Consider the following 179,661-nt stretch of genomic DNA (forward strand, 5'->3'; position numbering starts at 1 on the left):
GGTGGTCCCACCTGACCCCATGCCGAACTCAGAAGTGAAACGCCGTAGCGCCGATGGTAGTGTGGGGTCTCCCCATGCGAGAGTAGGGAACTGCCAGGCATCAAATTTAGCAGAAGGCCATCCGTCAGGATGGCCTTTTTGCGCTGGTGCAGAAAACGGCCGGCTGCGACGCTGGCGCGTCTGCTCCAGCTTACGCAGGCACGATAGCACGATAGGGGGCAGCTTATTCCCCCACATATGCCAGATTCAGCAATGGATACGGTTTCCCCAAATCGTCCACCTCAGAGCGTCCCGTAACCTTAAAACCCATCTTCTTATAGAACTCAACAGCCTGCTTATTTTGCTCATTAACATTGGTTGTCAGTTCCGGTGCCATCGAGAGCGCATGTTCCACCAGCATCCGGCCCACGCCACAACCGCGCGCATCAGGATCGACAAAAAGCGCATCCATATGCTGCCCACTTAACAACATAAACCCAACCAGCCGATCCCGCTCATTAACCGCGACCCACAACGGCGCTTCCGGCAAGAAGGAACGAACTAGCTCCTCCAGCTCGGCCCGATACTCTGCTGATAAAAAATCGTGAGTGGCATCGACAGAACGACACCAAATCGCAACGAGTTCCTCCCCTTCCTCATGCCGTGAGCGGCGAATACTAATAACCATTTTCTCTCCTTTTCGTCATTCTTATATTCTAACGTAGCCTTTTCCTTGAAACTTTCTCACCTTCAACATGCAGACTCGACATTGGCAAATTTTCTGGTTATCTTCAGCTATCTGGATGTCTAAACGTATAAGCGTATGTAGTGAGGTAATCAGGTTATGCCGATTCGTGTGCCGGACGAGCTACCCGCCGTCAATTTCTTGCGTGAAGAAAACGTCTTTGTGATGACAACTTCTCGTGCGTCTGGTCAGGAAATTCGTCCGCTAAAGGTACTTATCCTTAACCTGATGCCGAAGAAGATCGAAACTGAAAATCAGTTTCTGCGCCTGCTTTCAAACTCACCTTTGCAGGTCGATATTCAGCTGTTGCGCATTGATTCCCGTGAATCGCGCAACACGCCCGCAGAGCATCTGAATAACTTCTACTGTAACTTTGAAGATATTCAGGAACAAAACTTTGACGGTCTGATAGTTACCGGCGCGCCGCTGGGCCTGGTGGAGTTTAATGATGTCGCTTACTGGCCGCAGATCAAACAGGTGCTGGAGTGGTCGAAAGATCACGTCACCTCGACGCTGTTTGTCTGCTGGGCGGTACAGGCCGCGCTAAATATCCTCTACGGCATTCCTAAGCAAACTCGCACCGACAAACTCTCTGGCGTTTACGAGCATCATATTCTCCATCCTCATGCGCTTCTGACGCGTGGCTTTGATGATTCATTCCTGGCACCGCATTCGCGCTATGCTGACTTTCCGGCAGCGTTGATTCGTGATTACACCGATCTGGAAATTCTGGCAGAGACGGAAGAAGGGGATGCATATCTGTTTGCCAGCAAAGATAAGCGCATTGCCTTTGTGACGGGCCATCCCGAATATGATGCGCAAACGCTGGCGCAGGAATATTTCCGCGATGTGGAAGCCGGACTAGACCCGGAAGTACCGTATAACTATTTCCCGCACAATGATCCGCAAAACAAACCGCGAGCGAGCTGGCGTAGTCACGGTAATTTGCTGTTTACCAACTGGCTCAACTATTACGTCTACCAGATCACGCCATACGATCTACGGCACATGAATCCAACGCTGGATTAATCTTCTGTGATAGTCGATCGTTAAGCGATTCAGCACCTTACCTCAGGCACCTTCGGGTGCCTTTTTTATTTCCGAAACGCACCTCAGTAGGTGAATAAAATTTATTCATATTGTTATCAATAAGTTATCAAGTATTTTTAATTAAAATGGAAATTGTTTTTGATTTTGCATTTTAAATGAGTAGTCTTAGTTGTGCTGAACGAAAAGCGCACAACGATCCTTCGTTCACAGTGGGGAAGTTTTCGGATCCATGACGAGGAGCTGCACGATGACTGAACAGGCAACAACAACCGATGAACTGGCTTTCATAAGGCCGTATGGCGAGCAGGAGAAGCAAATTCTTACTGCCGAAGCGGTAGAATTTCTGACTGAGCTGGTGACGCATTTTACGCCACAACGCAATAAACTTCTGGCAGCGCGCATTCAGCAGCAGCAGGATATCGATAACGGAACGTTGCCTGATTTTATTTCGGAAACAGCTTCCATTCGTGATGCTGACTGGAAAATTCGTGGTATTCCCGCGGACTTACAAGATCGTCGAGTCGAGATAACTGGCCCGGTTGAGCGCAAGATGGTGATCAACGCGCTCAACGCCAATGTGAAAGTCTTTATGGCCGATTTCGAAGATTCACTGGCCCCGGACTGGAACAAAGTGATCGACGGGCAAATTAACCTGCGCGATGCGGTTAACGGCACCATCAGCTATACCAATGAAGCAGGCAAAATTTATCAGCTCAAGCCCAATCCAGCGGTGTTGATTTGTCGGGTACGTGGTCTGCACTTGCCGGAAAAACATGTCACCTGGCGTGGTGAGGCAATCCCCGGTAGCCTGTTTGATTTTGCGCTCTATTTCTTCCACAACTATCAGGCACTGTTGGCAAAGGGCAGCGGTCCCTATTTCTATCTGCCGAAAACCCAGTCCTGGCAGGAAGCGGCCTGGTGGAGCGAAGTCTTCAGCTATGCAGAAGATCGCTTTAATCTGCCGCGCGGCACCATCAAGGCGACGTTGCTGATTGAAACGCTGCCCGCCGTGTTCCAGATGGACGAAATCCTTCACGCGCTGCGTGACCATATTGTTGGTCTGAACTGCGGTCGTTGGGATTACATCTTCAGTTATATCAAAACGTTGAAAAACTATCCCGATCGCGTCCTGCCAGATAGACAGGCAGTGAAGATGGATAAACCCTTCCTGAATGCTTACTCACGCCTGTTGATTAAAACCTGCCATAAACGCGGTGCTTTTGCGATGGGCGGTATGGCGGCATTTATTCCGAGCAAAGATGAAGAGCGCAATAACCAGGTGCTCAACAAAGTAAAAGCGGATAAATCGCTGGAAGCTAATAACGGTCACGATGGCACATGGATTGCCCACCCAGGCCTTGCGGATACGGCAATGGCGGTATTCAACGACATTCTCGGCTCCCGTAAAAATCAGCTTGAAGTGATGCGCGAACAAGACGCGCCGATTACTGCCGATCAGCTGCTGGCACCTTGTGATGGTGAACGCACCGAAGAAGGTATGCGCGCCAACATTCGCGTGGCTGTGCAGTACATCGAAGCGTGGATCTCTGGCAACGGCTGTGTGCCGATTTATGGCCTGATGGAAGATGCGGCGACGGCTGAAATTTCCCGTACCTCAATCTGGCAGTGGATCCATCATCAAAAAACGTTGAGCAATGGCAAACCGGTGACCAAAGCCTTGTTCCGCCAGATGCTGGGCGAAGAGATGAAAGTCATTGCCAGCGAACTGGGCGAAGAACGTTTCTCCCAGGGGCGTTTTGACGATGCCGCACGTTTGATGGAACAGATCACCACTTCCGATGAGTTAATTGATTTCCTGACCCTGCCAGGCTACCGCCTGTTAGCGTAAACCACCACATAACTATGGAGCATCTGCACATGAAAACCCGTACACAACAAATTGAAGAATTACAGAAAGAGTGGACTCAACCGCGTTGGGAAGGCATTACTCGCCCGTACAGCGCGGAAGATGTGGTGAAATTACGCGGTTCAGTCAATCCTGAATGCACGCTGGCGCAACTGGGTGCGGCGAAAATGTGGCGTCTGCTGCACGGCGAGTCGAAAAAAGGCTACATCAACAGCCTCGGTGCACTGACTGGCGGTCAGGCGCTGCAACAGGCGAAAGCGGGTATTGAAGCAGTCTATCTGTCGGGATGGCAGGTAGCGGCGGACGCTAACCTGGCGGCCAGCATGTATCCGGATCAGTCGCTCTATCCGGCAAACTCGGTGCCAGCTGTGGTGGAGCGGATCAACAACACCTTCCGCCGTGCGGATCAGATCCAATGGTCCGCAGGCATTGAGCCGGGCGATCCGCGCTATGTCGATTACTTCCTGCCGATCGTTGCCGATGCGGAAGCCGGTTTTGGCGGTGTCCTGAATGCCTTTGAACTGATGAAAGCGATGATTGAAGCCGGTGCAGCGGCAGTTCACTTCGAAGATCAGCTGGCATCAGTGAAGAAATGCGGTCACATGGGCGGCAAAGTTTTAGTGCCAACTCAGGAAGCTATTCAGAAACTGGTCGCGGCGCGTCTGGCAGCTGACGTGACGGGCGTTCCAACCCTGCTGGTTGCTCGTACCGATGCCGATGCGGCGGATCTGATTACCTCCGATTGCGACCCATATGACAGCGAATTTATTACCGGCGAGCGTACCAGCGAAGGCTTCTTCCGTACTCATGCAGGTATTGAACAAGCAATCAGCCGTGGCCTGGCGTATGCGCCATATGCTGACCTGGTATGGTGTGAAACCTCCACGCCGGATCTGGAACTGGCACGTCGCTTTGCACAAGCCATCCACGCGAAATATCCGGGCAAACTGCTGGCTTATAACTGCTCGCCGTCGTTCAACTGGCAGAAAAACCTCGACGACAAAACTATTGCCAGCTTCCAGCAGCAGCTGTCGGATATGGGCTACAAGTTCCAGTTCATCACCCTGGCAGGTATCCACAGCATGTGGTTCAACATGTTTGACCTGGCAAACGCCTATGCCCAGGGCGAGGGTATGAAGCACTATGTTGAGAAAGTGCAGCAGCCGGAATTTGCCGCCGCGAAAGATGGCTATACCTTCGTATCTCACCAGCAGGAAGTGGGTACAGGTTACTTCGATAAAGTGACGACCATTATTCAGGGCGGCACGTCGTCGGTTACCGCACTGACTGGCTCCACTGAAGAATCGCAGTTCTAAGCAACCTACAAACGTTGCTGACTGTAGGCCGGATAAGGCATTTACGCCGCATCCGGCAATCGGTGCACGATGCCTGATGCGACGCTTGCGCGTCTTATCATGCCTACAACCGTTGCCGAACGTAGGCTGGATAAGGCGTTTACGCCGCATCCGGCAATTCTCTGCTCCTGATGAGGGCGCTAAATGCCGCGTGGCCTGGAATTACTGATTGCTCAAACCATTTTGCAAGGCTTCGACGCTCAGTATGGTCGATTCCTCGAAGTGACTTCCGGGGCGCAGCAGCGTTTCGAACAGGCCGACTGGCATGCTGTCCAGCAGGCGATGAAAAACCGTATCCATCTTTACGATCATCACGTGGGTCTGGTGGTGGAGCAACTGCGCTGCATTACCAACGGCCAAAGCACGGACGCGGCATTTTTACTGCGCGTCAAAGAGCATTACACGCGGCTGTTGCCGGATTACCCGCGCTTCGAGATTGCGGAGAGCTTTTTTAACTCCGTGTACTGTCGGTTATTTGACCACCGCTCGCTTACTCCCGAGCGGCTTTTTATCTTTAGCTCCCAGCCAGAGCGCCGTTTTCGTACCATTCCGCGCCCGCTGGCGAAAGACTTTCACCCCGATCACGGCTGGGAATCTCTGCTGATGCGTGTTATCAGCGACCTGCCGTTGCGTCTGCGCTGGCAGAATAAAAGCCGTGACATTCATTACATCGTTCGCCATCTGACGGAAACGCTGGGGACAGACAACCTCGCGGAAAGTCATTTACAGGTGGCGAACGAACTGTTTTACCGCAATAAAGCCGCCTGGCTGGTGGGCAAACTGATCACGCCTTCCGGCACATTGCCATTTTTGCTGCCGATCCACCAGACGGACGACGGCGAGTTATTTATTGATACTTGCCTGACGACGACCGCCGAAGCGAGCATTGTTTTTGGCTTTGCGCGTTCTTATTTTATGGTTTATGCACCGCTGCCCGCAGCGCTGGTCGAGTGGCTACGGGAAATTCTGCCAGGTAAAACCACCGCTGAATTGTATATGGCTATCGGCTGCCAGAAGCACGCTAAAACCGAAAGCTACCGCGAATATCTCGTTTATCTACAGGGCTGTAATGAGCAGTTCATTGAAGCGCCGGGTATTCGTGGCATGGTGATGCTGGTGTTTACGCTGCCGGGCTTTGATCGGGTATTCAAAGTCATCAAAGACAAGTTCGCGCCGCAGAAAGAGATGTCTGCCGCTCACGTTCGCGCCTGCTATCAACTGGTGAAAGAGCACGATCGCGTGGGCCGAATGGCGGACACCCAGGAGTTTGAAAACTTTGTGCTGGAGAAGCGGCATATTTCCCCGGCATTAATGGAATTACTGCTCCAGGAAGCAGCGGAAAAAATCACCGATCTCGGCGAACAGATTGTGATTCGCCATCTCTACATCGAACGGCGGATGGTGCCGCTTAATATCTGGCTTGAGCAAGTTGAGGGGCAGCAATTGCGTGATGTTATTGAAGAGTACGGCAATGCCATTCGCCAGCTTGCCGCTGCCAACATCTTCCCTGGGGATATGTTATTTAAAAACTTTGGCGTCACCCGTCACGGGCGCGTGGTGTTTTATGATTACGACGAAATTTGCTACATGACGGAAGTGAATTTCCGCGACATCCCGCCGCCGCGCTACCCGGAGGACGAACTTGCCAGCGAACCGTGGTACAGCGTCTCGCCGGGCGATGTTTTCCCGGAAGAGTTTCGCCATTGGCTATGCGCCGACTCGCGTATTGGGCCACTGTTTGAAGAGATGCACGCCGACCTGTTCCGCGCCGACTACTGGCGCGCGCTACAAAACCGCATTCGTGAAGGACATGTGGAAGATGTTTATGCGTATCGGCGCAGGCAGAGGTTTAGCGTTCGATTCGTATAAATCAGAGGCGAAAAAGTCAGCGCATTCCACCGTACGCCAGCGTCACTTCCTTCGCCGCTTTAATCACCATCGCGCCAAACTCGGTCACGCGGTCATCGGTAATACGTGAAATCGGTCCGGAAATAGAAATTGCGGCAAACGGTTCACGGTGCTCATCGAAAATACACGCTGCAAGGCAACGTAGCCCCAGCGCATGTTCCTCATCGTCAAATGAATAACCCCGTTTGCGCGTTTGGGCGAGATCTTCTTTTAAATGCACAGGAGACACCAGCGTTGCGTGGGTATAGGCATGTAACCCTTTGCGGTGCAGCAGCTTCGTCACCTGTTCTTCGCTCAGTTGGGCTAAAAAGGCTTTACCCGCACCGGAAGCGTGCATAGGTAATTTACCGCCGATAGGCGCGGACATTCGCATCAGGTGGGTACACTGTACCTGGTCGATAATAATCGCTTCATGATCGCTTTGATCAAGCACCGCCATATTGACCGTTTCGCCAGACTCTTCCATTAGATTGCGCAGGATAGGGTGAACAATTGCTAACAAATTACGGCTCTGGAGAAAGCTGCTGCCGACCATAAAGGCATGTGCGCCGATTGCCCAGTGTCCCAGTTCGCCAACCTGACGCACGAAACCCTGCTGTTGCATCGTGGTTAGCAGGCGGTGGGTCGTGGAATTGGGTAACCCAGCTTGTTGCGCCAGCTCCGTGAGTGCCACACTGCCATTGGATTCGGCAATCCACTCCAGTAATTTCAGGCCACGCGTTAAAGACTGAACCTGCCCAGTCGCTGGTGCGGTGGCAACGGCGGGTTTTCTGCCGCGTTTCGCGGGAATGGGTGCGACCATGACAGTCTCCTTTTTCTGTATCGTGGAAATCATTTTCATTTTTATTGTTAGCTAATGCAATAGTTGCTGAACTGATCCGATGAGTTAATGTTGAACAAATCTCATGTTGGGTAGTGGTTGCTTTTACCACAGATGCGTTTATGCCAGTATGGTTTGTTGAATTTTTATTAAATCTGGGTTGAGCGTGTCGGGAGCAAGTGTGAGCAGCAAAGTGGAACAACTGCGTGCGCAGTTAAATGAACGTATTCTGGTGCTGGACGGCGGTATGGGCACCATGATCCAGAGCTATCGACTGAACGAAGCCGATTTTCGTGGTGAACGCTTTGCCGACTGGCCATGCGACCTCAAAGGCAACAACGACCTGCTGGTACTCAGTAAACCGGAAGTGATCGCCGCTATCCACAACGCCTACTTTGAAGCGGGCGCGGATATCATCGAAACCAACACCTTCAACTCCACAACCATTGCGATGGCGGATTACCAGATGGAATCCCTGTCGGCGGAAATCAACTTTGCGGCGGCGAAACTGGCGCGCGCCTGTGCTGATGAGTGGACCGCGCGCACGCCGGAGAAACCGCGCTACGTTGCCGGTGTTCTCGGCCCGACCAACCGCACGGCGTCTATTTCTCCGGACGTCAACGATCCGGCATTCCGCAACATCACTTTTGACCAGCTGGTGGCGGCCTATCGCGAATCCACCAAAGCGCTGGTGGAAGGTGGTGCGGATCTGATCCTGATCGAAACCGTTTTCGACACCCTTAACGCCAAAGCGGCGGTTTTTGCGGTGAAAACGGAGTTTGAAGCGCTGGGCGTTGAGCTGCCGATTATGATCTCCGGCACCATCACCGACGCCTCCGGGCGCACGCTCTCCGGGCAGACCACCGAAGCGTTTTATAACTCTCTGCGCCACGCCGAAGCGCTGACTTTCGGCCTTAACTGTGCGCTGGGGCCAGACGAACTGCGCCAGTACGTGCAGGAGCTGTCACGGATTGCGGAATGCTACGTCACCGCGCACCCAAACGCCGGGCTACCCAACGCCTTTGGTGAGTACGATCTCGACGCCGACACGATGGCAAAACAGATACGTGAATGGGCGCAAGCGGGCTTTCTCAATATCGTCGGCGGCTGCTGTGGCACCACGCCACAACATATTGCAGCGATGAGTCGTGCAGTAGAAGGATTAGCGCCGCGCAAACTGCCGGAAATCCCCGTAGCCTGCCGTTTGTCCGGCCTGGAGCCGCTGAACATTGGCGAAGATAGCCTGTTTGTGAACGTGGGTGAACGCACCAACGTCACCGGTTCCGCTAAGTTCAAGCGCCTGATCAAAGAAGAGAAATACAGCGAGGCGCTGGATGTGGCGCGTCAGCAGGTGGAAAACGGTGCGCAGATTATCGATATCAACATGGATGAAGGGATGCTCGACGCCGAAGCGGCGATGGTGCGTTTTCTCAATCTGATTGCCGGTGAACCGGATATCGCTCGCGTGCCGATTATGATCGACTCCTCAAAATGGGATGTCATTGAAAAAGGTCTGAAGTGTATCCAGGGCAAAGGCATTGTTAACTCTATTTCGATGAAAGAAGGCGTCGACGCTTTTATCCATCACGCGAAATTGTTGCGTCGTTACGGTGCGGCAGTCGTGGTAATGGCTTTTGACGAACAGGGCCAGGCCGATACCCGCGCACGGAAAATCGAGATTTGCCGTCGGGCGTACAAAATCCTCACCGAAGAGGTTGGCTTCCCGGCTGAAGATATCATCTTCGACCCGAACATCTTCGCGGTCGCAACTGGCATTGAAGAGCACAACAATTACGCGCAGGACTTTATCGGCGCGTGTGAAGACATCAAACGTGAACTGCCGCACGCACTGATTTCCGGCGGCGTTTCTAACGTTTCTTTCTCATTCCGTGGCAACGATCCGGTGCGCGAAGCCATTCACGCGGTGTTCCTCTACTACGCTATTCGCAATGGCATGGATATGGGGATCGTCAACGCCGGGCAATTGGCGATTTACGACGACCTGCCTACCGAGCTACGCGACGCGGTGGAGGATGTGATCCTCAACCGTCGCGACGATGGCACCGAGCGTTTACTCGAGCTTGCCGAGAAATATCGCGGCAGCAAAACCGACGACACCGCTAACACCCAGCAGGCAGAGTGGCGTTCGTGGGAAGTGAATAAACGTCTGGAATACTCGCTGGTCAAAGGCATTACCGAGTTTATCGAGCAGGATACCGAAGAAGCCCGCCAGCAGGCTACGCGTCCGATTGAAGTGATTGAAGGCCCGTTGATGGACGGCATGAACGTGGTCGGCGACCTGTTTGGCGAGGGCAAAATGTTCCTGCCGCAGGTGGTGAAATCGGCGCGCGTCATGAAACAGGCGGTGGCGTATCTCGAGCCGTTCATTGAAGCCAGCAAAGAGCAGGGTAAAACCAACGGCAAGATGGTGATCGCCACAGTGAAGGGCGATGTCCACGACATCGGTAAAAATATCGTTGGCGTGGTGCTGCAATGTAACAACTACGAAATTGTCGATCTCGGCGTGATGGTGCCTGCGGAAAAAATTCTCCGTACCGCTAAAGAAGTGAATGCTGATTTGATTGGCCTTTCGGGGCTGATCACGCCGTCGCTGGACGAGATGGTTAACGTGGCGAAAGAGATGGAGCGTCAGGGCTTCACCATTCCGCTATTGATTGGCGGCGCGACCACCTCAAAAGCGCACACGGCGGTGAAAATTGAGCAGAACTACAGCGGCCCGACGGTGTATGTGCAGAACGCTTCACGCACCGTTGGTGTGGTGGCGGCGTTGCTTTCCGACACTCAGCGCGATGATTTCGTTGCTCGTACCCGCAAGGAGTACGAAACCGTGCGTATTCAGCACGGACGAAAGAAACCACGCACACCACCGGTCACGCTGGAAGCGGCGCGTGATAACGACTTCGCTTTTGACTGGCAGGCTTACACGCCGCCGGTGGCGCACCGTCTCGGTGTGCAGGAAGTCGAAGCCAGCATCGAAACGCTGCGTAATTACATCGACTGGACGCCGTTCTTTATGACCTGGTCGCTGGCCGGGAAGTATCCGCGCATTCTGGAAGATGAAGTGGTAGGTGTTGAGGCGCAGCGGCTGTTTAAAGACGCCAACGACATGCTGGATAAATTAAGCGCCGAAAAAATGCTGAACCCGCGTGGCGTGGTGGGCCTGTTCCCGGCAAACCGTGTGGGCGATGACATTGAAATCTACCGTGACGAAACGCGTACCCATGTGATCAACGTCAGCCACCATCTGCGCCAACAGACCGAAAAAACCGGCTTCGCTAACTACTGTCTCGCTGACTTCGTTGCGCCGAAGCTTTCTGGTAAAGCAGATTACATCGGCGCATTTGCCGTGACTGGCGGGCTGGAAGAGGACGCACTGGCTGATGCCTTTGAAGCGCAGCACGATGATTACAACAAAATCATGGTGAAAGCCCTTGCAGACCGTCTGGCGGAAGCCTTTGCGGAGTATCTCCATGAGCGTGTGCGTAAAGTCTACTGGGGCTATGCGCCGAACGAGAACCTCAGCAACGAAGAGCTGATCCGCGAAAACTACCAGGGCATCCGTCCGGCACCGGGCTATCCGGCCTGCCCGGAACATACGGAAAAAGCCACCATCTGGGAGCTGCTGGAAGTGGAAAAACATACCGGCATGAAACTCACAGAATCTTTCGCCATGTGGCCCGGTGCATCGGTTTCGGGTTGGTATTTCAGCCACCCGGACAGCAAGTACTACGCGGTGGCGCAAATTCAGCGCGACCAGGTCGAAGACTATGCCCGCCGTAAAGGAATGAGCGTCTCAGATGTTGAGCGCTGGCTGGCACCGAATCTGGGGTATGATGCCGAGTAAGTGATAACACCGGGGTATTTGCCCCGGTTTTTAATGTCATAAATAATGGATTATTGAACATGATAAAAATCGATGAAATAGATTTTTTTGCTTTCGAAGGATGTTCAGAGTCCGAAGTTACTGAACTATTAGGAAAAAAACCAACAGGTTATAATGATTGGATAATTAATATAAAAACAGGTGTGGAGTGGGTCTTTTATGATGGTCGTTTTTGGTTAGATTTTCGTAAATCCAAAGAGGGTATAAGGTGTATCTCATGCAGTATTCTGTATCACGATAAAAGTAAAGGGCGTATCGATGTCTTGTTTAGTGAAGGTATGGCTGACAGGATTTTTAAAAATACGGGTGGAGTGTTAATCCAAAAACGCCCGCAATTATAATAATTCCTGGTAATATTTGTTTTCGTAAAAAGGATTTACTTTATGCAACGTCAATATAAAAAATACATTCTTCTTTTTTGGGGTGTCATGGATGTTATCGCGATAGCCACATATTTGTTCTACTCGCTTGGTAATGGTCGTATCCCTTTTTATTCCGATATCGTTCATTCACTTTCTTTACTTAAGGATATCGGTGTTGAAGGCGGTTTTTACGCTTATGCAGTCGCCACTGTTACGCTACAAATAGTATTATTGTTCTCTTTATTCTTTTCTGCGCAATGTTTTTTAAGACAAGAATTATTTAGTTTCTCTTTTTTGGCGATTCAGGAGTTTATGCGTTTTGCTACCGTAAGCTGTTCAATCTCCGTAATACCGTTGTTACTTAATTATTTTCATTCACAGGATCTGGTCTTAAATATTTCGTTGTTTATCTTCTCAGAGGTCACAAAAGTGACAACGATTATCTGGTGTAAACGACAGGGGAAAGTGTGACAGAAATAGCAACAGATACAGGTGGATTTTTATATAAATGCCTTTTTAAATGCTTTCTTGTATAAATCTCTTATACTGAAAGTACATACAAGAGAAATGCCTGGATAAAAATAACGTGATTAGAAAAATCTTAACAGGAAAATGCATAACAAAAAGGAGAACCTGATTCCGTGCTAACTTTGCTTCACCTGCTTTCTGCCGTCGCCCTGCTGGTCTGGGGGACTCATATTGTTCGAACCGGCGTAATGCGCGTCTTCGGCGCGCGTCTGCGTACTGTTCTTAGCCGAAGCGTCGAAAAGAAGCCGCTCGCCTTTTGCGCGGGGATAGGCGTTACCGCACTGGTGCAGAGCAGTAATGCCACCACCATGCTGGTGACCTCGTTTGTCGCTCAGGATCTGGTAGCCCTCGCACCGGCTCTGGTGATTGTGCTGGGTGCAGATGTCGGGACGGCGCTAATGGCGCGTATTCTCACCTTCGACTTATCCTGGCTGTCACCGTTACTTATTTTTATCGGCGTGATTTTTTTCCTCGGACGCAAACAGTCACGCGCCGGGCAACTGGGCCGCGTCGGTATTGGTCTTGGGCTGATTTTGCTGGCGCTGGAGTTGATTGTGCAGGCCGTAACGCCGATCACCCAGGCAAACGGCGTTCAGGTGATCTTTGCCTCGCTGACCGGCGATATTCTGCTGGATGCGCTGATTGGCGCGATGTTCGCCATTATCAGCTACTCCAGCCTTGCTGCTGTACTGCTGACCGCGACTCTGACCGCCGCAGGCATTATCTCCTTCCCCGTGGCGCTCTGTCTGGTGATTGGTGCTAACCTCGGTTCCGGTCTGCTGGCGATGCTCAACAACAGTGCCGCCAATGCCGCAGCCCGCCGTGTCGCGCTGGGTAGCCTGCTGTTTAAGCTGGTGGGTAGCCTGATTATCCTGCCGTTTGTCCATTTGCTGGCAGAGACAATGGGGAAGTTGCCACTGCCAAAAGCGGAACTGGTGATCTATTTCCACGTCTTCTACAACCTTGTACGCTGCCTGGTCATGCTGCCATTTGTTGACCCGATGGCACGGTTTTGCAAAACGATTATTCGCGATGAACCGGAACTGGATACCCAGCTACGACCCAAACATCTGGATGTCAGCGCGCTGGATACGCCCACGCTTGCTCTGGCGAACGCCGCGCGCGAAACCCTGCGCATTGGCGACGCCATGGAACAGATGATGGAAGGGCTGAATAAAGTGATGCACGGCGAGCCACGGCAGGAGAAAGAGCTGCGTAAGCTGGCAGATGATATCAACGTTCTCTATACCGCCATTAAGCTGTATCTGGCGCGGATGCCAAAAGAAGAGCAGGCGGAGGAAGAGTCGCGCCGCTGGGCGGAGATCATCGAAATGTCGCTCAACCTTGAACAGGCCTCCGATATCGTCGAGCGCATGGGGAGCGAAATTGCCGATAAATCGCTGGCAGCACGGCGGGCATTTTCGCTTGATGGCTTGAAGGAACTGGATGCGCTCTATGAGCAATTGCTCAGTAATTTAAAACTGGCAATGTCGGTTTTCTTCTCTGGCGATGTTACCAGCGCCCGTCGTTTGCGCCGCAGCAAGCATCGCTTTCGCATTCTTAATCGCCGTTATTCCCATGCTCACGTCGATCGCCTGCATCAGCAAAACGTGCAAAGCATTGAAACCAGTTCGCTACATTTAGGCTTACTGGGAGATATGCAGCGTCTGAACTCGCTGTTTTGTTCGGTGGCTTACAGTGTGCTGGAACAGCCGGATGAAGACGAAGGACGGGACGAGTATTAATACCGTGACCCTGTAGGCCTGATAAGACGCGTAAAGCGTCGCATCAGGCACGATGAACAAGATGCCGGATTATGCATCCGGCAATTCACTTAAAAACGGTGACCCGCTTCCAGCGGCACCGCTTCTTCACCAGCCTTAAACACATAAGTGGTGTTCGGGCCACCCAGCGTAGCGTGACCTTTACTCACCGTGATCCAGTTACCTTCCGGTAGACCAATAATTGTGAGTTCTGGCGCGACGACCAGCAGTTCGCGAATACGCTGCTCACGCGTTTCACCTTTATGGCCTTCCGGCAGCGCGTTGGTGAAGTGCGGGTTGATTTGCAACGGGAACAGATTCAGCGCATCGAAACCTTGCGGATCGACAATCGGCATATCGTTGGTGGTACGAATGGTTGGGCAAGCAAGGTTAGCGCCTGCGCTCCAGCCAATATACAGCGCGCCACGTTTCACCACGTCAGTAATTGGTGCCAGCAGCCCGCGCTCGCGGCACTGTTTCAGCAACTGGAAAGTATTCCCGCCGCCGACAATCACGATCTCAGCATTTTCAATCGCGGCAACGGGATCGACAACGCTATGAATACCGGTGACAGAAACACCCAGCGGAGCGAGAACCGCAGCCGTTTTCGCTGTGTAATCATCCCAGGTCTGCGTTACGCCAGCGAAAGGAATAAATACCGCTGAACGGCGACCCTGCAACTGTTCAGCAATCAGCGGCAGCGCGTGTTCCAGCCAGGCTTTACCCGGCAGCGTCGAGTTACTCAATAAAAGCAGTTCCATTACTTCTCCGGTTAGTAAGAAATCACGGGAGCCATGCTACCACTGTGATTTTAACCGCTTACTGACATGGCTCACGATGTTGCGCATTGCTTCTGGCGTGGCAAACAAGGCGCTGATGTTTCTTATCCTTCTCGTGCAAATTGTGCCGCCTCAGCAATCAGTTGCGCATCAGGCCGTACGCCGGTATACATTGCGAACTGCTCGACGGCCTGTAAAGCAATCACCTCCGCACCGCTAATCGTCTGCTTATCAAGCCGTTGCGCCAGGCGAATGAGCGGCGTTTCCGGCGGCAAGGCCACGACATCAAAAACGACGCTTGCCGTTGAGACCATCGCTTCGCTGAAGGCCAGCTCATGGCTCTCTTTACCGCCGCTCATGCCAACGGGCGTCACGTTGACCAGAATGTCGCAGGCGATGCCTTCCGGCTGCGGTTGCCACTGAAACCCATACTGCTTCGCCAGCGCCGGGCCGCTCTCGCGGTTGCGGGCGGCAATGATAACATCCGTAAACCCCGCGTCGCGAAAGGCGGCAATCACCGCTTTGCCCATGCCGCCACTGCCGCGAATCATCACTCGCGTGGTGGTATTGAGCTGGTGGTGGGTAATCAGGCTTTTCACCGCGATATAGTCGGTGTTAAACCCGGTCAGCCTGCCGTCGTCATTCACGATGGTATTCACGGAATCAATGACCTTCGCCGACGGATCGATCGCGTCGAGAAAAGGCATGCAGCTTTCTTTAAACGGCATCGACACAGCGCAACCGCGAATACCCAACGCGCGAACCCCTTTCACCGCCGCTGCAATATCCTGGGTGGTGAACGCTTTATAGATGAAATTCAGCCCCAGCTTTTCATAAAGATAATTGTGAAAACGCGTGCCGAAGTTACCGGGGCAGCCGGCCAGCGACATGCAGAGTTGAGTATCGCGATTAATCATGGGAAATCGCCTCTGCATGGGCGAGCAGGTACTGCTCCGCCTCGCCGGACCAGACTCCCTGATGACGCGCCAGAATCGCCGCCAGTTCTTCATCCTGAATCTGCGTGAGTGATGTCAGCGGCAGATATTTCCCGGTATACACCAGTTTTTTCCCGCCGCCGACGGCAGGCAATTCAAGCGTGGTTTCGCCCGCGGCATTCAGCCCAAGAATATGTGTTACCACTTTTGCGGCCTGCACTTTTTTCTCTTCAATCAATTTGACCGCTGCGCGCATGTCGTCGGTATTGCCGCCTGACGTGCCTACGTAGTGGGTAAATGCATAATGCACATCGTAGAAATTAATTGGCGCGCTGAAGTGCTTATCCTGCGGTCCGGCGAAGAAATTCAGGCAACCATCTGTCGCCAGCAAGGAAGAGGCGAGAGTCACCAGTCCTTCATTAGGCACAAAGACGAAAATATCATCGAAGCCGTGACCGCCACTCAGCGCCATTAACGTATCAAATGCTGCATCGGTGGCATTGAGATAATGAATCAGTGTTTGCGGTTCTGATGGATAGTGCTTGCGCGCATAACTCAATTTGTCGTTGTCGGTATCGGTAATGACGAGCAGCGAAGGGTTAACGGGTCCATGTAGCGCATAATCAATCGCCAACAGTCCCATTGGTCCGGTGCCGCCGAGGATCAGCGTGCGCCCTTGCGGGCGAATCCCCATCGTGTGGTTATAACTACCTTCCTGAAGATGATAGTTGGCGTTGAACGCGCCAATCACGCAGGAAAGCGGTTCAACCAGCGAGCCTTCAAAATAGGTTTCGCCGTCGTATGCCAGCAGGCAATCTTGTTCCATGACCTCGTTGGGAATAACCACATGCGTCGCTTCGCCGCCTACCCACGGGAAGGAGTAGCCGGGGCAGTCCGGGCGGTCGGGGAGTTGCAGGTTGGCCTGAATCACATAACGCTGACCCGGCTGGAATTTGTGCTGCCACTTTTTACCCACGGCCAGAATATCGCCGCAAAATTCGTGGCCGATGATGATGGGATTGGTCGCCACATCGTCGGGTACTTTTTTATGGTTTTCCCCCAGATTGGCCTCTTTCCAGGAAGAGAGGCACAGGCTGTCAGTGACCACCGTTGCGAGGATTTCATCCTCCTGCATTTCAGGAAGGTCAAAGGTTTCCAGGCGTAAATCACGTTTACCATAAAGACGCAGAGCTGTTGTTTTCATAAACCACCTCATGTTGAACGATGGCCCCGACGGTTGCGCCGGGGCGAAGAATCAGGACAGGAAGCCCAGCGCATTACCGATAATCCCTAAACCAAACAGGGCGAAAATCAGCCATACCGGGTTAATTTTTTTGTTGAGCAGACGTACCATCAGCAGCGTCAAACCGAGCGCCAGCAATCCAGGGCAAAGCTGGTCGAGAATGTTCTGTACGGTCATAGTGACGGTGGCACCATCGGCGGCAGGCGTTTGTGAAACCACTAACGGCACGTTGATCGATGTCCATTTGGTCACCAGTACGCCCATTACAAACAGCCCGAGAATCGACGCGCCTTCGGTCAGTTTTTGCAGCAAATTACCGCCCATATCGCTGACGATATTCACCCCTTTACGAAAGCCCAGTTGCAGCCCATACCATTTCATTGCCAGACGTACTGCATTGAAAATAAAGAAGAACAGCAGGGGGCCGAGAATGTTGCCCGAAAGTGCCAGAGATGCGCCGAGCGCGGCGGTAATCGGGCGCAGCGTTCCCCAGACCAGTGGATCGCCAACTCCTGCCAATGGTCCCATCAGACCTACTTTGATGCCGTTAATGGTACCGTCATCAATTTCCGCGCCGTTGGCTCGCGCCTCTTCCATGGCGGCAGTGACGCCGATGACCGGGCCACATACGGCTGGCGTGGTATTGAAGAACACCAGGTGTCGCCTGAGCGCCGCAACCTGATCCTCTTTTAATGGGTAAAGTCGTTTGATGGCGGGGATCATGTCGTAGCAAAAACCCAGCCCGTGAATACGTTCAAAGTTAAAGGATGCCTGTTGCAGGTTGGAGCGCAGAAACATGCTCACCAGATCGCTGCGTGTAATTTTTCTCTGTTCCATGATGGCTCCGTTAATCATCAAGTTGGTCAAGGGCGGTGATAGTGGTGGTCTGGGGATGTGGTTCAGCTTTACGCCACTGTGGATTTAACTGGATGTAGAGCAGGGCCATGATCACGCCGACGCCACCGAACGCCAGCAGACTGAGATCGAGGTAGCCACCTGCGAGGAAACCGAGGAAAAAGAAAGGCATCAAATATTTCACGCCCATCATGCGAAGCACCATGGCGTAACCGACCACCACGATAAAACCGCCAGCAATCTGCAGTCCACGGGTCACAAATTCGGGAATGGCGCTCAGCATATTGCTCACCATATCGGCGCTGACGAACAGCGAGACAATCAGTGCCGGAATAGCAACGCGCAGTGCCTGCACGCCAAGCGCGGAGACATGCAGAATATCGAGAGTGCGAAACCGTGCTTCTTCCGCTGCTTTATCCGCCGCGTGCTGGAACACTACGGTGATGGTACGGGCAAACACCGTTAGCACCTGGCCTGCCGCAGCCACAGGCAACGCGATGGCGATTCCGGTGGCGATGCTTTGCTGACCAACGATAACCAGAATGGCGGAGATTATGCTGGCGAGTGCAGAATCCGGAGATTGCGCCGCGCCGACGTTCATCCAGCCGAGAGCTATCAATTCCAGCGTACCACCGAGCATAATTCCGGTTTTTAAATCACCGAGAATTAAACCAATCACCGTACAGGCAATTAACGGACGATGAGTCTGAAATTCATCCAGCACGCTGCCCATTCCGGCAATACAGGAAAAAAGAAATATAGCAATAATTTGTAGGGTACTTATTTCCATGATTTGTCACCTTTTAAGTGTCGTCATCCCTGCCTGTTAAAGCATATGTACACAGGCGCTATTATTTAATTTGCGATTAACTGTTCGTTTATTTTGTCGATAATATTGATTGAGGGATCTGACGCTACGACGCGTAAATCCAGTATGACGCCAAGATTATTTAACTCATGAAATGCGTTAATATCATCGTCATCTAATGAAACTGCTTTGGTTAACTGTTTTTTACCAGGACGCCAGGCCATACCGCCAATATTCAGGGTACCTATTTTTACCCCCTGGCGAACCATCGCTAAGGCATCCTGTGGGCGAGTGAAAAGATAAAAAACGGTTTCGTCCTGATATTGCGGGTTGTGATAAACCGCGACGGCTTTTTCAATATTGACCACGTTAACCTTCATTCCCGGTGGCGCAGCCTGACGCAATAATGTCCGGCGAACTTCATCGTTATAAACTTCGTCATTGCAGATAATAATGCGCTGGGCGTTAGCCACTTTCGACCAGACGGTAGTGACCTGACCGTGGATCAGGCGGTCATCAATGCGGGCGAGCGTAATGTTCATCAGAAATCCTCCTCTGCCGTTGCCACCTGTCTCCAGACGACGCAGGATTGCTTTGCGATTTGCGTCAGGTGTTCACACAGTTCATCAACATTCATGCTGTCCTGGTTATCAACCAGTTCGAGCGCCAGCGGCAGTGAAAGGCCGCTGATTACCCGCAGACGAGGATTGCGCATCGCAAGCACCGCTGCCGCATTCCACGGGCTGCCGCACTGTAAATCCACGGCGATTAGCCACTCGTCATGATTGTGAATGCTCACTAACTTCTCCAGCTTTGCCACAATGTCTCCGGCGTTCTCGCCGGGCACAAATTCAACTGCCTCGACCCTGGCATCGCCGTACACCATCTGAACCGATTCCAGCATGGCGCAGGCTAATTTGCCGTGGGCGCAAAAAATGGCATTGACCATAAAGCCTCCTTAGCCGCGCGTTTTGCCGCCCGCAATGTTAGTGGTTACTCCGGTGATATAGCTGGCGCGTTCAGACAGCAGATAACAAACAAAATCAGCCACTTCTGCTAATCTTCCGGCGCGCCCAATAGGAATGGCGTTTTTGGTATAGCCTTCACGCAGCTGCTCGACGGTGATATTGCGCGTCCAAGCCAGCGCTTCTTCATATTCCGGCGTGCGCAGTCCTGTTTTTTCCAGAATCCCCGGCGCGATACCGACCACACGGATACCGTGCTTACCCAGCTCTTTCGACCAGGAGCGCGTGAAGCTATTGAGCGCGGCTTTGGTCGCGGCGTAACAGCTTTGGCCTTCTGAGCCTTCCAGCCCACTTTCTGAGGAAACATTCACAATCACGCCATCATGTTGTTTGACCATCTGTCGCGCCACCGCCTGCGACATCAGAAAAACGCCTTTCTGGTTGATATTGACCATTTTTTCGAATGCCGCTTCGTTGAGTTCATACTGCCCGGCAGGCGCTTTCTCATCGACCAGCAGACGCGGAAAATTGACCCCGGCGTTATTGACCAGACCGTCGATGCGACCAAAACGCTGGATAATTTCTGCTACCGTATGATTTACCTCTTTGGCGCTGGAAATATCGGTCGGCCAAAACTGATAGCCTTTATGACCTTCATATTGTCCATCGCCACCGTGAATATCGACCATCTGTACATTCGCGCCTTGTGCTAATAATTCATCCACAATCGCCAGACCAATGCCGGATGCGCCACCGGTGACAATAATGATTTTATTCTGCAAATTTAACCACGTTTGCATAACAGACTCCTGATTTTAGATAATAGGGACCCGCCGTAATTTTTATTACGGTAAACATCGGGAAGATTTTTATTTCAGTAATAGTTCAGCTGTGCTGCTATTCGTTACCAGACAATTAATATATTTTCCACGCAGTGCACCAACAATTCCGCTGTATTTTTCTTCACTCATGGCAATGCCAATGGAATATCGTGCCTGCTTTAATTTATTCATTTCGATAGAGAGTGTTTTTTCGCTCATATTCGTTTCAACCATTGCGCCGTGAATATCAAAAAAGCGCGAGCAAATATCGCCAGCAACCTGGCGGGCATTCAGGTCGTCACTCTCTTCACCACCATAAAACGCATGCCAGTTAGCGCCGTCGCGAATGGCCGGTGAGCCAATTCCCACCAGGGCGACATCCAGATTATCCCAGTAGGCAGAGATGGTTTTAAAGTGCTGAGACTGCATGATCCCATTACGAATTAAGGGGTTATCCAGTAGAGCCGGAAAATCCGCGAGATGCGATTCCCCTTTCAACTTCGCTGCCGCGCTGTAGGTTAATGTGTTTACATGATAGCGGCTTTCGAGTTTACCGGACGGGCCGCCAATAATTGGTATGCAGATTAACTGCCGCGATTGCCCCGCCTGCGGCAAGTTTTCAACCAGTGCGCTCACCGCGCGACCCCAGGAAAAACCGACAATATCGCCAGGCTCCAGCAAGCGATCCAGCAGTTGCGCGCCGTGTAACCCCATCATCGCCAGTTGAGTCTCTTCATCCTCATCATTTCCCGACACCACCACAACGTCTTTCAGGCCAAACTTTTGCTTCAGTTGCTGCTCCAGCCAGAGATTTTCGTTGTAGTCATAGTTGATGGCGATGGTGACAATTCCCTGATCGCGGCCTCGTTTAAGCAAGCGGCTGATGGTGGTGCGGTAAATACCCAGTTCGCACGCGATTTGCGCCTGCGTCATATCCTGTTCGTAATAGAGTTGGGCAATCTTCACAATCAAACGGATATCGTCACTGTTTTCCATTGCCGCCTCCTGGTTCTGCACATTTGTGCAAATACGCTTTCTCACCGCTTGATCTGATATAACCCCATCATGATGGCCTTTCAAAGCGATTTTTCACTCTTTGCATGGGGAGAAATAGCGCTTTCTCTTGCACATTTGTTTCTCTGCGTAGTAGTCATCAGCACAGGTGTGCAGCGATTCGTAATATGTTGATTATCCTTATTTTGCCAGGCAAATTTGCATCGTACTTCCGGAGACACTTTTGTGATAAAAGGCGTGGCAGATCACATTTAATTTCGACGTTGCCGCATAACCCTGTTTTTCCCCGCTAAGAGGTACGGTATATTCCGCGTTTTACAGGAGAATTTATGCTGCCCGACTCATCAGTCCGTTTAAATAAATACATCAGCGAAAGCGGAATTTGCTCACGCCGCGAAGCGGATCGCTATATCGAGCAAGGCAATGTGTTCCTTAATGGCAAGCGAGCCACCATTGGCGATCAGGTGAAACCCGGCGACGTTGTGAAAGTAAATGGTCAGTTGATTGAGCCTCGGGAAGCCGAAGATTTGGTACTTATCGCCCTGAACAAGCCCGTCGGTATTGTCAGCACCACCGAAGATGGCGAGCGCGATAACATTGTCGATTTCGTTAACCACAGCAAACGCGTGTTCCCGATTGGCCGCCTGGATAAAGACTCCCAGGGGCTGATTTTCCTCACCAATCACGGCGATCTGGTGAATAAGATCCTCCGTGCGGGTAACGATCATGAGAAAGAGTATCTGGTGACGGTTGATAAACCGATTACCGATGAATTTATTCGTGGTATGGGGGCGGGAGTGCCGATCCTCGGGACGGTGACGAAAAAGTGCAAAGTCAAAAAAGAAGCGCCGTTTGTCTTCCGCATTACCCTGGTGCAGGGGCTGAACCGTCAGATCCGTCGCATGTGCGAGCACTTTGGTTACGAAGTGAAAAAGCTGGAACGTACGCGCATTATGAACGTCAGCTTAAGCGGCATTCCGCTGGGGGAGTGGCGCGATTTAACCGACGATGAGTTAATCGACCTCTTTAGGCTCATCGAAAATTCCTCTTCCGAGGCAAAACCTAAAGCGAAGGCCAAACCGAAAACGGTAGGCATCAAACGTCCAGTCGTTAAGATGGAAAAAACGGCGGAAAAAGGCGGTCGCCCGGCGTCCAACGGTAAGCGTTTTACCTCGCCGGGGCGCAAAAAGAAGGGGCGTTAATCAGCGCCTGCCGCGCGTCGACGTATTTGCTGACCAGCTAAATGACGCCTCAGGATCCGGTTTATAAGCCTGCTTTTTCTTCAATTGGCGGGCTTTTTTCGCTTCAGCCTCACGCTCGACCATTAATTTATCGATGTACTCTTTCTTAATGCTGTTGGTTTCGGAGTTGGTCAGTACGCGACCATGCGCAATCCGCGCCCGATCCAGCAATGTTTTAAGTTCACGCTGCTCGCGTTCAGTCATCTCTTTTTGGGTAATACGGGGGAGTGCCATGATGGTGCCCTCAGTGAGCCAGAGAGTTCAGTGTACGGGAATTCGTTTGCGAGCAGAACTGATAATATTCCTTTGTTCCCTTCTTAAATATCTATCTTTCTTGATAATTGACGATAAATACAGATAAAAATTTAGCAAAAAGTTTTCCCCCTACAAACAACAGTAATTTATTAACTCTTTATTTTTCATTTTGTTAATGGTTTTTCTCAATTCTGGCACGCTTCTCGCAATAACACTTTTGCGTTGATACTGAATTTCAAAGGGGATTAAACCCCGTCGGCACACCAGGAACGGCCAGGCTGTTTTCCGGGCGTGTTCCGTCAGCCTTTGACGCCAATTATGGGTTCGATTCCCGAATTCATTCCTGAAATGAATACTGGTTGTAACTTATTAAATAAAAAATGAGGGATTGCACAGTCAGCGATCCCCGATAACGTCGCCGATAAAGACGCCGGGTAACAGGCAAAAGGGAATTCCCCTGTCGCTTCGTATCTGCTTCCGCGACGGCTGTTAAGCAAGGAATAGATAATGATTAAGAAAATAAGCGTAAGAAAAGATCAGCTGGCATTACTCTCCAGAAATGGCGATTACTACAAAGTGCTGCATGCAGGCGAGCATCTTTTACCCTGGTTAAATACGCCAGAAGTCTTGCTGATTACGTTCGATGGCAGCGAAGTTCCCGACGTGCTGGCGGATTATTTGCGCCGCTTTCAGCCTGATTGGGTGGAAAGATATTGCGTGGTGGCCGACTTGTCGGAGACTGAAGCCGGGGCGTTGTATATGGACGGTATTTTGCTGGAGATCCTGCCGCCATCAACGCGTCGTTTGTACTGGCGTGTAGAGGATGATTTGACGCTGGTGCGGATGAATACGCAGCAAGTCCAGGTTCAAACGGAGGTGATGAATGCGGTATTGCAGCCACGGCGCAAAGGGGCAGTTAAAGGCCGCGATGCGATACTGACGGTGCAGGTTCCGGCCTGGCACGTAGGTGTACTGAAAATCGATGGTGAAACGCAGGCGCTGTTACCGCCGGGGCTGACTGCGTACTGGAAAATTAACCATCTGGTTGAAGCTGAAGTGGTTGACACCCGCTTGCAGGTACTGGAAGTCAGCGGGCAAGAAATCTTAACGAAAGATAAGGTCAATCTGCGGATTAACCTCGCCGCCAACTGGCGCTACAGCGACGTGTTATTGGCATTTAGTCAGTTAACGAAGCCGATTGATCATTTGTATCGGGAATTGCAATTTGCACTGCGTGAAGCGGTAGGTACGCGTACGCTGGATGAGTTGCTGGAAGATAAACAGGTCATTGATGACGTTGTCAGCGAACAGGTTAAATCGCGTATGTTGCCATTTGGTATGGAGATTGCCTCATTAGGGGTGAAAGATATCGTCCTGCCTGGTGATATGAAAAATATCCTCGCGCAGCTGGTTGAGGCAGAGAAATCTGCGCAGGCGAATGTGATTCGTCGGCGTGAAGAAACGGCAGCGACACGTTCGTTACTCAATACCGCTAAAGTCATGGAAAACAACCCGGTGGCGTTACGCTTAAAAGAACTGGAAACGCTGGAGAGAGTGGCTGAGCGGATCGATAACATCTCTGTATTTGGCGGTCTGGATCAGGTTCTGCATGGGTTGGTTAATATCAAAGGGTGAGTAACATGCCATTAAATGGAGTCAGTGCTGCGATGCGCGAACGGGTATCGCAGCAGTTAAAAGAAATAGAACGTCTCTATGGCGTGAAAGTGCTGTACGCCTGCGAATCAGGCAGCCGCGGCTGGGGATTTGCCTCGCCCGATAGCGACTACGATGTACGGTTTTTGTATGTCCATCCGCTGGAATGGTATCTGCGTGTAGAGTCACCGCGCGATGTTATCGAGCTGCCCATCGACGACGAATTAGATGTTTCCGGTTGGGAGTGGCGTAAGGCGCTGGGATTATTGAAAGGCGCGAATCCGACGCTGATAGAATGGCTGGATTCTCCGGTGGTCTATCAACAAGATGAAGAAACGATAACGGCGCTTAAGGCAATGGTCCCAATGTGGTTTTCTTCGTTGCGTGCACGCTGGCATTACTATTCGATGGCGCAGAAAAACTTCCGCGGCTATTTGCAGGGCGATGAAGTTCGACTGAAAAAATACTTTTACGTGCTGCGTCCGCTGCTGGCCGTACGCTGGGTTGAAGCGGGAAAAGGCGTGCCGCCAATGCGCTTTTCCGAGTTACTGGCGGGAAGCGAGCTTGATGCGCCGTTACGCGTAGAAATAGACGAACTGCTGGAGCGTAAACAGCGAGCGGGGGAGGCGGAATATGGTCCGCGTCGTCCTTTGTTACATGCGTTTATTCGCGCGGAGCTGGCGCGCGGGGAAACTCCACCAGTGTTACCGGATAGCAGAGAAGGGGACGTTAAGGAACTGGATAGTTTACTGTACCAGACGGTAATGCGCCGGGCGTGATGCCCGGCGTTATTTTACGGCTGATATTGCCAGCTACTGACTAAAGCGTACAAGTGGTTTGGAGAATAGCGCCAGCTTTCCTTCAGTTGCAGAAATTCAGCACAAAATTCACTGCAAAACAGGCGATCGCGCTGTTCTTTATTACCGATAATAATTCCTAATGCTCCGCGCCAGTCATATTTTTTGCCATCATGTTTACGGAAAAAAGTTTCCACATCCTGAAGGCTGGCCTGGAGCGGCAGCATATCCCACTTATCCGCTGGCAATGGCATTATTTTTCCGCGTACACCGCGATCGCGCAGTGATGCGGAGTAACAAAGGTATCTCTTTTCACCATGCTTAACGGCTAATTCACAGTGGGAATAACTACCGCGTGTGATTTTACGGGTAAGCCAGTCAGCCAGTCGGGCAATACCACGGTGCTCTGTTCGGCCCTTATAACAAGCGAGCCAGACAGTGGTTTTACTCATGGTTGCCAGCCTGTTGAATAATCGTAGTCGAGCACCGCCTGAATATCGTCCAGTGCTTCCACCGCCGCGATATGACGCTGGGCGTTTGCGAACAAGCGCATATCGTGATCCATGGTGACCGATTCAAACTGGGCAGCGATTTCGTTGGTTAACTCAATCAGACCATTATTTTTAGTTTTCCACATTAACCCTGGCGGAATTTTTTTCTCCGCTCCCATTTTTGTGAGTGAAAGCTGTTGGATACGGCTATTTGTATCACTGTGGAAGTGATGGTTGTTGATGATGATGTAATCGGTTGTGATGGCATCGCGTTGATTTTTGATTGCAGAGTATTTCGCCTCTTTAGCATCGGTTATAGATGGTTGCCATTTTTCACCATCCCAACGTTCAAAAGAACCTGTCGGGGAAATGACTGTTACATTTTCAGGTAATTGGCCCAATTCTTGAATAATAAGCTGGCTACCATCAACTTTGTTATAAACAGTTTGGCCTCGATGATCTTCAATAAGTCTCCATGTTTCATTCTCCCACACTGGAGTAAAACCAGGAGCCTTTTCGGGAGGTGAAATTAATGTGCAATAATTTGGCAAGCCTGTATTAGGTGCAATGTATGCATCAGACTCACCGATATATTCTTGGGAGTCTTGTGAAAAATTATATACAGTTAGTATTTGAGCTTCATCAGAAAAGGTAAAAGTATTCATGCTAGCCTCACAATATAGTTGAATGCGATATTTTTGACGGTGTTTTCGGTGCTGCCGGTATTATTAATGGTTAGGGAGTGGTTATGGGAACCAAGTGCAATTGAATGCGAATGGGTGCCGAGCGCAACAGTGTGCGAATGGGAACCAATTGTAACACTATGAACGTGTGATGGAACATTAATTGCCAAAGATGATCCGGTACCAGGGCCATATGATGTCCAGTCGCCTTGGCCCTCTGGTGAAGATGTCCCTGTTCTTACTGTTGCAGTTGCCGAGCCTGAGCCAGATGAACTTGTTGTTTTATTTCCATGGTTAAATGATGATGCAGTTTTAGTCCCCAAGTCTGTGAGGGGTGTGGTTTTCGTCCCTAAATCAGTACTCGAAATACTGCCCGTATGGTTATGTGATTTAACTCCATCCAGTTCAGTAGATAATATAGCGCGCCCACTGGATGGTTTTCCTTTAATTATCCATCCGCGCATATCAGGAATAACACCAGATGGATATGCAATTGCCAGTTTGGGATAGGAGGTTTTATTAAATGTCTGACCTGTCATCAGAGCGTAGCCTGAAGGTACAGAATCAGATGGCCAGGGAATAGGCATCCCAACAGGACAGCTTTCCGCAGCAATAGCCTTATCCATCGCTGCCTTAACCGCGTTCGGCGTCGCAGCTTCCGTCGTACTGGTGCTGTTGGTCGCATTATTAAGTTTCACGACCCCTTTTTGTGTCAGCGTACCGTCGGGGATACCTGTTATTTGCCCCCAGGCATGGGTATGGCTGGACGGCGCCGCAGCAATAGCCTTGTCCATCGCTGCTTTAACCGCACTTGGCGTTGCAGCTTCCGTTGTACTGGTGCTATTTGTTGTGTTGTTAAGTTTAACGACTCCTTTCTGCGTCAGTGTACCGTCAGGGATACCAGTAATCTGATTCCAGGCATGAGTATGACTGGTTGCGGCTTTGCTATTTGCCAGGTCATATGCCGTTTTTACCGCTTTTGGCGTGGCTGCTTTAGTCTCATCATCGCTATTAGTTGCATTACTGAGCTGCGTAAAACCTTTTTGTGTCAGCGTCGCATCAGGATGATTTCGTGATTGCTGATGTGTTTTCAACGCGTCATCGACATATTCCCTGGTTGCCACAACGACTGAAGGGTCGATCAAAAGCGTCACCGCGTCTGCATTGGTGACTTCCATGACCGCGCGTATAACGATTTGCTTACTGGCCCCCGCAGGTAATCGTGGCTTATAGGTTTCCGGGAATTTACCAATAGCGACCAGCGTGCCGTCGGTATCCAGTAACCCAACTTCGCGTACATACCAGCCTCCGACTTGTTCGGGAATAATCGCTTCTGCGATAACCCAGGCCGGATTATCTGGCGCAATTTTTAATGTATTGAGCTGACCACGCCAGACCTCATGGACTACTTTGGTCTGACTTTCTGTCGGTTCGATATATTTACCATTACCGTCGCCAACTACCATAGTTTGCAGACGGATCTGTTTTTGCTCGGCCAGTGCTGAGGCAATTTTGGCTTTGCCTGCAGCAGTTAATATTGTAAAAAATTCACTTGCCATTATTACTCCGGATATACAGACATAATTTCGGTGCTCCAGTATCCTGTGCCGACCTTCATCGGTTGGGATTGTGTAAGGCGATCGGGTTGATAAGGTAGTAGTTGGATATATTCCTCCACACAATAACCCGTCGCTAAAAATATTCCTGATGACTGGCTGAGGCTTTCTGCAACAGGAGGCAATACTGTAATGACTTCCCCTCCTTGCATGGCGCTGCCAATAACTGGTATTGGGCTTCGATTAATAAGCCAAATAACAATGCTTTCCAGCTTTGAACGAACATTTTTATATTCATGAATTAATGTGATAAGTGCATTGAATTCATCTTCATTTAATCCTTTTTCCTCTAGTGTAATATTTACCTTAAAAAAATAAGCCCTTCCCCCATATTCAAACCATTCTGAAATAGTTCCGGGTAAGGAAAGTATTTCCAGCACTCGCCGTACCGCCCAAATTGTTCCTTTATATTTATGCAGTTCAATGGCTTGTTTAATTAACTCGCGTTTCTCCCGCTCATCGGTGGTAAATAACCAACCTTCCAGCCCCTGAACGTGAAATTGTTCTGCAAGGGCTGGTAATGCCGAAGCATCAACCAGGTCGACCAGATAAACCATCAACGCCGTCAGATCGAGTTGGGCAAAACGCTCGGCGGCGATGTTTGCCAGAATCGAAAAACGCTCATCGCTGGCAAGCGGCGGCGGTGGCAGCAATTTATCCATCGCTGACTCCGGCAATCGTGACGTCTATTGCAGTGCATTCCGCCCATTCATGCGCCTGCAAAATACGTTTTGTAGGCATATTCAGCGCAACGTCATAGACGCCATCGACCTGTAACACTTTGATTATCTGGTTTGGCACAATGTCCTGCCCCAGATGTTTCTGCCGCTGTTGCGTCCAGAGGCTAATCGCTTTACGCGCCGCAGCCAGCGTTGTCTCCTGATCGGCGGTGGTAAACAGCATTAGCTGCGCACGGATCTCATACGGCACTCGAAGAGCGCATTTCGCACTCACTTTGTCGGTCAGCGGTCGTTTTTTCTCCTTGCTGACTTCTTGTTCAATCTGCGCCAGCAACTCCGTGCCGGGTAGACCATTCAGGGTTAGCGGGTAGATCTCCACGCAGCCTTCTGGCAATCCCTCGTCCGGCCCCAGTACTGCAACGTCAATAATCGACTGGCTAACAGAAAGCGTATGAAAGCGGTAGGCACCATAGCTGCCCGCATTACTAAAGCTTTCTGGTGCCAGTTGGATACGCTGGCGCAATGCGTCATCGCTCTCTTCACCGCAGCCGCCCGTTGACGCAGTCAGGTTGGTTACGTTGATGTCATAATGACCAATCCTGTCGACCAGTGCGCTAATTTGTGCAGGCTGCCAGCCGTTACCCTGTTCACCTGCTGCGAGGCTGGTGGCAGGAACGGCGATATGCAAACTCCTGGCCGGAAGCAGAACATCTTCATCGGTGGCGAACATCACGCTATCAGAGGCACTGGCCCGCGTCCCCTGGGGAATCAGGATATTGCCGGGATACGCACTAACGACCGAAAACTGCAACGTCGTTTTTGCAGGCTGCGCAGGCAAACGGTGAACTCCCACCAACTCCCCTAAATAATCCAGCATTGGCGCGCGGGAATACGCGACCAGGTTTTGTTTCGCCGCTTCCTGAATGGCGATGCGTACAAGGTTTTCACGATAGGCAAACAGGTCGATGAGCAACCGCTCAGCCTGTGCCGGATAGAGTTTTTTACCACTGGCATCTTCGTATTGCGCAATCATCTCACTGGTAATTTGCGCAGGATCGCGGTCAATAAAATTGGGTTCGGCTATCGCCATAACACCTCCGTTGAGTTGATAACGCCGTCAGCGGCGCGCCATTGCACACGTAACGTCAGATGTTCGCCGTCGATTACTGGTGTCACCTTCAGCAACCGACAGCGCGGTTCCCACTGGCGGATGGCTTCCACCGACTCCCGTACCACATGCGGGATAGCCCGCTCGATGGGGTAATCGATGTAGTGCCACAAGTTGCTGCCAAACAGCGGTCTGTGGGGATCACTGCCGCGCGGTGTACGCAGAATGATGTGTATTGCCTGGTGAATATCATCCAGCCCGCAGACGTATTCTTCAGGCCGCTGCAAGGCCGGTTGCCAGTGCAGCGTTGAGGGGCGTGTTTTTGTGTTCATGAGGGTATTTTCGCCCTGAACGGGCTGTGGAGATATTAAAGCGATTTAGAAAACTGATTGATTAAAAAGAGAAAACCCGCCATCAGGCGGGTTAAAAGTCAGTGTGAATGGTGGTTGGAGTTGCCACCGCTGTCCTGCAATGCGCCGCTGGCCTGAACGTTGCCGATCACGTTGACATTGCCGGTTATCGTGGCTGCGTTACCGATGCCTCCACTTCCTGCCATCCCGCCAAGCCAGGTGAGTTTTTTCATTACCGTGACGTTGCCAGTAAAGGTGCTCATGGGCGCATCTACCGTCACTGCTGCTGCTTTAACCTCGACCTTAGTGGCGTCGATGCTGACATCGGTCGCTTTAACATCGACGGTATCGGAAGTCACGGTGACGTGTTGGGCTTTAATCTCAACGTTGGGCGATGTCAGGCGGGTGCTGTCGATAACCTCAATCACGATTTTCTCGATACCGCCGTTAATCGTCAGCTGGTGCGTGCTGCGGTCATATTCAAACGCTGCGCCATCAGAAAACTGGACGTAACGTTTGTCGCGCGAGGCTACAGGCGCGGTGTCAACCGTAGAATAAACGGCACCCAGCACCACGCCATCTTCACCGTTATCGTCCAGCAGAACTTCCACTTGCTCGCCCATATCCGGTAGCCAGTAGTCTTTATTGTCCTGGGAATTGCGTTGAAGTACCGCAAGCCAGTTGCTCTTCAGATTGTCACACTCTGGTAGAGTGACCCGTACCCGAACACTGGTTTCGTCAATATCGCTGATAATCCCCGTTTGACGGGTTACTCCTTTCATATTTCCTCCTTACTGGCTGGTCGCTGGCCCGCGTGACACGTCGATTTCAGTGGTATAGCCGCTGCGCACAAAACTGTGAGTAGATTTATCAATCAGCCACTGACCGGAAATCACGCCAAAATCGGTCAGTTCAATTTTATTGCCCGCCGTCAGTTCCGGGCAGCCCATCATTGTGAGCGTTCCGGTTTGCTGATATTCGTTGTGGCTGTCGAGTGCAGCGTTAGCCTTTGCCTGTGCTGCGCCAACGTCCGTCGCCCGACTGTTCAGTTTTAGCGTGTCGGCACTAGTGCCGACTCCACGGACAGATGGTTTTTGCTGGCTGTTGTGAGTGTAGATAACCAGTTCTTTTTTCTTACTATTTTGATGCTGTACGGTGGCGTTCTTGTAGATCCGGTTAATGGTGTCTTTGAAGGTAAAATGAGAAACCTCTTTGCGATCGATCTTTTTCACAGGCGTCAGGCAGCGCAGCGTGGGTAAATGTGAAAAAATCAGCTCTTTTGTCGTCACTTTTACGGCATAACCATATTCACTGGCCAGACGTTTGAGAAATCCGACATCGGTTTCACCATACTGCGTTACCCGGTCGATGGTGAGCGACTCGATTTTGCCCACCAGTTTCAGACCGTGCGTTTGGGCAATACGGCTGGCGATCGCCGAAAGCGTCGTTTCTTCAAAGCCCTGGCTGTTACGGGTGCGCAGCGCCTGATTGACGGAAGTGGCGATGCCATCAATATTTACCGTGGAAGGTGGCGCTGAAATATCAATTTTATCAATAATATACTGGCCACAATCGAGCAGCTTTTCCCCCTGATAACCTATATGCAGCGCCAGCGTATCGCCTTTGCCGGGATACCACTCTTTTATCCAGCGTCCATCTGTGTCATCCAGTGTAATTGCGATGGTATCCGACTCGTTTTTGATGCTGTCGTGGTAACTGATGCTGGTGACATAGGGTGTGATGTCATAAGTGATATCTTTATGCCCATACCAGAGGGTAAAAATGGGCGTGAGTGTGGCAAAGACGCCACCAGTTACGCTCATCTCAGCCATGGTGGGATCTCCGATAAGGTTTTATTAACGGAAATGACCGGAATAATGAGCTGAATACCGGAAGGCAGTACCGGGTAAATGGCTACATGTGGATTGGCGGCGATTATGCGTTCATAAGCCAGCGCATCACCGTAGTAATGCCATGCCAGGTTATCCCAGCGTTCGCCATCGGTGGTGATATGTTCAAGGTATCGCATTACCAGCTCCTGGTAATGGTTACGGCAGCAAGCTGGCTCACTGCGGGAGTGGTTTGTTGTACCGTTGTACGTGCCTGCTCAACCAACGACGTGGCTTTATCGAACGTCGCTTCGGCGATGTCGCTGGTAATGTCGTCGAAAAGCGCCTGAGCATGGTCAACCAGCGTACTGGCGTCATTGGCGCAGTCCCGGATACCTGGCATGTTACCCAGTAAAGCTTTAATCTGCGCCGACAACGCTTTTGGTAGGCCTGCCAGCGTTTGCAGATCCATTGGCTGTTTAAACAGGGTTTCGATGGCGTCGATTGTCTTTTTCAATGACGTAATTATCTTTTCACACTTTTCTTTTAACGCTTTGGCCTCTTTAATCATTGCTTTCACTTTTGCCACCGTTTTTTTAATATCTTCAATGGATTGTGTCAGTTCATCCAGCATCTCTTTGGCCTTACGCATACCTTCTTCAATGGCGTTTAATATCTGATCAAACCAGGACTCCACCTTGTCGGGAAAATCGCTCGCCTTTTCCTCGATGTTGGGCTCCTGGGTGGTAATCGCCGGAGGTAAAAGTGGATTTTTAGGATCGCCGGTGTACTCCTGGAGCGACATCGTTCCGTTTTGGGCAATCACATTGCCCCAGGGATCGGTGTGCTGGTGGGTGGCGGTTAGCTCCGTAATCACAAACCAGCCGCGATAATCGCCATTGCCAAATACCAGTGCCATCGCCTTGTGAGCAAGCATGGCTTCACGCAGTCGGTTCAGCTCTGTTGTGGGCTGGCAAAACTGGCTGTGCAGGGAAAATTCCAGCGCCAGCATATCCAGCTTATCGCCAATAAACTGCACGCCGGGTTTGCCTTCTATACGGGCATGTGTGGCGTAATCCACGCCCATTGTGCTTTTAAAGCCGTCCCAGAATGTGACAACCTTAAATTCAATCTCTCCTAAAACGGCATACATTAGGCATACCCCCGGCGCTGCTGCTGCGCCATTACATCGTTAATCATTCTTTCCAGTTCGCGTTTACTCATCGTCAACACGTTCTGAATCTCTTTAGTGGTGTTTTGTCCGTTACCCTGCACGGTAATTTGTGGCGAAAAATTCACCTGAACTTTTCCTGAGGAACGGGAAGGTAGCGTCGCCGCTTTGGTTACGGATTTACCAGGTAAAGAGGCAGATACGGGTTTGGCGGCTGTATTTTTTGCCGCTGGCGCCGATGACGGCGTAGCCGTTTTGCCGGATGGCGCGAGTTGTTTGCCCACCGGCGGCGTTAAAATCGCACCGGCAACGCCTGGAACAACGGTCGCGGGGGAGACGGATGCGGTATTAGTCGTGCTTGTAATAGCTGTAGCCGATCCTTCTGTACTAATACCCATCGTGGTTTTTAGCCAGTCTGGGATGGCGTTTTTTACCTGATCAATAATGCCTTTCAGAGCGGGGAAGGCATTCATTATGCCGTCAACCAGACTGCCCAGAAGATTGCTGCCGAACTCGCTAAAACTTGCAGGCATCTCGACACCAAACCAATTCATCACACTGGAAAAGGCGCTATAGAACAACTCCAGCGGTGACCAGTCGAGAATCAACCGACAAATTCCTGCAATGCCGCCGTCAAAGGCCGTGGTGATACGTTGCCAGATGGTCGAAAAGAACCTGGAGATAGGCTCCCAGTTGCGATAAATCAGATAAGCAGCGCCCGCAATCGCAGTGATGACCAGACCAATGGGATTCATCAGTAGCACCCGGCCTAGTGAGAGAACGGTCCGACCAACCAGTTTCAATGTTCCAATCAGGCCACGACCAAGCAGTTGCGTTAGCCATTTTGCGCCGCCACCCAATGACTTAACCGCTGATAGCATCTTACTTGCCCCGCCTGTGAGCGCCAGACTTGCCTTGACTTTCAGGAAGATATCGACCAGACGAATAAACGGCGAGGTGATGAGGTTCGCGCCCAGCTTTAAAACATTCAGCGCACCGTTAAACAGCCAAATCGCCCCGACGATTTTCGCGATGTTTTGCACCAGTGTCGGGTGCTCACGTAGCCAGGCGCTGAACTGACGAATAACCGGCGTAAGGCTTTGTGCCAGCTCGCCAATCAGCGGCATTAATTGCAAGCCAATGCTGAGCCATAAATCATTTAACGCCAGCTGTAACGCTTTAGTCTGTTCAATGGGCGAGGCCATTTGCGCAGAAAAGTCGGCATCAATCAGATTCTTGCTGGTGGCTTGCATGGCAGAGGCTTTTAACTGGCGATATTCCTCCATATTCGCCAGCATAGGGGCCAGGAATTCCACTGTTTGCGCATCGCCGAACATTTCCCCCAGATTAAACTGCGTCACCATCGATTGCAGCGCATTGCTGCGGGCAGATAAATCTTCGATCTGCATGGTGCGTTTGAAGGTGTCGAGGATCGCCGGATTCATCTTCTCAAGCTGCATTTGCACGATATGAGTCATGGCTTCGCTAACACCCATACCGTTTTGCTGATGCTCAAGCAGAGAGCCTTGCAGATCAACGCCCTGGCTGACGAACCAGTAATCGGTTTTTTTCGAAAAGGTGGTTTGCAGAAAGTGGTCGAAATTCTCCGCCGCCGCACTGGCGCTGGCCCCGTTTTTCATGGCGATCTGCATGGTGGCGGTCAGTTCAGCCATACCTTCCAGACCCTGAGCGCCGGTTTTACCTGCAAATTTCTCTATCCACTGCGTTTGTTCAGCAATGGCAGGCCCACCGCTTTTGCTAATGCCGTACATCATGTTTTGCGCGGCGTGGAAATTTTCCGGGGCAATATTCAGTCGATCATGGGTTGCGAGCGCGGCATTCGCCCATGTTTCAGCACTTTCGCGCGTGGCGGTGGCAGCTTTGGCGATCTCCGGCATATAACGGTTGAGATCCTGTATCGACGACAAATTGCCTTCGATCAGCGTTTGGGCTGCGTTCTGTAAGGTGGTCTGCTGCTGGTTAAAATCCATGCTCCAGTCGCGCAGATTAAGGCTGAGCGTCTCGCGGGTTGTAGCATTCATCCCACCTTTGGTCGCCATATTGACCATGTTGTCCTGAAACTCATACGGCAACTTCCAGTCGGGGGCTTCAACATTGAATACTTTGCTAAATTGCCCGGCAAATGTTTGGGTTTTCTCCATCAGATTAGCGCGGCTGCGGCTATTTTCCTCCAGGCGGAGAGCGGAATCGGCAAGCTGCTGCGTTAGTTTGATAACTGTCGCCTGCTGAGTAGAGAGAGTTAACAATGTTCTGGCGTTGAGTGAGCCGTAACGGGCTATTGCCTGCGTCAACGTCTCATTACGCGCCTGAAGCTGGGTAATAATATCGTTGGCCAAAATTGTTTCTCTTTAAATATTGATAATGGCCCGCTGGTTATTTTTCTAAAAAAAGGGGCAGGGAAGAAATAAACCTGACGGGCTTGGGAAACTCGCAGACATCAGGTCTGCGAGTCATATTCGATTTTTATTTGGGCGCTGGCTTCATCCAGCCAGTTGCTAAAGTCATCGACGGTAAGGGCGTCTATCTCACTGGGTGGAAAGCGAAACCATCTCGCCAGTAACGCCATCGCTTGCCATAACAGTGGCGGATTCTGTAGCCACGCTAAGCATGGATTGAAATCGTTTCTGCAATGCCTGGTAATCCAGCAAATCCATTTCAGCTAAATCTTCTGGCACCAGTCCGGTCATTGCCGCCATTAGCGGTTCATCCCACTCTTCAGGTTTTTCGCTGATCCGGCGCGCGTTGCGCATATCTTTTACTTTCAGGCGACGTAATTGCAGAGTGTTAATTACGTCTCCCGCCGCTGAAGTAAACGGGAACTGTAAGATATAATGTTCTTTCATTTTGTGTCCTTATTTATTTTGCAAAGTTCGGGGCCGTAGCCCCGAATAACTTAGCCACCGATGTTATTGCGATAGGTACTTAATTGATCCACACCATTAACCCGGAAAATATTGGCCATATAATCAAGTTCAAGCAGCGTTTCACCATCAACTACTTGTTTAATATAAGTGCAACCAAAGGCGCTGCTGAATTCCGGGTTTTCATTCTGTTTAAATGTGCCCAGTGGATTCTTTTTAAACATCACGGTTAAATGTGTCACTAGCGCTAATTGATTCGCTTTCCCCTGGGAGTTATAGCAATCAATACTGGAGCGGCACTGTAATGCAACCGCCTGCCACGGGTTTGCCGTTTTACGCATTACGTCCTGATAGAAGGAGTTCCATTTAATTTCGCCCTCCAGTTTATCGAAACCCGCCGGGAGTTCGATTTTACCCACCATGCCCAGTGCTTTATGCTCCTGCATAATTAAACTGACATCCGGCAATTTAATTTCGGTTGCACGACCTAAAAGGTTATTACCATCGAGATAAATATTGGCGTTGGTAATACGGTTAATTTGAATTTTTCCAGCCATTAGCTATTGCTCTCCAGAGAGACTAAATATTCAGAAGTAATTTCAGTTTCAAACGTCAGACGTTCCAGCGGCGGCGGCGGGGTGAATTTATAGCTCAGCAATAAATGCCCAGCGCTGAGTTCAGTCGGTGAATTTCGCGCCGGATCGTACCAGCATTCAAAGCCAAGCAGTGCGCCGTCGGCAATCAGCTTACGGCCCCAGGTATTTACCGATTCGGTCAGGGCATCAATCAGCGCCTGATTAATCGGCATATCAATATACTGCTGACTGAAATAACGGATTGACTCATTAATTACATCGCCTGTCCGGCGGACGTTTTCAAAGTTACGCATATGGGTCACGGTAGGCCACGCTGCAGTGCGGTTGCCCCACAAGCGCAGACCAGAGCCGTAACTATTGAAAATAGTGGTAATGCCGTTTTCGTTTAGCTGATTCACTTCGCTTTGTGGATCATCAATCATTGCGGAAAGCGAACGTTCAATACCGGTAATACCCTGAATTTCTTGGTTTGAGTTGCTCCACCAGAAACCTTTTTCGAGGTCTACTTTGGCACGTAGCCCGGCAGCGCGCGAAGAGAGCGGTTCGAGAACTTCCTGGTTAGTGATGCCATCGTAAACTTTGACGTGTGGGTAACATAAACGCGCACGATCAGAGCTGGTGTTGAAGTTGATAGCCCCTTGCGAACCGCGTCCTGCCAATACCTGCTGGAATGTCGTCCCAATCGGGGCATCAATGTAGGTAATCGCACCAAGTTTTTCCGCTTGTGCAATCAGCTCTGTAGTTACTGATTTTTGCGTACAGAACACGGGAGCAAGCAGGATTTTGGCGTAGAAACCATACAGGTTATAGGTGTCCTGTAGCAGTTTCATCCCCGTGCGGTCGCCTGCGGTATTTACGGTACCGATAATATCGGCTGCGGTGACCTTTGTAGGGTCGCACCAGGAATAATAGGCACAAACTTTCGCACCAGGAGGAATGTCGGCTCCTTTACGGGTAATTATGCCTGTTTGTTCATCTACGCTAAATGCTGCGGTGTTAAAGGTTGATGAATTTGATGAAGAGGGCTTTAGTACCACGTTACGCACATTGCGGTGAGCGAGCTTCGCCTGGTTGTTAGCATCAAAAGTGATACTCTCATTGCTGATGTTGGAGCCATGTTTTGCCGGATCCAGCACGTTAATCACCACCACCGTACCGGCACCGTGGTCATAAATTGCCTTCAGTGCCTGTGGGATCGTAAAGTTAGCCTGAGTCGAGCCAAACTGCGCAGCATCGCTTTCAGAAAGGCATAATGTTGGTTTATTTACCGGACCGCAGGGGGCTGTACCGATTAAAGCGATGACGGCGGATTTTACCGCTTTAACCGGACGCGGGCCGGTTTCAATTTCAATAGTTTCTACACCGTGCAGATAATTAGCTGCCATGTACAATTTCCTCTACGTTATTTTGTTCTTCCTGAGTGATGACAGGAGTCAGATGATTGCGGGCAATCATGGTCATGACCCACTCGTTGTCTTCTGGCAGATCAATTTCACTGTTCGGCCACAATAAGATTTCTTGTCCATCGGCAAGGGTGACGCCGCTTGCTGGGCCGTTGTAGATGTATTTCATTCAGTTTCCTCGTAGTTAACTTCCGTAAGCAGGGGAAGATCCGTGCTTTCCTGTTCAGCGATAAATAGCGAGCTGGTCGCCATTTCCAGGATGTAGCGGCAGAAACCGCCGCTCTCACCCGTATTAATTTCTTTTTCAAGCCAAAGAAGACGATCGCAATCAGGAAGCTGAAGGCCACCCAATGCGCTGCGTATGTGATCAAGTGCGTTTAATGCATCACAATTTTTGCCAACAATAACGGTGGCGGTTAAGCGGAGTATTTGCTGTTGCACGATGGCATTACTGCTTTCGGGCGTAGCAAAGACAGAACCGCTATAATTAATAATCACTGCAACTCGTTGTGTCTGTGGAATATATTTCTGGGCATCCTTAGATGAAATAAATATATCCATTTCGGAGTTGTGTTCACGTAATCTGGTCACAACAGAATTCATTACAGATAAAATTTCCATATAGGCTGTACCTTAATTACCGCTCACTTCGTTATCGTTGAAATGTATTCTGAAGCAGCGAAGGTGAAGAATCTTTTAATGTGATTTAGAGAAAAAATTGAATGGTTAAAAAAATCCCCACCCTTACATAAGGGTGGGGATTTTTCAATAACTGCCACGTTGTAACAGCTCGATTTTGCTATATAAGGCATCCAGCTTCGCTTCTAATACTGCTTGCCCACGAAGATAATCTTCTCTGCGGACATAATGCAGCGGAAGCTCGGCACGAAATTCGAGAAATTCTCTTTCCAGTTTCGACCAACTTGTTTCTGATTCCCGGCGCGCGTTTTCCAGAGATTCAAAACGCTCATTAAGTCGTTTTTCAATTTGTGCTAACAGCAGTTTTCCGGCAGCAAACATTAATCCAACGAAGGAAAGCATAAGGGAGATCACTTCCCAAAAATCGATACTGAGTTTCATCGGCCCCTCTGATTAATGAAGACAGCTTGCCTGTCCCCAGAGTAAATAGCGGGCGGCATGTTGATAGAGGATCATCTTTGGATAGCGACGATTTTCTCGCCAGTTCGTGGCGCTGCGCCCGGCGTTGACTTGCTCAACATGACCAAACCAGCTAGTGGCATCTAACCCTTTGGATGCAGCCAGTTTTTTATCCCGGTTAACCCACCCCTGACCGCCGTTATAGGCGCTTAGGGTAAACGCCATACGCTGACAATCATTTTTCGCAGAGATGTTTTTCCACAAATGCTGGTCATATTGCACCAGCGCGCGAATCGCCCAGGTTGGGTTATACGGTTTGTTTTCACGCAATTGTGGATACAACTGGCTTATCCATGTCGCTGTAGCAGGCATAAATTGCGCCATACCTTGTGCGCCAACGGGGGAACGTACCATTGGCTGCCAGGCGGACTCCTGGTGTAATTGCCCGGCAAAGTCGGCCACTGGGGCATTCAGCCCCCAGACTTCTCGAGCTGTACGAATTAGTTCGTTTCGCCATGCCAGAGAGGCTCTCGGCGGTTCAGAGGCGTTGAGTGGGAAAAGAACGAAAATAATCATAGACGCGATATATTTCAGCCACATCACTATAGCCCTAACGCGACGGAAAGGCAGACGGCAGCAACGATGATAGCCCGGCGAATCATTGCCGCCGCGCAGCAACGCGGTTCCTTCCAGGGGCAAAAAGAGTCAGGCCGTGCCCAGGGGAACAAACTGCGATCGAGCCAGTATCCCAGCACCGCGGAAAGCGAAACCAGGCTTAGTTTATAAATGACGACCGGGATTTGTGCTGAAGAGGTCCAGCCGATCACGACAAACAGCGCGACGGAAGCGACCAGCCAACCGGAAAGCCGGGGAAGAGTGACTTTTTTCATACGGTATCTCCTGATAAGTGAGCGTTTAGTGTCGCCAGAACCCGCCAGTGAAGAATGAAAAAAGCTTTAATAAATAAGTTTAAAAAATAGATTCTCTATAAATGAACATGCCCGCTAATAAATCCACTCAGCAATTAAAGAGCAAAAGGTGACCTCGCGAATAAGCGCGTCATTATGCAGGGAAAAGATGATGGTGAATCGTAGGAATAGTCAGTAGTTATTTGATTTTTAAAGTTTGTTTAAGAAAGTCAGCGACTGTGAGGGAAACGATCTTTTTACACTACAAGTAAAAATAATACTGTATGTGTATACAGTATCGTGTAAAATGATACACCTGTTGACAAGAAACATAACGCAAACAATATATCTATTTCATGAATTTATGGCGTTCATTAATATTAAAAATTTATATTTTTGTTAATTGTTTATTTGTTTGTTGAATGTATTGAGTAGCAGTAATGACAACTGCTTAGCGTATATCCGTGGTTTTACACGCATCGGGTCTTATTCAGGATGCAAGATATATGGAGATGAAAAATGATACGAAAATCAAAAGAGATGGCCCGGACACCGGAGATCATTAACGACCTGGCTTTTCATGCATCGCAAGTTCTGATTGAAAGCATCAATCTCGACAGTTCATCGGCAGAAAATGTGGGCTTTGCCATTGCCGACCGAATGATGCGTAACTGGGGCGGACAAAGCATTTATTTCCCTAAGGGGATCTCCGGACGAGCATCGGAGCGTGACTACCAAATCTATAGCGAGTGCGATGGGCGCAACTACGCCGAATTAGCGAAGAAATATAATCTGACGCTGCAATGGATTTATAAGATTGTGAAACGCGTACATGCGGAAAAGCAACAGCGCCGCAGTAATTCGTAATTGAACCGGCATGGTGAATAGCGTCGTGGGTCGCTATTCACCTCTACTGATCGTTTACTCAAACAAATTAAAATGCAGCTTCTGCACCACCTGCTCGGCATCTTCGCCGGGCACCAGGAAGCACAGGTTATGGCTGGATGCGCCGTAACAAATCATGCGAATGTTGAACGGTTCCAGTACGCCGAATACCTCTTTGCCTACGCCGCAGGCTTTTGACAGGTCATTGCCAATCAACGCGACCAGCGCCAGACCTTCCTCCACTTCTACCCGGCATAGTGCAGACAGCTCCATCAGCAGAGATTGCGTCAGCAAGGTATCGCCAGTGGAGGTTGAACCGGTGGTATCAAGGGTTAATGCCACGCTCACTTCTGACGTGGTGATTAAGTCTACCGAAATATTATGCCGCGCGAGGATGCCGAAAACTTCCGCGAGGAAACCGCGAGAATGCAGCATATTCAGGCTGTGCAAAGTGAGCAGAGTCTGATTGCGACGAAGCGCCAGCGCGCGAAACAGCGGCGGATTTTCAGTTTTATTGCACACCAGCGTACCACCTGCGCGTGGGTCTTTGCTGGAGCCGACAAAGACCGGGATATCGCTGCGTACTGCGGGTAGCAACGTTGCCGGATGCAGTACTTTTGCACCAAAAGTTGCCATCTCTGCCGCTTCGGCAAACGCGATTTCATCAATGCGTTTTGCTGCGGAAACCACGCGTGGATCGGTGGTGTAGATGCCCGGGACGTCGGTCCAGATATCAACACGAGATGCGTGTAAAGCCTCCGCCAGCAAGGCTGCCGTATAATCGCTGCCTCCACGGCCAAGCGTCGTTGTCCGACCTTTATTTTCGCTACCGATAAATCCCTGGGTGATCACTAAGCCTTCATTGAGGCGTGGGAGCAGCTGCAGCGCGGCCAGTTCCGCCAGCGCGGCTACATCTGGCTCTGCACGACCAAATCGGTCGTTGGTACGCATCACTTTACGTACATCAAACCACTGTGCCTGAACATCGCGTTCGCGCAGGATTTCGACAAACAGCAGGGTCGACATCAGCTCGCCGTGGCTGACCAGTTCATCTGTCAGCGCCGGAGACGTTGCCAGCGCCGCCGCTTCTGCCAGAACAGTAATGTTCTCCAGCAGACGTTCAATCTCTTCACGGATAACGTTCGGGTAACGCAGACGTTCCAGAATGGCAAACTGGATATTGCGGATTGCGTCGAGTTTTTCGAATCGCTCGCCAGGTTCCAGTCCTTCAGCTAAAGCGACCAGCAGATTAGTGATACCAGCAGAAGCCGAGAGGACAACTAAACGCACGTTGGCATCAGAAAGCACAATATCAGCGCTGCGGTTCATGGCGTCAAAATCAGCTACGCTGGTACCGCCAAATTTGGAGACAACAATTTCAGACATAACTACCTCGTGTCAGGGGATCCATTTTCAGCCTTGGCACAAGGGAAGAGCGGAAGACGGGTGGGCGCAGAGCGATACTTCGCTACTATTTTCACCCAGAAGTGCTCCACCACTTGCGAAACGCCCGACTGCGAACGCTTCTGGTGACAACCCAGGGGATTCAGCCCCTGTAGCCGATGATGAACGTGGCCAGCCGTTCAATCACCTCGGCGATGCACCCCCTCAGGTGTTATCACAGGACTGGCTCCTCCAACACCGTTACTTGGGCAACGCGCCTCTTCTGGCCTGCGCTAGCGCAGGTAGTACATTTATAAATAAAGGGTGAGCGGGGCGGTTGTCAACGATGGGGTCATGCGGATTTTTCATCCACTCCTGGCGGTCAGTAGTTCAGCTAATAAATGCTTCACTGCGCTAAGGGTTTACACTCAACATTACGCTAACGGCACTAAAACCATCACATTTTTCTGTGACTGGCGCTACAATCTTCCAAAGTCACAATTCTCAAAATCAGAAGAGTATTGCTAATGAAAAACATCAATCCAACGCAGACCGCTGCCTGGCAGGCACTACAGAAACACTTCGATGAAATGAAAGACGTTACGATCGCCGATCTTTTTGCTAAAGACGGCGATCGTTTTTCTAAGTTCTCCGCAACCTTCGACGATCAGATGCTGGTGGATTACTCCAAAAACCGCATCACTGAAGAGACGCTGGCGAAATTACAGGATCTGGCGAAAGAGTGCGATCTGGCGGGCGCGATTAAGTCGATGTTCTCTGGCGAGAAGATCAACCGCACTGAAAACCGCGCCGTGCTGCACGTAGCGCTGCGTAACCGTAGCAATACCCCGATTCTGGTTGATGGCAAAGACGTAATGCCGGAAGTCAACGCGGTGCTGGAGAAGATGAAAACCTTCTCGGAAGCGATTATTTCCGGTGAGTGGAAAGGCTATACCGGCAAAGCAATCACTGACGTAGTGAACATCGGGATCGGCGGTTCTGACCTCGGCCCGTACATGGTGACTGAAGCACTGCGTCCATACAAAAACCACCTGAACATGCACTTTGTTTCTAACGTCGATGGGACTCACATCGCGGAAGTGCTGAAAAAAGTAAACCCGGAAACCACGCTGTTCCTGGTAGCATCTAAAACCTTCACCACTCAGGAAACCATGACCAACGCCCATAGCGCGCGTGACTGGTTCCTGAAAGCGGCAGGTGATGAGAAACACGTTGCGAAACACTTTGCGGCGCTTTCCACCAACGCCAAAGCCGTTGGCGAGTTTGGTATTGATACTGCCAACATGTTCGAATTCTGGGACTGGGTCGGCGGTCGTTACTCTTTGTGGTCAGCGATTGGCCTGTCGATTGTTCTCTCCATCGGCTTTGATAACTTCGTTGAACTGCTTTCTGGCGCACACGCGATGGACAAGCATTTCTCCACCACGCCTGCCGAGAAAAACCTGCCTGTACTGCTGGCGCTGATTGGCATCTGGTACAACAATTTCTTTGGCGCGGAAACTGAAGCGATTCTGCCTTATGACCAGTATATGCACCGTTTCGCGGCGTACTTCCAGCAGGGCAATATGGAGTCCAACGGTAAGTATGTTGACCGTAACGGTAAGGTTGTGGATTACCAGACTGGCCCGATTATCTGGGGTGAACCAGGTACGAACGGTCAGCACGCGTTCTATCAGCTGATCCACCAGGGAACCAAAATGGTACCGTGCGATTTCATCGCTCCGGCTATCACCCATAACCCGCTCTCTGATCATCACCAGAAACTGCTGTCTAACTTCTTTGCTCAGACCGAAGCGCTGGCGTTTGGTAAATCCCGCGAAGTGGTTGAGCAGGAATATCGCGATCAGGGTAAAGATCCGGCAACGCTTGACTACGTGGTGCCGTTCAAAGTGTTCGAAGGTAACCGCCCGACCAACTCCATCCTGCTGCGTGAAATCACTCCGTTCAGCCTGGGTGCGTTGATTGCGCTGTATGAGCACAAAATCTTTACTCAGGGCGTGATCCTGAACATCTTCACCTTCGACCAGTGGGGCGTGGAACTGGGTAAACAGCTGGCGAACCGTATTCTGCCAGAGCTGAAAGATGACAAAGAAATCAGCAGCCACGATAGCTCGACCAATGGTCTGATTAACCGCTATAAAGCGTGGCGCGGTTAATTAAATAACCTTAATAAAAATGCCGACGTTATGTCGGCATTTTTTATCAGATAAATCCTCTTGTCTGTGATTTAACGGAAATCATACCGTGAGGTTAATCCTAAAATAGATTTTTAATCACGGTTTATTTCGGAAAATACGTAGGTTAATTATTTCTGATTTTATTTTAACTTTTTGATTTTTAATCTTATTTATATATAAGATGAAGCTTATATTTGATATTCATTCCAATTATCCTAAAACCCCATCACTAATTACCCGCGCCGTAATTCGCATGCTTTAGTTGTGTATACTCGATCCCGCCCGAAATGTTTTTGGGTAAATCTCCATTCATTCAATGAAGGGAAATTGTTATGAAAAAAGTTCTGTATGGCATTTTTGCCATATCTGCGCTTGCGGCGACTTCTGCGTGGGCTGCACCTGTACAGGTGGGCGAAGCGGCAGGGTCGGCAGCAACGTCGGTTTCGGCGGGGAGTTCCTCCGCGACCAGCGTCAGCACCGTAAGCTCGGCGGTGGGTGTCGCGCTCGCGGCAACCGGTGGCGGTGATGGTTCTAATACCGGGACCACCACAACCACGACCACCAGTACCCAGTAATAAAGTATGTATCCCCAAAATAATTCGAGTCATCGCATCTGTGGCTTGAAGTATGAAGGGATTTACCATAACCACACTCCGGTGTGGTTATTCTGCCCCTCTGGAGAAGAGTCGTGAAGCGACCTGCACTCATTCTTATCTGCCTGCTTTTACAGGCCTGTTCAGCCACGACTAAAGAGCTGGGCAATTCACTGTGGGACAGTCTGTTCGGTACGCCAGGCGTACAGCTGACGGACGATGATATTCAAAATATGCCCTACGCCAGCCAGTACATGCAGCTTAATGGCGGGCCGCAGTTATTTGTGGTGCTGGCCTTCGCTGAAGACGGACAACAAAAATGGGTCACTCAGGATCAGGCCACCCTTGTCACACAACATGGTCGTCTGGTGAAGACTTTGCTTGGCGGCGACAACCTGATTGAAGTGAATAACCTTGCCACCGACCCGCTGATTAAACCCGCACAAATCATTGATGGTGCAACCTGGACGCGCACGATGGGCTGGACCGAGTACCAGCAGGTACGCTACGCCACCGCGCGCTCAGTCTTCAAATGGAATGGCACCGATACCGTCAAAGTCGGCAGCGATGAAACCCCGGTTCGCGTGCTGGACGAAGAAGTCTTCACTGACCAGGCGCGCTGGCATAACCGCTATTGGATCGACAGCGAAGGGCAAATTCGCCAGTCGGAACAGTATATTGGCGCGGATTATTTCCCGGTGAAAACCACTCTCATCAAGGCGGCAAAACAATGATTAAACAAACTATTGTCGCGTTGCTTTTGAGTGCGGGGGCGTCATCAGTCTTCGCGGCGGGAACCGTCAAGGTGTTCAGCAATGGCAGCAGTGAGGCCAAAACGCTGACGGGCGCAGAGCATTTAATCGATCTGGTAGGCCAACCGCGGCTGGCAAACAGCTGGTGGCCTGGTGCGGTGATCAGCGAAGAGCTGGCAACGGCGGCAGCATTGCGTCAGCAGCAGGCGTTGCTGACACGGCTGGCAGAACTAACCGCAGACTCCAGCACCGACGATGCCGCCGCCATTAACGCCTTACGCCAGCAAATTCAGGCGTTGAAGGTGACGGGCAGACAAAAAATCAATCTTGATCCTGATATCGTCCGCGTTGCCGAACGCGGTAACCCGCCGTTGCAGGGCAACTACACGCTGTGGGTCGGACCGCCGCCGTCCACGGTCACGTTGTTCGGGCTTATCAGTCGTCCTGGCAAGCAGTCATTCACTCCAGGTCGCGACGTGGCGAGCTATCTCTCTGACCAGAGCCTGCTCAGCGGTGCGGATCGCAGCTACGCGTGGGTGGTTTACCCGGACGGACGCACGCAAAAAGCGCCGGTGGCTTACTGGAACAAGCGTCACGTAGAGCCGATGCCCGGCAGCATTATTTATGTTGGCCTCGCGGACTCCGTCTGGAGTGAGATACCTGATGCCCTTAACTCCGACATTCTTCAGACTCTGACGCAGCGGATACCCCAATAATGAAAAAAAGACATCTGCTTAGCTTACTGGCGCTGGGCATTAGCACAGCTTGCTACGGCGAAACATATCCTGCGCCCATTGGTCCGTCGCAATCGGATTTCGGTGGCGTAGGATTATTACAAACGCCCACCGCGCGCATGGCGCGGGAAGGGGAGCTGAGCCTGAACTATCGCGATAACGATCAGTACCGTTATTACTCAGCTTCAGTGCAACTCTTCCCGTGGCTGGAAACAACGCTGCGCTACACCGACGTGCGCACCCGGCAGTACAGCAGCGTCGAAGCGTTCTCTGGCGATCAAACGTATAAAGATAAAGCCTTCGATCTCAAACTGCGTTTGTGGGAAGAGAGTTACTGGCTGCCGCAAGTGGCGGTTGGTGCGCGGGATATCGGCGGTACGGGGCTGTTTGATGCGGAATATCTTGTTGCCAGCAAAGCCTGGGGGCCGTTCGATTTTACGCTCGGCCTGGGCTGGGGATATCTGGGCACCAGCGGTAATGTGAAAAATCCGCTCTGTTCAGCCAGTGATAAATATTGCTATCGCGATAACAGCTACAAACAGGCGGGAGCTATCGACGGTAGCCAGATGTTCCACGGTCCTGCCTCACTGTTTGGCGGCGTGGAATACCAGACACCCTGGCAGCCGCTGCGCCTGAAACTGGAGTATGAAGGCAATAATTATCAGCAGGATTTTGCCGGGAAGCTGGAGCAAAAAAGTAAGTTTAACGTCGGGGCGATTTATCGCGTTACCGATTGGGCCGACGTTAACCTTAGCTATGAACGTGGCAACACCTTTATGTTTGGCGTCACGCTGCGCACCAACTTTAACGATCTGCGTCCTTCGTATAACGATAACGCCCGCCCGCAATATCAACCGCAGCCACAGGATGCCATTTTGCAGCATTCGGTGGTGGCGAATCAGTTAACGTTGCTGAAATACAACGCCGGACTGGCCGATCCGCAGATCCAGGCGAAAGGCGATACGCTGTATGTCACGGGCGAGCAGGTGAAATATCGTGATTCGCGCGAAGGGATCATCCGTGCTAATCGGATCGTGATGAACGATCTGCCGGATGGGATCAAAACGATCCGCATTACGGAAAATCGCCTTAACATGCCGCAGGTGACGACGGAAACCGATGTCGCCAGCCTGAAAAATCATCTCGCCGGAGAGCCGTTGGGCCACGAAACGAAGCTGGCGCAAAAACGCGTCGAGCCAGTGGTTCCGAAGTCCACCGAGCAGGGCTGGTATATCGACAAATCGCGCTTTGATTTTCATATCGATCCGGTGCTGAACCAGTCGGTCGGTGGCCCGGAAAACTTTTACATGTATCAGCTGGGCGTGATGGGAACGGCGGATTTGTGGCTGACGGACCATCTGCTCACCACCGGCAGCCTGTTTGCTAACCTTGCCAACAACTACGACAAGTTTAACTACACCAATCCACCGCAGGACTCGCACTTACCGCGCGTGCGTACCCATGTGCGCGAGTATGTGCAGAATGATGTCTATGTGAATAACCTGCAAGCCAACTACTTCCAGCATCTGGGCAACGGCTTCTACGGCCAGGTCTACGGAGGTTATCTCGAAACCATGTTTGGCGGTGCGGGGGCAGAAGTGTTGTATCGCCCGCTGGACAGCAACTGGGCGTTTGGTGTGGATGCCAACTACGTTAAACAGCGCGACTGGCGTAGTGCAAAAGATATGATGAAATTCACCGACTACAGTGTGAAAACCGGACATCTGACCGCCTACTGGACGCCATCTTTCGCTCAGGATGTGTTAGTGAAAGCGAGCGTCGGGCAGTATCTGGCTGGGGATAAAGGCGGCACGCTGGAGATCGCCAAACGCTTTGATAGCGGCGTGGTAGTGGGGGGCTATGCCACCATCACGAATGTTTCGAAAGAGGAGTACGGCGAAGGGGACTTCACCAAAGGCGTATATGTCTCTGTACCGCTGGATCTCTTCTCGTCTGGCCCAACACGCAGTCGTGCGGCAATTGGCTGGACGCCGCTGACGCGTGACGGTGGTCAGCAACTTGGGCGTAAGTTCCAGTTGTATGACATGACCAGCGACCGTAGCGTCAATTTCCGCTAAGTCATGGGAAAGGTGCCAGTTTTCGCACTCACTGGCACCTTTATTCTTAATGGCCTGTCGAGCCATCAGGAACGCAGTTCACCCCCGGTTTGCGATCTGGTGTGTAAAGGCGAAAACATTCTGTCTTCCTGTCCGTCGATATTGGTTGCAGGTCTGGTTGCCTGAGCGACTGGGCCATCATTGGGCTGGAGACATTGCTTTGCGGTAGGTCGGTTTTATCAGCAGTACCGAGCGGACCAGCATAAGCAGGAAGAACAGAGACTGATAACATCAAAGCAGCAAAATAAGGCTTCATTTTTACCACCTTTATCAGGTTACGTTTCATTTGTTCCAGAGGAACATTGTCGATTTTTCTCGCATTGCTGGTGGCTGGGAATCACCTGAATGGGTGATTTTTTTGGGCTGTGTGTTTTGCCAGATGCGACGTTGATGGGGGATGCCCACTTAATCTAGCTGAACAAAACATACACAAAAAATATAGATCTCCGTCACATTTTTGCGTTATACAGGAAGCTCGCCACTGTGAAGGAGGTACTGCTATGACGTCACTCTCTCGTCCGCGCGTGGAGTTTATCTCCACCATTTTGCAGACCGTACTCAATCTTGGCCTGCTGTGCCTCGGCCTTATTTTGGTTGTCTTCCTCGGCAAAGAAACGGTGCATCTGGCTGATGTGCTGTTCGCGCCAGAACAAACCAGCAAATATGAGCTGGTAGAAGGGCTGGTGGTTTACTTTCTCTATTTCGAATTTATCGCGCTGATTGTGAAGTACTTTCAGTCCGGTTTTCACTTCCCGCTACGTTACTTTGTCTATATTGGGATCACCGCCATTGTGCGCTTGATCATCGTCGATCATAAATCGCCACTGGATGTGTTGATCTACTCGGCAGCGATCCTGTTACTGGTGATCACCCTGTGGCTGTGTAATTCGAAACGGCTGAAGCGGGAGTAAAAAAAGGCGCTCCGTGGAGCGCCGAATAACAGTCACAAGTTGGGATAACGTAAGTTGAGGGTGCAGCGGCATAACATTGGCAGAACAACATCTTTAACCTTTCACACCACCTGCCGTCAGGCCGTTGACCAGCCAGCGTTGAGCCAGCAAGAAGACGATGGTGATCGGTAATGCAGACATCACGGCAGCGGCGGCAAAGTCACCCCACAGGTAGTTTTGCGGGTTGAGGTATTGCTGCATCCCCACAGCCAGGGTGTAGCTGTTTACGTCACGCAGTAATAGCGACGCGACCGGAACTTCAGTAATGGCAGCGATAAACGACAGGATGAACACCACCGCCAGAATCGGTACTGACAGCGGCAACAGGACAAGGCGGAAGGCCTGCCACGGTGTCGCACCATCCAGCGCCGCCGCTTCTTCCAGCGAACTGTCGATGGTTTCGAAATAACCTTTGATGGTCCAGACATGCAGCGCAATCCCGCCCAGATACGCGAAAATTACGCCGCCGTGAGTATTCAGGCCAATGAATGGAATGTACTCACCCAGACGATCAAACAACGCATACAACGCGACCAGTGAAAGTACTGCCGGGAACATCTGGAAAATCAGCATTCCTTTCAGCAGCGTCGCTTTGCCTGGAAAGCGCATACGGGCGAAAGCGTAGGCGCAGGTGGTGGAGAGCGCCACAATGCCAATCGCGGAAATCCCGGCGACCTTTACCGAGTTCCACAGCCACAGCAGTACCGGGAATGGCGGTGGCGTAATGCGACCATCAGCCTGTTCCACACTAAAACCTAACGCCAGTTTCCAGTGATCCCAGGAGATTTGCTCCGGGATCAGGCTGCCAGTCGCGAAGTTCCCCTGACGCAGCGAGATGGCGACGACCATCAGCAGCGGGAACATAATCGCCGCGATAAAAAGTAGCAGTAGCAGGTGAGTAATAAACAAACGTGCTTTTTGCGATTTCGGTTGGACCATTGCCATTTTTGTTATCTCCCTTAATCAAACTTCATTCGCGTGGCTTTCAGGTTCACTATCGCCAGCGCACCCACCAGCAGGAAGATCAGCGTGGCAATTGCTGCTGCCAGACCGAAGTCCTGACCCCCGCCGCCTTCAAAAGCGATGCGGTAGGTGTAGTTAACAAGCAGGTCGGTATAACCGGCTGGCGTGGTCGTGCCAAGACGATCCGGGCCGCCGTTGGTTAACAGTTGAATCAGCACGAAGTTGTTAAAGTTAAAGGCGAAGCTGGCGATCATCAGCGGCGTCAGCGGTTTAATCAGCAGCGGCAGCGTAATCTTAAAGAAGTTCTGGAACGGACCTGCGCCATCCATTGCTGAGGCTTCATACAAATCGTCCGGAATCGCTTTCAGCAAGCCCATGCAGAGGATCATCATGTACGGATAACCCAGCCAGGTATTGACGATAATCAGCATCGTTCGGGCGGTGGTCGGATCGCTGAACCAGGCGGGCTTCACGCCAAACAGCGCGCTCAACATCATGTTGATCTCACCGAAGCTCTGGTTAAACAACCCTTTGAAAATCAAGATTGAAATGAACGATGGCACCGCGTAGGGCAGAATAAGCAGGACGCGATAGACCGCTTTGCCGCGCAACGCTTCCCACTGCACCAGACACGCCAGAACCATGCCGACCGCCACCGTTAAAAAGACAGTGATCAGCGAGAACACCACGGTCCAGACGAAAATGGCGAGGAACGGTTTCTGAATGCCTTCGTCGGTAAAGACGCGGGTAAAGTTTTTCCAGCCGGTGGTCACGGTGTAACCGGGGCTTAGCTTTTCATCACCCCAGTTGCCGTCAGCAGTGATGGACTGGTAAAAACCAATCTGGTCGTTTGGACGATATTTTACGCCACTCTGATTATTGGTCAGCGTGCCGTCACCGTCGAGTGTGTAGAGCGGCTGCGTGCCAGAAAACTGGCGCAGGGAGCTCATCATCACTTTGTTGCCATCCGGCAGAATGGCGGTAATGTCACTCAGTGCCTGACGATTCTGGGTAATCACGCGCAGATTCGCGCGTTCGCCTTCGGGCTGGGCGGTCGTTTCTTTCAGTTGCAGTTTTTGCTCGCCGCCAAATTTAAACGCGTCGGAGAGGTAATTTTTGCCGGTTTCGCCGTCGCTGAGCGCCAGTTGCCACTCATCGCCCGCCGGGTAAAGACCAAAATTATAGGTTTTGCCTGCTTGCCAGGAGCGATCTAACAACACTTCCTGCGCACGTTCAAAAGTCAGCTGGTTAGTGCTGCTGTAGTTGGTAAAGGCAATGGCGATGGTGCAGACCAAAGGGAAGAGGACGAATAATCCCATTCCAGCCATTCCCGGGTAAACATAGCGCCAGGCGTAGGCTTTACGATTGGCGAAAATATACAGCCCCGCTGAACTCAATATCAGCGTGGTAATGGCGAACAGGTATTCCCCTTGTGCGTACATTAAAACAACAAGGTAACCCACCAGCAGGCCGAGCAGACCTAACACTGACCATTTCAGCGCGTCGCTTTGCCACCAATGTTTCTTTTTAATGACATCCATGGGGTTCTTCCTCATTCCAGGACGGATAAGGCTTTCACGCCTTATCCGACAACAACTGCCTGATGCGACGCTGACGCGCCTTACCAGGCCTACATACGTTTCGGTTTTGTAGGCCGGACAAGGCGTTCACGCCGCATCCGGCATTTCACAGCATTACTTGGTGATACGAGTCTGCGCGTCTTTCAGGGCTTCATCGACAGTCTGACGACCGCTGGCGGCGTTGATCACCGCAGTACGCACGGCATACCAGAAAGCGGACATCTGCGGGATGTTCGGCATGATTTCACCTTTCTGGGCGTTTTCCATGGTGGCGGCAATACGTGGATCTTTCGCCAACTCTTCCTCGTAAGACTTCAGCGCTACGGCACCCAGCGGTTTGTCTTTATTGACCGCTTCCAGACCTTCGTCAGTCAGCAGATAGTTTTCGAGGAACTCTTTCGCCAGCTCTTTGTTCGGACTGGCGGCGTTAATACCGGCGCTCAGCACGCCAACGAACGGTTTAGATGGTTGGCCCTTGAAGGTCGGCAGTACCGTTACACCATAATTCACTTTGCTGGTGTCGATGTTGGACCATGCCCACGGGCCGTTGATGGTCATCGCTGTTTCGCCTTTATTAAAGGCAGCTTCTGCGATGGAGTAATCGGTGTCTGCATTCATGTGTTTGTTTTTAATCAGGTCAACCAGGAAGGTCAGACCCGCTTTCGCGCCAGCGTTATCCACGCCTACGTCTTTAATGTCGTACTTGCCGTTTTCATACTTGAACGCATAACCCCCGTCAGCCGCAATCAGCGGCCAGGTGAAGTATGGTTCTTGCAGGTTGAACATCAGCGCGCTCTTACCTTTCGCTTTCAGTTCTTTATCCAGCGCCGGGATCTCTTCCCAAGTTTTTGGCGGGTTCGGCAGCAGATCTTTGTTATAAATCAGCGATAACGCTTCGACAGCAATCGGGTAAGCAATCAGCTTGCCGTTGTAACGAACGGCATCCCAGGTAAACGGATACAGCTTGTCCTGGAACGCTTTGTCCGGGGTGATTTCAGCCAACAGGCCAGATTGAGCGTAGCCACCAAAGCGGTCGTGCGCCCAGAAGATAATGTCAGGGCCATCGCCAGTTGCCGCAACCTGAGGGAATTTCTCTTCCAGTTTATCCGGATGCTCAACGGTGACTTTAATTCCGGTATCTTTCTCGAATTTCTTACCGACTTCAGCGAGACCGTTATAGCCTTTATCGCCGTTAATCCAGATTACCAGTTTACCTTCTTCGATTTTGGCGAGAGCCGAGGCGGAAAACATCATCGTCGTTAATGCGGATAATGCGAGGATGCGTGCACCTGTTTTTATTTTCATAATCTATGGTCCTTGTTGGTGAAGTGCTCGTGAAAACACCTAAACGGACTCTAGTTTCTTTATACGGCAACCTCTTTCCATCCTCCTTGCCCCTACGCCCCACCGTTGCTTTGTGTGATCTCTGTTACAGAATTGCCGGTAATGTGGAGATGCGCACATAAAATCGCCACGATTTTTGCAAGCAACATCACGAAATTCCTTACATGACCTCGGTTTAGTTCACAGAAGCCGCGTTCTCATCCTCCCGCCTCCTCCCCCATAAAAAAGCCAGGGGGTGGAGGATTTAAGCCATCTCCTGATGACGCATAGTCAGCCCATCATGAATGTTGCTGTCGATGACAGGTTGTTACAAAGGGAGAAGGGCATGGCGAGCGTACAGCTGCAAAATGTAACGAAAGCCTGGGGCGAGGTCGTGGTATCGAAAGATATCAATCTCGATATCCATGAAGGTGAATTCGTGGTGTTTGTCGGACCGTCTGGCTGCGGTAAATCGACTTTACTGCGCATGATTGCCGGGCTTGAGACGATCACCAGCGGCGACCTGTTCATCGGTGAGAAACGGATGAATGACACTCCGCCAGCAGAACGCGGCGTTGGTATGGTGTTTCAGTCTTACGCGCTCTATCCCCACCTGTCAGTAGCAGAAAACATGTCATTTGGCCTGAAACTGGCAGGCGCAAAAAAAGAGGTGATTAACCAACGCGTCAACCAGGTAGCGGAAGTGCTGCAACTGGCGCATTTGCTGGATCGCAAACCGAAAGCGCTCTCCGGTGGTCAGCGTCAGCGTGTGGCGATTGGCCGTACGCTGGTGGCCGAGCCAAGCGTATTTTTGCTCGATGAACCGCTCTCCAACCTCGATGCTGCACTGCGTGTGCAAATGCGTATCGAAATCTCCCGTCTGCATAAACGCCTGGGCCGCACAATGATTTACGTCACCCACGATCAGGTCGAAGCGATGACGCTGGCCGACAAAATCGTGGTGCTGGACGCTGGTCGCGTGGCGCAGGTTGGGAAACCGCTGGAGCTGTACCACTATCCGGCAGACCGTTTTGTCGCCGGATTTATCGGTTCGCCAAAGATGAACTTCCTGCCGGTAAAAGTGACCGCCACTGCAATCGATCAAGTGCAGGTGGAGCTGCCGATGCCAAATCGTCAGCAAGTCTGGCTGCCGGTTGAAAGCCGTGATGTCCAGGTTGGAGCCAATATGTCGCTGGGTATTCGCCCGGAACATCTACTGCCGAGTGATATCGCTGACGTCATCCTTGAGGGTGAAGTTCAGGTCGTCGAGCAACTCGGCAACGAAACCCAAATCCATATCCAGATCCCTTCCATTCGTCAAAACCTGGTGTACCGCCAGAACGACGTGGTGTTGGTAGAAGAAGGTGCCACATTCGCTATCGGCCTGCCGCCAGAGCGTTGCCATCTGTTCCGTGAGGATGGCACTGCATGTCGTCGACTGCATAAGGAGCCGGGCGTTTAAGCACCCCACAAAACACACAAAGCCTGTCACAGGTGATGTGAAAAAAGAAAAGCAATGACTCAGGAGATAGAATGATGATTACTCTGCGCAAACTTCCTCTGGCGGTTGCCGTCGCAGCGGGCGTAATGTCTGCTCAGGCAATGGCTGTTGATTTCCACGGCTATGCACGTTCCGGTATTGGCTGGACAGGTAGCGGCGGTGAACAACAGTGTTTCCAGACTACCGGTGCTCAAAGTAAATACCGTCTTGGCAACGAATGTGAAACTTATGCTGAATTAAAATTGGGTCAGGAAGTGTGGAAAGAGGGCGATAAGAGCTTCTATTTCGACACTAACGTGGCCTATTCCGTCGCACAACAGAATGACTGGGAAGCTACCGATCCGGCCTTCCGTGAAGCAAACGTGCAGGGTAAAAACCTGATCGAATGGCTGCCAGGCTCCACCATCTGGGCAGGTAAGCGCTTCTACCAACGTCATGACGTTCATATGATCGACTTCTACTACTGGGATATTTCTGGTCCTGGTGCCGGTCTGGAAAACATCGATGTTGGCTTCGGTAAACTCTCTCTGGCAGCAACCCGCTCCTCTGAAGCTGGTGGTTCTTCCTCTTTCGCCAGCAACAATATTTATGACTATACCAACGAAACCGCGAACGACGTTTTCGACGTGCGTTTAGCGCAGATGGAAATCAACCCGGGCGGCACATTAGAACTGGGTGTCGACTACGGTCGTGCCAACCTGCGTGATAACTATCGTCTGGTTGATGGCGCATCGAAAGACGGTTGGTTATTCACTGCTGAACATACTCAGAGTGTCCTGAAGGGCTTTAACAAGTTTGTTGTTCAGTACGCTACTGACTCGATGACCTCACAGGGTAAAGGTCTGTCGCAGGGTTCTGGCGTCGCGTTTGATAACGAAAAATTTGCCTACAATATCAACAACAACGGTCACATGCTGCGTATCCTCGACCATGGTGCGATCTCCATGGGCGACAACTGGGACATGATGTACGTGGGTATGTACCAGGATATCAACTGGGATAACGACAACGGCACCAAGTGGTGGACCGTCGGTATTCGCCCGATGTACAAGTGGACGCCAATCATGAGCACCGTGATGGAAATCGGCTACGACAACGTCGAATCCCAGCGCACCGGCGACAAGAACAATCAGTACAAAATTACCCTTGCACAACAATGGCAGGCTGGCGACAGCATCTGGTCACGCCCGGCTATTCGTGTCTTCGCAACCTACGCCAAGTGGGATGAGAAATGGGGTTATGACTACACCGGTAACGCCAATACCAACACTAACTTCGGCAAAGCCGTTCCTGCTGATTTTAACGGCGGCAGCTTCGGCCGTGGTGACAGCGACGAGTGGACCTTCGGTGCCCAGATGGAAATCTGGTGGTAATAGCAAAACCTGGGCCGGATAAGGTGCTTGCGCCGCATCCGGCAACCAACGCCTGATGCGACGCTTGCGCGTCTTATCAGGCCTACAACGGCTGTCAAATGTAGGCCGGATAAGGCGTTTGCGCCGCATCCGGCATAAAAACAGGTTGTCATTATCTGAAAGGGGCGAAAGCCCCTCTGATTATCGGGTTTAGCGCGCTATTGCCTGGCTACCGCTGAGCTCCAGATTTTGAGGTGAAAACAATGAAAATGAATAAAAGTCTCATCGCCCTCTGTTTATCAGCAGGGTTGCTGGCAAGCGCGCCTGGAATCAGCCTTGCCGATGTTAACTACGTACCGCAAAACACCAGCGACGCGCCAGCCATTCCATCTGCCGCGCTGCAACAACTCACCTGGACACCGGTCGATCAATCTAAAACCCAGACCACCCAACTGGCGACTGGCGGCCAACAACTGAACGTTCCCGGCATCAGTGGTCCGGTTGCTGCGTACAGCGTCCCGGCAAACATTGGCGAACTGACCCTAACGCTGACCAGCGAAGTGAACAAACAAACTAGCGTATTTGCGCCGAACGTGCTGATTCTTGATCAGAAAATGACCCCATCAGCCTTCTTCCCCAGCAGTTATTTCACCTACCAGGAACCAGGCGTGATGAGTGCAGATCGGCTGGAAGGCGTTATGCGCCTGACACCAGCGTTGGGGCAGCAAAAACTTTATGTTCTGGTCTTTACCACGGAAAAAGATCTCCTGCAGACGACCCAACTGCTCGACCCGGCTAAAGCCTATGCCAAAGGCGTCGGTAACTCGATCCCGGATATTCCTGACCCGGTTGCTCGTCATACCACCGATGGCTTACTGAAACTGAAAGTCAAAACGAACTCCAGTTCCAGCGTGTTGGTCGGGCCTCTATTTGGTTCTTCCGCTCCAGCTCCGGTTACGGTAGGCAACACGGCGGCACCAGCTGTGGCTGCACCCGCTCCGGCACCGGTGAAGAAAAGCGAGCCGATGCTCAACGACACGGAAAGTTATTTTAATACCGCGATCAAAAACGCTGTCGCGAAAGGTGATGTTGATAAGGCGTTAAAACTGCTTGATGAAGCTGAACGCCTGGGGTCAACATCTGCCCGTTCCACCTTTATCAGCAGTGTAAAAGGCAAGGGGTAATTACGCCCCACAGTGCTGATTTTGCAACAACTGGTGCGTCTCCTGGCGCACCTTTTTTTATGCTTCATTCCTGGGATATGAGCGATTTTTTGTAGTACTTCGCTTCTTCTTCACTAAGAATATCCATTATCTCAATGCCTTATCAGAGATTCTTTTCCTTTCGCCGGTAGTGTCTGGACGCTCAGGCTACTTTTCCAGTAATTTCATTTCTGTAATACAGAGGTTTTATGATAGGTCATATCACAAATTCTGGCGGCAATGACTCTTTGATGAAACATGATGTGGTGCAAGGAAATAATAAATTAGATCTTGATTTACTACGTAATTTTAATGGGGTGCCAGGTTTAAATAGAGATAACTTTATTTATATCAGTGATATATTTTTAAATATAAAACAACGGAACGAAAAAAATCATGCAATAAATATGTTTCGTGAAGTCTCAATCAGTAATGATATTATAAGCGTAAAATTTTATAGAAATGAAGAAATAGAATGTGCTTGTGATTTTCTGATGGATAAAGATGCGCAGGGGTATACTGACCTGTCTGATTTGGATTTAACAAGTTGTCATTTTAAAGGTGACGTTATTTCGAAGGTGTCTTTCATATCATCAAATCTACAACATGTAACATTCGAATGTAAAGAAATAGGGGATTGCAATTTTACTACTGCAACAGTTGATAATGTCATATTTAAATGTCGACGTTTACACAATGTGATTTTTATCAAAGCGACTGGCGAATATGTCGATTTTAGCCAAAGTATTCTTGATACAGTTGACTTCTCGCGGAGCCAGCTTACTCATAGTAATTTTCGTGAATGTCAGATTAGAAATTCAAAGTTCAATAATTGTTATCTTTATGCTTCGCACTTCACCAGAGCAGAATTTCTTTCTACCAAAGAAATATCATTTATTAAATCGAATCTGACAGCTGTTATGTTTGATCATGTGCGAATGTCGACAGGGAATTTTAAAGATTGCATTACAGAACGATTGGAATTAACTATTGATTATTCAGATATATTTGGGAATGAAGAACTTGATGGTTATATCAATAACATTATAAAAATGATTGATACATTGCCAGATAATGCAATGATATTGAAATCCGTTCTGGCAGTAAAATTGGTGATGCAATTAAAAATTCTTAATATTGTTAATAAAAACTTTATTGAGAATATGAAGAAAATATTTAGCCATTGTCCTTATATAAAAGATCCAATTATACGTAGTTATATCCATTCTGATGAAGATAACAAGTTCGATATTTTTATGCGTCAACATCGATTCAGTAAAGTGAATTTCGATACCCAACAGATGATCGATTTTATTAACAGATTTAATATGAATAAAGGGCTGATTGATCAAAATAACAATTTTTTTATCCAACTTATCGATCAGGCTCTACGATCAACGGATGATACGATCAAAGCAAATGCCTGGCATCTTTATAAAGAGTGGATTCGTAGTGATGATGTTTCACCTATCTTTATAGAAACTGAAGATAATTTAAGAACCTTTAACACGAATGAACTAACACGAAACGATAATATCTTTATCCTGTTCTCCTCTGTCGATGATGGGCCAGTTATGGTGGTAAGCTCCCAGCGTTTACATGATATGTTGAATCCTACAAAAGATACCAATTGGAATTCCACGTATATCTACAAATCCAGACATGAGATGTTGCCTGTTAATCTTACTCCGGAAAAACTTTTCGGCTCCAAATCTCAGGATAAACATGCGCTTTTCCCCATTTTTACTGCGAGTTGGCGAGCTAATCGTATAAAGAATAAAGGTATTTAAGTAAAGGAAAACATCACCGTTCCTGGCATCCTGGGCGGTGATGCCCCTATGGTTGCCCTCGTCAGCACGGGCATCGGCAAAGCGTAAGGTTCAACAGCGTTTTACCACTTCATGCGATTGTTGCGTTTTTGTTGCGCATTAGATCACTTAATTTGCTTTACATCTCCCGTAAACACTTTTCTGCGATACAATGCCTTTACGTTATGTAACGGAGAGTTCGGCATGTCACACCCCGCGTTAACGCAACTGCGTGCGCTGCGCTATTTTACAGAGATCCCTGCTCTGGATCCGCAACTGCTCGACTGGCTGTTGCTGGAAGATTCCATGACAAAACGTTTTGAACAGCAGGGAAAAACGGTAAGCGTGACGATGATCCGCGAAGGGTTTGTCGAGCAGAATGAAATCCCCGAAGAACTGCCGCTGCTGCCGAAAGAGTCTCGTTACTGGTTACGTGAAATTTTGTTATGTGCCGATGGTGAACCGTGGCTTGCCGGTCGTACCGTCGTTCCTGTGTCAACGTTAAGCGGGCCGGAGCTGGCGTTACAAAAATTGGGTAAAACGCCGTTAGGACGCTATCTGTTCACATCATCGACATTAACCCGGGACTTTATTGAGATAGGCCGTGATGCCGGACTGTGGGGGCGACGTTCCCGCCTGCGATTAAGCGGTAAACCGCTGTTGCTAACAGAACTGTTTTTACCGGCGTCACCGTTGTACTAAGAGGAAAAAAATATGGAGTGGAGTCTGACGCAGAATAAGCTGCTGGCGTTTCATCGCTTAATGCGTACGGATAAGCCAATTGGCGCGTTACTGCTGCTCTGGCCAACATTATGGGCGTTGTGGGTGGCGACACCGGGCGTTCCCCAGCTCTGGATCCTGGCGGTGTTTGTCGCGGGTGTCTGGCTGATGCGCGCTGCCGGATGTGTGGTGAATGATTATGCTGACCGCAAGTTTGATGGTCATGTTAAGCGCACGGCGAACCGACCACTTCCCAGCGGTGCGGTAACAGAGAAAGAGGCGCGCGCGCTGTTTGTAGTGCTGGTACTGATTTCGTTTTTACTGGTGCTGACGCTGAATACGATGACCATTCTATTGTCGATTGCCGCGCTGGCGCTGGCGTGGGTGTACCCGTTTATGAAGCGGTATACCCATCTACCGCAAGTGGTGCTGGGCGCGGCGTTTGGCTGGTCGATTCCAATGGCTTTTGCTGCTGTGAGTGAGTCGGTGCCATTGAGTTGCTGGTTAATGTTCCTCGCCAATATTCTCTGGGCGGTGGCATACGACACGCAGTATGCGATGGTTGACCGCGATGATGATGTGAAGATTGGCATTAAATCCACAGCAATCCTGTTCGGCCAATACGATAAATTGATTATTGGTATTTTGCAGATTGGCGTACTGGCACTGATGGCGATCATCGGTGAGTTAAATGGCTTAGGCTGGGGATATTACTGGTCAATTCTGGTGGCTGGCGCGCTGTTTGTTTATCAACAAAAACTGATTGCCAACCGCGAGCGTGAAGCCTGCTTTAAAGCATTTATGAATAATAACTATGTTGGTCTGGTACTGTTTTTAGGGCTGGCAATGAGTTACTGGCATTTCTGATGATGTAAAAAAGCCGGATGATCATCCGGCTTTCTTCTTGGCTGCCTGATGCGCTGCGCTTCTCAGGCCTACACAACAGATCGCAATTTATTGAATTTGCAGATCATGGTAGGCCGAATAAGGCGTTTACGCCGCATCCGGCAATTCTCACTGATTACCCTTCGCCCTGCGTCGCACTCTCAATCGTCAAACGCACGTCTGATGTAATCAACTCCGCCAGCAACTGATAAACCTTCATCGTTTCTGCCGGTTCGGCATCGCCGCTATCGCTGATATACCCTTCATCACGCAGCGTCAGCACCAGCGAACTGAACACCGCTTTGTCGAAGAACTCCGGCGCGTTGATACCGTGCAGCACGGAGAGACGTTGCGCGACGGTGCGGCTCTCTTTTTCCAGCGTACCGCGGTTGATCGACGGGTTGGCGCTCAACAGCCAGAAGGTAATGGCATAACGTTGCAGCGTTTCGCGCGCGCCTGCGGCCAGCAGCTGTAGCGTGCGAGAATGCGCCGGGTTGATATGCAACTCATCATCTTGCAGGGTAATCAGCCCCTGACGTTGCATCTCATTTGCCAGTGCATCAATAACGTCCGGCAACTCGTCGCGATCCCAGCGCAGGAACAGCTCCGCTTTCAGCATTGGGTAAAGCACATTGACGTGCTCCATCAATACGTCGCGGGAGATGTGGCGATGCTGGGTGACAATTGCCGCCATCAGCGAAGGCAGCACCAACATATGCGCAATGTTGTTGCGATAGTAGGTCATCAACACCGCTTGCTCGCGCGGCAGAATGATGATGTCGCCGATAGTGTCTTTCTCGACTTCAAACTTGTTCATTTGCAGCGCGTGATCGATAAGCTCGCTGGCGCTGGCTGAAGGAACGGTAGAGTCCGTGGAGTAAGGTACGTTGCGCATCAGATCCAGGTAGCAGTTGAGTTGCTCGGTTAACTGCTCGCGGGTGAGTGAGCGCTGACGTGACGCCAGAAGCGCAGTACAGCACAGGTTCATGGCGTTTGCCGCGCCTGCGTTGTTAATGCGTACCATCAGATCGGCAGCAATATTATTGACCGTCGGCGTTAACCAGGCCGGACGCACCGCTTCGATGGGATCGATAGATTCACGCCAGTCTGGTACGTGCTGGTTAAGGTAGGTCATCAACGGCATTGGTTCACCGAAGTTGACGTAACCCTGACCGAGATTACGCAGCTTGCTTAAACCGCGCAGCATCTGCGGCAGGCTCTCTTTCTCTTTCGTTGCACCGCGCAGTTCTTTGGCGTAAGTACCCACTTCCATGACGTGCTCATAACCGATATAGATCGGAATCAGCGTAATCGGACGCGTGCCGCCACGCAGCATCGCCTGAATGGTCATCGACAGCGTACCGGTTTTCGGATCCAGCAAACGCCCCGTACGGGAACGACCGCCTTCCACGAAATACTCGACGGAATAACCACGGCTGAACAGTTCGCCGAGATACTCACGGAAAACGGTGGAATAGAGCTTATTGCCTTTAAACGTACGGCGAATAAAGAACGCACCCAGACGGCGGAAAATCGGCCCGGCCGGCCAGAAGTTCAGGTTGATCCCGGCGGCGATATGCGGCGGCACCAGCCCCTGGTGATACAGCACGTAAGAAAGCAGCAGGTAGTCCATGTGGCTGCGGTGGCAAGGCACATACACCAGCTCATGACCGTCGTGGGCCAGCTGACGAACGCGCTCGGCGTTATGGACGTTGATGCCCTGGTAAAGGCGGTTCCAGGTGAAGCCCAGAATACGGTCAGTCAGGCGGATCATCTCGTAAGAGAAATTCGCCGCAATCTCTTCCATCAGCGCAATCGCGTTCTGCTGCGCTTTTTCATGGGAGATTTTTTTGCTGCGCGCTTCATCTTCTACCGCTTTGGCAATGGCGCGGGAGGCGAGCAGCTTATTAAACAGATCCTGACGAGCAGGCAGACGTGGGCCTACGGCAGCCAGACGTTGACGGGCAAAGTGCATACGCGCCACGCGCGCCAGTTTCTGCGCGATAGTTTTATCCGTGCCGTGTTCATCCGCCATACGGCGCAGCGAAACTGACGGCGAGAAACGCACAAAACTGTCGCGACCGAGCCACAGTACAGCGAAAAATTTCTGTACGCCGTTAAGCATACGCAGCGGCGGGTTCACTTCGCCTTTTTCACGCCCCGGCGCGCGACCAAACATCACCGATACTGGCACCATCTGCACATCCAGATTTGGGTTGCTACGGTGCAAATCGAGATAGTCGTGGAACAGCTTAATAGACTCTTCTTTCGGCGTGTAATAGGTGAACACACGCGGCCCGCCGTGAATGAACACATAGCGCGGCAGTAGCGTGCCGTCGATTTCCAGCGGCTCTAACGGGTCAGGCAGGTCATGTGCCAGACACTGGGCGCGCAACGTCAGCAAGTCAGCTTTCGAGTTGTACGGTAAAACGTACATAATTGGACGAGAGGTATCCAGCCCCAGTTCCGGGGCAGGATCTGCCGGAATAGACTTGCTTTTTACCAGGATGCTTAATGGTAAATTCAGTAATTTGTAGTAAATTCGTGGCCAGCCGGACATAAACGATGTAAAGCCTCTGGTTAATAATGCAAATGCGCGGCAAGGATAGCAGAAAGTCATGGGAAATTCTGTGGTATCCGCTCATGTTTCGCGCGGCGTTACGCAAACCCGAATCATCGGATTTAACGGTACACTGATATTGACGCTCATAATGTAAAAAGGTTCTTTCAATGGCCAATAATACCACTGGATTCACCCGAATTATCAAAGCTGCTGGCTATTCCTGGAAAGGTTTACGCGCTGCATGGATCAACGAAGCGGCATTCCGTCAGGAAGGCGTAGCGGTATTGTTGGCGGTGGTCATCGCCTGCTGGCTGGATGTGGACGCAATTACCCGCGTGCTGCTTATCAGCTCCGTGATGCTGGTGATGATTGTGGAAATCCTCAATAGCGCCATCGAAGCAGTGGTTGACCGAATTGGCTCTGAATACCATGAGCTTTCCGGACGCGCTAAAGATATGGGATCCGCCGCGGTTCTGATTGCGATTATCGTCGCCGTGATTACCTGGTGCATCCTGTTATGGTCGCATTTTGGATAACCCTTCCAGATTTCGATAAATCTCTGGTTTATTGTGCAGTTTATGGTTCCAAAATCGCCTTTTGCTGTATATACTCACAGCATAACTGTATATACACCCAGGGGGCGGAATGAAAGCGTTAACGGCCAGGCAACAAGAGGTGTTTGATCTCATCCGTGATCACATCAGCCAGACAGGTATGCCGCCGACGCGTGCGGAAATCGCGCAGCGTTTGGGGTTCCGTTCCCCAAACGCGGCTGAAGAACATCTGAAGGCGCTGGCACGCAAAGGCGTTATTGAAATTGTTTCCGGCGCATCACGCGGGATTCGTCTGTTGCAGGAAGAGGAAGAAGGGTTGCCGCTGGTAGGTCGTGTGGCTGCCGGTGAACCGCTTCTGGCGCAACAGCATATTGAAGGTCATTATCAGGTCGATCCTTCCTTATTCAAGCCGAATGCTGATTTCCTGCTGCGCGTCAGCGGGATGTCGATGAAAGATATCGGCATTATGGATGGCGACTTGCTGGCAGTGCATAAAACTCAGGATGTACGTAACGGTCAGGTCGTTGTCGCACGTATTGATGACGAAGTTACCGTTAAGCGCCTGAAAAAACAGGGCAATAAAGTCGAACTGTTGCCAGAAAATAGCGAGTTTAAACCAATTGTCGTTGACCTTCGTCAGCAGAGCTTCACCATTGAAGGGCTGGCGGTTGGAGTTATTCGCAACGGCGACTGGCTGTAACATATCTCTGAGACCGCGATGCCGCCTGGCGTCGCGGTTTGTTTTTCATCTCTCTTCATCAGGCTTGTCTGCATGGCATTCCTCACTTCATCTGATAAAGCACTCTGGCATCTCGCCTTACCCATGATTTTCTCCAATATCACCGTTCCGTTGCTGGGACTGGTCGATACGGCGGTTATTGGTCATCTTGATAGTCCGGTTTATTTGGGCGGCGTGGCGGTTGGTGCAACGGCGACCAGCTTTCTCTTTATGCTGTTGCTGTTTTTACGCATGAGCACCACCGGGCTTACTGCGCAGGCTTATGGTGCCAAAAATCCTCAGGCATTAGCCCGTGCGCTGGTGCAACCGTTGCTGTTGGCGTTGGGGGCTGGGGCGTTAATTGCGCTGCTGCGTACGCCGATTATCGATCTGGCGCTGCATATTGTTGGCGGCAGCGAAGCGGTGCTAGAACAGGCGCGGCGCTTTCTTGAAATCCGCTGGTTAAGTGCACCGGCGTCGCTGGCGAATCTGGTATTACTTGGTTGGTTACTCGGTGTGCAATATGCCCGTGCGCCAGTAATTTTGTTAGTGGTCGGCAATATCCTCAACATTGTGCTGGATGTCTGGCTGGTGATGGGGCTGCATATGAACGTGCAGGGCGCGGCGCTGGCGACGGTTATTGCGGAATATGCAACATTGCTGATTGGTCTGCTAATGGTGCGTAAAATCCTCAAACTACGCGGAATCTCCGGCGAAATGCTGAAAACTGCCTGGCGAGGAAACTTCCGTCACTTGCTGGCGCTTAACCGCGATATCATGCTGCGCTCGCTGTTGCTGCAACTCTGTTTCGGCGCGATCACTGTACTTGGCGCGCGACTGGGAAGTGACATTATCGCTGTTAACGCGGTTCTGATGACGCTACTCACCTTTACCGCCTATGCGCTGGATGGTTTTGCCTACGCGGTTGAAGCACATTCCGGTCAGGCATACGGTGCGCGCGATGGTAGTCAATTGCTGGATGTCTGGCGGGCAGCGTGCCGCCAGTCGGGGATCGTAGCGTTACTGTTTTCGGTGGTTTATTTGCTGGCAGGGGAACACATCATTGCATTGCTGACGTCGTTAACCCAGATTCAGCAGCTGGCCGACCGCTATCTTATCTGGCAGGTGATTTTGCCGTTGGTCGGCGTCTGGTGTTATCTGCTCGACGGCATGTTTATAGGTGCAACGCGCGCCGCCGAAATGCGTAACAGTATGGCGGTGGCCGCCGCAGGTTTTGCGCTGACGCTCCTTACGCTGCCGTGGCTGGGTAATCATGGTTTGTGGCTGGCATTAACCGTCTTTCTGGCGTTGCGCGGGCTTTCTCTGGCGGCTATCTGGCGGCGTCACTGGCGCAACGGTACCTGGTTTGCCGCAACGTGACGGTTAAAAATTCTGAATAAATAATCCTAAGCCAAATTGCTGACTACACTTAATCTCACGTTCAGAAGAAAAGTGAACGTACTCTCATTCACAACCTAACGATGAGGTCTTGATTATGAATAAAGATGAAGCCGGCGGTAACTGGAAACAGTTTAAAGGTAAAGTGAAAGAGCAATGGGGCAAACTGACCGATGATGATATGACGATCATTGAAGGTAAACGTGATCAACTGGTCGGTAAAATCCAGGAACGCTACGGTTATCAGAAAGATCAGGCAGAAAAAGAGGTTGATAGTTGGGAAAAACGCCATGATTACCGCTGGTAATTAATCCCTCCTGCCCGACGTGTACAAGGATGTACGCCCTCTTAACGTGATTTCTTTTTCACCTGTACAGAGTGATCATGCTGGCACTGTTCAGGATGACGACACGCTTCCACTTCCACGCATGCCGCACAGAGTCCATGTGCTTCAATCACATTATGCCGCAGGGCAAACCCCATTTTTGCCGCCAGCGTATGCATAATGTCTTCCACGCCTTCTGCACATTCTTCTTTCACTGCGCCGCAGCGATCGCAAATAAACATGGCTGACGTATGCGTGGGCTGGTCGAACAGATGACAGAGCACATAACTGTTGGTGGATTCCACCTTATGCACAAAACCTTGCTCAAGCAGAAAATCCAGCGCGCGATAAACCGTTGGCGGCTTGGCTTGCGGTTCAGATTCGCGCAGCAAATCAAGCAGATCGTAAGCGCTGATAGCGCCATCCTGCAGACTCATCAGGCGCAACACTTCCAGGCGCTGTGGAGTCAGGCGCACATTACGCTGCGCGCAGATTTTTTCAGCCTGCGCTAATAACTCCTGCGTTGTGGTCTTTTCCATCGGGCACCTCAAAGTGGGGGTTAAGAATGTCCTTACTTTACCATGTTCCAGGAAAAACACCGAGAACCCTTATTGTTGCCGTAATGTTGATTTTCTGTTTTGTACGTAAGGTGTTGTGTTGCCTGGCCGTACCATTATCAACACGATAATAATTAATACTTCATTTTTAAATAAATTGCTTTAAGTTAACTCGCTATTTATTTAACTGGGGTTGATCGCATACCTGTACTTCAGAAATTATGAGCGATTTTTGATAGTGAGCAGATGGCAAAAGAATTATAAGGAGGACACGGTACGACAAAAAAGGTGCGTATATCATGTCAGGTATAATTTCAAGTGCAACAGAATTCTTCAATAATACACTCCATTCAAATCAATACGAAATTAAAGATGCGAGCAAAGAAAAAATAAAGGATATATATAATAAATCGGTTGATTATGCAACGATGAGTAATCGCGCTGCGATTATTGCAAAAATAGATTTGTTTATTCAGAGAATCACCCATAATTTATGGACTGCAAGTGATAATAATGTTTCCTTAATTAAGCGAATAGATGCTCTCAAAAATTGGGTTGAGGAGTGTATTGATCAGTGCACTAATGAGCAATTAGGTGATCGTGACTATATTTCTGCATTTGTGGATCGGGCGATTTTTCATTACGCGATGAATTTTGTTTGTAATCCAATGGAAAATAGCGATGTAACTCTAATAGACAAGTGTACTTTCGACGTAATAAATCATAATGGCCTTCCCTCCACGATTCAGCTATTTTATGATAAATCCTATTGTAAAGCACCTGTAGCGTCATTACATCTAAAAACAGTAAGCGAAGGCTTTTTAAATTTGGAAAATGCATATAATGTAAAGAAAGATACTCGCTTAAAACCCCTGGCCTCCCTTTTACTTTCATTTTCATATGATAGTGCATCAGCAGATATCATAGGAGCAGCAGAGAGAGTTAATGATGATTGTGAAAACTACATAAAAAGTCAGATAAAAATATTATCTCGTCAAGTGATGAAAAAAAACCTGGCGGAGATGAAAGACTTGATAGATAAAAAAGAATTGGATTTTAATGTAATTCTGCAGGAGATGAAAAATCAGGCCGGAGAAGAAAAAGAAGACATCAAAAACATTACAAAAATGCAGGCTGCAGGTGAGACTTTAATTAAATTTATTCAATCATTTGACCCGGACTCAACGGGACCAATTATAATTGGTAAAGATATGGATGACAAAAATATAAATGACAACGATCTAATTAACGAAGATATTATTAAGTTCATTTATGTCCTATTAGGTACTGAGTTAGAAAAATAAAATGTGAATTTTCCCTATAGCATGGAAGTTTTTACATAAAAGAACCCAATATTGATTGGGTTCTTTTTTCTCTATCAGTGCTATTAGCAGGGAGAGATATCACCGTAGTTTAATGTGTGATTTTTATTTATCGTCGAACCTGGATTGTTTATCATTGGCCTTAACAAAGCTAACGGCTAATAAGATTATTTCCATCACTTCGTGAGAGCTTCATGCCTTGAGAGGATCTCAATTTTCTTTTGCAATGAGACAGGCGCTTCCTGTTGTTATGGTATAGTACCCCGCTATTGAGCCTCCTGAACAGTGATGCTGAATAACATAACCCCATGATATATCGATAAAATAATCTCTACATTTGAAAATGCACGGTAATTCTGAAATGCAAAAAATCAACCAAACCAGCGCAATGCCTGAAAAAACTGACGTTCACTGGAGTGGTCGGTTTAGCGTTGCACCAATGCTCGACTGGACGGACAGACATTGCCGCTATTTCTTGCGTCTGCTTTCCCGCAATACGTTGCTGTATACCGAAATGGTGACCACAGGGGCGATTATTCACGGTAAAGGTGATTATCTGGCGTACAGTGAAGAAGAACATCCGGTAGCATTGCAACTGGGCGGTAGCGATCCGGCGGCGCTGGCGCAGTGTGCAAAGCTGGCAGAAGCGCGCGGATATGATGAGATCAACCTGAATGTCGGCTGCCCGTCTGACCGGGTGCAGAACGGCATGTTTGGGGCGTGTCTGATGGGTAATGCGCAGCTGGTTGCCGACTGCGTGAAAGCGATGCGCGATGTGGTGTCGATTCCGGTGACGGTGAAAACGCGTATTGGCATCGACGACCAGGACAGCTATGAATTTCTCTGCGATTTCATCAACACCGTTTCCGGCAAAGGCGAGTGTGAGATGTTCATCATCCACGCACGTAAAGCCTGGCTTTCGGGGTTAAGCCCGAAAGAAAACCGTGAAATCCCGCCGCTCGATTATCCGCGTGTGTATCAACTGAAGCGTGACTTTCCGCATCTGACAATGTCGATTAACGGTGGTATCAAGTCGCTGGAAGAGGCTAAAGCGCATTTGCAACATATGGATGGCGTGATGGTCGGGCGCGAAGCGTATCAGAATCCGGGTATTCTGGCGGCGGTAGACCGAGAGATCTTTGGTTCCTCGGATACCGATGCCGATCCGGTGGCGGTAGTGCGCGCCATGTATCCGTACATTGAGCGTGAACTCAGCCAGGGGACGTATCTTGGCCATATTACCCGGCATATGTTGGGCTTGTTCCAGGGTGTTCCTGGCGCGCGGCAGTGGCGGCGTTATTTAAGTGAAAATGCCCATAAAGCGGGTGCAGACATTAATGTGCTGGAACACGCGCTCAAACTGGTGGCGGATAAGCGTTAACTTTTCACCAAAAAGTAGTCAAATTCACCACGCCCTGCGCACCGTCGCGGGGCGTTTTGCTGTTAAATCAATAGATTATTTTTGGCATGATTCTTGTAATGCCTGCAAGAGATTTCATATTTGGGAGAGCATCATGCTGGAACTACTTTTTGTGATTGGCTTTTTTGTCATGCTGATGGTCACCGGCGTTTCGTTGCTGGGCATTATCGCCGCGCTGGTTGTGGCGACGGCCATTATGTTCCTCGGCGGTATGCTGGCATTGATGATTAAGTTGCTGCCGTGGTTACTACTGGCGGTTGCGGTGGTGTGGGTTATTAAGGCGATTAAAGCACCAAAAGTGCCGAAATATCAGCGTTATGACCGCTGGCGTTACTAAGGGATTGTGCGGATGATCACAACCTAAGGTTTTATCCTTAGAACAAAATAGGAATTGATAATCAAATCTGTCACTATTGCGCCTCTAACAGATTCATCGTGCTGTACCCTACATACAGCCGAACTATAAAAAGAAAGGGCTTCCCAGGTGGAAGCCCTATTTCTTTTATGGAATCAACAGGCTGGAACCTTGCGTCGCCCGGCTTTCCAGAATCTCATGCGCACGCTGCGCATCCTTCAGCGGATATTTCTGCTGCTCGGCGACATCGACCTTAATCACACCGCTGGCAATCAAAGAGAACAGTTCATTACTGGCCTCGGTTAATTCCTCCCGCGTGGTGATATAGCCTTGCAGGGAAGGGCGTGTCACATACAACGAGCCTTTCTGATTGAGAATGCCTAAGTTCACACCGGTAACCGCACCTGATGAGTTGCCAAAACTCACCATTAAGCCGCGGCGTTGCAGGCAATCCAGCGACCGTTCCCAGGTGTCTCTGCCCACGGAATCGTACACCACGCGCACTTTCTTACCAGCGGTGATCTCTTTCAATCGCTCGACCAGATTCTCTTCGCGATAGTTAATAACCTGCCATGCGCCCGCTTTTAGCGCACTCTGCGCTTTTTGCGCCGTTCCCACGGTGCCGATAAGTTTCGCCCCAAGGGCTTTTGCCCACTGGCAGGCAATTAAGCCAACGCCGCCAGCCGCTGCGTGGAACAGGAACTGCTCATCGGGTTTAATTTCATAGGTTTTGCGCAGCAGATAATAAACCGTTAAGCCTTTCAGGAAGGATGCCGCCGCTTGCTCAAAAGAAATTGCCGCAGGCAGAATCGCCGCTTTATCCGCATTAACGTTATGCACAGAGCTGTAAGCGCCTAACGCCGACTGCGCATAGACTACACGATCGCCTGCCTTAATATGCTTTACACCACTGCCGACTTTACTCACGATGCCTGCCGCTTCGGTACCTAATCCGCTGGGTAGCGATGGCGGCGGGTAAAGGCCGCTGCGGATATACGTGTCGATAAAATTGATGCCAATGGCTTTATTTTCGACCTGGATTTCATTCTCCGCCGGATCGGCAGGAGTGAACTCTACGGCTTGAAGTACTTCCGGGCCACCGTGCTTGTGAAATTCAATTCGTGTTGCCATGTGTCCTCCAGAACGTATCGTCAGGGTCTGCTTCATATGGTAAAGTTTCGACCCATTCTTTATCTCGGTAACTCCATTCACTATGGCAGGAAATAAACCCTTCAACAAACAGCAGGCTGAACCCCGCGAACGCGATCCACAAGTTGCCGGGCTGAAAGTGCCTCCGCACTCGATCGAAGCGGAGCAGTCGGTGTTGGGCGGTTTAATGCTGGATAACGAACGCTGGGATGATGTAGCCGAGCGTGTGGTGGCAGACGACTTTTACACCCGCCCACACCGTCATATCTTTACTGAAATGGCGCGTTTGCAGGAAAGCGGTAGTCCTATCGATCTGATTACCCTTGCGGAATCGCTGGAACGCCAGGGGCAACTCGATAGCGTCGGTGGTTTTGCGTATCTGGCAGAGCTGTCAAAAAATACGCCAAGTGCGGCGAACATCAGTGCCTATGCGGACATCGTGCGTGAACGTGCCGTTGTTCGCGAGATGATTTCGGTTGCGAATGAGATTGCCGAAGCCGGTTTTGATCCGCAGGGGCGAACCAGCGAAGATCTGCTGGACCTGGCTGAATCCCGCGTCTTTAAAATTGCCGAAAGTCGTGCAAACAAAGACGAAGGGCCGAAGAACATCGCCGATGTGCTCGACGCCACGGTGGCGCGTATTGAGCAGTTGTTTCAGCAGCCACACGATGGCGTTACCGGGGTAAACACCGGTTATGACGATCTCAACAAAAAAACCGCTGGCTTGCAGCCGTCGGATTTGATCATCGTTGCCGCGCGTCCGTCGATGGGTAAAACCACATTTGCGATGAACCTCGTCGAAAACGCGGCGATGTTGCAGGATAAACCAGTACTTATCTTCTCGCTGGAGATGCCATCAGAACAGATTATGATGCGTTCTTTGGCGTCGCTGTCGCGCGTTGACCAGACGAAAATCCGTACCGGGCAGCTCGATGATGAAGACTGGGCACGTATTTCCGGCACCATGGGTATTTTGCTCGAAAAACGTAATATCTATATCGATGATTCCTCCGGCCTGACGCCAACGGAAGTGCGTTCCCGCGCGCGCCGTATTGCCCGTGAACACGGCGGCATCGGGCTTATCATGATCGACTACCTGCAACTGATGCGCGTACCGGCGCTTTCCGATAACCGTACGCTGGAAATTGCAGAAATCTCCCGCTCGCTGAAAGCACTGGCGAAAGAACTGAACGTGCCGGTGGTGGCGCTGTCCCAGTTGAACCGTTCTCTGGAACAACGTGCCGACAAACGCCCGGTCAACTCCGACCTGCGTGAATCTGGCTCTATCGAGCAGGATGCGGACTTGATCATGTTTATCTATCGTGATGAGGTGTATCACGAAAACAGTGATTTAAAAGGCATCGCGGAAATTATTATCGGTAAACAACGTAACGGCCCAATCGGGACGGTACGCCTGACCTTTAACGGTCAATGGTCGCGCTTCGACAACTATGCGGGGCCGCAGTACGACGACGAATAATAATTATTTTATGAATTAGGTAATTAAAGCAAACACTTATCAAGGAACACAAATGCAAGCGGCAACTGTTGTGATTAACCGCCGCGCTCTGCGACACAACCTGCAACGTCTTCGTGAACTGGCACCTGCCAGTAAAATGGTTGCGGTGGTGAAAGCGAACGCTTATGGTCACGGTCTTCTTGAGACCGCGCGAACGCTCCCCGATGCTGACGCCTTTGGCGTAGCCCGTCTCGAAGAAGCTCTGCGACTGCGTGCGGGGGGAATCACCAAACCTGTACTGTTACTCGAAGGCTTTTTTGATGCCAGAGATCTGCCGACGATTTCTGCGCAACATTTTCATACCGCCGTGCATAACGAAGAACAGCTGGCTGCGCTGGAAGAGGCTAGCCTGGACGAGCCGGTTACCGTCTGGATGAAACTCGATACCGGTATGCACCGTCTGGGCGTAAGGCCGGAACAGGCTGAGGCGTTTTATCATCGCCTGACCCAGTGTAAAAACGTTCGTCAGCCGGTGAATATCGTCAGCCATTTTGCGCGCGCGGATGAACCAAAATGCGGCGCAACCGAGAAACAACTCGCTATCTTTAATACCTTTTGCGAAGGCAAACCAGGTCAACGTTCCATTGCCGCATCGGGTGGCATTCTGCTGTGGCCACAGTCGCATTTTGACTGGGTGCGTCCGGGCATCATTCTTTACGGCGTCTCGCCGCTGGAAGATCGTTCCACCGGTGCCGATTTTGGCTGTCAGCCAGTGATGTCACTAACCTCCAGCCTGATTGCCGTGCGTGAGCACAAAGCCGGAGAGCCTGTCGGTTATGGTGGAACCTGGGTAAGCGAACGTGATACCCGCCTGGGCGTAGTCGCGATGGGTTATGGCGATGGTTATCCGCGCGCCGCGCCGTCCGGTACGCCAGTGCTGGTGAACGGTCGCGAAGTGCCGATTGTCGGGCGAGTCGCGATGGATATGATCTGCGTCGACTTAGGTCCACAGGCGCAGGATAAAGCCGGGGACCCGGTCATTTTATGGGGCGAAGGTTTGCCCGTAGAACGTATCGCTGAAATGACGAAAGTAAGCGCTTACGAACTTATCACGCGCCTGACTTCAAGGGTCGCGATGAAATACGTGGATTAATCGTTCTGTAATATTTGATTGTCTGTGCCGGATGCGGCGTGAATGCCTTATCCGGCCAATAAAATCCTACCAATTCAATAAGTTGATTTTCTTTCATGCTCTTATGAAGGTCGTGCCTCTGGCGGATGTACGTTTGTCATGAGTCTCACTCTGTTGCTAATTGCCGTTCGCCCCTGAACATCCACTCGATCTTCGCCTTCTTCCGGTTTATTGTGTTTTAACCACCTGCCCGTAAACCTGGAGAACCATCGCGTGTTTCAAAAAGTTGACGCCTACGCTGGCGACCCGATTCTTACGCTTATGGAGCGTTTTAAAGAAGACCCTCGCAGCGACAAAGTGAATTTAAGTATCGGTCTGTACTACAACGAAGACGGAATTATTCCACAACTGAAAGCCGTGGCGGATGCGGAAGCGCGCCTGAATGCGCAGCCTCATGGCGCTTCGCTTTATTTACCGATGGAAGGGCTTAACAGCTATCGCCATGCTATTGCGCCGCTGCTGTTTGGTGCGGACCATCCGGTACTGCAACAACAGCGCGTAGCAACCATTCAAACCCTTGGCGGCTCAGGGGCATTGAAAGTGGGCGCAGATTTCCTGAAACGCTACTTCCCGGAATCAGGCGTCTGGGTCAGCGATCCTACCTGGGAAAACCACGTAGCAATATTCACCGGGGCTGGATTCGAAGTAAGTACTTACCCCTGGTATGACGAAGCGACTAACGGCGTGCGCTTTAATGACCTGTTGGCGACGCTGAAAACATTACCTGCCCGCAGTATTGTGTTGCTGCATCCATGTTGCCACAACCCAACGGGTGCCGATCTCACTAATAACCAGTGGGATGCGGTGATTGAAATTCTCAAAGCCCGCGAGCTTATCCCATTTCTTGATATTGCCTATCAAGGATTTGGTGCCGGTATGGAAGAGGATGCCTACGCCATTCGCGCCATTGCCAGCGCTGGATTACCCGCTCTGGTGAGCAATTCGTTCTCGAAAATTTTCTCCCTTTACGGCGAGCGCGTCGGCGGACTTTCTGTTCTGTGTGAAGATGCCGAAGCTGCAGACCGCGTACTGGGGCAATTGAAAGCAACAGTTCGCCGCAACTACTCCAGCCCGCCGAATTTTGGTGCGCAGGTGGTGGCAGCGGTGCTGAATGACGAGGCATTGAAAGCCAGCTGGCTGGCGGAAGTAGAAGAGATGCGTACTCGCATTTTGGCAATGCGTCAGGAACTGGTGAAGGTATTAAGCACAGAGATGCCAGAACGCAATTTCGATTATCTGCTTAATCAGCGCGGCATGTTCAGTTATACCGGTTTAAGTGCCGCTCAGGTTGACCGACTACGTGAGGAGTTTGGTGTTTACCTGATTACCAGCGGGCGCATGTGTGTCGCCGGGTTAAATACGGCAAATGTACAACGTGTGGCAAAGGCGTTTGCTGCGGTGATGTAATGCAGGAAAGCAGGCTGGAGCTACCCAGCCTGCAGTGAAATTAAACTGTCGTCGCTTTCACTCTTGCTTTATAGATGATTTTTTTGATGCCATCGTTTTACGTGAGGGATAATAAAAGGTTGTCAGTTCTTTTATTGTTAAGTTTATCCCAATTATCTGGAATTCCTTTCCCTGTTTTTTCGTGTGGAGTAATAATTTTTGCACATCTAACCATTATTAAATTTAATAATAAGTATCGGGTTTGTTACGATAGAATATTTCTATATCCTCAAGAATATGCTTTGCCTTATTGCCTGTGACTTTCTGAGATTCAATTATAGTATCGTTAAATTCTAATGTTAAAGAGAACTCTTTTTTTCCGCTTTGTGTAAGTTTAACCTTATATTGATTACCAATATCAAATAAAAAGGTCCTGTAATGAGAATAATCACCTTTAACCTCCTCGGCAAAACAGCAAAGTGTGCAAATATACATACAATCTTTCTTGCCTCTGATTTTGTTAACTAAATCAATAAATGCATGAAAAACTGTACTTGCAATAGAACTTGATACTTCTTCTCCAGGTCTACAAAAATCTTTTGCAATTTTTAACTGTGTTTCTATATATAAAAAGAAATCTTTGGCATAAGAAAAATCTTTGGAATAAGAGATATCTTTATTATTTAGTGCATCTAGCTCAACAGGTAAAGATGTCATTTTGTTGCTATTCACATATGATATATTCATATCATCATCTCCTTCGAGAGTAATAAAATTAGTCACCATTGTAGGGTAGGGTTCTGGTCAACCAGAAATCATCTTTATAAACTTCGATTGTTTTTGTAATGCTGTATCATTAAGTTCATTAAATCGTACAGCAGATAAATGTTCTATCAAATTTCGCTCATTTGCAGAGGATTCATCATAATAAACGTAAAATTAATGTATCCTTCATTGAGGAATAAACATTTTTTTACAAAAAAACGACAGGAACGTATTTACTGGGTTAAATATAATCATCCTGCTTTTCATCACAAAAACCGCAGATAATCCTTCCTTTCCCCTGCTGCTGGCGTTATGGTCAGATGGTTTTTGCAACAAATCTCACAATAAAAAGTTTCAACATACTGACTATTTAGGGAAAAATATGCGCAAGATCACACAGGCAATCAGTGCCGTTTGCTTATTGTTCGCTCTAAACAGTTCCGCTGTTGCCCTGGCCTCATCTCCTTCGCCGCTTAACCCTGGTACTAACGTTGCCAGGCTTGCTGAACAGGCACCAATTCATTGGGTTTCGGTCGCACAAATTGAAAATAGCCTCGCAGGGCGTCCGCCAATGGCGGTGGGGTTTGATATCGATGACACGGTACTTTTTTCCAGTCCGGGCTTCTGGCGCGGCAAAAAAACCTTCTCGCCAGAAAGCGAAGATTATCTGAAAAATCCTGTGTTCTGGGAAAAAATGAACAATGGCTGGGATGAATTCAGCATTCCAAAAGAGGTCGCTCGCCAGCTGATTGATATGCATGTACGCCGCGGTGACGCGATCTTCTTTGTGACTGGTCGTAGCCCGACGAAAACAGAAACGGTTTCAAAAACGCTGGCGGATAATTTTCATATTCCTGCCACCAACATGAATCCGGTGATCTTTGCGGGTGATAAACCAGGGCAAAATACAAAATCGCAATGGCTGCAGGATAAAAATATCCGAATTTTTTATGGCGATTCCGATAACGATATTACCGCCGCACGCGATGTCGGCGCTCGTGGTATCCGCATTCTGCGCGCCTCCAACTCTACCTACAAACCCTTGCCACAAGCGGGTGCGTTTGGTGAAGAGGTGATCGTCAATTCAGAATACTGACAGAGCGGGAGAGCGTGACACTCTCCCGAATGCTGTTTTTTTAATCACACCTTTATCCTTTCTCTGTCTTGCTGCAAACTGATTAAGAGAGTTTTATCAAGGAGCAGCACATGTGGTATCAAAAGACGCTCACGCTTAGCGCCAAATCTCGTGGGTTTCATCTGGTAACGGATGAAATTCTGAATCAGCTGGCTGATATGCCGCGCGTTAACATCGGTTTACTGCATCTGTTGCTGCAACATACCTCCGCCTCTCTGACACTTAATGAGAACTGCGATCCCACCGTACGCCACGACATGGAGCGTTTTTTCCTCCGCACCGTTCCCGACAACGGAAATTATGAGCATGACTATGAGGGAGCAGACGATATGCCTTCTCATATCAAATCCTCAATGCTGGGAACATCGCTTGTATTGCCGGTGCATAAAGGGCGTATTCAGACCGGCACCTGGCAAGGCATCTGGCTGGGGGAACATCGCATCCACGGCGGATCGCGTCGCATTATCGCGACACTACAAGGGGAGTAAAAAATGACCATTTCGGAGTTGCTACAATATTGCATGGCAAAACCAGGCGCAGAACAGAGCGTGCATAACGACTGGAAAGCGACGCAGATCAAAGTGGAAGATGTACTGTTTGCGATGGTGAAAGAAGTAGAAAATCGCCCGGCGGTTTCGCTGAAAACCAGCCCGGAGCTGGCGGAGCTGCTACGTCAGCAGCACAGCGATGTGCGTCCAAGCCGCCATCTGAATAAAGCGCACTGGAGCACCGTGTATCTCGACGGTTCGCTGCCAGATTCGCAAATCTATTATCTGGTGGATGCGTCTTATCAGCAGGCGGTGAATTTGCTGCCGGAAGAAAAACGTAAATTGCTGGTGCAACTCTGAAAGGAAAAGGCCGCTCAGAAAGCGGCCTTAACGATTACAGCATCGGCTTGAGGAAGCGTGCCGTATGCGAAGCTTCGCACTCCGCGACGGTTTCTGGCGTACCGGAGACGAGGATCTCGCCGCCGCCACTGCCGCCTTCCGGTCCCAGGTCGACAATCCAGTCAGCGGTTTTGATCACGTCGAGATTGTGTTCAATCACCACAATGGTATTGCCCTGATCGCGCAGTTTATGCAGTACGTCGAGCAGTTGCTGAATATCGGCGAAGTGCAGACCGGTGGTCGGCTCGTCGAGAATATACAGTGTCTGCCCGGTGCCGCGTTTTGACAGCTCACGCGCCAGCTTCACGCGCTGGGCTTCACCGCCTGAAAGGGTGGTTGCGGACTGCCCCAGGCGAATGTACGTCAGGCCAACGTCCATCAACGTTTGCAGCTTACGCGCCAGTGCAGGTACGGCATCAAAGAACTCACGCGCCTCTTCGATGGTCATATCCAGCACTTCGTGGATGGTTTTGCCTTTGTACTTAATTTCCAGCGTTTCACGGTTATAGCGTTTACCTTTACACTGGTCGCACGGTACGTAAATGTCCGGCAGGAAGTGCATCTCCACTTTGATCACGCCGTCGCCCTGACAGGCTTCGCAGCGTCCGCCACGGACGTTAAAGCTGAAACGTCCCGGCGTATAGCCGCGCGCACGGGATTCCGGTACGCCCGCAAACAGTTCGCGCACAGGCGTAAACACGCCGGTATAGGTCGCTGGGTTAGAACGCGGAGTACGACCAATTGGGCTTTGGTCGATATCGATCACTTTATCGAAATGCTCCAGCCCCTGAATATCGCGATACGGTGCCGGTTCGGCGATGGTCGCACCATTCAACTGGCGTTGGGCAATCGGGAACAGTGTGTCGTTAATCAGTGTCGATTTACCGGAACCTGAAACCCCTGTGATGCAGGTAAACAGACCGACTGGCAGCGTTAGCGTCACGTCTTTCAGGTTATTACCGCGTGCACCCGTCAGCTTCAGCACTTTTTCCGGATTCGCCGGAACGCGTTTCTTCGGCACTTCAATCTTGCGTTTACCGCTCATGTACTGTCCGGTCAACGACTCCGGCACCGCCATAATCGCTTCCAGTGGACCTTCCGCGACCACTTCACCGCCGTGAACACCCGCACCAGGACCGATATCGATCACATGGTCAGCCGCGCGAATCGCGTCTTCGTCGTGCTCCACCACAATCACGGTATTACCGAGATCGCGCAGATGGATAAGCGTACCCAACAGGCGCTCGTTATCGCGCTGGTGCAGGCCGATAGACGGCTCATCCAGCACGTACATAACGCCAACCAGGCCCGCACCAATCTGGCTCGCCAGACGAATACGCTGGGCTTCACCGCCAGAAAGCGTTTCTGCCGAGCGGGAAAGCGTCAGGTAATTCAGGCCGACGTTAACGAGGAATTTCAAACGATCGCCGATCTCTTTAAGAATTTTTTCCGCAATCTTCGCCCGCTGACCTGCGAGTTTGAGATTGTTGAAGAATTCCATCGCATGACCAATGCTCATGTCGGAAATGGCGGGCAGCGGCGTATTCTCGACATACACGTGGCGCGCTTCCCGACGCAGACGCGTCCCTTCGCAGCTGGCGCACGGGCGATTGCTGATGAACTTGGCTAATTCTTCGCGTACCGCGCTGGACTCCGTCTCTTTATAACGGCGCTCCATATTGTGCAGCACGCCTTCAAACGGATGACGACGAATGGAGGTATCGCCACGATCGTTCATGTATTTGAATTCAATGTTTTCTTTGCCAGAACCGTACAACACCACTTTATGCACGTTCGCGCTCAGGCTGCCCCACGGCGCTTCGACGTCGAACTTATAGTGATCTGCCAGCGATTTCAGCATCTGGAAATAATAGAAGTTGCGGCGATCCCAGCCACGGATCGCACCGCCAGCCAGCGACAGTTCCGGATTCTGGATCACGCGGTCAGGATCGAAATATTGCTGTACGCCAAGGCCGTCGCAGGTCGGGCAGGCCCCCGCCGGGTTGTTAAACGAAAACAGTCGCGGCTCCAGCTCGCGCATACTGTAACCGCAAATTGGGCAGGCGAAGTTGGCGGAGAACAGCAGCTCTTCCGCTTTCGGGTCGTCCATATCCGCCACTACCGCGGTACCACCGGAAAGCTCTAGCGCGGTTTCAAACGACTCGGCCAGACGTTGGGTAAGATCGTCACGCACCTTGAAGCGATCAACCACCACTTCAATAGTGTGTTTCTTTTGCAGTTCCAGTTTCGGCGGATCGGAAAGATCGCAGACTTCGCCATCAATACGAGCACGGATGTAACCTTGGCTTGCCAGGTTCTCCAGCGTTTTGGTGTGTTCGCCTTTGCGCTCTTTAATGATTGGCGCAAGCAGCATCAGACGCTTGCCTTCCGGCTGTGACAGCACGTTATCCACCATCTGGCTGACGGTTTGCGCCGCCAGCGGGACGTCGTGGTCCGGACAGCGCGGCTCGCCGACGCGGGCGAACAACAAACGCAAATAGTCGTGGATTTCGGTGATTGTCCCCACCGTAGAACGCGGGTTATGAGACGTTGATTTCTGCTCAATTGAGATGGCAGGAGAAAGCCCCTCAATATGATCGACGTCCGGCTTTTCCATCAGTGACAGAAACTGCCGCGCGTAGGCGGAAAGGGATTCAACGTAACGGCGCTGCCCTTCGGCATATAAGGTGTCGAAAGCGAGCGAGGATTTGCCAGAACCCGAAAGCCCGGTCACGACAATGAGCTTGTCGCGGGGGATAACGAGGTTGATGTTTTTGAGATTATGGGTGCGGGCGCCCCGAACTTCGATCTTATCCATTCACCTTTCCCGGATTAAACGCTTTTTTGCCCGGTGGCATGGTGCTACCGGCGATCACAAACGGTTAATTATGACACAAATTGACCTGAATGAATATACAGTATTGGAATGCATTACCCGGAGTGTTGTGTAACAATGTCTGGCCAGGTTTGTTTCCCGGAACCGAGGTCACAACATAGTAAAAGCGCTATTGGTAATGGTACAATCGCGCGTTTACACTTATTCAGAACGATTTTTTTTCAGGAGACACGAACATGGCCAGCAGAGGCGTAAACAAGGTTATTCTCGTTGGTAATCTGGGTCAGGACCCGGAAGTACGCTACATGCCAAATGGTGGCGCAGTTGCCAACATTACGCTGGCTACTTCCGAATCCTGGCGTGACAAAGCGACCGGCGAGATGAAAGAGCAGACTGAATGGCACCGCGTTGTGCTGTTCGGCAAACTGGCAGAAGTAGCCAGCGAATATCTGCGTAAAGGTTCTCAGGTTTATATCGAAGGTCAGCTGCGTACCCGCAAATGGACCGATCAATCCGGTCAGGATCGCTACACCACAGAAGTCGTGGTGAACGTTGGCGGCACCATGCAGATGTTGGGTGGTCGTCAGGGTGGTGGCGCTCCTGCAGGTGGCAATATCGGTGGTGGTCAGCCGCAGGGCGGTTGGGGTCAGCCTCAGCAGCCGCAGGGTGGCAATCAGTTCAGCGGCGGCGCGCAGTCTCGCCCGCAGCAGTCCGCTCCGGCAGCGCCGTCTAACGAGCCGCCGATGGACTTTGATGACGATATTCCGTTCTGATTTGTCTTTAAAACAATAGGGTATATTGTTTTAAGGTGGATGATTAAAGCATCTGCCAGCCATAAAAAAGAAGCCTCCGTTTTGGAGGCTTCTACATATCAAGTCAAAATCATTGGCCATTGTGGCGGTGTCTGATTCATCTCTTCTATCATCACCGACTCGATGTTGTGCCAGATGGCGGTGATATCCGCCATTGTGATGCCAAGCAACCCCATTGCGAACCAGCAGGCGGAAACCACGCCCAGACCGCTGCTGATCACTGCAAGCCCGACATAATCAGACCGACGAAAACGGATGTTGAGTGTGCTGGCCAGAAACATCATTACGGCACTAAGAAGTTGCCAGCGAAGAAGAACCACGCCAGTGGTGAGGGTAGCCATCAAACAATTCCTCTGAAAAGAGCCGATGCCTCGGACAGCGCGGCGTTGTTCACGGGAGGCGTGATACACTCTGGCTATCGCGGGGCTTGCAGAACACAAAAAAGAAACACTCTGTTTGTTTCATTAATTTTGTGAACTATATCACAATTGATTGTTTGTTAGCCAGATTAGGCCGTGACTTTTATTGCCGTACAGATTATGTGTTTTTTCAGCGGCATTAAGGGTATATCTTCCCACCGCCTCTGCATTCCTGTAGGAAATTAGTTTTGAATATCAATGAATTATTTTTATTCAGGTGACGATTAAAAAGGTATCAATTTCAAATCAGGCAAAAGTGCTATTTATACCGTAAGATTTATCTAAAGACGTCGATAACCAGGGTTCTCGCCTTGCAATGACCGGGTATAAACAGGCAGGAAATTGATAGCAATGAGTCATCGTGCACGACACCAATTACTGGCGTTGCCGGGCATTATCTTTTTAGTTCTCTTTCCCATCATTCTTTCGCTATGGATTGCCTTCTTTTGGGCAAAATCAGAAGTGAATAATCAGCTCCGAACCTTTGCTCAGCTGGCGTTGGATAAATCTGAGCTGGTCATTCGTCAGGCAGATTTAGTGAGCGATGCAGCTGAACGCTATCAGGGGCAAGTTTGCACTCCAGCCCATCAAAAGCGATTGTTGAATATTATTCGTGGCTATCTTTATATTAATGAATTGATCTATGCCCGTGATAACCATTTTTTATGCTCATCGCTGATAGCGCCTTTAAACGGCTATACGATTGCACCGGCCGATTATAAGCGTGAACCTAACGTTTCTATCTATTATTACCGCGATACGCCTTTTTTCTCTGGCTATAAAATGACCTATATGCAGCGGGGAAATTATGTGGCGGTCATCAACCCTCTCTTCTGGAGTGAAGTGATGTCTGATGATCCGACATTGCAATGGGGTGTATATGATACGGTAACGAAAACCTTTTTCTCGTTAAGCAACGAGGCCTCGGCAGCAACGTTTTCTCCACTGATTCATTTGAAGGATTTAACTGTACAAAGAAATGGCTATTTATATGCGACAGTTTATTCGACAAAACGCCCAATTGCGGCCATTGTTGCGACTTCATATCAACGTCTTATAGCGCATTTTTATAATCATCTTATTTTTGCGTTACCCGCCGGTATTTTGGGGAGTCTTGTTCTGCTATTACTCTGGCTACGTATTCGACAAAACTATTTGTCTCCCAAACGCAAATTGCAACGCGCCCTCGAAAAACATCAACTTTGCCTTTATTACCAGCCAATAATCGATATCAAAACAGAAAAATGTATCGGGGCTGAAGCATTGTTACGTTGGCCTGGTGAGCAGGGGCAAGTAATGAATCCGGCAGAGTTTATTCCGCTGGCAGAAAAGGAGGGGATGATCGGACAGGTAACTGATTATGTTATTGATAATGTCTTCCGCGATCTGGGCGCATACCTGGCAACACATGCCGATCGCTATGTTTCTATTAACCTGTCGGCCTCCGATTTTCATACGTCACGGTTGATAGCGCGAACCAATCAGAAAACAGAGCAATACGCGGTGCGTCCACAGCAAATTAAATTTGAAGTGACTGAACATGCATTTCTTGATGTCGACAAAATGACACCAATTATTCTGGCTTTCCGCCAGGCTGGTTACGAAGTGGCAATTGATGATTTTGGTATTGGCTACTCTAACTTGCATAACCTTAAATCATTGAATGTCGATATTTTGAAAATCGATAAATCGTTTGTTGAGACGCTGACCACCCATAAAACCAGTCATTTGATTGCGGAACACATCATCGAGCTGGCGCACAGTCTGGGGTTAAAAACGATCGCTGAAGGCGTCGAAACTGAGGAACAGGTTAACTGGCTGCGCAAACGCGGCGTGCGCTATTGCCAGGGATGGTTCTTTGCGAAGGCGATGCCGCCGCAGGTGTTTATGCAATGGATGGAGCAATTACCCGCGCGGGAGTTAACGCGCGGGCAATAAAACTACAGGCGGTGGCGATAATCGCTTGGAGTGCGATCAAACTGCCGACGGAAAACGCGGGAGAAGGTCTGCTGCGAGACATAACCCAGGTCCATTGCGATATCAAAAATCGGACGCTCGGTGGTGCGCAACTCAACGGCGGCCAGTAACAGGCGGCGTTGGCGAATGTAATCACCAAGTGTCTGATGCGTCACCGTGCGGAACATCCGTTGCAGGTACCACTTTGAATAGCCTGATTTTTTTGCGACGACATCAATGTTAAGTGGCTGGTCAATATGCTCGTCAATCCATGCGATAAGATCCTGAATAATTTTCTGATGGGACATAAATCTGCCTCTTTTCAGTGTTCAGTTCGTTAATTCATCTGTTGGGGAGTATAATTCCTCAAGTTAACTTGAGGTAAAGCGATTTATGGAAAAGAAATTACCCCGCATTAAAGCGCTGCTAACCCCCGGCGAAGTGGCGAAACGCAGCGGTGTGGCGGTATCGGCGCTGCATTTCTATGAAAGCAAAGGGTTGATTACCAGTGTCCGTAATAGCGGCAATCAGCGGCGATATAAACGTGATGTGTTGCGATATGTCGCAATCATCAAAATTGCTCAGCGTATTGGCATTCCGCTGGCGACCATTCGTGAAGCATTTGGCGTGTTGCCCGAAGGGCATACATTAAGTGCGAAAGAGTGGAAACAGCTTTCGTCCCAATGGCGAGAAGAGTTGGATCGGCGCATTCATACCTTAGTGGCGCTGCGTGACGAACTGGACGGATGTATTGGTTGTGGCTGCCTTTCGCGCAGTGATTGCCCATTGCGTAACCCGGGCGACCGCTTAGGAGAAGAAGGCACAGGCGCACGCTTGCTGGAAGATGAACAAAACTAAAGCGCCACAAGGGCGCTTTAGTTTGTTTTCCGGTCTTTGTCTTTCTCTCTATCCCGCTGGTACACAGGAGGGTTTCCCCCGACGTCAACACACCTCATTCGAGCACGTGGTGGAGGTTCCGGTTGGTGTTGATGCTTTAATTGTATGTCACCGGCGTTTCTTCGCCAGTGTAAAAGTACACTTTTTAGCCGCAATATTTTTGTCATCTCAGACGATTTTTTATCGCAATCCTGAACGGTATACGGTTCGATAACGCTGCAATCTTGCGCATCGACGATAACGTTTGCGCATCAATTGCCTGGTTTTTCATCGTCAAGACAATAAAAGAGAAAAAAGCAGCAAACTTCGGTTGAAAAAGCCGCTATGATCGCCGGATAATCGTTTGCTTTTTTTACCACCCGTTTTGTATGCGCGGAGCTAAACGTTTGCTTTTTTGCGACGCACCAATTTGTCGCAAACCTGGAGCAGGAAGATAACGTTTCGCTGGCAGGGGATTGTCCGCCACGCATCTTGACGAAAATTAAACTCTCAGGGGATGTTTTCTTATGTCTACGCCATCAGCGCGTACCGGCGGTTCACTCGACGCCTGGTTTAAAATTTCACAACGTGGAAGCACTGTCCGTCAGGAAGTGGTTGCCGGGTTAACAACGTTTCTGGCGATGGTCTACTCGGTTATCGTCGTTCCAGGCATGTTGGGTAAAGCGGGCTTCCCGCCTGCGGCAGTTTTCGTTGCGACCTGTCTGGTTGCCGGACTCGGTTCTATCGTGATGGGTCTGTGGGCTAATCTGCCGTTGGCGATTGGTTGCGCCATCTCCCTGACGGCGTTTACCGCATTCAGTCTGGTGCTGGGGCAACATATTAGCGTACCTGTCGCGCTGGGTGCCGTGTTCCTGATGGGTGTGCTGTTTACGGTCATTTCTGCCACGGGTATCCGTAGCTGGATTTTGCGCAACTTGCCGCACGGTGTGGCGCACGGCACGGGGATCGGTATCGGTCTGTTCCTGCTGCTGATTGCTGCGAATGGTGTCGGTCTGGTGATTAAAAACCCGCTTGATGGTCTGCCCGTTGCGCTGGGTGATTTCACGACCTTTCCGGTGATGATGTCACTGGTAGGTCTGGCGGTGATCATCGGCCTGGAAAAACTGAAAGTCCCTGGTGGCATTCTGCTGACCATTATCGGTATCTCAATTGTCGGTTTGATCTTCGATCCTAACGTCCATTTCTCCGGCGTTTTCGCCATGCCTTCATTGAGCGATGAAAACGGCAATTCACTGATTGGCAGCCTGGACATTATGGGGGCGCTGAATCCTGTAGTCCTGCCAAGTGTTCTGGCACTGGTGATGACGGCAGTATTTGATGCCACCGGAACTATCCGCGCCGTCGCCGGTCAGGCGAACCTGCTGGATAAAGATGGGCAGATCATCGACGGCGGGAAAGCACTGACCACCGACTCCATGAGCAGCGTTTTCTCTGGCCTGGTGGGTGCAGCTCCGGCAGCGGTATACATCGAGTCTGCGGCGGGTACGGCGGCGGGCGGTAAAACCGGGTTGACGGCTATCACCGTTGGCGTGCTGTTCCTGCTGATTCTGTTCCTCTCTCCGCTCTCTTACCTCGTTCCGGGGTACGCAACGGCTCCGGCGCTGATGTACGTTGGCCTGCTGATGCTGAGCAACGTGGCGAAAATCGACTTTGCTGATTTTGTTGATGCGATGGCGGGTCTGGTTACGGCGGTATTCATCGTGCTGACCTGTAACATCGTAACAGGCATCATGATCGGCTTCGCGACTCTGGTGATTGGTCGTCTGGTTTCCGGCGAATGGCGCAAGTTGAACATCGGTACGGTCGTTATTGCCGTGGCGCTGGTGACCTTCTATGCGGGTGGCTGGGCTATCTAATCTTACATAGGATTCTGAAAACGGGTGGCAATGGCTGCCCGTTTTTATTTTCTCCGCACATTGTGTGAGCTTTTGCGATATTCTGAAAAAATGAGAATTCAGGCATAACGCCTTTCTCAGATCATAAAAAACATCGCAAACAGGGAACGCATGGAAATCTTCTTCACCATACTGATAATGACCCTCGTGGTCTCGCTGTCCGGGGTGGTCACTCGTGTCATGCCCTTTCAGATCCCGCTTCCGCTTATGCAAATCGCCATCGGTGCGCTACTGGCGTGGCCGACGTTTGGTTTGCATGTGGAGTTTGATCCTGAACTCTTTTTAGTCTTGTTTATCCCGCCGTTGCTGTTCGCTGATGGCTGGAAAACGCCGACCCGTGAATTTCTCGAACATGGTCGAGAGATTTTCGGCCTCGCGCTGGCGCTGGTGGTGGTCACCGTGGTCGGCATTGGCTTCCTTATTTACTGGGTGGTGCCGGGCATTCCGCTGATCCCCGCCTTTGCGCTGGCGGCGGTGCTTTCTCCGACCGATGCTGTGGCGCTCTCCGGGATTGTTGGCGAAGGGCGCATCCCGAAAAAAATCATGGGCATTTTGCAGGGCGAAGCGTTGATGAATGACGCCTCTGGCCTGGTGTCGTTGAAGTTTGCCGTAGCAGTGGCGATGGGGACGATGATCTTCACCGTCGGCGGTGCGACGGTCGAATTTATGAAAGTGGCCATTGGCGGTATTCTCGCCGGTTTTGTGGTGAGCTGGCTGTATGGTCGCTCGCTGCGATTCCTCAGCCGCTGGGGCGGTGATGAACCCGCGACGCAGATTGTTCTGCTGTTCCTGCTGCCATTCGCTTCTTATCTGATTGCCGAACATATTGGCGTTTCCGGCATCCTCGCTGCGGTTGCCGCCGGGATGACCATCACCCGTTCCGGTGTGATGCGCCGTGCGCCGCTGGCAATGCGCCTGCGCGCAAACAGTACCTGGGCGATGCTGGAATTTGTCTTTAACGGCATGGTATTCCTGCTGTTAGGTCTGCAGCTGCCGGGTATTCTGGAGACGTCGCTGATGGCGGCAGAAATCGACCCTAACGTCGAAATCTGGATGCTGTTTACCGATATCATTCTGATTTATGCGGCGCTGATGCTGGTCCGTTTCGGCTGGCTGTGGACGATGAAAAAGTTCAGCAACCGCTTCCTGAAGAAGAAGCCGATGGAGTTTGGTTCGTGGACCACACGAGAAATCCTGATCGCGTCTTTCGCCGGGGTGCGTGGGGCGATCACTCTGGCTGGTGTGCTCTCAATCCCGCTGCTCTTGCCGGATGGTAACGTCTTCCCGGCGCGCTATGAGCTGGTGTTCCTGGCGGCTGGTGTCATTCTCTTCTCGCTGTTTGTCGGCGTGGTGATGTTGCCTATTCTGCTACAACACATTGAAGTCGCGGACCATTCGCAACAATTGAAAGAGGAACGTATTGCACGAGCGGCAACGGCAGAAGTGGCGATTGTGGCGATCCAGAAAATGGAGGAGCGTCTGGCGGCGGATACCGAAGAGAATATCGATAACCAGCTGCTCACAGAGGTTAGTTCTCGCGTCATTGGTAACCTGCGTCGTCGCGCCGATGGACGTAATGATGTAGAAAGTTCAATCCTGGAAGAGAACCTGGAGCGTCGCTTCCGTCTGGCGGCATTGCGTTCTGAACGTGCTGAACTGTACCACCTGCGCGCCACGCGGGAGATCAGTAACGAAACGCTGCAAAAATTATTGCACGATCTCGATTTGCTTGAAGCGTTGCTGATTGAAGAGAACCAATAACGCTTGGCGGTGTAATCGGTAAAAAGGTGCAGTACATCGCACCTTTTTACCGTTGGTCAGGTGACCAGAGGCTAGTGGAGATTAATGCGCGCGGCCTTGCTCAACGCCAAAGCCGGTCTGGGAACGGATAAACTGCGCACGGAACAGTTCACGCTCACGCGCGCCTTCCGCTGAGTTATCGGTTGCCGAGAAGAACCAGATGCCGAGGAATGCCACGCTGATAGAGAACAGCGCCGGGTATTCATACGGGAAGATGGCTTTTTCGTGACCGAGGATCTGTACCCAAATCGTCGGGCCGAGGATCATCAGCACCACCGCAGTAATCAGTCCTAACCAGCCGCCCAGCATCGCGCCACGGGTAGTCAGTTTCGACCAGTACATGGAAAGCAGAATGATCGGGAAGTTACAGCTCGCCGCGATGGCAAACGCCAGCCCCACCATAAAGGCGATGTTCTGATTCTCAAACAGCACGCCGAGGATAATGGCAATCACACCGAGGATCAGTACGGTGATTTTCGATACCCGCAGCTCTTCACGTTCGGTCGCACCTTTTTTGAAGACGTTAGCGTACAGGTCGTGAGACACCGCCGATGCGCCCGCCAGCGTCAGACCCGCAACCACCGCAAGAATGGTGGCGAAAGCAACCGCTGAAATAAAGCCGAGGAACAGGTTGCCGCCCACCGCATTGGCCAGGTGAACTGCTGCCATGTTGTTACCACCAATCAGATGGCCCGCCGCGTCTTTATATTCCGGATTCGCACCGACCAGCATGATCGCGCCAAAGCCGATAATAAAGGTCAGGATGTAGAAGTAGCCCATAAATCCGGTGGCGTAGAACACGCTCTTACGTGCTTCGCGGGCATCGCTGACCGTAAAGAAGCGCATCAGAATATGCGGCAAGCCCGCCGTACCAAACATCAGTCCTAGCCCCAACGACAGTGCTGAGATCGGATCTTTCACCAGCCCGCCCGGCTTCATGATGTCGACACCTTTCGGGTGTACCGCCATCGCTTCGCTGAACAGGTTGTTGAAGCTAAAGCCGATGTGTTTCATCACCATAAAGGCCATAAAGCTGGCACCGAACAGCAACAGAACGGCTTTGATAATCTGTACCCAGGTGGTCGCCAGCATGCCGCCGAACAGGACGTACATCATCATCAGCACGCCCACCAGCACCACTGCAATGTGATAGTTAAGGCCAAACAGCAGCTCGATGAGTTTACCTGCCCCCACCATCTGGGCGATAAGGTAAAGCGCCACCACCACCAGAGAACCACAGGCCGAAAGAATACGAATCGGCCCTTGTTTCAGGCGGTAAGAGGCCACATCGGCAAAGGTGTAGCGACCGAGGTTACGCAGACGTTCGGCAATCAGGAACAGAATGATCGGCCAGCCCACCAGGAAGCCCAGCGAATAAATTAAGCCGTCATAGCCGGAGGTAAACACCAGCGCGGAGATACCCAAGAATGAGGCGGCGGACATATAGTCCCCGGCAATCGCCAGCCCGTTCTGAAAACCGGTGATATTGCCGCCTGCGGTGTAGTAGTCATTACGCGAACGTACGCGTTTTGACGCCCAGTAGGTAATGCCGAGCGTAAACACAACGAAAATCAGGAACATAATAATCGCCTGCCAGTTCGTTGGCTGGCGCTCTACGGCCCCGCTAATAGCATCCGCGGCGTTAGCTGCGAAAGGGAGTGTGGCGGCAAGCGCCGTCAGAACTCTTTTCATGATGCTTGTACCTCATGCAGGACTTCATTATTAAGACGGTCGAATTCGCCGTTCGCCCGCCAGATGTAGATACCAGTGAGAACAAAGGAGATCACAATTACTCCAACACCAATCGGAATACCGCGTGTGACGCTGGTGTTCGGATTCAGCGGGGTGCCCAGCCAGCCGGGCGCGAAGGCGATCAGTAAAATAAAGCCGATATAAACTGCCAGCATAATAATCGACAGGATGGTGGCAAACCGTTGCCGTTTTTCGACTAACTCCCTGAAATGCGCATTGTCTTCTATCCGCTGATAAATAGTGCCATTCATCACAGATTCTCCAGAGGTAATGTAGGGATTGTTTTAATTCCCGCTCCCTTATGGGAGAAGGTTAACGCTCGGGTAACCCTTGCCGAATGTAGGCCGGATAAGGCGTTATACGCCGCATCCGGCAATCAATGCCTGATGCGACGCTGTCGCGTCTTATCAGGCCTACAAACCGTTACCGACTCGCATCCGGCAATTGTGGGTTACGATGGCATCGCGATAGCCTGCTTCTCTTCAAGCAGCTTCTCGACTACACCAGGATCGGCAAGCGTCGAGGTATCGCCCAGGTTGCTGGTATCGCCCGCCGCAATTTTGCGCAGAATACGGCGCATAATTTTGCCGGAGCGGGTTTTAGGCAGGGAGTCGGTCCAGTGCAGCACGTCTGGCGTCGCCAGCGGGCCAATCTCTTTACGCACCCAGTTGCGGACTTCTGCGTACAGTTCTGGTGACGGTTCCTCCCCGTGATTAAGCGTGACGTAGGCGTAGATCGCCTGACCTTTAATATTGTGCGGAATACCGACGACAGCGGCTTCGGCAATCTTCGGATGGGCCACCAGCGCCGACTCAATCTCCGCCGTCCCCAGACGGTGACCAGAGACGTTCAGCACGTCGTCCACGCGCCCGGTGATCCAGTAATAGCCATCTTCATCGCGACGCGCGCCGTCGCCGCTGAAATACATATTTTTGAAGGTGGAAAAATAGGTCTGCTCAAAACGTTCGTGATCGCCAAACAGCGTACGCGCCTGACCCGGCCAGGAGTCGGTGATCACCAGACTGCCTTCGGCGGCCCCCTCCAGCGGATGACCTTCGTTATCGACCAGCGCCGGTTGTACGCCGAAGAACGGACGTGTTGCCGAACCGGCTTTCAGCTCGGTAGCGCCAGGCAGTGGGGTGATCATGAAACCGCCAGTTTCGGTCTGCCACCAGGTGTCGACCACCGGGCATTTCTCGTTGCCGATCTTCTTCCAGTACCACTCCCACGCTTCCGGGTTGATTGGCTCGCCCACGGAACCGAGAATGCGCAGCGACGAACGGTCAGTGCCTTCGATCGCTTTATCGCCTTCCGCCATCAGCGCGCGGATCGCCGTGGGCGCGGTATAGAGAATATTGACCTGATGCTTGTCCACCACCTGGGCCATACGGGCAGGCGTCGGCCAGTTCGGTACGCCTTCAAACATCAGCGTGGTCGCGCCGCAGGCCAGCGGGCCATACAACAAATAACTGTGTCCGGTAACCCAACCCACATCGGCGGTGCACCAGTAGATATCGCCCGGATGATAATCAAAGACATATTTAAAGGTCAGCGCCGCGTACACCAGATAACCGCCGGTAGTGTGCAGTACGCCTTTCGGCTTACCGGTAGAACCGGAGGTATAGAGAATAAACAGCGGATCTTCGGCGTTCATCTCTTCCGCCTGGTGCTGATCGCTCGCTTGCTCAACCAGGTCGTGCCACCACAGGTCGCGCCCTTCCTGCCAGTCAATTTTTCCGCCAGTACGCTTCAGTACCACCACATGCTCTACGCTGGTGACGTTCGGGTTTTTCAGCGCGTCATCAACGTTTTTCTTCAGCGGAATACTACGCCCGGCACGCACACCTTCGTCGGAAGTGATCACCAGTCGTGAACTGGAGTCGATAATGCGTCCGGCAACGGCTTCCGGCGAGAAGCCGCCGAAAATCACCGAATGTACCGCGCCAATGCGGGCGCAGGCCAGCATCGCGACCGCGGCTTCCGGTACCATCGGCATATAAATCGCAACTACGTCACCTTTTTTAATGCCCAGTTCGAGCAGGGTATTGGCGAAGCGGCAGACGTCGCGGTGCAGCTCTTTATAGCTAATATGTTTGCTCTGGTGGGCGTCGTCGCCTTCCCAGATGATGGCGGTACGATCGCCGTTTTCTTGCAGATGGCGGTCAAGGCAGTTTGCCGCCAGATTCAGCGTGCCGTCCTCGTACCATTTAATGGACACATTACCGGGGGCAAAGGAGGTGTTTTTCACCTTCTGGTACGGTGTGATCCAGTCGAGAATTTTTCCCTGTTCGCCCCAGAAGGTATCTGGTGCGTTAATAGATTGTTGATACATCGCCTCGTACTGCTGAGGGTTTATCAGGCAACGGTCTGCGATGTTGGCAGGAATGGTGTGTTTGTGAATTTGACTCATGCTTTTGTTCTCCTTGTAAGATGTTAATAATATGTGGCATAAGCGTTAAATGTAGGGGTATTGGCAGTTTTGTTTAGTATTTGGGCGACAGATCACGCAAAAGTAGAATTGTGCAAATAAACGGCAGGGTAATTTTTGAAGGTCAGCAACAAAAGTTGATTAATTCTTTGAGGAACATGCAGTTATACATGCTGTTGAAAAAGAGGAAGATACTGACTAACTCTAAAGTGGTATTTTACATGCACTTACAATTGATTAAAGACAACATTCACAGTGTGGTTATTTGTTACACATAGGGGCGAGCAATGTCATGACAGTGTAGGTGCGGTTACTGTCGTGAAAAACAATAAAAACCGCCATTGCAACAATGGCGCAATTCGGATGAAGCCCCTATGACAAGGATAAAAATAAACGCACGCCGTATCTTCAGCTTATTTATTCCTTTTTTCTTTTTCACTTCTGTTCACGCTGAACAAACGGCAGCTCCCGCAAAACCTGTAACTGTGGAAGCGAAGAATGAAACCTTTGCCCCGCAGCATCCCGATCAATATCTCTCCTGGAAAGCCACCTCGGAACAGTCAGAGCGTGTTGACGCCCTGGCGGAAGATCCACGGCTGGTGATCCTGTGGGCGGGGTATCCCTTCTCGCGCGATTACAACAAGCCGCGTGGACATGCCTTTGCTGTGACCGATGTGCGTGAAACCCTGCGTACCGGTGCGCCGAAAAACGCTGAAGATGGTCCGCTACCGATGGCATGCTGGAGTTGTAAAAGCCCGGATGTGGCGCGTCTGATCCAGAAAGACGGCGAAGATGGCTACTTCCACGGAAAATGGGCGCGCGGCGGCCCGGAAATCGTCAACAACTTAGGTTGTGCCGATTGCCATAACACCGCCTCACCAGAGTTCGCCAAAGGCAAACCGGAGTTAACCCTTTCCCGTCCGTATGCGGCTCGCGCGATGGAAGCCATTGGTAAACCTTTTGAGAAAGCCGGACGTTTCGACCAGCAATCGATGGTTTGCGGTCAGTGCCATGTGGAGTATTACTTCGACGGCAAAAACAAAGCGGTTAAATTCCCGTGGGATGACGGCATGAAAGTCGAAAATATGGAGCAGTATTACGACAAAATTGCCTTCTCTGACTGGACTAACTCCCTGTCGAAAACGCCAATGCTGAAAGCGCAGCACCCGGAATATGAAACCTGGACAGCGGGCATTCATGGCAAAAATAACGTGACCTGTATCGATTGCCATATGCCAAAAGTGCAGAACGCCGAAGGCAAACTCTACACCGACCATAAAATTGGTAATCCGTTTGATAACTTCGCCCAGACTTGTGCGAACTGCCATACCCAGGACAAAGCTGCCTTGCAAAAAGTGGTCGCGGAACGTAAGCAGTCGATTAACGACCTGAAAATCAAGGTTGAAGATCAACTGGTTCACGCTCACTTCGAAGCGAAAGCGGCGCTGGATGCAGGCGCGACGGAAGCCGAAATGAAGCCGATTCAGGACGATATCCGTCATGCCCAGTGGCGTTGGGATTTGGCGATCGCTTCCCACGGCATTCATATGCACGCACCGGAAGAAGGTCTGAGGATGCTCGGTACGGCGATGGATAAAGCGGCGGATGCACGCACCAAACTGGCGCGCCTGCTGGCGACCAAAGGCATCATCCATGAAATCCAGATCCCGGATATCTCGACCAAAGAGAAAGCCCAGCAGTCCATTGGCCTGAACATGGAGCAAATCAAGGCCGAGAAGCAGGACTTCATCAAAACGGTGATCCCACAGTGGGAAGAGCAGGCACGTAAAAACGGTCTGTTAAGCCAATAACCCCGTTCCACCTCGCAAGGGGCGGAAAACACAATGGAGTGAATATGAGCGTATTACGTTCGTTATTAACTGCCGGGGTGCTGGCGTCGGGCCTGTTGTGGAGCCTGAACGGAATTACCGCTACCCCTGCGGCGCAGGCATCTGGTGATCGCTACGAAGTTACCCAGCAGCGTAACCCGGATGCCGCCTGTCTGGACTGTCATAAACCAGATACCGAAGGTATGCATGGCAAACATGCTTCCGTTATCAACCCGAATAACAAACTGCCGGTCACCTGCACCAACTGTCACGGCCAGCCATCACCGCAACACCGCGAAGGGGTGAAAGATGTGATGCGCTTTAACGAGCCGATGTACAAGGTTGGAGAGCAGAACAGCGTCTGTATGTCCTGTCATCTGCCGAAACAGTTGCAAAAAGCGTTCTGGCCGCACGATGTCCACGTAACCAAAGTGGCGTGCGCCAGCTGCCATTCCCTGCATCCACAGCAAGATACGATGCAGACGTTAAGTGACAAAGGACGGATTAAGATTTGCGTCGATTGCCACAGCGATCAGCGCACCAATCCGAACTTTAACCCGGCGTCTGTTCCGTTGCTTAAGGAGCAGCCATGACCTGGTCACGTCGCCAGTTTCTCACCGGCGTCGGTGTGCTGGCCGCCGTCAGCGGCACCGCAGGGCGCGTGGTGGCGAAAACGTTGAATATCAATGGTGTGCGTTACGGCATGGTGCATGACGAGTCGTTATGCATCGGCTGTACCGCCTGTATGGATGCTTGTCGGAAAGTGAACAAGGTGCCGGAAGGCGTCTCGCGCCTGACGATTATTCGTAGCGAGCCGCAGGGCGAATTTCCTGATGTGAAATATCGCTTCTTCCGTAAGTCTTGCCAGCACTGCGATCGTGCGCCGTGCGTTGACGTCTGCCCGACCGGTGCGTCTTTTCGCGACGCTGCCAGCGGGATTGTCGATGTTAACCCGGATCTCTGCGTCGGTTGTCAGTACTGCATCGCCGCCTGTCCGTACCGCGTGCGCTTTATCCATCCGGTCACGAAGACAGCGGACAAATGCGATTTCTGCCGTAAGACCCATTTGCAGGCCGGTAAGCTGCCCGCGTGCGTTGAAGCTTGCCCGACGAAGGCGCTGACGTTTGGCAATCTGGACGATCCCAACAGTGAGATTTCGCAACTGCTGTGCCAGAAACCCACTTATCGCTACAAGCTGGCGCTGGGAACCAAACCGAAGCTGTACCGCATACCGTTTAAATACGGGGAGGTGAGCCAATGACGCAGACTTCCGCATTTCATTTTGAATCGCTGGTGTGGGACTGGCCGATTGCCATCTACCTGTTTTTGATTGGTATTTCTGCCGGTCTGGTGACGCTGGCCGTGCTGTTACGTCGCTTCTACCCGCAGGCGGGCGGTGCAGACAGTACGTTGCTGCGCACCACGCTGATTGTCGGGCCGGGCGCGGTGATCCTTGGTCTGTTGATCCTCGTCTTCCACCTGACAAGACCGTGGACCTTCTGGAAGCTGATGTTCCACTACAGTTTTACCTCGGTGATGTCGATGGGGGTGATGCTGTTTCAGCTCTACATGGTGGTGCTGGTGCTGTGGCTGGCGAAAATCTTTGAACATGATTTGCTTGCCCTGCAACAACGCTGGTTGCCGAAGCTGGGGATCGTGCAAAAGGTTCTGAGCCTGCTGACGCCCGTTCATCGCGGACTGGAAACATTGATGCTGGTGCTGGCGGTGTTGTTGGGGGCTTATACCGGCTTTCTGCTGTCGGCGCTGAAATCGTATCCGTTCCTTAATAACCCGATCCTGCCGGTGCTGTTCCTCTTCTCCGGCATCTCGTCCGGTGCGGCGGTGGCGCTGATCGCCATGGCGATATGTCAGCGCAAAAATCCGCATTCCACGGAAGCGCACTTTGTACACCGTATGGAGATCCCTGTGGTATGGGGCGAAATCTTCCTGCTGGTGGCGTTTTTTGTCGGTCTGGCGCTGGGCGATGACGGTAAAGTGCGTGCGCTGGTGGCGGCATTGGGCGGCGGTTTCTGGACGTGGTGGTTCTGGCTTGGTGTCGCCGGGCTGGGGTTGATTGTGCCAATGTTGCTCAAACCGTGGGTCAATCGCAGTTCCGGCATTCCTGCCGTGCTGGCGGCGTGTGGGGCCAGCCTGGTCGGCGTGTTGATGCTGCGCTTTTTCATTCTCTACGCCGGGCAGTTAACGGTGGCGTAAGCCAGAACAGAGGTGGTTTCTGGACGTATTCCTTCCTGAAGTCGGTTTTCTGGCGTTGTTGTTAAGTCTCGGGGTCAACGTGTTGACCCCGTTGACGGCCTTTGCGGGAGTGCGGTTGCGCTGGCCTGCCATGATGCGACTCACTTGCATCGGCATTCTGGCGCAGTTCGCGCTCCTGCTGCTCGCCTTTGGCGTACTGACGTATTGTTTTCTCATCAGCGATTTCTCGGTCATTTATGTCGCCCAACATAGCTACAGCCTGCTGTCGTGGGAACTCAAACTGGCGGCGGTGTGGGGCGGTCATGAAGGTTCGCTGCTGCTTTGGGTGCTGCTGCTTTCCGCCTGGAGCGCGCTGTTTGCCTGGCATTATCGGCAGCAAACCGATCCGCTATTTCCGCTGACGCTAGCCGTTTTATCTCTCATGCTCGCCGCACTGCTACTGTTTGTAGTGCTGTGGTCCGATCCCTTCGTGCGGATATTTCCGCCAGCAATCGAAGGCCGCGATCTCAATCCGATGCTGCAACATCCCGGTCTTATCTTTCATCCACCGCTGCTTTATCTCGGCTACGGCGGTTTGATGGTGGCGGCGAGCGTGGCGCTGGCGAGTTTACTGCGCGGCGAGTTTGATGGTACCTGCGCCCGAATTTGCTGGCGCTGGGCACTACCAGGCTGGGGGGCATTAACGGCGGGGATCATCCTCGGTTCCTGGTGGGCCTATTGCGAACTGGGCTGGGGCGGCTGGTGGTTCTGGGATCCGGTGGAAAACGCCTCTTTATTACCCTGGCTTTCTGCCACTGCGCTGCTGCACAGTTTGTCCCTGACACGCCAGCGGGGGATTTTCCGCCACTGGTCGCTGTTACTGGCGATAGTTACTCTGATGCTGTCGCTGCTGGGCACCTTAATTGTCCGTTCTGGCATTCTGGTTTCGGTTCATGCGTTCGCGCTGGATAACGTTCGCGCCGTGCCGTTGTTCAGCCTGTTTGCACTGATTAGCCTTGCGTCTCTGACTCTGTATGGCTGGCGAGCGCGGGACGGTGGCCCGGCGGTGCGTTTTTCGGGGTTATCGCGGGAAATGTTAATCCTCGCTACGCTGTTGCTGTTTTGCGCAGTGCTACTGATCGTGCTGGTGGGAACGCTTTATCCGATGATTTACGGCCTGCTGGGCTGGGGACGCCTCTCCGTTGGCGCGCCGTATTTTAACCGTGCGACGTTACCGTTTGGTCTGTTGATGCTGGTGGTGATTGTGCTGGCGACGTTTGTCTCTGGCAAACGCGTGCAGCTTCCGGCGCTGCTGGCGCATGCGGGCGTGCTGTTATTTGCCGCAGGGATCGTGGTCTCCAGCGTCAGCCGTCAGGAGATCAGCCTGAATTTACAGCCGGGTCAGCAGGTGACGCTGGCAGGATACGCCTTCCGTTTTGAGCGTCTCGATCTGCAAGCCAGAGGCAATTACACCAGCGAAAAAGCGATAGTGGCACTGTTTGACCATCAGCAACGTATTGGTGAACTGACGCCGGAGCGGCGTTTTTATGAAGCACGCCGTCAGCAAATGATGGAACCGTCAATGCGCTGGAACGGCATCCATGACTGGTATGCGGTCATGGGCGAGAAAACCGGACCGGATCGTTACGCTTTTCGTTTGTATGTACAAAGCGGTGTGCGCTGGATCTGGGGGGGAGGATTGTTGATGATTGCGGGCGCATTGTTAAGCGGATGGCGGGGGAGGAAGCGCGATGAATAAAGGGCTTCTCACGCTACTGCTGTTATTTACCTGTTTTGCGCGCGCTCAGGTTGTAGACACCTGGCAATTCGCCAATCCGCAACAACAGGAACAGGCGTTAACTATTGCCAGCCAGTTACGTTGTCCGCAGTGCCAGAATCAGAACTTACTGGAATCCAATGCGCCGGTGGCGGTCAGTATGCGCCATCAGGTTTACAGCATGGTGGAAGAGGGGAAAAGTGAAGTCGAAATCATTGGCTGGATGACCGAACGCTACGGAGATTTTGTTCGCTATAACCCACCGTTAACGGGTCAGACGCTGGTGTTGTGGGCGCTGCCAGTGGTGTTGTTACTGCTGATGGCACTGATCCTCTGGCGAGTGAGGGCGAAGCGATGAAACAGCCTCAAATACCGGTGAAAATGCTGACAACACTCACGATTTTGATGGTATTTCTCTGTGTCGGCAGTTATCTGCTAAGTCCAAAATGGCAGGCGGTGCGTGCGGAGTATCAGCGTCAGCGCGATCCGCTACATCAGTTTGCCAGCCAGCAGACCCCGGAAGCGCAGCTTCAGGCATTGCAGGATAAAATCCGCGCTAATCCACAAAACAGCGAACAATGGGCGTTACTGGGCGAGTATTATCTGTGGCAAAACGATTACAGCAATTCGCTGCTGGCGTACCGTCAGGCGTTGCAACTACGTGGTGAGAACGCTGAACTGTATGCGGCGCTGGCGACGGTGCTTTATTACCAGGCCAGCCAGCATATGACCGCCCAGACTCGCGCAATGATCGACAAAGCCCTCGCGCTGGACTCTAACGAAATCACCGCTCTGATGCTGCTGGCTTCCGATGCGTTTATGCAGGCGAATTACGCGCAAGCCATAGAACTATGGCAAAAAGTGATGGATCTCAACTCACCCCGGATCAACCGGACACAGCTGGTCGAGTCGATTAATATGGCGAAATTGTTGCAGCGGAGATCAGATTAATCATCTGGTGATGAAGATTATGTTATTGAGCTGCATAAAAAATAATCGAATGAACATATGCCAAAAATAATCACCAATCAGTATTATTGCAGATTAAACAAATAAAAATCTTTCCATAACAAATGGTTATTCATTAATCCTGCCATAAACTCGCGTTATTATGCATTAATGCAGCGAAAAGCTCTGTTGTTAAAGGGTTGCGCAACATACCGCGCAAATGATACTGATCATAAGCGTTAAAAAAATCTACAAACCAACGCAACACAATTCATGCCCTGGCAGTATGTCACGTTCTCGCGTTTCTGAACGGGGAACAGCGCTCCATTGAGGAAGTTATTCTGATGAAAAATATAAAATTCAGCCTGGCCTGGCAGATTCTATTTGCTATGGTGCTGGGCATTCTCCTGGGAAGCTACCTGCACTACCATAGCGACAGCCGCGACTGGCTGGTCGTCAATTTGCTCTCTCCGGCGGGTGATATCTTCATCCATCTGATCAAAATGATTGTTGTGCCGATTGTGATCTCCACGCTGGTGGTGGGTATCGCGGGTGTTGGTGATGCCAAACAGCTCGGGCGTATTGGTGCGAAAACCATTATCTACTTCGAGGTGATCACCACCGTCGCCATCATTTTGGGGATCACTCTGGCGAACGTCTTCCAGCCCGGTGCCGGGGTGGATATGTCGCAGCTGGCGACCGTCGATATCTCGAAATATCAGAGCACTACGGAAGCGGTACAAAGCAGTTCCCACGGCATTATGGGCACGATTTTGTCGCTGGTGCCGACGAACATTGTGGCGTCGATGGCGAAAGGCGAAATGCTGCCGATCATCTTCTTCTCGGTGCTGTTTGGTCTGGGGCTTTCCTCCCTGCCCGCGACGCATCGTGAACCGCTGGTGACCGTGTTCCGCTCCATCTCTGAAACCATGTTTAAAGTGACTCATATGGTGATGCGTTATGCGCCGGTGGGTGTGTTTGCGCTGATTGCGGTGACGGTGGCTAACTTTGGTTTCTCGTCTCTGTGGCCACTGGCGAAACTGGTGCTGCTGGTGCATTTCGCCATTCTGTTCTTCGCGCTGGTCGTACTGGGAATTGTGGCGCGCCTGTGCGGGTTAAGCGTCTGGATCCTGATTCGTATTCTGAAAGATGAGCTGATTCTGGCGTACTCCACTGCCAGTTCTGAAAGCGTGCTGCCGCGAATTATTGAGAAGATGGAAGCCTACGGTGCACCGGCGTCGATCACCAGTTTCGTGGTGCCGACCGGTTACTCTTTTAACCTTGATGGTTCGACGCTGTATCAAAGTATTGCCGCTATCTTCATCGCGCAGTTGTATGGCATTGACCTGTCCATCTGGCAGGAAATCATTCTGGTGCTGACGCTGATGGTGACCTCGAAAGGGATTGCTGGCGTGCCGGGCGTGTCGTTTGTGGTGTTGCTGGCAACGCTGGGCAGCGTAGGGATCCCGCTGGAAGGTCTGGCGTTTATTGCCGGTGTTGACCGTATCCTCGACATGGCGCGTACTGCGCTGAACGTGGTGGGTAATGCGCTGGCGGTGCTGGTGATTGCCAAGTGGGAACACAAATTTGACCGTAAGAAAGCGCTGGCTTATGAGCGCGAAGTGCTGGGCAAATTTGATAAAACTGCGGATCAATAATTGAAGATTGCCGGGGATATCCACCCGGCAATGTGTGGATGCCTGATGCGACGCTTGCCGCGTCTTATCAGGCCTACATTAACCGTTAGTTAATTTTTCAAACTCTTCACACCCGGTATCAAACCCTTCCATACAGCTCAGATTCAACCAGTGCAGCGCCTTTTGCTTGTTCTTCTCGATAAAACCTTCTTCACCGTTTAAGAACATCATTCCCGCCCAGTACTCGGAATAACCGGTTCGGGAAATCGCAGAGCTGCGTTTGAAATACCAGGTTGCCTTGTCATCGTCGGCCTTAATGCCCACGCCGTTGGCGTAAATCAAACCAAGCAGCATTTGGGCATCGACGGCAGAGTCGTTCTCCAGATCTTCCGAGGCGTTTTCTAACAGCGAAATCGCCTTTGGATAATCCGGTTTACCCGCTTGCGTATTTACCAGAATATGCGCCAGCGTTACTTCACCTTCTTTACTGCCCGCTTGCGCCGCTTTCTCTGCAAGAACTTTTGCTTGTGGATAGTCCAGACTGACCGGATTGGTGATTTTGATCTGCGCTAACAGCGCGCAGGCATCAGCATCACCGCTGTCGGCGGCTTTCTGTGCCCAATATTCGGCTTTGCTCAAATCGCCGGAGCTAAACCAGCTGTCGGCAAGAAAATATTGTGCGCGTCGGTCCCCGGCCTCTGCTGCCTTTAAATACTGGCTGCCAGGCTCGGAGTCGTTCGCGTGGGCAAAGAATGTCAAAAACAACATCAATGCGATAATTTTTTTCATTTTGATAATACGATTGGGTAGGGAGTAACCAGTATAAAGAGTTCGAATGGATAAAAAAACAGCCTCCGAAAGGAGGCTGTAGAAAGGACTGTATTACGCCAGTGCCGCTTCGCGCAGGCGAGTTTTCAACTTGTTGTACTCGTCAATCACGTACTGCTCGGCGGCGCGCTGATCGGCGATCGGCTCGACGCGCACGGCGCAGTATTTGTATTCCGGCGTTTTCGTAATCGGGCTTAAGTTTTCGGTAACCAGCTCGTTACAGGCACCAATCCACCACTGGTAGGTCATGTAAATCGCCCCTTTGTTCGGACGATCGCTGACCTGCGCACGGGTGATAATTTTGCCTTTACGCGAGTGCACCCAAACCAATGCCTCATCTTCAATACCCAGACGTTTGGCGTCTTCGGTATTGATTTGTGCGTAGCCAGGTTCATCAGCCAGCGCCGCCAGTGCCGCACAGTTACCGGTCATCGAACGGCAAGAGTAGTGACCAACTTCACGCACCGTTGACAGTACCATCGGATACTCGTCGGTGAGTTTGTCGATTGGCGCTACCCAGTCGCAGGTGAAGAACTGCGCCAGACCGTTCGGGGTATCAAACTTCTCTTTAAACAGATAAGAAGTCCCCTGATCGGCATCTGAAGTATCGCGGCAAGGCCACTGAATGAAGCCCAGTTCGCCCATTTTCTCGTACGTAGCACCGTAGAAATCCGGGCACAGATGACGCAACTCATCCCAGATCTCCTGGGTGTTGTTGTAGTGCATCGGATAACCCATACGGGTGGCGATTTCACTGATGATTTGCCAGTCCGTTTTCAAATCCCATTTCGGTTCAACTGCTTTAAAGAAACGCTGGAAGCCACGGTCAGCCGCAGTAAACACGCCTTCATGCTCGCCCCACGACGTTGACGGTAAAATGACATCCGCCGCCGACGCGGTTTTGGTCATAAAGATGTCCTGAACGATGACCAGTTCCAGATCTTCAAAGGCTTTACGTACTGCCGACAGCTCCGCGTCAGTTTGTAGCGGATCTTCGCCCATAATGTACGCGGCACGCACTTCACCATGCGCTGCGCGGTGCGGCAGCTCGCTGATGCGATAACCGGTATGAGCAGGCAGGCTTTCCACGCCCCAGGCTTTGGCGAATTTCTCGCGGTTAGCCGGATCTTTCACGTACTGGTATCCCGGATACGTATCCGGCAGCGCGCCCATATCGCAGGCACCCTGCACGTTGTTCTGACCACGAACCGGGTTTACACCCGCATGCGGCTTACCGAGGTTACCAGTCAGCATCGCGAGGCTGGTCAGAGAACGCACGGTTTCCACGCCCTGGTAGAACTGGGTTACACCCATGCCCCACAGGATGGCGGCGCTTTTCGCCTGGGCATACATCCGCGCCGCCTGACGAATCTCACTGGCGCTGACGCCGGTGATATCTTCAACCGACTCCGGCGTGTAGCCTTCAACGATTTTACGATACTCTTCAAAGCCTTCTGTACGGGAAGCGACGAACGCTTTGTCGTACAGATTTTCTTCAATAATGACATGGCCCATCGCATTCAACAGCGCGATGTTCGAGCCGTTTTTCAATGCAATGTGCATGTCAGCAATGCGCGCAGTTTCAATTTTGCGCGGATCGCAGACGATAATTTTCGCCCCGTTACGTTTAGCGTTAATTACGTGGTTCGCCACGATTGGGTGGGAATCCGCCGGGTTGTACCCGAAAACGAACACTAAATCGGTATTATCAATTTCGTTAATAGCATTGCTCATTGCGCCATTACCGACCGATTGGTGCAGACCTGCAACCGATGGGCCGTGTCAGACACGAGCGCAGCAGTCAACGTTATTGGTACCAATAACGGCGCGCGCAAATTTTTGCATTACATAGTTGGTTTCGTTACCCGTACCACGCGAGGAGCCGGTCGTCTGGATGGCATCCGGACCGTACTTCTCTTTGATGGCGCTCAGGCGCTCGGCAACGTAATTCAGTGCCTCATCCCAGGAAACAGGTTCGAGTTTGCCGCCACGCTGGCGACGGATCATGGGGGTTTTCAGGCGCGGGGTCAGGATCTGGGTATCGTTAATGAAGTCCCAGCCATAATAACCCTTCAGACACAGGGTACCCTGGTTGGTTTTCCCCTGCGCTGCCTCCGCCCGGACGATTTTGCCGTTATCGACGACCAGGTTGATTTTGCAACCTGACGCGCAATAGGGGCAAACCGTGACGACTTTTTTCATCGGTCTCGCTCCAGTTAATCAAATCACGCATACGCGCTCTCGACTACAGTATGCATCTTTTATGCCACATTTTATTTGGGGTCATTCCCTGATATTACGGGCACTATTTATTCAAAACTCTGACGAAAAACAGGCTGTCGTCAGTTTTGACGTGACGAAACGAAATACCGCGTGACAGCCATCACGCGGTAGACATTTTATTTTTTCTCGACGACGGGAGCCGCCTGATACCCGCCGCCCAGCGATTTCATCAACTGAATGCTTTGGATCACCCGGCGGCTGTCCAGCATCAGTAATGACATCTCCTCGGCAAGCACTGGCAACCGGGCTTCGGTGGCCTGTAAGCGGCTGGTTAAGCCGCGTTGATAGGCGGCCTCGGCAGCGCGCTGGGTGAAGCGCGTTGCTTCCACGCGTTCAGCCTGCATCTCTCGCTCGTCGTTAAGCGTTTGCAGACGCGTGCCGTTGACGGCAACGTCGCGCACCGCGTTCAGTACTGACTGGTTGTAACGTTCAATCATCATGTTGCTGGCGGCGCGCGTGCCTTCGAGATTGGCATTCAACCGTCCACCGTCAAACAGCGGCAATTTCAGACCTGGGATAAAGTTGAACTGGCGACTGGTTTTTTTGAATAAGGTATCCAGGTGGATAGAATCCAGGCCGAAAAACGCTTTGATATCAAAGCTCGGGTAGAACAGCGCCCGCGCGGAATCCACCTGATCTAATGACGCCTGAACATACCAGCGCATGGCTTGCAGATCCGGGCGTCTGGCGAGCAACTCATAAGAGAGTGTCGCCGGAATGCCGGTCTGGACTCGTGGTAATGCCACCGGTTTGATCTCCGGCATATCGCTGGCGCCCGCGCCAATCAATGCGCGCAGAGATTCTCGTGTTTCGGTGATTTGCCCTTTAACGGCAGCAATTTGTTTATCGACCGCCAGAATCTGTGCCCGCGCGCCGTGGAAAGGCACTTGCGCTTCCAGACCGTGCGCCACTTTACTCTGGTGCGCTTTTACCGCGTAATCAATCACATTGCGTGTTTGTTCTAACAGATCGAGCATCTGATAGCTGGCCTGCATACTGTAATAAAGCTGCGCTACGCCCGTGGTCAGCGATAGCTCTACTGCTGCGGTTTCTGCCAGCGCGGCATTATGCGCGCCAATGGCGGCGGCAACCGCTGAGCGATGCACACCCCACAAATCGAGATCCAGTCCGGCAAACAAACCTACTGTGGCTTCCGTATAGTACGGCCCGTCCATCCCCAGTGCGGGCGCATCCATCGCATAAGGGCTTAAAAAGCCGTTCGCCGAGACGCGTTGGCGGTTAAGCATCCCTAACGCTGCCACCTGCAACTGTGAACCGGCATCTAACAAATCGGCCTGCGATTGCGCTTTTTCTTCCCGCAGTTTCGCTTCGGCGAGGGTGTGTGAACCACTTAGCGTCCGTTGGATCAAAGCATCCAACTGCGGGTCATTGAGTTGTTTCCACCACTGCGCCTGCGGCCAGCCGGAGCTGGCAAGATGAATATCATCGGCCAGTTTGATTTGTTCCGGTTTGAGCTGTTGATGAGGCGCAGAATCCTTACGTACCAGGGCACAGCCGGAAATCAGCGTCGTGCTGCCGAGAATGCTGCACAACAGCAGGCGTGAAAGTTGACGATTGATCATTGCGTGGCTCCTTGTGCCTGTTCCGTGGCGGGCGTTAATGCCGGGGCTGTCCAGTCTGGCAAGCGGGCGAAAAGCTGGCAGACGTGTTGCTCCTGTTTTAATAAGGTCGGCAGGATGGCCTGCGAGGCGGGTGTTTCTTCAAGCGTTATTTGAGGAGAACGACTGAGTGCGGTTGCCAGACCGGCGGCGTATTTCTCCAGGGCGTCGGCAAACTGACCAGCTCTGTCCGGCTGTAGTGCGTTATCCAGCGCCTGCGCCGAGTTCCAGGTGGCATCCCAGGCGTGAAGAATATCGCGACCCTGACGAATAACCGTTTGCGAACGTTCAATCAGTAAGGCGCGTTCTTCGCTGTCCAGTTGACGCTCCAGCGCCACGCGTTGGCACATCTCTTCACAGGCATTAAACGCCGCATGCAGACCTATGCGAATTTGCAGATAAGTGCGCAGAGCCGTGACTTCCTGCTGGCGTGGGATCTGCATTACTTTACTCAACATACCCAGCGCGCCAGCCAGTTTTTGCGGCAGGGTGCGCGCTTCACTTTCAGGCCAGACAAAGGTGTAAATCACCGCGGACACCACGGTACCAATGATGATACCCAGGGCGCGATCGCGAATTTCCACCAGGTCGTACACCGGGCCAAAAACGTTTTCGAGCGTGGCGAGCGCGAAGGTGACCACCATCTGTGTGCCGATATAAGAAGAGCGTTCAGAGCTGGTGGCAATCCATGCGCCCAACAGGAAAATCGGTGCCAGCACAAACAGCAATTCGACAATATTGTCCAGCCAGGGCATGACCAATAACGTGAATAACAGCGCCAGAATCGCGCCGCAAAAGGCCCCGCCAAAACGCAGAGCCATTTTCTGATACGACGAACCAACATTCGGGTTAGCGACGATCACGCAGGTCAGCATACAGGTGTGAATGCCTTCCCAGTCCACGCCGCTGTAGAAGGTGTAACAGATCAAACAGGCGAGCAGCGTTTTTACCGCGTAGCGCATATAGTCTGGATTGGTAAAAGCATCGGCGACCATTGATGGTGGTTTGGCGGCGGGCGTTGGCGGCGTATTCGGGTCCATCTGACCCAGTTGCAACAATGTCTGGCAGATATTCTCCAGGTTACATTCCCGTGCCGCCATCGCTTCACTTTCAGTGATCCGCCAGTCGCTTTGCCAGCACTGACCTTCGGCAATGGCATACTGCAGTTTGTTGATTTCTGAGGCTAATTTTTGCCGAAATTCAATAATTGCCTGAGAATCAGCAAAAGAGGTGGGATCGTAGCGATTCAGCGTCGAGTAAATGTAGGTTACCGTTGCCACGCAACTTTGCCACCATGCGCTCTGAGTTCGCCAGTTGGCATCGTCCGCGAGGCAAAAGACATTGAGTTTTTGCAGCGCCAGCGCCTCTCTTTCAATCCGCGTTTCGGGTAGCGGTGCGAGGCTGTCCGTCAGGTGGCTAATGGCATCATCAAGCCGATCATTAAGCACCTGATGCATCTGCGTGATAGCGCGGCTGGGAAACCACAGCACGCCGATTAACGTCATCAATAACGTCGGGTAGAGGCCGACAACAATACACCACAGGGTTAAGCGCACGACCACTTCCGGATAGTCGAGCATGGCGGGGAAGGTTTGCCCGTAAATGGCGACAATGGCGACAGCGAAAAAGACCAGCCCCAACCGATGGGTGCGCATCAAAAACATACAGCCCATCAGGATCGGTCCGGCAATGATCAATCGGATCAACGGTTCGCCATATGACCATTTGTAGATCAAAAACAGGCTGGCGATCTCCAGCACCGTGGCAACCACAAACAAGATCGCGACAAATTTGGTGTAAAACGCGTTGGACTGAATACCGTAAAACAGCACCGCCAGCGATAACGCCACAAAGGGGATCTCGAAGGTCATCGAGATCAGAATCACCAGCAGGCAGCCTACCCAGAGTTGCACGGTCTGCGGCACACGACCTGGCCGCCGCTCGCTTAACTCTTCATGAAAGAACGCCAGCAGCCTGACCACCGGTAATGGCAGGGAGTTGAGCGCGCTCATTATTGTGGCTCAAGATTAGCGACTGCCGAAGCGCCGATGCGGAACATTTCCGGGTCAGGTTTTTCAACCATGATTTTGACCGGAAAACGCTGGGCAACGCGGACCCAGTTAATAGAACGAGACACTTTCGGCAGGCCGCCCAGCACCAGGCCGCCGTCATCCGGTAGCACGCCGTAGCCAATCGAATCCACTTTACCCTCGAAGGTTTTGCCGCTGTCGCTCATCAGGCGAATCGTTGCGGGTGTACCTGAGCGAATATTTTTCAGATCGGTTTCGCGGAAGTTGGCGATCACGTACCAGTGACGAGTGTCGATTAGGGTAAAAATAGGGCGCATGGCAGAAGCAAATTGCCCGACGGAGGTTTTGAGGGAAATGACCCGGCCATCAAACGGCGCGCGAACGGTCGCCATTTCCAGATGCAGTTTGGTCAGGGCAATATCCGCTTCGACCGCCGCACGTTGGGCGACCAGCGCATCGACGCCGCTGACGGCACTGGCGGCTGACTGCGCCTGCAACAATACGGCATTAAGATCGGCTTCTGCGGCGCGCTGCGCAGTTCTTGCACGGTCAACGTCTTCCGCTGAGACAAAACCTTCTTTCAGTAATGGCTCGGTGCGGCGTAATGTATCTGTGGCCTGTTTCGCGGCGGCACGGGCTTTTTCTACCGTGGCATTAACCGAGTCGGCACCAAACTGTTGTGCGTCAACGCTACGCTGGGTGAGCATAATTTGCTTATCCAGCGCCGCGAGGGAGGCTTCGGCTTTCGCCAGATTGGCTTCGTACGGGCGCGGGTCGATGCGGAACAGCAAATCGCCCTGTTTCACCGCCTGGTTGTCGGTGACCGCCAGTTCTACAATGCGACCGCTGACTTCCGGCACCACATCAATGGTATCTGCTGACGCGTAGGCGTCATTAGTTGATGGCGCACTGTCTACGCGCCAGATAACGAAAACAAGGGCAACCAGCGCCAACGCAACCACTAACAGAGCAGGGAATTTACTGCGAGGAGCTTTTTTCGGCGTACTTTCCATGAGCGCGTCTCAAATAGATTAGAAAAATGCCAGCCAGAACAGCATGGCGTAGAGAGCAAAAAGGGCGGTATAAATAATTCCGACAAATGCCAGATTGATATTTGCCCTCTGAATAATTCGCCTCGTGATGAGCGTCAAAATAAGGCTGGCAATGGCGCAGAAAAACCAGCTGGGATAATAAGCGCCGATCACCGGGATTGCCGGAGATAATGAGCATCCCGAAACCATGAAGACGGGAATTATCCAGGCTGTTTTTTTGAGTTGCATCGCCATGCGAGAGAGAACTGTTGGCATATTAAATACATCCTGTCTGCTGCGAACAATATCTGTAGTGAATATCAATATCCATTGAAGGCGTCAGTATGGCTATTTTCTCGATGAATAAAAATAGCTTTATTCAGCCACCGCATTCATAACTTATATATTTTATTTATTAATTGTCTGTATATATTTTTAAAATAAATGCTTTTGGGGGCTTCAGCGCCCCCAAAAGCGAGTGGCATTAATTGGGGGTTACGATATTCACCCACAAATCGAAATTATCCAGACAGGCAATAATTTCTTCCAGTTTTGCGCCATTGCCAATAATTTTGGCTTTCTTCGCCTTTACCAGATCCGCCATTTTGGCTTGTCCGACCAGCACGTCGTGCAGATCGCTGCGGCTCATGTAAAACGATGCGTCTACCTTCGGTTGCAGTACTTTACGGTAGTTCAATACGCTATTGTTGAGTGAGAGGTTCAGGTTATCGTTGTCAGAGAGATTGAAGTTCAGGCTGATGGATTTGCCCGCGGCTTTCTCACTGTTCAGACGAACAGCCATGTAATCAAGCAGCATCTCGACGGTCATACCCTTGATGGTGTCAGGAGAGGCGGTGCTGGCGTGTTCGATTTTCTTCGCGCCCTCACGCAGTTCTTTCGCTCCCGTCAGGTAGAAGCCGCGCCAGGTGGCTGATTCGGCCTGATAACCCAATTGTTCGAAGGTATCGGCCTGTAGGTTTTTCGCCACCTGGTCTCCCGGATTGGCAGCAATCACCTGTTTCAGCAGTTCAGAGGCCCAGCGGTAGTCGCCCTGTTTATAGGCTTCACGCGCCAGATTGATAGCATGTGCGGAACCTCCCAGCGCTTTGACATAACGTTTACCCATATCGACCTGGCCATACGGATTCAGGTTTGCTGGGTTACCGTCGTAGTAGCCGAGGTAAAAGTTATATACCGCGCGAGCGTTATGACTGACGGAGCCATAATAGCCACGGCTGGCCCAGTTTTTATCCAGCGTTTCCGGCAGATGAATCATGTTGCCGATTTCATTCATGGTGTAACCCTGGTTCGCCAGGTGCAGGGTCTGGTCGTGAATATACTTAATGGTGTCGCGATATTTTCCAATATAATCATTGATATGTTGATTACCCCATACTGGCCAGGTATGTGGCATAAACAGCACTTCTGCTTGTGATCCCCACTTATCCAGCGTTTCATTCAGGTAATCGGTCCACTTCGCGGTATCACGGGTTTTCGCGCCACGCAGGGTGTAGAAGTTATGCAGGGTATGGGTGCTGTTTTCCGCTGTGCACAGGGCTTTCAACGCCGGAATATAGAGGTGCATTTCAGACGGCGCTTCGCTGCCTGGAGCCATCAGGAATTCGAAATCCAGCCCGTCGATATTGAGTTTCTCTCCTGTCTTGGTGATAGATCGCGTCGGCGCGATAATTGTCGGGCCGCCGGTAGTAAGCGTAACACCCAGCCCGTTGCCGATATCTCCCTGTGCATTATGCGGGAGTAGCAGGCCGTAAGAGTAAAATGCACGGCGACTCATGATATTACCCGCCAGCACGTTTTCACTGATGGCTTCGTCCATAAAGCCTGCCGGGGCGATGATCTGCACTTTGCCTGCTTTTACATCGGCTTCTGAGACAATACCTTTTACGCCGCCATAGTGGTCAGTGTGGCTGTGGGTGTAGATAACGGCCACAATCGGTTTTTGTGGGCGGTGTTTGAAATAGAGATCAAGGCTGGCTTTTGCTGCATTTGGCGTCACCAGCGGGTCAATGACGATGATGCCCGTATCACCTTCAATGAAGGTGATGTTCGAGATATCCTGGCTGCGCACCTGATACATGCGGTCGGTGACTTTAAACAGGCCAGAAATGCCGTTGATCTGCGACTGACGCCACAGGCTGGGGTTTACGGTTTCCGGCGCAGCGGCATTAATATCAAATTTGTAATCATTCGCGCGGTAGTAAATTTTACCGTTCGCATCACGCAGAATACCTTCATCCAGCAGCGGAGCGATAAATCCACGCTGAGCATCGTCAAAATCCTGACGATCGCTAAACGGTAATGATTTGGCGTAATTCTGATTAACCTGTTGGGTATATTGAGTGGCGGCTTTCGCTTCATCTGTTGCGTAAGCGGTATTTATCATCATGCCGCTGGCGGCAGTGAACGCAATAACAATCCTGCTCAAACGGAATAACCGAGAGTTATTCATATAAATCTCCATTTATCATTTATGTCGTAAATATGTAATCCATGCAAAATACGTCATTTAAAGCTGGCGTTATCATAATTGGGAATTTGCGATTTTAATAAGTGGAAGTGTGAGCGGAACGCGCCATTTTATTAGGCATTTGTGCTGAAGAGGGAAAATTACAGTAGAACTATCATTGCTGAAAATAATATGAGCTGTTTTATGTGTTTATTATATATATTGTACTTGTCGTTGGCACAGCGGGACATTGCGTTACTGTGCCAACGCTTTACTCATGGGGCTTTAGCACAGGACTGTGGCAAAAAACGTTGATGCGCCAATATTGCTGCACCCTGAGCGCCATTAAAGTCAGAAGATGAGGCGGCAATAAAGCGCACGACCTGATACGGCAGTGGACGGCGCAGGTACTTTTGGGTCATGGCAATGAGAGTCTCGCGTGGGAAGGCGGGCATATCCATCACGCCACCACCCAGAATTACCGCATCGGGATCGAACAGATTAATGCTGGTGGCAATGGCTCGTGCCGCGTTTTCAAGCAGACTCTGGACGAAAGGGGCGTTTTCCGCATGGACGAAAAGATCGCTCAATGGGTAATTTCGGGGCTGTTGTTCGTACCAGCGTCTTAGCGCCATTCCAGAGCAATTGGTTTCCAGGCACCCAGAATTGCCACACGCGCAGTGTTGGGTCATATCTCCCAGGGGGATATGGCCCAGTTCGCCTGCCACACCGTGTGCACCCGTCCACGGCGCACCGTTCATCCACACTGCGAACCCCATCCCCGTACCGAGATAGGCTGCCAGAACCAGTTGTTGCGTAAGGCGGTTTTCTACTACGTCCCAGGAAAGTTGTAGGTTAACGTCGCGGGAAAACTCAACCGGACAATTCAGCGTATTTTCGAGCTTATCGGCGAGATCATATAAATCTGCCGCTGTTAACGGCAGGTTAGGCGTAGAAATAATAGTGCGTTTATCTTTACTGACCAGCGCCGGAAATCCCATTACCAGACCATGACAGCGAGCGTTAAAGCGCCTGAGTTGCTCGTCAATCATTTCGCCGATACCCGACACCAGGTCGGGAGCAATAACTTCTGCGGTCCGCTTTTTTTCGCAGTGTAGCGTTTCACCTGCTGCTGTCCGCAGACAAAAGCGGATATGCGTTGCCCCCATATCCACGCCCGCTACGACGTTATGCTGTTTTTGCATGAGGCTGTACCTCGCTTTTTGCAGCCAGAATCTGCGCGGTCATAATTCTCCATGCTTCGTCGATATTTTCCGCATGATTAAACAGACCGGAAGTGCCGACGATAAAGACATCCGCCCCTGCCGCCATTAGTTTTTCGTAAGTTGCCTGGTTGCAGGAACCGTCCACCTCAATTTCGTACTCCAGACCTTCTCGTTCACGCCATGCCTTCAGTTCGGCAAGTTTATCCAGCATTTCAGGAATGAACGGTTGTCCGGCAAAGCCGGGATCGACAGTCATGACCGTAATTTTATCGGCCTTATGGATATAGTATTTCATGGCCTCAACTGGCGTCTCCGGGTTAAGGATTAGCCCCACTTTCATGCCATGACGGCGGATTTCATCAATCAGGCGGAATGCCTGACCGTTGATAGTTTCCGGATGCAAAGTGATGAAATCAGCTCCCGCACGTGCCAGTTGAGCAATGTAATCCTGCGGACGCGTTACCATCAGATGGCAGTCGAGCGGTTTACTCGCCAGTTTTTTTACCTGGCTTACGAAGAACGGTGAGAGCGTCAGATTCGGCACAAAGTGGCCGTCCATGATATCGATGTGAAAGTAATCGGCATGGCTGTCGATAAATTCGATCTGTTCTTTAAATTTCAGCAGATCCATACACATTAACGAGGGGGAGATTTTCATGTTCAATTCCTTACTTACTGATAAGACGGTCAAGGGCGACAGCCGCGATAATTAATCCGCCCATCACCACCAGTTGGTAATAGGTTTGTACCTGCAAAATATTCAGACCGTTGTTGATGGTGCCGATGATCAACCCGCCAATCACCACAGAGAAAATGCGCCCCTTGCCGCCGAAGAAACTGGTGCCGCCAATGATGGCGCTGGCAATGGCATAGGTTTCAAAACCCATACCGGCAAGCGGTTCTGCGGCACCGAGTCGTGCAGTTGAGACGACGCCTGCCAGACCTGCACAAACACCGGAGATGATAAACACCACCAGGATGTGGAATTTCACGTCAATCCCGGAATAGAACGCCGAGTTTTTGTTGCCGCCCAGTGCGTAGATGTTGCGCCCGAGCCGCATACGCGTTGTCAGAAACCAAAGGATGAGCGCGACAATTAGCGAGAAGATAACGGGGACAGGTATCCCAATTACGCTGGCGGCAAAGAAGTTCACGAAGTCAAATGAGAAGCCGTATACCGAGTTGGCATCGGAGATCACCAGCGTGATCCCACGGAAAATGGCGTTGGTACCAAGGGTGATAATAAATGGGTGTAGCCCCGTCCAGTTGACCAGGCAGCCGTTGATCGCCCCCAGTGCGCCGCCAACCAGTACACCGCCAATCAGCGCCGCGAGAAACGGGTCAACACCTGCCAACATCAGTTTGGCGGTCACCATACCGGAAAGCGCCAGAATCGCGCCAACCGAGAGGTCGATACCAGCGACCAGGATAGCGAAAAACTCGCCCATGCCGATCAATACCGTCACGGAGCTTTGCACAAAAATCTGGGTAATATTATTGGTGGTCAGAAAATATTCTGGTGACAGCGAACCAAAGATGGCGACGATGATCGCCAGGATAAAAAAGGTGCCGTATTTATCCCAGAACAGCGCAAAGTTGAACGGTTTCTTCTCGCTCGCTTCGCTTTTTACTCTAGTGGTAAAGCCCATGCCATAATCTCCTCTTCGCTCATGTCATCGCGATTGGTCAGGATTTGCGTCAGTCGTCCTTCGCAGAACACGGCGATGCGGTCGCAGACGGTGATAATTTCAGGTAGTTCAGATGACACCATCAGGATGACTTTTCCGTCGTCCGCCAGTTGGCGCATCACTTTGTAAATTTCGGCTTTCGCGCCAACATCGATGCCACGGGTAGGTTCATCGAAAATGATCACTTCCGGGCGACAGCACAGCCATTTGGAGATCAGGACTTTCTGCTGGTTACCGCCGGAGAGTTCAGTGATGTTCTGGTTTACCGAATGACATTTCAGCGCCAGCAGTTCGCGTTGATTTTCAGCGGTACGTTGCTCGTCAACTTCATGAAACAACCCCATCGCGCCTTTATAGCCGCCGTCTTTCAGACTGCGGCTGATCGCCATGTTCTGAGCGATGGAAAAGTTGGGGAAAAAACCGTTATCCCGGCGGCTTTCAGTGATGTAAGCCATCCCTTTTTTCACGGCATCCAGGGGTGAGCGTGGAGAGATATCTTTGTCATTAAGACGGATTTCTCCGCCAGCGCGTTTATCAACGCCAAACAGGCAGTTCATCAGTTCAGTACGTCCGGAACCGACCAGTCCGGCAAAGCCTAATATTTCTCCCCGGCAGACGCTAAATGAGATATCCCGGACCTTTTTTCTGTCACGGCTGGTGACGTTGCGCACCTCAAAAACCGTATCGTGCGCAAGGTTGCTGACATTCTCCTTCATCGCGTTAAAACGGTTTTGCAGTTCGCGGCCTACCATCAGACGGACGATATCGTCATTTGACACATCGCTCACCATGCCGCTGCAAACGCTGCTGCCGTCTTTCATCACCGTATAGCGGTCGCAAATACGGCGAATATCCGCCAACTTATGCGAGATATAGACGATGGCCGTACCCTCTTTACGCAACTGATTCATGATCAGAAACAGATAGTCCACCTCTTTATTGGTGAGTGAGGAGGTGGGTTCATCCATGATGATGACTTTGGCGTCGAGCATCAGCGTTTTGGCAATTTCCAGCATCTGCTTGTGGCTGATAGATAAGTTCGCCACTTTCTCATCTAAATCAACTTTCAAGCCCACGCGTAATAACATCATGGCGGCGCGGACACGCATTTCTCGCCAGTCGATAATATTGACGCCACAGATTTTTTTCGTCAGATGACGACCAATATATAAATTTTCCAGTACGGTTAATTCATCAATAACGCTGAGTTCCTGATAAATGATCCCGATACCGAGTTGTGCCGCTAATTTATGATCCAGCTTGTTATAGTTAATGTTATTAATGGTAATGGTGCCTTTGGTTGGCTCATGTATTCCGGATAACACTTTCATTAGCGTGGATTTACCCGCGCCATTTTCTCCTAGTAATGCATGTATTTCACCAGGATAAACCGTTAAATTAACCGACTTTAATGCGTGAACCGGACCAAAGGACTTGCCGATCCCCGCCATCGATATATATGGCGTGGCCATAAATAACCTCTCTGCACGAAATATCGTATTATTGCCTGATGGGCTACACTTATCAGGTCTACGTTCAGGTTATTTTGTTGGCCGGATAAGACACTTCATTAGCATCATCATCCGGCATCATTCAGTTTTATTGAGTGACCAGGATTGAATCGACCAGTTTAAATTCCGGTGCTTTATCCAGCGGGATAACCTTGCCGGATTTCTCAGCGTCAACCATCAGCTTCAGACCCGTTGCACCGATATCCGCCGGGTTCTGGGCAACCGTCGCGGTCATTTGTCCGGCTTCCACCATTTTGCGGGCTTCCGGAATTCCATCTGTACCGACGACCAACACTTTGCCCGTTTTTCCGGCGTTTGCGACTGCCTGAGCAACACCCATTGCCATCGTGTCATTCGCGCAATAGATCGCTTTAATATTCGGATTACGTTGCAACACGTTAGTGGCGACATCCAGTGCTTTAATACGGTCCCAGTCGGCAGGCTGGCTGGCGACAAGCTTGATCTGGCTTGCTTTTTTGAAGGCTTCGGTGGCACCATTACGACGCGCTTCACCGGAGGCGTTACCGGCTTTACCCTCAATGATTGCGACTTCACCCCCTTCGGCACCCAGCTTGTCAATAATGAATGACGCGCCTTTCGCCCCGACGGCAACATTATCGGTGGTGACAAAACCTTCCACATTACCGCCTGCTTTTTTCAGATTATCCATGTCGATTTTTTCATCGAGATTGACCAGATAAATGCCTTTTTTCCATGCGCGGGCGACAGGCATGACCAGATTTACTGAGGATAATGGCGCGAAGGCGATACCTTTGTAATTTTTATTACTGAGATCTTCAAATAACTGCAATTGAGATTGAAAATCGCCTTCTGAAGGAGAGGCAAAAATATCAACGCTGACGCCCAGCGTTTTTGCTTCATCTTCAATGCCTTTTTTCATATCTACCCAAAATGGGTTGGAGAGTGTTTTCAATACGACAGCATATTCGGCGGCAGCAAAAGCGCTGGTTGACAACATTAAGCCCACGAGTGTGCCACTGAAATATTTCAGATATTTATTCATAATCATGTTCTCACGGTAAGGGGAGAGGTAACTCCGCGATGGCGGAATTACCTTTTTCTTATTTCAGCGCGCCTGGTGAGAAGAAATCAACAATTGCGCCGGTTTTTTGCATATTAATATTAGCTTGTTCAATGTTGAGCTGGGCGACAGAGACAAAAAACGCGTCCAGCAAAGTTAGTTGTAATATTCTTGCCGAGGCATTACGACCTAATAACGGTGTTTCCGGGGCCGGTGAGCAAATAATATAATCGGCCAGCTTCGCTATCGGTGAATGGTAGCTATGCGTTATACAAATAATCTTTGCCCCGTTCTTTTTTGCCAGTTCTACAGCCGCTTTTACATCACTGGTTCGCCCGGAATGGGTCACCACCAGCACCACATCTCCTTCCTGTAACAACGAAGCAGACATCATCATGATGTGAGCGTCCGGATAGGCCTGGCAGCGTACGCCAATGCGTAAAAACTTGTGCTGTACATCAGCACAGATAGCATTTGATCCTCCGGCACCGTACAAATCCCGCTGTCTGGCCTGATAGAAAAAGCGGGCGGCACGGTGGATCTCATCAACGTTGACGATCGACTGACCTTCCATAATGGTGCGTAAAGTGATGTTAAATACCTTATTCACCACATCCTGCGGCGCTTCATCAAAAGCCAACTCGGAAGGCAATACCTGTTCTGACTGAGAAAAATAATCTTCCAGCGCACTGCGTAAGTTACGAAAGCCGCTAAACCCCAGCAGCTTTGATACCTTAACGATCATCGCTTCAGATACCGCCAGAGCTTCTGCGACATCTTTAATTGCGGGTGCACAACTCAGGTTACCGGGTTTGAGTAACCACTCCACGATGCGGCTTTCGTTTTCTGTCATTCCTTCCTGCTTCATTCGCAGGTAAGGCGCTAACCCGATACCGTTCGGAAGCGCTGAATCAAACTCTGACTGGCTCATCACGTTCTCTTGTCCTTGAATTGAAGACGCCACTATATCACCACAGCAAGAACAGAAAAGATGCTGGCAACTTCACAAAAAAATAAAATTTATAAAGTTTGTTTTGTTGTGAATAATGGAGAGTGGCTTAAAATTTCATTTCATTTAATCACTTTAAAAACATGATGTTATTTGTTTTTCTGGTTTATTGGATGATAGATGTTGCTGGATAGTGAGTGTCTTTAACGCTATTGCGCTGCCAGATGTAACTCTGTAAAACAGATCAGGAAGGCGGATTTCATCGATTTTGGGTGTTTTTAATTCATTTACATCACAAATGTTTTTTGATTGTGAAGTTTTTGCGCGGGCGGGGAAGATGAATGAAAAAGATTGCATTTGGCTGTGATCATGTCGGTTTCATTTTAAAACATGAAATAGTGGCACATTTAGTTGAGCGTGGCGTCGAAGTGATTGATAAAGGAACCTGGTCGTCAGAGCGTACTGATTATCCGCATTACGCCAGTCAAGTCGCACTGGCAGTTGCTGGCGGAGAGGCTGATGGCGGGATTTTGATTTGTGGCACTGGCGTCGGTATTTCGATAGCGGCGAACAAGTTTGCCGGAATTCGCGCCGTCGTTTGTAGCGAACCTTATTCCGCGCAACTTTCGCGGCAGCATAACGACACCAACGTGCTGGCTTTTGGTTCACGAGTGGTTGGCCTCGAACTGGCAAAAATGATTGTCGATGCGTGGCTGGGCGCACAGTACGAAGGCGGTCGTCATCAACAACGCGTGGAGGCGATTACGGCAATAGAGCAGCGGAGAAATTGAGATTCATCCACTACTTGCATGGATGAGTAATGACTAATGTGGATAGAGTTTCTTTTTGAGGTTGGCTAATGAAACGCTTTCCGCTATTTCTTTTATTCACCCTGTTCACGCTGTCCACCGTTCCGGCCCAGGCCGATATTATCGATGACACCATTGGCAATATTCAGCAGGCGATTAACGACGCTTATAACCCTGACCGTGGGCGAGACTATGAAGATTCGCGCGACGACGGCTGGCAGCGTGAAGTGAACGACGATCGGCGCAGACAATATGACGATCGCCGCCGCCAGTTTGAAGATCGCCGCAGGCAGCTGGACGATCGCCAGCGCCAGCTGGATCAGGAGCGTCGGCAGCTAGAAGATGAAGAGCGGAGAATGGAAGATGAGTATGGGCGTTGATGTTGAGTTTAGAGCAGGCATCGCCCCTCACCCATCACGCCACCCCAATCTCCATCCCATCAAACCCCGCCTCAAACCCCGACGGTAGTGCGTTTTCCATCAGCCACGCATCAAACTGATGGCTGATATGGGTCAGAATAACCCGCGGCGAGCGGATAACCTGATTCAGCGCAAGCACGGTATTTAAATCACAGTGATTACGCGGTGCATCCTCGCGCGGCGGGTGGCTGCAATCAATCACCATTACCTGCGGCTGATTATTGCGTAAAAATTTCAGCGTTTTTTCCGGCAGGCCTGCGGTGTCAGATAGCCACGCCACCCGGCTGTGCGCCGTTTCCAGTACATAGCCGAAAGTGAGTTTCGAATGGTTAAGCGGCAGCGGCGTGACCTGCAACCCCTGCAAATCAAACACCACAAACGGCTCCACCGTGTGGCTGAAATCAAGCAGGCCCGGATGTTTAAACAGATCGTCGCAGCCCTGCTCATCCGGTGGACCGTAGACCGGGATTGTGTCGCCCACGCCCCAGCGCAGCGGGAACAGCCCCTGGACGTGATCCATATGGTAGTGCGTCAGTAAAAACTGCTGGAACGATCCGGGAGACCAGCGATCGGCGAGATCGTGAAGCCCGGCGTCGATCAGGGTGATCGCCTCGTTAAACTTCACTACGCCGCTGCATGGCTGGCGGCGATACTGCGGTGAGCGTCGTGCTCTGGCGCAGGCCGCGCACTCGCAGCCCCATGCCGGAACGCCCTGTGCGCCGCCGGTGCCGGTGAGCGTGAGGGTCAGGCTCATGTTACAGCGCCTTGGTGAAGCGGAAGTGGCTCTGCTCGTAGCCTTCGCGCAGATAGAAACGGTGCGCGTCGTGGCGCTTCACGTTGGTGGAAAGCTCAGTCATTTCGGCCCCGGCCTGGCGGGCTTCTTCTTCTGCCCATGCCAGTAATTTGCTGCCGACATTCAGACCGCGCGCCTGCGGCATCACCACCAGTTCCTGAATTTCGCCGATCCAGTTGACATGATGCAGATGAAACTGCAAATGCAGGCCGATCATGCCGACAACTTCGCCATCCAGCAGCGCCAGATGGTAGCGCATGTTCGGATCGCGCAGATTGGCGTTAAACCCCACGCGAAACGCGTGATGGTCAAACTCCGCCTGTTTTAGCTCACAAATCAGCGCGTAAACCGCGTCGGTATCGTACTGCGTGGCCGGGCGAAGCTCACAAGCAGGCATGGTGTTTCTCCTTCTGATGAATCAGCGTTAGCAGCTTGTCGACCGACTGGTGCAGGCTGCCGTCATTGTTGAGCGTATGGCAATCCTGTGGAGTATAGCGGGCGGCGCGCGCCAGCCGGGCGTTAATTTCACTGGCGTTTTCACGGCCACGGTTTTCCAGGCGCTGGCGCAGGATCTCTGGCGAAACCTGTAAACAAACGGGCAGCAGCGCCGATTGATAGCGCGCCCGCGCCTGCGGCAGATGGGCGCGTGAGCCGTTGACCAGCACGTCGAATCCGGCGTGCAGCCAGAGGTCAATCTCGACGCCGACGCCATAATACAGACCGTTAGCGTGCCAGCTTAAGGCCAGAAGGTTCTGCCCCGCGCGGGTAAAAAACTCCTGCTCGCTCAGGGCGATATGGTTTTCACTTCCGGCGCTGGCGGCGCGCGTGATGTAGCGATGCGCTACCAGTAGCTGAGTTTGTTCCCGCTGGCGGAGTTCCGTCAACAGACTGTCTTTTCCGGAGCCAGAGGCCCCCATTAACCAAATCAGTTTTCCCGTCATCAGAACACCCTTTTACCCTGACGCCAGACGTGGTCGATATGAATGTGGTTGCCCTTGCGATGCGCCAGCACCAGGTCGGCGCGTTTGCCCTCGCCAATCACCCCGCGATCCTGAAGATTAAGCGCCTGCGCCGGATTTTTAGTCACCAGCTTCACCGCCTGCGGCAGCGTAAAGCGGTTGCTCTCGTCATCGGCGACGCGAAATGCCGCATCGAGCAGGCTGGCGGGGTAGTAGTCGGAAGAGAGGATATCCAGCAGGCCAAGCTGCGCCAGTTCACTGGCCGCCACGTTGCCGGAGTGCGAACCGCCGCGCACGATATTCGGCGCGCCCATCAGCACGTTCATGCCATGCTTGCGCGAGGCTTCTGCCGCTTCGAACGTGGTGGGAAATTCGGCGATCACGCTGCCAAGCCGGTGAGATTCGGCAACGTGGGCGTGCGTGGCGTCATCGTGGCTGGCGAGGGCAATTTGTCGCGCGCGGCACATTGCGGCGATAGTTTCGCGATTAGGCTGTGACCAGCGTGCGGCAAGCGCCAATTGCTCTTCTTCGTACTGCTGCATCTGCGCATCGGTGAGGGAATATTTGCCCTGATAATATTCGCGATACTTCTCGCGATTGGCGAACTGGCGCTGGCCTGGCGAGTGGTCCATCAGCGATACCAGCGTCACCGGTTCGCGCTGCACCAGTTTTTCAAACAGCGGCAACGTGGTGTGGTGCGGCAGTTCGCAGCGCAGGTGCAGGCGGTGCTCGGCGCGGTTGACGCCGCGTTTCTGCGTCTCTTCGATGGCGTTGATCATCTTCTCCAGATTCTCCAGCCGATCGCCGCCGTCGCGCACGTCGCCAATCGCCACCGCGTCCAGCACGGTGGTGATGCCGCTCGCCACCATCAGCGCGTCGTGGCTACTCATTGCCGAGTGGGCGGGCCAGTCCACTTTCGGGCGCGGGGTGAAGAATTTATCCAGATTATCGGTATGCAGCTCAATCAGCCCCGGCAGCAGCCAGCCACCTTCGCCGTCCATCGCGTCCGGCAGGCGGCTCTGGCTTTCGGCAAAGGCGCGGATTTCACCGTCCTGCATCTCCAGCGAACCGTGCACCACTTCGTTTTCCAGCACCAGTTTGACGTTATTGATAATCATGAAGAGACTCCCATTGGGTGCAGGCGGTCGGCGACGTCATTGCGTACGGCTTCGTCATGGAAGATACCGACGATGGCCGCGCCACGGGCTTTGGCTTCGCGAATGAGTTCCACCACCGCGGCGCTGTTTTTAGCGTCCAGCGAGGCGGTGGGTTCATCCAGCAGCAGAATCGGATAGTCGACGATAAAGCCACGGGCGATGTTGACGCGCTGCTGTTCGCCGCCGGAGAAGGTCGATGGTGCCAGGTGCCACAGGCGTTCAGGCACGTTCAGGCGCGTCAGTAATCGGGCGGCTTTAGCGGCGCAGGCTTCACGCGGTACGCCGGTATCGAGCAGCGGCTGCATCACCACTTCCAGTGCCGAAATACGCGGGATGACGCGCAGAAACTGGCTCACCCAGCCGATGGTGGTTTTGCGGATCTCCACCACTTTGCGGGCTGGCGCGGTGACCAGGTCTACCCATTCCTCACCGTGTTTGATCTGGATTTGCCCTTCGTCGGGCAGATAGTTGGCGTACAGCGAGCGCAGCAGGGTTGATTTTCCGCTGCCGGAGTGGCCGTGAAGCACCACGCATTCGCCTGCGTTGACGGTGAGCGAGGCACGTTGTAAGACGGGCAGGCGCACGCCGTTTTGCTGGTGCAGGATGAAGGTTTTACTGACGTTTTGTACGTTAATCATTTTTCGCCTCGTGGTTCGGGTGTCGGATGCGACGCTGACGCGTCTTATCCGACCTACGGGGAGCGCATTTGTAGGCCGGATAAGGCGTTTACGCCGCATCCGGCACCGGCTCAATTCTGCAAAACCGATGACACCAGCAGTTGTGTATACGGATGGTGCGGGTCGTCGAGCACGCGGTCGGTTAACCCACTCTCCACCACTTGCCCCTGCTTCATCACCAGCAAACGGTCCGCCAGCAGGCGGGCGACGCCTAAATCGTGGGTGACAATCACCACCGCCAGGTTCAGCTCCACCACCAGGCCGCGCAGCAGGTCGAGCAGGCGCGCCTGCACAGATACATCCAGCCCGCCGGTTGGCTCGTCCATAAATACCAGCTTCGGATGCGTCACCAGGTTGCGGGCAATCTGCAAACGCTGCTGCATACCGCCGGAAAAGGTGGTTGGCAGGTCGTCGATCCGGTTGGCGGGAATTTCCACCTCTTCCAGCCACTTCTGCGCGGTGGCACGAATATCGCCGTAATGACGCGCCCCGGTCGCCATCAGCCGCTCGCCGATATTGCCGCCTGCCGACACCTGGCGGCGCAGGCCGTCGAGTGGATGCTGATGCACCACGCCCCATTCGGTGCGCAGCAGGCGACGGCGGTCGGCCTCGCTCATGCCATAGAGGGAACGGTTTTCATAGCGAATCTCCCCCTGCTGCGGCGTCAGACGCGCGGAGATCGACTTCAGCAGCGTGGTCTTCCCGGAGCCGGATTCCCCGACGATGCCCAGCACTTCCCCCGGCCATAAATCAAAAGAGACATCGCTAAAGCCTTTGCCCGGCGCGTAAAGGTGGGTCAGGTTATTGACCGAAAGTAACGGTTGATTCATTGGTTTTTTGCCTCGCTCTGTTGGCGGCAATAATCGGTATCGGAGCAGACAAACATGCGGTTTCCGGCGTCATCCAGCACCACTTCATCAAGATAGCTGTGGGTCGATCCGCAGATGGCGCATGGCTCATTCCACTGCTGAACGGTGAACGGGTGATCGTCGAAATCGAGACTTTCCACGCGGGTAAACGGCGGCACCGCATAGATGCGCTTCTCGCGCCCTGCGCCGAACAGCTGCAGGGCGGGCATCATGTCCATTTTCGGGTTATCGAATTTCGGGATCGGCGACGGGTCCATCACGTAGCGCCCGTTCACCTTCACCGGATAGGCATAGGTGGTGGCGATATGACCGAAGCGGGCGATATCTTCATACAGCTTCACCTGCATCACGCCGTACTCCTCCAGCGCGTGCATGGTGCGGGTTTCCGTTTCGCGCGGCTCGATAAAGCGCAGCGGTTCGGGGATCGGCACCTGGAAAATAATGATCTGATCTTCGGTGAGCGGCGTTTCGGGGATGCGGTGGCGCGTCTGGATAAGCGTCGCATCGTCCGTACGTTCAGTGGTGTTTACCCCGGTCACGCGCTTAAAGAAGTTACGGATCGACACCGCGTTGGTGGTGTCGTCCGCGCCCTGGTCAATCACCTTCAGCACATCGCTTTCGCCAATCACGCTGGCGGTAAGCTGTATGCCGCCGGTTCCCCAGCCGTAGGGCATCGGCATCTCGCGCCCGCCAAACGGCACCTGATAACCGGGGATCGCCACCGCTTTTAAGATGGCGCGGCGGATCATGCGTTTGGTCTGCTCGTCGAGGTAGGCAAAGTTGTAGCCGCTCAGATTAGCCATGGTTCTGCTCCTGTTGCAGACGTTTGAGTAGCTCCAGTTCGGCCTGGAAATCGACGTAGTGCGGGAGTTTAAGGTGCGAGACAAAGCCTGCGGCTTCGACGTTGTCGGCATGCGCCAGCACGAACTCTTCATCCTGCGCCGGGCCTGTCGCGTGCTCGCCGTACTCCGGGGCTTGTAGAGCGCGGTCAACCAGCGCCATCGCCATCGCTTTGCGCTCGCTCATGCCGAACACCAGCCCGTAGCCGCGCGTGAAGTGCGGCGGCTCATCCGGCGGGTCGATAAAACCGTTGACCATTTCACATTCGGTCATCAGCAGTTCGCCGACGTTCACCGCAAATCCCAGCTCTTCCGGCACAATCGACACGTCGATATAGCCGCTGCGGATTTCGCCTGCGAACGGATGATTGCGTCCGTAACCACGCTGGGTGGAGTAGGCCAGCGCCAGCAAATAGCCTTCGTCGCCGCGCATTAATTGTTGCAGGCGGGAGGAGCGTGAGCAGGGGTAAACCGGCGGCGTGCGGGTGATGTCGTCCGGCTGTGCGCCGCTATCTTCTTCAAACTTCGCCAGCCCCTGACGCGCCAGCAGGCTGAAAACGTGCGGCGACGGCTGTTGTTCGCTGTCGGCTGTGGTCAGCGTCGGCGCTTCGCCGTTTGCCAGCAGGGTGAAATCGAGCAGGCGATGGGTGTAGTCGTAGGTTGGGCCAAGCAGCTGGCCGCCGGGAATATCTTTATAAACCGCTGAAATACGCCGTTCGAGACGCATCTCCGTGGTGTCGAGCGGCTCGCTTACTGCGAGCTTCGCCAGCGTGGTGCGGTAGGCGCGCAGCAGGAAAATTGCTTCGACGTTATCGCCGCTGGCCTGTTTCAGCGCCAGCGCCGCCAGTTCGCGGTCGGCAATGCCGCCTTCGGTCATCACGCGATCTACTGCAAGATTAAGCTGCTGTTCAATCTGGGCGACGCTCAGTTCAGGCAAATCGGTATTGCCCCGGCGTCGGCTCTCTTGCAGGGCGTGGGCGGCGTCGATCGCCTTCTCGCCCCCTTTCACGGCAACGTACATCAGCACACCTCCACATGAGTGGTTCGCGGGATAGCCAGCAGGCGCTCGCCGCAGGTCAGGATCAGGTCGATGCCGAGCGGGAACGGGTGCGGGCGCTCGGTAAGTTCGTGCAGAATGCACTCCGGCAGCTGCGGGGCAATCATTCGTTCTTCGGCAATACCCGCGCCAGTAAGGCGCAGCATGCGCCCGCCGCTCAGGCTGACGACCTGTAAAATCAGCGTCGCGCCCGCTTCTGGCGCAACAGCGGTGCCGCTGGAAAGGGCGTTAAGCTGTTCGCTGGAAATCGCCTCATCCGTTACCGCGAAGGTCGCCAGTTCCGGCTGATTGACCAGCGGCGCGTTGGTATGAAAACGCAGGCTCTGGCTGACGATATCGTTACTTAATGGCGCAGAAAGCCACACCGGCGTGTCGTTATCGGCCAGCGTCAGCAGCACGCTGGTGGTGGCGATATTCAGCGGCTGCCAGCCGCGTTTGAGCTGATGCAGGGCGACAATCACGCCCGGCTCGCTCATGGCCTTTAACAGGCGACGAAAACTGTGCTGGGCATCCTGCACGGGAAGCATAAAAGCGGTTTCCAGGGTCATGCGTTATCTCCGCGAACCATCGTAAAGAAGTCGACCCGGCTGGCGTTTACTTCGGCCTGGCGTGCGGCAATGCGTGCCATACGGTCAGCGTTCAGCGGGGCAATAAGAGTTTCTGATAAGTTTTGAAAATGGCGGGTTTGCTGCATCAGCGCGTCGATCAGCGCGCAGCGTTCGGCGTGCTGTTTGTCGCGCCCCAGCACCCAGCTGTAGCCGAGCGTGCCGTCAGTCAGGCGTACGGCGGCGCGGGTGAGCGTGGCGTCGCCAGCAAAAAAGCGTTCGCCGGTGCCACCCATCCGCGCCTGAATCTGCACCAGGCCGGTTTCAGCGGCGCGGATTACTTCATAGTCGGCAGTGATGTTCAGCGCCTTCAGGCGGGCTGCCAGTTCAGCCGGTTGGCTGTGTGCCAGTACGGACATCCAGTGCTGGCGGGTCGCGGTATCTGCGTGCATTCAGTGCTCCATAGTGAATTCAATCATGTCGGCGCGCGTCAGGCTGACGGAGTACTCCGCCGGGCTGCTTTCACCGTCACGGTGGTTAAGGGTGCGCACGCACAGCAGCGGCGACATATTCGGGATTTCAAGACGCTGGCACTCTTTGGCCTGGGCGCGGCGGGCGCTGATCCGCGTCTGGCTGCGGCGCAGCGCAATCCCCGTTTGCTCGCGCAGAAAATCGTGCAGCGAGCCGCTGTCGAAGCGTTGCAGCGTCGGCCAGAGGGTGAGGTCCGCAAAGTAGTGGTCGATTAAACAGAGCGCGACGCCGTTGACCCGGCGCAGGGTGCGCAGGTGGATAACGTTCTCGCCCTCGGTTATCCCCAGCGCGTCAGCGACGTGACCGGAGGCCGGGCGCAGCACAGACAGCAGTTTTTCGCTGGTGGGATGGCTGCCCTGATCCAGCAGGTTCTGGCTAAAACGCGCCTGGGCGTTGAGCGGGTAATCGAACGGGCGCATCAGCACCAGCACGCCGACGCCCTGACGGCGCTGTACCCAGCCTTTTTCCACCAGTTGGTCGATGGCGCGGCGCAGGGTGTGGCGGTTCACCTCAAAGCGCGCCGCCAGTTGCTGCTCGGCGGGAAGATAGTCGCCGCAGCGGTAGTGTTGACGAAGCTCCTGCTCAAGTTTTGCGGCTATCTCCTGATAGCGTGTTGGGTAGCTGGTCGGATGTGTAGACAAGTGCATAGATATCAATGCCTCGCTTATCAGATAAAGTGCTTACGCAACCGTTGAGAGAGGAAATCCAGCAGGCTGACCGTGACGATAATCAGCACCATCAGGGCGCAGGTTTGCTGGAACTGGAAACCGCGAATCGCTTCCCACAGGGTGACGCCGATCCCGCCAGCGCCGACCATGCCAACAACGGTGGCCGAACGGACGTTGGATTCGAAGCGATAGAGGGAGTAGGAGATCAGCAGCGGCATCACCTGCGGCAGCACGCCGTAGAGGATCTCTTCGAGCTTGTTGGCACCGGTGGCGCGAATACCTTCCACCGGGCCGGGTTCAATTGCTTCTACCGCTTCGGAAAGCAGTTTGGAGAGCACGCCGGTGGTGTGGATAAACAGCGCCAGCACGCCAGCGAACGGGCCAAGGCCGACGGCGACCACGAACAGCATGGCGAAGACCATTTCGTTAATGGCGCGGCAGGCGTCCATCAGGCGGCGTACGGGCTGGTAAACCCACCACGGCACCAGGTTTTCGGCGCTCATCAGACCGAAGGGGATGGAGAGAACCACCGCCAGCGCGGTGCCCCAGACGGCGATTTGCAGCGTGACGGCCATTTCGGTGAGGTAATCCTGCCACTGGCTGAAATCGGGCGGGAAGAAGTCGGCGGCGAAGGTTGCCATGTTGCCGCCGTCTTTAATCAGCGTGAGCGGGGCCATTTCCGCGCCCTGCCACGAGACGACCAGCACGGCGAGAACAATGGCCCAGCTCAGAAGCGAGAACCAGCTGCGCTTGGGTGGGGCGATGGTGATGGTTTGCATGTTTGGCTCCGTGATTGTGTGCTCGATCGGTTCCCTCGCCCCTTCGGGGAGAGGGAGAAAACCATTACTGCACCGCTTTACTTACCGAACTCATCGCGCTTAACGCGTTGTTCAGGCGGTCCAGATCATCCAGTTGCGCCTGAATGGCGGTGGTTTTCGCCAGCTTGTCCTGCTCATTCAGCCCTTTATTGCCTTTCACGCCCTGCATCTCTTTAAACAGCGCGAGCTGGCGAATCGGCACCAGTTGCAAGTCGCTGGAGGCGCGGAACGGCGCCCAGCCCAGGCGCTCCAGCACCGCTTTCTCTTCCGGCGTTTTGCCGTAATTCATAAAGAAGTCGTAGATCTTGTCTTTCGTGGTTTCGGAAAGATTTTTGCGCCAGACGATCGGATCGCCAGGGATCAGTGGCGACTTCCAGATCACCTTCAGTTCTTTGAGCTTCTCTGGTGCGGAGGTTTTCAGCTTGTCGAGGTTTTCGGTGTTGTTGGTCGCCACATCCACTTGCTTGTTGGCGACGGCCAGCGCGTTGGTTTCATGCCCGGCGTTGACGGTGCGCTTGAAGTCGCTGGCGGAGATATTGTTTTTGGCAAAGACGTAGTAACCGGGGACGAGGAAACCAGAGGTGGAGTTAGGATCGCCATTGCCGAAGGTGAGATCTTTACGCTTCGCCAGCAGATCGTTCAGGTTGTTGATCGGGCTGTCTTTGTTGACGATCAACACGCTCCAGTAACCTGGCGATCCATCCGCCGCGACTGTCTGGGCGAAGACCTGACCGTTGGCGCGATCCACCGCTTCCATCGCCGACAGGTTGCCGTACCAGGCGATATCCACTTTATTGAAGCGCATCCCCTGGATAATGCCCGCGTAGTCCGGGGCAAAGAAGGCGTTGACCTTTACGCCCAGCTTCTTCTCCATATCCTGTAAGAACGGCGTCCATTGCGGTTTCAGGTTTTGCTGTGATTCCGTTGAAATAATGCCGAAATTCAACGCCTTTTCCTGCTCTTCGGCGTGCGCCGGGCTTAACAGGGTGCTGAGGCTGAACATGCTGGTGAAGGCCAGCGAGGCAATTATCTTAGCGTTCATTCGTTTTCCTCAATGATGGGGATGTCAGGCAGCTTTCGCGTTCTCTTCGACGCGGTTAATGCTGCGGTAGAGATGGTCAAAACGTTCGTTATCAAACTGTTGGCTGCTGCCGTCGTAGAAGACGTGCCCCTGGCGCAGGGCGACGATGCGTTCGCAGTAGCGCAGGGCGTAATCCACCTGATGCAGCGTGACGACCACGGTAATGCCGTCGTTCTGGTTAATGTCGCGCAGGGTGTCCATCACGATGCGCGCCGATTCCGGGTCCAGCGAGGCGATGGGTTCATCGGCCAGAATCACCTTCGCCTGCTGCATCAGCGCACGGGCAATCGCCACACGCTGCTGCTGGCCGCCGGAGAGGGTGGAAACGCGCTGATGGGCAAAATGCACCATGCCAACGCGGGTCAGCGCCTGTAACGCGCGCTGTTTCTGCTCGCGGGTGAAGTAGCTAAAACAGGTGCGCCAGAACGGCGTGCTGCCGAGCGCGCCAATCAGCACGTTCTCCAGTACGCTCAGGCGATTCACCAGGTTGAATTGTTGGAAGATGTAGCCGGTGTTGGCGCGGCTTTTGCGGATATCGCGGGCCAGGCGGCCTTCGCGCTGGACTGTGCGGCCCAGCAGCTCGATATGGCTACCGGCAGATTTATCGCCGGTAATCAAACCGCTTAAGTGACGTAAAAGGGTGGATTTGCCGGAACCCGACGGCCCAAGCAGAGCCACCATTTCACCGTGATGAATGTTCAGATCAACCGCGTGCAGCGCCTGATGCTGATTGAAGGTTTTGGCGAGCTTCTCGACACGGATAATCGTTTGCATGATGCAGCCTCCCTAAAAAAGTGGCTCCATCGTGGCGGATTATTGTGACGATTTGGTTAATTAAAAGTGACTAACAGATGAAGAGTTAACGGGAATTCGATGACAGTGCGGGAGGGCGGGCCTCCCGGCGGATTATTGCGTTGGTTGTTGTTTGACGACATTAATCATCCACGGTACGCCAAATTTATCGGTGACTTTGCCGAAGCCATGCGCCCAGAAAGTTTCCTGCCAGGCCATTTCGATTTTTCCGTTGGCGGCAAGATTGTCAAACCAGCGTTTCCCTTCTTCGACCTGTTGCGAATCGAGCACTAGCGTAAAGCCGGAGTAGCTGGCTTTTCCTGACGGTATAGCATCGCTCATCATGATATCGCTTCCGGCAATGCGCACATTGGCGTGGGCGATGGCGGTATCGGGAAATTGCATTCCGGAAGGGCAGTTCTCGGCGCTGTCCTGCGCTGATTTTGGCATTTCGCCGAAGCTGATTTTATAGAGCAGTTCAGCGCCCAACGTACGTTGATAATAAGCAATTGCGTCGGCACAGTTACCGGCAAAAGAGAGGTAGGGACTTAACGGCATGATGGTGACCTCAGTTAAGAGAAGCCAGTTAAGTGTAGTTCGAAATTTATACAGATGAGAGGGAAGCCTGATAAGACGCGGTCAGCGTCGCATCAGGCAGTCGGCATCGTTGCCGGATGCGGCGCGAGCGCCTTATCCGGCTTACCGATCACAATACAATCAGTTCTTTTTCACAAACTCAGATTTCAGTTTCATCGGACCAAAACCGTCGATTTTGCAATCGATGTTATGGTCGCCTTCAACCAGGCGGATGTTTTTCACTTTGGTGCCAATTTTCAGCATCGAAGAGCTACCTTTCACCTTCAGATCTTTAATGATGGTAACGCTGTCGCCGTCAGCCAGCAGATTGCCGTTAGCATCTTTAACGATCAGCTCGTCGCTTTCCTGTGCAGGTTCTGCGTCGTTCCATTCGTAGGCACATTCCGGGCAGATGTACATGCCGTTATCTTCGTAGGTGTATTCGGAGTTGCATTTTGGGCAGTGTGGTAATGACATGTGGATTTCCTCAAAAGTCAGCAGGGCAAAAGCGCCAAAAAACGGCAGATTGCCGAAAAAGGCCGCAATTATACACAAAATCCCTGAGTTTGTCGGGGGTACTGCTGATTTTAGACGACGATCGTTTTCATTTGAAAGGAAACGCAAAAAGAAAATAATCTTTTTGCCTCCATTTATTATTTAAGATAAGGTTAATGTTCTACTTGTTCTTTTTTTAATTCAAATGATATTTTTTATCTTTCTGACGTTTTAAACGTATCGGAAGACGTTATTTATTCTAATAAAAAATAACACTCTAAATATAAAATTATTTCTTGCAGTAATTATAAAAGCCGAAAACAGAACTCAAAAGCAATCTGGCTAAATAAAAGTAATAAAATTTGCTTTAAGGAAGAATTTTCTATGTACACACAGACCCTGTATGAGTTAAGTCAGGAGGCTGAACGCCTGTTACAGCTTTCTCGCCAACAGTTGCAGTTACTGGAAAAAATGCCTCTCTCTGTACCCGGAGACGATGCGCCACAACTGGCTTTACCCTGGAGTCAGCCTAATATCGCCGAACGTCACGCGATGCTGAATAATGAGTTGCGTAAAATTTCCCGACTGGAAATGGTGCTGGCGATTGTCGGTACCATGAAAGCAGGGAAATCAACCACCATTAATGCCATTGTTGGTACGGAGGTTTTGCCTAATCGTAATCGCCCAATGACTGCGCTGCCGACGCTTATTCGCCATACGCCCGGGCAAAAGGAACCGGTACTGCATTTTTCACATGTCGCGCCAATCGATTGTTTAATTCAAAAATTACAACAGCGCCTGCGTGATTGCGATATTAAGCATCTGACCGATGTGCTGGAAATAGATAAAGATATGCGTGCGCTTATGCAGCGGATCGAAAATGGCGTCGCTTTCGAAAAATATTATCTGGGTGCCCAGCCTATTTTTCATTGTCTGAAAAGTTTGAATGATTTGGTGCGACTGGCGAAGGCGCTGGACGTCGATTTTCCTTTTTCTGCTTACGCCGCCATTGAGCATATTCCCGTGATTGAAGTGGAGTTTGTCCATCTGGCGGGGCTGGAGAGTTATCCCGGTCAATTGACGTTACTGGATACCCCCGGGCCAAATGAAGCCGGGCAACCGCATCTGCAAAAAATGCTTAACCAGCAGCTGGCACGCGCCTCGGCGGTACTGGCGGTGCTGGATTATACGCAACTGAAATCGATCTCCGATGAAGAGGTCCGTGAGGCGATTTTGGCGGTGGGGCAATCGGTGCCGTTGTATGTGCTGGTCAATAAGTTCGATCAACAGGATCGTAACAGTGACGACGCCGACCAGGTGCGGGCACTGATTTCCGGGACGCTGATGAAAGGCTGTATTACGCCACAGCAGATATTTCCGGTGTCGTCGATGTGGGGCTACCTGGCGAATCGGGCGCGCCATGAGTTAGCCAACAACGGTAAGTTACCACCGCCAGAGCAACAACGCTGGGTGGAAGATTTTGCCCATGCCGCGCTCGGCAGGCGCTGGCGTCATGCCGATCTGGCGGACCTCGAACATATTCGTCATGCTGCCGATCAGTTGTGGGAAGATTCGCTGTTCGCCAAGCCAATTCAGGCGTTGCTTCATGCCGCTTACGCTAACGCCTCGTTGTATGCTCTGCGATCTGCCGCGCATAAACTGTTGAATTACGCGCAGCAGGCGCGGGAATACCTGGATTTTCGTGCGCACGGGTTAAACGTCGCTTGTGAACAATTGCGGCAAAATATCCATCAGATCGAAGAAAGTTTGCAGCTATTGCAACTCAATCAGGCGCAGGTGAGCGGCGAGATTAAACATGAAATCGAGCTGGCCCTGACCTCCGCCAACCACTTTCTGCGTCAACAGCAAGATGCGCTGAATGCACAGTTAGCCGCGTTGTTTCAGGATGATTCGGAGCCGTTAAGCGAGATTCGTACCCGCTGTGAGACACTGTTACAGATGGCGCAGAACACCATCTGTCGCGACTTTACGCTGCGTTTTGCCGAGCTGGAATCCACCCTTTGCCGGGTGTTAACCGATGTTATTCGCCCCATTGAGCAACAAGTCAAAATGGAATTGAGCGAGTCAGGGTTTCGTCCTGGGTTTCATTTTCCTGTTTTTCACGGCGCAGTTCCCCACTTCAACACTCGCCAGCTGTTCAGTGAAGTCATTTCGCGCCAGGAAGCAACGGACGAGCAGAGTACGCGTTTAGGCGTTGTGCGTGAGACTTTTTCGCGCTGGTTGAATCAGCCCGACTGGGGACGGGGAAATGAGAAATCCCCGACAGAGACGGTTGATTACAGTGTGTTGCAACGAGCATTAAGCGCAGAAGTCGATCTTTATTGCCAACAAATGGCTAAAGTTCTGGCAGAGCAGGTCGATGAATCTGTTACGGCAGGCATGAATACTTTTTTCGCTGAGTTCGCTTCATGTTTGACGGAATTACAGACGCGTTTACGCGAAAGCCTGGCTCTGCGTCAACAAAATGAATCGGTGGTCAGGCTGATGCAGCAGCAATTGCAGCAGGCTGTGATGACTCATGGCTGGATTTACACCGATGCTCAGCTGTTACGCGATGATATTCAAACACTTTTCACGGCAGAACGATATTGACCAAGACGTTACTGGACGGCCCCGGTCGCGTGCTGGAGTCGGTTCATCCGCGCTTTTTAGTGGATCTGGCGCAGGGCGATGATGCCCGCCATCCACAAGCCCATCAGCAGCAGTTTCGTGAACGACTGATGCAGGAACTTCTTGCGCGTGTGCAGCTTCAGGCATGGACGAACGGCGGCATGTTAAATGCGCCGCTTAGCCTGCGTCTGACATTGGTGGAAAAACTGGCGTCGATGCTGGATCCCGGTCATCTGGCGCTGACGCAGATCGCGCAGCATCTGGCGCTGCTGCAAAAAATGGATCACCGCCAGCACTCTGCTTTCCCGGAGCTCCCCCAGCAAATTGCCGCCTTGTATGAGTGGTTTTCAGCCCGTTGTCGCTGGAAGGAAAAGGCGTTAACGCAACGAGGCCTACTGGTGCAGGCAGGTGATCAGAGCGAGCAAATTTTTACCCGCTGGCGTGCTGGGGCGTATAACGCCTGGTCGTTGCCTGGGCGCTGTTTTATCGTTCTGGAGGAGTTGCGCTGGGGTGCATTTGGCGATGCCTTTCGTCTGGGAAGCCCGCAAGCGGTGGCGTTGTTGCTGGGTGATTTGCGCGTGAAAGCGACACAACATCTGGCAGAGAGTATCAATGCGGCCCCGACCACGCGTCACTATTACCATCAGTGGTTTGCCTCTTCGACCATTCCGACGGGCGGGGATCATGCTGATTTTTTAAGTTGGCTGGGAAAGTGGACCACGGCAGATAAACAACCCGTTTGCTGGTCAGTGACCCAACGTTGGCAAACTGTCGCGCTGGGGATGCCACGACTCTGTTCAGCGCAGCGTCTGGCGGGGGCAATGGTCGAGGAAATCTTCTCTGTAAATTTGGTGTAAATAATAAGTTACACCAGTGAGTCCTAAACGAAATACATGTGTGAAGTTGATCACAAATTTAAACACTGGTAGGGTAAAAAGGTCATTAACTGCCCAATTCAGGCGTCAACTGGTTTGATTGTACATTCCTTAACCGGAGGGTGTAAGCAAACCCGCTACGCTTGTTACAGAGATTGCATCCTGCAATTCCCGCTCCCCTTTTGCGGCCGTCGCGCTGATTTTTCTGGCGTTTGCGGAAATGGGCCAACTCTGCGAGGAAAGCTATGCTGAAAAGGAAAAAAGTAAAACCGATTACCCTTCGTGATGTCACCATTATTGATGACGGTAAACTGCGTAAAGCCATTACCGCAGCATCACTGGGTAATGCAATGGAATGGTTCGATTTTGGTGTTTATGGTTTTGTTGCTTACGCATTAGGTAAAGTTTTTTTCCCGGGGGCTGACCCCAGCGTGCAGATGGTTGCTGCACTTGCCACTTTCTCCGTTCCCTTTCTGATTCGACCGCTTGGCGGGCTCTTCTTTGGTATGTTGGGCGATAAATATGGTCGCCAGAAGATCCTCGCTATCACTATTGTGATTATGTCGATCAGTACGTTCTGTATTGGCTTAATACCGTCCTACGACACGATTGGTATTTGGGCACCGATTCTGCTGTTGATCTGTAAGATGGCACAAGGTTTCTCGGTCGGCGGTGAATATACCGGGGCGTCGATATTTGTTGCGGAATACTCCCCTGACCGTAAACGTGGATTTATGGGCAGCTGGCTGGACTTCGGTTCTATTGCCGGGTTTGTGCTGGGTGCTGGCGTGGTGGTGTTAATTTCGACCATTGTCGGCGAAGAGAACTTCCTCGATTGGGGCTGGCGTATTCCGTTCTTTATCGCTCTGCCGTTAGGGATTATCGGGCTTTACCTGCGCCATGCGCTGGAAGAGACTCCGGCGTTCCAGCAGCATGTCGATAAACTGGAACAGGGCGACCGCGAAGGTTTGCAGGATGGCCCGAAAGTCTCGTTTAAAGAGATTGCCACCAAACACTGGCGCAGCCTGTTGACATGTATTGGTCTGGTAATTGCCACCAACGTGACTTACTACATGTTGCTGACCTATATGCCGAGTTATTTGTCGCATAACCTGCATTACTCCGAAGACCACGGGGTGCTGATTATTATCGCCATTATGATCGGTATGCTGTTTGTTCAACCGGTGATGGGCTTGCTGAGTGACCGTTTTGGCCGTCGTCCGTTTGTGCTACTTGGCAGTGTTGCACTGTTTGTGTTGGCGATCCCGGCGTTTATTCTGATTAACAGTAACGTCATCGGCCTGATTTTTGCCGGGTTACTGATGCTGGCGGTGATCCTTAACTGCTTTACGGGCGTTATGGCTTCTACCTTGCCAGCGATGTTCCCGACGCATATCCGTTACAGCGCGCTGGCGGCGGCATTTAATATTTCGGTGCTGGTTGCCGGTCTGACGCCAACGTTGGCGGCCTGGCTGGTCGAAAGCTCGCAGAATCTGATGATGCCTGCCTATTACCTGATGGTAGTGGCGGTGGTTGGTTTAATCACCGGCGTAACCATGAAAGAGACGGCGAATCGACCGTTGAAAGGTGCGACACCAGCGGCGTCAGATATACAGGAAGCGAAGGAAATTCTCGTCGAGCATTACGATAATATCGAGCAGAAAATCGATGATATTGACCACGAGATTGCCGATTTGCAGGCGAAACGTACCCGCCTGGTGCAGCAACATCCGCGAATTGATGAATAAGCTGAAACGGATGGCCTGATGTGACGCTGTCTTATCAGGTCAATTGAACTCTTAAGGTTCACTTAATCTCTGACGCGCATACTCTCCTCCAGGTTAACGGAGGAGAGTGCAATGAAAAACCGTGTTTATGAAAGTTTAACTACCGTGTTCAGCGTGCTGGTGGTCAGCAGCTTTCTTTATATCTGGTTTGCCACGTACTGATCTTTTTTCAGCCGTACCCAGGCCCGCGTGCCAGAAGTCTCTTGCCGGTTTTGCAGGAAAAACTGCCCGTGATGCAACTGTGTAATGCGGCTGACAATACTTAACCCCAGACCAATCCCGCCATAACGGCTGTCCATTCGTACAAACGCTTTACTCAACTCCCCGCATTTACTCTCATCAATACCCGGTCCTTCATCTTCAACGGCCATGACCGCTCCGCCATCTTCTTGCAGCTTAATCATAATGTTGCTGCCTTGCGGGCTATAACGATGGGCGTTTTCTACCAGGTTTCGCAATAACATCCGCAGCAGGGTTGCATCACCCTGAACGGTGATGTCGGCGGCGCTCTCTGGCAATAGCAGGGTTTGCTGGCGCTGGTCGAGCATGGTACTGAGTTCGTCATACGAGGGGAGAATGACATCTTCCAGCAGTTTTACATGTTGATAATTCCCGGAAGAAAATGACTGTCCGGCACGCGCCAGTTGCAGCAGCTGGGAGACACTCTCCATCATCTGATCAAGTCGTGCCACTAACGGTGCTACATCAATGTGATGCGTTTTCGCCAGCAGTTCCAGATGCAAACGCACCCCCGCCAGTGGCGTTCGCAGTTCGTGCGCGACGTCAGCGGTAAACAACCTTTCGTTATCCAGCGTGCTGGTCAGGCGACTGACCAGATCGTTTAACGCCGAAACCACCGCTTCGATTTCGAGGGTGGCGCTGTGAATGGCAATGGGCGTTAAGTTGTCGGCGGTGCGCGCTTCCAGCTCTTTTTGCAGCTCCGCCAGCGGGCGGGTGATGCGGCGTACCGCCTGATAGCAGATAAATAGCGTCAGGCTGACCATAAAGACGCCGGGGACAATCAGGCTGGCGACCGCCTCGCGGATCTCACGCATGATGTGGCGATCGTTGTTACGATTGTCGCGTAGCGCCTGCTCAAACAGCTGAATCTGCTCGGTACTTTCATGCCATAGCCAGAAGACGCTGATCAGCTCAAACACCAACAAAATGGCCCCGATGGTCAATATCAGCCGTTGGCGCAGCGATATTGGTCGGCGCAGAAAACGCATCAGATTCAATTAGTTTTCCTCATTTGCGACCAGCATATAGCCAAATCCGCGCACGGTGCGGATACGGGCTTTGCCCACTTTGTCGCGCAGATTGTGGATATGCACTTCCAGGGTGTTGGTCGAGGGTTCATTGTCCCAGTTATAGATGTCGTTGTAGAGAATTTCCCGATGCACCGGGCTGCCTGCTTTGAGCATTAACCGTGACAGCAGAGCATATTCTTTGGGCGTCAGAATCAACTCTTCACCGCCCATCCATACCTGACGGCGACCCATATTCAGCGTCAGATTGCCAACAATCAGCTCACTTTCGCCCTGATTATTATGGCGTCGTAGCAGGGCGCGGATACGGGCGTGTAACTCTTCCAGCGCAAAAGGCTTCACCAGATAGTCATCGGCACCGACATCCAGCCCGGCGATTTTGTCGGTCAGCGTATCGCGAGCGGTGAGGATCAGTACCGGCAGGGTGTATTTTTTCTGCCGGATACGGGCGAGAAAATGCAGTCCATCTTCGTCGGGTAACCCTAAATCCAGTACCACCAGGCTGTAATGACCGGCCTCAAGGCTTTGTTCCGCCATCCGCGCGGTTGTCACGCCATCGCACGCGTAGCCTTCGGTTTGCGCCGCCAGAATCAATCCCTGCAATAACAGCGTATCGTCTTCAACAATCAGAATTTTCATTCACTCACTCTCCTGCAAGTTTGCAGAATATCATCCGCAGCCTGGTAATACTTCGTCTCAACGCCAGTCAGGCCCAATAAGGTTGAGAATAAATTGTCTTGTGAATAGTGTTGCGTTTGCGCCTGTTTTTGCAGGCAGTTCTGGTCAACCTGATACCGTTTTTGATAATCCTCCGACAGCCACAGCAGCATCGGCACCTGTTTTTGGCTATCCGGGGCGATGGCATAAGGCAGACCGTGCAGATAGATGCCATTTTCACCTAACGATTCACCGTGGTCAGAAAGATAAACCAGGCTGGTGGTAAATTTATCCTGATGTTCTTTCAGCAGATTAATCGCTTTATCAACAATATAGTCGACGTAAACCAGCGTGTTGTCGTAAGTGTTCACCAGTTGCTCTTGGGTACAGGTCTGGATCTCGTTAGTGTCGCAGGTTGGGGTAAATTTCCTGAACTGCGGCGGATAGCGGTTGTAATAGGTCGGGCCGTGGCTGCCGATGGTGTGTAAGACAATCACGCCATCACCCTGCAGGTTATTGATGTAATCTTCCAGCCCGTGGAACAGTACTTCATCATAGCACTCGCCGTTGATGCACTGACCAGGCAGGTTCAGCGCGGTGACGTTCTGGTGAGGTACGCGATCGCAAACGCCTTTACAGCCGCCATCGTTGTCATTCCACAGCACGTTGATGCCCGCTCGCTGAATGATATCCAGCACGCCTTCCTGGTGCTGTGCCAGCTCTTCTTTGTAGTGCTCACGCGGCATATCCGAGAACATGCACGGTACTGAAACTGCCGTTGCCGTGCCGCAAGATGCGGTATTAGGAAAATAGACCACGTTATCTTTTGCCAGCCGCGGGTTAGTTTCACGCGGGTAGCCGTTGAGGGAGAAGTTCTCCGCCCGCGAGGTTTCGCCGACAATCAGGATGGTCAAATTTTTACGTTTTTCGTTCTGCATTAACGGGTTGCGGTGCGCGTCTTCACCAATTCGCACCAGCGGCAGATTTGCCAGTCGCTGATGGGAGTACCATGACCAGCTGGCAACAATGCTGTTAGAGGGGCTTAAGGACTTCACCAGCTCTTTGTTGTTGCGGAACAATGAGGCGTAGTCTTTATAAAACAGTGCGGCGACCAGCAAAATCAGCAGTACAGACACCAGAATATTGGCTCCACGGAAAAGAACACTGCGCAGGCGCGAGGCGGCTGGTTTGATTTTAATCCAGCAGGCAATCAGCGCAGCAAGCACGCCGCTGAATCCCAGCGTTAATAACATTTGCGGTGTCATCAACGCATAACTTTCTGCCGGAGTGGTATCAATAATATTGGCAATCATCGAGCGGTCGATGACGATGCCGTAAGTCATTATGAAATATTGTGCAGCTGCGCCGACCAGAATAAACAGGCAGGCCAGCGGTCGATTAAGCCACAAGAAAGAGCTTAGTGTCAGGACAATATTAATCACGCTGAAGGCGACGACCGGCATCGACAAGAAAACCAGTACGTTATGCAGCGAGTCCAGCGGCAGCGCCTGCAACACCTGTTTAAAAAAGGCAATATTCAGGCAGATAGAGATATAAAAAGCGGCTAACAATAGCCAGGCGAGTAAATTCAAAGAGGGTCTTTTTAGTAGGCGCTTCAACATCACGGTGTTTCCATCGAACAAAGTGCGCATATGCTCGCAAAGCAAAATTAAGCCAACCTTAAGTTCTTAAGGTTGGCTTTTATGTTTGCTGGATTAAGGGGAATTAATCTTTGCTTATTGGTGCATCTAAGGGATACGGGTTTTTATGCAGCCGGTTGTAATTCAGCGCATACATGGCGGTGATGACCATCAGGGTGACAAATGACCACATAACCTCTTTCGCCCCGGACCCCACCACGGCCCAGATGCAGTAGAGGAAGGCAATGGTAGTCACTGCCAGATATGCCGGGCGTGCTTTACCAAAGTGACCGTGTCCGAGTAGCAGTAACGCCGCACAGGTGTAAAGATATGGCACCAGTGTAAAGATGACCGACACGGAAGAAACCAGACCGAACTCTTTAGTCGCGTTTGGCGAAATGCTACTGAGCTGGAAGATGGTCATCAAAATACCGACGATAATCAGCCCCGCCACTGGCGTGCCCGCTTTATTTACACGGGCAAAAATCGGTGGGAACAGTCCGTCATCGGCAGCGGCTTTCGCCGTTTGACCCGCCAGCAACGTCCAGCCGCCCAGTGAACCTAAGCAACCCGCAGCTGCGCAGAAGGAAACAATGGCCCCGGCGGTGTCACCCAACGCCATCCGTGCGGCATCACCGAATGGCGAAGCAGAAACGCGCAGTGCGGCATTAGGGATCATCCCCATAATCGCGGTGGTGGAGAGCACATAGCAAACGGCGGCAATCAATACCCCACCAATGGTGGCGATAGGGACGTTGCGTTTCGGGTTTTTCACCACACCTGCGGCAACGGAGGCACTTTCCACACCGATGAACGACCACAGCGTAACGTTAAGGGTACTTTGAATCGCGCCGAAGGTGCCCAGGCCGCTGACGTTCCATGCCGCCATATAGGTTTCACCACGGAACCAGAACCAGCCAAATACGGCAATCCCGACGATGGGGATCAGCGCCAGCACGGTGGCAACGGCCTGCACGCGGGTGATCATTTTCGGACCGACAATGTTCAGCAGGACGAAGATCCACAGCACCACGACGCAGGTGATGGTTAATACCAGTGGATCTTTCAGAATCGGGAAGAAGTAACTTAAATATCCTACGCCAATGACCACCATGGCGATATTGCCGATCCAGCAGGCCAGCCAGTAGAGGACGTTGGTTTGATAACCGAGAAACGGGCCAAAGCAGCGGCGGGCGTAAGCGTAAGAACCACCAGGACTTGGGTCGAGGAACGACATTTTGGCGTATACCATCGAGAGCCCCAGCGCACCGATAATCGTCACCAACCATCCATAAATGGCAATCCCGCCAGTGGAGGCCAGGTTTGCAGGTAACAGAAAAACACCTGACCCCATAATATTCCCCGACACCATCAGGGTGACGGGGATTAAGCCCACTTTGTGAGCATCAGCATCCGAAGACATAATTAAACTCCTGCGAAGGCGAGCTTCGTGACAATAAATTACGTCATATCATACGCCTGCATTCGATAGTTGAATTATTATCGACCGGGTTATCGCTGATGCCGTTATTAATATAGCTCTTCGTTAAGGTTAAAAATCAGGCGACAGTGCGTTCTCTGTGCTGACTAACATAATGCAGAGGCGTCATACCGTAGAAGTCTTTAAAGACAGAAATAAAGTACGACGTACTGTTGTAGCCACACGACTGTGAGACCTGAGAGATATTTTTACCGTCCATCATTAATTCATTTACGGCATAACGCATGCGGCAGGTGGTGATTATTTGGCTATAACTGGTGTTTTCGCTTTTCAGCTTTTTCTTTAACAGACTTGGGCTAAGACATAAACAACTGGCTACCATACTAAGATTCCAGTCTTTGTGGATATCGCTTTCAATAATTTGATAAACGCTGTCACTTACACAATTACGTAACATATACATCATTAGTGAAAGGAATTTTTTACTGTCGAGAAAACGGGATAGCACAGTGAATAATAATGCACGTGTTCGTTCCTTTTCTGACTCAGTTTCAGCGGGCATCATGCTATGTTGCGCGGCAACGCGAAAGACGTCTGGCGTCAGGCATGGCAGGGTGAGGATGGGCGTAGCGCTACGTTGCCATACTGGTATTTGCGAGAGATCTTTATTCAGAAACCGGAGGTAATCTTTGATGATGTCGTGACTAATATGAGCAACCAAAGTGTTATTAAGAGAGGAGACGTCGATAATATTATTTTCACAATTTAATAACGCCATGTGGTTAGCTTTAAGGCTAATAGGTTCTTTCCCATTCACCCTTATCCAGACATCTTTTTCAGTCAATAAAACAATACAAGGTTGGTCGCTGCAAATCCTCATACATGTACTCCTGAGTGCGAATAAAAGACCAGTTCTCGCTAAAGCGAAGCGATACCGGGAAATGGTTATATAATTGTATGATGAATATAAACATGCATAAAAATAACGAGTTTTACTAATATTACAAATTTTTATAGTAATTTCTCATGTACATATTTTTTTACAGGCTAAAAAAAGGATAAATAACAGGCAAAAAAAAGCGCGGGGTGGGACCGCGCAAAAAGCATGACATTTTTTGTTTGCAGCAATTTTTATGAAAACGTTGCCATACTTAAAAGGCCTCAAGCCAGGCGGCGTAATGTTATTTAACAATTACGCCTTCAGCGAAATAGTGGTTACGCTTTCACACACATAACGTGGTAAATACCGTCAATAATTTCTGTCCCTTCTGTTTCGTGTTCAAATCCAGGGAAATGATGGTCCCAGGATTGCAGCGAGCGTAAATAACTTACTTGCGGACTGTTTTTATCGCCGAAGTTTTCACCAGACAGCAGCATCGGGATTCCTGGCGGATACGGGATAACTGAGTTTGCCGCGATGCGTCCTGGCAGGTTTTCAATGGATACCAGTTCGACATTGTTGTCGACAATCGCGTTGTACGCTTCTCGCGGGGTGATTTCCGCCACCGGCAGGCCGGAATAGGCTTCGTTCAACCGTGCGCCAGGGTTGTTTCCTTTCAGCCAGGCAAACATGGTGTCACCCAGATCGTGAATCCCCATGTTCGCGTAAGTGTCAGGATATTGTTCAACAAGTTCCGGCATCACCTGCGCCAGCGGTGTGTTGGCGTCATAGTGGCGTTTGAAGGAGCAAAGGGTGTTAACCAGAGTCCCCCATTTCCCACGGGTTACGCCCATAGAAAACAGGAACATAATTTGGAAGTCAGTGGTGCGGGTAGGCACAATGCCGTGGCGACCAAGCCAGGCAGTGACCAGCGCCGCCGGAACACCGGTTTCTTCCAGTTCACCATCTTCACCCATTCCCGGAGCAAGGATGCTGACTTTAATCGGGTCGAGCATACTCCAGTTATCCGGAATATCTTTGAAGCCGTGCCAGCTTTCGCCAGGATGCATGACCCAGCAGTCCTGAACGGTGGTCAGCAGTTTGGTTGGTGCGTCAGCAAAGTCATAGGTTTTGCCGGTTTGTGGGTCGGTGACGACTTCTTTGTTCCACGGTTTGAAGAACCAGCTACCGTCAGCGGTGAACTCTTTATACAGCCGCGCCATCGCCTGACGGAAATCAACCGCTTCGTCGATCACTTCCTGGGTCAGTGACAGGCCGCTGTTGCCGTCCATCATCGACACCGCCACGTCGTTGGATGCGCAGATTGCATACAGCGGGGAGGTGGTGGCATGCATCATGTAGGCCTGGTTGAAGCGGGAGAAGTTAATCGCCCCACGACCTTCACGTACATGAATATAAGAGGCCTGTGACAGCGCATTCAGCAGTTTGTGGGTGGAGTGGGTGGCGAAAACGGTAGGACCGTTGTGATCGCCAGGTTCGCCGCGCATGGCATAGTGATCGGCATAGATCGGGTTGAAACGTGCATAGCCGTACCAGGCTTCGTCAAAGTGCAGACGATCGGAGGTTTTTTCCAGCAGATCCTGTGCTTCTTTAGCGTTATAACACACGCCGTCATAGGTGCAGTTGGTCACCACGCAGTAAGACGGTTTTTGCCCGGCTTTGTCTTTAGTCAGCGGGCTTTCATTGATTTTCTTCTGCAAGGTTTCAGGTTGCATTTCCTGCGGATAGATTGGCCCGATAATGCCGTAGCGGTTGCGGCTTGGCACCATGTAGACCGGTTTCGCGCCTGTCAGCATCAAGCCTTGTTCGATGGATTTATGGCAGTTACGGTCAACGACCACGACATCGTTATCGGTCATGCAAGCCTGCATGATGGTGCGGTTAGAGCCGGAAGTACCGACGACTACCGACCAGGAGCGATCGGCACCAAATACGCGTGCGGCATATTTTTCGCTTTCGCCAAATGCGCCAGTATGGTCAAGCAAAGAACCGAGGGAAGTCCGTTCGATGCCCATGTCGGTGCGGAACAGATTTTCACCATAGTAGTCATGGTAGAAACGTCCGGCGGGTGTTTTGGTAAAACCAACGCCACCCTGGTGGCCTGGCGCTGCCCAGGAATATTCATGGATGTCGCTATATTTCATCAGCGCGCTGAACAGTGGCGGCAACAGCTGCTGGCGGTAGCGGGTCATCGCGGCAACGGCGCGTCCGGCGATAAAGTCGGCGGTATCTTCCAGAATCCAGGCGAATTCATCGACAAGCTCCAGCAGATCCCGGTCCATTGCGGCGAGGGCTTTTTCCCGATCGCCCAACAGGAAGACCGGCACGTTTTGTTGGCGCTCATGAAGCTTACCGATCAATTGTCTGACGTTTTGATGTTCGTCCGGATGTTCCATTTGATAGCTGAACATCAGGCAGTCAATGGCTTCGTTTGAAGAGAGAATGGCAAAACCATCATCAAAGGAGGTGGATTTAATCACGGTAACATTTTGCTGGCTTAAAGCATCTGCCAGACGCTCAACGGCGTTACCGACCCAGGTGTCTTGATGGAGAAACTCGCTTTCAACAATTAATACTTTCATCATTGCTTACCCGGTTATGAAGGAATCTTCGTTGCGGGCAAGTATCTTCCGGCCTTTTCGGGCTGTAAAGCGCGTGAAAAACAAACATTTTTGAAATATTTGCTTTTATAAACAACATGTTATGTGATCATTTTAAATTATTTTCACTGCTTATTATCGACGGCTAAACTATTTTTTTGGCTGATACTGATATCGTCTTTAGCCGGGAAACGCCTGGCGGCGTTGTTGGCTAAGTTTGCGGTATTGTTGCGGCGACATGCCGACATATTTGCCGAACGTGCTGTAAAAACGGCTACTCGAACGAAAGCCTGCCGTCAGGGCAATATCGAGAATACTTTTATCGGTATCGCTCAGTAACGCGCGAACGTGGTTGATGCGCATCGCGGTAATGTACTGTTTCATTGTCAATTGCATGACCCGCTGGAATATCCCCATTGCATAGTTGGCGTTAAGTTTGACGTGCTCAGCCACATCGTTGATGGTCAGCGCCTGATCATAGTTTTCGGCAATAAAGCCCAGCATCTGGCTGACATAAAATTGCGCATGGCGCGAGACGCTGTTTTTGTGTGTGCGCGAGGTTTTATTGACCAGAATCGGTTCCCAGCCAGAGAGGCTAAATCGCTTGAGCATCAGGCCAATTTCATCAATGGCGAGCTGGCGAATTTGCTCGTTCGGACTGTTTAATTCCTGCTGCCAGCGGCGCACTTCAAACGGGCTAAGTTGCTGTGTCGCCAGTGATTTGATCACCATGCCGTGAGTAACGTGGTTAATCAGGTCTTTATCCAGCGGCCAGGAGAGAAACAGATGCATCGGCAGATTAAAAATCGCCATGCTCTGACAGGTTCCGGTATCTGTTAGTTGGTGCGGTGTACAGGCCCAGAACAGCGAGATATGTCCCTGATTGATACTCACTTTTTCATTGTTGATCAGGTATTCCACATCGCCATCGAAAGGCACATTCACTTCGACCTGACCATGCCAGTGGCTGGTGGGCATGATATGCGGTGCGCGAAACTCAATCTCCATCCGCTGGTATTCCGAATACAGCGACAGCGGGCTGCGGGTCTGTTTTTCGTCGCTGCTGCACATAAACGTATCTGTATTCATGGATGGCTCTCTTTCCTGGAATATCAGAATTATGGCAGGAGTGAGGGAGGATGACTGCGAGTGGGAGCACGGTTTTCACCCTCTTCCCACAGCGGCGAGGGGAGCGTCCGAGCATCATGAGGCCGAAAACTCTGCTTTTCAGGTAACTTATTCCCATAAACTCAGATTTACTGCTGCTTCACGCAGGATCTGAGTTTATGGGAATGCTCAACCTGGAAGCCGGAGGTTTTCTGCAGATTCGCCTGCCATGATGAAGTTATTCAAGCAAGCCAGGAGATCTGCATGATGTCTGCACCTAAAATTACATTTATCGGCGCTGGTTCGACGATTTTCGTTAAAAATATTCTTGGTGATGTGTTCCATCGTGAGGCGCTGAAAACGGCGCATATTGCCCTGATGGATATCGATCCCACCCGCCTGGAAGAGTCGCACATTGTGGTGCGTAAGCTGATGGATTCAGCAGGGGCCAGCGGCAAAATCACCTGCCACACCCAACAGAAAGAAGCCTTACAGGATGCTGATTTTGTCGTGGTGGCATTTCAGATTGGCGGTTATGAACCTTGCACGGTGACTGATTTTGAGGTCTGTAAGCGCCACGGTCTGGAACAAACCATTGCCGATACGTTGGGGCCGGGCGGTATTATGCGCGCGCTACGTACCATTCCGCATCTGTGGCAAATTTGCGAGGACATGACGGAAGTCTGCCCCGATGCCACCATGCTCAACTACGTTAACCCAATGGCGATGAATACCTGGGCGATGTATGCCCGCTATCCGCATATCAAACAGGTAGGGCTGTGCCATTCGGTGCAGGGAACGGCGGAAGAGCTGGCGCGTGACCTCAATATCGACCCGGCTACGCTGCGTTACCGTTGCGCAGGTATCAACCATATGGCGTTTTACCTGGAACTGGAGCGTAAAACCGCAGACGGTAGCTACGTGAATCTCTATCCTGAATTGCTGGCGGCTTATGAAGCAGGGCAGGCACCGAAGCCAAATATTCATGGTAATACTCGCTGCCAGAATATTGTGCGTTACGAAATGTTCAAAAAGCTGGGCTACTTCGTCACAGAATCGTCAGAACATTTTGCTGAGTACACACCGTGGTTTATTAAGCCAGGTCGTGAGGATTTGATTGAGCGTTATAAAGTACCGCTGGATGAGTACCCGAAACGCTGCGTCGAGCAGCTGGCGAACTGGCATAAAGAGCTGGAGGAGTATAAGAACGCCTCCCGGATTGATATTAAACCGTCACGGGAATATGCCAGCACAATCATGAACGCTATCTGGACTGGCGAGCCGAGTGTGATTTACGGCAACGTCCGTAACGATGGTTTGATTGATAACCTGCCACAAGGATGTTGCGTGGAAGTAGCCTGTCTGGTTGATGCTAATGGCATTCAGCCGACCAAAGTCGGTACGTTACCTTCGCATCTGGCCGCCCTGATGCAAACCAACATCAACGTACAGACGCTGCTGACAGAAGCTATTCTTACGGAAAATCGCGACCGTGTTTACCACGCCGCGATGATGGACCCGCATACTGCCGCCGTGCTGGGCATTGACGAAATATATGCTCTTGTTGACGACTTGATTGCTGCCCACGGCGACTGGCTGCCTGGCTGGTTGCACCGTTAAGAGGTTATCGCTTCCGGCGCTCTGGTGATTAAGCCAAAGCGCCGTAGCTGGCGGCAATGAAAGCGAGCGAGGAATATCACCGTCGTTAATGCGCCAAGCAGCGCGCAGAACATATCGGATTGCGTGTCCCATTGGTCGCCCTGGGTGCCGAGAAAATCATCCGCTCCCTGGCCCATTGCCAGCGCTGCCCACCACTCGATTAATTCATACATCGCGCTTATCGCCAGCGCCACGCAGCAGACCAGAAACGCCACCATTTTACGTCCGCGCACGTACATCCCGCGAACGAGAATTTCTCGCGCCACCAGTGCAGGCACCAGCCCCTGGAAAAAATGCCCCAGTTTGTCATACGGATTACGGCTCAACCCCAGCCATTCCTGTACCTCAAAACCAACGGGGACTTTCGCGTAGGTGTATTGCCCGCCGACCATCAGGATGATGGCGTGAAGGAAAATGAGCGTATAGAGCAGCGGCGTTAACGGATAACGTCTGGCGGAGGCAAGCAGTAGCGGCACGACAATAATCACCGGTGTCACTTCCATCAGCCAGGTGAGTTTGTCATGGGCCGAAATGCCGGTATAAATCAGGATTAACGTTAGCGTCAGTGCGCCGGTGTTAAGAATTAACGGCTTGAGTGTGCGGGTCATGGTGAGTTCGCAAGTCAGGGAAAATACTGACTATTCACCAGCAAGCGTGAAATTACAATCGCAAAAGAGGTGGCCCAGGGGGATCACCTGGCAGCATGCTGCCAGGCGCTGGGCCGAAGAGGTTACTTAGTGCAGTTCGCGCACTGTTTGTTGACGATTTGCTGGAAGAAGTCGTTACCTTTGTCATCGACCAGGATAAACGCCGGGAAATCTTCTACTTCGATTTTCCAGATAGCTTCCATACCCAGCTCCGGATAAGCGACGCATTCCAGATGCTTGATGCTCTGCTGCGCCAGTACCGCCGCCGGACCGCCGATGCTACCGAGGTAGAAGCCGCCGTGTTTATGGCACGCGTCAGTAACCTGCTGACTGCGGTTACCTTTCGCCAGCATGATCATGCTGCCGCCGTGGGATTGCAGCAGATCCACGTAGGAGTCCATACGACCTGCGGTGGTTGGGCCAAGTGAACCTGATGGATAACCGGCAGGGGTTTTCGCCGGACCCGCGTAGTAGATCGGGTGATCTTTGATGTACTGCGGCAGTTCTTTACCGGCGTCAATCAGCTCTTTCAGCTTGGCGTGTGCAATATCGCGACCCACGATAATGGTGCCGGTGAGCGACAAGCGGGTGGATACCGGGTATTGCGAAAGCTGGGCGAGGATCTCTTTCATCGGGCGGTTAAGGTCAACTTTCACCGCTTCGCCTTCACCGGCCTTGCGCAGTTCTTCCGGAATGTACTGGCCTGGATTGTGTTCCAGTTTTTCGATCCAGATACCTTCGCGGTTGATTTTCGCTTTAATGTTACGGTCAGCGGAGCAGGAGACGCCCATGCCTACCGGGCAGGATGCGCCGTGACGTGGCAGACGGATAACGCGGATGTCGTGCGCGAAGTATTTACCGCCAAACTGCGCGCCAAGACCGAGTTTCTGGGCCTCTTCCAGCAGTTCCTGTTCCAGCTGGATATCGCGGAACGCCTGACCATGTTCGTTCCCTTCCGTCGGCAGTTCATCGTAATAGTGAGCGCTTGCTAACTTGACGGTTTTCAGGTTGGTTTCCGCAGACGTACCGCCAATCACAAACGCGATATGGTACGGCGGGCAGGCTGCAGTACCGAGGGTACGCATTTTCTCGACGAGGAAGTTTTTCAGTTTGCCGGGCGTCAGCAGGGCTTTGGTTTCCTGGTAGAGATACGTTTTGTTGGCAGAGCCGCCGCCTTTAGCGACACAGAGGAATTTGTACTCATCGCCATCTACCGCGTACAGGTCGATTTGCGCAGGCAGGTTCGTGCCGGTGTTGACCTCTTTATACATGTCCAGCGGCGCGTTCTGTGAATAGCGCAGGTTATCTTCGATATAGGTGTTATAGACGCCTTTCGACAGCGCTTCTTCATCACCGCCACCGGTCCACACGCGCTGGCCTTTTTTACCGACGATGATCGCGGTGCCGGTATCCTGGCAGGTCGGCAGCACGCCTTTGGCGGCGATTTCGGAGTTTCTTAAGAATTGCAGCGCCACGTACTTGTCGTTTTCGCTGGCTTCTGGATCGTGAAGAATAGCCGCGACCTGTTTCTGGTGTGCCGGGCGGAGCATGAAGGAAGCGTCGTGAAAGGCTTGCTGCGCCAGCAGAGTCAGGGCTTCTGGTTCCACTTTCAGGATGGTTTCGCCGTCGAAGTCGGCAACGCTAACGTAATCGGAAGTGAGTAGATAGTATTCGGTATTGTCTTTCCCCATCGGGAAAGGTGCCTGGTAGATAAAGGGTTTGTTTGACATAGCTTCCAGCCTGTAACTCTGTATTTGTTATTCGAAAATGGCGTGCCGCGTAGTTACGGGCGGCACGCAAAGTGCATTTATAAGAACCCGTACATCGCGGCGAAGATCCAGCCGAAGACGCACGATACGCTCACACCAATCAACCCCGGCAGAATAAAGCTGTGGTTGATGACGAAGCGACCGATGTGGGTGGTGCCGGAACGGTCAAACTGAATCGCTGCCAGATCGCTCGGATAAGTCGGCAGGATGTAATAACCGTAGCAAGCCGGTGCTGAAGCCACGATGTATGCCGGATCAACGCCGATCGCCAGCGCGACCGGAACAATCGCCGCCAGCGCCGCAGCCTGAGAGTTTACAAACTTGGAAACCAGCAGCAGAACAATGGCATAGGCCCACGGATACTCTTTCACCATTTCACCCAGTACGCCCTGAATTTCAGACATATGCGCACCGAACATGGTTTCAGCCATCCATGCGATACCGTACACCGCCACGATGGCGATCATACCGGAACGGAAGACTTCGTTTTTTGAGATAGACGCGGGATTGGTTTTGGTCAGGATAATAATCAGCGCCCCGGTCAGCAGCATAAACATCTGAATAACCAGTACCATCGACAGCGGTTTGCCGCCGAAGGATGGACGCAGGTCCGAATCAGCACCAAGAAGGGCGACTACAGCGATTGCCCCGAGGAAGATCCACATTGCCAGCCAGTTGCTTTTCGGCAGTTTTTTATCGAGCAGCGTCGCGGTATCACCGTAAACATACTCACGGTTTTCCGGTACGGAGATGAATTTCTGGAACTCTTCGTCTTTATCCAGATCTTTACCGCGGAACCAACTGAAGATACCGATCGCCAGGATACCGATTAACGTCGATGGAATGGTGATTGCCAGCAGGTCGAGGAACTCAAGATGGCGACCATCAAAGGTGACATTACCCAGCATCGCAACCAAAGATACGACCGCAACCGACACCGGACTGGCGATAATCCCCATCTGTGCACCGATAGAACTTGCCGCCATCGGACGTTCCGGACGGATGTTGTTCTTAATAGCAACGTCGTAGATGATCGGCAGAATGGTGTATACCACATGACCCGTACCGCAAAGAATGGTCAGCGTACAGGTCACAAACGGCGCGACAATTGAGACATATTTCGGGTTGCGACGCAGCAGCTTCTCGGCAATTTGCAGCATGACATCAAGACCGCCCGAAGCTTGCAAGGTCGCCGATGCCGCCACCACCGCAATGATAACCAGCATGACATCAACCGGTGGTTTACCTGGCTGAAGGTGGAAGACGAAGACCAGAATGACCAGACCGATACCGCCTAATAAACCCAGCGCGATACCCCCCTTTCTGGCACCATAAAACAGACATATCAGTATTATGATAAGTTGGATAGTAAATAACATGTGTGAACCCTCGCGATAATCCTATTTAAATTTTTGCTGAATAGATCACAGTCACGTTCTGTTTTGTATGAACTGTTTTCAGAGCCTGACTAAATATCCGTTTGGTCGTTACCGGCTTGAGCAAATACCTCACAGTGAATATTGGCTGATTAAAGCAGCGGCAAATTTATGCACTGTGATAAGCGGCTTTTTCAGAGAGAAAGACTCTCTGGCGATGGGTTTATAGTTTGTACTGCGCAGATGTTAATGTTTTGTTTGCTGTTATCTTATTGATATTTATCGGTCTGTTTTTTGTTCTCAGGGCAGGTATCATTAGGTTTATAGATTAATCTGATCTACCCATTTGTGGGTAAAAATACACATAATGTGGGTGACATAATAGTTAATTAACTTTTGTTAGCGTTTTGAAATTAAAAACACCGTTCATCTGAAGAGATATTAATTTTTAACGATGATGGAGGGATAATTATATTTGATCTGGCACAAGTTTTACTGATGAACGATGTAACTTGTGCCAGGGATATTTTGCATTACAGTAATAATTATTACTTACAGATAACCAGCGATCCGTTATTGGCAATATTGTTTCAGTAGTGAGTAGTGTTCTGCCTGAATACGGTAACGGTAAACCGGACGCCCCGTGACGCCATAATGGATACTGGTGAACAAGATGTGGCAGTTGACCAGCCAGATGAGGTATTTACGGCATGAAACACGCGAGATGTTAACCTCGTTAGCCAGCTCGTCGGTTGAAAACTCATAGTCCTGATGCGCGTCAATCCACTGGCACAGCGTGCGTAACGTCTGCGGCGTTAAGCCTTTTGGCAAGCGACGAGGATCCTGCTCGTTGGAGCTGCTGCCGTGGATTAGCTGATCAAGCTCGGCCTGGTCATAATACTGATGTTTTTCCAGCGCCATTTTCTTTTGCCGCCAGCCGGTGAGCGCCTCTTCAAAGCGGGAAGCCTGGAAGGGTTTGATCAGGTAATCCACAACACCGTAATGCAGCGAATCTTTAATGGTTGCTGCATCGGCAGCGGAAGAGATGACAATCACATCACTTTTGCAACGCGCGTTATGCAGGACAGGCAGTAAATCGAGCCCGTTCTCTTTTTGCATATAGATATCTAGCAATATCAGGTCGATAGGCGTGTCGCTGTTGAAAATAATCTCTTTGGCTTTCTCCAGCGTCGAAGCCGTTCCACAGCATTGAAAGCCCGGGATTTGTGCCACGTATCGGCGATTCAGCTCCGCGACCATTGCGTCGTCATCGATAATTAATACATTGATCATCTGTTCGACCTCTCCCCGTCCCAGGGTATCTGGACAAAAAATTGTGTGAAAATCCCGGGTTCCGATTCCACGGCGATGCTGCCGCCGAGATTTTCTACCTGTTGTTTGACAAGTGCTAAACCGACGCCTCGCTCGCTTCCTTTTGTCGAGACACCTTTGTCAAAAATGTGATCGATTTTGTCGGGTGCGATCCCCGGTCCATCATCGTTAACTTCACAGTGCAGCCAGCCGTGACGGTAGTGCAATGTTACGCTAATTTCGCCACCGGGTTCCGGTCCTAATGCCTCCAGCGCGTTTTCTATCAGATTTCCCAATGTGGTAATCAGCGTCGCGACCTGGTCCTCACTGCCGCTGTCTGGCAGCAGGCTTTCACTGTTTAAAATCAGCGTATGGCCTAAATCGGTCGCGCGGTTAATCTTGCTGATTAAAAAACCAGCGATAACCGGAGATTTGATCTTACCCAGCAGAGAGCCAATCTCTTCCTGATAGTTATTGGCTGTTTTGAGAATGTAATCTTCCAACTGCTTATAACTCTTCAGATGCAATAATCCGAGAATCACATGCAATTTATTCATAAATTCGTGGGATCGTTCACGAAGTGCATCAGCATAGTTGACCAGACCGTCGAGTCGCTGCATCAGTTTACGAACTTCAGTTTTGTCCCTGAAGGTTGAAATGGCACCGATGATAACGCCATTACTGCGCACCGGAACGGTATTGATCAGTAATAGCCGGTCTTTAATCGTAATCTCTTCGTCGCGGCGCGGCGTACCGTCGCGTAACACTTCCGAGACATCTACCACCTGTGACCATGAGTGGCTTAGCGTCGACAGTTTCTCATCGTCCTGCGACTTACGGTAATTCAGCAATTCTTGTGCGGCATCGTTGATCAGCGTGACCTCGCCGCGATCGTCCACGGCAACGACGCCTTCTTTGATGGACTGCAACATAGCCTGGCGTTGCTCAAACAGCGTGGAGATTTCGTAGGGTTCCAGGCCGAAAAGGATTTTTTTCAGTACTTTAACCAGAATGCAGGTGCCAATCAGTCCGACCAGCATGCCAAATAATACCGACCAGATAATGCTCCAGCGACTGTCATTGATCTGTTGGGTCACGCGACTTAACTCAAGGCCGATCGCCACCACGCCAATTTGTTTATGATTTTCATCGTAGATGGGGGTAAATACGCGTAAAGCCTGCGCCAGAAAACCGCGATTGATAGCGACATTTTCTTCGCCATTCAGCGCTTTAAGGATGTCATCACCTTTAAATGGCTGACCAATACGCTGGGCTTCAGGATGCGAGTAGCGAAGACTTTGCATATCGGTAACGACAATAAATAGCAGATCGTTGCGTTTGCGCACGGCTTCCGCGATGGCCTGGATGCCGCTCTCCTGCGGTTTTTTCTGCAAGCCCTGCCGGATTTCCGGCGAGTCGGCGAGGGTACGCGCTACTGCCAGAGCCTTGTTAGCTAGCCCGTCTCGCGTCATATCACTGATTTGCGAGAAGTAAATCAGATGCACCACCAATAGCACCGAGAACAGTACCGCGCTGACCATTAAGATCACTGTGGTACTCAATTTCATCGGACGTTTGCGTAATATGCGGTAGGGCAATGAATGTCTCATCAGCTTCCTTGTGTGACAAATTTCTTAAGCATTATCTCTGATGAGGCGGGTAATTCAAAGGGAGTAAGAATGATTGGCTATATAGGGGAAGAGAGTCTGGCAACGGAAACTGCCAGTGCTGTATGAAGATTCCAGGGCTATGCTTATAGTGAAAACCATACTGATGAGAGAGGGAAGGTCATGGATCAGGCGCTACTGGACGGGGGTTATCGCTGTTATACCGGCGAAAAGATCGATGTCTATTTCAATACTGCGATATGTCAGCATTCTGGCAATTGCGTACGTGGCAACGGCAAGTTATTTAATCTCAAACGAAAGCCGTGGATCATGCCGGATGAAGTCGACGTTGCCACTGTGGTTAAAGTGATTGATACGTGCCCGAGCGGCGCGCTGAAATACCGTCATAAATAAGCGAGGGTAAAATGGAAATACGCGAAGGCCACAATAAATTTTACATTAATGACGAACAGGGCAAGCAAATCGCTGAAATTGTCTTTGTGCCGACCGGAGAGAATTTAGCGATTATCGAACATACCGATGTCGATGAAAGCCTGAAAGGGCAAGGGATTGGTAAACAGCTGGTTGCGAAAGTCGTGGAAAAAATGCGTCGGGAAAAACGAAAAATTATCCCACTATGCCCATTTGCGAAACACGAATTTGATAAAACACGGGAGTATGATGATATTCGCAGTTGATGGGAGAGTACAGAGTCACAATATTTTTCATGCTCTCCGCGGGGGGATGCAGGAGAGTATCTGAAGGGTAGGGGGATGCACAAAGAATGGTCAGAGAGAGCGTTTTTTTGTCCCAAGTCATCCCCTTTACTGAGCAAAAAAAAAAGAATATCTCCTATATGAAAATCATCGATCGGGGTTAATAAGTTTTGCGTCCCCAGAGTGTTCAATATTGATAGGAGTCATATTATGGAAGGTAAAAACAAGTTCAATACTTATGTTGTTTCTTTTGATTATCCATCATCTTATTCCTCAGTGTTCTTAAGGTTAAGATCATTGATGTATGATATGAATTTCTCCTCTATCGTGGCTGATGAATATGGGATACCACGACAATTGAATGAAAATTCCTTCGCAATAACGACATCGTTAGCCGCAAGTGAAATCGAAGATTTAATCAGGCTTAAATGCTTAGACTTACCGGATATTGATTTTGACCTCAACATTATGACCGTTGATGACTATTTCCGTCAGTTTTACAAGTAGCCAGGAAGGATAAGAAGAACATAAAAAATGGCACTATTCTCTAAAATATTAATTTTTTATGTGATTGGTGTGAACATATCCTTTGTCATTATCTGGTTTATCTCACATGAGAAAACACATATTCGTTTACTTAGCGCATTCCTGGTCGGAATAACCTGGCCAATGAGTTTACCTGTGGCATTACTTTTTTCTCTCTTTTAGGAGTTGTAGTTGAGTGGACCCGCTGGTTATCTTGAAACGAAGCGTCTCTCCTCAAAACTGGATTTGCGGAACGACGAACGAAGCAGTCGCCTGACTGCTTCGTTCATTTAAGTGAAATTTATTTCTGTGGGCGCATCGCCGGGAAGAGAATAACGTCGCGAATAGTATGGCTGTTAGTAAACAGCATAATCATTCGGTCGATACCAATACCCAGACCAGCGGTTGGCGGCAGACCATATTCCAGCGCAGTCACGTAATCTTCGTCATAGAACATGGCTTCGTCGTCACCTGCAGCTTTAGCGTTAACCTGTTCCTGGAAACGTTCAGCCTGATCTTCTGCGTCGTTTAATTCGCTAAAACCATTACCAATTTCACGACCACCGATGAAGAATTCAAAACGGTCGGTGATTTCCGGGTTAACATCATTACGGCGCGCCAGCGGGGACACTTCTGCCGGATATTCCGTAATAAAGGTTGGCTGAATCAGATGTGCTTCTGCCACTTCATCAAAGATCTCTGTGACAATACGTCCCAGCCCCCAGCTTTTCTCTACCGTAATTCCGATAGATTCAGCTAATGCTTTAGCAGCATCAAAATTATCCAGGTCGGCCATATCGGTTTCTGGACGATATTTTTTGATTGCTTCGCGCATGGTGAGTTTTTCAAACGGTTTGCCGAAATCAAACACATGCTCGCCATAAGTGACTTTAGTGGTACCCAGTACCTCTTGTGCCAGAGTGCGGAACAGTGATTCCGTCAGTTCAATCAAATCGTGGTAATCCGCATACGCCATGTAGAGTTCCATCATCGTGAACTCAGGATTATGACGAACAGAAATACCTTCATTACGGAAGTTACGGTTGATTTCGAATACCCGTTCAAAACCGCCTACAACCAGACGTTTCAGATACAGCTCCGGCGCGATACGCAGGTACATATCTAAATCCAGAGCGTTATGATGGGTAATAAACGGGCGAGCAGATGCCCCACCTGGAATTACCTGCATCATCGGGGTTTCTACTTCCATAAAGCCGCGCGCGACCATGAACTGACGGATAGCGGCCAGAATTTTTGAACGGACAACAAACGTTTGACGGGATTTATCGTTAGCGATGAGGTCCAGATAACGTTGACGATAACGGACTTCCTGATCCTGTAAGCCATGGAATTTATCCGGCAATGGACGCAGTGCCTTAGTCAGCAGGCGTAACTCAGTACAGTGAATGGAAAGCTCACCCGTTTGCGTCTTAAACAGCGTACCGCGGGCACCGATAATGTCGCCGAGGTCCCATTTTTTAAACTGATCGTTATAAACACCTTCTGGCAGGCTATCTCTTGCAACGTACAGTTGAATACGGCCACCGACATCCTGCAACGTTACAAAGGAGGCTTTCCCCATAATACGACGGGTCATCATTCGGCCAGCAACCGAGACTTCAATGTTTAAGGATTCCAGTTCCTGGTTATCCTTCGCATCAAACTCTTCGTGCAACTGGTCAGAGGTATGGTCGCGGCGAAAATCATTGGGAAACGCCACACCTTGCTGACGTAGTGCCGCCAGTTTTTCGCGGCGATTTCTCAGTTCATCGTTAAAATCAATAGCCTCATTGGCTCCCCGTGTTTCTCGTTCAGACATTTTGGTTCCTCTAAATCCAGCTTTCAATTTAGCGTAGATAAAGAGACAGATCGGTACACTGTATTATCTGCCTCGACTATTAATAACTCAGTTTATCTTATCGAAACTAACGCTTACCTCAAGTTGATATCACTAATAAATAACCATCAAAATGGTTTAAATGACTTATTAATCTCGATTTACTAGTGTGATAAACTGAAAGTTAATTTATTCATAACCAATTGTTTTTACGACAGTTAATCGTTGCTCTCCTGTATCATATTCGTCGGCGTGCTAAACAGAAAACGGGCAGCAAAGGCCAATACCACGATGATCGCGACACAAGCCAACGTCCACTCTCCCATCTGAGAAAAGAATCGCTGGTAAGCGGCAATTGCCATACCGCTAATTTGCGACTCTGCCGTCTGCTGTGCCACGACGCCTGCCAGCCAGTTGGCGACCGCGCCTGTTGCCAGCATATAAATACCGGTTAATACGCCAGACATTTTCAGACGCGTGATTTGCGCAATCGCCACCGGGTCAATAAAGAGTTCAGCAAAGCCCATTAGCGCCAGCCCGGATATCATCACGCCCATTGACGCTTGACCGCCAGCCGCTGCATGTCGGGCATCAAATGCCAGCAACATAAAGCCACAAGCCATCAGCAGTAAGCCAAAGGCAAACTTCAGCCAGACGCGCAATGCTGAATTGCCGCGGCTTTCTGGCGACGCCAGCCAGGCCAGAACAACCCCAGCGAGCATCACCGCAATAGCATTCACCGACTGGAATAGTGCTGTAGGTACTTCAATATTGAATGCCTGACGATTCACAAAGCGATCGATAAACAAGCTGATGGTACTGCCGCCCTGTTGTGCCAGTACCCAGAACAACGTCCCGACAAACATCAACAATACAATTTGCCAAAGAGCACGGCGGTGTTCGGGGAATTTGATCATCATGCGGGCAATGATTTGTGCGGCAATGAGGCAAACGATCGCCAGCAAATATCCGGACCAGTCGTTCTCCAGCAGCAGGGTAAAAAATACTGGGGCTAAACAGAGCATCACCACTAACCAGCTCCATACTGGTAAGGCAAATTTGACGCTAGTGAGCGCTTTTTTATCCATACTACGCGTGGACTGGAAATGACGATGACCACTTAAGAAAATCAACAAACCGATAAACATGCCGCCTCCCGCAAGGGCAAAGCCAACATGCCAACCATACCACTGAGCAGCCAGGCCGCAGGCGATGGGCGCGGCGATAGAACCGATATTGCCCGCAGCATACAGCAGCGAAAAACCGCCATCACGTCGATGATCGTTCTCGTCGTAGAGCTCGCCAAGCAAACAGCTGATGTTTGATTTGAATAAACCGTAGCCACAAATAATGATTGCCAGCGCCAGATACAGGCTAAAGGTTGAATTTGTATCAATGCCCAGCACCACATGGCCAAGGGTCATTAACAGCGCGCCGGCAATCACTGCAGTGCGGTTGCCGAGCAGGCGGTCGGCAAGCCAGCCGCCGAGAATAGGGGTAACGTAAACCAGAGAAGCATATGCGCTGAACAGGCTGATGGCATGGTTATCATCAAAACCAAGCTGATGGGTGAGATAGAGAATGAGTAAGGCACGCATGCCGTAAAAACTGAAGTACTCCCAGATTTGGATCGCCACGATATAGTATATCGCGCGCGGCTGTGAGGGTGTTTTCATGTGTTCTCCTTATGAGCAAAAAAGGGAAGTGGCAAGCCACTTCCCTTGTACGAGCTAATTATTTTTTGCTTTCTTCTTTCAATACCTTAACGGTATAGCGGCCATCAGCCTGACGGTATGCACCGTGAATATCGGTTTCAAAGCCCGGATAGTGAGCGCCGATTTCACACAGCATCTGCAGGAACTCCAGAACCGGACGGCTTTCTTCGGTGATCATTTCACCCGGCATTACCAGAGGAACTCCCGGCGGATACGGAAGGATCATATTGGCGTTAATACGACCTACCATTTCGTCGAGGTAAACTTCTTCGGTCATACCGTGCAGCTCTTTCTGGAACGCAGCATATGGAGTCATTACCATAGTCGGCAGCACTTCAAATGCGCGATACATCAGATCCGGCAGATTGTGGTGAACAATCAGTTTGTGGATATTCTGAGCCAGTTCCTGAATACGCATGTTTTCATAGAATTCAGGATCTTCACGATACAGAGACGGCAGCATGTTTTTCACACGCAGGTTCAGGTCGAACGCACGTTTGAAGTCAGTCAGAGCACGCAGCAGGCTCAGTGCTTTGGTCTTATCGATACCGATGCTGAACAGGAACAGCAGGTTATACGGACCGGTTTTCTCAACAACGATGCCATGTTCGTCGAGGTATTTCGCCACGATGCTGGCCGGAATACCGAAGTCGCTCATGGTGCCGTCTTTTTCCATCCCCGGAGTCAGCAGGGTGACTTTGATCGGGTCAAGATACATGTGCTCGTTATCGATGTTTTTGAAGCCGTGCCAGGTGCTGTCAGAACGCAGCGGCCAGCATTCAGTGGTATCGATATGATCCGGCTGCCATACATCAAAGAACCAGCCATCAGATTCCGTTCTCAGACGTTTGATCTCTTTACGGAATTTGATCGCACGTTCAATGGAACCGTTGATCAGACGTTTACCTGCATTGCCTTTCATCATCGCCGCAGCGGTTTCAGTGGACGCCACGATACCGTAGTGCGGAGAGGTGGTGGTGTGCATCATGTAGGCTTCGTTAAAGGTTTCTTCGTTTACGTCACCTTTAACGTGGATCATGGAAGCCTGAGAGAACGCCGCCAGCAGTTTGTGAGTAGACTGGGTTTCGTAAATCACTTTCCCTTCTACACGGCCACCGCTCATACCGCATTTACCTTCGTAAATCGGTGAGAAGTTGGTGTAAGGCACCCACGCGGAGTCAAAGTGGATGGATTTTACATCCAGTGTTTTCTTGATGAAGTCGGTGTTGTACAGCAGACCATCATAGGTAGAGTTGGTAATTACAGCATGTACCGGCCAGGTTGCGTTTGGTGTTTCTTTCACGCGCTTAGCAATGGTAGCGTGCTGGAATTCACTCTGTGGGATACCACCAAGAATACCGTAAGCGTTACGGGTCGGGCGGAAATAGATTGGCGTAACATCGCTCATCATCATCAGGTGGGTCAGCGATTTGTGGCAGTTACGGTCAATCAGAATGGTGCTGCCTGCCGGAGCAGAGTACATACCAACAATTTTGTTCGCAGTGGAAGTACCGTTGGTCATCATGTAGCTGCGGTCTGCGTTAAAGACGCGAGCGATATACTGTTCTGCTTCTTTGTGTGGACCACTGTGATCCAGCAGAGAACCCAGTTCAGATACTGAAATGGAAATATCAGATTTCATGGTGTTCGGACCAAAGAAATCATAGAACAGGCTACCTACCGGGCTTTTCTGGAATGCAGTACCGCCCATGTGACCAGGAGTACAGAAAGTATATTTACCTTCACGAACATATTTAAACAGTGCTTTAGTCAGCGGAGGCAGAATAGTGTTGATATATTCGTCAGTGGTCTGCTTGATCTTGTTAGCAATATCATCAGCAGCACCCAGCGCATATTCAAAGAAGCTAATCTGTAAACGCAGATCGTTCAGGCTTACATCGAGAGTGGAATACGTATTAGCGAACGCGTACAACGGCAGGTTCTCGTTCATTTTGCTAATTTCTTCGCACAGCTCGAGATTATATTTATCCCAGTCAAAAATAACGCCGCACAGACGCGCATTGTTTTCGATCAGTTTTAATAAGTCGTCACGGTCGTTCGGGTAAACAATCTGGAAGTTCAGACGTTCAAGCGCGCGATGAAGTTCACGGATGGGTTCTTCTTTAAAATAAACCCCCATGTGATTCAATATTGCAATAACGTTCATAGTCATATCTCCAGGTAAAAAAGGCCCCTCCCAACACATGGGACAAAATGAAAGGAGGAGCCTCGGAAAATACTTTTAATTAATGTGCGTTAGACGCTGTGTGGTTATCCATTGAGTGGCTCTGGCGCTCGTGCATTTTGCGAGCGTAGAACATCAGGATAATCAGGCTGACGATGAAGGTACCTGCCAGCTCGAAGGAGCTTGCGCCCATCAGCGCGATGAAGCAGAACACGCAACCCAGTACAGAACAGATCAGGCTGACAAAGTTGCGGATGTTAACGCCTTCAAAACGAATCAGGTCAACGCAAGAGTAGAAGTACGGCAGCATAGTCAGCAGTACTGCGATACCGGTCAGTTCACCGAACAGGTCAGATGCTTTACCACCGGCAGAGTTCATCAGAGTGATGAGGATCATCAGGGCAGTCATTTTCACTGCAGCCAGCAGCAGACCTTTTTTCGGAATACCGTTGCTGTCGACTTCACCATAAACTTTCGGGAAGTTACCGTCGTTAGCGGCACGTACACCTGCCTGGCCTACCAACATCATCCAGGAGCCCAGAGAAGTCAGGCACGCAAAGGCGGTGAATGCAGAAACCAGCGGCGCAGCCCAGTTACCGAGGATAGTTGAAGCACTGATTGCAAACGGAGCACCGGAAGCTGCCATTACAGAAGACGGATACATACCGGAAAGCACCTGAGTCGCAGCGATATAAACAATACCTGCTAAACCAGTACCCAGCATGGTTGCCAGCGGAACGGTACGTTTCGGGTTTTTAACCATACCAGTACTTACAGCTGCGGATTCAACACCCACGAAGGCCCACAGGCAGAGCAGAATACTTTTAATGATCGCATGACCATCGGTGGTATCCGCAGTATTCCAGTTAGCGGCATAAGTTGCAGCATCAAACCAATGCCAGCCAACAATAGCAGTCATCACCACAGGAATAAGAACCAGCACCAGACCAATAGTGGTTAAACGGCTTACCCAGGTACCTCCGAGCATATTTACAAAGGTAAATACCCAGACGATAGCAATACAGGCGATACCCGCCGGAACAGGATCATTTAATACTGGGAAGAAGGTGGAAAGATAAGATACAGCGGTAATACCAATCGCCAGGTTACCAATCCAGTTAGCATGGTAATAAAGAACACCTGTCTGAAAACCAAATGCAGGGGAAATTTCTCCGGCATAAGCAATTGGGCCACCTTGTTGCGGGTTTTTTGTTGCCAGTCGGGCATATACATACGCCAGCGACATTGCACCAATAATAGAGATAATCCAACCCCAGATAGCAATACCACCGATACTTGCTAGGTTCGCAGGTAATAATGCAATACCGCTCCCCATCATATTACCGGCAACAACACCGGTACAGGCAAATAGCCCGATCTTCTTGGCAGAACTCATGCTCTTCTCCTAATTTCATTTTTGAATTTGGAGTCCGGGTCATGATGTATAACTATTTCCTGACCAGACCAAACTGGCGCTAAGAATACTCACGAAAAAAGGATTAATCCTAAAGATTAGGTGAAATAACACAAAAGTTTCTGTAAGTGAGAACTTGAGGTTTTTTATTAACACATCAGGATCGCAAGTTGATATCATGAAAAGATAAACATTTAATGTTTACAATGCGTTGCGTGACATTCTCTGGTTAAGTTTATGTAATAAAAATTATGCGGCAAATAAATTGCCGCAACATATTATACCAACGGGAACATACAAAAACTCAACAACAAATATTCCCGAGCATGAATCAACCCGGGAGTTACTTATTCTGAAGCGAGAAATTTGTCGAGATAAGGTACAACATAAGGAACAGAAGTCTGGAATATACCATTTTCAATCCAGTAAAGGGTGTTTGCCCCTGGGCGTAAATTAAAGGCGGTGAGATATGCATCAGCTGCTTCCCGGTTCATCCCCTTCATTTCATAAACCTTGCCAAGCAACACATAATTTAGCCATGACATTTCAAGATCGATGCCAGTATTTATCGCCTGGTAAGACTCATCTGTTTTACCTTTTACCAGAGCACTGACCGCTTTTATTTGATATATAATGGACAGGTTATTCAATTCCGGCAGTGTAACAATGTTATCTATTTCTGTATTCAGTGCTGCTAATTGTTTTTCATCTAAAGGATGTTGAGAATGGCGCACGATATCAACTAATGCTTTTTCTGCTCTCGCGTAGGTAAATTCTGGGGATGATTGAACAATCTCACCTAATAATTCACTGGCACGATTCAATGATTTATCATCGCCATGCAGTAAATAATCATGAGCCTGATAAAAATTAGTTAATAACGCACCACGATGCGGCAAAATTTGCTGGAGCATCACCTGCATTCGTTGTGGCCACGGTTGGTTTAACGCTTTTGATAAACTCTGGAGTAAATCATTTTGAATCGCCAGCTGATTACCGTTAGTGATGACATAACGTTTATCCAGCATGGTTGAACCATCTGCATTGTCTACCAATTTTACCGACATAAAGCATTGTTGAGCACGGTATTGGCGCTGATTAACAAACGCAATAGATAATGTTTTACCGGAACTGCTCGGTTCATCAATGTTGTAGTTGATTTTGTCATGCACCATAAAGGTGGAGAAGGTGTTAAGTGATGTCGCCACCAAATCACCCACGCCTATCGCGTAAGAGAGCTGATACGGGGAACTCCAGCTGTTACAACTTTTATTTACCATATTAATGTCAATATCGCGTGGATTGAGCAAAATACGCGATTTGCTCATCGGAAGACGTGTATCAAGACTTGAAAACGCTACCAGTGCTACACAGATACCTAACGACAACAGGAAAAAAAACCATACCCAAAAGGTAGTGAATCGTTTGCTTTTAACTGGGGATTGTTCAGGTGGCGTTGCGGTGTTTTGAATGTTAAGACTGTGGGAGGGAGAATCTGTGGCAGGAACCGCCTCTGGTATAGGGGGAGGCGAAGATAGCATTATTTCCTCTCCCTCTTCTTCGCTGTACCAGATAACCGGCACCATTAATTTATAGCCGCGCTTTGGTACAGTAGCGATATAGACAGGACTATCTTCATCATTATCTTTTAATGACTTACGTAGTTCTGAGATACTCTGCGTCACAACGTGATTGGTGACAATACTTCTCTTCCAGACATTATCGATAAGTTCATCCCTGCTAAGTACTTCGCCACTGTGTTGAGCAAAGAAAACCAGAAGATCGATTAATCTCGGCTCAAGGGTAAGTTGACGCCCATTGCGGCTAATTTGGTTTATGGACGGAGTAACAAGCCATTCGCCAACGCGAACTACAGGTTGTTGCATAATAGAAACTCATTCGAAAAGGGAATGATGCAATGATAATTGCCATAACCTATTTTTTCCATCTATAGATGGGTTTATTTACATATTATTGGTGAATGCAAGACGTTATTTTTACCCGCCATAAACTTCTTGATTACATAGTATTACGAAAGGATTTTACTGAGAACCAGAAGTAATTTTCCTTACCATCAAAATTCATCATCTTTGCCAAAGAAAAATGTTCAGAAAATAATCCATGAAAAATTGTCCGGAGCGCTTACTATTTTAATGGATTGTTAGTCTTTGCATGAGCAAGTGGACCGATACATTTCTCTTTGTTCTCATTCAGAAAATCTTATCAGTCGGCGTTTAGACCGATGTTGTGCTTTATGGATGCGTTACGCTCCTGATGACGTCATTTGACGTTCAACAGCATCACGGGGCCGCACGACATTTCACGTCAGTCAGTGCTATCGCTCAGGAACACATTTCCCCGAATTGGGATCTACCCGCAAAATACTGGTGATGTGGGGAGAATCTGGTTGAGTTCGGTAGAATTGATTTGGAGGCAGAACGCTTAAATCGTGGCGTCCTGAAACGAAAAACGGACCTCCGTGGAGGTCCGTTTATATGAATTTGGTGCCCGGACTCGGAATCGAACCAAGGACACGGGGATTTTCAATCCCCTGCTCTACCGACTGAGCTATCCGGGCAACGGGGCGCATTAAACCGTAATCTGCACATCTCGTCAACCTAATTTCAGTAAAAGCGATTCAACTGCTTAAGATTGCGGCAAATCGCTTCTTTTCTGTGTTTCTGTCAGGTCAGTGCACCACCCTGACGGCAGCGGGCGAAGCGCAGGATATCTTCCGCCAGCCGATGTGCGGTGTCGACATCCGCCTGGCTACGATTCACCAGCATTCGGCTTAAACAGCCTTCCAGCACCAGTTCCATCTGCTTTGCTACCATCGCCGGATCGTCAACTTCCAGCGTGGTTAACAGTTCGTGGGTGAAATCGTAGGTCGCGCTTTTTTGCTGATCGGCCAGTTGATGAATAGGGTGGCCAGGATCGGGATAAAACGTACAGGCAGCGATAAACAGACAGCCCGGATAGCGGTTGTTTTTAACGCACTCCGATAACGCCTGATAACGTGCCAGCAGCTTTTGTTCGGCGGTTTGCGTTTCGTCCAGCATCAGCTGACGACGCCAGGCATCTATCTGTTGGCTAAGATAACGCAGCGCATCGTAGAGGATTGCCTCTTTGTCTGGCCAGAAGCGGCGTAGCTCGTCCAGTGGGTAATCCACACGTTCAGCAACCATCTCCAGCGTGGTGTTGGCAATCCCTTGTAATTCTAATAATTTCAGGGCTTCTCCCAGTACATCTTCACGTTGCACGCTATTTTCCTCCGTCTTTCCCACTGCAAGTGTCGTTCACGGTTGGCGATCGCGCAAATGTGCGCTGAAGGTTTCAGCATCCATAAAGCCCGTGACGCGTGCTTGTGGATGCTCCTGGCCTTGTCCGTCAAAAAAGAGAATTGTCGGTAGGCCAAGGACATTAAGATGCTTTAACAGCGCCACATCTTGGGCGTCGTTGGCAGTGACGTTAGCCTGAAGTAAGACCATGTCTGCTAACGCTTTTTGCACCTGCGGGTCGCTGAAGGTGTATTTCTCAAACTCTTTACAGGCGACGCACCAGTCGGCATAGAGATCTAACATCACTGGTTTGCCTTTGGCTTCAACGAGCGCCTGATTTAACTCATCTACCGTTTTGATTTGTGTAAAGTTGAGATGCGTCTGAGTTTGCACGGTATGCGTCGCACCAAATGCCCAATCCTGAAGTGGGCGCACGCTAACCAATGCCGCTGCCAGCAGGATTATTTGCACCACGCGCATCCAGCCGCGTTTGGCCTGTAGGCTGGTGATAAAGGCCCAGCCAAAGAATGCGACACCAAGCGCCGACCACAAGCGTAATCCCCATATATCACCAATCACTCGCTCCAGCAGGAAGACCGGCAGTGCGAGGATCACAAAACCAAACGCGGTTTTGACTTGTTCCATCCACGGGCCGCTTTTCGGCAGCAGGCGGTTACCAAAGACGGTTATTAGCATCAGCGGCAGGCCCATGCCCAACGCATAGAGATAAAGCGTGCCGCCCCCCAGCCACATGTTCCCGCTTTGGGCGATATACAACAGAATCGCGCTAAGCGGTGCGGTGGTGCATGGTGAACAGATCAGTCCGGCAATCGCTCCCATAACAAACACACCGCCAGGTGAGCCGCCCTGTTGGCGATTGCTCATCAGCGTGAGGCGCGTTTGCAGCGAAGAGGGGAGTTGCAGGGTAAACAAGCCAAACATTGACATCGCCAGCAAGGTAAAGACGATAGCGAGGCCAATGAGCACGTATGGGTGCTGTAGCGCCGCCTGGAACTGTAACCCTGCGGCGGCAACTACCAGACCCAGCGCCGTGTAAGTCAGTGCCATCCCCTGCACATAAATAAAGGTCAGCAACAATGCTCTGGCAGTGGAGAGCCGCTGTTTACCGCCCAGCACGATACCAGAAATCAGAGGGTACATTGGCAGCACGCATGGCGTAAAGGCGATACCAATACCGATCAACAACGCCCAGAGCGCGGAAAAGGGCAATTGCGCGGTGTGCTGCTCTTGCTGCGGAACAGACACAGGCTGTGACGCTGCGTTGTTGGCGACCACTTCGCTTAACGGAACGGTTTTGGTTTCTGGCGGATAACAGAAACCGGCATCAGCACAGCCCTGGTAGGTGACAGTTAACGTCGCTCCCGCACTCGCCTGGTTGATGGTTACGGGAAGCGTCAGCCGATCGCGGTAAATCTCGCTTTTGCCGTAAAACTCATCTTCATGCCAGACGCCTTGTGGCAGCTGCACGTCGGCAATTTTCGCGTGTTCCGGCGTAATGCGGATCTGTTTACGGTAGAGGTAGTAACCGTCTTTGATCTGCCAGGTCAGATTAAGGTCATGTTGCTTTTGCTGAAAATCAAAAGCAAAGGCTTGATCCGCGGGGACAAATTGTGAACGTCCCGGCGCGTCGAATAATCCGGCAAAAACGGAAGTGCTGCAAAGTAGCAGGATCAGCGTAAAGATGCGTTGAGCCATGAGAGGTAATCTGTGTCTCCGTGTGTAACAGGTAAAACCAGAAGTTCCGGGGTTTGATATGGATGATGAGACTTCAGGCATTCCAGCAGTGCCTGCTGGTGAGATACGGTAGTTTTTAAAATCATCTGCACTTCGTATTCTTGCTCCAGCTTACCTTCCCAGTAATAGAGAGAGGTAGCGCCGGGGATCAAGGTCGCGCAGGCCGCCAGTTTTTCCGCCAGCACTTTGGCGGCTAAATCCTGGGCTGTCGCTTCATCCGGTGCGGTACATAGCACCACGACAGACGCGGTATTCGAACTTTTTTCATCAAGCATAAACACCTCGCAAGAACAGATGGAACCGCAAGAGAGAGGTCACTATACAACGGACGGGGGAAGGATGTTAGTCGGCGGGAAAGAAAGCGGGGCGTGAACGCCCCGCGATTGATCATTACAGCATGAAGCTACCCAGCACGAAGCCGAAGCAAACGGCCAGGGCAACACCCAGAGTACCCGGGATGAAGAACGGATGGTTGAAGACGAATTTACCGATACGGGTAGTACCCGTGTCATCCATCTGTACCGCAGCAACCAGCGTCGGGTAGGTCGGCAGAATGAACAGACCAGACACCGCAGCGAAAGAAGCAACAGCGGTCAGCGGAGAAACGTTCAGTGCCAGAGCCATCGGCATCAGTGCTTTTGCGGTTGCAGCCTGAGAGTACAGCAGAGCAGAAGCAAAGAAGAAGATGACGGCCAGCAGCCACGGATGACCCTGAATCACTTCACCAGCGGTATCTTTGATCCAGTCGATGTTGTTGGAAACGAAAGTATCGCCCAGCCACGCAACACCCAGGATACAAATACAGGCGCTCATACCTGCTTTGAAGGTGCTGGAGTTGAGGATGTTGTCGGTATCGACTTTACAGATAACGGTGGTCAGAGTTGCAACGCTGAGCATGATGATCAGGATTGCGTTGGTGGTGTTCATCAGCGGTTTTTCAACCAGACCCATGCTTGGGCTGTTGATGATTGCATAGATAACCACGCCAACTACGCCCAGCAGGAACAGCCAGACGGACGTTTTTGCACCGGATTTGATTTCAATCTGCTTTTCACCGCGCAGTTCAACCAGGCCCTCTTCCAGACGCTTGCGATAAATCGGATCGTCAGAGAGTTTGGAGTTGAACAGCATAGTGACCAGGAAGGACATCACCAGAACCGCCAGCAGGGTGGACGGGATGACCACGGAGAGCAGATGGAGGTAGCTGATGCCATGACCTTCCATCACGGAAGACATGTAAACCACTGCTGCTGAGATTGGCGATGCGGTGATCGCAATCTGCGCGGATACCACTGCAGTAGACAGCGGACGGCAAGGTTTAACGCCTTGTTCCTTCGCAACTTCAGCGATAACTGGCAGTGTCGCCAGAGAGATGTTGCCAGTACCAGCAAAGATAGTCAGGAAATAGGTCACGATCGGTGCGAGGATCGTGATGTATTTCGGGTTACGGCGCAGCAGCTTTTCTGTCTGATGAACCAGATAGTCCAGACCGCCAGCAACCTGCATGGCAGAAATAGCGGCGATAACCGCCATGATAATGGAAATGACATCGAACGGGATGTTACCGGGTTTAACGCCAATAGCGGCAAGAACCAGCACCCCCAATCCGCCTGCAAAACCAATACCTATTCCCCCCAATCTGGCGCCCAAGAAGATCGCCAGCAAAACTATGATGAGTTCTACAACTAGCATATTAGCCTTCCTTGTTTTTTAACAAGTTGATATTAGATTGTTATTTTTAAGTTACTGCTCACAAGAAAAAAGGCACGTCATCTGACGTGCCTTCTTTATTTGTACTACCCTGTACGATTACTGTTCGCTTTCATCAGTATAGCGTTTTGCTTTGTAAGCCGGGTGCATCAGATTCTGTACGGAGAAAATATCGTCAAGTTCCGCTTCAGTCAACAGACCGCGTTCCAGAACGACTTCACGTACACTCTTACCGGTTTCGGCACAGATTTTACCCACGATGTCACCGTTGTGGTGACCGATGAACGGGTTCAGGTAAGTAACGATACCGATAGAGTTGTAAACGTAACCTTCGCACACTTCTTTGTTAGCAGTGATGCCGTTAATGCATTTTTCCAGCAGGTTGTAGCAAGCGTTGGTCAGAATGTGAACGGATTCAAACATGGCCTGGCCAATGACCGGCTCCATAACGTTCAACTGCAGCTGACCTGCTTCTGCTGCCATGGTAACAGTGGTGTCGTTACCGATGACTTTGAAGCATACCTGGTTAACCACTTCCGGAACAACCGGGTTTACTTTAGCTGGCATGATGGAAGAGCCCGCCTGCAGTTCCGGCAGGTTGATCTCGTTCAGGCCGGCACGTGGGCCAGAAGAGAGCAAGCGCAGGTCGTTACAGATTTTGGACATCTTCACAGCCAGGCGTTTCAGCGCGCCGTGAACCATAACATAAGCGCCGCAGTCAGAGGTCGCTTCGATCAGGTCTTCAGCCGGTACGCATGGGAAGCCAGTGACTTCAGCCAGTTTTTTCACTGCCAGCGGAGAGTACTCTTTCGGCGTGTTCAGACCAGTACCGATTGCTGTTGCGCCAAGGTTAACTTCCAGCAGCAGTTCAGCGGTACGTTGGATGTTTTTAACTTCTTCTTTCAGCAGGATGCTGAAAGCGCGGAATTCCTGGCCGAGGGTCATCGGTACTGCGTCCTGCAGCTGTGTACGACCCATTTTCAGGATGTCCTGGAATTCGACAGCTTTACGTTCAAAGCCTTCACGCAGTTGGTTAATCGCATCTACCAGCTTAATCAGGGAAGAGTAAACTGCGATACGGAAACCGGTCGGGTAGGCGTCGTTAGTGGACTGACATTTGTTAACATGGTCGTTCGGGTTCAGGTACTGATATTCACCTTTCTGGTGACCCATCAGTTCCAGACCGATATTGGCCAGCACTTCGTTGGTGTTCATGTTTACGGAAGTACCTGCGCCGCCCTGGTAGACGTCTACCGGGAACTGATCCATGCATTTTCCGTTGTTCAGGACTTCATCACATGCGGCAATGATGGCATTCGCTACACTTTTAGGAATGGTTTGCAGCTCTTTGTTTGCCATAGCTGCGGCTTTTTTAACCATTACCATACCGCGAACAAATTCAGGAATATCACTGATTTTGTTGTTGCTGATATAGAAGTTTTCAATCGCTCTCAGAGTGTGAACACCATAGTAGGCATCAGCTGGAACTTCCCTGGTACCCAACAGATCTTCTTCGATACGAATGTTGTTTGACATGTGAACCTTCTTTTTCAAGCTGCCAATGATTTGCTTTAAACACACAGAATATATGTGGTTTCGAATGTTTTTCGACCGACGATTATCCCCTGCATCGACCGAATACCCGAGATCATATGCTGCTTGAGGATTTCTACCGTAATCTGGATCACTTTAAGTGTCGGTTTTTACCCCTTAATTATTAATTTGTGAAATAGATCACCGCTTTGGGATTACTACCAAAAATAGTTGCGCAAACATCTTGAAATTTTGCTAATGACCACAATATAAGCTAAACGCGATTCGCAACCCATTCAGGTAGCCGGGGTTAACCGGCTGCTATTACAGGAGAAACCTTTGCGCTGGTTACCTTTTATTGCCATTTTCCTTTATGTCTATATTGAGATTTCAATCTTTATTCAGGTTGCCCATGTATTGGGGGTATTGCTGACCCTCGTGCTGGTTATATTCACGTCAGTTATCGGTATGTCACTGGTACGCAACCAGGGCTTTAAGAATTTCGTGCTGATGCAGCAAAAAATGGCGGCGGGTGAAAACCCAGCGGCGGAGATGATTAAAAGTGTTTCGCTGATCATTGCCGGTTTGCTGCTTTTATTACCGGGCTTTTTTACCGACTTCCTCGGTCTTCTACTTTTATTGCCGCCGGTGCAAAAGCATCTGACAGTGAAGTTGATGCCACATTTGCGCTTTTCTCGCATGCCAGGCGGCGGTTTTAGCGCCGGGACCGGTGGCGGTAATACTTTTGATGGTGAGTACCAGAGAAAGGATGATGACCGCGACCGCCTTGATCATAAAGACGATCGCCAGGATTAATGTCGAAACGCCGGATTATGTGGTTATGCCATTTTCCGGCGTTTTTCGTTTTGGCAGAAACAGCCATAACCCCGCCAGCATGATCAGCGCATAGAGACTTTTCCAGCCGACCATTGCCAGTAACAGAACGCATAACAGCCCGCCAACCACCGCCAGTAGTCGATAACGTCCTTGCAATAATTTACAACCTGCCAGCATGCATAACAGATAAATCATAATAAAGATGCCATTGGCATAAATAATAAGAGCGTCCAGATTGATCTCTAAAGCATGAATCACCAACGTGCTCACCACGCAGCAGCCGAGCACCGCATTGAGGGCATTATTCGGGATATGACGAGAAGAGAGGCGTGCCAGGTAGTGGTCAGGATTATGTTGCGCCTGCGACCAGACCAGGCGGGCGAAGCTCTGTATATAAATGTTGAGACTGGCAAAGCAGGCCAGATAGCCAATCACGCAGGCAATCCATAACGCTCCTACACCGAACAGTTGCACTACAATTTTTGGAAGCGATGCTGCCGCGGCCATTTGTTCACCATAGGCGTCGAAGTGTAAGACGACTACCGTACAGCCCCAGTAGACTAATCCTGCCAGCAGCAGACCAATCATCAAAGCACGAGGAAAATCACGCTCTGGATTTTTAAATTCCGAGGCAAGATGGGCAAATGCCTCCAGACCGACAAAGCACCAGAACATCACTGATAACGCAGCAAATAACCCGGTAAGTTCGATATTACCAGGTGCAGGGAAGGGGATATTCGCAGGTTTGATATCGCCCGCCCACCAGATAGCGACAATCAGCGCGACGATAAGTCCGGCAATAACTGTTTGTAGATTAGCACTGGAACTGGCACCGCGAGTACCGATATACCACACCAGCGCCAGCGTACCGAGTTCTGCCAACAACAGTTGCCAGCTATGCCAGCCAAACATTGCCTGGCCGAACCCGGCGGCAATTTGTAGCGCGGCAGGCAAACCCACGGGAATGACCGATAAAAACAACCAGCCGGTGACTCGCTCAAGCCGCGAACCAAACGCCATACCGACGAAGTGCGCGACACCGCCTGCGCTGGGATAGTGGCGACCCAGAATCGCAAACACAATCGCAATCGGGAACACTAAGATAATCAAAACGGGCCACGCCCACAGGCTGTTATTGCCCGCTACCAGCGCAGCTAACGCAGGAACGGCAAACACGCCAGTGCCTAATAATGACGTCGATAGCAGGCCAATGCCCTGGGCCAGCCCCAGTTCTTGTTTGAGTCCACTCATGGGTTGATGTCCGATTGCGCCCAAATTATGGGCAACTGCGTAGATTTTCGATGGTAGCACAATCAGATTCGCTTATGACGGTGATGAAGAAATTGCGATGAAATGTGAGGTGAATCAGGGTTTTCACCCGATTTTGTGCTGATCAGAATTTTTTTTCTTTTTCCCCCTTGAAGGGGCGAAGCCTCATCCCCATTTCTCTGGTCACCAGCCGGGAAACCACGTAAGCTCCGGCGTCACCCATAACAGATACGGACTTTCTCAAAGGAGAGTTATCAATGAATATTCGTCCATTGCATGATCGCGTGATCGTCAAGCGTAAAGAAGTTGAAACTAAATCTGCTGGCGGCATCGTTCTGACCGGCTCTGCAGCGGCTAAATCCACCCGCGGCGAAGTGCTGGCTGTCGGCAATGGCCGTATCCTTGAAAATGGCGAAGTGAAGCCGCTGGATGTGAAAGTTGGCGACATCGTTATTTTCAACGATGGCTACGGTGTGAAATCTGAGAAGATCGACAATGAAGAAGTGTTGATCATGTCCGAAAGCGACATTCTGGCAATTGTTGAAGCGTAATCCGCGCACGACACTGAACATACGAATTTAAGGAATAAAGATAATGGCAGCTAAAGACGTAAAATTCGGTAACGACGCTCGTGTGAAAATGCTGCGCGGCGTAAACGTACTGGCAGATGCAGTGAAAGTTACCCTCGGTCCGAAAGGCCGTAACGTAGTTCTGGATAAATCTTTCGGTGCACCGACCATCACCAAAGATGGTGTTTCCGTTGCTCGTGAAATCGAACTGGAAGACAAGTTCGAAAATATGGGGGCGCAGATGGTGAAAGAAGTTGCCTCTAAAGCGAACGACGCTGCAGGCGACGGTACCACCACTGCAACCGTATTGGCTCAGGCTATCATCACTGAAGGTCTGAAAGCTGTTGCTGCGGGCATGAACCCGATGGACCTGAAACGTGGTATCGACAAAGCTGTTACCGCTGCAGTTGAAGAACTGAAAGCGCTGTCCGTACCGTGCTCTGACTCTAAAGCGATTGCTCAGGTTGGTACCATCTCCGCTAACTCCGACGAAACCGTAGGTAAACTGATCGCTGAAGCGATGGACAAAGTCGGTAAAGAAGGTGTTATCACCGTTGAAGACGGTACCGGTCTGCAGGACGAACTGGACGTGGTTGAAGGTATGCAGTTCGACCGTGGCTACCTGTCTCCTTACTTCATCAACAAGCCGGAAACTGGCGCAGTAGAACTGGAAAGCCCGTTCATCCTGCTGGCTGACAAGAAAATCTCCAACATCCGCGAAATGCTGCCGGTTCTGGAAGCTGTTGCCAAAGCAGGCAAACCGCTGCTGATCATCGCTGAAGATGTTGAAGGCGAAGCGCTGGCAACTCTGGTTGTTAACACCATGCGTGGCATCGTGAAAGTTGCTGCGGTTAAAGCTCCGGGCTTCGGCGATCGTCGTAAAGCTATGCTGCAGGATATCGCAACCCTGACTGGCGGTACCGTAATCTCTGAAGAGATCGGTATGGAGCTGGAAAAAGCAACCCTGGAAGACCTGGGTCAGGCTAAACGTGTTGTGATCAACAAAGACACTACCACCATCATCGATGGCGTGGGTGAAGAAGCTGCAATCCAGGGCCGTGTTGCTCAGATCCGTCAGCAGATTGAAGAAGCAACTTCTGACTACGACCGTGAAAAACTGCAGGAGCGCGTAGCGAAACTGGCAGGCGGCGTTGCAGTTATCAAAGTAGGTGCTGCTACCGAAGTTGAAATGAAAGAGAAAAAAGCACGCGTTGAAGATGCCCTGCACGCGACCCGTGCTGCGGTAGAAGAAGGCGTGGTTGCTGGTGGTGGTGTTGCGCTGATCCGCGTAGCGTCTAAACTGGCTGACCTGCGTGGTCAGAACGAAGACCAGAACGTGGGTATCAAAGTTGCACTGCGTGCAATGGAAGCTCCGCTGCGTCAGATCGTCCTGAACTGCGGCGAAGAACCGTCTGTTGTTGCTAACACCGTTAAAGGCGGCGACGGCAACTACGGTTACAACGCAGCAACCGAAGAATACGGCAACATGATCGACATGGGTATCCTGGATCCAACTAAAGTAACCCGTTCTGCTCTGCAGTACGCGGCTTCTGTGGCTGGCCTGATGATCACCACCGAGTGCATGGTTACCGACCTGCCGAAAAACGATGCAGCTGACTTAGGCGCTGCTGGCGGTATGGGCGGCATGGGTGGCATGGGCGGCATGATGTAATTGCCCTGCACCTCGCAGAAATAAACAAACCCCCGGGCAGAAATGTCTGGGGGTTTTTCTTTTAGTCATCTTTTTAGTATAAGATTCACACACAGACGCGAGTGGCGTCCAGCTCATTGATTATGGGGAATAACATGCACGTAAAATACTTAGCAGGGATTGTCGGTGCCGCGCTACTGATGGCGGGTTGTAGCTCCAGCAACGAATTGAGTGCTGCCGGTCAGAGTGTACGCATTGTGGACGAGCAGCCAGGTGCAGAGTGTCAGCTGATTGGTACTGCGACAGGTAAGCAAAGCAACTGGCTTTCCGGGCAACACGGAGAAGAAGGCGGTTCTATGCGCGGCGCAGCAAACGATCTGCGCAACCAGGCGGCTGCAATGGGCGGTAACGTGATTTATGGCATCAGCAGCCCGTCGCAGGGAATGTTGTCCAGTTTTGTCCCGACGGATAGCCAGATTATCGGTCAGGTTTATAAGTGCCCGAACTGATGTGATCCAGAGGCTGGATACTTCCAGCCTCGTAGTAAAACAGATGGGATTATTTCGCCTGCGGTGCCGTTTTGCTGGTGGATTGAACACGTAAGTGATGCAGCGCGCGTAAGCATTGATCCTGGGTTAGCGGTTGGGCGTTATTTGCCGCTACGGTGCGAACATAGACCTGACATGGTACACCCGCGAGTTTTTTCAGTCGTGGGCTGAAATCAAGCATTCGGCGAGTGATCGCCTCCACTTCTTTACCCGGCGTTGCTTCACGCGTTTTCACCACTGCGCCGCTAAATTGTTCTTTGCCACTTTCATCTTTAAAGCGGTAAAGCACCGCCAGATAATGGTTGAACAAGTTATGTTTCCATTCCGGTTGGGAATAGGTGTCATATTCCAGATTGCCATTGTCCTGGCAGTCAACGTCGTATAACGGCAGGAAATCTAACAGTGAGGTAATACGTAATGCCAGTTCACGCATTTCCGCATTATTAATTGCATGAATGATTGCTCGCGCCAGCATTTCAATCTGCAATTCATTGATGACTAACTCACATTTGCTACCGTCATGTAGCGTTAATACGAAGGTAAGATTTTCACCCTCATTATCGGTAAGTTCCAGCGTGTTAACCCGACGATTAATATCGGCATTTTTAAGCTCATCAACCAGAATTTCTGGGATATTTTCTGCCATTTTCTTAATGACTTTATCGCGAGCTTGCTCATACTGAAGGCGTGCAGCAGCATCCAGTTTATGCTTTTGATGCAAACGGCTTTCCAGCGCAATCAGAAGGTCGCGCAGTTCCATGACAGACAGAAACAACAACGATTCTTTATTGCGAGGCTCTTTAATTTTCAGCGCCAGTGCAATGAAATTATTACTCTTGCGAATAACACCGGTATTAACACCCTTGATGCTTATGGCCATGTAGGTTCTCCCTAACCATTTCTCAATTAAATAATTAATTTTAGTTTATAAGCCAGATAAATGGGCTTGGTAGTAATAGTTGTTAAAATAACATAAATAGCCGTACTCACTCTATATAAACAGAAAAGAAAGGTTAATTATTGGTGTTGATTATATAAAGAGTAACAACAGCAATGTATATGAATAATTAAAGGTTATGCAACGTGCAAAGATTAAACTTCCCTGTTTAATCAGTTACTGCTGGCGTAGCTGGAGATCCAGCGGCGTTTTGCTGGGTTCGCCGCCAATTTCTCGCGCCAGTTTAGGCACCAGATATCCCGACACCAGTGTCAGCAACTCACGCATAATCTGCCGTGCTTCGTCATCACTCACCATAAAATGCGCCGCGCCCTGTACTTTATCGAGCACATGCAGGTAATACGGCATCACGCCCGCATCGAACAATGCATTACTCAGGTTTGCCAGCGTTTGCGCGTTATCGTTCACACCACGTAACAGAACGCTCTGGTTCAGCAAAGTAACGCCCACCCGGCGCAACTTAGCCATCGCCTGACGGAATGTTTCATCTACCTCATTGGCATGGTTGATGTGATTCACCAGCAAGATTTGCAGCGTAGAATGAGAAAAGCGTTCAACCAGCGCATCTGTGATGCGTGCCGGGATCACAATCGGCAGACGGCTGTGAATCCGCAGACGTTTGATATGCGGGATGGCTTCCAGTTGTGTGAGCAACCAGTCCAGCTCGTGATCTTTCGCCATCAGCGGATCGCCGCCGGAGAAAATCATCTCGTCCAGTTCCGGATGCGCAGCAACATACTCAAGTGCAGTTTGCCAGTTACGCTTGTTGCCCTGATTTTCGGCATAGGGGAAGTGGCGACGGAAGCAATAGCGGCAATTTACCGCGCAGCCGCCTTTGACCAGCAAAAGCGCCCGGTTGTGGTATTTATGCAACAAACCAGGCACTACGCTGTGCTGTTCTTCCAGCGGGTCGGTGGAGAATCCGGGCGCGACGACAAACTCATCTTGCGAGGTAATTACCTGACGCAAAAGCGGATCGTTCGGATTGCCTTTCTCCATGCGATCGATAAATGAGCGGGGCACACGCAGGGCAAACAGCTTTTTGGCGCTGCGTCCGGCCAACAGTTTTTCGTCCGCGTCTATATTCAAAAGACGCAGAAGTTCATCAGGATCGGTCACAACATCGGCAAGTTGCGTTAACCAATCTTCTCTGGATGGGGTATTTAGGGTTACAATATGCGCCATTTTGTGGCTTAGCTACCAATTAACAAATTTCAGAGGGCCTTATGGCAACGTACTATAGCAACGATTTTCGTGCTGGTCTTAAAATCATGTTAGACGGCGAACCTTACGCGGTTGAAGCGAGTGAATTCGTAAAACCGGGTAAAGGCCAGGCATTTGCTCGCGTTAAACTGCGTCGTCTGCTGACCGGTACTCGCGTAGAAAAAACCTTCAAATCTACTGATTCCGCTGAAGGCGCTGATGTTGTCGATATGAACCTGACTTACCTGTACAACGACGGTGAGTTCTGGCACTTCATGAACAACGAAACTTTCGAGCAGCTGTCTGCTGACGCAAAAGCAATTGGCGACAACGCGAAATGGCTGCTTGATCAGGCAGAGTGTATCGTAACTCTGTGGAATGGTCAGCCGATCTCCGTTACTCCGCCGAACTTCGTTGAACTGGAAATCGTTGATACCGATCCGGGCCTGAAAGGTGATACCGCAGGTACTGGCGGCAAACCAGCTACCCTGTCTACTGGCGCTGTGGTTAAAGTTCCGCTGTTCGTGCAGATCGGCGAAGTCATCAAAGTGGATACCCGCTCTGGTGAATACGTCTCTCGCGTGAAGTAATGCGGTTGTGGTGCGGCCTGCAGGCTGCACCATCACTTATTCAGGTCAGAGATGATGAAACGCCTTATCGTTCTTGTTTTGCTTGCCAGTGCGCTGCTCACGGGCTGTAACACCGCTCGCGGTTTTGGTGAAGACATTAAACATCTGGTGATGCTGCCAACTTACTGATTTAGTGTATGATGGTGTTTTTGAGGTGCTCCAGTGGCTTCTGTTTCTATCAGCTGTCCCTCCTGTTCAGCTACTGACGGAGTGGTGCGTAACGGCAAAAGCACCGCCGGACATCAGCGCTATCTCTGCTCTCATTGCCGTAAAACATGGCAACTGCAGTTCACTTACACCGCTTCTCAACCCGGTACGCACCAGAAAATCATTGATATGGCCATGAATGGCGTTGGATGCCGGGCAACCGCCCGCATTATGGGCGTTGGCCTCAACACGATTTTCCGCCATTTAAAAAACTCAGGCCGCAGTCGGTAACCTCGCGCATACAGCCGGGCAGTGACGTCATCGTCTGCGCGGAAATGGACGAACAGTGGGGCTATGTCGGGGCTAAATCGCGCC

General features: G+C 51.1%; 166 protein-coding genes, 1 tRNA gene, 1 rRNA gene, 3 pseudogenes and 1 riboswitch. Of the genes and pseudogenes, 69 read left to right on the top strand and 102 right to left on the bottom strand.

Going from position 1 to position 179,661, the window contains the following annotated elements; all coding sequences use genetic code 11:
- A 5S ribosomal RNA gene (gene rrf / locus ACJHYW_RS11045) occupies positions 1-99 on the top strand; the annotation flags it as partial.
- Positions 100-223: 124 nt separating this feature from the next.
- Here the strand turns inward: rrf and ACJHYW_RS11050 are convergent.
- A complete protein-coding gene (locus ACJHYW_RS11050) occupies positions 224-667 on the bottom strand; it encodes an acetyltransferase (RefSeq protein WP_410233359.1) in 444 nt (147 codons plus the stop codon).
- A 156-nt stretch (positions 668-823) separates the two neighbouring features.
- On the opposite strand from ACJHYW_RS11050, the gene metA reads away from it, so the two are divergent.
- The 4 genes from metA to aceK all read left to right on the top strand — a co-directional run bounded on the left by metA (position 824) and on the right by aceK (position 6,865).
- Positions 824-1,753, top strand: a complete 930-nt coding sequence (gene metA, locus ACJHYW_RS11055; RefSeq protein WP_001122786.1) for a homoserine O-succinyltransferase — start codon at positions 824-826, stop codon at positions 1,751-1,753.
- A gap of 268 nt (positions 1,754-2,021) precedes the next feature.
- Positions 2,022-3,623, top strand: coding sequence for a malate synthase A (gene aceB / locus ACJHYW_RS11060; protein ID WP_061092780.1), 1,602 nt, complete (start codon positions 2,022-2,024; stop codon positions 3,621-3,623).
- Positions 3,624-3,652: 29 nt separating this feature from the next.
- On the top strand, positions 3,653-4,957 hold the full coding sequence (aceA, locus tag ACJHYW_RS11065) for an isocitrate lyase (protein WP_000857856.1): 1,305 nt from the start codon (positions 3,653-3,655) through the stop codon (positions 4,955-4,957).
- 183 nt (positions 4,958-5,140) lie between these two features.
- Positions 5,141-6,865 carry a bifunctional isocitrate dehydrogenase kinase/phosphatase gene (aceK, locus tag ACJHYW_RS11070; protein ID WP_061092779.1) on the top strand — a complete coding sequence of 575 codons (1,725 nt, stop codon included), beginning with the start codon at positions 5,141-5,143 and terminating at the stop codon, positions 6,863-6,865.
- A gap of 16 nt (positions 6,866-6,881) precedes the next feature.
- On the opposite strand, the gene iclR is transcribed toward aceK, so the two are convergent.
- On the bottom strand, positions 6,882-7,706 hold the full coding sequence (iclR, locus tag ACJHYW_RS11075; RefSeq protein ID WP_000226403.1) for a glyoxylate bypass operon transcriptional repressor IclR: 825 nt from the start codon (positions 7,704-7,706) through the stop codon (positions 6,882-6,884).
- Between the two features lie 199 nt (positions 7,707-7,905).
- Between iclR and metH the strand changes: the two genes are divergently transcribed.
- The 4 genes from metH to ACJHYW_RS11095 all read left to right on the top strand — a co-directional run bounded on the left by metH (position 7,906) and on the right by ACJHYW_RS11095 (position 14,263).
- The gene (metH, locus tag ACJHYW_RS11080) at positions 7,906-11,589 is read left to right on the top strand and encodes a methionine synthase (protein ID WP_061092778.1); all 3,684 of its coding nucleotides are present in this window, start codon (positions 7,906-7,908) and stop codon (positions 11,587-11,589) included.
- 59 nt (positions 11,590-11,648) lie between these two features.
- Positions 11,649-11,969, top strand: coding sequence for a hypothetical protein (locus tag ACJHYW_RS11085; RefSeq protein WP_052925210.1), 321 nt, complete (start codon positions 11,649-11,651; stop codon positions 11,967-11,969).
- Between the two features lie 42 nt (positions 11,970-12,011).
- A complete protein-coding gene (locus ACJHYW_RS11090) occupies positions 12,012-12,461 on the top strand; it encodes a hypothetical protein (RefSeq protein WP_001189562.1) in 450 nt (149 codons plus the stop codon).
- A gap of 170 nt (positions 12,462-12,631) precedes the next feature.
- A complete protein-coding gene (locus tag ACJHYW_RS11095) occupies positions 12,632-14,263 on the top strand; it encodes a Na/Pi cotransporter family protein (protein ID WP_332266356.1) in 1,632 nt (543 codons plus the stop codon).
- Positions 14,264-14,352: 89 nt separating this feature from the next.
- On the opposite strand, the gene pepE is transcribed toward ACJHYW_RS11095, so the two are convergent.
- The 9 genes from pepE to ACJHYW_RS11140 all read right to left on the bottom strand — a co-directional run bounded on the left by pepE (position 14,353) and on the right by ACJHYW_RS11140 (position 21,683).
- The gene (gene pepE, locus ACJHYW_RS11100) at positions 14,353-15,042 is read right to left on the bottom strand and encodes a dipeptidase PepE (protein ID WP_000421763.1); all 690 of its coding nucleotides are present in this window, start codon (positions 15,040-15,042) and stop codon (positions 14,353-14,355) included.
- A gap of 122 nt (positions 15,043-15,164) precedes the next feature.
- Entirely contained in the window at positions 15,165-15,977 is an 813-nt protein-coding gene (locus ACJHYW_RS11105) for a shikimate 5-dehydrogenase (protein ID WP_061092777.1), read from the bottom strand.
- On the bottom strand, positions 15,970-17,199 hold the full coding sequence (gene sorE, locus ACJHYW_RS11110; protein ID WP_000858564.1) for an L-sorbose 1-phosphate reductase: 1,230 nt from the start codon (positions 17,197-17,199) through the stop codon (positions 15,970-15,972). The genes ACJHYW_RS11105 and sorE overlap by 8 nt, the downstream gene beginning before the upstream one ends.
- A gap of 51 nt (positions 17,200-17,250) precedes the next feature.
- A complete protein-coding gene (locus ACJHYW_RS11115; protein WP_000437897.1) occupies positions 17,251-18,075 on the bottom strand; it encodes a PTS system mannose/fructose/sorbose family transporter subunit IID in 825 nt (274 codons plus the stop codon).
- Positions 18,076-18,085: 10 nt separating this feature from the next.
- A complete protein-coding gene (locus tag ACJHYW_RS11120) occupies positions 18,086-18,883 on the bottom strand; it encodes a PTS mannose/fructose/sorbose transporter subunit IIC (protein WP_000406332.1) in 798 nt (265 codons plus the stop codon).
- Positions 18,884-18,948: 65 nt separating this feature from the next.
- Entirely contained in the window at positions 18,949-19,443 is a 495-nt protein-coding gene (locus ACJHYW_RS11125; protein WP_001027853.1) for a PTS system mannose/fructose/N-acetylgalactosamine-transporter subunit IIB, read from the bottom strand.
- Positions 19,443-19,850: a mannose/fructose/sorbose PTS transporter subunit IIA gene (locus tag ACJHYW_RS11130; RefSeq protein WP_000245626.1), complete on the bottom strand. Its 408-nt coding sequence runs from the start codon at positions 19,848-19,850 to the stop codon at positions 19,443-19,445. The genes ACJHYW_RS11125 and ACJHYW_RS11130 overlap by 1 nt, the downstream gene beginning before the upstream one ends.
- Before the next feature lie 9 nt (positions 19,851-19,859).
- A complete protein-coding gene (locus ACJHYW_RS11135; RefSeq protein WP_061092776.1) occupies positions 19,860-20,666 on the bottom strand; it encodes an SDR family oxidoreductase in 807 nt (268 codons plus the stop codon).
- Positions 20,667-20,735: 69 nt separating this feature from the next.
- The gene (locus ACJHYW_RS11140) at positions 20,736-21,683 is read right to left on the bottom strand and encodes a sugar-binding transcriptional regulator (RefSeq protein WP_061092775.1); all 948 of its coding nucleotides are present in this window, start codon (positions 21,681-21,683) and stop codon (positions 20,736-20,738) included.
- A gap of 347 nt (positions 21,684-22,030) precedes the next feature.
- Here ACJHYW_RS11140 and rluF point away from each other — a divergent pair, with 347 nt between their 5' ends.
- Positions 22,031-22,903, top strand: coding sequence for a 23S rRNA pseudouridine(2604) synthase RluF (gene rluF / locus ACJHYW_RS11145; RefSeq protein WP_061092774.1), 873 nt, complete (start codon positions 22,031-22,033; stop codon positions 22,901-22,903).
- Here rluF and ACJHYW_RS11150 read toward each other — a convergent pair whose 3' ends face one another.
- Complete coding sequence (locus tag ACJHYW_RS11150; protein WP_001207638.1) at positions 22,904-23,176, bottom strand: DUF3811 domain-containing protein; 273 nt, start codon at positions 23,174-23,176, stop codon at positions 22,904-22,906. It abuts the gene before it with no gap.
- Positions 23,177-23,704: 528 nt separating this feature from the next.
- Between ACJHYW_RS11150 and ACJHYW_RS11155 the strand changes: the two genes are divergently transcribed.
- Both ACJHYW_RS11155 and ACJHYW_RS11160 read left to right on the top strand, forming a co-directional pair.
- Complete coding sequence (locus ACJHYW_RS11155) at positions 23,705-24,832, top strand: slipin family protein (protein ID WP_000592026.1); 1,128 nt, start codon at positions 23,705-23,707, stop codon at positions 24,830-24,832.
- A 5-nt stretch (positions 24,833-24,837) separates the two neighbouring features.
- The gene (locus tag ACJHYW_RS11160; protein WP_061092773.1) at positions 24,838-25,629 is read left to right on the top strand and encodes a nucleotidyltransferase domain-containing protein; all 792 of its coding nucleotides are present in this window, start codon (positions 24,838-24,840) and stop codon (positions 25,627-25,629) included.
- A gap of 14 nt (positions 25,630-25,643) precedes the next feature.
- Here ACJHYW_RS11160 and ACJHYW_RS11165 read toward each other — a convergent pair whose 3' ends face one another.
- From ACJHYW_RS11165 to ACJHYW_RS11255, 19 genes are all read right to left on the bottom strand, one after another.
- Positions 25,644-26,099, bottom strand: coding sequence for a hypothetical protein (locus tag ACJHYW_RS11165; protein WP_061092772.1), 456 nt, complete (start codon positions 26,097-26,099; stop codon positions 25,644-25,646).
- A complete protein-coding gene (locus tag ACJHYW_RS11170) occupies positions 26,096-26,803 on the bottom strand; it encodes a DUF4376 domain-containing protein (protein WP_061092771.1) in 708 nt (235 codons plus the stop codon). The genes ACJHYW_RS11165 and ACJHYW_RS11170 overlap by 4 nt, the downstream gene beginning before the upstream one ends.
- Complete coding sequence (locus tag ACJHYW_RS11175) at positions 26,800-28,380, bottom strand: phage tail protein (protein ID WP_000135569.1); 1,581 nt, start codon at positions 28,378-28,380, stop codon at positions 26,800-26,802. The genes ACJHYW_RS11170 and ACJHYW_RS11175 overlap by 4 nt, the downstream gene beginning before the upstream one ends.
- Positions 28,381-28,382: 2 nt before the next feature.
- Positions 28,383-29,099, bottom strand: coding sequence for a phage tail protein I (locus tag ACJHYW_RS11180; protein WP_000359520.1), 717 nt, complete (start codon positions 29,097-29,099; stop codon positions 28,383-28,385).
- Entirely contained in the window at positions 29,092-30,207 is a 1,116-nt protein-coding gene (locus ACJHYW_RS11185) for a baseplate J/gp47 family protein (RefSeq protein WP_000951744.1), read from the bottom strand. The genes ACJHYW_RS11180 and ACJHYW_RS11185 overlap by 8 nt, the downstream gene beginning before the upstream one ends.
- Positions 30,198-30,557 carry a GPW/gp25 family protein gene (locus ACJHYW_RS11190; protein WP_001093498.1) on the bottom strand — a complete coding sequence of 120 codons (360 nt, stop codon included), beginning with the start codon at positions 30,555-30,557 and terminating at the stop codon, positions 30,198-30,200. The genes ACJHYW_RS11185 and ACJHYW_RS11190 overlap by 10 nt, the downstream gene beginning before the upstream one ends.
- 98 nt (positions 30,558-30,655) lie before the next feature.
- The gene (locus ACJHYW_RS11195) at positions 30,656-31,357 is read right to left on the bottom strand and encodes a phage baseplate assembly protein V (protein ID WP_000679401.1); all 702 of its coding nucleotides are present in this window, start codon (positions 31,355-31,357) and stop codon (positions 30,656-30,658) included.
- Between the two features lie 9 nt (positions 31,358-31,366).
- Complete coding sequence (locus tag ACJHYW_RS11200) at positions 31,367-32,407, bottom strand: phage late control D family protein (RefSeq protein WP_001361462.1); 1,041 nt, start codon at positions 32,405-32,407, stop codon at positions 31,367-31,369.
- Positions 32,395-32,604 (bottom strand): tail protein X, encoded by a 210-nt coding sequence (locus ACJHYW_RS11205; RefSeq protein WP_001269711.1) that lies wholly within the window; start codon positions 32,602-32,604, stop codon positions 32,395-32,397. The genes ACJHYW_RS11200 and ACJHYW_RS11205 overlap by 13 nt, the downstream gene beginning before the upstream one ends.
- Positions 32,604-33,557 (bottom strand): phage tail protein, encoded by a 954-nt coding sequence (locus ACJHYW_RS11210; RefSeq protein WP_000271436.1) that lies wholly within the window; start codon positions 33,555-33,557, stop codon positions 32,604-32,606. The genes ACJHYW_RS11205 and ACJHYW_RS11210 overlap by 1 nt, the downstream gene beginning before the upstream one ends.
- On the bottom strand, positions 33,557-35,932 hold the full coding sequence (locus ACJHYW_RS11215; protein WP_001262479.1) for a phage tail tape measure protein: 2,376 nt from the start codon (positions 35,930-35,932) through the stop codon (positions 33,557-33,559). Before ACJHYW_RS11215 ends, ACJHYW_RS11210 begins: the two co-directional genes overlap by 1 nt.
- Positions 35,933-36,121: 189 nt before the next feature.
- Positions 36,122-36,439: a phage tail assembly protein gene (locus ACJHYW_RS11220; protein ID WP_000658214.1), complete on the bottom strand. Its 318-nt coding sequence runs from the start codon at positions 36,437-36,439 to the stop codon at positions 36,122-36,124.
- 50 nt (positions 36,440-36,489) lie between these two features.
- A complete protein-coding gene (locus ACJHYW_RS11225; RefSeq protein WP_000907502.1) occupies positions 36,490-37,014 on the bottom strand; it encodes a phage major tail tube protein in 525 nt (174 codons plus the stop codon).
- Positions 37,014-38,438 carry a phage tail sheath family protein gene (locus ACJHYW_RS11230; RefSeq protein ID WP_000729835.1) on the bottom strand — a complete coding sequence of 475 codons (1,425 nt, stop codon included), beginning with the start codon at positions 38,436-38,438 and terminating at the stop codon, positions 37,014-37,016. The genes ACJHYW_RS11225 and ACJHYW_RS11230 overlap by 1 nt, the downstream gene beginning before the upstream one ends.
- Positions 38,428-38,625, bottom strand: a complete 198-nt coding sequence (locus ACJHYW_RS11235; protein WP_000875310.1) for a hypothetical protein — start codon at positions 38,623-38,625, stop codon at positions 38,428-38,430. The genes ACJHYW_RS11230 and ACJHYW_RS11235 overlap by 11 nt, the downstream gene beginning before the upstream one ends.
- Positions 38,622-39,077: a Gp37 family protein gene (locus ACJHYW_RS11240; protein WP_000404767.1), complete on the bottom strand. Its 456-nt coding sequence runs from the start codon at positions 39,075-39,077 to the stop codon at positions 38,622-38,624. Before ACJHYW_RS11240 ends, ACJHYW_RS11235 begins: the two co-directional genes overlap by 4 nt.
- A gap of 144 nt (positions 39,078-39,221) precedes the next feature.
- Positions 39,222-39,536, bottom strand: a complete 315-nt coding sequence (locus ACJHYW_RS11245; RefSeq protein ID WP_000777272.1) for a membrane protein — start codon at positions 39,534-39,536, stop codon at positions 39,222-39,224.
- A 12-nt stretch (positions 39,537-39,548) separates the two neighbouring features.
- Positions 39,549-40,154: a lytic transglycosylase domain-containing protein gene (locus tag ACJHYW_RS11250; protein ID WP_000266448.1), complete on the bottom strand. Its 606-nt coding sequence runs from the start codon at positions 40,152-40,154 to the stop codon at positions 39,549-39,551.
- A 2-nt stretch (positions 40,155-40,156) separates the two neighbouring features.
- Complete coding sequence (locus ACJHYW_RS11255) at positions 40,157-40,444, bottom strand: putative holin (RefSeq protein WP_000758131.1); 288 nt, start codon at positions 40,442-40,444, stop codon at positions 40,157-40,159.
- 537 nt (positions 40,445-40,981) lie between these two features.
- On the opposite strand from ACJHYW_RS11255, the gene ACJHYW_RS11260 reads away from it, so the two are divergent.
- A complete protein-coding gene (locus tag ACJHYW_RS11260; protein WP_000619864.1) occupies positions 40,982-41,329 on the top strand; it encodes a Mor transcription activator family protein in 348 nt (115 codons plus the stop codon).
- A 54-nt stretch (positions 41,330-41,383) separates the two neighbouring features.
- Here the strand turns inward: ACJHYW_RS11260 and lysC are convergent, their stop codons facing one another.
- Positions 41,384-42,733: a lysine-sensitive aspartokinase 3 gene (gene lysC / locus ACJHYW_RS11265; RefSeq protein ID WP_001290321.1), complete on the bottom strand. Its 1,350-nt coding sequence runs from the start codon at positions 42,731-42,733 to the stop codon at positions 41,384-41,386.
- Between the two features lie 91 nt (positions 42,734-42,824).
- A riboswitch (Lysine riboswitch) is annotated at positions 42,825-43,021 on the bottom strand.
- A gap of 236 nt (positions 43,022-43,257) precedes the next feature.
- On the opposite strand from lysC, the gene pgi reads away from it, so the two are divergent.
- The 5 genes from pgi (at position 43,258) to ACJHYW_RS11290 (ending at position 49,085) form a co-directional block, all read left to right on the top strand.
- Positions 43,258-44,907: a glucose-6-phosphate isomerase gene (gene pgi, locus ACJHYW_RS11270; protein WP_000789981.1), complete on the top strand. Its 1,650-nt coding sequence runs from the start codon at positions 43,258-43,260 to the stop codon at positions 44,905-44,907.
- A gap of 353 nt (positions 44,908-45,260) precedes the next feature.
- On the top strand, positions 45,261-45,503 hold the full coding sequence (gene yjbE, locus ACJHYW_RS11275) for an exopolysaccharide production protein YjbE (protein ID WP_000757333.1): 243 nt from the start codon (positions 45,261-45,263) through the stop codon (positions 45,501-45,503).
- 113 nt (positions 45,504-45,616) lie between these two features.
- Positions 45,617-46,255, top strand: a complete 639-nt coding sequence (locus ACJHYW_RS11280; RefSeq protein WP_001361463.1) for a YjbF family lipoprotein — start codon at positions 45,617-45,619, stop codon at positions 46,253-46,255.
- On the top strand, positions 46,252-46,989 hold the full coding sequence (locus ACJHYW_RS11285; protein WP_000595548.1) for a capsule biosynthesis GfcC family protein: 738 nt from the start codon (positions 46,252-46,254) through the stop codon (positions 46,987-46,989). Before ACJHYW_RS11280 ends, ACJHYW_RS11285 begins: the two co-directional genes overlap by 4 nt.
- A complete protein-coding gene (locus ACJHYW_RS11290) occupies positions 46,989-49,085 on the top strand; it encodes a YjbH domain-containing protein (RefSeq protein WP_000745730.1) in 2,097 nt (698 codons plus the stop codon). The genes ACJHYW_RS11285 and ACJHYW_RS11290 overlap by 1 nt, the downstream gene beginning before the upstream one ends.
- Before the next feature lie 46 nt (positions 49,086-49,131).
- Here ACJHYW_RS11290 and ACJHYW_RS11295 read toward each other — a convergent pair whose 3' ends face one another.
- On the bottom strand, positions 49,132-49,410 hold the full coding sequence (locus ACJHYW_RS11295; RefSeq protein WP_001328330.1) for a hypothetical protein: 279 nt from the start codon (positions 49,408-49,410) through the stop codon (positions 49,132-49,134).
- A gap of 214 nt (positions 49,411-49,624) precedes the next feature.
- Here ACJHYW_RS11295 and psiE point away from each other — a divergent pair, with 214 nt between their 5' ends.
- Positions 49,625-50,035: a phosphate-starvation-inducible protein PsiE gene (gene psiE / locus ACJHYW_RS11300; protein WP_000202902.1), complete on the top strand. Its 411-nt coding sequence runs from the start codon at positions 49,625-49,627 to the stop codon at positions 50,033-50,035.
- Between the two features lie 93 nt (positions 50,036-50,128).
- Here the strand turns inward: psiE and malG are convergent, their stop codons facing one another.
- The 3 genes from malG to malE all read right to left on the bottom strand — a co-directional run bounded on the left by malG (position 50,129) and on the right by malE (position 53,922).
- Positions 50,129-51,019 (bottom strand): maltose ABC transporter permease MalG, encoded by an 891-nt coding sequence (malG, locus tag ACJHYW_RS11305; protein ID WP_001252058.1) that lies wholly within the window; start codon positions 51,017-51,019, stop codon positions 50,129-50,131.
- Positions 51,020-51,033: 14 nt separating this feature from the next.
- Complete coding sequence (gene malF, locus ACJHYW_RS11310; protein ID WP_001361466.1) at positions 51,034-52,578, bottom strand: maltose ABC transporter permease MalF; 1,545 nt, start codon at positions 52,576-52,578, stop codon at positions 51,034-51,036.
- A gap of 153 nt (positions 52,579-52,731) precedes the next feature.
- Positions 52,732-53,922 carry a maltose/maltodextrin ABC transporter substrate-binding protein MalE gene (gene malE, locus ACJHYW_RS11315; protein WP_000695387.1) on the bottom strand — a complete coding sequence of 397 codons (1,191 nt, stop codon included), beginning with the start codon at positions 53,920-53,922 and terminating at the stop codon, positions 52,732-52,734.
- A 364-nt stretch (positions 53,923-54,286) separates the two neighbouring features.
- On the opposite strand from malE, the gene malK reads away from it, so the two are divergent.
- The 6 genes from malK (at position 54,287) to ubiA (ending at position 61,390) form a co-directional block, all read left to right on the top strand.
- Positions 54,287-55,402, top strand: coding sequence for a maltose/maltodextrin ABC transporter ATP-binding protein MalK (gene malK, locus ACJHYW_RS11320; RefSeq protein ID WP_000179165.1), 1,116 nt, complete (start codon positions 54,287-54,289; stop codon positions 55,400-55,402).
- A gap of 71 nt (positions 55,403-55,473) precedes the next feature.
- Positions 55,474-56,814, top strand: coding sequence for a maltoporin LamB (gene lamB / locus ACJHYW_RS11325; RefSeq protein WP_000973665.1), 1,341 nt, complete (start codon positions 55,474-55,476; stop codon positions 56,812-56,814).
- Positions 56,815-57,056: 242 nt separating this feature from the next.
- Entirely contained in the window at positions 57,057-57,977 is a 921-nt protein-coding gene (gene malM, locus ACJHYW_RS11330) for a maltose operon protein MalM (protein WP_001361468.1), read from the top strand.
- Positions 57,978-58,204: 227 nt separating this feature from the next.
- Positions 58,205-59,785 (top strand): SopA family protein, encoded by a 1,581-nt coding sequence (locus ACJHYW_RS11335; protein WP_061092770.1) that lies wholly within the window; start codon positions 58,205-58,207, stop codon positions 59,783-59,785.
- Positions 59,786-60,007: 222 nt separating this feature from the next.
- Positions 60,008-60,505, top strand: coding sequence for a chorismate lyase (gene ubiC / locus ACJHYW_RS11340; protein WP_001308201.1), 498 nt, complete (start codon positions 60,008-60,010; stop codon positions 60,503-60,505).
- A 12-nt stretch (positions 60,506-60,517) separates the two neighbouring features.
- Positions 60,518-61,390 carry a 4-hydroxybenzoate octaprenyltransferase gene (gene ubiA, locus ACJHYW_RS11345; protein ID WP_000455227.1) on the top strand — a complete coding sequence of 291 codons (873 nt, stop codon included), beginning with the start codon at positions 60,518-60,520 and terminating at the stop codon, positions 61,388-61,390.
- Positions 61,391-61,544: 154 nt separating this feature from the next.
- On the opposite strand, the gene plsB is transcribed toward ubiA, so the two are convergent.
- Positions 61,545-63,968, bottom strand: a complete 2,424-nt coding sequence (gene plsB / locus ACJHYW_RS11350) for a glycerol-3-phosphate 1-O-acyltransferase PlsB (RefSeq protein ID WP_000017354.1) — start codon at positions 63,966-63,968, stop codon at positions 61,545-61,547.
- Between the two features lie 170 nt (positions 63,969-64,138).
- On the opposite strand from plsB, the gene dgkA reads away from it, so the two are divergent.
- The 4 genes from dgkA to ACJHYW_RS11370 all read left to right on the top strand — a co-directional run bounded on the left by dgkA (position 64,139) and on the right by ACJHYW_RS11370 (position 66,948).
- The gene (dgkA, locus tag ACJHYW_RS11355; protein WP_000002907.1) at positions 64,139-64,507 is read left to right on the top strand and encodes a diacylglycerol kinase; all 369 of its coding nucleotides are present in this window, start codon (positions 64,139-64,141) and stop codon (positions 64,505-64,507) included.
- Between the two features lie 109 nt (positions 64,508-64,616).
- Positions 64,617-65,225, top strand: coding sequence for a transcriptional repressor LexA (lexA, locus tag ACJHYW_RS11360; protein WP_000646078.1), 609 nt, complete (start codon positions 64,617-64,619; stop codon positions 65,223-65,225).
- A 72-nt stretch (positions 65,226-65,297) separates the two neighbouring features.
- The gene (gene dinF / locus ACJHYW_RS11365; RefSeq protein WP_001562441.1) at positions 65,298-66,623 is read left to right on the top strand and encodes an MATE family efflux transporter DinF; all 1,326 of its coding nucleotides are present in this window, start codon (positions 65,298-65,300) and stop codon (positions 66,621-66,623) included.
- Positions 66,624-66,738: 115 nt separating this feature from the next.
- Positions 66,739-66,948 carry a CsbD family protein gene (locus ACJHYW_RS11370; RefSeq protein WP_001296638.1) on the top strand — a complete coding sequence of 70 codons (210 nt, stop codon included), beginning with the start codon at positions 66,739-66,741 and terminating at the stop codon, positions 66,946-66,948.
- A 41-nt stretch (positions 66,949-66,989) separates the two neighbouring features.
- On the opposite strand, the gene zur is transcribed toward ACJHYW_RS11370, so the two are convergent.
- Positions 66,990-67,505 (bottom strand): zinc uptake transcriptional repressor Zur, encoded by a 516-nt coding sequence (zur, locus tag ACJHYW_RS11375; RefSeq protein WP_061092769.1) that lies wholly within the window; start codon positions 67,503-67,505, stop codon positions 66,990-66,992.
- A gap of 317 nt (positions 67,506-67,822) precedes the next feature.
- On the opposite strand from zur, the gene ACJHYW_RS11380 reads away from it, so the two are divergent.
- From ACJHYW_RS11380 to pspG, 3 genes are all read left to right on the top strand, one after another.
- On the top strand, positions 67,823-68,827 hold the full coding sequence (locus tag ACJHYW_RS11380) for a DUF2713 family protein (RefSeq protein ID WP_022646425.1): 1,005 nt from the start codon (positions 67,823-67,825) through the stop codon (positions 68,825-68,827).
- Positions 68,828-69,188: 361 nt separating this feature from the next.
- Complete coding sequence (gene dusA / locus ACJHYW_RS11385) at positions 69,189-70,226, top strand: tRNA dihydrouridine(20/20a) synthase DusA (RefSeq protein ID WP_012602639.1); 1,038 nt, start codon at positions 69,189-69,191, stop codon at positions 70,224-70,226.
- A gap of 133 nt (positions 70,227-70,359) precedes the next feature.
- Entirely contained in the window at positions 70,360-70,602 is a 243-nt protein-coding gene (pspG, locus tag ACJHYW_RS11390) for an envelope stress response protein PspG (protein ID WP_000891408.1), read from the top strand.
- 165 nt (positions 70,603-70,767) lie between these two features.
- On the opposite strand, the gene ACJHYW_RS11395 is transcribed toward pspG, so the two are convergent.
- Positions 70,768-71,751, bottom strand: coding sequence for a quinone oxidoreductase (locus ACJHYW_RS11395; RefSeq protein WP_001600849.1), 984 nt, complete (start codon positions 71,749-71,751; stop codon positions 70,768-70,770).
- 82 nt (positions 71,752-71,833) lie between these two features.
- Between ACJHYW_RS11395 and dnaB the strand changes: the two genes are divergently transcribed.
- From dnaB to tyrB, 3 genes are all read left to right on the top strand, one after another.
- Positions 71,834-73,249, top strand: coding sequence for a replicative DNA helicase (gene dnaB, locus ACJHYW_RS11400; protein WP_000918363.1), 1,416 nt, complete (start codon positions 71,834-71,836; stop codon positions 73,247-73,249).
- Between the two features lie 52 nt (positions 73,250-73,301).
- Positions 73,302-74,381, top strand: coding sequence for an alanine racemase (gene alr, locus ACJHYW_RS11405; protein WP_001147328.1), 1,080 nt, complete (start codon positions 73,302-73,304; stop codon positions 74,379-74,381).
- A 252-nt stretch (positions 74,382-74,633) separates the two neighbouring features.
- The gene (gene tyrB, locus ACJHYW_RS11410; protein ID WP_000486954.1) at positions 74,634-75,827 is read left to right on the top strand and encodes an aromatic amino acid transaminase; all 1,194 of its coding nucleotides are present in this window, start codon (positions 74,634-74,636) and stop codon (positions 75,825-75,827) included.
- Positions 75,828-76,330: 503 nt separating this feature from the next.
- On the opposite strand, the pseudogene ACJHYW_RS11415 reads toward tyrB, so the two are convergent.
- A pseudogene (locus ACJHYW_RS11415) lies at positions 76,331-76,553 on the bottom strand (hypothetical protein).
- Between the two features lie 400 nt (positions 76,554-76,953).
- Here ACJHYW_RS11415 and aphA point away from each other — a divergent pair.
- The 3 genes from aphA to ACJHYW_RS11430 all read left to right on the top strand — a co-directional run bounded on the left by aphA (position 76,954) and on the right by ACJHYW_RS11430 (position 78,554).
- Positions 76,954-77,667 (top strand): acid phosphatase AphA, encoded by a 714-nt coding sequence (aphA, locus tag ACJHYW_RS11420; protein WP_001226928.1) that lies wholly within the window; start codon positions 76,954-76,956, stop codon positions 77,665-77,667.
- 110 nt (positions 77,668-77,777) lie between these two features.
- Positions 77,778-78,194, top strand: a complete 417-nt coding sequence (locus ACJHYW_RS11425) for a secondary thiamine-phosphate synthase enzyme YjbQ (protein WP_000270375.1) — start codon at positions 77,778-77,780, stop codon at positions 78,192-78,194.
- Positions 78,195-78,197: 3 nt separating this feature from the next.
- Positions 78,198-78,554: an MmcQ/YjbR family DNA-binding protein gene (locus ACJHYW_RS11430; RefSeq protein WP_000155657.1), complete on the top strand. Its 357-nt coding sequence runs from the start codon at positions 78,198-78,200 to the stop codon at positions 78,552-78,554.
- Positions 78,555-78,588: 34 nt separating this feature from the next.
- On the opposite strand, the gene uvrA is transcribed toward ACJHYW_RS11430, so the two are convergent.
- Positions 78,589-81,411 (bottom strand): excinuclease ABC subunit UvrA, encoded by a 2,823-nt coding sequence (uvrA, locus tag ACJHYW_RS11435; RefSeq protein WP_000357740.1) that lies wholly within the window; start codon positions 81,409-81,411, stop codon positions 78,589-78,591.
- Positions 81,412-81,665: 254 nt separating this feature from the next.
- Here uvrA and ssb1 point away from each other — a divergent pair, with 254 nt between their 5' ends.
- A complete protein-coding gene (gene ssb1 / locus ACJHYW_RS11440; RefSeq protein WP_000168305.1) occupies positions 81,666-82,202 on the top strand; it encodes a single-stranded DNA-binding protein SSB1 in 537 nt (178 codons plus the stop codon).
- A gap of 98 nt (positions 82,203-82,300) precedes the next feature.
- Here ssb1 and ACJHYW_RS11445 read toward each other — a convergent pair whose 3' ends face one another.
- Positions 82,301-82,582 (bottom strand): YjcB family protein, encoded by a 282-nt coding sequence (locus ACJHYW_RS11445; protein ID WP_001295689.1) that lies wholly within the window; start codon positions 82,580-82,582, stop codon positions 82,301-82,303.
- Positions 82,583-83,011: 429 nt separating this feature from the next.
- Between ACJHYW_RS11445 and pdeC the strand changes: the two genes are divergently transcribed.
- Positions 83,012-84,598, top strand: coding sequence for a c-di-GMP phosphodiesterase PdeC (gene pdeC / locus ACJHYW_RS11450; RefSeq protein WP_000019512.1), 1,587 nt, complete (start codon positions 83,012-83,014; stop codon positions 84,596-84,598).
- Positions 84,599-84,600: 2 nt separating this feature from the next.
- On the opposite strand, the gene soxS is transcribed toward pdeC, so the two are convergent.
- Complete coding sequence (gene soxS, locus ACJHYW_RS11455) at positions 84,601-84,924, bottom strand: superoxide response transcriptional regulator SoxS (protein ID WP_000019358.1); 324 nt, start codon at positions 84,922-84,924, stop codon at positions 84,601-84,603.
- Between the two features lie 85 nt (positions 84,925-85,009).
- On the opposite strand from soxS, the gene soxR reads away from it, so the two are divergent.
- The 3 genes from soxR to ACJHYW_RS11470 all read left to right on the top strand — a co-directional run bounded on the left by soxR (position 85,010) and on the right by ACJHYW_RS11470 (position 89,169).
- Positions 85,010-85,474 carry a redox-sensitive transcriptional activator SoxR gene (gene soxR, locus ACJHYW_RS11460; RefSeq protein ID WP_000412436.1) on the top strand — a complete coding sequence of 155 codons (465 nt, stop codon included), beginning with the start codon at positions 85,010-85,012 and terminating at the stop codon, positions 85,472-85,474.
- A gap of 545 nt (positions 85,475-86,019) precedes the next feature.
- Positions 86,020-87,369 (top strand): guanine/hypoxanthine transporter GhxP, encoded by a 1,350-nt coding sequence (gene ghxP / locus ACJHYW_RS11465; RefSeq protein WP_000106892.1) that lies wholly within the window; start codon positions 86,020-86,022, stop codon positions 87,367-87,369.
- Between the two features lie 150 nt (positions 87,370-87,519).
- Positions 87,520-89,169, top strand: a complete 1,650-nt coding sequence (locus tag ACJHYW_RS11470; RefSeq protein WP_000402206.1) for a Na+/H+ antiporter — start codon at positions 87,520-87,522, stop codon at positions 89,167-89,169.
- 81 nt (positions 89,170-89,250) lie between these two features.
- On the opposite strand, the gene actP is transcribed toward ACJHYW_RS11470, so the two are convergent.
- From actP to acs, 3 genes are all read right to left on the bottom strand, one after another.
- Complete coding sequence (gene actP / locus ACJHYW_RS11475; protein ID WP_061092768.1) at positions 89,251-90,900, bottom strand: cation/acetate symporter ActP; 1,650 nt, start codon at positions 90,898-90,900, stop codon at positions 89,251-89,253.
- Positions 90,897-91,211 (bottom strand): DUF485 domain-containing protein, encoded by a 315-nt coding sequence (locus ACJHYW_RS11480; RefSeq protein WP_001014565.1) that lies wholly within the window; start codon positions 91,209-91,211, stop codon positions 90,897-90,899. Before ACJHYW_RS11480 ends, actP begins: the two co-directional genes overlap by 4 nt.
- 200 nt (positions 91,212-91,411) lie before the next feature.
- On the bottom strand, positions 91,412-93,370 hold the full coding sequence (gene acs, locus ACJHYW_RS11485; protein ID WP_000078218.1) for an acetate--CoA ligase: 1,959 nt from the start codon (positions 93,368-93,370) through the stop codon (positions 91,412-91,414).
- Between the two features lie 392 nt (positions 93,371-93,762).
- Between acs and nrfA the strand changes: the two genes are divergently transcribed.
- The 8 genes from nrfA to gltP all read left to right on the top strand — a co-directional run bounded on the left by nrfA (position 93,763) and on the right by gltP (position 101,793).
- The gene (nrfA, locus tag ACJHYW_RS11490; protein ID WP_001361474.1) at positions 93,763-95,199 is read left to right on the top strand and encodes an ammonia-forming nitrite reductase cytochrome c552 subunit; all 1,437 of its coding nucleotides are present in this window, start codon (positions 93,763-93,765) and stop codon (positions 95,197-95,199) included.
- Positions 95,200-95,243: 44 nt separating this feature from the next.
- Positions 95,244-95,810: a cytochrome c nitrite reductase pentaheme subunit gene (gene nrfB, locus ACJHYW_RS11495; protein ID WP_001361475.1), complete on the top strand. Its 567-nt coding sequence runs from the start codon at positions 95,244-95,246 to the stop codon at positions 95,808-95,810.
- Entirely contained in the window at positions 95,807-96,478 is a 672-nt protein-coding gene (gene nrfC, locus ACJHYW_RS11500; protein ID WP_000220294.1) for a cytochrome c nitrite reductase Fe-S protein, read from the top strand. Before nrfB ends, nrfC begins: the two co-directional genes overlap by 4 nt.
- Complete coding sequence (gene nrfD, locus ACJHYW_RS11505; RefSeq protein ID WP_000195162.1) at positions 96,475-97,431, top strand: cytochrome c nitrite reductase subunit NrfD; 957 nt, start codon at positions 96,475-96,477, stop codon at positions 97,429-97,431. The genes nrfC and nrfD overlap by 4 nt, the downstream gene beginning before the upstream one ends.
- A 19-nt stretch (positions 97,432-97,450) precedes the next feature.
- Positions 97,451-99,169: a heme lyase CcmF/NrfE family subunit gene (locus tag ACJHYW_RS11510; protein WP_071987228.1), complete on the top strand. Its 1,719-nt coding sequence runs from the start codon at positions 97,451-97,453 to the stop codon at positions 99,167-99,169.
- Entirely contained in the window at positions 99,162-99,545 is a 384-nt protein-coding gene (nrfF, locus tag ACJHYW_RS11515; RefSeq protein ID WP_001032541.1) for a heme lyase NrfEFG subunit NrfF, read from the top strand. The genes ACJHYW_RS11510 and nrfF overlap by 8 nt, the downstream gene beginning before the upstream one ends.
- Entirely contained in the window at positions 99,542-100,138 is a 597-nt protein-coding gene (nrfG, locus tag ACJHYW_RS11520; protein ID WP_000812982.1) for a heme lyase NrfEFG subunit NrfG, read from the top strand. Before nrfF ends, nrfG begins: the two co-directional genes overlap by 4 nt.
- 341 nt (positions 100,139-100,479) lie before the next feature.
- Positions 100,480-101,793, top strand: a complete 1,314-nt coding sequence (gene gltP, locus ACJHYW_RS11525) for a glutamate/aspartate:proton symporter GltP (RefSeq protein ID WP_000789589.1) — start codon at positions 100,480-100,482, stop codon at positions 101,791-101,793.
- A 78-nt stretch (positions 101,794-101,871) separates the two neighbouring features.
- On the opposite strand, the gene yjcO is transcribed toward gltP, so the two are convergent.
- From yjcO to alsR, 13 genes are all read right to left on the bottom strand, one after another.
- Entirely contained in the window at positions 101,872-102,561 is a 690-nt protein-coding gene (yjcO, locus tag ACJHYW_RS11530; RefSeq protein WP_000719886.1) for a Sel1 family TPR-like repeat protein YjcO, read from the bottom strand.
- A 93-nt stretch (positions 102,562-102,654) separates the two neighbouring features.
- Positions 102,655-104,802: a formate dehydrogenase subunit alpha gene (fdhF, locus tag ACJHYW_RS11535; RefSeq protein WP_001300547.1), complete on the bottom strand. Its 2,148-nt coding sequence runs from the start codon at positions 104,800-104,802 to the stop codon at positions 102,655-102,657.
- Between the two features lie 197 nt (positions 104,803-104,999).
- Positions 105,000-106,466 (bottom strand): multidrug efflux transporter outer membrane subunit MdtP, encoded by a 1,467-nt coding sequence (mdtP, locus tag ACJHYW_RS11540; RefSeq protein WP_000610586.1) that lies wholly within the window; start codon positions 106,464-106,466, stop codon positions 105,000-105,002.
- A complete protein-coding gene (mdtO, locus tag ACJHYW_RS11545) occupies positions 106,463-108,514 on the bottom strand; it encodes a multidrug efflux transporter permease subunit MdtO (protein ID WP_061092767.1) in 2,052 nt (683 codons plus the stop codon). The genes mdtP and mdtO overlap by 4 nt, the downstream gene beginning before the upstream one ends.
- Complete coding sequence (mdtN, locus tag ACJHYW_RS11550) at positions 108,514-109,545, bottom strand: multidrug efflux transporter periplasmic adaptor subunit MdtN (protein WP_000446379.1); 1,032 nt, start codon at positions 109,543-109,545, stop codon at positions 108,514-108,516. Before mdtN ends, mdtO begins: the two co-directional genes overlap by 1 nt.
- Positions 109,546-109,563: 18 nt before the next feature.
- Positions 109,564-109,839 carry a YtcA family lipoprotein gene (locus tag ACJHYW_RS11555; protein ID WP_001305715.1) on the bottom strand — a complete coding sequence of 92 codons (276 nt, stop codon included), beginning with the start codon at positions 109,837-109,839 and terminating at the stop codon, positions 109,564-109,566.
- Positions 109,840-110,047: 208 nt separating this feature from the next.
- Positions 110,048-112,033, bottom strand: coding sequence for an alkyl/aryl-sulfatase (locus ACJHYW_RS11560; protein WP_061092766.1), 1,986 nt, complete (start codon positions 112,031-112,033; stop codon positions 110,048-110,050).
- 272 nt (positions 112,034-112,305) lie between these two features.
- Positions 112,306-113,235 carry an allose kinase gene (alsK, locus tag ACJHYW_RS11565; protein ID WP_061092765.1) on the bottom strand — a complete coding sequence of 310 codons (930 nt, stop codon included), beginning with the start codon at positions 113,233-113,235 and terminating at the stop codon, positions 112,306-112,308.
- Positions 113,219-113,914 (bottom strand): D-allulose-6-phosphate 3-epimerase, encoded by a 696-nt coding sequence (alsE, locus tag ACJHYW_RS11570; protein ID WP_045133186.1) that lies wholly within the window; start codon positions 113,912-113,914, stop codon positions 113,219-113,221. The genes alsK and alsE overlap by 17 nt, the downstream gene beginning before the upstream one ends.
- 10 nt (positions 113,915-113,924) lie before the next feature.
- Positions 113,925-114,905, bottom strand: coding sequence for a D-allose ABC transporter permease (gene alsC / locus ACJHYW_RS11575; RefSeq protein ID WP_000507105.1), 981 nt, complete (start codon positions 114,903-114,905; stop codon positions 113,925-113,927).
- Positions 114,884-116,416, bottom strand: a complete 1,533-nt coding sequence (gene alsA, locus ACJHYW_RS11580) for a D-allose ABC transporter ATP-binding protein AlsA (protein WP_061092764.1) — start codon at positions 116,414-116,416, stop codon at positions 114,884-114,886. Before alsA ends, alsC begins: the two co-directional genes overlap by 22 nt.
- Before the next feature lie 127 nt (positions 116,417-116,543).
- Positions 116,544-117,479, bottom strand: coding sequence for a D-allose transporter substrate-binding protein (gene alsB / locus ACJHYW_RS11585; protein WP_001361478.1), 936 nt, complete (start codon positions 117,477-117,479; stop codon positions 116,544-116,546).
- A 58-nt stretch (positions 117,480-117,537) separates the two neighbouring features.
- Positions 117,538-118,428 carry a D-allose utilization transcriptional regulator AlsR gene (gene alsR / locus ACJHYW_RS11590; RefSeq protein ID WP_000083216.1) on the bottom strand — a complete coding sequence of 297 codons (891 nt, stop codon included), beginning with the start codon at positions 118,426-118,428 and terminating at the stop codon, positions 117,538-117,540.
- Between the two features lie 359 nt (positions 118,429-118,787).
- Here alsR and rpiB point away from each other — a divergent pair, with 359 nt between their 5' ends.
- Positions 118,788-119,237 (top strand): bifunctional allose-6-phosphate isomerase/ribose-5-phosphate isomerase RpiB, encoded by a 450-nt coding sequence (gene rpiB / locus ACJHYW_RS11595; RefSeq protein WP_000716792.1) that lies wholly within the window; start codon positions 118,788-118,790, stop codon positions 119,235-119,237.
- Positions 119,238-119,305: 68 nt separating this feature from the next.
- On the top strand, positions 119,306-119,635 hold the full coding sequence (yjdP, locus tag ACJHYW_RS11600; RefSeq protein WP_000819731.1) for a DDRRRQL repeat protein YjdP: 330 nt from the start codon (positions 119,306-119,308) through the stop codon (positions 119,633-119,635).
- 34 nt (positions 119,636-119,669) lie between these two features.
- On the opposite strand, the gene phnP is transcribed toward yjdP, so the two are convergent.
- From phnP to ACJHYW_RS11680, 16 genes are all read right to left on the bottom strand, one after another.
- A complete protein-coding gene (phnP, locus tag ACJHYW_RS11605) occupies positions 119,670-120,428 on the bottom strand; it encodes a phosphonate metabolism protein PhnP (protein ID WP_061092763.1) in 759 nt (252 codons plus the stop codon).
- Between the two features lies 1 nt (position 120,429).
- Positions 120,430-120,864 (bottom strand): aminoalkylphosphonate N-acetyltransferase, encoded by a 435-nt coding sequence (gene phnO / locus ACJHYW_RS11610; RefSeq protein WP_001110490.1) that lies wholly within the window; start codon positions 120,862-120,864, stop codon positions 120,430-120,432.
- The gene (gene phnN, locus ACJHYW_RS11615; RefSeq protein WP_000145989.1) at positions 120,851-121,408 is read right to left on the bottom strand and encodes a ribose 1,5-bisphosphokinase; all 558 of its coding nucleotides are present in this window, start codon (positions 121,406-121,408) and stop codon (positions 120,851-120,853) included. Before phnN ends, phnO begins: the two co-directional genes overlap by 14 nt.
- Complete coding sequence (gene phnM, locus ACJHYW_RS11620; protein WP_000586265.1) at positions 121,408-122,544, bottom strand: alpha-D-ribose 1-methylphosphonate 5-triphosphate diphosphatase; 1,137 nt, start codon at positions 122,542-122,544, stop codon at positions 121,408-121,410. Before phnM ends, phnN begins: the two co-directional genes overlap by 1 nt.
- Positions 122,541-123,221 carry a phosphonate C-P lyase system protein PhnL gene (gene phnL / locus ACJHYW_RS11625; RefSeq protein WP_000611436.1) on the bottom strand — a complete coding sequence of 227 codons (681 nt, stop codon included), beginning with the start codon at positions 123,219-123,221 and terminating at the stop codon, positions 122,541-122,543. The genes phnM and phnL overlap by 4 nt, the downstream gene beginning before the upstream one ends.
- A 110-nt stretch (positions 123,222-123,331) precedes the next feature.
- Positions 123,332-124,090 (bottom strand): phosphonate C-P lyase system protein PhnK, encoded by a 759-nt coding sequence (gene phnK, locus ACJHYW_RS11630; RefSeq protein WP_001075536.1) that lies wholly within the window; start codon positions 124,088-124,090, stop codon positions 123,332-123,334.
- A complete protein-coding gene (gene phnJ / locus ACJHYW_RS11635; protein WP_000002288.1) occupies positions 124,087-124,932 on the bottom strand; it encodes an alpha-D-ribose 1-methylphosphonate 5-phosphate C-P-lyase PhnJ in 846 nt (281 codons plus the stop codon). The genes phnK and phnJ overlap by 4 nt, the downstream gene beginning before the upstream one ends.
- Complete coding sequence (phnI, locus tag ACJHYW_RS11640; RefSeq protein ID WP_000289069.1) at positions 124,925-125,989, bottom strand: alpha-D-ribose 1-methylphosphonate 5-triphosphate synthase subunit PhnI; 1,065 nt, start codon at positions 125,987-125,989, stop codon at positions 124,925-124,927. The genes phnJ and phnI overlap by 8 nt, the downstream gene beginning before the upstream one ends.
- Positions 125,989-126,573 carry a phosphonate C-P lyase system protein PhnH gene (gene phnH / locus ACJHYW_RS11645; protein WP_000171616.1) on the bottom strand — a complete coding sequence of 195 codons (585 nt, stop codon included), beginning with the start codon at positions 126,571-126,573 and terminating at the stop codon, positions 125,989-125,991. The genes phnI and phnH overlap by 1 nt, the downstream gene beginning before the upstream one ends.
- Positions 126,570-127,022, bottom strand: coding sequence for a phosphonate C-P lyase system protein PhnG (phnG, locus tag ACJHYW_RS11650; RefSeq protein WP_000542771.1), 453 nt, complete (start codon positions 127,020-127,022; stop codon positions 126,570-126,572). The genes phnH and phnG overlap by 4 nt, the downstream gene beginning before the upstream one ends.
- Entirely contained in the window at positions 127,023-127,748 is a 726-nt protein-coding gene (gene phnF / locus ACJHYW_RS11655; RefSeq protein ID WP_001295387.1) for a phosphonate metabolism transcriptional regulator PhnF, read from the bottom strand. It lies immediately after the preceding gene.
- A gap of 20 nt (positions 127,749-127,768) precedes the next feature.
- Positions 127,769-128,548, bottom strand: a complete 780-nt coding sequence (gene phnE / locus ACJHYW_RS11660) for a phosphonate ABC transporter, permease protein PhnE (protein ID WP_001193496.1) — start codon at positions 128,546-128,548, stop codon at positions 127,769-127,771.
- Positions 128,549-128,612: 64 nt separating this feature from the next.
- Positions 128,613-129,629 carry a phosphonate ABC transporter substrate-binding protein gene (phnD, locus tag ACJHYW_RS11665; RefSeq protein ID WP_000991996.1) on the bottom strand — a complete coding sequence of 339 codons (1,017 nt, stop codon included), beginning with the start codon at positions 129,627-129,629 and terminating at the stop codon, positions 128,613-128,615.
- 24 nt (positions 129,630-129,653) lie between these two features.
- Positions 129,654-130,442, bottom strand: a complete 789-nt coding sequence (phnC, locus tag ACJHYW_RS11670) for a phosphonate ABC transporter ATP-binding protein (protein ID WP_001193403.1) — start codon at positions 130,440-130,442, stop codon at positions 129,654-129,656.
- 132 nt (positions 130,443-130,574) lie between these two features.
- Positions 130,575-131,018, bottom strand: coding sequence for a VOC family metalloprotein YjdN (gene yjdN / locus ACJHYW_RS11675; RefSeq protein ID WP_001131318.1), 444 nt, complete (start codon positions 131,016-131,018; stop codon positions 130,575-130,577).
- Between the two features lie 159 nt (positions 131,019-131,177).
- A complete protein-coding gene (locus tag ACJHYW_RS11680; protein ID WP_001300891.1) occupies positions 131,178-131,513 on the bottom strand; it encodes a zinc ribbon domain-containing protein YjdM in 336 nt (111 codons plus the stop codon).
- A gap of 402 nt (positions 131,514-131,915) precedes the next feature.
- Between ACJHYW_RS11680 and crfC the strand changes: the two genes are divergently transcribed.
- The 4 genes from crfC (at position 131,916) to pmrR (ending at position 136,986) form a co-directional block, all read left to right on the top strand.
- Entirely contained in the window at positions 131,916-134,144 is a 2,229-nt protein-coding gene (gene crfC / locus ACJHYW_RS11685; protein WP_061092762.1) for a clamp-binding protein CrfC, read from the top strand.
- Positions 134,141-135,019 (top strand): diguanylate cyclase regulator RdcB family protein, encoded by an 879-nt coding sequence (locus tag ACJHYW_RS11690; protein ID WP_032172170.1) that lies wholly within the window; start codon positions 134,141-134,143, stop codon positions 135,017-135,019. Before crfC ends, ACJHYW_RS11690 begins: the two co-directional genes overlap by 4 nt.
- A gap of 263 nt (positions 135,020-135,282) precedes the next feature.
- Entirely contained in the window at positions 135,283-136,785 is a 1,503-nt protein-coding gene (gene proP / locus ACJHYW_RS11695) for a glycine betaine/L-proline transporter ProP (RefSeq protein WP_001296659.1), read from the top strand.
- A gap of 111 nt (positions 136,786-136,896) precedes the next feature.
- On the top strand, positions 136,897-136,986 hold the full coding sequence (gene pmrR, locus ACJHYW_RS11700) for an LpxT activity modulator PmrR (RefSeq protein WP_000797657.1): 90 nt from the start codon (positions 136,897-136,899) through the stop codon (positions 136,984-136,986).
- On the opposite strand, the gene pmrB is transcribed toward pmrR, so the two are convergent.
- The 7 genes from pmrB to melR all read right to left on the bottom strand — a co-directional run bounded on the left by pmrB (position 136,962) and on the right by melR (position 146,420).
- Complete coding sequence (gene pmrB, locus ACJHYW_RS11705) at positions 136,962-138,062, bottom strand: two-component system sensor histidine kinase PmrB (RefSeq protein WP_001052138.1); 1,101 nt, start codon at positions 138,060-138,062, stop codon at positions 136,962-136,964. The two genes, pmrR and pmrB, sit on opposite strands and share 25 nt — an antisense overlap.
- Complete coding sequence (gene basR / locus ACJHYW_RS11710) at positions 138,063-138,731, bottom strand: two-component system response regulator BasR (RefSeq protein WP_000697915.1); 669 nt, start codon at positions 138,729-138,731, stop codon at positions 138,063-138,065.
- The gene (gene eptA / locus ACJHYW_RS11715) at positions 138,728-140,371 is read right to left on the bottom strand and encodes a phosphoethanolamine transferase EptA (protein ID WP_032172171.1); all 1,644 of its coding nucleotides are present in this window, start codon (positions 140,369-140,371) and stop codon (positions 138,728-138,730) included. Before eptA ends, basR begins: the two co-directional genes overlap by 4 nt.
- A gap of 103 nt (positions 140,372-140,474) precedes the next feature.
- Positions 140,475-141,812 carry an arginine/agmatine antiporter gene (gene adiC, locus ACJHYW_RS11720; protein ID WP_000093154.1) on the bottom strand — a complete coding sequence of 446 codons (1,338 nt, stop codon included), beginning with the start codon at positions 141,810-141,812 and terminating at the stop codon, positions 140,475-140,477.
- 136 nt (positions 141,813-141,948) lie between these two features.
- Positions 141,949-142,710 (bottom strand): DNA-binding transcriptional activator AdiY, encoded by a 762-nt coding sequence (adiY, locus tag ACJHYW_RS11725; RefSeq protein ID WP_001217059.1) that lies wholly within the window; start codon positions 142,708-142,710, stop codon positions 141,949-141,951.
- A 335-nt stretch (positions 142,711-143,045) separates the two neighbouring features.
- Positions 143,046-145,313, bottom strand: coding sequence for an arginine decarboxylase (gene adiA, locus ACJHYW_RS11730; RefSeq protein ID WP_077249154.1), 2,268 nt, complete (start codon positions 145,311-145,313; stop codon positions 143,046-143,048).
- 198 nt (positions 145,314-145,511) lie between these two features.
- Positions 145,512-146,420 carry a transcriptional regulator MelR gene (melR, locus tag ACJHYW_RS11735; RefSeq protein WP_061092760.1) on the bottom strand — a complete coding sequence of 303 codons (909 nt, stop codon included), beginning with the start codon at positions 146,418-146,420 and terminating at the stop codon, positions 145,512-145,514.
- Between the two features lie 282 nt (positions 146,421-146,702).
- On the opposite strand from melR, the gene melA reads away from it, so the two are divergent.
- Entirely contained in the window at positions 146,703-148,058 is a 1,356-nt protein-coding gene (melA, locus tag ACJHYW_RS11740) for an alpha-galactosidase (RefSeq protein ID WP_000986622.1), read from the top strand.
- Here the strand turns inward: melA and ACJHYW_RS11745 are convergent.
- The 5 genes from ACJHYW_RS11745 to ACJHYW_RS11765 all read right to left on the bottom strand — a co-directional run bounded on the left by ACJHYW_RS11745 (position 148,055) and on the right by ACJHYW_RS11765 (position 154,810).
- A complete protein-coding gene (locus ACJHYW_RS11745) occupies positions 148,055-148,705 on the bottom strand; it encodes a DUF2238 domain-containing protein (protein ID WP_061092759.1) in 651 nt (216 codons plus the stop codon). The two genes, melA and ACJHYW_RS11745, sit on opposite strands and share 4 nt — an antisense overlap.
- A 122-nt stretch (positions 148,706-148,827) precedes the next feature.
- Positions 148,828-150,474 carry a class I fumarate hydratase gene (gene fumB, locus ACJHYW_RS11750; protein WP_000066697.1) on the bottom strand — a complete coding sequence of 549 codons (1,647 nt, stop codon included), beginning with the start codon at positions 150,472-150,474 and terminating at the stop codon, positions 148,828-148,830.
- A 77-nt stretch (positions 150,475-150,551) separates the two neighbouring features.
- Positions 150,552-151,892: an anaerobic C4-dicarboxylate transporter DcuB gene (gene dcuB, locus ACJHYW_RS11755; RefSeq protein ID WP_000899522.1), complete on the bottom strand. Its 1,341-nt coding sequence runs from the start codon at positions 151,890-151,892 to the stop codon at positions 150,552-150,554.
- A 570-nt stretch (positions 151,893-152,462) separates the two neighbouring features.
- Positions 152,463-153,182, bottom strand: a complete 720-nt coding sequence (gene dcuR, locus ACJHYW_RS11760; RefSeq protein ID WP_000611288.1) for a two-component system response regulator DcuR — start codon at positions 153,180-153,182, stop codon at positions 152,463-152,465.
- Positions 153,179-154,810 (bottom strand): sensor histidine kinase, encoded by a 1,632-nt coding sequence (locus ACJHYW_RS11765; protein ID WP_061092758.1) that lies wholly within the window; start codon positions 154,808-154,810, stop codon positions 153,179-153,181. Before ACJHYW_RS11765 ends, dcuR begins: the two co-directional genes overlap by 4 nt.
- Positions 154,811-154,990: 180 nt before the next feature.
- Here ACJHYW_RS11765 and yjdI point away from each other — a divergent pair, with 180 nt between their 5' ends.
- The 4 genes from yjdI (at position 154,991) to ghoT (ending at position 156,231) form a co-directional block, all read left to right on the top strand.
- A complete protein-coding gene (gene yjdI, locus ACJHYW_RS11770; protein ID WP_000371704.1) occupies positions 154,991-155,221 on the top strand; it encodes a 4Fe-4S mono-cluster protein YjdI in 231 nt (76 codons plus the stop codon).
- An 11-nt stretch (positions 155,222-155,232) separates the two neighbouring features.
- Positions 155,233-155,505, top strand: a complete 273-nt coding sequence (locus ACJHYW_RS11775) for a GNAT family N-acetyltransferase (protein ID WP_000405647.1) — start codon at positions 155,233-155,235, stop codon at positions 155,503-155,505.
- 228 nt (positions 155,506-155,733) lie between these two features.
- Entirely contained in the window at positions 155,734-156,030 is a 297-nt protein-coding gene (gene ghoS / locus ACJHYW_RS11780) for a type V toxin-antitoxin system endoribonuclease antitoxin GhoS (RefSeq protein ID WP_000398619.1), read from the top strand.
- A gap of 27 nt (positions 156,031-156,057) precedes the next feature.
- The gene (ghoT, locus tag ACJHYW_RS11785; protein ID WP_001173343.1) at positions 156,058-156,231 is read left to right on the top strand and encodes a type V toxin-antitoxin system toxin GhoT; all 174 of its coding nucleotides are present in this window, start codon (positions 156,058-156,060) and stop codon (positions 156,229-156,231) included.
- Positions 156,232-156,349: 118 nt separating this feature from the next.
- On the opposite strand, the gene lysS is transcribed toward ghoT, so the two are convergent.
- The 12 genes and pseudogenes from lysS to aspA form a co-directional block, all read right to left on the bottom strand.
- A complete protein-coding gene (gene lysS / locus ACJHYW_RS11790) occupies positions 156,350-157,867 on the bottom strand; it encodes a lysine--tRNA ligase (RefSeq protein WP_000003806.1) in 1,518 nt (505 codons plus the stop codon).
- A 236-nt stretch (positions 157,868-158,103) separates the two neighbouring features.
- On the bottom strand, positions 158,104-159,561 hold the full coding sequence (gene dtpC, locus ACJHYW_RS11795) for a dipeptide/tripeptide permease DtpC (RefSeq protein ID WP_061092757.1): 1,458 nt from the start codon (positions 159,559-159,561) through the stop codon (positions 158,104-158,106).
- Positions 159,562-159,619: 58 nt separating this feature from the next.
- A complete protein-coding gene (gene cadA / locus ACJHYW_RS11800; protein WP_110826406.1) occupies positions 159,620-161,767 on the bottom strand; it encodes a lysine decarboxylase CadA in 2,148 nt (715 codons plus the stop codon).
- Between the two features lie 79 nt (positions 161,768-161,846).
- Positions 161,847-163,181: a cadaverine/lysine antiporter gene (gene cadB, locus ACJHYW_RS11805; RefSeq protein WP_000092909.1), complete on the bottom strand. Its 1,335-nt coding sequence runs from the start codon at positions 163,179-163,181 to the stop codon at positions 161,847-161,849.
- 365 nt (positions 163,182-163,546) lie between these two features.
- Positions 163,547-165,085 carry a lysine decarboxylation/transport transcriptional activator CadC gene (gene cadC / locus ACJHYW_RS11810; protein WP_061092756.1) on the bottom strand — a complete coding sequence of 513 codons (1,539 nt, stop codon included), beginning with the start codon at positions 165,083-165,085 and terminating at the stop codon, positions 163,547-163,549.
- A gap of 259 nt (positions 165,086-165,344) precedes the next feature.
- Positions 165,345-165,504 (bottom strand): annotated as a pseudogene (locus ACJHYW_RS11815) (integrase); the annotation flags it as partial.
- A 197-nt stretch (positions 165,505-165,701) separates the two neighbouring features.
- Positions 165,702-165,777 (bottom strand) — tRNA-Phe (locus ACJHYW_RS11820).
- A gap of 106 nt (positions 165,778-165,883) precedes the next feature.
- On the bottom strand, positions 165,884-166,459 hold the full coding sequence (locus ACJHYW_RS11825) for a transcriptional regulator (protein ID WP_061092755.1): 576 nt from the start codon (positions 166,457-166,459) through the stop codon (positions 165,884-165,886).
- 36 nt (positions 166,460-166,495) lie between these two features.
- Positions 166,496-168,193, bottom strand: a complete 1,698-nt coding sequence (gene dsbD / locus ACJHYW_RS11830) for a protein-disulfide reductase DsbD (protein ID WP_061092754.1) — start codon at positions 168,191-168,193, stop codon at positions 166,496-166,498.
- Positions 168,169-168,507 (bottom strand): divalent cation tolerance protein CutA, encoded by a 339-nt coding sequence (cutA, locus tag ACJHYW_RS11835; protein ID WP_000883400.1) that lies wholly within the window; start codon positions 168,505-168,507, stop codon positions 168,169-168,171. Before cutA ends, dsbD begins: the two co-directional genes overlap by 25 nt.
- A 115-nt stretch (positions 168,508-168,622) precedes the next feature.
- Positions 168,623-169,924 (bottom strand): anaerobic C4-dicarboxylate transporter DcuA, encoded by a 1,302-nt coding sequence (gene dcuA / locus ACJHYW_RS11840; RefSeq protein WP_000961959.1) that lies wholly within the window; start codon positions 169,922-169,924, stop codon positions 168,623-168,625.
- Between the two features lie 117 nt (positions 169,925-170,041).
- Positions 170,042-171,478, bottom strand: coding sequence for an aspartate ammonia-lyase (aspA, locus tag ACJHYW_RS11845; protein WP_000069437.1), 1,437 nt, complete (start codon positions 171,476-171,478; stop codon positions 170,042-170,044).
- A 336-nt stretch (positions 171,479-171,814) separates the two neighbouring features.
- Here aspA and ACJHYW_RS11850 point away from each other — a divergent pair, with 336 nt between their 5' ends.
- Complete coding sequence (locus ACJHYW_RS11850) at positions 171,815-172,291, top strand: FxsA family protein (RefSeq protein ID WP_001267445.1); 477 nt, start codon at positions 171,815-171,817, stop codon at positions 172,289-172,291.
- A 15-nt stretch (positions 172,292-172,306) separates the two neighbouring features.
- Here the strand turns inward: ACJHYW_RS11850 and yjeH are convergent, their stop codons facing one another.
- Positions 172,307-173,563: an L-methionine/branched-chain amino acid transporter gene (yjeH, locus tag ACJHYW_RS11855; RefSeq protein WP_000015841.1), complete on the bottom strand. Its 1,257-nt coding sequence runs from the start codon at positions 173,561-173,563 to the stop codon at positions 172,307-172,309.
- Between the two features lie 275 nt (positions 173,564-173,838).
- On the opposite strand from yjeH, the gene ACJHYW_RS11860 reads away from it, so the two are divergent.
- The 3 genes from ACJHYW_RS11860 (at position 173,839) to ACJHYW_RS11870 (ending at position 176,310) form a co-directional block, all read left to right on the top strand.
- A complete protein-coding gene (locus ACJHYW_RS11860; protein ID WP_001026276.1) occupies positions 173,839-174,132 on the top strand; it encodes a co-chaperone GroES in 294 nt (97 codons plus the stop codon).
- Between the two features lie 43 nt (positions 174,133-174,175).
- Positions 174,176-175,822: a chaperonin GroEL gene (gene groL / locus ACJHYW_RS11865; protein ID WP_000729117.1), complete on the top strand. Its 1,647-nt coding sequence runs from the start codon at positions 174,176-174,178 to the stop codon at positions 175,820-175,822.
- Positions 175,823-175,956: 134 nt separating this feature from the next.
- Entirely contained in the window at positions 175,957-176,310 is a 354-nt protein-coding gene (locus ACJHYW_RS11870) for a DUF4156 domain-containing protein (protein WP_000558209.1), read from the top strand.
- A gap of 49 nt (positions 176,311-176,359) precedes the next feature.
- Here ACJHYW_RS11870 and ACJHYW_RS11875 read toward each other — a convergent pair whose 3' ends face one another.
- Together ACJHYW_RS11875 and epmB are read right to left on the bottom strand one after the other, a co-directional pair.
- Entirely contained in the window at positions 176,360-177,229 is an 870-nt protein-coding gene (locus ACJHYW_RS11875; RefSeq protein ID WP_001572259.1) for a YjeJ family protein, read from the bottom strand.
- 234 nt (positions 177,230-177,463) lie between these two features.
- Positions 177,464-178,492 carry an EF-P beta-lysylation protein EpmB gene (gene epmB, locus ACJHYW_RS11880; protein ID WP_000940543.1) on the bottom strand — a complete coding sequence of 343 codons (1,029 nt, stop codon included), beginning with the start codon at positions 178,490-178,492 and terminating at the stop codon, positions 177,464-177,466.
- 41 nt (positions 178,493-178,533) lie between these two features.
- Here epmB and efp point away from each other — a divergent pair, with 41 nt between their 5' ends.
- The 3 genes and pseudogenes from efp to ACJHYW_RS11895 form a co-directional block, all read left to right on the top strand.
- Entirely contained in the window at positions 178,534-179,100 is a 567-nt protein-coding gene (efp, locus tag ACJHYW_RS11885; RefSeq protein ID WP_000257278.1) for an elongation factor P, read from the top strand.
- A 51-nt stretch (positions 179,101-179,151) separates the two neighbouring features.
- On the top strand, positions 179,152-179,268 hold the full coding sequence (locus tag ACJHYW_RS11890) for an entericidin A (protein WP_112916808.1): 117 nt from the start codon (positions 179,152-179,154) through the stop codon (positions 179,266-179,268).
- Between the two features lie 33 nt (positions 179,269-179,301).
- Positions 179,302-179,661, top strand: a pseudogene (locus ACJHYW_RS11895) (IS1-like element IS1B family transposase); the annotation flags it as partial.

Source organism: Escherichia sp. WS3063 (assembly GCF_046486595.1).
GTDB lineage: Bacteria > Pseudomonadota > Gammaproteobacteria > Enterobacterales > Enterobacteriaceae > Escherichia > Escherichia coli.

Excerpts from the sequence above, each read along its gene's own strand:
- ACJHYW_RS11140 (WP_061092775.1), bottom strand. The coding sequence starts at position 21,683 with ATGGAAAACAGTGACGATATCCGTTTGATTGTGAAGATTGCCCAACTC.
- mdtP (WP_000610586.1), bottom strand. The coding sequence starts at position 106,466 with ATGATCAATCGTCAACTTTCACGCCTGCTGTTGTGCAGCATTCTCGGC.
- rpiB (WP_000716792.1), top strand. The coding sequence starts at position 118,788 with ATGAAAAAGATTGCATTTGGCTGTGATCATGTCGGTTTCATTTTAAAA.
- alsB (WP_001361478.1), bottom strand. The coding sequence starts at position 117,479 with ATGAATAAATATCTGAAATATTTCAGTGGCACACTCGTGGGCTTAATG.
- phnG (WP_000542771.1), bottom strand. The coding sequence starts at position 127,022 with ATGCACGCAGATACCGCGACCCGCCAGCACTGGATGTCCGTACTGGCA.
- aceB (WP_061092780.1), top strand. The coding sequence starts at position 2,022 with ATGACTGAACAGGCAACAACAACCGATGAACTGGCTTTCATAAGGCCG.
- ACJHYW_RS11745 (WP_061092759.1), bottom strand. The coding sequence starts at position 148,705 with ATGACCCGCACACTCAAGCCGTTAATTCTTAACACCGGCGCACTGACG.
- nrfF (WP_001032541.1), top strand. The coding sequence starts at position 99,162 with ATGAATAAAGGGCTTCTCACGCTACTGCTGTTATTTACCTGTTTTGCG.
- pgi (WP_000789981.1), top strand. The coding sequence starts at position 43,258 with ATGAAAAACATCAATCCAACGCAGACCGCTGCCTGGCAGGCACTACAG.
- dtpC (WP_061092757.1), bottom strand. The coding sequence starts at position 159,561 with ATGAAAACACCCTCACAGCCGCGCGCGATATACTATATCGTGGCGATC.
- nrfD (WP_000195162.1), top strand. The coding sequence starts at position 96,475 with ATGACGCAGACTTCCGCATTTCATTTTGAATCGCTGGTGTGGGACTGG.
- ACJHYW_RS11680 (WP_001300891.1), bottom strand. The coding sequence starts at position 131,513 with ATGTCATTACCACACTGCCCAAAATGCAACTCCGAATACACCTACGAA.
- ACJHYW_RS11195 (WP_000679401.1), bottom strand. The coding sequence starts at position 31,357 with ATGAAAGGAGTAACCCGTCAAACGGGGATTATCAGCGATATTGACGAA.
- ACJHYW_RS11480 (WP_001014565.1), bottom strand. The coding sequence starts at position 91,211 with ATGAATGGCACTATTTATCAGCGGATAGAAGACAATGCGCATTTCAGG.
- lysS (WP_000003806.1), bottom strand. The coding sequence starts at position 157,867 with ATGTCTGAACGAGAAACACGGGGAGCCAATGAGGCTATTGATTTTAAC.
- phnJ (WP_000002288.1), bottom strand. The coding sequence starts at position 124,932 with ATGGCTAATCTGAGCGGCTACAACTTTGCCTACCTCGACGAGCAGACC.
- dcuR (WP_000611288.1), bottom strand. The coding sequence starts at position 153,182 with ATGATCAATGTATTAATTATCGATGACGACGCAATGGTCGCGGAGCTG.
- alsC (WP_000507105.1), bottom strand. The coding sequence starts at position 114,905 with ATGGGCTTTACCACTAGAGTAAAAAGCGAAGCGAGCGAGAAGAAACCG.
- ghoS (WP_000398619.1), top strand. The coding sequence starts at position 155,734 with ATGGAAGGTAAAAACAAGTTCAATACTTATGTTGTTTCTTTTGATTAT.
- phnD (WP_000991996.1), bottom strand. The coding sequence starts at position 129,629 with ATGAACGCTAAGATAATTGCCTCGCTGGCCTTCACCAGCATGTTCAGC.
- malM (WP_001361468.1), top strand. The coding sequence starts at position 57,057 with ATGAAAATGAATAAAAGTCTCATCGCCCTCTGTTTATCAGCAGGGTTG.
- plsB (WP_000017354.1), bottom strand. The coding sequence starts at position 63,968 with ATGTCCGGCTGGCCACGAATTTACTACAAATTACTGAATTTACCATTA.
- ACJHYW_RS11210 (WP_000271436.1), bottom strand. The coding sequence starts at position 33,557 with ATGTATGCCGTTTTAGGAGAGATTGAATTTAAGGTTGTCACATTCTGG.
- ACJHYW_RS11295 (WP_001328330.1), bottom strand. The coding sequence starts at position 49,410 with ATGAAACGTAACCTGATAAAGGTGGTAAAAATGAAGCCTTATTTTGCT.
- soxS (WP_000019358.1), bottom strand. The coding sequence starts at position 84,924 with ATGTCCCATCAGAAAATTATTCAGGATCTTATCGCATGGATTGACGAG.
- fumB (WP_000066697.1), bottom strand. The coding sequence starts at position 150,474 with ATGTCAAACAAACCCTTTATCTACCAGGCACCTTTCCCGATGGGGAAA.
- ACJHYW_RS11170 (WP_061092771.1), bottom strand. The coding sequence starts at position 26,803 with ATGAATACTTTTACCTTTTCTGATGAAGCTCAAATACTAACTGTATAT.
- epmB (WP_000940543.1), bottom strand. The coding sequence starts at position 178,492 with ATGGCGCATATTGTAACCCTAAATACCCCATCCAGAGAAGATTGGTTA.
- pmrR (WP_000797657.1), top strand. The coding sequence starts at position 136,897 with ATGAAAAACCGTGTTTATGAAAGTTTAACTACCGTGTTCAGCGTGCTG.
- phnC (WP_001193403.1), bottom strand. The coding sequence starts at position 130,442 with ATGCAAACGATTATCCGTGTCGAGAAGCTCGCCAAAACCTTCAATCAG.
- ubiA (WP_000455227.1), top strand. The coding sequence starts at position 60,518 with ATGGAGTGGAGTCTGACGCAGAATAAGCTGCTGGCGTTTCATCGCTTA.
- dinF (WP_001562441.1), top strand. The coding sequence starts at position 65,298 with ATGGCATTCCTCACTTCATCTGATAAAGCACTCTGGCATCTCGCCTTA.
- ghxP (WP_000106892.1), top strand. The coding sequence starts at position 86,020 with ATGTCTACGCCATCAGCGCGTACCGGCGGTTCACTCGACGCCTGGTTT.
- ACJHYW_RS11180 (WP_000359520.1), bottom strand. The coding sequence starts at position 29,099 with ATGGATAAATTGCTGCCACCGCCGCCGCTTGCCAGCGATGAGCGTTTT.
- ACJHYW_RS11430 (WP_000155657.1), top strand. The coding sequence starts at position 78,198 with ATGACCATTTCGGAGTTGCTACAATATTGCATGGCAAAACCAGGCGCA.
- ACJHYW_RS11250 (WP_000266448.1), bottom strand. The coding sequence starts at position 40,154 with ATGTGGCTGAAATATATCGCGTCTATGATTATTTTCGTTCTTTTCCCA.
- adiY (WP_001217059.1), bottom strand. The coding sequence starts at position 142,710 with ATGAGGATTTGCAGCGACCAACCTTGTATTGTTTTATTGACTGAAAAA.
- ACJHYW_RS11765 (WP_061092758.1), bottom strand. The coding sequence starts at position 154,810 with ATGAGACATTCATTGCCCTACCGCATATTACGCAAACGTCCGATGAAA.
- ACJHYW_RS11425 (WP_000270375.1), top strand. The coding sequence starts at position 77,778 with ATGTGGTATCAAAAGACGCTCACGCTTAGCGCCAAATCTCGTGGGTTT.
- adiC (WP_000093154.1), bottom strand. The coding sequence starts at position 141,812 with ATGTCTTCGGATGCTGATGCTCACAAAGTGGGCTTAATCCCCGTCACC.
- nrfA (WP_001361474.1), top strand. The coding sequence starts at position 93,763 with ATGACAAGGATAAAAATAAACGCACGCCGTATCTTCAGCTTATTTATT.
- pdeC (WP_000019512.1), top strand. The coding sequence starts at position 83,012 with ATGAGTCATCGTGCACGACACCAATTACTGGCGTTGCCGGGCATTATC.
- sorE (WP_000858564.1), bottom strand. The coding sequence starts at position 17,199 with ATGAAAACAACAGCTCTGCGTCTTTATGGTAAACGTGATTTACGCCTG.
- phnF (WP_001295387.1), bottom strand. The coding sequence starts at position 127,748 with ATGCACTTGTCTACACATCCGACCAGCTACCCAACACGCTATCAGGAG.
- adiA (WP_077249154.1), bottom strand. The coding sequence starts at position 145,313 with ATGAAAGTATTAATTGTTGAAAGCGAGTTTCTCCATCAAGACACCTGG.
- ACJHYW_RS11395 (WP_001600849.1), bottom strand. The coding sequence starts at position 71,751 with ATGGCAACACGAATTGAATTTCACAAGCACGGTGGCCCGGAAGTACTT.
- ACJHYW_RS11205 (WP_001269711.1), bottom strand. The coding sequence starts at position 32,604 with ATGCGATACCTTGAACATATCACCACCGATGGCGAACGCTGGGATAAC.
- soxR (WP_000412436.1), top strand. The coding sequence starts at position 85,010 with ATGGAAAAGAAATTACCCCGCATTAAAGCGCTGCTAACCCCCGGCGAA.
- alr (WP_001147328.1), top strand. The coding sequence starts at position 73,302 with ATGCAAGCGGCAACTGTTGTGATTAACCGCCGCGCTCTGCGACACAAC.
- ACJHYW_RS11225 (WP_000907502.1), bottom strand. The coding sequence starts at position 37,014 with ATGGCTGGAAAAATTCAAATTAACCGTATTACCAACGCCAATATTTAT.
- aceK (WP_061092779.1), top strand. The coding sequence starts at position 5,141 with ATGCCGCGTGGCCTGGAATTACTGATTGCTCAAACCATTTTGCAAGGC.
- phnP (WP_061092763.1), bottom strand. The coding sequence starts at position 120,428 with ATGAGCCTGACCCTCACGCTCACCGGCACCGGCGGCGCACAGGGCGTT.
- dgkA (WP_000002907.1), top strand. The coding sequence starts at position 64,139 with ATGGCCAATAATACCACTGGATTCACCCGAATTATCAAAGCTGCTGGC.
- alsK (WP_061092765.1), bottom strand. The coding sequence starts at position 113,235 with ATGCAAAAACAGCATAACGTCGTAGCGGGCGTGGATATGGGGGCAACG.
- dcuA (WP_000961959.1), bottom strand. The coding sequence starts at position 169,924 with ATGCTAGTTGTAGAACTCATCATAGTTTTGCTGGCGATCTTCTTGGGC.
- cutA (WP_000883400.1), bottom strand. The coding sequence starts at position 168,507 with ATGCTTGATGAAAAAAGTTCGAATACCGCGTCTGTCGTGGTGCTATGT.
- ACJHYW_RS11285 (WP_000595548.1), top strand. The coding sequence starts at position 46,252 with ATGATTAAACAAACTATTGTCGCGTTGCTTTTGAGTGCGGGGGCGTCA.
- lexA (WP_000646078.1), top strand. The coding sequence starts at position 64,617 with ATGAAAGCGTTAACGGCCAGGCAACAAGAGGTGTTTGATCTCATCCGT.
- nrfB (WP_001361475.1), top strand. The coding sequence starts at position 95,244 with ATGAGCGTATTACGTTCGTTATTAACTGCCGGGGTGCTGGCGTCGGGC.
- aphA (WP_001226928.1), top strand. The coding sequence starts at position 76,954 with ATGCGCAAGATCACACAGGCAATCAGTGCCGTTTGCTTATTGTTCGCT.
- dsbD (WP_061092754.1), bottom strand. The coding sequence starts at position 168,193 with ATGGCTCAACGCATCTTTACGCTGATCCTGCTACTTTGCAGCACTTCC.
- actP (WP_061092768.1), bottom strand. The coding sequence starts at position 90,900 with ATGAAAAGAGTTCTGACGGCGCTTGCCGCCACACTCCCTTTCGCAGCT.
- eptA (WP_032172171.1), bottom strand. The coding sequence starts at position 140,371 with ATGTTGAAGCGCCTACTAAAAAGACCCTCTTTGAATTTACTCGCCTGG.
- pepE (WP_000421763.1), bottom strand. The coding sequence starts at position 15,042 with ATGGAACTGCTTTTATTGAGTAACTCGACGCTGCCGGGTAAAGCCTGG.
- cadC (WP_061092756.1), bottom strand. The coding sequence starts at position 165,085 with ATGCAACAACCTGTAGTTCGCGTTGGCGAATGGCTTGTTACTCCGTCC.
- mdtN (WP_000446379.1), bottom strand. The coding sequence starts at position 109,545 with ATGGAAAGTACGCCGAAAAAAGCTCCTCGCAGTAAATTCCCTGCTCTG.
- phnE (WP_001193496.1), bottom strand. The coding sequence starts at position 128,548 with ATGCAAACCATCACCATCGCCCCACCCAAGCGCAGCTGGTTCTCGCTT.
- yjdI (WP_000371704.1), top strand. The coding sequence starts at position 154,991 with ATGGATCAGGCGCTACTGGACGGGGGTTATCGCTGTTATACCGGCGAA.
- ACJHYW_RS11105 (WP_061092777.1), bottom strand. The coding sequence starts at position 15,977 with ATGATTAATCGCGATACTCAACTCTGCATGTCGCTGGCCGGCTGCCCC.
- ACJHYW_RS11175 (WP_000135569.1), bottom strand. The coding sequence starts at position 28,380 with ATGGCAAGTGAATTTTTTACAATATTAACTGCTGCAGGCAAAGCCAAA.
- lysC (WP_001290321.1), bottom strand. The coding sequence starts at position 42,733 with ATGTCTGAAATTGTTGTCTCCAAATTTGGCGGTACCAGCGTAGCTGAT.
- ssb1 (WP_000168305.1), top strand. The coding sequence starts at position 81,666 with ATGGCCAGCAGAGGCGTAAACAAGGTTATTCTCGTTGGTAATCTGGGT.
- crfC (WP_061092762.1), top strand. The coding sequence starts at position 131,916 with ATGTACACACAGACCCTGTATGAGTTAAGTCAGGAGGCTGAACGCCTG.
- alsE (WP_045133186.1), bottom strand. The coding sequence starts at position 113,914 with ATGAAAATCTCCCCCTCGTTAATGTGTATGGATCTGCTGAAATTTAAA.
- ACJHYW_RS11130 (WP_000245626.1), bottom strand. The coding sequence starts at position 19,850 with ATGGTCAATGCCATTTTTTGCGCCCACGGCAAATTAGCCTGCGCCATG.
- groL (WP_000729117.1), top strand. The coding sequence starts at position 174,176 with ATGGCAGCTAAAGACGTAAAATTCGGTAACGACGCTCGTGTGAAAATG.
- lamB (WP_000973665.1), top strand. The coding sequence starts at position 55,474 with ATGATGATTACTCTGCGCAAACTTCCTCTGGCGGTTGCCGTCGCAGCG.
- ACJHYW_RS11220 (WP_000658214.1), bottom strand. The coding sequence starts at position 36,439 with ATGAAAGAACATTATATCTTACAGTTCCCGTTTACTTCAGCGGCGGGA.
- alsR (WP_000083216.1), bottom strand. The coding sequence starts at position 118,428 with ATGAGCCAGTCAGAGTTTGATTCAGCGCTTCCGAACGGTATCGGGTTA.
- phnH (WP_000171616.1), bottom strand. The coding sequence starts at position 126,573 with ATGACCCTGGAAACCGCTTTTATGCTTCCCGTGCAGGATGCCCAGCAC.
- efp (WP_000257278.1), top strand. The coding sequence starts at position 178,534 with ATGGCAACGTACTATAGCAACGATTTTCGTGCTGGTCTTAAAATCATG.
- ACJHYW_RS11370 (WP_001296638.1), top strand. The coding sequence starts at position 66,739 with ATGAATAAAGATGAAGCCGGCGGTAACTGGAAACAGTTTAAAGGTAAA.
- malG (WP_001252058.1), bottom strand. The coding sequence starts at position 51,019 with ATGGCAATGGTCCAACCGAAATCGCAAAAAGCACGTTTGTTTATTACT.
- ACJHYW_RS11235 (WP_000875310.1), bottom strand. The coding sequence starts at position 38,625 with ATGAAATACATCTACAACGGCCCAGCAAGCGGCGTCACCCTTGCCGAT.
- psiE (WP_000202902.1), top strand. The coding sequence starts at position 49,625 with ATGACGTCACTCTCTCGTCCGCGCGTGGAGTTTATCTCCACCATTTTG.
- ACJHYW_RS11380 (WP_022646425.1), top strand. The coding sequence starts at position 67,823 with ATGTCAGGTATAATTTCAAGTGCAACAGAATTCTTCAATAATACACTC.
- ACJHYW_RS11125 (WP_001027853.1), bottom strand. The coding sequence starts at position 19,443 with ATGAACATTACGCTCGCCCGCATTGATGACCGCCTGATCCACGGTCAG.
- ACJHYW_RS11445 (WP_001295689.1), bottom strand. The coding sequence starts at position 82,582 with ATGGCTACCCTCACCACTGGCGTGGTTCTTCTTCGCTGGCAACTTCTT.
- dnaB (WP_000918363.1), top strand. The coding sequence starts at position 71,834 with ATGGCAGGAAATAAACCCTTCAACAAACAGCAGGCTGAACCCCGCGAA.
- melA (WP_000986622.1), top strand. The coding sequence starts at position 146,703 with ATGATGTCTGCACCTAAAATTACATTTATCGGCGCTGGTTCGACGATT.
- mdtO (WP_061092767.1), bottom strand. The coding sequence starts at position 108,514 with ATGAGCGCGCTCAACTCCCTGCCATTACCGGTGGTCAGGCTGCTGGCG.
- ACJHYW_RS11875 (WP_001572259.1), bottom strand. The coding sequence starts at position 177,229 with ATGGCCATAAGCATCAAGGGTGTTAATACCGGTGTTATTCGCAAGAGT.
- ACJHYW_RS11560 (WP_061092766.1), bottom strand. The coding sequence starts at position 112,033 with ATGAATAACTCTCGGTTATTCCGTTTGAGCAGGATTGTTATTGCGTTC.
- malE (WP_000695387.1), bottom strand. The coding sequence starts at position 53,922 with ATGAAAATAAAAACAGGTGCACGCATCCTCGCATTATCCGCATTAACG.
- ACJHYW_RS11115 (WP_000437897.1), bottom strand. The coding sequence starts at position 18,075 with ATGGAACAGAGAAAAATTACACGCAGCGATCTGGTGAGCATGTTTCTG.
- ACJHYW_RS11085 (WP_052925210.1), top strand. The coding sequence starts at position 11,649 with ATGATAAAAATCGATGAAATAGATTTTTTTGCTTTCGAAGGATGTTCA.
- ACJHYW_RS11155 (WP_000592026.1), top strand. The coding sequence starts at position 23,705 with ATGATTAAGAAAATAAGCGTAAGAAAAGATCAGCTGGCATTACTCTCC.
- nrfC (WP_000220294.1), top strand. The coding sequence starts at position 95,807 with ATGACCTGGTCACGTCGCCAGTTTCTCACCGGCGTCGGTGTGCTGGCC.
- phnN (WP_000145989.1), bottom strand. The coding sequence starts at position 121,408 with ATGACGGGAAAACTGATTTGGTTAATGGGGGCCTCTGGCTCCGGAAAA.
- dcuB (WP_000899522.1), bottom strand. The coding sequence starts at position 151,892 with ATGTTATTTACTATCCAACTTATCATAATACTGATATGTCTGTTTTAT.
- ACJHYW_RS11335 (WP_061092770.1), top strand. The coding sequence starts at position 58,205 with ATGATAGGTCATATCACAAATTCTGGCGGCAATGACTCTTTGATGAAA.
- phnL (WP_000611436.1), bottom strand. The coding sequence starts at position 123,221 with ATGATTAACGTACAAAACGTCAGTAAAACCTTCATCCTGCACCAGCAA.
- ACJHYW_RS11135 (WP_061092776.1), bottom strand. The coding sequence starts at position 20,666 with ATGCAAACGTGGTTAAATTTGCAGAATAAAATCATTATTGTCACCGGT.
- phnO (WP_001110490.1), bottom strand. The coding sequence starts at position 120,864 with ATGCCTGCTTGTGAGCTTCGCCCGGCCACGCAGTACGATACCGACGCG.
- malK (WP_000179165.1), top strand. The coding sequence starts at position 54,287 with ATGGCGAGCGTACAGCTGCAAAATGTAACGAAAGCCTGGGGCGAGGTC.
- ACJHYW_RS11555 (WP_001305715.1), bottom strand. The coding sequence starts at position 109,839 with ATGCCAACAGTTCTCTCTCGCATGGCGATGCAACTCAAAAAAACAGCC.
- gltP (WP_000789589.1), top strand. The coding sequence starts at position 100,480 with ATGAAAAATATAAAATTCAGCCTGGCCTGGCAGATTCTATTTGCTATG.
- ACJHYW_RS11165 (WP_061092772.1), bottom strand. The coding sequence starts at position 26,099 with ATGAGTAAAACCACTGTCTGGCTCGCTTGTTATAAGGGCCGAACAGAG.
- acs (WP_000078218.1), bottom strand. The coding sequence starts at position 93,370 with ATGAGTCAAATTCACAAACACACCATTCCTGCCAACATCGCAGACCGT.
- uvrA (WP_000357740.1), bottom strand. The coding sequence starts at position 81,411 with ATGGATAAGATCGAAGTTCGGGGCGCCCGCACCCATAATCTCAAAAAC.
- ACJHYW_RS11200 (WP_001361462.1), bottom strand. The coding sequence starts at position 32,407 with ATGGCTGAGATGAGCGTAACTGGTGGCGTCTTTGCCACACTCACGCCC.
- ACJHYW_RS11090 (WP_001189562.1), top strand. The coding sequence starts at position 12,012 with ATGCAACGTCAATATAAAAAATACATTCTTCTTTTTTGGGGTGTCATG.
- alsA (WP_061092764.1), bottom strand. The coding sequence starts at position 116,416 with ATGGCCACGCCATATATATCGATGGCGGGGATCGGCAAGTCCTTTGGT.
- dusA (WP_012602639.1), top strand. The coding sequence starts at position 69,189 with ATGCACGGTAATTCTGAAATGCAAAAAATCAACCAAACCAGCGCAATG.
- ACJHYW_RS11230 (WP_000729835.1), bottom strand. The coding sequence starts at position 38,438 with ATGGCAGCTAATTATCTGCACGGTGTAGAAACTATTGAAATTGAAACC.
- yjbE (WP_000757333.1), top strand. The coding sequence starts at position 45,261 with ATGAAAAAAGTTCTGTATGGCATTTTTGCCATATCTGCGCTTGCGGCG.
- rluF (WP_061092774.1), top strand. The coding sequence starts at position 22,031 with ATGCTGCCCGACTCATCAGTCCGTTTAAATAAATACATCAGCGAAAGC.
- ACJHYW_RS11245 (WP_000777272.1), bottom strand. The coding sequence starts at position 39,536 with ATGAAACTCAGTATCGATTTTTGGGAAGTGATCTCCCTTATGCTTTCC.
- proP (WP_001296659.1), top strand. The coding sequence starts at position 135,283 with ATGCTGAAAAGGAAAAAAGTAAAACCGATTACCCTTCGTGATGTCACC.
- ghoT (WP_001173343.1), top strand. The coding sequence starts at position 156,058 with ATGGCACTATTCTCTAAAATATTAATTTTTTATGTGATTGGTGTGAAC.
- metA (WP_001122786.1), top strand. The coding sequence starts at position 824 with ATGCCGATTCGTGTGCCGGACGAGCTACCCGCCGTCAATTTCTTGCGT.
- ACJHYW_RS11120 (WP_000406332.1), bottom strand. The coding sequence starts at position 18,883 with ATGGAAATAAGTACCCTACAAATTATTGCTATATTTCTTTTTTCCTGT.
- melR (WP_061092760.1), bottom strand. The coding sequence starts at position 146,420 with ATGAATACAGATACGTTTATGTGCAGCAGCGACGAAAAACAGACCCGC.
- aspA (WP_000069437.1), bottom strand. The coding sequence starts at position 171,478 with ATGTCAAACAACATTCGTATCGAAGAAGATCTGTTGGGTACCAGGGAA.
- ACJHYW_RS11185 (WP_000951744.1), bottom strand. The coding sequence starts at position 30,207 with ATGGCGATAGCCGAACCCAATTTTATTGACCGCGATCCTGCGCAAATT.
- ACJHYW_RS11290 (WP_000745730.1), top strand. The coding sequence starts at position 46,989 with ATGAAAAAAAGACATCTGCTTAGCTTACTGGCGCTGGGCATTAGCACA.
- ACJHYW_RS11255 (WP_000758131.1), bottom strand. The coding sequence starts at position 40,444 with ATGAAAAAAGTCACTCTTCCCCGGCTTTCCGGTTGGCTGGTCGCTTCC.
- ACJHYW_RS11150 (WP_001207638.1), bottom strand. The coding sequence starts at position 23,176 with ATGGCACTCCCCCGTATTACCCAAAAAGAGATGACTGAACGCGAGCAG.
- yjdN (WP_001131318.1), bottom strand. The coding sequence starts at position 131,018 with ATGCCGTTAAGTCCCTACCTCTCTTTTGCCGGTAACTGTGCCGACGCA.
- ACJHYW_RS11775 (WP_000405647.1), top strand. The coding sequence starts at position 155,233 with ATGGAAATACGCGAAGGCCACAATAAATTTTACATTAATGACGAACAG.
- yjcO (WP_000719886.1), bottom strand. The coding sequence starts at position 102,561 with ATGAAAAAAATTATCGCATTGATGTTGTTTTTGACATTCTTTGCCCAC.
- ACJHYW_RS11160 (WP_061092773.1), top strand. The coding sequence starts at position 24,838 with ATGCCATTAAATGGAGTCAGTGCTGCGATGCGCGAACGGGTATCGCAG.
- zur (WP_061092769.1), bottom strand. The coding sequence starts at position 67,505 with ATGGAAAAGACCACAACGCAGGAGTTATTAGCGCAGGCTGAAAAAATC.
- yjeH (WP_000015841.1), bottom strand. The coding sequence starts at position 173,563 with ATGAGTGGACTCAAACAAGAACTGGGGCTGGCCCAGGGCATTGGCCTG.
- ACJHYW_RS11240 (WP_000404767.1), bottom strand. The coding sequence starts at position 39,077 with ATGGAAATTTTATCTGTAATGAATTCTGTTGTGACCAGATTACGTGAA.
- cadB (WP_000092909.1), bottom strand. The coding sequence starts at position 163,181 with ATGAGTTCTGCCAAGAAGATCGGGCTATTTGCCTGTACCGGTGTTGTT.
- ACJHYW_RS11050 (WP_410233359.1), bottom strand. The coding sequence starts at position 667 with ATGGTTATTAGTATTCGCCGCTCACGGCATGAGGAAGGGGAGGAACTC.
- ACJHYW_RS11260 (WP_000619864.1), top strand. The coding sequence starts at position 40,982 with ATGATACGAAAATCAAAAGAGATGGCCCGGACACCGGAGATCATTAAC.
- ACJHYW_RS11860 (WP_001026276.1), top strand. The coding sequence starts at position 173,839 with ATGAATATTCGTCCATTGCATGATCGCGTGATCGTCAAGCGTAAAGAA.
- nrfG (WP_000812982.1), top strand. The coding sequence starts at position 99,542 with ATGAAACAGCCTCAAATACCGGTGAAAATGCTGACAACACTCACGATT.
- phnK (WP_001075536.1), bottom strand. The coding sequence starts at position 124,090 with ATGAATCAACCGTTACTTTCGGTCAATAACCTGACCCACCTTTACGCG.
- ACJHYW_RS11190 (WP_001093498.1), bottom strand. The coding sequence starts at position 30,557 with ATGAACACAAAAACACGCCCCTCAACGCTGCACTGGCAACCGGCCTTG.
- ACJHYW_RS11870 (WP_000558209.1), top strand. The coding sequence starts at position 175,957 with ATGCACGTAAAATACTTAGCAGGGATTGTCGGTGCCGCGCTACTGATG.
- yjdP (WP_000819731.1), top strand. The coding sequence starts at position 119,306 with ATGAAACGCTTTCCGCTATTTCTTTTATTCACCCTGTTCACGCTGTCC.
- phnI (WP_000289069.1), bottom strand. The coding sequence starts at position 125,989 with ATGTACGTTGCCGTGAAAGGGGGCGAGAAGGCGATCGACGCCGCCCAC.
- pspG (WP_000891408.1), top strand. The coding sequence starts at position 70,360 with ATGCTGGAACTACTTTTTGTGATTGGCTTTTTTGTCATGCTGATGGTC.
- aceA (WP_000857856.1), top strand. The coding sequence starts at position 3,653 with ATGAAAACCCGTACACAACAAATTGAAGAATTACAGAAAGAGTGGACT.
- cadA (WP_110826406.1), bottom strand. The coding sequence starts at position 161,767 with ATGAACGTTATTGCAATATTGAATCACATGGGGGTTTATTTTAAAGAA.
- phnM (WP_000586265.1), bottom strand. The coding sequence starts at position 122,544 with ATGATTATCAATAACGTCAAACTGGTGCTGGAAAACGAAGTGGTGCAC.
- ACJHYW_RS11470 (WP_000402206.1), top strand. The coding sequence starts at position 87,520 with ATGGAAATCTTCTTCACCATACTGATAATGACCCTCGTGGTCTCGCTG.
- ubiC (WP_001308201.1), top strand. The coding sequence starts at position 60,008 with ATGTCACACCCCGCGTTAACGCAACTGCGTGCGCTGCGCTATTTTACA.
- ACJHYW_RS11890 (WP_112916808.1), top strand. The coding sequence starts at position 179,152 with ATGATGAAACGCCTTATCGTTCTTGTTTTGCTTGCCAGTGCGCTGCTC.
- malF (WP_001361466.1), bottom strand. The coding sequence starts at position 52,578 with ATGGATGTCATTAAAAAGAAACATTGGTGGCAAAGCGACGCGCTGAAA.
- iclR (WP_000226403.1), bottom strand. The coding sequence starts at position 7,706 with ATGGTCGCACCCATTCCCGCGAAACGCGGCAGAAAACCCGCCGTTGCC.
- basR (WP_000697915.1), bottom strand. The coding sequence starts at position 138,731 with ATGAAAATTCTGATTGTTGAAGACGATACGCTGTTATTGCAGGGATTG.